The following is a 227757-nucleotide window of genomic DNA, read 5'->3' as shown; positions in this document are numbered from 1 at the left end:
GCGCGGCCGAAGTCGATGACCGAGACGACGCCGTCTGCGACGAGCCAGTTGCGCGGCTGCCAGTCGCCGTGGGTCGGCACGACCGTCGCGGACGGCACAGGCCACGAGGCGATCTCGTCACGCAGACGCTGCTCGACGGCCGCGTCGATGCGGTGCGGCTCGTCGAGCCAGGCCAGGGCCTTGTCGTTCTCGAGGCGCTCGTGGTCGGGGTCGACGTGGCTCTCCTGGCCGTGGAACGCCGCCAGCAGCTCACCCGCCTGGCGGTAGGTGTCCGGATCGTCGGCGCTGGGGTCGCCCAGGACGAGCCGGCCGGGGAGGTAGCGGGTCACGACGAGCTTCGCGTCGACGTCGCAGTGCACGATCAGTGGCGCACGCCCGCGGGCCGTCCAGGGCGACAGCCAGTTCCGGTGGGCGGTGATCTCGCGGGTGATGTGGCCGTCGCGTTCGCCACCGGCCTTGACGATGAGGCGGTCCGAGCCGCGCTGGACCTCGAGGACCGTGGTCGCGACCAGGCCCCAGCCGTGGTCGTGCACGACCTCGGCCCCCGTCAGCCAGGTGTCGAGGAGCTCGGCCTGGCGGGCCGACAGCGAGCCGATCGAGGCGAAGGTCATCGCACGATCCTAGGACAGGCGTGTCGCGGCGGCGCCCGTAGGCTCGGGACGTGATCCAGCGTTCCGACGTCGAGAAGGCCCGCGACCGCGTCCAGGGACACGTCCGCACCACCCCGGTGCTGGCTGTGGAGCGCGAGGCGCTCGGCGCACCGGTCTGGTTCAAGCTGGAGCTGCTCCAGCACACGGGGTCGTTCAAGGCGCGCGGCGCGTTCAACCGCATCCTCGGTGCGCAGGAGGACGGCCTGCTCGACCCTCGCGTGGGGATCGTCGTCGCGTCCGGCGGCAACGCCGGCATGGCCAACGCGTATGCCGCCGCGCGTCTCGGCGTGCCCGCAACCGTCTTCGTCCCCGAGACGGCGCCCGCGGTCAAGGTCGCCCGGCTGAAGGCGTACGGCGCCCGGGTGGTCCTGTCGGGACGGGAGTACGCCACGGCGTACGAGGCGGCGCAGGAGGAGGTGGCGCGCACGGGCGCGCTCCACTGCCACGCCTACGACCAACCCGAGATCGCTGCCGGCGCAGGCACGCTCGCGCTCGAGCTCGTCGAGCAGGTGCCGTCCGGCATCGACACCGTGGTCGTGGCCGTCGGAGGGGGCGGGCTGCTCGCCGGGGTCACGGCGGCGCTCGACGGGACGGCGACGGTGATCGGCGTCGAGCCCACGGGCGCCCCGACCCTGCGGTCGGCACTCGAGTCCGGACGACCGGTCGACGTGCCCGTGTCGGGCGTCGCGGCGGACTCGCTCGGGGCGCGTCGGCTCGGCGACATCGCCTTCGAGGTCACGTCTCGGCTACCCGTCCGGAGCGTCGTCGTCTCGGACGACGACATCGTCGCCGCGCGCGAGCTGCTCTGGGAACGCTGGCGGGTCGTCGTCGAGCACGGCGCAGCCACGGCGCTCGCCGGCCTCGCGGCAGGTGCGTACGTGCCCGAGCCGGAGGAGCGGGTCGCGGTCGTGCTGTGCGGGGCCAACACGGACCCCTCCGGTCTCTGACCCTTCCGAAGAGGGTTCCGCGTCAGGCGTCGTCGCGTGGGAGGGCCGACGCGCTGCGCCCCTCCCAGGGGGTGGAGAGCACGACGGTGGTGCGCGTGGAGACGTTGGCAGCAGAGCGGATTCGCGCGAGGAGGTCCTCGAGGTTGCCGGGCGTGCCCACCCGCACCTTGAGGATGTAGCTCTCGACGCCGGCGACCGAGTGACAGTCCTCGATCTCCTCGATGTGACGGAGCCGTTCGGGCACGTCGTCGGGCTCGCTGGGGTCGAAGGGCGTCACCGAGATGAGCGCCGTGAGCGGGAGGCCGAGCGCCTCGGGAGAGACCTGGGCGGTGTAGCCGGTGACGACGCCGCGCTCCTCGAGCCGCCGCACCCGCTGGTGGACCGCCGACGTCGAGAGGCCCGTGGCCTTGCCGAGGTCGGTGTAGCTCATGCGGCCGTCGGACAGCAGGAGCCCGACGAGGCGGCGGTCGAGATCTTCCATGGCCGAAGGGTAGACCAGCGGTTACGGACGGGGCGGTCCATTCCTCATGCCGGTACGGGACGCGCGTCCCGCCCGCCACGCTCCGGTCACCGCGCCCCGGTAGCCTCTCGCGTATGCCGTCCCACGCGCCCCGGTTGCTGCTGCTCGACTCCGCGTCCCTCTACTTCCGGGCCTTCTTCGGCGTGCCCGAGGTCATCGGCCCCAGCGGCGTCCCCACGAACGCCGTCCGTGGGCTGCTCGACATGATCGCCTCGCTCGTGGACCGGGCGCACCCGACCCACCTCGTCGCCTGCTGGGACAACGACTGGCGTCCCGCCTTCCGGGTCGAGGCCATCCCGTCCTACAAGGCGCACCGCGTGGCCGAGCCCGGCGACGACGAGCTCGCGGGCGAGCAGGTGCCCGAGGCGCTGGGCGTCCAGGTGCCGATCATCGAGGACGCGCTGAGGGCGCTCGGCATCGCACGCGTCGGGCTCGACGGCCACGAGGCCGACGACGTGATCGGTACCTACGCGACCGCGTGGTCCGGCCGTATGCCGGTCGACATCGTCACCGGCGACCGTGACCTCTTCCAGCTCGTCGACGACGCCAACCAGGTGCGTGTCGTCTACACGGCTCGTGGCGGGGTGCGCTCCCCCGACTTCGTGGACCAGTCCTTCATCGCCGAGAAGTACGGCGTGCCCTCGGGTGCCGCCTACGCCGACATGGCCGTGCTGCGCGGCGACACGAGCGACGGCCTGCCCGGGGTGGCCGGCATCGGCGAGAAGACGGCGGCCAAGCTCATCACCACCTACGGCACGCTCGAGGCGCTCCGCGCCGCCATCGACGACGGCGACCCGGCGCTCAAGGGCGCCCAGCGGGCACGGCTCGAGGCAGCCGCCGACTACCTCGACGCCGCGCCGCGCGTCGTCGCGGTGGTCAAGGACGCCACGCTCCCCGACGTCGACGTGTCGGTCCCGACGACGGTCGCCGACCCGGCGCTCATGTCGAAGCTGGCCGTCGAGCACGGACTCACGTCGTCGTTCGACCGAGTGATCTCCGCGCTGGGGATCGACTGAGACCCGACCCGACTGGAGGCACGACATGGCACACCGGCACCACGCGATCGACTACGTCGAGCTGGCCGCCCCTGACCTGGCCGCGGCCAAGGCGTTCTACGCGGCGGCCTTCGGCTGGGCGTTCAACGACTACGGGCCTGACTACTCGGGCATCCAGGCGGTCGACGGCCACGGCGAGGTCGGCGGACTCAACCCCGAGGGGCGGCCGGGAGCCGGCGGCGCACTCGTGCTGCTGTGGTCCGACGACCTCGACAGGACCGTCGCGGCGGTGACGGAGGCCGGTGGCACCATCACCCGCGAGCCCTACGCGTTCCCCGGCGGTCGGCGCTTCTACTTCACCGACCCAGCGGGCAACGAGCTCGGCGTGTGGCAGGCAGACGACTGAGCCCGAACGAGCCGGTCTGAGCACGACTGAGCACGTCCGACGACGGTCGACGGGCCCTCGCGGCCACCCTGACCCTCCGGAAGAGGGATACTGGGGGGTGCCCAACCGCAGAACGCCCTCATCGCCCGCCGTCCGACGCCACCTCGCCAGCAGCCCGTTCAGTCCGGCTCCCGCGCCCGAGATCGAGGAGTTCAACGTCGGCGACCGCGTCTCACACGTCCGACACGGCCTCGGCGTCGTCGTCGCGACCAGCCCTGCGACGGTGACGCTCAAGTTCGAGTCGGGGCTGGTCCGGGTCAACAGCCCGTTCGAGCGGCTCACCCTGCTCTGAGACCGCCCGAGCAGGGTCCAGCTCCACCACGACGAAGGCCGGCCCCCTGTCGGGGACCGGCCTTCGTCGTGTGGCTCTGGGAGCCGATTGAATCAGAGAACGCGGACGCGCATCGCCTGCGGGCCCTTGGGACCCTGCTCGACGTCGAACTCGACGGCCTGGTTCTCCTCAAGGCTGCGGTAGCCGTTGCTCTGGATCTCCGAGTAGTGGACGAAGACGTCAGGCCCCTCGGTGGGAGCGATGAAGCCGAAGCCCTTCTCCGAGTTGAACCACTTGACAGTACCCTGCGCCATGACTGGCTCCTTCAGGTTGGAAGCTGAGACCACCCGGCCGGGCGACCCCGTGTCGAAAAGGGGACGCAACCCTTCAAACCTGAAGAAACTGCGCTCGCTGGTCGTTCCTTGCGAGCGTGCGAACACGAGCACCAAAAACGTCGACGGTCCGCCAAGACTAGCGGACAAGGTGCCGCCACGACGATTCGCGGGCTCCTAGTCGAGCCGGTCGGCCGCGACGACGCCCCTCAGCACGCCGTCGCTCGCCTTGCGGGCCGTCGCCGCGAGGTCCGGGTCGGCGGCGTCGGTGAGCTGCCCGAGCAGGTCGATGACCTGCTTGCACCGTCGTACGAAGTCACCGGCCGCGAGGTCGGTGCCGCGCAGCACGTCCTCGAGCCGCTGCCCGCTCGCCCACCGGTGCATCGCCCACGCGATCCCACCGTCCGGCATACCGGTGCGCGGCAGCGCCAGCGCGCCCTCGGCGTCCTCGAGGTCCGACCAGACCGTGATCATCCGGTCGAAGGCCTCGCGCACGTCGTCGTTGGGCCAGCGTGGCGTGAGCCCGCCCTCCTCGCGCCGCGGCTCGTGCACGAGCGAGGAGACGATGGCGGCCAGCGACGGGGCGTCGAGACGCCGCCACGTGCCTTCGCGCAGGCACTCCGCAGCGAGGAGGTCCTTTTCCGTGTAGAGCTGGCGCAGCCGGTCGCCGTGCGTGGTCACGGACTCGCCGCCGTCGCCGAGGTAGCCCATCTCGACGAGCAGGTCGCAGATGCGGTCGAACGTCTTGGCGACGGAGTTGGTGCGCCCGTCGATCTTGCGCTGGAGCCCGTCGGTCTCGCGCCGCAGCCGCCACCAGCGCTCGGCCCAGCGGGCGTGGTTCTCGCGGTCGGGACAGCGGTGGCAGGGGTGCGCCTTCATGCGGCGGCGCAGCTCGTCGAGGCGGGCGTCGGACGGGTCGGGCTCGGCTGCCCGGCGCCGGGGCGGCGGGTCGTGCGGCATCGTGGCGCGCAGGGTGGCCGCGAGGTCGCGACGCGCCTTGGGGTTGCGGGCGTTGAACTGCTTCGGCACCCGCATCGACCCCAGCGGCTCGATCGCCGTGGGCACGTCGTGGAGGGTCAGGCGCCGCAGCTGGTGGTCCTCGGTGACGACGGCCGGGGAGGCCGACTCCCCCTTGCCGCCGCGGTTCGGCATGACGACGACGGCGAGCCCGCTGTGCCGGCCGGCAGGGATGCGCACGATGTCGCCGATGCGCAAGGACTCCAGGGAGATCGCGGCCTCGGCGCGCGCCGACGCGGACCGCGCCTTGGCACCCTCCTTCTCGATCGTGCGGATCTCGTCGCGGATCGCGGCGTACTCGGAGAAGTCACCGAGGTGGCAGCTCATCTGCTCGGCGTAGCCGGCGAGGGCCTCCTCGTTGCGCCGAACCGTGCGGACGAAACCGACGACGGCCCGGTCGGCCTGGAACTGCGCGAAGGACGTCTCGAGGATCTCGCGCGCGCTCTCGCGGCCGAACTGGCGCACCAGGTTGACGGCCATGTTGTAGGTGGGCCGGAAGCTGGAGCGCAGGGGGTAGGTGCGGGTCGAGGCCAGGCCCGCGACGCCTGCCGGGTCGAGACCGCGGTTCCAGATGACGACCGCATGGCCCTCGACGTCGATGCCTCGACGTCCCGCCCGACCGGTCAGCTGGGTGTACTCGGCAGGCGAGATGTCGACGTGGTTCTCGCCGTTGAACTTCACCAGCTTCTCGAGCACCACCGTGCGCGCCGGCATGTTGATGCCGAGCGCGAGCGTCTCGGTGGCGAAGACGGCGCGGATGCGCCCCGCCGTGAAGAGCTCCTCGACGATCTCGCGGAAGGTCGGCAGCATCCCGGCGTGGTGGGCCGCGAAGCCGCGCGAGATGCCGTCGACGAAGTCCCAGTAGCCGAGCACCGTGAGGTCCTCCTCGGCGAGGCCCTGGATGCGCTCCTCGACGACACGGCGGTTCGCCTCACCCTCGGCCTCCGGCACGAGTCGCATGCCGCTCGAGAGCAGCTGGCCGACGGCCGCATCGCAGCCGGCACGGCTGAAGATGAAGGTGATCGCCGGGAGCAGCCCCTCGCGCTCGAGGCGCTCGATGACCTCGGCGCGGGTCGCCCCACCGCCCGGACGGCCTCCCCGGGCGAAGCCCCGTCCGCCGTCGCCGCCACCGGGACCGCGGCCCCTGCCGGCGTCGCTCCCCCGTCGGCCCCGGCCCGACCAGTCGTCACCACCACGGTTGCCATTGCCGCCGCGGCCGCCCTTGCCCTTCGGGCGGCCCTTGTCGCGGCCGCCGCGGTTGCTCACCCAGTGCGAGTCCCAGGCGCCCCGGCCCTCGTTGCCGCGGATCGCGTGGACGAGGTCGGGGTTGACGCTCACCGAGTAGTGGGACGGGCTCGCCCGGAAGTGCTCGTCGTCCTCGTCCGCGTCGCGCTCCTCGACGAAGAGGTCGAACAGGGTCTGCCCGACCATCATGTGCTGCCACAGGGGCACGGGCCGGTGCTCGGAGACGATGACCTCGGTGTCACCGCGCACCTCGCCGAGCCACGCGCCGAACTCCTCGGCGTTGCTCACGGTGGCGGACAGCGACACGACGCTGACGTCGGGCGGCAGGTGGATGATGACCTCCTCCCACACGGCGCCACGGAACCGGTCGGCGAGGTAGTGGACCTCGTCCATGACGACCCAGCCGAGCCCACGCAGGGTGGTCGAACCGGCATACATCATGTTGCGCAGCACCTCGGTCGTCATGACGACGATCGGCGCCTCCCCGTTGATCGAGGCGTCACCCGTCAGCAGACCGACCTTGTCGGCACCGTGCCGGCGCACGAGGTCGGTGTACTTCTGGTTCGACAGGGCCTTGATCGGCGTCGTGTAGAACGCCTTGCGGCCCGTGGCCAGCGCCATGTGCACGGCGAACTCGCCGACGATGGTCTTGCCCGCCCCGGTCGGTGCGGCCACCAGCACCCCCCGGCCCTCCTCGACCGCCCGGCAGGCCTCGGTCTGGAAGTCGTCGAGCGGGAAGTCGAACTGCGCCGCGAACTCCGCCAGACGCGGCCAGGCGGGCATCATGCGGCCACCACCGACGGGGTGACGACCCGTAGGGCGCCGGGCACGACCTCGGCGTCGATCGGCAGCTCTGCGAAGGACTCGCCATCTGCTTGGGAGTGGATACCGCTCGCCTCCAAGCGAACTCGCCGGGCGCGATGGATCTCGACGGCCGGATGGGTGGTGTGCGTGCCGGAGTAGACCTTGGGGAAGACCCGCAGGAAGGCCGCGACCGACAACGCGTGGACGATCATGACGTCGAAGAGCCCGTCAGCCACGTCGGCGTCGGGGCAGACCCGCATGCCGCCGCCGAACGACGTCGTGTTGGCCACGGCCACCAGCATCGCGCGGGTCTCGATGCGGTGCCCGTCGAGCTCGATGGCGTACGGGATGGGACGGAACACGGGTAGCTCGCGCAGCACCGCCAGGTTGTAGCGCATCTGCCCCCGCGGCCACGTCATGCGCTGGGCCCGCGCGTTGACGACGGCGTCGAACCCTGCCCCGAGGACGCCGCCGAACCACTTCTCACCGGCCACGCCGTGGCTCACACGGCCGAGGTCGATCTCACGGGTGCTGCCCTCGGTGAGCAGCGACACCGCCGCCGCCGCGTCGCGCACCGGCAGGCCGAGGTTGCGGGCGAAGTCGTTCCCGGTGCCGGCCGCCACCACGGCGAGCCGCGTCGGGGAGCCGGCGCAGACGTTGACGCCGAGGTGCACCATGCCGTCGCCCCCGACCACCACGACGGTGTCGACACCGTCGGTGACAGCGGCCAGCGCCTGCGACCGAGCCTGCTGGTAGGTGTCCCCCGAGACGTCGACGACGTCGTGACCCGCCTCGTGCAGCAGCCGCCGGGTCTGGGCGCCCAGCTGCCGCCCGACGCCCTTGCCCGACGTGGGGTTGACGATCAGGGCGACGCGTTGGGGCACACCCGAAACCTACAGGGGTGACGGCCGGTCGTCGGGGACGTCCAGCCAGTCGGGCTTGTGCTCCTCCTTGCGCCGGTCGAAGAGGAACGCCAGCCCGACCGAGGCGAAGTAGAGCAGCACCATCGGGCTCGCGAGGAAGAGCATCGTGTAGGCGTCGGGGGTCGGCGTCATGATCGCGGCGAACACCAGGATGATCATGACGGCCGGGCGCCAGCCCCTGAGCATCGCGCGGGCCGAGAGGACGCCCACCAGGTTGAGCGCCACGAGGAAGACCGGCAGCAGGAACGCGCAGCCGAAGGCGACGATGAACTTGAGAACGAAGTTGAGGTACTGCGAGCCGTCCTGCAGGTTGTAGGCGCCCACCGGGGTGAAGCCCAGCAACACCGCGACCGCCTTGGGCACCATCACGAAGGCGAAGAAGCACCCGGTGAGGAAGAGCGGGACCGCCGCGACGACGAAGAGCCGCGAGACGAGCTTCTCCTTCTGGGTGAGCCCGGGGACGATGAAGCGCCAGATCTGGAAGAGCCAGATCGGGGACGCCAGGATGAGCCCCACGAAGATCGACGTCGTCAGCTGCAGCGCGAACGCATCGGTCATGTTCGCGAAGTTGATGTTGACGACGCCGTCGCGCTGCCTGTCGAGGTCAGTGAGGGGCTTCGTCAGTCTGGCGATGATCTGGTTGTAGTAGATCCAGCCGACGACGGCCCCGACGAGGATGGCGATCGCGCTGACCGTGAGCCGGTTGCGCAGCTCCCGGAGGTGGTCGGCCAGCGACATGCGCCCCTCGGGGTCACGCTGCTTGCGGAGTGAGGGCATTCAGATGAGTCCGTGCGCGAGCTCGGGCAAGGTGCGGGTCGTGGAGCGACGTCGTCAGAGCGTCGTGTCGCGACGGATGTCGCTCTCGGCACTGCCGGCTGTGCTGCCGGTGCTGCTGCCGGTGGTGGTGGAGGGTCCGGAGGCACGGAGCCGGTCGGCTTCGGCACGGGCCTCGGCGGCGCGCCGCTCCGCGTCCGCGAGGCGGGCCTCCGCGTCGCGTCGGTCGGCCGCACGGCGCTCGGCCTCGGGGTCGAAGGCCTGACCCTGGACGGTGCTCTGGGAGGCGTCGCTGGGAGCGGGCTTGCCGTCCTTCTTCAGCTCGTCGACCTCCGACTTGAAGACGCGCGCGGAACGGCCGAGGCTGCGAGCCATGTCGGGGAGCTTCTTCCAGCCGAACAGGGCGATGAGCACGACCGCGATGATGATGAGTTCGGGGGCACCCAGACTGGGCATGGTGATGTCTCCTCGTCGAAAGCCGGCCCCGTGCGGACCGTCACGTTGCAGCCTCAGGGCCGCAGATGTCCAGCATACGTGCGTGGGGTGAACTCCACCCGTGGGACGGCCGGACGGACGCCCCACGGTCCGGTCAGCGGACGGGGTCGTCGTAGGCGGCGAGCGCCGTGCGTGCCTCGTCGGCCACCGCGTCGGCCAGCTCACGCGGCTCGACGACGCGCACCTCTCCCTCGAGTCGCAGCACGAGGCGGCGCACGAGTGCCGGGTCGGCGACCTTGAGCGTGACCCGCAGCGAGCCGTCGCGGCGTCGCTGCACCCCCTCGTTGGGGTAGTAGTCGGCGATCCAGGCCGCCCAGCGGCTGGCGTCGAGCACGACCGTCAGGTCGTTCTCGCCGGGCACGAACACGTCGTCGAGGTCCCGGGGTGTCGCGCCGGGAGGCGGCGTGCCGTCGACGTCGAGCACGGTGACGTCCTCGATGCGGTCGAGCCGGAACAGCCGGACGTCCTTCGCCCGGTGGCAGTAGCCCTCGACGTACCACTGCGAGTCGAGGTTGAGGATGCGCATGATGTCGACGTCGCGCTCGGTGGACTCGTCACGCGTCGCCACGTAGTAGCGCAGGTGCACGCGGCGCCCGCGCGAGAACGCGTCCTTGAGCGGCGCCATGGCCGGGTGCTGGCTGCCGTCGTCGAGGTCGAGGTCGATGCGACCCCTCGGCTCGTCGACGGCGCCGCCCGCGGCGTCACGGATCTTGCGGAGCGTGCGCTCTGCGACGTCGGAGCCGACGAGGGTCGACCCGAGCGCCTGGAGGCCCGCGGTGAGCGTCACGGCCTCGTCGCGCGACAGGCGCATGGGGGCGGCGATGTCGTCGGCGTTGTCGAGGTAGATGTGCCCGCTGTCCCACTGGGCGTCGATGAGCTCCGCGTGCCCGTAGCCCGGCGTGCCGCACACGAAGAGCAGCTCGAGGTCCTCGACCACCTGATCGTCGGTGACGCCGAACTCGCGCGCGGCCTCGGCGATCGGCACGCCCCGGTGCTGGAGCAGCCAGGGCACCATGTCGAGGAGCCGGCCCAGCCGCTGGGTCGCGGTCTCGGGTGCGCGGCGCGGCGCCGGACGTCTCGTCTCGCTCATGCCGGCTCCCCCGTCAGCTCGCTCCCGGCCTGCGCGGCCGCCACCGCCTGCAGCGCCGCCCGCACGCCCGCCACGAGCTCGGGCGGCGAGACGGCGACGGCGTGGGTGCCGAGCGCGACGACGTCGCGCTCGGTCGTGCCCGGCTGGTACGGGACCTCGATCTCGGCCCACCGCTCGTCGATCTCGGCGGTACGCGTGGCGTTGCGCCGCAGGGTGTGTCCGCGTCCGTGGCGCACCCGCACCACCGCGGAGCCGACCGGCTCGGGCGGCTGGGCCTCGAGGGCCACCTCGGGCACGTGGTCGGACGGGACGGCATACGAGCCCGCACGGCCCTTGCGCTTGACCGGGCCCTCGAAGCGGCTGAGGCGGAAGGCGCGCTCGTCACCGCGGTCGACGTCGAACGCCGTGAGGTACCACCGGCCGTGCCAGTTCTTCAGGGCCCACGGCTGGACGTGGCGTGTCGACAGCTCGCCGTCGTTCTTGCGGTAGTCGAAGGTGATGGGCTGCAACGCCGAGACGGCGGCGTGCACGGCCTCGAAGGCCGCCTCCTTGGTGCGGATGCGCGGCTCGGCGCCGGCAGCCACCGACTCGTCGATCTCGACGCCGGAGAGGCGCAGCTTGCGCAGCCCGGCCGAGGCGGCCCCCGAGATGCTCGCCGTGGACCACGCACGGGCCGCGAGTGCCAGGGCGGCGACCTCGTCGGGCTCGAAGCTGATCGCTGGCAGGGTGGTCTCGCTCGAGTCGATGCGGTAGCCGACCTCGTCGTCGAAGAGCACGTCGATGACCGTCGTCGAGATCGGGATGCCCATCTCGCGCAGCTCGTCCTTGTCGCGCTCGAACATGCGGTCGAACGCCTCGTCGGAGGTGGCGGCGGCGTACGCGGGCAGCGACTCGCGGATCTTCTGCTTCGAGACCGGTCGTCGCGCCGACTTGAGCGCGAGGATGAGGTTGAGCAGCCGTTCGGTCTTCTCTGCCGAGGCAGACGCAGGACTCATCGAGACCTTCCTGGGAGGCGGCGGCGCGGGCGGGCAGTCCGACGCTACCCGAACATGCGATCGATAGGGTCGCCTCATGATCCAGTGGCGCCGGGGTGTCGTCGACGAGGTGCGTTCCCGCTGGGCGGGCGCCGTCGAGTACGCCGTCCGGCTCCCCTCCGGAGACGTCGTGCGGGCACTCGGCTACGTCGACGTCGTGGGCGCGCTGAGCGCCGGAACCGAGGTGCTGCTCAACACCACCGCCCTCGAACGTGGGCTCGGCACGGGTGGCCTCGCCATCGTGGTGGCGGCCCCCGATGCGCTGCCCGACCCCGTCGCCGACGTCAACGGGGTGCCCGGCCACATCGTCAAGGCCCGATACACCCCCAGCCAGACCATGGTGCTCGGCGTCGACGAGCAGGACAGCGCGCACCACGCCGTGCTCGCCGAGGCCGACGACCTCGCCGGTCTGCCGGTGGTCGTCGCCGACCTGCACTCGGCCGTGCCCGCGATCGTCGCGGGTGTCCGTGAGACCGACCCGGCGCTGCGCGTCGCCTACGTCATGACCGACGGGGGCGCGCTGCCGATCGACTTCTCCCGCACGGTGGCCGGGCTCCGCGATGCCGGGTGGCTGGCGGCCTCGATCACGGTGGGGCAGGCCTTCGGCGGCGACCTCGAGGCCGTCAACGTGCACACGGGCCTGCTCGCCGCGCACCACGTCGTCGGCGCCGACGTGGTGGTGGTCGCCCAAGGACCCGGCAACCTCGGCACCGGCACCCGCTGGGGCTTCTCCGGCACGTCGGCCGGCGAGGCGGTCAATGCCGCCGGGGCGCTCGGCGGGCGACCGGTCTGCTCCCTGCGGATCTCGGAGGCCGACCCGCGCGAACGGCACCGCGGCGTCTCGCACCACAGCCTCACGGCATACGGCCGCGTGTCGCTCGTGCCGGCCGACGTCGTCGCGCCCCGGCTCGAGGGGGACCTCGCCGGCATCGGGACGCGGGTGGTCGAGCAGGCGCGTGCGCTGTGCTCCGCCAGCGGCGGACGCCTGCGGTTGCACGAGGTGCCGTGCGACGGCCTCGAGGCCGCCCTTCGCGACTCCCCCGTGCCGCTGCGCACGATGGGCCGCGGATACGACGACGACCGCGCCGGTTTCCTCGGCGCGGCCGTCGCGGGGCGGTATGCCGCCCGGTTGCTGAAGGTCTAGGCCACTCTCACTTCACGTCGTCCAGGTCGACGACGAAGATGAGCGTCTCGCCGGGCTTGATGGCGCCGCCGGCGCCGCGCTCGCCGTAGGCGAGGTGGGACGGGATGGTCAGCTTGCGGCGGCCGCCCACCTTCATGCCCTCGATGCCCTTGTCCCAGCCCGGGATGACCATGCCGACGCCGAGGCGGAAGTCGAGCGGCGCGCCACGGTTCCACGAGGAGTCGAACTCCTCGCCCGTCGAGTGCGCGACACCGACGTAGTGGGCGCTGACGGTGTCGCCGGCCTTCGCCTCGCGGCCGTCACCCTCGATGAGGTCCTCGACGACGAGGTCGGCGGGAGCGTCGCCCTCCGGGAAGTCGATCTCGGGCTTGGTGCGGTTCGGGTCCAGTGCCATGCTTCGTGTCCCTTTCGGTGAGTGGGTCCTGTGTGCGGGGTAAGGGTCTGTCGGGGCCGGTCGGGCCGGTCGGTACGGCCGGTGCTCAGTACGCGTCGAGGATGTCGACGACGAACACCAGCGTGTCCTTGCCCGAGATCTTGGGCGGGCTGCCGGCGTCGCCGTAGCCGTCCTTCGGTGGGATGACGATGAGCACGCGGCTACCGACCTTCTTGCCCACGAGCGTCTTGTCCCAACCGGGGATGACGCCGCCGACACCGATCGGGAAGTCTGCGGAGGCGCCTCGCTGCCAGGACGAGTCGAAGACGCTGCCGTCCTTCCAGAGGACGCCGTAGTACTGCGCGCTGATCGTCTGGCCCTGCTGCACCGTCGCCCCGGTGCCCTGCACGAGGGTCGCCTGCTGCGTCGTGGTGGGCGCCGCGGACTTCGGGACCGTGACGGTCGGCTCCTTGGCGGAGCCGTTCTTGAACTCGACCGTCGGAAGGCCTGCGGGGGCAGCGGTCTGCGCGCCGTCGATCTTGGCGAGCGGCGTGTGCACGTCGGCGATGTCCGCGACGACGACGATGGTGTCGGTGCCCTTGACGCCGAGCTGCTCGTTGCCGGCCGAGCCGAAGCCCTTCTCCGGGGGGATGGTGAAGGCGATGCGTCCGCCCTTCGTGGCGCCGACGAGGCCCTCGGTGAAGCCGGCGATGAGGTCGGCGCGACCGAGGCGGTAGCCCTCGGCCCTGCGGCCGGACGCGTAGCCGTCGTCGAGGAGCTTGCCGCTGGTGCCGTTGTAGATGCGGGCGCGCAGGCTCACGGTGTCGGCCTTGGTGGCCGCCTTGCCGCTGCCCGGCGTCAGCACCTTGTGCTCGACCGCCTTCGAGCTGATCGGCGTCTTGCCGAGCGTCACCTTCGGGGCGGTCTTGAGGTCGACGGCACCGGTGGCGCTCACCCCGGCCAGCGCGACCGAGGCAGGAGCGGTGGTGGCCGAGCCGGTGGAGCCGCTGGGGGTCGACCCGCAGGCCGCGACGGTGGTCAGCCCGAGGGCAGCGAAGAGGGCAGCGGCCGTGCGAGCGGCCGTTCGGTTGTGACGCACAGGTGAGACTTTCGGTCGGGGGCGGGCGGGTGTGGAGGTCCCGCTGGGCAAATCCCCGTCACTGTAACGCCCGCCCTTGTGCGAGGTTCACAGCCCGCTGACAGGTTGGCCCCGTGCGACGCCGTGTGCGACTCAGTGTGCGACTCAGAGCGGGCGCTGGACCGTGGGCGAACGGTCGATGGTCTCCATGAGTCGCTCGACCCGCTCGTCGACGGCCCGGAAGGGGTCCTTGCAGAGGACCGTGCGCTGCGCCTGGTCGTTGAGCTTGAGGTGGACCCAGTCGACGGTGAAGTCGCGGCCGTGCGCCTGGGCGGCGCGGATGAAGTCACCCCGGAGCTTGGCCCGGGTGGTCTGGGGCGGACGAACCTTGGCCTCGAAGATCTCGACGTCGGACGCCACGCGCGCCGTGCGCCCGTGGCGCTGGAGCAGGTAGAACAGCCCGCGACGACGGTTGATGTCGTGGTAGGCGAGATCGAGCTGCTGCACCCGGGCGTCGGTGAGGGCCAGGCCGTGGCGCTCGCGGTAGCGCTCGATGAGGCGGTGCTTGATGACCCAGTCGATCTCGGTGTCGATGGCGTCGAGGTCACCGCTGCCGATCGCGTCGAGGGCCCGGCCCCAGAGGTCGATGACCTGCTTGGTGTCGGGACTGCTGACGCCCTCGCGGTCGACGAACTCGATGGCCTTGTCGAGGTACTCGCGCTGCATCTCGAGGGCTGAGATCTCGCGTCCGTTGTTGAGCCGCACCGTTGCGCGCCCCGTCGGGTCGTGGCTCATCGTGCGGATGGCCCGGATGGGGTTCTCCATCGACAGGTCGCGCATGACCACCCCGGACTCGATCATGCGCAGCACGAGGTCGGCGCTGCCGACCTTGAGGAGGTTCGTCGTCTCGGACATGTTCGAGTCGCCGACGATGACGTGCAGCCGGCGGTACTTCTCGGCGTCGGCGTGCGGCTCGTCGCGGGTGTTGATGATCGGCCGGCTGCGGGTGGTCGCCGACGAGACGCCCTCCCAGATGTGGTCGGCCCGCTGGCTCACCGCGAAGCTCGCACCGTGCGCCGTCGCGACGACCTTGCCCGCGCCGCAGGTGATCTGGCGGCTGATGAGGAACGGGATGAACATGTCGGAGACGCGCTGGAAGTCGCCGGTGCGGCCGTAGCAGTAGTTCTCGTGGCATCCGTAGGAGTTGCCGGCGGAGTCGGTGTTGTTCTTGAAGACGAAGATCTCGCCTTCGACGCCGTCGTCGCGCAGTCGCCCCTGGGCGTCCTCGACGAGGCCCTCGAGGATGCGCTCCCCCGCCTTGTCCTGGATGACGAGCTCGCGTACGGAGTCGCACTCGGCCGTGGCGTACTCGGGGTGCGAGCCGACGTCGAGGTAGAGCCGGGCGCCGTTGCCGAGGAAGACGTTGCTCGAACGTCCCCACGCGACGACGCGTCGGAAGAGGTAGCGGGCGACCTCGTCGGGAGTCAGGCGCCGCTGGCCCTGCGTGGTGCAGGTGACGCCGTACTCGTTCTCGATCCCGAAGATCCGCCGCTCCATGAACCAACTCTAGGCGGACCTCCTCGCTCGGGTCGGCACCGTCCGTCACCTCACGCGTGTCATCCCGCGACGAACGCACCGGACAGGCACGAGAATGTGGCTGCCACAATGGATGCTGCTGATCCCTCACGGCTGGCCCCCACACCCTCCCCCCTGCATTGGACGGAAATGATCGACAGACCGCACTTCAAGTCCTCCCGCCGCGGCTACGAGCCCGAGGAGGTCGACGCCTTCATCGAGTCGCAGAACCGCATCCTCCAGGCTGCGAAGAAGGACGCCGCCGAGCGCAGCGTCGAGCTGACCAAGCTCAACGCCGCCCTGACCGACCTCCGGGGACAGCTGGGGCAGCAGTCGCGCGTGATGGCCGACCTCAAGAAGAACAGCAGCCCGACGGCCGCGCAGACGTTCACCGACCTCGGTGAGCGCATCGGACAGATCCTCTCGCTCGCCGACGAGGAGGCCGCCGACATGCGCAAGCGGGCCAACGCCGAGGCCGACGAGATCCGCGAGCGCGCCAACCGCGCCGCCAACGACCTCAAGTCGACCACGAGCACGTACGCGGAGCAGGCCCGCGCCCGCGCAGACGAGGAGGCCGTGCGCATCATCGCCCAGGCCAACCGTGAGGCCCAGGCCATCGTCGCCGAGGCGCAGAGCGTCACCGCCGCCCAGCGCCAGGAGGCGGCCGCCGAGTTCGAGGCACACCGGCTCAAGGCCTCCACCGCCTCGGCGGAGCTCGAGGTCAAGCTCGCCGCGCGGCGCGAGGCCGCCGACCTCGAGTTCGAGGTCCGCCGCCAGCAGCAGGAGGCGGCACTGAGCGAGAGCGAGACGCGGCTGCGCCAGCTCACCGAGCGGGCCGAGCACGACGCTCAGGAGATGCGGACTCGCGCGGAGCGCCTGCTGGAGAACGCCCAGGCGCAGGCCGACCAGATCGTCTCCGAGGCACGCGACCACGCGTCGCGGCTGCGCGAGGAGTCCGACCGCGAGCTCTCGGCCGCCTCGGCCCAGCGCGACGCGATCACGGCCCAGCTGGGCAACGTCCGCCAGATGCTCGCCACGCTCGGCGGCGGGGCCCTCGTCGACACCCTCAACACTCCCGACAAGCCGGCCCAGCCCGCGCCGCCGGCCGACGCCACGCAGGTGCTCCCGGCCGCCGATGCGGCGGGCAAGCCCGCCGACGAGGCGGCGGGCGACTCGGACGGCGGGTCCGCCGACGAGTCCGGCGCCGACGACGCGGAGGCCCACCATCCCGAGCCGACGAACCAGGTGACGGACGAGGCTGCCGACGCAGCAGACACCGCAGGCTCCGACGCTGCCGACGGTGCGCAGCGTCAGGACGCCGACGCGGCCGGCGACGAGAAGGGCGAGGCCCCGTCGAGCGGTGCGTCCTACTACCAGCGCAAGCCGGGCGACCAGAAGGTCGGCGCGTCCAACCGCTGAGCCGCCGGCCGACGACACGACGGAGGCCGCCCACCTGACCCGGTGGGCGGCCTCGGTCGTGTCCGTACGCCTACGGCTCGGTCGGGCGGTCGGGCTCGCCGCCAGGGGGCGGGCTGTCGGCCGCGGTGGCAGGCGGGGAGCCGAGCACGTCGGCCGGGGCATCGGTGGTCTCTCGCGGCTCGATCAGCCTCGAGAGCAGGGGTCCGACGATGCGGCGGAACGACCGGCGCGGCCGGTCGCGGTCGAGGACGGCCACCTCGAGCTGCGCGGCGTCGAGGGCCCGGCGCTCGCCGTTCTCGCCCGCGGCGAGCACGTCGACGGCGACCCGGAGCACCTCCCCGAGGTTCATCCCGGGGCGCCAGGCGGTGCCCAACCGCTCCTCGGCGGCGTCGCTGGCACCGCCCATCGCCACGAAGCCCTGCTCGTCTGCGACCGACCCGTCGTAGGTGAGCCGGAAGATCTGGTCACCGTCGCTGTCGACGCCGACCTCGGCGACCACGATCTCGATCTCGAACGGCTTGGACTCCTGGGTGAAGACGGCGCCGAGCGTCTGGGCGTAGGTGTTGGCCAGCGCGCGCGCCGTCACGTCGGTGCGGTCGTAGGAGTAGCCACGGAGGTCGGCGTACCGGATGCCGGCGACGCGCAGGCTCTCGAACTCGTTGTAGCGGCCCACGGCGGCGAACGCGATGCGGTCGTAGATCTCCGACACCTTGTGCAGCGCCCGCGAGGGGTTCTCGGCGACGAACGCGATGCCGCGGTCGTAGCCGACGACGATGACCGAGCGCCCGCGCGCAATTCCCTTGCGCGCGAAGTCGGCCCGGTCCTTCATGACCTGCTCGGGCGGGACGTAGAACGGCATGCTCATCGGGCACCTCCCGGGTTGCCGCGGCGAGAGGCCACGACCTGTTCGACGTGGCCCTCGAGGAGGTCCTGGGGCACGAAGCGGGCGCCGGCATGGTCGACGACCGCGACGGTGGGCCAGATCTGGCGACCGAGGTCGGGCCCTCCGGTCGCGGAGTCGTCGTCGGCGGCGTCGTAGAGCGCCTCGACGGCGATCGACACCGCCTGCTCCTCGGCCAGCCCCGGGCGCCACAGCTTCTTCAGGGCCCCACGTGCGAAGACCGACCCGGAACCGGTCGAGTGGTGGCCGCCCTCGACGTAGCAGCCGCCGGTCACGTCGTAGGAGTAGATGCGCCCGGTCGCGGACTCGAGATCGAACCCGGCGTACGTCGGCACGACCGTCAGGCCCTGCATCGCGAGCCCCAGGTTGCCCCGGATCATGGACGCGAGGCGGTTGGCCTTGCCCTCGAGCGACATGATCGCGCCCTCGATCTTCTCGTAGTGCTCGAGCTCGACCTGGTAGAGCCGGACCAGCTCGATGGCGATCCCCGCAGTCCCGGCGATCCCGACGACGCTGTAGTCGTCGGCCGCGAAGACCTTCTCCATGTCGCGGTTGGCGATGATGTTGCCCATCGTGGCCCGGCGGTCGCCGGCCATGACGACGCCGCCGTCGAAGAGGAGCGCGACGATGGTCGTGCCGTGCGGGGCCTCGATGCTCGCCCCCGAGGGCAGGCGCCGACCGGCGGGCAGGAGCTCGGGCCGGTAGGCGGAGACGAACTCGGTGAAGGAGGACGACCCCGCGCTCAGGAAGGCGTCATCGAGCCGACGCGAGCGTCCCGGGAGAGCGTCGGTCACTGGCCGCCCTTCTGGACGAAGCCGCGCACGAACTCCTCGGCGTTGGACTCGAGCACCCCGTCGATCTCGTCGAGGACGCTGTCGATGTCGTCGGTGAGGCCCTCCTTGACGGCAGCGCCGGCGGGGGCGGCGGGAGGTGCCTCGGGCGCCTCGGGCGGCTCCTCGTCACGACGCTGCGGCTTGGCGTGCTCCTGACCCGGCATGGCTACCTCCCAGAGTGAAAGACCTCGTTGGCTCGACCCTAACCCGTGCGAGCGTGCGTTCCGAGCACCGCCTCGGCGGGCGGACGGCATACGGCCCGGGGACGCCTCGGGAGTCGCGCGAAGGGCAGGTGGGAGGCCGGCGCCTCACTCGGGGGTGGCGAGGCCGCGGAGCAGCTCTGCCACGTCGGCGCTGTCCTCGAGCAGGGCGCCCACCTGCGCCCGGGTGCCGCGCTCCGGCTCGAGGATGGGCACGCGCTGCAGGCTGGCGCGACCGGGCACGTCGAAGACGACGGAGTCCCAGCTCGCCGAGAAGACCTGCCCGGTGAAGCGGCGCACGCACTCGCCCCGGAACCAGGCCCGGGTGTCTTCGGGGGGCGTCGCCTGGGCGGCCTTGACCTCCTCGGGCGACACGAGGTCGCGGAGCATGCCGCGGTCGCGCAGGCGGTGCACGATCCCCTTCTCGGGGCGCACGTCGGCCCACTGGATGTCGATCGCGGCGAGGCGGTGGTCGTCCCAGGCGAGGCCGTCGCGGGCGCGGTAGCCCTCGAGCACCTTGAGCTTGGCCACCCAGTCGAGCAGCGCCGAGCACGACATGACGTCGCGGCCGAGACCGGTGAGGACCTCCTCCCAGAGGGCCATGACCTCGGCGGTGGCCTCGGGCTCCGGGTCGTCGCCGCGGCGCTCGAGCCAGCTGCGGGCGGCCTCGAGGTACATCCACTGGATGTCGAGAGCGGTGACGGTGCGCCCGTCCGTGAGCTCGACCGTGGCCTGGAGCGTGGGGTCGTGCGACACCGTCTGCAGCGCGGCGACGGGGCGGCGGATGGACCAGTCCTCGGTGAGGTGGCCGTCCTCGATCATGCCGAGCACGAGGGAGGTCGTGCCGGTCTTGAGGAGGGTCGCGACGTCGAGCTGGTTGGCGTCTCCGATGATGACGTGCAGTCGGCGGTAGCGGTCGGCGACGGCGTGGGGCTCGTCGCGGGTGTTGATGATCGGCCGCTTCAGGGTCGTCTCGAGCCCGACCTCGGTCTCGAAGAAGTCGGCGCGCTGGGAGACCTGGAAGCCCGCTCCCCTGCTGTCGACGCCGAGCCCGACCCGCCCGGCGCCGCAGACGACCTGGCGCGTGACGAAGAAGGGGACGAGGTGGCGCACGATGTCGGGGAACGGCGTGCGTCGCGGCATGAGGTAGTTCTCGTGCGTGCCGTAGGACTGGCCCTTGCCGTCGGCGTTGTTCTTGTAGAGGTTGACCGGGGGCTGGCCGGGACGGGCGGCGAGCAGGCGCACGGACTCGAGCGCGATGGCGTCGCCGGCCCGGTCCCACGTCACGGCGTCGCGCGGGAGCGTCACCTCGGGCGAGCTGTACTCGGGGTGCGCGTGGTCGACGTAGTAGCGGGCGCCGTTCGTGAGCACCACGTTGGCGAGCGTCGGGTCCTCGACGTCGGTCAGCTGGCTCGGGTCGGCGGTCTGCCGGTCGAGCTGCCAGCCGCGCGCGTCGCGCAACGGGTCCTCGAAGGCGTAGTCCCAGCTCGACTGGTTCGACCGGATGCCCTGGGCGGCGGCGTACACGCTGACGACCTGACCCGAGAGGAACATCGGGTTGGCCATCGGGTCGCCCGGCACGGAGATGCCGTACTCGGTCTCGAGCCCCATGATCCGACGCACCGTCATGGCCCGACCCTAACCGGAGCTGCGCGGGGTCTCCGCGACGGTCCGACCCGCGTACGCGTGCGGCCCCTTCAGAGGGCGCCGACCTTCTGGAGCCGGTTGAGCGAGAACCACCCGAACGGGATCGGCAGCCAGTAGGTCGCAAGGCGGTAGAGGATCACCGCGGGCACGGCCACGGCGCTGTCGACGCCGATCTGGATGAGGCCGAACGACATCGCCGCCTCGATGCCTCCGAGACCACCGGGGGTCGGCACGGCCGAGCCGACGATGGCACCGGCGAAGTAGACGACCGCAACCGACGCCACCGACGGCTCGGCACCGAAGGCCCTCGTGGCGCACACGAGTGCCGCCACGAACGACACGTCGAGCACGAGCGCGCCGCCGAGCAGCTGGGCGAGGCGCTGCGGGTGCTGGAACGTCTCGAGCACCTGCGGCAGCGCGGAACGCACCTGCGGCATGACCCGCTCGGTGAGCAGCGCCCGGATCTTCGGCACGGCGAGCAGCCCGAGCGCCGCGATGACGACGGCCAGGATCGCCGCGACGAGCACGGGCGACGGGCTGAAGGAGACGGAAGGCCCGGTGCCGGCCAGCACGCCCGAGACGACGAGCAGCACGAAGTACGAGCAGAACTGAGCCACCTGGGCCACGCCGACGCTCGCGCCGGCCAGCGTCGGCTGCAGGCCGGACGTCTGCAGGTAACGGGTGTTGAGCGCGATGTTGCCGACCGCCGCCGGGGCGACCAGACCGCTGAACGCGACCGCGAGCTGCGTCATGTACGTGCGGACGAACCGCAGGTGGATCGGCGAGGCCCCGGCGAGCGCGATGGAGGCGCCCGCGAACGTCGCCGCCGCGAACGCCACGAGACCGAGGATCCAGCGCCAGTCGGCCTCGCGGAAGACGGTGGCGAGGTCGAACTGGGTGAGCTGGGTGAGGATGAAGTACGCGGCCACGGCGCCGCCGATGACGGTGACCACCGCGCGGGCCGAGACGCGACGCAGCTGCACCGGCTCGACGTGCTCGATCGAGGGACGCAGCTCGACGAGGCGGCTGCGCAGCTCCTTGAGGACGCCACGTCGTTCGCGCAGCGCCTCCCGGGTCTCGGGCGTCAGGGCGACGGACTGGAGCAGCGGCACGGCGCGCAGGACAGCCTCCTCGCCGAGCGTCTCGGCCGCGGCCCGGACCGTGCGTTCGGGACCGACGGCGAGGGCGACCGTGGTCAGCAGCTGGGCCAGGTCGATGCGCAAGCTGATGTCGTCGGCGGCGACGTCCCCGCTGCCGAGGCTCCCGAGTGCCACGGTGTCGCCGTCGACGAGGACGTGCTGTGGGCTGAGGGAACGGTGGGCCACCCGCCGCCGGTGGAGGGTCTCCGAGAGCCGGAACACCGCTGCGAGCTGGGCATCGGTGAGGTCGGACCCCACCTCGGCCAGGGGACGTCCCTTCGGCTCGAGGTACGCGACGACCGCCGAGAACGGGCCCACCTCGGCGACGGACACCGGCCGTGGGGCCGGGATGCCGAGGTCCTCGAGGACGAGGCCCATGAGGGTGCGGTGCTCGACCTCCGAGCGCAGCGTGAGCGCGGGCGGCCGGGTGAAGCCGCTCCTCAGGCGGAGCACGCGCAGGAAGCGCCGCCCCGAAGCGAGGCCGAAGGTGTCGCGGTCGATGACGTGCACGTCGACGGTGCGCGCGCCGTCGGAGGCCTCGGTGGTGCCGAGGTAGCGACGGTCACCGGCGTCGTTGGCGTCGATGAGCTCGAGCCGGCGCAGCGGCACGCCCGTGGCGACGAGCACGTCGGCCACGTCGCGCCCCGGCGCGCGGGTCGACGTGACGCCGAAGACGAGCCGGAACGCGATGCCGACGAGCCAGCCGAGCAGCAGCGAGGCGGTGAGGGCCGCCAGCGTCATGGCTCCCGAGAGCAGCGTCGTGACCAGGGTCGCGACGACGACGGTGACGGCGATCGGCCAGATCCACTTGCGGCCGGAGATGTCCGCCACCGTCAGCAGCGAGACCGTCGAGACGATGACGATGTCGAGCGGGCCGGTGTGCCCGGTCGGGGTCGGGCGCGTGAGGACGTCGGTGACGAAGCCCCCGTTGCCCGACTGCACCAGCACCGCGAGCACGATGACGATGACACCGGCGACGACGGCCGCTCCGAGCGCCTGGATCAGCTGCAGCCCACGCCGGCGCAGGACGAGGTCCACGCCCACGCCGATCGGCACGAGGAGAACCCCGATGCCGCTGACGAGCGAGAGCAGCGTCAGCAGCACCCTCGGCAGCCCGCTGGTGACGTCGGTGAGGTCCTGCTCCACGGCGCCACGCGTGCCTGCCGCGAGGTCGGCCACGACGAGGCCGAGCACCAGCAGCAGCAGCGCCACGACGAGGCGCACGACGTCCGCAGGACGGCGCACCCGCTCGGGGATGGCCGGCTCCACGACGTCGACGTCGGCCGGTGGCACCGGAGTCGGCGCCTCCGGGTCGATCGCCTCGACCTCCCTGGCCGGCTCCGGAGTCGGTTCCTCCGGTGCGGTCTTGTCGACCGCCTCCTGCTGCGCCGTCGTGCGCATGTCTTCCCCCGTGCTCTCGTCTGCGTGCCCCGGACGACCTTCGTCGACGGCGCGACCGGAGTGTCGCGCGCGGTCGGTGTCGTCGGGCATGGGGTCAATCCTGCCTGAGCCACGCCCCGATTGGCCGCACCTGAGGCCCCGTTGCCGCCCGGGCACTCGTCCGCCTCACGGGTGAAGGTGCCAGACTGGCGCTCGTGACGGCGACCGGCTCCTGGGACATGCCCCTGCGCACCAAGCTGCTCGCCCGCGCCGTGCAACGGTGGCGCGGCGGCATCGCCACCCTCACCCCCGACGGAATCGCCCGCAGCAGAGCGCTTTTCACGCCGCCGCGCGCTCCGTACACCTGGGTGACCGGCCCCGTCCCGGCGTCGGTGCTCGTCGGAGACCTGTCGTTCCCGGCGCGCGACGGGCACCGGATCGCCGTGCGCACCTACCGCCGCCGGGACTCCCAGGGCGACACGCTGCCGGCGCTGCTGTGGTTCCACGGCGGCGGTTGGGTGCTCGGCAACACCCGCGGCTACGACCCCATCTGCGCCTGGCTCGCCGACGTCTGCCGGGTCGCCGTGCTCAACGTCGACTACCGCCTGGCACCCGAGCACCGCGCCCCGCAGGCGGCGCACGACTGCGTCGACGCGGCACGGTGGGTCGCGTCGAGGGGCGAGGCGGACGGCATACGGCCGACGGGGATCGGCCTGGCGGGCGACTCAGCGGGTGGCAACCTCGCCGCCGTGGCCGCGCACGTGCTGCGCGACGAGGCAGTCGACGTGGGCTACCAGGCCCTGCTCTACCCCGCGGTCGACGCCACGATGAGCAGCCCGTCCGTCGCCCAGCACGCCCAGGCCCCGATCCTGACCCGGCCCGACATGGACGCCTTCCTCGCGCACTACCTCGGTGACGGCGAGGACGCCCTCGACCGCCGGGACCCACTCGTGTCGCCGCTGCACGCCCCCGACCACGCGCGCCTGCCGGCCACGCTCGTGCAGACCGCGGACCTCGACCCGCTGCGCGACGAGGGCGGGCGCTACGCCGACGCGCTCCGCCGCGCGGGCAGTCCGGTGCGGCACACGAACTACCCGCGGGTGCCGCACGGTTTCATGAGCTTTCCGGGGGCCACGAGAGCCGGTGCCGCGGCCCGCGCTGAGCTCGCGGACTGGGTCTCCGCCCACGCACACCGTTGAACCTCCGATAGTCTGCCAACGCACGCGAGTCTCGTGAGGGATGGTCTCGAAGTGAACGATGTCGTCGTGTTCAGCGGCTCGGCGCACCCCGCCCTTGCCGACCGCATCTGCTCGCACCTCGGGGTCACGCGGTCCCCCGTCGACATCAAGCGGTTCAGCAACGACTGCCTCCAGGCACAGCTGCTCGCCAACTGCCGGCAGCGCGACGTCTACATCGTGCAGCCGCTCGTGCCGCCCACGCAGGAGCACCTCATGGAGCTGCTCCTCATGATCGACGCGGCACGCGGCGCCTCCGCGGCACAGATCACCGCCGTCATGCCGCACTACGCGTACGCCCGCTCCGACAAGAAGGACGCGTCGCGCATCTCGCTCGGCGGCCGTCTCGTCGCCGACATGATCTCGACCGCGGGCGCCCACCGGGTGCTGACGATGGCGTTGCACGCGCCGCAGGTGCACGGCTTCTTCTCGACGCCCGTCGACCACCTCACCGCGATCGGCGTGCTCGCCGACCACTTCCGCGACGCCGACCTCACGAACTCGATCGTCGTCAGCCCCGACCTCGGCAACGCCAAGGTGGCCACGCAGTTCGCCCGACTGCTCGGCCTGCCCGTCGCCGCCGGCTCCAAGCAGCGAGTCGCCGACGACCGCGTCGTCATCGACTCGATCGTCGGCGATGTCGCGGGCCGACGGGCGATCATCCTCGACGACGAGATCGCCACCGGCGGCTCGATGCTCGAGCTGATGGACCGCCTCAAGGACGCCGGCGCCACCGAGGCGGCCATCGTCTGCACGCACGGGCTCTTCGCCGGCAAGGCCGTCGAGCGGCTGCGCGGCCACCCGTTCGTCACCGAGGTCGTCACCACCGACACGGTGCCCGCCCCCGACGGCTGGCCCGAGCTCACGGTGCGTTCGGTGTCGGCGCTCTTCGCCGAGGCGATCAGCCGCATCCACCACGGCCGCTCGGTGAGCTCGCTCTTCGAGGGCGTCGACCCCACGCACGCGCCGCCCCAGGCCAAGTTGCCGTTCGAGACGCCTGCATGAGCCGCATCCCCTGGTGGCGGCACCCCGGCGTCGCCCTCCTTCTCGACGTCGTGCTCGTCGTCGTGTTCGCTGCCGTCGGACGCGCCAGCCACGACGAGACCAACCCCGTCGTCGGCGCCCTCGCCACGGCGTGGCCGTTCCTCGTCGGCACGGCGCTGGGCTGGATCGTGGTGCGGGTCATGCGCCGCACCTGGCCGGTCGACCTCGCCCCGGGCGTGACGGTCTGGTTCGCCACGGTGCTCGTGGGGATCGTGCTGCGTCGAGCCGTCGGCTCGGGCACGGCGGCCAGCTTCGTCGTGGTGGCCTCGGTCGTGCTGGCGGCCTTCCTGCTCGGCTGGCGAGCCCTGGGCGCGTATGCCGCCCGCCGCTCCCCCGTGCGCACCTGACCCACCCGCCGCGCCCCACCGTCGAACGGGCACCTTGCCGAGCCGGCACAGTGCCCACCCGACCCAGGAAGGTCGAGTGGGCACCGTGCCCTGGCGGTTGGCTGCTCTCCGGGGTCAGAGGTACTGGCCGGTGTTGGCCGTCGCGATGGAACGGCCCGGCTCGGTGCCGTCCTTGCCCTTGATGAGCGTGCGGATGTAGACGATGCGCTCGCCCTTCTTGCCGCTGATGCGCGCCCAGTCGTCGGGGTTGGTCGTGTTGGGCAGGTCCTCGTTCTCCTTGAACTCGTCGACGCAGCTGGCGAGCAGGTGCTCGACGCGGATGCCCTTCTGGCCGGTGGTGAGGAAGTCCTTGATCGCGAGCTTCTTGGCCCGGTCGACGATGTTCTGGATCATCGCGCCCGAGTTGAAGTCCTTGAAGTAGAGGATCTCCTTGTCGCCGCCCTGGTAGGTGACCTCGAGGAAGCGGTTCTCCTCCATCTCCGAGTACATCCGCTCGACGGCCGCCGTGATCATGGCCTCGACGGTCGCGTCGCGGCTGCCGCCGTTGACCGCGAGGTCGTGCTCGTGGAGCGGCAGCGTGTCGGTGAGGTACTTGCTGAAGATGTCTCGCGCGCTCTCGGCGTCGGGCCGCTCGATCTTGATCTTGGCGTCGAGACGTCCCGGCCGCAGGATCGCCGGGTCGATCATGTCCTCACGGTTGGAGGCACCGATGACGATGACGTTGTCGAGCCGCTCGACGCCATCGATCTCGGCGAGGAGCTGCGGCACGATCGTGGTCTCGACGTCGCTGCTCACACCCGAACCGCGGGTGCGGAAGAGCGAGTCCATCTCGTCGAAGAAGACGACGACGGGCGTTCCGTCAGAGGCCTTTTCGCGAGCACGCTGGAAGATCAGGCGGATGTGCCGCTCGGTCTCACCGACGTACTTGTTGAGCAGCTCGGGGCCCTTGATGTTGAGGAAGTAGCTCTTCTCCGTCTGCTTGCCCGTGCGGGCCGCGACCTGGCGCGCGAGCGAGGCGGCCACCGCCTTGGCGATGAGCGTCTTGCCGCACCCGGGAGGGCCGTAGAGCAGCACCCCCTTGGGCGGCTTGAGGGCGTGCTCCTTGTAGAGCTCGGGGTGCAGGAAGGGGAGCTCGACCGCGTCACGGATCTGCTCGATCTGGCCGGCGAGACCACCGATGTCGGCGTAGTCGACGTCGGGCACCTCCTCGAGGACCAGCTCCTCGACCTCGAGCTTCGGGATGAGCTCGTGCACGAAGTTGGAGCGCGGGTCGAGGGTCAGGGAGTCGCCGACCCGGATGCGCTCGTCGAGCAGCGGCGTGGCGATGCGGCACACGCGCTCCTCGTCGCCGTGCGTCACGACGACGACGCGGTCGGGCTCGATGCGCTCCTTGACCGTGACGACCTCGCCCACGCGCTCGTAGCCGTGGACCGAGACGACGTTGAGCGCCTCGTTGAGCATCACCTCGCGGCCGAGCCCGAGCTCCTTCTGGTCGACCGACGGGCTGATCGCCACGCGCATCTTCCGTCCACCCGTGAGGATGTCGACGGCGCCGTCGTCGGGAGCGTCGACCACGAGCCCGTAGGTGCTGGGCGGCTGGGCGAGCCGGTCGACCTCCTTCTTGAGGGTGACGATCTGCTCGCGCGCGTCCTTGAGCGTGCGCACGAGCCGCTCGTTCTGCGACGAGAGCGTCGAGAGGCTCGTCTGCACGTGAGCCAGCCGGGCCTCGAGCTCGCGGGTGCGCTGCGGCGAGTGCCGCGCCACCTCACGCAGGGACTCGACCTCGGCACGCAGGGCTGCGAGCTCGCGGTCCCCCACATCGGGGGCTCCGGCGCCGGCGGCACCTTCAGGGTCTGGGTTGCGGACGTCGTCAGACATCTCGGCCTCCTCATCCGTCACTCGCACATAGTGACGATTCGACCCTAACCCCGCGTCAGCCCAAGTCGTCGGACGTTTCAGCCACTGATCGCCGGAGGCGCCGGATCGTCTTGTCGCTCTTGACCCGTTCGCCCAGCGCTTCAGGGGTCCAGGCATCGGCCGGGATGTCCGTGGACGCGGTGGAACCGGCGACCTGATCGCCCGCTCCGCCCGGCGTCGTCGTGGTGCCGTCCGCGGCGCCGTTGTCACCGTAGGCGCCCTTGGCCGGGCGCCGCTTGCGCTCGGGTGCCTCGACGCCCGGCGCGAGGCGGCGCGTCGTGATGAGGAAGCCGGTGTGGCCGTGCATGCGGTGCTGGGGCCGCACGGCGAGGCCCTCCAGGTGCCAGCCGCGCACCAGCGACTCCCAAGCGGAGGGCTCGGTGAAGCCGCCGTGGGCACGGATGCCCTCGGCGACCCGGCTCAGCTGGGTGGTGGTGGCGACGTAGCAGATGAGCACGCCGCCGGGGATGAGCGCCTCCGACACGGCGTCGAGGCACTCCCAAGGGGCGAGCATGTCGAGCACAACGCGGTCGACCGTGCCGCCCTCGGCGACCTGCGGGAGCGAGGCGACGAGGTCACCCACCGTGACGGTCCAGGCGGGGTGGTCACCCCCGAAGAAGGCGCGGCCGTTGCCGCGGGCGATCTCGGCGAAGTCCTCGCGGCGCTCGAACGACAGCAGGCGTCCGTTCTCGCCGATGGCGCGCAGCAGGGACATCGACAGCGCCCCACTGCCGACCCCGGCCTCGACGACCGTCGCGCCCGGGAAGATGTCGGCCATCTGGACGATCTGGCCGGAGTCCTTGGGGTAGACGACCGCTGCCCCGCGCGGCATCGACATGACGTAGTCGCTGAGGAGGGGACGGAGCGCGAGGTACTCGACGCCGGCGGTGTTGGTCACCACCGAGCCGTCGGGCGAGCCGATGAGGTCGTCGTGCCGCAGGAACCCGCGGTGCGTGTGGAACTCACGGCCGGGCTCGAGGGTGATGGTGTGCAGCCGGCCCTTGGGATCGGTCAGCTGCACCCGTTCCCCCACCTCGAAGACGCCGCGGCGGTTGTGGGCTGCACCGGTGACGAGGGACTGTGCGGCGTCGGTCATGGGAGCACAGTCTAGGTGCCCACGGAGCGGCTCCCGGACACGCGTCGGAGCGCGCTCGCCTCCACCTCGTAGCGGCTCAGGCGGCCGCCGGGACCCCCGAAGAACCGGCGCCGCAGCGCGCCCTCCAGCTCGACCTGGTCGTCCGCCTGCAGGCGCAGGGCGGTGCGACGCGTGGCGGCCGTCCAGCACACCACGTCGATCGTGTCGACGGTGGCCCGGCGCGCCCCCTCCCCCGCGTCCTTGCGCCGACGTGGTGGGTCTGCTCGAGGCACGACCAGTCGTAGGGTCGCGATCCGGTCGCCGCTCGGCAGCTCGCGCTCCTCGGCGGCAGCCGCGACCCGTCCGGCGAGGACGACCTCGTTGCGTCCGACTGCTGCGGCGCTCGCCGCCGCGGCCGCCGCCCCTCCGACCGTCGCGGTGGCGGTCCTGCTCGTGCCCATGGTCACTCCCTCCGGCCCGACCCTCGGGCACTGGCCCCACGCTGGCCCACGGCACGCACGCGGCGCACCGCTCTCGGGCGTCCTGTGGACGACAGCACCCTGAGCAGAGGGGGTGTGGACGGAGCGGGAGACAGACCCTCAGCGACGACCGCGGCGTCCGAGCTCGGCACCGACCACCGCGTTGATGCGCTCTGCCGTGGCCAGGCCCCGCACGTCACGCGTGTCGTCATCGATGACGACGGCCTGCGAGAGGTCGCGTTCGCTCATCACCCGGATGAGGTCGGTCAGGGCCGCGTCGGCGGCCAGGGCCACCACCCATGCCGTGGGCTGGGCGATGGTGACCGAGGCGACGGCCGTGCGGCCGCGTGCCTCTGCCGGCACCCGCACGGCGGACTCGGCGTCCACCAGTCCCAGCGGCCACCCGGCGGGGTCGGCGGCAGCCACGTGCGCACCCTGCGCCACCGCCGTCTGGACCTCGGAGACGGGGGTGCTTCCGGCGACGAGCACCAAGGGCTCGAGCACCTCGGTCGCGAGACCGGACGTGACCTCGTGGATGCGCCCGGTCTGGACGGCAGCCGACGCGCCCTGCCACAGGAAGAACGCGATCGCCACCGGCCACACGATCCCGAAGATGTCCGACGAGCGCCCTTCGACGAGGGGCCGCAGGGCGAACCAGGCCACCGTGAGCACCGCGACGACGCGCCCGAGCCAGCCGGCGGCCACCAGGCCTCGTCCCTTGCTGCCCGTCGCGCGCCACACGAGCGCGCTGACGATCTGGCCGCCGTCGAGCGGCAGCCCGGGCAACAGGTTGAACAACCCCACGAGCAGGTTCGCGAAGGCGACGATGCCGAGCAGCGTGAGGGCGGTCTCGTTCGTGGTGAGCGCACGGATGCCCCAGACGAGGGCGGCGAGGAGCAGGTTCGACAGCGGCCCCACGACCGCGACGATGGCCGTCGTGCTCGGGGACGTGCGCGTGGCGTCGTAGACGGTGTGGCCGCCCCACACGTCGGCGACGATGCGGCTCACGGGGTGGCCGCGCCACTGCGCGGCGAGCGCGTGGGCGGCCTCGTGCACGAGCACCGACACGAGCAGCAGCACGGCGTAGCCCGCGGCGAGCAGGTAGCCGTAGGCCGGCCCGCGGTCGGCGCGAGCGAGGTTCGGACCGAACACCACGACGATGAGCACGGCGATGACCGGCCACGAGCGGCCGAGGTAGACCGGCGTGCCGGCGAGGCTGCCGATCCGCCACCCGTGGGAGGTGCTCCGGCGGGCGGGAGTGCTCATGACCTCAACCCTAGGGCCTGCCCCGCCGAGCCCGGCCCGTGCCGGTCCCGTGCGCCGCCTGTGGGTCGAGTCCGGGTCGAGTCCGGGTCGAGTCGGGGCCCTGTCGCCGCTGCGGCATACAGTCTGGCCATGGTCTCAGCGCTGTCCCCGAGTCGGGCCTCCGACTTCATGTCGTGCCCGATGCTCTACCGCTTCCGGGTCATCGACAAGCTCCCGTCGCCGCCCACCCAGGCGACAGCGCGGGGCACGCTCGTCCACGCCGTCCTCGAGCGGCTCTTCGACCTCCCGGCCGCCGAGCGCACCATCGACGCCGCCGTCGCCCTCGTGCCGCAGGAGTGGCAGCGGCTCGCCGACGAGGAGCCGGCGATGCTCGAGCTGCTGGCCGAGCAGCAGGGCCGCACCGACGAGTGGTTCGCCGGCGCCGCCTCCCTGCTGCAGACGTGGTTCGGCCTCGAGGACCCCACGCGGCTCGAGCCCGCCGAGCGCGAGCTCTACGTCGAGACCGAGATCGACGGCCTCGTGCTGCGCGGTTACGTCGACCGCCTCGACGTGGCGCCGGGGGGTGCGATGCGCGTCGTCGACTACAAGACGGGGCGCTCGCCCTCCGAGCACTTCGAGGCCAAGGCCCTGTTCCAGATGAAGTTCTACGCGCTCGTGCTGTGGCGTCAGCGTGGCGTCATCCCGAAGCGGCTCCAGCTCGTCTACCTCGGCAACAGCGAGATCGTCGCCTACGAGCCCGACGAGCAGGACCTCCTCGGCACCGAGCGCAAGGTCAAGGCGCTCTGGACCGCCATCGAGCGGGCAGCCACCACCGGCGACTGGCGCCCGAGCCCGAGCCGTCTCTGCGACTGGTGCGAGCACCGCGCCCTGTGCCCAGCCTGGGGCGGCACCCCACCGCCGCTGCCGGTCGACGCTGCCGAGCGCGCCGTCGATCCCGCCGTCACCGGCCTCGTCGAGATCGACGCCTGACCTCCGCCCCGTTCGCGCCACCCGGGGCCGTATGCCGTCCGGTGCCGACCCGCAGGTCCGCGCCGGACGGCATACGCCCCCCTCTCCCGCGGGTCAGACGGTGAACTCGTCGGCCACCGACAGGGCCTCGTCGAGGACGGCGAGCCCCTCCTCGGCCTCGGCCGGCGTCGTGGTGCACGGCGGCACGACGTGCGTGCGGTTGAAGTGGGTGAAGGGCCAGAGGCCCCGCTCCTTGCACGCGGCGGCGAAAGCGCCCATCGGTGCGGCTGCCTCACCGCCGGCGTTGTAGGGCACCAGCGGCTCGCGGGTCTCGCGGTCGCGCACGAGCTCGACGGCCCAGAAGACGCCGAGGCCACGCACCTCGCCGACGCTCGGGTGCTTCGCCGCGATCTCGCGCAGTCGGGGGCCGATGACGTCGCTGCCCAGCGTGCGCGCGTTCTCGATGATGCCCTCCTCGCGGAAGGCGTTGATCGAGGCAACGGCCGAGGCGCACGCGAGCGGGTGGCCCGAGTAGGTGAGGCCGCCCGGGAAGGCACGCTGGTCGAAGGTAGCGCGGATCTCGTCGGAGATGACGACACCTCCGAGCGGCACGTAGCCGGAGTTGACGCCCTTGGCGAAGGTGATGAGGTCGGGCCGCACGCCCCAGTGGTCGACCGCGAACCACTCGCCGCACCGACCGAAGCCGGCCATCACCTCGTCGGCGATGAGCATGATGCCGTGCTCGTCGCACAGGTCACGCACGCCCTGCAGGTAGCCGTCGGGCGGAACGAGGATGCCGTTGGTGCCGACGACCGTCTCGAGGATGATCGCGGCGATCGTGTGGGCACCCTCGACCATGATCGTGTCGCGCAGGTGCTGGAGGGCTCGGTCGCGCTCCTGCTCGTCGTCCTGGGCGTGGAAGGCCGAGCGGTAGGTGTAGGGACCCCAGAAGTGCACGACCCCGGGGTAGCCGGGCTCGGAGGGCCAGCGTCGTGGGTCGCCGGTGAGGGTGATCGAGCCGGCGGTCGCGCCGTGGTAGCTGCGGTAGGTGGCCAGCACCTTGTGGCGCCCGGTGTGCAGGCGCGCCATCCGCATCGCGTTCTCGTTGGCCTCGGCGCCGCCGTTGGTGAAGAACACGGCCGAGAGCCCGTCGGGGGCGACCTCGGTGATGAGCCGGGCCGCCTCGCTGCGCGCGTCGTTGGCGAAGGAGGGCTGGATGGTCGCGAGCCGGCCGGCCTGCTCCTGGATCGCGGCGACGACCTTGGGGTGGTTGTAGCCGATGTTGACGTTGACGAGCTGGCTGCTGAAGTCGAGGTAGCGCTTGCCCTGGTAGTCCCAGAAGTACGAGCCTTCGGCGCGCGCGATCGGCAGGGGGTCGATGAGCCCCTGCGCCGACCACGAGTGGAAGACGTGGGCGCGGTCGAGCGCGCGCACCTCGTCCTCGCCCATCTGGTCGAGCAGGTCCTTGACGACGGTCCGGCGGTCCAGGTCGGTCATGGTGGGGATGCTCCTGTCTGTCGGCGCGGTCAGCGGGTTCGCGGGAAGCCGAGGTCGACGGTGGACGTCGCCGGGTCGGGCCAGCGCTGCGTGACGACCTTGCCGCGCGTGTAGAAGCTGATCCCCTCGGGGCCGTACATGTGCGTGTCACCGAAGAGGGAGTCCTTCCAGCCGCCGAACGAGTAGTACGCGACGGGGACGGGGATCGGCACGTTGATGCCGACCATGCCGACCTCGACCTCGTTCTGGAAGCGGCGGGCCGCCCCGCCGTCGCGGGTGAAGATGGCGGTGCCGTTGGCGTACTGGTTGCGGTTGATGAGGGCCAGCCCCTCGTCGTACGTGTCGACGCGTACGACGGAGAGCACGGGTCCGAAGATCTCGTCGCGGTAGACGGTCATGTCGGGCGTCACGCCGTCGAGCAGTGTCATGCCGAGGAAGAAGCCGTCGGTCGGCACGTCCTGCTCGCGGCCGTCGACGACGACGGTGGCGCCGGCCGCGGCGCCCTCCGCGACGTAGCCGGCCACCTTGTCGCGGTGCTCGGCCGTGATGAGCGGGCCCATGTCGGTGCCCTCGGCGGAGCCGGGTCCGACCTTCAGCGCGGGCAGTCGGTCGGAGACGGCCCGCACCAGCTCGTCACCGATGCCGCCGACCGCGACGGCGACGGACAGCGCCATGCATCGCTCGCCGGCCGCGCCGTAGGCGGCCGACACGATCGCGTCGGCCGCCATGTCGATGTCGGCGTCGGGGAGCACGAGGGCGTGGTTCTTCGCCCCGCCGAGGGCCTGGACGCGCTTGCCGTTGGCGGTGCCGCGCTCGTAGATGTACTTCGCGATCGGGGTCGAGCCGACGAAGCTGATCGCGGCGACGTCGTCGTGGTCGAGCAGCGCGTCCACGGCCTCCTTGTCGCCGTGCACGACCGTGAAGACGCCGTCGGGCAGTCCGGCGCGCTTCCAGAGCTCGGCGAGGAACAGCGAGGCAGACGGATCCTTCTCGCTGGGCTTGAGCACGAACGTGTTGCCGCAGGCGATGGCGTTGGCGCACATCCAGAGCGGCACCATGACCGGGAAGTTGAAGGGCGTGATGCCCGCGACGACGCCGAGGGGCTGGCGGATGCTGTAGACGTCGACGCCGGAGGCGGCCTGCTCGGAGAAGCCGCCCTTGAGCAGCTGCGGGACGCCGGTGGCGAACTCGACGTTCTCGAGCCCGCGGGCGATCTCGCCGACGGCGTCGGAGAGCACCTTGCCGTGCTCGGCCGTGACGATCGCGGCCAGCTCGTCGGTGTGGGTGTGGAGCAGCTCGCGGAAGGCGAAGAGGATGGCCGCCCGCTTCGACAGCGAGCTCGCGCGCCACTCCCGGCTCGCGGCGGCAGCGGTCTTGACGGCGGCATCCACCTCGGCGGCCGAGGCCAGGGCGACCTCGCCGGTCTGCCGCCCCGTGGCGGGGTCGTGCACGCGTGCGGTGCGGCCGGAGGTGCCGGGCACGCGCGCCCCCTGGATCCAGTGGTCGATGGTCGTCACGGTGGGCGTCGTCATGCCCGCAACATTACGTTCCAGTCTTGCACCATACAAAGCGCTCATTGCTATGTTACGAACGTGCGAGCGATGATCTCGGCCATCGAGGAGCGCCTCGACGCGCCCACCGCCAAGGGGCTGGCCCAAGCGGTGTCGCGGGCCATCCGCGACGCGACGCTCCTGCCCGGCGACCAGCTGCCACCGATCCGACGGGTGGCGGAGGAGCTGATGATGTCGCCGACGACGGTCAGCGCCGCCTGGCAGCTGCTCGCCCGCTCCGGCACCATCCGCTCCGACGGACGGCGCGGCACCACCGTCGCCCCGACGACACGCGGCGGTGAGCGCTACAGCCGCGCCCTGCGCCACGAGTCACCCGTCAGCCTCGACCTGTCGACCGGCATCCCCGACGGCCTGCTGCTGCCGTCCCTGCACACGGTGCTGGCCCGCCTCGACGACCCCGCCACACCGAGCAGCTACCTCGACGACCCGGTGCTGGACGAGCTGCGGACCGAGCTGCGGCGCGACTGGCCGTATGCCGCGGAGGACCTGCTCGTCGTCGACGGCGCCATGGACGCGCTCGACCTCGTCACCCGCGCGACGCTCCGGCCGGGCGACCTGGTGCTGGTCGAGAACCCCGGGTTCCCTCCGCTCCTCGACCTGTTGGAGGACCGCGGCGTCGACGTCGTCGGGGTCCCGCTCGACGAGACGGGGATCGACCTCGACCGCGTCGAGGCGCTGCTCCCCCGCCGCCCGGTTGCCGTCGTGGTGCAGCCACGGGGTCAGAACCCCACGGGGATCTCCATGTCACCGACCCGGGCCCGTCGCCTCGCCACGCTGTTGAAGGGCCGCGACTGCATCGTCATCGAGGACGACTCCAGCGGGCCGATCTCGTCGTCGTCACCGATCAGCCTCGGCGCGTGGATCCCCGACCAGGTGCTCCACATCCGCAGCTTCAGCAAGTCGCACGGTCCCGACCTGCGCATCGCCGCAGTGAGCGGACCCGGCGCCCTGCTCGCCCCGGTGCGGCACGCGCGCGCCCTCGGCCAGGGCTGGACCAGCCGCCTGCTCCAACGAGTGCTCGCCGGACTGCTCAAGGACGAGGCGTGCACTCGCCAGATCGCCTCTGCCAGAGCGGAGTACGCGCGCCGCCGTGAGCTCGTCGTCACGCGGCTCGCCGAGCACGGCATCCCCGTCCCGGGGTCGGACGGGCTCAACATCTGGGTGCCCGTGCGCGACGAGGCGGCAGCCGTCCTGCGGCTCGCCAGCCACGGCATCGCCGTGACGCCGGGCTCGCCCTTCTCCGTGGAGCCGGTCAGCGGCCCGGCGGGCCACGTCCGGGTCACGACGGGACTGGTGCGGCACGACCACGTCGAGGTCGCCGACCTCGTCGCCGAGGCCGCGACGGTGGGCGCCTGGACCGCCCAGCACCGCTGAGGAAGCGAACCTCTTTGCTGCTCAGGCGCGCTCGGCGTTGCGGGCCTTGACACGTGCGTCCTCGGCGCGCACCTGCGCGAGGATGTCACGCTCGGCGACCAGCCAGTCGGGCATCTCGTCGAGGAGTGCCTTGATCTGCTCGGTCGTCAGGTGCTCACCGACGCCGGCGCGCACGAGCCCGCTGCCCGAGATCCCGAGGCGACGCGCGGTCTCCTGACGGGTGTGCGGCCCGTTGCGACGCAGCGAGGCGAGCCACTCGGGCGGCTCGGCCTGCAGCGCGTTGAGCTCGTCACGGCTGACGACGCCGTCCTGGAAGTCCGCAGGGGTCTCCGACAGCAGGACGCCGAGCTTCTTCGCGGCCGTCTGGGGCTTCATCGTCTGGGACTTGGGCGAAGGCATGGGCCAAGCCTAGGGCGTACCCGACGGGCGTCGTGACGCCGTCGGCTTCGGGCGGCGCCGGTCCTCTACGCTCGGGTGGTGCCTGCAGGAGAGGAACCCACGAACCGGCCGGGCGACGGCGCGCCCTTCCGGGTCGAGTTCGTCCCCGGCGTCACACCCGACAAGTGGCTGCGGATCTGGGGGCGGCGTCTGCCGGACTCCCCCATCGAGGCCGTCCCGGTCGACGATGCCGACGCCGTCGCGCACCTCCACTCGCGCACCGCGTCGATGGCGCTGCTGCGTCTTCCCGTCGACAAGGACGGCCTGCACGTCATCCCGCTCTACGAGGAGGTCCCGGTGGTCGTGGTGGCGAAGGAGCACGTCGTCGCGGCGTTCGACGAGGTGGACGTCGCCGACCTCGCGACCGAGGTGCTGATGCAGCAGCCGGACGCAGTGCCCGAGTGGGCGGCGGCTGCGACGCCGGAGACCCGCGAGCGGTCGGCCGCGATGCCGGCCATGTCGGCGAAGCAGGCCATCTCGGTCGTGGCCAGTGGTTCCGGCATCGTCATCGTGCCGCTGTCGGTGGCTCGCGTGCACCACCGTAAGGACGTCGTGCACCGGCCCGTCGTCGGCGTGGCCCCGTCACGAGTGGGACTCGCTTGGCGGGTCGACGACGACGACCCGCGCCTCGAGGAGTTCATCGGCATCGTGCGCGGCCGCACCGAGCGGAGCACCCGCGGTCCGGCGGCCTCGTCCCCAACCGGCAACGGAGATGGGACCGCTGGTGGAAAGGCCGCCAAGGACGGTCGGGACGGCTCCACGCGCAAGGGCGGCGGACACGACGGCGCCCGCCACCCGCGTACGCGTCAGCGCCCGGGCGGGTCGAAGGGCTCGGCCGGCGGCAACACTCATCGAGGGCGCGGCGGCGCAGGTGGGGGACGCGGCCGGCGTAAGGGCCGCTGAGGCAGGGACGCCGGAACTGCGGGGCTGCCGGGACTGCTCAGGGTCGCCTCGGGGTCGCCTCAGTGCCCCGCCCGCGCCCCCGCCACGATCCGGGTGAGGTCGGCAGCCGAGACGCCCGCGAGCGTGTCGATGTGCACCGCTCCCTCGACCTGTGGCACCGGCACGACGTGCGGGATCGCGATGGTCGGCACCCCGGCCGCGGTGGCCGAGCGCACTCCCGCAGGGGAGTCCTCGATCGCGATGCAGTCGGCGGGGTCAGCCCCGACGAGACGTGCCGCTGCCAGGTAGGGCTCGGGGTGCGGCTTGCCGTGGCTCACCTCGTCACCGGTGACGAGGGCCTGGAAGGCACCTTCGGGCAGCCGGCCGACCACCATGTCGGCGAGGGACCGCCACGACATGGTGACCAGCAGGCTCGGCACGCCCAGCTCGCCGAGCTCGAGCAGCAGCTCGCGCGCGCCGGGACGCCACGGGACTCGTCGCTCGACCTGCGCGATGACGCGTCCGAGCAGGGCGTCGATGATCTCCGGCACCGTGAGCGCGATGCCGGACTGGTCGATGATCAGCTGTGCCGAGACCTCGAGCGCGTTGCCCACGAGCTTGTGGGCGAACTCGTCGTTCCACACCCCGCCGTGCTCGGCGACGAGCTCGTGCTCGGCCTGGATCCAGTACGGCTCGGTGTCGACGAGCGTGCCGTCCATGTCCCACAGGACGGCGGCGGGATAGGTCGGCGCGGCGCTGTCGGCGGTCGCGGCCTGCGAGAGGGTCACCGGGTCAGTCCTCCGGGTCGTAGGCGAGGTTGGCGGACAACCAGCGCTCGGCCTCGGCGAGCGTCCAGCCCTTGCGGTCGGCGTAGTCCTGCACCTGGTCGCGGCCGAGGCGGCCGACGACGAAGTACTGGGACTGCGGGTGCGAGAAGTACCAGCCCGACACGGACGCGCCCGGCGCCATGGCCATGCTCTCGGTGAGGGTCATGCCCGTGTTGGCCTCGACGTCGAGCAGGCTCCACAGCGTCTGCTTCTCGGTGTGCTCGGGGCACGCGGGGTAGCCGGGAGCCGGGCGGATGCCGGCGTACTGCTCCTTGATGAGCGCGACGTTGTCGAGGTGCTCGTCGGGCGCGTAGCCCCAGAACTCCTTGCGCACGCGTTCGTGCATGCGCTCGGCGAACGCCTCGGCGAGCCGGTCGGCGAGCGACTCGAGCAGGATCGCGTCGTAGTCGTCGAGGGAGGCGCGGAACTCGGCGACCTTCTCCTGGCTGCCGAGGCCGGCCGTCACGGCGAAGCCGCCGATCCAGTCGCGCCTGCCCGTGGGGGCGACGTAGTCGGCGAGCGAGCGGTTCGGCACCCCCGCACGGTGGTCGCCCTGCTGGCGCAGGTGGTGCAGCACCGCCAGCGGCTTGGTGCGCTCGTCGTCGAGGTAGACCTCGATGTCGTCGCCCGTCGAGTTCGCCGGCCAGAAGCCGATGACGCCGTTGGCACGCAGCCAGCGCTCCTCGACGATGCGGTCGAGCATGGCCTGCGCGTCGTCGTAGAGCTTGCGGGCCGCCTGGCCGCTGGCCGGGTTGTTGAGGATGTCGGGAAAGCTGCCCTTGAGCTCCCAGGCGTTGAAGAAGGGCTGCCAGTCGATGTAGCGGCGCAGCTCGCCCAGCGGGTAGTCGTGGAAGACCTTGACGTGCTGGGACGCCCGGTGCGACCGCGTGATGGACGAGACGTCGTGGTCCTGCTGCAGCAGCAGGTGCGGGTGCGGCGGGTGGTAGCCGGACCAGTCGATCTCGCTGCGCCGCTCGCGGGCCTGCTCGAGCGTCACCAGGGGGCGGTCCTGCTTCGTCGCGTGCCTGGCGCGCAGCGCATCGTAGTCGTCCTTGACCTTGGCGAGCAGCTTGGGGCGCAGCTCGTCGCTGAGCAGGGCGGCCGCGGTCGGCACCGAGCGTGACGCGTCCTTGACCCACACGACGGGGCCGTCGTAGCGCTGGTCGACCTTGACGGCCGTGTGGGCGCGCGAGGTCGTCGCCCCGCCGATGAGGAGCGGGATCGTGAGGCCCTGGCGCTGCATCTCGGCGGCGAAGCCGACCATCTCGTCGAGCGACGGGGTGATCAGGCCGGAGAGGCCGATGATGTCGGCGTCGTGCTCCTTGGCTGCGTCGAGGATCTTCTGCGCGGGCACCATCACCCCGAGGTCGATGACCTCGTAGTTGTTGCACTGGAGCACGACGCCGACGATGTTCTTGCCGATGTCGTGGACGTCGCCCTTGACCGTGGCCATGACGATGGTGCCGTTGGTGTCCTTCTGCTTCGCCAGCTCGGGGTCGTCGGCCTTCTCCTCCTCGATGAACGGGATGAGGTAGGCGACGGCCTTCTTCATGACGCGGGCGCTCTTGACGACCTGCGGGAGGAACATCTTGCCCGAGCCGAAGAGGTCGCCGACGACGTTCATGCCGTCCATGAGCGGGCCCTCGATGACCTCGATGGGCCGACCGCCCCGCTCGGCGATCTCGGCGCGCAGCAGCTCGGTGTCGTCCTGGATGTGGGCGTCGATGCCCTTCACGAGCGAGTGCGTGATGCGTTCGCCCAGCGGCAGGGCGCGCCACTCCTCTTCGCTGACCTCGGCGGCCGCGCCGGTCTTGTTGTACTCCTCGGCGATCTCGAGGAGCCGCTCGGCGGCGTCGGGACGGCGGTTGAGGATGACGTCCTCGATGCGGTCACGCAGCTCGGGGTCGACCTCGTCGTAGACGGCCAGGGCGCCCGCGTTGACGATGCCCATGTCGAGGCCCGCGGCGATCGCGTGGTAGAGGAACACGGCGTGGATGGCCTCGCGCACGGGGTTGTTGCCGCGGAAGCTGAACGAGACGTTGGAGATGCCGCCCGACACCTTGGCGCCCGGGAGGTTCTCCTTGATCCAGCGGGTGGCCTCGATGAAGTCGAGGCCGTAGGAGGCGTGCTCCTCGATGCCCGTGGCGACGGCGAAGACGTTCGGGTCGAAGATGATGTCCTCGGCCGGGAAGCCGACCTGCTCGGTGAGCAGCCGGTACGCCCGGGAGCAGATCTGCTTGCGACGCTCGAGCGAGTCGGCCTGGCCGTCCTCGTCGAAGGCCATGACGACCGCGGCGGCGCCGTACTTGCGCACGAGTCGGGCGTGCTCGAGGAAGGACTCCTCCCCCTCCTTGAGCGAGATCGAGTTGACGATCGCCTTGCCCTGCACGCACTTGAGCCCGGCCTCGATGACCTCCCACTTCGAGGAGTCGACCATGACCGGCACGCGGCTGATGTCGGGCTCGCTCGCGACGAGCTTGAGGAAGCGGTCCATCGCCGCGACCCCGTCGATCATGCCTTCGTCCATGTTGACGTCGATGACCTGCGCGCCGCTCTCGACCTGCTGGGCCGCGACGGACAGCGCGGTGTCGTAGTCGCCGTCCTTGATCAGCGTGCGGAAGCGGGCCGACCCGGTGATGTTGGTGCGCTCGCCGACGTTGACGAAGAGGCTGTCCTCGGTGATGGTGAACGGCTCGAGCCCCGACAGGCGCATGGCGGGCGGGATGGGTCCGAACTCGCGACGGGGCTTGCCGTCGACGGCCTTGGCGATGGCCGCGATGTGCTCGGGCGTCGTGCCGCAGCAGCCGCCGACGAGATTGACGAGCCCGGCCTCGGCGAACTCGCCGATGATCGCCGCCGTCTCCTCGGGCGCCTCGTCGTACTCGCCGAAGGCGTTGGGCAGGCCGGCGTTCGGGTAGCAGGAGACGAACGAGTCCGCGATGCGCGCCATCTCGGCGATGTAGGGCCGCATCTCCTTGGCGCCCAGGGCGCAGTTGAGCCCGACCGCGAGCGGCGAGACGTGTCGGATGGAGTCCCAGAACGCCTCGGTCACCTGGCCCGAGAGGGTGCGCCCGGACGCGTCGGTGATCGTGCCGGAGACGACGACCGGCCAGCGCCGGCCCTGCTCCTCGAAGAGCGTCTCGACGGCGAAGATCGCCGCCTTGGCGTTGAGGGTGTCGAAGATCGTCTCGATGAAGATGAGGTCGCTGCCACCGTCGACGAGGCCGCGCGCGGCCTCGAGGTAGGCGGCGACGAGCTGGTCGTAGGACACGTTGCGGGCGCCCGGGTCGTTGACGTCGGGCGAGATCGAGGCCGTACGCGTGGTGGGCCCGAGGGCCCCCGCGACGAAACGCGGCTGGCCGGGCGTGCGCGCGGCCATCGCGTCGGCCTCGCGGCGGGCCAACGCGGCCGACTCGAAGTTGAGCTCGTAGGCGAGCTCCTCCATGCCGTAGTCCGACAGCGAGATCGCGTTGGCGTTGAACGTGTTCGTCTCGATGATGTCGGCGCCGGCCTCGAGGTACTCGCGGTGGATGCCGGCGATGATCTCCGGGGCCGTCAGCGTGAGCAGGTCGTTGTTGCCCTGCACGTCACTCGGCCAGTCGGCGAAGCGCTCGCCGCGGTAGCCGGCCTCGTCGGGACGGTCGCGCTGGATCGCCGTACCCATGGCGCCGTCGAGGATCATGATGCGCTGCCCGAGGATCTCGCTCAGGGTCGCGGTGGCATCAGGTCGCTGCTGCGACGAGGACACGATGGCTCCTCTCTGCGGCGCGGGGTGTGCGCCGTCGGACGGGACCGCCCCGAGTCTACGGACCTCGGGCCCGGGCCCGCGCCACCGCCCGCAGTGCGGGCAGCCCCGGCGGCGCGCCCGGCGGCTCCGGCGACTCCGGCTCCGTGAGGGCGGCAGGTCCTAGGCTGAAGGGGTGGACGCGAGCGCGACCACGGTGAAGGAGATGACGTGCTGGAGTTCGAGGACGTGCCGGAGCTGACCAACCCGGTGCTCATCGCGGCCTTCGAGGGCTGGAACGACGCCGGCGAGGCCGCCACGAGCGCCGTCCGGCACCTGGCCGAGGTGTGGGACGCCGAGGTCGTGGCCGCCTTCGACCCCGAGGACTACTACGACTTCCAGGTCAACCGTCCCCGTGTCTCCATCGAGGACGGCCGGCGTCTGCTGTCGTGGCCGACGACGCGCATCCTCGTCGCCACCGAGACCGGCCTCGACCGCGACGTCGTGCTCGTGCAGGGCATCGAGCCGTCGATGCGCTGGCGGGCCTTCTGCATCGAGTTGCTCGAGCTCGCCGAGCAGCTCGGCGTCACGACCATCGTCACCGTCGGTGCGCTGCTCGCCGACGTGCCTCACACGCGACCCATCCCGGTGACCGCGACGGCCGACGACGAGGCGGCCATCCACCGCTTCGACGTCGAGGCCTCCCGCTACGAGGGCCCGACGGGCATCGTGGGCGTGCTGAGCAACACCGCGAGCGAGGCCGGCATCCCGACCGTGTCGGCCTGGGCCGCGGTGCCGCACTACGCCGGTGCAGCCCCGTCGCCGAAGGCGACCCTGAGCCTGCTGCGCCGCATCGAGTCACTGCTCGGCATCACCGTGCCGCACGGCGACCTCGAGGAGAACGCCCGCGCCTGGGAGCGCGGCGTCGACGAGCTGGCCCAGTCCGACGAGGAGGTCGCCGAGTACGTCCAGAGCCTCGAGGAGGCGCAGGACACCGCGGAGCTCCCCGAGGCCAGCGGTGACGCGATCGCGCGCGAGTTCGAGCGCTACCTCCGCGGCCGCGACGACGACCAGACCGGCCGCTGACCCGAAACCTACGATCGAGAGAACGCTCCGTCTCCCTGTGAAGGTGGTGACGGAGCGTTCTCTCGATGTGCTAGAGGCGGACGCCGAGAAGGGCGTCGAGGGCGCGACCGAGCACCCCGGGTGCACCCGGGTCGTCGCCGCCGCGTGAGAGCGCCTGGCTGGCCCACCGGTCGACGGCGTCGAGCGCGCGCGGGCTGTCGAGGTCGTCGGCCAGGGCCGCGCGGATGTCGTCGACCGTCTGGTCGGCGACGGGACCGCCGTTGCCGGACAACGCCTTCCGCCACGTGTCGAGCCGCTGCTGCGCCTCGACGAGCTGGTCGTCCTGGTAGATCCAGTCGTGCGAGTGGTGGCGGGCCAGCAGGACGAGACGGATCGCCATCGGGTCGACGCCCTCACGACGCAGCGTCGAGACAAGGACGAGGTTGCCCTTGCTCTTGCTCATCTTCTCGCCGTCGAGCCCGACCATCCCCTGGTGCACGAAGGCTCCGGCGAAGGAGGTCGACCCGCTCAGGGCACGAGCGTGGGCGGCGCTCATCTCGTGGTGCGGGAAGATCAGGTCGGTGCCGCCGCCCTGCACGTCGACGGGCACGCCGAGGTGGTCCAGGGCGATGCAGGCGCACTCGATGTGCCAGCCGGGCCGGCCGGAGCCGAGCGAGCCGCCGTCCCACTCGGGCTCGCCCTCGCGGTGGGCGCGCCACAGCAGCGCGTCGAGCCGGTTGCGCTTGCCGGCGCGGTCGGGGTCTCCCCCGCGCTCCTCGAAGACCTCGAGCATGCCGGCCTCGTCGAGGTGGCTCACCGACCCGAACCGCGGGTCCTTGGCGACGTCGAAGTAGTAGTCCAGCGCTCCGTCACGGGACGCGTCGGGCGCGGCGACGGCGTACGCCCACCCGTCCGCGACGAGCTTCTCGATCGGGCCGACGAAGGTCGGGATGCTCTCGACCGCACCGAGGTACTCGTCGGGCGGGATCACGGCGAGCGCGGTCATGTCCTCGCGGAAGAGGGCGATCTCGCGGGTGGCGAGGTCGCGCCAGTCGACGCCGTCGCGCTCGGCCCGCTCGAGCAGCGGGTCATCGATGTCGGTGATGTTCTGGACGTAGCGGACCGTGTGGCCGCTGTCGCGGAGCACGCGGCCGAGCAGGTCGAAGGTGACGTAGGTGGCGGCGTGGCCGAGGTGCGTCGCGTCGTAGGGCGTGATGCCGCAGACGTAGAGGGTGACGTCGTCACCGGAGGCGGCGGGCACGAGCTCGCCGGATGCCGTGTCGCGGACCCGCACCTCGGGTGCACTGCCGGGGACCTGGGGGATGAACGGCATCGGCCAGCTTCTCACCCCGAGACTGTATCTCCCGGCAGCACGAGGGCCCGCCCGGGGTTCGTGGGTCGGGCAGGCACGCCTGCGCGCCTCGGCAGCCTCGTCCGGCCTGTCCGGCCCGTCCGGCTCAGAGCGGCGGCCAGGGCACCGAGGGCCAGTCGGGGCTGGGGAACGGGTGCACACCCCGCTCCAGGAGCCGCCCGACCCGGCGCGCCAGCGCCTCGAGGTCGCCCTCGGGCAGCAGGTCGTCGAGCCGCGCCCTCGTTGCGTCGTCGTCGAGGGCCCGCAGCAGCCGGCGCAGACGGCGGGTGTCGTCCTCGGTGAACGGCTCGCCGGCCCAGCCCCAGAGGACCGTGCGCAGCTTGGGAGTCGGCGAGAAGGTGACCCCGTGGTCGATCGCCCAGAGCCGACCGTCGGCGTCGCGCAGGCAGTGCGAGCCCTTGCGATCAGAGTTGTTGAGGGCCGCGTCCAGCACGGCGAGCGAGCGCACGTCATCGGCCGCGCTGTGCACCACGGTCACGGACGCGCCGCCGGGCGTCTCGCCGTCGAGGACGGCGCGCCAGCCGTCGGGCGTGCGCCCCTCGGGCACGAGGTCGACCACGCGGTCTTCGGCCACCGGGTCGAACGGGTTGCCGATCCACAGCTGGACCGAGCCCGGGCCGAGCGGGCCGTCACGCATGACCGTCGGTGGCACGACATCCCAGCCGCCGAGCTCCGAGACGACGCAGGCCGCCACCTCCCGGCCCGCGAGCGTTCCCTCGGGGAAGTCCCAGAGCGGACGCTCGCCGCGCACCGGCTTGTAGATGACGTGCCCACCCGGCAGCGTCGAGACCGTGGCCAGCACGGCGAGGTTGGAGGAGTCGGTGATGCGGCCGACGACCTCGATCTCGCCGGTCAGGTCGACCGGCGACGGCGTCAGCTCAGCGCTTGTAGCCATTGGCCCGCGGGCAGACGTGGCCCGTGGGGTCGAGCGGGTTGCCGCAGAACGGGCACGGCGGGCGCCCGGCAGCGACGAGGGCGTTGGTGCGGCGGGCGAAGGCGCGTGCCTCGGCCGGGCCGAGGCTGACCCGGATCGAGTTGCGGGCGAGCGGCGCGACCTCGTCGTCCGTGTCGTCGTCGACCTCGTCGGGGTCGTGGTCGTGGCACTCGATGACGACCTTCTGGCGGTCCTCGTCCCAGGCGAGGGAGAGCGTCTGCACGCGCCAGTCCTCGTCGAACGGGGTCTGCAACGGCTCGGTGTCCTCGGGGGCTCCGCCAGGCTCGCCGGGCTCCACCGCGGCCACCGGGGCCAGCTGGTCGAGCACGTCGTTGATGCGGTCGGCGAGGATCGACACCTGCTGCTTCTCGACCCCGACGGTGACGATGCGCGGGCCCGCGCTCGCTTGCAGGTAGAAGGCTCTCTGGCCGGCCGGGCCGACCGTCCCGGCCACGAACCGGTCAGCGGGATCGAAGTCCTGGACCGTCATGCACTCGACCCTATCCGACGCCACCGGGCGAGCCGGCGCCCCCGCCCACGACCGCGTCGCCCTCCTCGGCGACCGGCTTCTCGGGCGGGCGGAGGCCTGCGAGGTCTCCCCCGACGTCGTTGAGCCGCAGCACGAACGGCTTGCGGCTGGTGTACCGCACGACGCTCACCGAGGCCGGGTCGACGTTGATGCGCTGGAAGTCGTCGAGGTGTGCCCCGGTGGCGTGCGACAGGATCGACTTGATGACGTCGCCGTGCGAGACGGCGACCCAGACGGCGTCCTTGCCGTGCGTCTCGAGGATGCGGGCGTCGGTCTCGCGCACGGCGCGCAGCGCCCGGTCCTGCATCTCGACCATCGACTCCGCCGGGTATGCCGCCGAGTCGGGGAAGCGTGCCTCGCTGGGCCGGTCCTGCACCACCTTCCAGAGCTCCTCACGGGCGAGCTCGGAGATGGGGCGCCCGGTCCAGGCGCCGTAGCGGCACTCGCCGAAGCCGTCGTGCACGCTGCGGGCGACATGGCGGGGCAGCGCCGCGGCGAGCAGGTCGGCGGTCTGCACGCACCGGTCGAGGGGCGAGCTGACGACCTCGGCGACGGGCAGCACCGCCGACGCGAGGCGCTGGCCGACGGCCGCCGCCTGCGCCTCGCCGGTCTCGTCGAGGAAGACGCCCGGCATCCACCCGGCGAGCACGCCGGAGGTGTTGGCGCTCGAGCGGCCGTGGCGCACGAAGAGGACGGTTGGCACGAGCGCCAGCCTAGACGCGACAGCCGGGCCGACCGGCATACGGCCGCGTCGACGTCCACCTCACCGACGCTCCCAGCGAGCCGTGGTCACATAGGGCTGTGATCGTGGACAAAGCCATCTACCGCAACGGCCGGCGGCAGGGCTGCGGCGACCTCAGCGACGAGCTCGACGTGCTGCGCCTGACCCAGGACGGCTTCCTCTGGATCGGGCTCAAGGACCCCACGGACGACGAGTTCGCCCTCGTCAACGAGGAGCTGCACCTGCACCCGCTCGCGGTCGAGGACGCCGTCAACGGCCACCAGCGCGCCAAGATCGAGAAGTACGAGTCGTCGGTCTTCGTCGTGCTGAAGACGCTGCGCTACATCGAGGCGACGAGCGACATCGAGACCGGCGAGGTGATGCTCTTCATCGGCGACCGGTTCGTCGTGACCGTGCGGCACGGCGAGGGCAACCCGCTCGCCGGCGTGCGCCAGCGTCTCGAGACCGAGCCGGAACGCCTCGGCCACGGCTCACTGACGGTGCTGCACGCCGTGATGGACTCGGTCGTCGACAACTACCTCGTCGTCGACCGCGAGGTGCGCAAGGACCTCGAGCGCATCGAGGAGCAGGTCTTCGCCTCGAACGAGGGTGGCGACGCGAACACGATCTACCGGCTCAAGCGTGAGGTGCTCGAGTTCCGCCGCGCCAGCCAGCCGCTCGCCGACACGCTCACGCAGTTCATGGAGCGCGGGCGCGGCGGCATGCTGTCGGCCGAGATCCTGCCGTTCTTCCGCGACGTCGCCGACCACCTGCGGCTCGTCAACGACCACGTCGAGTCCTACGACCGGCTGCTCACCGACGTGCTCTCGGCCCACCTGGCCAGTGTGTCGGTCAAGCAGAACGAGGACATGCGGCGCATCTCCGCGTGGGTCGCCATCGCGGCCGTGCCGACGATGATCGCCGGCATCTACGGCATGAACTTCGAGCACATGCCCGAGCTGACGGCGAGCATCCACGTCGGCGACTCGGAGTTCCAGTACGGCTACTTCCTCGTGCTGGCCGTGATGGCCGCCGCGTGCGTCGGCCTCTACCGGGCGTTCAAGCGCTCGGGCTGGCTCTAGCGACGACGCCCCCACCCGTGTGCCCGGGTGGAGGCGTCGAAGAGGTGGTCGGTGTCGCGACGGCCGGTCAGGTGGCGGAGATGACCGTCGTGGCCAGACCCACGACGAGGAGCAGACCGAGCGCCACGCGGTACCAGACGAACGGCAGCAGGCTGTTGCTCGCGACGAACTTGAGCAGCCACGCGATCGAGGCGTACGCGACGATGAAGGCGACGACGAGCCCGACGAGGACAGGTCCGGTGCCGAGCGCCTTGAGGCCGTCCTTCTCCTCGACCGCCTGGAAGAGGCCGGCCGCCGTGAGCGCGGGGATCGCGAGGAAGAAGCTGAGTCGGGTCGCGGTGACGCGGTCGATGCCGCGTGCCAGGCCCGCGGAGATGGTGGCACCGGAGCGCGAGACGCCGGGGATCAGCGAGAAGCACTGCACGAGGCCGATGACGAGACCGTCGACGGGGCGCACCGAGTGCTCGCCGCGCACGACGCCGCGGGACTCGTAGCGGGTGTGGATGCGTTCGGCGACCACCATGACGACGCTCCACAGCACGAGCGCCGCAGCGACGACCCACAGGCTCCGCAGGGCCCCGGAGATGAGGTCGCGCGCCACGAAGCCGACGATGCCGACGGGGATCGAGCCGATGATGACCGCCCAGGCCAGTCCGTAGTCGGGGTCCTTGCGGGCCTCGGCGCTGCCAAGCCCCCGGAACCACGCGACCGCGAAACGGATGATGTCGCGGAAGAAGTAGAGCAGCGTGGCCGCGATGGCGCCGAGCTGGATGACGGCGGTGTAGGCCGTCACGGCCAGGTCGTCGACCCTGAGCCCGAGCAGCTGCTCCGTGATGGTCAGGTGTCCCGTGGAGGACACGGGGAGGTACTCGGTCAGGCCTTCGACGACGCCGAGGATGACGGCGTCGAGGTAGCTGAGGTCAGCCATGGGTCAGGGAGAACCTTCTGCGCAGAGGGACAGGTCGGGCCGCCCCCAACGGGTCCGGCGGCCGCGCGGCACAATGTCGCACCCTATCCAGTGCGTTCGCTGGGAAGACCAGCGACCTCTGCGACGGCGTGGAGCGTGGCGACCGCCTGGTCGCGCGTCATCCCCCCACCGACGGCGACGGCCAGGGTCGTCACGCCGGCCCGCTCGTAGCGGCCGATGCGCTGCGCGACGCGCGCCGGAGAGCCGAGCAGGGCCGTCTCGTCGATGAACTCGAGCGGCACCGCGGCCGCGGCCTCGCGGTGCCGGCCGGCGAGGTAGAGGTCCTGGATGCGCGCCGCGGCGTCCTCGAACCCCATCCGGCACGCCAGCTGGTTGTAGAAGTTCTGCTCGCGCGAGCCCATGCCGCCGATGTAGAGGGCGCAGTAGTCGCGCACGTGGTTCGCCGCCTCCTCGACGTCGTCGACGAGCACCACCGGGGTGGTGGCGACGACGTCGAAGCCGGCCATCGGGTCGGCGCCGGTCCCGCGCCCTCCCGTACGCCGACCCTTCGCGAGCGTCGCCAGCAGGTCGGTGGCGTGCTCGGGGCTGAAGAAGATCGCCAGCCAGCCGTCGGCGATCTCGCCGGTCAGCTCGAGGTTCTTGGGCCCCACCGCCGCGAGGTAGACGGGGACGTCGGGCCGCACGGGCCGCGCCGACAGCTTGAGCGCCTTGCCCGGCCCCCCGGGCAGCGGCAGGGGGTAGTGGGGTCCCGCGTGGGTGACGGTGTCGCGGCGCAGGGCCGCCCGCACGATCTCGACGTAGTCGCGCGTGCGCCCGAGCGGGCTGCGGAAGGGCACGCCGTGCCATCCCTCACTGACCTGCGGCCCGGAGACGCCGAGCCCCAGACGGAACCGGCCTCCGGACATCGTGTCGATGGTCGCCGCCGTCATGGCCGTCATCGCCGGCGTGCGAGCGGGGATCTGCATGACCGCCGAGCCGAGGCCGACGTGCTCGGTCAGGGCGCCGATCCACGCCAGCATCGACGGGCTGTCCGAGCCGTACGCCTCCGCCACCCACACGCTGTCGTAGCCGAGCCGGTCCGCCGCCTGGGCCACGGCCACCTGGTCGGCGCCCGTCGTGCCGCGCCCCCAGTAGCCAAGGTTCACACCGATCCTCATGCTGGGCAGGCTATCGGCGTGGCGCCGGCCGTGCCGGACGGCGGGATCGCGGTGTCGCCCACTACCGTTCCGTGCATGCGCAGGCGTCTCGGCTCGTCCGGTCTCTCGGTCACCCCCCTCGCCCTCGGGACCATGCTCTGGGGCAACGCGGTCGACCGGCACGAGGCCGGTGACCACCTGCGTGCGTTCGCCGAGGCCGGGGGCAACCTCGTCGACACGGCATACGGCTACGGGGGCGGCGACGCCGAGACGATCCTCGGAGCGCTGATCGACACCGCGGTGCCGCGCGACGACCTCGTCATCTGCACCAAGGCCGGCATCTCACGCGCGCGCGGCGAGCGTCACGTCGACGTGTCGCGGCGCGGGCTCATGTCCCAGCTCGAGACCTCGCTGCGACGGCTGGGCACCGACCACGTCGACCTCTGGCTCGTGCACACGTGGTCGGACGACGTGCCACTCTCGGAGACGCTGTCGGCCCTCGAGTGGGCGGCGTCCTCCGGGCGTGCCCGCTACGTCGGCGTGTCCAACTACTCCGGCTGGCAGTCCGCGCGAGCCTTCAGCCTGCTCGAATCCGCGCGAATCCCTCTGGTGGCCAACGAGATCGAGTACTCCCTGGTGTGCCGCACCGCCGAGCACGAGGTGAGCCAGGCGGCCACCGCTCTGGGCTTCGGGCTGCTCCCCTGGTCGCCGCTGGGCCGGGGCGTGCTGACGGGCAAGTACCGCAACGGCATCCCATCGGGGTCGCGGGCGGCGTCGGTCGACTTCCCGGGCTTCGCCGAGCGCTTCCTCGGCGAGCAGTCGGCACGGGTGGCCGAGGCCGTGGCGATGGCCGCGCGCGGACTGGGCGCGAAGCCCGGCGAGGTGGCGCTCGCGTGGGTGCGTGACCGGCCGGGTGTCGCGGCGCCGATCGTGGGGGCGCGCACCGCCGCGCAGCTGCGCTCGTCGCTCGCGAGCCTCGAGCTGGTGCTCCCGGACGAGATCGTCGAAGCTCTCGACGACGTGTCGGCCTAGGGCCGGCGCTCAGGCGCGGGCACCGGCCCCGTTGCTGACCTCGACGTCGTCGTCATCGTCGACGTCGTCCTCGTCGTCATCCTCGTCCTCGTAGTCGTCGTCTTCGAGGTCGTCGTCCAGCTCGTCGTCCAGGTCGTCGTCGTCATCGTCGTCGTCATCGTCGTCGAGGTCGTCGTCCTCGTCGTCGTCCTCGTCGTCGTCGTCATCGTCGTCGTAGTCGTCCGAGTCGAGCCCGGCGTAGACGCGGCCCTCGGTGCCGTCCTCGTCCTCGTGGCCGTCGAAGTCGTCGCCGTAGATCGCGAGCGGCGTCGCGACCTCGGTGGCCTCGTAGAGCGCCTCGTCGTAGTCGTCGAAGGCCTCGGCGAGGTCCTGGGCGGCAGCCATCACCATGGGGTGGTCGGGGTCCCGGCTCGCGTTGGCGGCCTCGTAGTGTCGTTCCAGGGCGGCGACCAGCTGCTCGAGGGCGGAGCGGGGATCCACTGTCATGCCTCGACGGTAGTCGACCCGGAGCACGGAGGGCAGTGATTCCGAGCGGTCAAAACCACCCTCGGACCTCGCCGGGACGCAGACGGTCCCGCAGCGAGACTCGCTCGCTGCGGGACCGTCACCGGGTGTTGGGGGGCGTTCACCCCCGCTGGTGCCCGAGGGTCAGAGCGGCGCCTTGACCGTGTCGGCGGCGGCCGGGGCCTTGATGTCGACGGGCTCGCCGTACTTGCCCATCGTCATGTTGGCCTTGACGCCCATCAGGTCGAAGGTGACCTTGCGCAGCTGGTCCTTCTCGTCGAGCCACGCGGTGTAGGTGATGGTGTCGGGCAGCTTGGTCTGCTGGCTGCTCGGCAGCTGGGCCTGCATGGCCTTGGTGTCGAGCACCAGGTCGTACTTGAAGGCCTTGTCGCCGTCGACGGTGTCCTCTCCGACGTACTTGACGTCGGTGACGGCCGCGCCGAACTGGTCGTACATCTTCGTCGGGTCGGCCTGGTTGAGCGACTCGGCGAGCTGCTTGCCCATCGTCGAGCTGCTGTCGATGACGGCCCACTTGCCGGCGGCGAGGCCGGGGAAGCCCTTCATGAAGATCTTCTTGTCGACGAGGATCATGTCGAGCTTCATCGACGGGCCCATGTCCATGGACATCTTCATCGCCGGGTTGGCGGCGTCGATCTTCGTGTCACCCGTGATGGCGATCTTCTGGCCGGCGGCGTCCATGTCCATCGTGACGTGGGCGGTCGTGGCGTTCTTGCCGGCGGCCTTCATGGCGGCGACGAACGAGGCCTTGTCCTTGTAGGGCTGCCCGGCGGCGGGGGCGTCGCTGGTCGGGGCGCTCGACGACTGGCTGGCCGTCTGGCCGGTGGCCGGCGCCGGGGAGTCGCTCTTGCCGCAGGCAGCGACACCGAGGACGGCGGGAAGGACGATGACTGCTGCCGCGGTGCGGCGGATGTTCCACTTCATGTGTGTTGACCTCCTGGGCCCCTTGACGCCGGGCCCGGCCCGGCGGTTCCCCCGCGCCGTGACCGGCGTCGAGGGACGTCGGCGACCTCGGATGACCCAGCGACGGTATCGCGGCACGCTGACCGCGACACACGGCATACGGTCTCGTTGGGATCACGGTTGGTGTCAGAATGGCCGCGATGACGGAGTACGAGTACCGGGTCCTGACGTTCGACCGCCACACGTCCAAGGCCCAGGCGCGGCAGGCGGTGCGCGAGCACGCCGAGTACGGCCGTTGGGAGCTGTCCCGCACCGTGATCTACGAGGGCGGCGTGCGCCGGATGTGGCTGCGCCGGCGCATCATGCGCGTCGAGCGCACGGCCTGACCCGGGCGGGCCGCCGCGAACCTCTCAGCAGGTGCGCAGGAAGTCACCGAGCACCCGCGCGCCGAAGCGCAGCGAGTCGACGGGCACGCGCTCGTCGATGCCGTGGAACATCGGCGCGAAGTCGAGGTCGGCGGGCAGCCGCAGCGGCGCGAAGCCGTAGCCGTTGATGCCGAGACGGCCGAGGGCCTTGTTGTCGGTGCCGCCCGAGAGGCAGTAGGGCAGCACCGCGGCCGAGGGGTCCTCGCGCAGCAGCGACTGCTTCATCGCCTCGACGAGGTCGCCGGAGAAGGGTGCCTCGAGGGCGACGTCGCGATGCACGACCTCGATCTCCACGTGCTCGCCCGCGAGCTGGCGGATCGTCGCCATGAGCGACTCCTCGTGACCCGGCAGGAACCGGCAGTCGACGGCGGCAGAGGCGGTCTGCGGGATGACGTTGTGCTTGTAGCCCGACTCGAGCATCGTGACGTTGGCCGTGTCGCGCAGCGTGCCGCGCACGAAGCCCTGCGCGCCGCCGAGAGTCCCCAGCAGCGGCTCGAGGTCGTCGGTGGCCGGGATGCCGGTCATGGCGCCGAGCGTGTCGAGCAGCTCGCGCACCGACGCGATGTACTCGCGCGGCCACTCGTGGGCGGCGATGCGTCCGACGGCCGCCGCGAGCCGCACGATGGCGTTCTCGTCGTTGGGCACCGAGCCGTGCCCGGCGCGGCCGTGGGCGTGCAGACGCAGCCAGGCGATGCCCTTCTCGGCGGTCTGCAGCAGGTACGCGCGCTGCTCGCCCTGCGGCGTCGGCACCGTGACGCTGTAGCCGCCGACCTCGCTGACGGCCTCGGTGACGCCGTCGAACCACTGCGGGTGGTGGTCGACGAGCCAGTGGCTGCCGAGCGTGCCGCCGGCCTCCTCGTCGGCGAAGAAGACGAACGTCGTGTCGCGGGCGGGCTTGGTGCCGGTGCGGGCGAAGTGGCGGATGTTCGCGAGGATCATCGCGTCCATGTCCTTCATGTCGACGGCGCCGCGACCCCAGATGCAGCCGTCGCGCTCCTCGGCGGCGAAGGGGTCGACCTGCCAGTCGGCGGCGTTGGCCGGCACGACGTCGAGGTGGCCGTGCACGGCGAGGCCGGGGCGCGAGCCGTCCTCGCCGTCGAGCCGCACGACGACCGTGGCCCGGCCCGGCTCGCTCTCGAGCAGCGTCCCCTCGAGGCCGACCTCGGCGAGCTCGCCCATGACGTACTCGGCAGCCTTGCGCTCCCCCGGGCCCGACCCGTCGCCGTAGTTCGACGAGTCGATGCGGATGAGCTCGGCGCAGATGCGGACGACCTCGTCCTCCGGTGCGAGCGTGGTCGGCGAGGGGCGGTCGGCGTCGTCGTGGCTCATGCGAGCCAGCGTATGCCGCCTCCTCGGGACCCGCGGGTGCGGCCCGTCCCGCAGCGGCGGGCGCCGGCCGGGGCCGTTTGGTCTTTTCGGGTGGCCCCGTGCTAACGTTTCGCCTCGCCGCAAGGGAATCCCACGAGCCCCTTGCACACCTTGTCGGGGTGGCGGAATGGCAGACGCGCTAGCTTGAGGTGCTAGTGCCCTTAACGGGCGTGGGGGTTCAAGTCCCCCCCTCGACACCAACGAAAGGCCCTCGGGTTCCTGCACGTCAGGAGCCCGGGGGCCTCTCTCGTTCGGACGCAGTGCCGGCGTCAGCGCGTCGTGACGCGAGTCGTCAGGAGGCGACGTCGGCCGGAGCGCTGTCGTCGTAGAGCACGGCGAGACGCCGCTCGGGGTCGAGCCGCGGCAGCACGGCGTCGGCGATGGCGCGCAGCTGGCCGACCTGCTCGGGCGTCAGGGCGTCGAGCACCGTCGCACGGACCCTGTCGACGTGGCCCGGAGCCGCCTGCACGACGGTCTCCCACCCCTTCTCGGTGAGCCTGGCGTTCGTCGCTCGCCCGTCCTCGGGGCACTGGAAGCGCTCGATGAGCCCGCGCTCGTCGAGGCGCCGCGACACGTGCGACAGACGCGTGAGCGTGGCGTTGGTGAGGCGCCCGAGCTGGGTCATGCGCAGGGTCCGGTCCGGGGCCTCGGAGAGCATCGCGAGGACGAAGTACTCGAAGTGCGAGAGGCCGGAGTCGCGGCGCAGCTGGGTGTCGAGCGCCCCGGGGAGCAGCTCCACCACCGCCATCAGCCTGAGCCATGCCGCGCGCTCGTCGTCGTCGAGCCATCTCGTGTCCATGAGACCATCCTACGCTTTAGTTGACGCTACAACCAAGTCATGCCATCGTGGTTGAACACGCAACTACCGTCGAGAGGTCCCCATGAGCACGTCGTTCGCCCCACCCGCCGTCGCGTACGCCGGGAGCGACGACCCCGACGCACCGCTGGTGGTCCTGCTGCACGGGCGTGGCTCCCACGAGCGCGAGATCATCTCGCTCGCGGCACACCTGCCTCGTGGCGCGACCTACGCGGCGGTGCGCGCCCCGATCGCCGAGGGCGGCGGCTACGCGTGGTTCGCCAACCGGGGCATCGGCCGGCCGGTCGCCGAGTCCCTTGCCGACACGATGTCCTGGTTCCGGACGTGGCTCGACGACGTGGCGCCGGCCGGACGCCCCGTCCTGCTCGCCGGCTTCAGCGGCGGCGCCGCCTTCGCCGGGGGCCTCGTGCTCGCCGACCCCGCTCGCTACGCCGGGGCGGCCATCCTCTACGGCACCCTGCCGTTCGACGCCGGAGTGCCGGTCACGCCGTGGCGGCTCGCCAACCTGCCGATGTTCGTCGCCCAGGGCGACGCCGACCACGTCATCCCGCGCGAGCTGCTCGACCGCACCTGGACCTACCTGCTCGGCGAGTCGGGGGCTCCCACGTGGGCGCACCGCGACCCCGGCGGCCACGGGATCACCCCGACGTCGCTGCGACAGCTGTCCGAGTGGGTGCAGGCCCGTCTCTCGCACGTGCTCCAGCGGGGGTCGGTGCCGGTCGGGGTCCCGGCGGACGTCGCCTGGCCCACCGTCGCGGGCGGCTCCCTCCCCCACCGCGCCGGCTCACGACCCGACGTCGCGTGGTCCATCCCCCAGCAGCAGCAGTCCGACAACGCTCCGGCCGAGCTGCAGGAGCAGCTCTACGCGCGCATCAGCGCCTTCGCCGACGTCACCTCGGGGCCGTCCCGCATCTCCGTGCCGGGCGCCCGGGGACTCCTGCTCGAGCAGGGGGCGGGTCCTGACCAGGCGTTCCTCGTCCCCGAGGTCCGCGAGTTCGCCCACCTGCACCCGGCGTACGACGGCTCGCTCCACCTCGCCCTGCCCGCGGCACAGGCGGCGGACCTCGTCGCGCACGGCTGGGGCACGCCCCACCCGTGGGCCGGTGGTCGCCTGACGCCGGGCTTCGTCATGGTCTTCGGCCCCCGCGACGCCGCCGAGCTCGAGGTCGTGGCCGGGATCGTGGCCGCCAGCCACGCGTACGCGTCCGGTGCACGAGACACCGAATCGGCGTCACTTCCTGAGCGGGCCGCGTCGGCGAACTAGTCTGGCGGGGTGAGCCAGCCGCACCGCAGCCAGAGCCCCTCCCACACGCTCGCCGACGACCTCTACGACGTCCTGGGCCTGGTGCGCCGCCGCTCGCGCCGGCTCGTCGGCGCGCCCTTGCCCGAGCTCAACCTCTCCGGCGCCCAGCTCGAGCTGGTCCGCGTGATCCGCCGCAACCCCGGGGTGGCCGTGGCCGATGCCGCCGCCGCCCTGGGGCTCGCCCCGAACACCGTCTCGACGCTGGTCGGCCAGCTCGTGGCGCTTGACGTGGTCGTGCGCGAGCGTGACGACCGCGACCGACGCGTCGCCCGGCTGCACCTGACGGCCCACGCGCGAGCGGCCGTCGAGCTGTGGCGCGACCAGCGCGCCCACGCGATGGCCTCGGCGCTCGAGTCGCTGGACGCCTCGGCCCGCACACGCATCGCCGACGCCCTCCCCCTCATCGCCGAGGTGGCCGCCCGGCTCCCCGACGCCCCGAGGTCCCATGCCCCGCTCGCGCTCGGCGCCCAGCAGGCCGTGCTCGACGGCAGCGCCTGACGAGGCGACCGCCGCGCGCGGCAGCGGCCCTCGGACGACCCGGGGCCGCCGGGCCCTAGTCTGTGCCGCGTGACCTTCCTGCGTGCCCTGTGGACCCTGCTCCGGGGCCGAGGGTTCCGACGCCTGTTCGTCGCACGCGTCACCTCCTCCTTCAGCGACGGCATCTTCCAGGTGGCGCTCGCGAGCCACGTGCTGTTCAACCCCGAGAAGGCCGCCGACGCCCAGGGCATCGCGGTGGCGTTCGCCCTCGTGCTCCTTCCCTACAGCGCGCTCGGGCCCTTCGTCGGTGTGCTCCTCGACCGCTGGCCACGTCGCCGCGTCCTCGTCGTCAGCCAGCTCGTGCGAGCCGCGGCCATCCTGGGAGTGACCGGCTTGGTCACGGGAGCGGAGACGGGGCCGGCCTTCTTCGTCCTGGTCCTCGTCGTCTTCTCCGTCAACCGCTTCATCCTCGCCGGCCTCGGCTCGGCCATGCCGCACGTCGTGCCCCGTTCGTCGCTCGTGAGCGCGAACTCCGTTGCCCCGACGTGCGGTTCACTCGCGTACCTCCTCGGTGGCGGTGTCGGCACGGGCCTGCGTGCCGCTGGAGGCAGCGACGTCCTCGACGTGCTGCTCGCCGCGGTGGGTGTGGTCGTGGCCGCGTGGGCGGCGACCCGTCTGCCGTTCATCGGGCCCGACGACACGAGCGGGGCGCCCTCGGTCGGGCACATCACCCGCTCGGTGGTGAGCGGCCTCGTCGAAGCCGTGCGCACGCTGCCGCGCAAGGCTCGCCTGCTGCTCGTGCTCGTCTTCCTGACGCGCCTGCCGTTCGGCTTCCTGCTGCTGCAGACGCTGCTGCTCTTCCGCGGCCCGTTCGAGCAGGGTCGCGGCGCCCTCGGCTTCGGCATCGCCGCCGGCGCCTCCGCCGTCGGTTTCGCCTCGGCCGCGTTCGTCACCCCGTGGCTGGCCCCGCGCCTCACCGCCGTGCCGTATGCCGCCCGCATGCTCGCGCTCGGCGCCCTCGTCTGCGCCGTGCTGGGTCCCTTCCTCAGCCCGTGGAGCATCGTCGTCGTCGCCTTCGTCGTCGCCTTCACGTCGCAGTGCGTCAAGATCACCGTCGACTCGCTCATGCAGGCGCACGTCGACGACCACCTGCTGGGCCGCGCCTTCTCGGCGTACGACGTCGTCTACAACGCGGGCATGGTGGCCGCCGCGGCGCTCGGCGCCCTGGTGCTGCCGTCCACCGGCCTGGCCTGGTGGCCGCTCATCGCATTCGCCTGCCTCTACGGCGTCGCCGCGATGCTCCTCGGCCGGCTCTGGGCCCGGGCCTCCGTGCTCGACCTCGAGCGGCCACTAGGCTGACCGGCGTGCTGCCCGAGCTGACCGCCACCCGCTACGTGACGCCGCTCAAGGAGGGCGGCTCGCTCCCCGGCATCGTCGAGGCCAGCGACGACGGCACCTACGTGCTCAAGTTCCGGGGTGCCGGGCAGGGCCTCAAGGTGCTCGTGGCCGAGGTGCTCGTCGCCGGCATCGCCCGGCTGCTCGAGGTGCCGGTGCCCGACCTCGCCGTCGTCCGGCTCGACCCGCGCATCGCCCGCTACGAGGCCGACGAGGAGGTCCAGGACCTGCTCACCGCCTCGGTCGGCACCAACCTCGGCGTCGACTTCCTGCCCGGCTCTCTCGGCTACGACGGCTCGCGCCCGCCCGACGCCGACCTCGCCGAGCGGGTCATCTGGCTCGACGCGCTGACGGCGAACGTCGACCGCACGTGGGCCAACCCCAACCTGCTGGTCTGGCACGGGCGCACCTGGGCCATCGACCACGGTGCGGCCCTCTACTTCCACCACTCGTGGCCCGGCAAGGAGCCGTCGCCCGAGCGCTTCGCGGCGCAGCCCTTCGACGCGAGCAAGCACGTGCTGCGCGACGTCGCCGGTGACGTCGCGCGCAGGCACGACGAGCTGGCGGCCCGGCTCGACCCCGCCGCCCTCGCGGCGGTCATCGCCGAGGTGCCCGACGAGTGGCTCGAGCCGACGCCCTACCTCGCCGACCCGGACGCGGTGCGGGCGGCATACGCCCGGATGCTGCGTGCGCGCCTGGACGGGCCCCTCGCGTGGGTGCCGTCGGGGGTCGCGGCGTGAACGCGTACCAGTACGTCCTGCTCCGCCTCGTCCCCCGCGTCGACCGCGAGGAGTTCATCAACGTCGGAGTCGTCCTCTACTCGCAGGACACCGGGTTCCTCGACGCCGCCTGGGAGATCGACGAGTCGCGGGCCGCGGCCCTGTGCCCGACGTGCGACCTCGACGGCGTCCGCTCGATGCTCGACCGGGTGCGTGCCGTCTGCCGCGGCGAGACCGGACGCGGCCTGCCGACGCTCGACAAGCAGGGCCAGCGCTTCGGCTGGATCATCGCCCCGCGATCGACCGTGGTGCAGCCGGGCCCCGTGCACGGCGGTCTGTGCGAGGACCCGGCGGTGGAGCTGCAGCGGCTGCTCGACCGGCTCGTGCGCGCCTGAGCCCGAACGGGACTCGGCTCAGCGAGCCCGCAGGGCCCACATCGCCACGGCGCTCGCGGCCGCGACGTTCAGCGAGTCGACGCCGCCGGCCATCGGGATGCGCACCGTGACGTCGGCACCCTGCACCGTGTGACGCGAGAGCCCGTCGCCCTCGGTGCCGAGCACCAGCGCGACCCGCTCGGGCGGATGGGCCTCGAGCTCGTCGAGTGAGACGGAGTCGTCGGTGAGGGCCATGGCCACCACCGTGAGGCCGGCCTTCTTGAGCAGGTCGAGGCCGCCCGGCCACGGGTCGATGCGCGTCCACGGCACCTGGAACACGGTGCCCATCGACACCCGGATCGAGCGGCGGTAGAGCGGGTCGGCGCATCGCGGGGTGATGAGCACGGCGTCGACGCCGAGGGCGGCGGCGCTCCGGAAGATCGCTCCGACGTTCGTGTGGTCGACGACGTCCTCCAGCACGACGACACGTCGCGCACCGGCGAGCAGAGACTCGACGTCGGGCAGGACGGGGCGCTGCATGGCGGCCAGGGCGCCACGGTGGAGGTGGAAGCCGGTCAGCTGCTCGATGACGTCGTGCTCGCCGAAGTAGACCGGGATGCCCTGCGCCTCCGCGTCGGCGACGATGTCCGCCAGGTCGTCGAGCCAGCGCCGCGCCATGAGGTAGGACCGCGGCCGGTGCCCCGCCCGCAGGGCCCTGCGGATCACCTTCTGGCTCTCGGCGATGTAGAGGCCCCGCTCGGGCTCGGTGCGCCGCCGCAGCACGACGTCGGTCAGGGCGACGTAGTCGGCGAGCCGGGGGTCGGCGGGGTCGGTGATCTCGATCGGCACGCCCGTCAGGCTAGTGCCGTCACGAGGGGGCGCCGTCACCGGCGGGTGCAGGCCCCGGTCGCGCCGTGGCCGTGGCGGATGGTCAGGGGAACCAGACGAGCTTGACCACGGCGACGAGGCCGATCGTGATGATCAGCGCACGCAGCGCGTTGGGCGGGATGCGTCGCCCCACCCGGGCGCCGATGATGCCGCCGACGAAGGCGCCGACGGCGATGAGCAGGACGACCAGCCAGTCGATGTGGTCACGGGCGAAGATGACGAACACCGTTGCGGCCACGAAGTTCACGATGAGCGACAGCACGTTCTTGTAGCCGTTGAGCCGCTGCAGCGGCTCGAGGCTGAGGGCGCTGAACAGGCCCATGAGCAGGACGCCCTGGGCCGCGCCGAAGTAGCCGCCGTAGACGCCGGCGACGAAGACGCCGACCCCGATGGCCGGGGCGTGCCAGGCCGGCGGACGGGTGTCCACCCCCTCGGGGTGCGCCCGGGCCTGGATGCGTGGACCGGCCAGCACGAGCACGAGGGCGACGAGGATGAGCACCGGCACGATCGCGCGGAACGCGGTCGCCGGCAGCACGAGCAGCAGCCCGGCCCCGACCACGGAGCCGACGAACGACAGGGGCATGAGGCGGCGCAGCGTCGGGGCCTGGCCACCGAGCTCGTGCCGGTAGCCCCAGGAGCCCGTGATGCCGCCTGCGACGAGCCCGATGTTGTTGGACACGTTGGCGACGAGCGGGTTGACCCCGAAGAACAGCAGGGTCGGGAAGGTGATGAGCGTCCCCGAGCCGACGATCGTGTTGATCAGTCCCGCCCCGGTGCCCGCGAGAGTGATGGCGACGGCGGACCAGAACGACACCCGGCCACCCTACAGAGGGTGACCGGGGGTCGCCGTGGTGGCACTCCGTGGAGCGCCGGGGTCAGCGCTGGGTGGGCGGCTCGGGGCTGGACCCCGGAAGGTCCTCGGGGGCCGCGATGTCGGCCGGCGGCGACGCAGGCGGCGCCGGCGGCAGGGCTCCGGGCGTCGGCGGGGCTGCTGCTGGCGGCGGCGGGACGTCGGCTCCGCCGGGGCGGACCGGAGGCTGCTGCCGACCGATGGGGGCGGCGTGCTCGGTCGACTCGGCGCTGGCGGCAGCCGCCTGGCCGCGGGCCTCGGCGAGGGCCTTGGCGGAGTCCTCGAGGATCGTCTCGGCGAAGGCGTCCTCCTCGGCGTCCGTCGTCGGCACCCACGGCTCGTCGTCGTCGCCCTGCCGCGGCTCGGTGCCACCGAGGGCGTTGCCGATGCCCTTGAGGGCGTCGGTCAGCTCGGAGGGGACGATCCACATCTTGTTGCTGTCGCCGCGCGCGAGCTGCGGCAGCACCTGGAGGTACTGGTAGGCGAGCAGCTTCTGGGTCGGCTTGCCGCGGTGGATGGCCGAGAAGACCTGCTGGATGGCGCGGGCCTGGCCCTGGGCCTCGAGGATGCGCGCCTGGGCGGAACCCTCGGCGCGCAGGATCTGGCTCTGCTTCTCACCCTCGGCGGTGAGGATGGCCGACTGCTTGACGCCCTCGGCGGTGAGGATGGCCGCGCGACGGTCGCGCTCGGCGCGCATCTGCTTCTCCATCGAGTCCTGCACCGAGTGGGGCGGGTCGATGGCCTTGAGCTCGACACGGTTGACGCGGATGCCCCACTTGCCGGTGGCCTCGTCGAGGACTCCGCGCAGCTGGCCGTTGATCTGGTCGCGGCTCGTCAGCGTCTGCTCGAGGTCGAGAGAGCCGATGACGTTGCGGAGGGTCGTGACCGTCAGCTGCTCGATGCCCTGGATGAAGTTGGCGATCTCGTAGACGGCCGCCTTGGCGTCGATGACGGAGTAGTAGATGACGGTGTCGATGCTCACGACGAGGTTGTCGGAGGTGATGACGGGCTGGGGCGGGAACGACACGACCTGCTCACGGAGGTCGATGTTCGCCCGGACCTTGTCGACGAACGGCACCAGGAAGTGGATGCCGGCCGTGAGGGTCTTGTTGTAGCTGCCGAGCCGCTCGACGATCTGTGCCGTCTGCTGCGGCACGATGCGCACCGTGCGCAGCACCACGACGATGGCCACGATCACGATGAGGATCGGGATGATGAGTACCGGGTCCACGGACTACTCCCTGCTCTGTGCGCCCCCGAGGACGCGTGGTCTGGGCGTCCGGACCGGGCGGCCCGGACGGTTCGTCGGTCTCACTCGCCGACGAGGCGAGCGCGGCTGACGACGGCGGTGGCGCCGTCGATCGAGTCGACGACCACCTCTTCACCCGGCTCGATGCTGTCGCCGAGGGTGCGGGCCGACCAGGTCTCGCCGGCGAGCTTGACCGTGCCGCCCGCAGGGCTGACGCGGTCGAGGGCGACCGCCGACCGGCCGATGTTGGCGGCCGCGCCCATGAGCTGCTGTGGGGTGTTGGCCTGAAAGCGTTTCACCAACCAGGGACGCACGATGGCGAGCAGGGCGACCGCGACCAGGGCCGCGACGACCGCCTGCACGACGGGCGGGGCACCGAACGCGGCAGCGACCGAGCCGCCCACCGCGCCGCCGGCCAGCATGAGGAAGGTGAAGTCGACGGTCGCGGCCTCGATGGCGACGAGGACGAGCGCCACCCCCAGCCAGACCAGCCACGCGTAGCCCTCGAACACCAGTAGCCCCATATCGTCGAGCCGGCACCGTGAAGACACCGACGTCTCGTGCGTCACACCTGTGACGCTCTCGATTCTGCCTCAGTTCCCTTCGAGGACCTACGAATCGCGGGCGGTCGCGGGTTGCGATCAGGACTCGGCGCGAGCCGACCAGCGCTCACCGTGCTGCTCGAGCACAAGCGGCAACCCGAAGGTGGCGCTGAGGTTCTCGGCCGTGAGGGTGAGCGGAATGGGTCCGGCGGCCACGACCTTGCCGTCGCGGATCATCAGCACGTCGGTGAACGACGGTGGGATCTCCTCGACGTGGTGGGTGACGAGCACCATCGCCGGCGCCTCGGTGTCGGCGGCGAGGTCACCGAGCCGGCGCACGAGGTCCTCGCGGCCACCGAGGTCGAGACCTGCGGCCGGCTCGTCGAGCAGCATGAGCTCGGGGTCGGTCATCAGCGCTCGCGCGATCTGCACGCGCTTGCGCTCCCCCTCGCTGAGGGTGCCGAACGCCCGGTCTGCGAGGTGGTCGGCGCCGAGCGCCTTGAGCAGCTCCATCGCGCGCACGTAGTCCATGTGGTCGTACGTCTCGCGCCAGCGGCCGATGATGCCGTAGGAGGCGGTGACGACGACGTTGCCGACGAGCTCCGACGGCGGGATGCGCTCGGCCATCGACGAGCTCGCGAGCCCGACGCGAGGCCGCAGCTCGAAGACGTCGACCGCGCCGAGGACCTCGCCGAGAATGCCGGCGACGCCGGACGTCGGGTGCATGCGGGCGGCGGCGATCTGCAGCAGCGTCGTCTTGCCGGCACCGTTGGCGCCCAGCACGACCCAGCGCTCGCCCTCCTCCACCTCCCAGGTGACGTCGTCGAGCAGCGTCGTCGCACCGCGGCGAACGGTGACTCCGGCGAAGGCGAGGACGTCACTCATGGACCAGACCCTATGACACGGTCACCGGGCACCGGTGCGGCGCACCCCTACGATGACGACGTGCCCGAGCTGCCTGCCTCCGTCCGCCTCGCCCTGTGGGTCACGGCGTCGTGGCACGGAGGTCCGACGACGTCGGAGGCGCTGACCCGGGCCTTCCCCGACCTCGACCACGTGGCCGGTGACCTGGCCCGGCTCGACGTCTGGCGCGACCTCGGCGAGCAGGCACTCTTCGTCGCGCTCCCCCGGCCGGGCGACCTCAGCCGTATGCCGCGTGGCTCGGCGGCCGCGACCGCCCACGCCGCCGACGCCGGCGAGTGCGTCTTCGTCGCCGGCATCGGTGGTGTGCTCGTGCCCACGCTGTCGGAGTTCGGACCCGAGGGCGACATCGGCGTCCGCGCGGACTGGACGGCCTACGAGGCCGACCCCGTGCCCCGGCACCGCATGGAGATGCTCGACCTGCGAGACGTCGAGCGCGAGCTGATGCATCGGCTGCGCGAGCACACCGCCCGCTTCGAGCAGGTCGGTGGCCACCCGTGGGGCGACGAGGCCCGCGCCGAGGCGCAGGCCGACCTCGACACCGCGCTCTGGGGCATCCCGCCCGCGACCCCCGGCCGCGCCCTGCGCATCATGGCCCTCGCCGCCAACCTGTCACGCCTGGCGCACCGGACGGCAGGCCTGACGTCGCTCGGCTCGAGCGGGCTGGACGCCGACACTGCGGCGGGCCGGGGGATGCTCCTGCGCAGCCTCGCGGCCGACGCCGACTCGGCGCTCGCCGACGCGACCAACGTCGCGGTCATGACGATCGCCGGCTGGCGTCCCGCCTAGGCGGACTGCTCCTCGTCCGGTGCCGACGAGCCGAGGACGGCCGTCACTGCGCGCGCGTAGGCGCGCTCGGCGTCGATGTCGACGTGGCGCTCGAGGTCGTCGTGTGCCCCGCGGATCGTGACGGCATACCCGCCCTCGAGGCGCTCCAGCGAGACGAACGCGTCGCCGAGCAGGTCACGCAGCTGGTCCTCGCGGGGCAGCCACACGACCTTGTCCTGCTCGACGCTGTCGAGCGCCCACTCGGTCGTGCCGTTGAAGCCGATGACGTCGCCCGTCTTGAAGTGGTGCACGTCGACGGTGATCTCGCTGATGACGAAGACGTCCTCCTCCATGCCGCTCACCGGGACGACGAAACGGTCGCCCGAGCTGGGCTGCCAGACGAGGCCGGCGTCGGTGAGCCGTCGGGCGAGTTCGATGGTCAGCATGCTCCATCGTCACATCCGGCCGGTCACGGGCCAAGAAACCCTAGATTTGTCCCGTGACCGACCAGAGCGAGAAGACCGAGCGCCCCCGCCTGACCCCCCTCGACGAGACGAGCTTCGACACCGTGCTCTGCGTCGTCGCGCATCCCGACGACCTCGAGTACGGCACGGCCGCCGCGGTCGACAAGTGGGTGCGGGCCGGCAAGACGGTGACCTACCTGCTCGTCACCCGCGGCGAGGCCGGCATCGACACCATGGCGCCGGCGGAAGCCGGGCCGCTGCGCGAGGGCGAGGAGCGCGAGGGGGCGGCCCGGGTCGGGGTCGACGTCGTGGAGTTCCTCGACGGCTTCACCGACGGCGTCGTCGAGTACGGGCTGCCGCTCCGGCGCGCGATCGCCCGCGAGATCCGCATCCGGCGCCCCGACCTCGTGGTCTCGACGACGTACGCCGACCACTTCCCCGGCGGGTTCGTCAACCAGGCCGACCACCGCGCGGTCGGGCTCGCCACCGTGGACGCGAAGGCCGACGCGGGCAACCGGTGGATCTTTCCCGACCTGCTCGACGAGGCGCACGAGCCGTGGCAGGTCAAGCAGCTCTTCGTCACCGCGGATCCCGAGCCGACCCACTTCGTCGACACGTCCGACCACTTCGAGGCCGCCGTCGCCTCGCTCGAGGCCCACGACGCCTACCTCGCCGCGCTCGGCCCGGACTACCCGAAGCCGCGGGACCTGCTGCAGATGATCCTCGGAGGTCCGGCCGAGGTGACCGGGGCGACCTACTCCCTGGCGGGACGCCTCATCGGGTGACGAGCGCCTCGACCAGCGGGCGCAGGGCGCGGGCCCGCCGGGCCTGCCAGGCGCGCATGGTCGGAGCGGACGGGACCGGGTCGCGCAGCGAGTTGTGCCGGAACATGCCGGTCATCGCGACGACGAATCGTGTTGCCTCGTACGGCAGTCCGGAGAGGATCCCCTTGGCGGCCCGCAGGGCCACCGCGTCTCCCCCGACATGCCCGCAGGACACGACGTCGGCGGCCAGGCAGGCCGTGTCGAGCCACGGCGCTCCGATCGCCGCATGCGCCCAGTCGACGAGCCAGACGCCCTCGTCGTGCTCCACGACGTTGTCGCACCGGACGTCGAGGTGGACCGCGTGCGGGCCCGCGGTCCAGGTGCGCCAGCCGCGGCTCATGGCGACGAGCGGGCCGAGGTGCTCCCGTTCCCAGGGGTCGAGCACCTCGCCGGCATCCGGACGCTCGGCGAGGAGCTCCCAGCCGTCGAGCGCGGGGAGGCGGTCGACCGCCGGCGGGAATCCGTGCACGTCGGTGTGCGTGGCGAGGACGGCCACCGCCCCGGTGGCCGCGGCGAGGTGCTGCGACCGCCACGGCGGCCCCACGGCCCTCCCCGACGCGGCCTCGGTCACGATGACGACCCAGTCGCCGTGCACGACGTGCGCCAGGAGACGGGCGTGCGGCACGTCGTCGGGGACTCGTGCGAGCACCTCGATCTCGCGCGTGTAGAGCCCGTGCGCCTTCGCACTCTGTTGGGCTGCAACGGCTTTCGCGAAGACCTGGCGTCCGTCACCCAACGCCAGGACCGCCGCCGGCCCGGGCGCCATGCCGCCGTGGACGGCCTCGACCCCGACGATCGGCGCGTCCAGGACTCGCTCGACCGCGCGGACCAGCGATCGTGGGGCATCGGCCCAGTCGGATCGTGCGGTGAAGCCTGCCGGCATCAGCCGCCGAGGACTGCCCGGTAGACCTCGAGGGTGCGGTCACCGATCGACGCCCACGAGAAGGAGTCGACCGCTCGTGCGCGGCCGGCCTGCCCGAAGGCGCGCGCCCGGTCGACGTCGGACACCGCGTCGGTGAGGGCCGCAGCCAGGTCGGAGACGAACCGGTCGGGGTCGACCGGGGTTCCGGTGCCGTCGGTCACCTGCTCGATGGGCACGAGCCAGCCGGTCTCGCCGTCCACGACGACCTCGGGGATGCCACCGGTCGCGGTGGCCACCACCGCGAGCTCGCACGCCATGGCCTCGAGGTTGACGATGCCGAGCGGCTCGTAGACCGAGGGGCACGCGAAGACGGTGCCGTGGCTCAGCAGGGCGACGACCTCGTTGCGCGGCAGCATGTCGGGGATCCACATGACACCCTCGCGCTGGGCCCGCAGCTCGTTCATCAGCCTCTCGACCTCCGCCAGGATCTCGGGGGTGTCGGGCGCGCCGGCGCAGAGCACGATCTGGACGTCCGGTGGCAGCTGGGCGCAGGCCCGGAGCAGGTAGGGCAGGCCCTTCTGGCGGGTGATGCGCCCGACGAAGACGACCGACCGCTTGTCGGGGTCGAGGCCGTGCTTGCGGACGATGTCGGCGGCCTCGGGTGAGCGGTCGGCCTGCCACAGCTGCGCGTCGATCCCGTTGTGCACCACGTGGACTCGCGACGGGTCGAGCGACGGGTAGCTGCGCAGGATGTCGTCACGCATGCCCGCGCTGACGGCAACGACACCGGCGGCCGACTCGTAGGCGGTGCGCTCGGCCCACGACGACACGCGGTAGCCGCCACCGAGCTGCTCGGCCTTCCAGGGCCGCATCGGCTCGAGCGAGTGCGCGGTCACGACGTGCGGCATACCTCCGAGGAGCGACGCGAGGTGCCCGGCCATGTTGGCGTACCACGTGTGGGAGTGCACGAGGTCGGCGCCAACGCAGTCGCCGGCCATGGCGACGTCGACGCCGAGCGTCTGCATGGCTGCGTTGCTGCTCGCCAGCTCGGTGAGGTCGGCGTATGCCGTCGTGCCGGCCTCGTCGCGCGGCGCGCCGAAGCAGCGCACCTGCACGTCGATGTCGCCGCGGGCCCGCAGCGCCCGGACGAGCTCGGCCACGTGGACGCCGGCGCCTCCGTAGATGGCGGGCGGGTACTCCTTGCTGAGGATGTCGAGGCGCACACCTCGACCCTAGTGCCGTCGCAATCCCAGAGAGCGAAAAGCTCTGGCGATCTTGCGTGCTGAACCTGTCGAGGCGCCGGAGCCTGCCCTAGGGTGGCGAGCATGGCCCGACGAAGCCCAGCCGCTGGTCCGAAGGTTCTTGCGATCGTGCTCGCCGGGGGTGAGGGCAAGCGGTTGATGCCGCTCACCGCCGACCGGGCCAAACCAGCGGTGCCGTTCGCCGGCATCTACCGCCTCATCGACCTCGCCCTGTCGAACGTCGTCAACTCCGGCTACCTCCAGGTCGTCGTGCTGACGCAGTACAAGTCGCACAGCCTCGACGCCCACGTCACCAAGACGTGGCGCATGTCGACGCTCCTCGGCAACTACGTCACGACGGTGCCGGCGCAGCAGCGCGTCGACAAGAACTGGTACCTCGGCAGCGCCGACGCGATCTACCAGAGCCTCAACCTCATGCACGACGAGCGGCCCGACATCGTCGTCGTCGTCGGCGCCGACCACGTCTACCGCATGGACTTCAGCGCCATGGTCGAGCAGCACATCGAGTCGGGCGCCGCGTGCACGGTCGCCGCGATCCGGCAGCCGATCTCGCTCGCCAACCAGTTCGGGGTCATCGAGGTCGACGACGCCGACCCGTCGAAGATCGCCGCGTTCCTCGAGAAGCCCAGCGACCCGAAGGGCCTGCCCGACAACCCCGCCGAGGTGCTGGCCTCGATGGGCAACTACGTCTTCACCGCCGACGCCCTCGAGGCCGCGGTGACGGCCGACCACGACGACGCGGACTCCAACCACGACATGGGCGGCGACATCGTGCCCTACTTCGTCTCGCGGGGCGAGGCCGGCGTCTACGACTTCAAGGACAACGAGGTGCCCGGGGCGACCGACCGCGACCGCGGCTACTGGCGTGACGTCGGCACCATCGAGTCCTACTACGACGCCCACATGGACCTCATCTCGATCCACCCGGTCTTCAACCTCTACAACTACGAGTGGCCGATCTACACGCAGCACAGCCCCTACCCGCCGGCGAAGTTCGTGCACGGCAGCGGTGACCGCATCGGTGAGGCGCTCAACTCGGCGGTCTCCCCCGGCGTCGTCGTCTCCGGCGCCCACATCTACGCGTCGGTGCTGTCGCCGCTCGTGCACGTCCACTCCTACGCGAGCATCCAGGGGTCGGTGCTGCTCGACGGCGTCCAGGTGCAGAGGCACGCACAGATCCGCCGCGCGATCATCGACAAGAACGTCGTCATCCCCGAGGGCTGCCAGATCGGCATCGACCACGAGTACGACCGGGCACGGGGCTTCCACGTCACCGACACCGGGATCGTCGTCGTCGGCAAGGGCCAGGTCGTCACCCGGTGACCCCGGCGACCGACGAGGCGCCGGCAGCGCCCGCGAGCTCCGTCGACGCCCGACCGGCGCGGGTCGGCATCCAGATCCCGCCGCAGCACGCGACGTGGGCGCAGATCCGCAGCACGGCCGCGACGCTCGAGGAGATGGGCGTCGACGTCCTCCTCAACTGGGACCACTTCTTCCCCCTCAGCGGCGACCCCGGCGGCCTGCACTTCGAGTGCTGGACGATGCTCGGCGCATGGGCCGAGTCGACTGAGCGCGTCGAGATCGGCGCCCTCGTGACGTGCAACAGCTACCGCAACCCGAGCCTGCTCGCCGACATGGCCCGCACGGTCGACCACATGAGCGAGGGACGGCTGATCCTCGGCATCGGCTCGGGCTGGAAGCAGCTCGACTACGACGAGTACGGCTACGAGTTCGGCACCGCCGGTGGTCGGCTCGACAACCTGGCCCGTGACCTGCCGATCATCCGCGACCGCTGGGCCAGGCTCAACCCGCCTCCCACGCGCGACATCCCCATCCTCATCGGCGGCGGCGGCGAGAAGAAGACGCTGCGCATCGTCGCCGAGCACGCATCGATCTGGCACGGCTTCGGCGGACCTGCCGAGATCGCCCACAAGCACCGCGTGCTCGACGAGTGGTGCGCGCGCCGCGGCCGCGACCCGCTCGAGATCGAGCGGTCGGCGGGGGTCGCCTTCGTGCCGGGACGCAACCCCGACCAGTCCGGCGACTACGCCGGCAACGCGCAGCAGCTCCACGACATCGGCACCCGCCTCTTCACGGCGAGCGTCGCGGCCGCGCACCCCGACCTGGCGCGCGTGCGAGACCTGCTCCAGTGGCGCGACGAGGTCAACGCCACACGCGCGAGGTCGACCGCAGCGCCTGCCTGAGGGTATGGACCCGCCATGCTGACCGCGACCTTCTGGGGCCTGGTGGGCGGGGCCGCCCTGCTCGTCGGGGCCCTGCTCGGCCTCTACGCGCACGCCTCCAACCGCGTCATCGGCATCGTCATGGCCTTCGGCTCGGGCGTGCTCATCAGCGCTGTGGCCTTCGAGCTGACCGAGGAGGCCTTCCGGTCAGGAGGCACACTGCCCGTCGTGCTCGGCCTCGTGGGCGGGTCGCTCGTCTTCTTCGTCGGCGACTGGCTCATCGACCGGCGCGGCGGCCACCGGCGCAAGAGCCCGACCGGCACGCCGCAGCAGGGCGCGGGCGCGATGGCGCTCGTCCTCGGTGCGCTGCTCGACGGCATACCCGAGTCGGCCGCCATCGGCGTCAGCATCCTCAGCGGCGGCGAGGTCGGCATCGCCATGGTGGCGGCAGTCTTCCTCTCCAACGTGCCCGAGTCGATGTCGGCGAGTGCCGGGCTCAAGCGCGCCGGGCGCTCGAGCGGCCAGGTGCTGCGGCTGTGGCTCACCGTGACCCTCGCCTCCGGACTGGCCGCGGGTGCCGGCTACGTGCTGCTGCAGGGCGCCTCGCCCGCGGTCGTGGCGGGCATCCAGACCTTCGCCGCCGGGGCGATCATCACGATGCTGGCCGACACGATGATCCCCGAGGCGACCGAGCACGCCGGCCGGCTCGTGGGCCTCGTCACGATGATCGGCTTCGCCCTCGCCTTCCTGCTCAGCGCGCTCGGCTGAGACGGCGCTCACCACGCCCGAGCCGCCGTATGCCGGATGGCGAGGTGGCGCCCGCCCGTGCCCTCACTACGCTGACGCGGGTGACCGAAGAGAGCCGCACGCACGGGACCTCCGCAACGGACATCCAGACGCTCAGCGTCACGGTGACCGGTGACGACCGGCCCGGTGTCACCGGCACCCTGCTCGGGGCGCTGTCGGGCGTGGACGCCGAGGTGCTCGACATCCAGCAGGTCGTCGTCCACGGTCACCTCACCCTGACGGTGCTGCTGCGTCCCGGCGCGCACGTCGACCAGCTGCGAGACGCCGCGGCCGTGGCCGCCCACCGGCTGGGGCTCACGCTCACCGTCGTCGAGGGCACCGGCGACAACGCGCGTCCCCGCCAGGGCCGCGCCGCCGTCGTGGTGCTCGGCGCGCCGTTGAGCGCGGACGCCGTGTCGCTCGTGACCACCCAGATCGCCGAGCACGGCGCCAACATCGACCGCATCCGGCGCCTCTCGCGCTACCCCGTCACGACGGTCGAGTTCGACGTCTCGGGAGCGGACGTGCCGTCGCTGCGCCGCGACATGGCGCTCGTCGCGGCGTCGGAGGCCATCGACATCGCCGTCGCCCCCGGCGGCCTCGCCCGGCGCGGGCGTCGCCTCGTCGTCCTCGACGTCGACTCGACGCTGATCCAGCAGGAGGTCATCGAGCTGCTCGCCGCCCACTGCGGACGCGAGGCCGAGGTCGCCGAGGTGACGGCGCGGGCCATGGCCGGTGAGCTCGACTTCGAGGAGTCGCTCCGCGCGCGCGTCGCAACGCTCGCGGGCCTGCCCGCGAGCGTGCTCGACGAGGTGCGCGCGGCGGTGGAGCTGACCCCCGGGGCCCGCACGCTCGTGCGCACGCTCAAGCGGCTCGGCTTCACGGTCGGTCTCGTCAGCGGCGGCTTCATCGAGATCGTCGGTGACCTCGCCGCCGAGCTCGGCATCGACCACGCCCGCGCCAACCGTCTCGAGATCGTCGAAAGACACCTCACCGGGGGCGTCGTCGGCGACGTCGTCGACCGGGCCGGCAAGGCGCGCGCCCTGCGCGAGTTCGCGGAGCAGGAGGGGCTGCCCCTCAGCCGCACCGTCGCAATCGGCGACGGTGCCAACGACCTGGACATGCTCGACGCCGCCGGCCTCGGGGTCGCCTTCAACGCCAAGCCGATCGTGCAGGAGCAGGCCCAGACCTCGGTCAACGTGCCCTACCTCGACTCGGTGCTCTACCTGCTCGGGATCTCCCGCGAGGAGATCGAGGAGGCCGACATCGACGACGGCACGCCGACCCAGGCTCCGCCGGTCCCGCACCACGGTCACTAGGCTGGCGCGATGCAGACCGTGGCCACCTCGTCAGCAGCACCGAACCCTGACGGCATACGGCGCACGCTGCTCGTCATCGGTGGCGCCGAGGACCGCATCGGCCGGTCGGTCGTGCTCAAGCGCTTCGTCAAGCTCGCCGGGGGCCGGCGGTCGCACATCGTCGTCATCCCCACGGCGTCGTCGTTCGCCGACGAGGTGTCCGAGGCGTACCGCGACGTCTTCACCCGTCTGCGCGGGGGCGACGTCTCCGTGGTCAACCCGGCGACCCGACGCGACTCGAACGACCCGGCGATGGTCGAGCTGCTCGACAGCGCCACCGGCGTCTTCCTCACCGGCGGCAGCCAGGTCAAGCTCTCCCAGAACATCGTCGGCACCCCCGTGGGCGACGCGATCGTGCGGGCGTACGAGCGCGGCGCAGTCGTCGCCGGCACGTCCGCCGGCGCCTCGATCATGAGCCGCTACATGATCTCGCTCGGCGAGGAGGGGCTCACCCCACGCCAGCGCGCCAGCCAGATCTCGGCGGGGCTCGGCCTCGTCGAGGACGTCATCATCGACCAGCACTTCGACCAGCGCGGCCGCTACGGCCGGCTCATGTCGATGGTCGCCGCCTCCCCCAACCTGCTCGGCATGGGCATCGACGAGAACACTGCCGCCGAGATCCGCGGGGGCACCGTGATGTCGGTCATCGGGGCCGGCTCGATCTTCGTCGTCAACGCCCGCAACGCCATCACCGACGCGCCCGACGCCCGGCGCGGTGCGCCGCTGCTCGTCTCCGGCGCGGTGGTGCACTCGCTGCCCACGGGCAGTACGTTCGACCTGGGCCACGTCGAGCTGACCGCGTTCGTCGAACGTCACCCCGACATCGAGGGTGCGGTCGTCCCGGCGAAGGTCCGGGCGGCGCGCTCCTCGACGAGCAGCGCCGCTCGCTAGTCCAGCAGTCCCGCCCGTCCCTGAGAGTACGGTCGTGCGCGAGGTGCCCCTGCGGCATACGCACGACCACGTAGGAGGAGATCCATGGCCGTCGAGGTCCCCACCCCCACAGGCCCGGCCCGCCCGGACCTGAAGATCCTCGAGACCCGGATCTACCGCGGCCCCAACGTCTGGTCCTACCAGCAGGCCATCCACCTCGTCGTCGACCTCGGCAGCCTGGAGGAGTACCCCACGGTCTCGCTCGACGGCTTCACCGACCGGCTCATCGAGCTGGTGCCCGGCCTCGAGCGGCACACGTGCTCGCTCGGCCGGCGCGGTGGCTTCATCGAGCGGCTGCGCGAGGGCACCTGGCTCGGCCACGTCGCCGAGCACGTCGCGCTGCAGCTGCAGACCCTCGCCGGCCACGACTCGCGGCGCGGCAAGACCCGCGCGGTCAAGGGCGAGCCCGGCCACTACAACGTCATCTACAGCTACACCGACGAGACCGTCGGTGTCGCCGCGGGCAAGCTCGCCGTGCGCCTCATCAACCACCTCGTCGACGGCGAGGACGGCTTCGACTTCGAGACCGAGTTCAACGGCTTCCTCAAGCAGGCCGAGCGGGTCGCCTTCGGCCCGTCCACGGCGGCGATCCTCGAGGAGGCCGCCTCCCGCGACATCCCCTTCATCCGCCTCAACTCCGCCTCGCTCGTGCAGCTCGGGCAGGGCGTCCACGCCCAGCGCATCCGCGCCACGATGACGTCGAAGACGGGCGCCCTCGCCGTCGACATCGCGAGCGACAAGGACATGACGACCAAGCTGCTCGGCTCGGCGGGGCTGCCGGTGCCCAAGCAGGAGGCCGTACGCACCCTGCGCGGAACGCTCGACGCCGCCCGCCGCATCGGGTTCCCCGTCGTGGTCAAGCCGCTCGACGGCAACCACGGGCGCGGCGTGTGCCTCAACCTCCAGAGCGACGAGGAGGTCGAGAAGGCGTACGACATCGCCAAGGCCGAGTCGCGGCGCGGCACGATCATCGTCGAGTCGTTCGTCACCGGGCGCGACTACCGCTGCCTCATCGTCGGCGGCCGCATGCAGGCCATCGCCGAGCGCGTGCCGGCGCACGTCGTCGGCGACGGCACGCACACGGTGGCCGAGCTCGTCGACATCACGAACGCCGACCCGCGCCGCGGCGTCGGGCACGAGAAGGTGCTGACGAAGATCAAGGTCGACGCCAACGCGCTCGAGATCCTCGCCGGCCAGGGCCACACGCTCGAGTCGGTGCCGACCGAGGGCGAGATGGTCAAGCTGGCGCTCACCGGCAACATGTCGACCGGCGGCATCTCCATCGACCGCACCTTCGACGCGCACCCCGACAACGTCGAGATCGCCGAGGAGGCGGCGCGCATCGTCGGCCTCGACGTCGCCGGCATCGACTTCATCTGCCCCGACATCACCTACCCGGTGCGTGAGACGGGCGGGGCCATCTGCGAGGTCAACGCCGCGCCGGGTTTCCGCATGCACACGCACCCGACCGTCGGCGAGCCGCAGTTCATCGCGAAGCCGGTCGTCGACCTGCTCTTCCCGCCGGGCGCCCAGTCGCGCGTGCCGATCGTCGCCGTCACCGGCACCAACGGCAAGACGACGACCTCGCGCATGATCGCCCACATCTTCAAGGGCCTCGGTCGCAAGGTCGGCATGACCTCGACCGACGGCGTCGTCATCGACGAGCGGCTCGTCATCAAGGCCGACGCGTCGGGCCCGCGGTCGGCCCGGATGGTGCTGCAGAACCCTCGCGTCGACTTCGCCGTCATGGAGGTCGCCCGCGGCGGCATCCTGCGCGAGGGCCTCGGCTACGACCGCAACGACATCGCGGTCGTCACGAACATCGCCCCGGATCACTTGGGGATGAAGGGAATCGACACCCTTCGCCAGCTGGCCGACGTCAAGGCCGTCATCGTCGAGGCCGTCCCGCGCGACGGCTTCGCGGTGCTGAACGCCGACGACCCGCACGTGCGCAACATGCGCCGCAAGTGCTCGGGCGGCATCGTCTGGTTCACGATGTCCGAGCCGGGCAGCGAGGTGCGCGAGTTCGTCGACGACTACTGCCGTCGCGGCGGCCGCGCCGTCGTGCTCGAGCCCAGCGACCGCGGCGAGATGATCGTCATCAAGCACGGCCGCCGGAGCATGCAGCTCGCGTGGACGCACCTGCTGCCGTCCACGTTCGGCGGTGCGGCGCGGTTCAACGTCGCCAACGCGCTGGCCGCGGCGGGCGCCGCGTTCGCAGCGGACGCTCCCCTGCACGACATCCGCCAGGGGCTGCGCACCTTCGCGACGACGTACTACCTCTCCCCCGGCCGCCTCAACCTCGTCCAGGTCGCCAACGCCGAGGTCTTCGTCGACTACTGCCACAACGCCGCCGGCATGAAGGAGCTCGGCGCGTTCGTCGACCGCTACGCCGCGCAGAAGCAGGGCCAGGCCGACCTCGGCCGGACGTCGCGCATCGGCATGATCGGTGCGGCCGGTGACCGGCGCGACGACGACATCCGCGAGCTCGGTGCCGTCGCCGCCCAGCACTTCGACGTGCTCGTGGTGCGCGAGGACGCCCGCCTCCGAGGTCGCAAGGCCGGCGTGAGCGCCGCGCTCGTCGCCGAGGGCGCGCGTCAGGCGATGGCCGAGGGGGCGCGCTGCCGCCAGGTCGAGATCGTGCTCGACGAGCTGGAGGCGACCCGCCACGTGCTCGCCCGCACCAATCCCGGCGATCTCGTCGTCATGTGCGTCGACCAGCACTCGATGGTCGTCGCCGAGCTCGAGGAGCGCACGAAGTCGGCCCAGGCCGGTGCCCGCATCGGCACACCCGCGGCGGCGACGAGCGACCCCGACCTCGACCCGACCACCCTCACCGAGACGGCCGAGGCGGAGGGCGACGAGGCCGAGGGTGAGGCACTCGGTGCGGTCCCGGGCGAGACCCAGCCCGAGATGGCCGACGACACCGCCATCTGATCCGAGTCCCCCGACGAGTGCTCACTTTCCCACGTCGGAAGGTGAGCACTCGAGGCACCGGCCCATCGAGTGCTCAGTTCCCGACGCACCAACCCCATCGAGTGCTCAGTTTCCGACGCACCAACCCCATCGAGGGCTCAGTTCCCTGCGTCAGAAAGTGAGCACTCGACTCAGGGAGAGGTGTCGCTGAAAACCTCGCTTCCGCGTACGCGTCCGCCGACTCAGGGTCGGCCGCTCGGTCAGTCGGCGGCGGGGGCGAGCTCGTCGGCGTAGGCGCGCAGGGCCCGTCGGTAGCTCTGGGTGTCGACGTCGGTCGTCGCCTCGAGCGTCGCGCGGATGAGGTCGGCCACGGCCTGACGTTCCTGGCCGAGGTCGGCCTGCACCAGTGCCCGGAGCATGAGCGCTGCCGTGTTGTGCGGTCGCGCCTCCAGCACGTCGGTGACGAGTGCCTGTGCCTCCGCCGCGCGGCCGACGACGCGCAGGCTCGAGGCGAGCTGCAGCTGTGCCCGGTGGCGGTGCGGCTCACGCAGCCCGCCGGCGAGGGCCTGCTCGTAGAGGCCGATCGCGCCCTGCTCGTCGCCGCCGGCGTCCTTGGCGCCGGCGAGCTCGAAGACGAGGCGCGGGTCTCCGGGATGCGTGTCGACGAGCTCCTGGGCCGCGGCGGTGCGGGCGGTGTCGTCGTCCAGCTCCCACAGGGCGGCGATCTCGGCCTCGAGCTCGTGCTCGCCGCGGGCCGCGACGACCTTGCGCCGGATCGTGCGGGCATCGTCGACCTTGCCGCCGTGGTCACGGATCCAGCGGTTGACCTCGGCGCGCTCGGCGTGGCACATGAGGGCGATGACGTCGCCGTCGAGCGCGTGCGGCACGAGGGCCTCGAGCGCCTCGAGCTCGGTGTCGAAGCCGGGCACGTCGAGCACGCCGACCTTGGCGAGGCCCTCGCGGAAGAGTCCGAGGAGCTCCTCCGGCTGGCGCCCGCGCAGGTAGTGGCGGGCGATCTTCAGGACGACCTCCTCGGCGCCGTGCCCGGCGATCTCACCCATGGCGGTGATGGCATCGTCGGCGCGGTCACCCGCGCACCCCAGCCCGAGGCGTACGGCCCCGCCCGGTGCCGCGAGACCGCGCGCGACGTCGAGGAGGGCCTCGAGCCCTGCCTCGTTGTGCGCCATGTCCATGATCACGGTCGCCTTGCCGCCCTGCGGCAGCGGGAGCGAGTACGTGTTGAGCCGGCCCCAGTTGTGCTCGGGGTCGGGCGCGAAGGTGCGCAGTCCCTCGACGACGGCCGACCGCGGCACGCCGAGCCCCAGCGCGGCTGCGGCACCGGCGAGGGCGTTGGCGATGTTGTTCTGCGACAGGCCGCTCAGCGTCATCGGCACGTCGACGATCTTGACCAGCCGGTCGGGGTCGCCGTTGGGCGACAGGACGACGATCTCGCCGTCGAGCACCGTGATGCCGCGCCCGCCGGAGTTGATCGACTCCCACAGCGCCGGTGACGCGGGGTCGAGGCTGAACGCCCACGGCTTGGCCTTGATGCCGAAGCGCATCGCCCAGACGCGGGGGTCGTCACCGTTGAGCACGACCCAGCCCTGCGGCTTCGTGACGGTGGTGACGATGGCCTTGACCTCCGCGAGCTGGTCGAGGGTGTCGATGCCCTGCAGGCCGAGGTGGTCGGCGCTGACGTTGGTGACGACGCTGACGTCGTTGGCGGTGACGCCCATGCCCTTGAGCAGCATGCCGCCTCGGGCCGTCTCGAGGATGCCGATGTCGAGGCCCGGGGTCTCGAGCACGCCGCGCGCGCCGGCAGGTCCGGAGAAGTCGCCCTCCTCCTTCGTCTCGCCCATGACGACGACGCCGTCGGTCGAGCTCCACGCCGTCGTGAGGCCGGCGGTCATGCACATGTGAGCCATGAGGCGGGTGGTCGTCGTCTTGCCGTTGGTGCCGGTGACGGACGCGACGGGCACCGTCGGCGTGATGACGCTCGGCCCCGGGCCGTCGGGCGCCGCCATGATGACCGCGGCGACCTCCTCTATGACGTCGTCGACACGGCGCGACGGGTCGAGCAAACCCGCCATGACGGCGCCGAACTGCTCTCCCGCGACGCGACCGCGCGTGCGGTGCACCCACGGGAAGGCGAGCACGACGTCCTCGACCGTCTGGCCGGCCCGCACGCGTACGCCGAGTCGTCCAGCGCCGATCTCGGTGCCGACGCGGCGCGTGACGTTGCGGATGAGGCGCATGACGAAGCGCTGGCGCAGCGCCGTGCCGCGCTTGCCCGGGCGGGCCGAGCGCATGCCGAGGCGGCGGGCGAGCGTCTCCGCCTCGGTGCGCTTGAGGTCGAGGTAGCCGGGCAGGTGCAGGATCACCTTGATCGCAGGCCGCGCGAAGTAGAGGTTGGGTCCGTCGAGGACTCGCACCTCGTCGACCCTGACCGGGGCCACCGCCACTGGCGCGTCGTCCGTCTGGTTCTGCGTGTCGTCGGTCGGCAGGGTGGTGGACTCGGTCCCGGCGTGAGGCATGGGCAGGACTCTAGCGAGAGCGGGCGAGGCCTCGCCCGGTCACCACTTGTGCCTCCCTGCCCGCCTTGCTGACCACCTCAGCGCCCGCCTTACTGCCCCATCGCGTGGACGCCGCCGTCGACGTGCACGATCTCGCCCGTCGTCGCCGGGAACCAGTCGGAGAGCAGCGCCGCGCACGCCTTCGCGGCGGGCACCGGGTCGTTGACGTCCCAGCCGAGCGGGGCGCGCTCGTCCCAGATCTGCTCGAACTGCTCGAAGCCGGGGATCGACTTGGCGGCGGTGGTGCGGATCGGGCCGGCCGCGACGAGGTTGCACCGCACCGACTTGGGGCCGAGGTCGCGCGCGAGGTAGCGGTTGGTCGACTCGAAGGCGGCCTTCGCGACGCCCATCCAGTCGTAGACCGGCCAGGCGAACTTCGCGTCGAAGGTGAGCCCGACGACGCTGCCGCCCTCGGGCATGAGCGGCAGCGTGGCGACGGCCAGCGCCTTGAGGCTGTACGCGGAGATCTGCACGGCCGTCGAGACGTCCTCCCACGTGCCCTCGAGGAAGTTGAAGGCGCCCTGCGGGGCGAAGCCGATCGAGTGGAGCACGCCGTCGAGGCCGTCGACGTGCTCGCGCAACCGGTCGGCCAGCGTGTCGAGGTGCTCCTGGTCGGCGACGTCGAGCTCGATGACGACCGGCGTCTCGGGCAGCCGCTTGGCGATGGTCTGCGTGATCTTCATCGTGCGGCCGAAGGAGGTGAGGATGACCGTCGCGCCCTCCTCCTGCGCCAGCTTGGCGACGTGGAACGCGATGGAGCTGTCCATGAGGACGCCGGTGATGAGCAGCTTCTTGCCTTCGAGGATTCCCATGCCTGCGACTTTCTCGTGTGGGTGGGGAAGGGTGGGGACGCTTGGAGCGCAACGACATTCACGGCATACGGCCGTATGCCGTCGGGTGCGGTCAGTGCCCCATGCCGAGCCCGCCGTCGACGGGGATGACGGCGCCCGTGATGTAGGCGGCGTCGTCGCTGGCGACGAAACGCACGACGGACGCGACCTCCTCGGGCGTCGCGAAGCGGCCGGCGGGGATGTTGGCGAGGTACTGCTTCTTCTGGTCGTCGGGCAGCACGGCCGTCATCTCGGTGTCGATGAAGCCGGGGGCGACGACGTTGGCGGTGATGCCGCGGCCGCCGAGCTCACGCGAGATGGAGCGCGCCAGTCCGACGAGGCCCGACTTGGAGGCGGCGTAGTTGGCCTGTCCCGGGGAGCCGTAGAGGCCGACGACGCTGCTGATGAGGACGATGCGGCCCTTGCGCTTGCGGATCATGCCGGTGGCGGCGCGGCGGGCGCAGCGGAAGGCGCCGGCGAGGTTCGTGTCGATGACGGAGTCGAACTCGTCGTCGGTCATGCGCATGAGGAGGGTGTCGCGGGTGATGCCGGCGTTGGCGACGAGCACCTCGACGGGGCCGCCGAAGATCTCCTCGGCGGCCTTGAACGCCGCGTCGACGGAGGTCGAGTCGGTCACTTCGCAGACGACGCCCTTAAGGCCCTCCGGTGGCTGGCCGGAACGGTGGGTGATGACGACGTTGTCGTCGGCGTCGGCGAACGCGCGGGCGATCGCGAGGCCGATGCCGCGGTTGCCGCCGGTGACGAGCACGTTGCGCGGCGTGGTGCTGGTGGGTCCGGGGGTGGCCGTGGGTGCCGTCTCCGCGGTCGTTGACACAGTGCGTTCCTCCATCCGTCCGGCGGTGCCGGAGTCTCGGTCCTGCCCCGAAACCTAACGGACTACCGAAGGGTAGACAGCACGGTCCATGCCCGCCCGGCGGGCTTATGGTGGATGGGTGCCAAGAGCCCACCACGAACCCGTCGTGCACACCGTCACGTCGGCGCCGTCCTCCACGACCGACGACCAGGACAAGCGCATCAAGCGCTACCTCACGATGATGGGGATCCGCGTCGCCCTCTTCGGGCTCGTCTTCGTGACCTCGGGTTGGCTGCGCTGGGCGGCGGTGCTCGGCGCCGTCATCATCCCCTACATCGCCGTGGTCATCGCGAACGCGGTCGCGCCGCGGCAGCCCGGCGACCTGCAGACGGTGACGCCGCAGGACGACATCCGCCGCATCCAGCAGTGAGCGGGCTCTTCGAGGCTGCCTCCGCGTCGGAGGCCGCCGATCACGTGTGCAGTGCGAAGGGGTGTCGGGCGACCGCTCGGCACGCGGTCGTGTGGAACAACCCCAAGCTGCACAAGCCGGAGCGGCGAAAGGTCTGGCTGGCGTGCGACGAGCACGAGAAGTCGCTGGCCGACTTCGTGGCGCTGCGCGGATTCCTCATCGAGGTGGTGCCCGTCGAGGCGCTCACCTCGGCTGACGGTTAGAGCTGCTCGAACCCGGCCGTACGCGTACGGCTCGGTTGGGTGAGGGGTGAGCCGGTCACCCGGTCAGCCGCCGATGGCGGACATGGGCCGCTCGGGCTGGACGAAGTCGGGGTCGCCGATGCCGTGGCCCTTGCGCTTGCGCCACATCTCACCGCGCATGAGGTCGAGCAGCTCGTCGTCGCTGGCGCCGTCGCGCATGGGACCGCGGAGGTCGGTCTCGGTGTTGGAGAAGAGGCAGTTGCGCACCTGGCCGTCGGCGGTGAGGCGCGTGCGGTCGCAGGCCGCGCAGAACGGGTTGGAGACGCTGGCGATGATGCCGACGGTCTCGGGGCCACCGTCGACGAGGAACCGCTCGGCGGGGGCGCTCCCCCGGTCGGCCGCCGGCAGCGGCGTCAGCTCCCAGCGCTCGGAGAGCCTGGCGTGGATCTCGCCCGCGCTGATCATGGTGGAACGGTCCCAGGCGTGCTGGGCGTCGAGCGGCATCTGCTCGATGAACCGCAGCTCGTAGCCACGCTCGAGGCACCAGGCGAGCACGTCGGCGACGGAGTCGTCGTTGATGCCGCGCATGGCGACCGCGTTGACCTTGACCGGGGTGAGGCCCGCGTCGGCTGCCGCCTTGAGGCCCGCCTCGACGTCGGCCAAGCGGTCGCGGCGGGTCAGCTGGGTGAAGGTCTCGGCGTCGATGGTGTCGAGGCTGACGTTGACGCGGTCGAGGCCCGCCATCTTCAGCCCGCGGGCGACCCGCTCGAGCCCGACGCCGTTGGTCGTCATCGCGATCTTCGGCCGTGGCTCGAGCGCGGCGATGCCGGCTACGAGCTCGACGAGGGAACGCCGCAGTAGCGGCTCTCCCCCGGTCAGGCGCACCTGGGTGACGCCGTCGCGGACGAAGAGGCCGATGAGCCGGAGCATCTCCTCGTCGGTGAGCATCTCGGCCTTCGGCATCCACGGCAGGCCCTCGGCGGGCATGCAGTAGGTGCAGCGCAAGTTGCAGCGGTCGGTCACGGACACGCGCAGGTCACGCGCCACCCGGCCGAACTGGTCGGCCAGGCCTGCCGGTCGAACGCTCGGGTCGGGAAGGGCGGTCATACCCTCCACTCTAAGCCGGGGAGGCGAGACAACCCCGCATGAAGGCTCTCGTCACCCGTCGCGGCCGCGAGGGCGTCGGAAGGGACGGTGCCTTCTCGAGCGCCAGACCTGGGAGCAAACTGCCACCGAGCACGCGCGTCGGTCCCGGGCGGGGACAGCCACACGGCCACTCGAGCGATATCCGAAATGCCCTCGAGCTCCTGCCCCACACCGCGAAGCGGCGGTGTCCTGCGGGCGCGAGGCCACCGGCCTACCTGGGAATGAACCGATTCTGGTGATGGCTTCTTCTTCGTGCGTCGCGTTGCCACGGCGGCTGCGCCTGGATCTTGCGGCCGTTTGTGCCCGAGCAGCTTGAGCAAGGAGGTCCCATCTTGCCTCCGGCCGAGTCGAGAGAGAACGCGATGCGTCAGTCGCCGAGCCGAAGATCGTTCGCGGTTGGAGCCTTGTCGGAATCCCAGATGCGCGCGTAGGCGTGCTCGACTATGGGCCAGATTGTCTGGACGCCGTCATCGACCGAACCTATGTCGCCGGCAACGTCGCCGAAGACGACGAACTCGTGTGGGATGACGCGGCCCGCAGCGTCACGGCGTCCTACGGGATCCGGAAAGCGCAGCGCGAGATGCCTGCTTTCTCGACGCCATGCGGTGGGGTGGTCGGCGAGTCCAGCGAATGCTCGCTCGTATGCGGGCAGCGGGTCATCAAATCCGGCGTCGAGCAGGAACCGAAAACCCCAGGAATGACCGCGCGTAGCCCAGATGAACTGCGTTGGACGCGGAGGCGCAGTGCTCACTTCTGGGTCCGGATCACCTTGTCGGCCACGCCCTGCTCCAAGTCCAGCTTGAACTGGGTCAGCGTGGCTCGCAGGTAGTTGTGCTGCATGCGCGCTTGCTCATTTATCTCCTTGAGCTTCGGCCCAGCGATCTTGATCGCGGCGGCTAATGCCGGCAACGCCTTGATCACGAACTCTGCCCGCTTGTCTGCCTTGGCGACCTTTCTCAGGAGCTTCTCGACGGTGGCGAACTTTGCGCCGGTCAACGCTGCGGCAATCACATCGGCACCGTCGGCAAGCGAGTCCACCACCTGCCGCGGTATCGTCATCCGCTCTTCCCACAGGACGCGGCGCTGCAACGGCAGTAGGGACGCAACGGGGAGAATCAGGTCGAGTCCGACGCGCTGCGTGACATCGATGTCGACCGGCTCCATGTCATCCGGTTTGAGCTCGAACTTGGCGGACGACAGCAGCATGAAGTCCTCACCGACCGAGAGCGCGTCCGGTGCGCTGATGAGTTCTGCGATGGTGGTTCTGAGGCGTTCGAGGTCGTCGGCGGCCTTGAGGATGACGAGATCGCGGAACGTGGCGACGTCCCAGTCTGGAAACAGGTCCGCCTTGGACAGAGCTAGAATCCATATTCGAGGGAACTCGATCAGCGGACCTTCCTTTGCGAGGAGGTCGTCCTTGAGGCGCAAGAGGTTCTGGCGGAAATTGCCGAGGAGTGCCTTGAGGTAGCGCTCCTCCTCCCCGGCGTAATCGAGCAACTTCTGACCGTCGACCAAGAGAAGCGCGACATCCGACCGAAGGAGCGAGATGAAGGTGTCCGCGCGTCGGTTGCTTTCCTCGATGCTGCTCGGGTCTTCCTCAAACCACTCACCGGGGTAGTCATGCCACGCGAGGCGCAGTTCGTCGAAAGGTTGCTTCTTCGTCTGGTCGTCGTCTCCGCCCTTGAGCTTGACGGCGAACTCGTAGGTCGTGTTGGCGAATCTGGTCGGCATCGGAGCAGTCGCGCTGTCACGCATGCCGAGGTAGTTCTGATACAGGCGGTGGCCCTGGCCGGTCTGTCGAGCGACCAGGTCCCACAGATCGTTCTCGTAGGAGCCCTCCTGCGTTGGCCCGAAGAACGAGGAGACCAACACGGTCTTGCCGGAGCCGGCTTCGCCGAAGACAGCGATGTGCTGCTCTCGAACTCTGGGGTACTTCGCCATGCCGCGAAACCTATCCCAGACCGCAGAGGGCATCAGCGGAGCAACGCCCTGCGTCACTTCGGCTCCCTTCTGTCGTCAACCGGTCGGTTCGAGCGTGCTGTAGGCGTCGGTCTTCCGGGGCGCGACTGCTGGGCGTAGCGTCGGTTGTGCGGGTCCGGGAAGTGGCTGATCCGAAGTGTCGATGTGCGGGGTCAGGTCGACCGCGCTGGATTCTTGAGACGCCCCGCAGTGCCCTCCCGGGCCCGTGTCGATGCCCGCGGCGTCGGCGAGCAGCTGCCGATAAACGGCGTCGGAGATTCGTCGCTTCGAACACCGGATCGCCTCCAGCGGCCGCTTTCCCTCGGCTCGTTTGCGCCGATAGTAGGCGCGCCCGGCCGTGTCGAGGCGCAGCTGGCTGATCGCGGCGATGTGGATCCTGTGGTTAACCCGCCGGTCCCCGGCCCGCGACAGCCGGTGCCGGCTCTGCTCCCCGGAGGAGGCGTCCAGTGGCGCGGTGCCGGTCCAGGACGCGAACCGGTTCCGGTCGGCGAAGCGCGCCACGTCACCGACATCGGCCAGAACCCTCGCAGCGACGACGGGCCCGACACCGGGCAGGTCCATCAGGTGCGAGCCCCGCGCCAGAACGAGCGCCTTCAGTTCGGCGGTGGCTTTCGTGATCTTGGCCTCGACCGGGACCAGCTCGGCCAGCTCTTCAGCGGCGATCCGGCGGCGGGTCTTCCCGGCGACGTCGCGTGGACGGACGGATGCCAGGAGCGACTTCGCCTGGCAGGTGGTGATGTCCTTCTTCGCCTGTCCCGGAAGCAGTTCCGCCAGCAACGCCTGCAGTCGGTTGACCGTCTGGACACGGCGACGGGTCAGTGCCTCGCGGCGGTCGGTGAGCATCCGCAGCGCCTCGAGCGCGCCGTCCCGCTGCAGCACCCGCAAGGACGTGGTGCGGACGGCGACGATCGCGATCGAGGGGGCGTCCCGGGCATCGGTCTTGCGGTTGTGGCCGGTGTCGAAGAGCCGGACCCGGACCGCGAGCTTGGCGGGGACGTCGACGACCTGCTCGCCGTCCTCGAGGAGCCGCTGAGCCAGCGGCCGCCCGGCGCCGTTGCTGCCCTCGACCGCCCACACGCGCCGCGGCCAGGCCTGCACGTATGTGCGCAGCGCAGCGTAGCCGGCGCGGTCGGTGGTGAACCGCCCGAACCCAACAGTCGCTCGTGACCGTCGACGACCTCGATCGTCGCCGACAGCTTGTGCGGGTCGACGCCGATGATGACCTGCCCGTGCTGCTCCAGCTGATCCATGTCCTGCTCCCGCCTGTGCTCGACTCCATAAGGACGGCGAGGTGGGCATTGCTACTACGAGCAGGGCAGTCCCTTCTTGAGCCACGCCTCGTCACGGTGACCGCCGAGCCGCAGACCGAAAGTGAGCCACACCCGCACACCGGTGCGCAGCCGCTAGAAGAGCCGCCCGACGATCACCTAAACCGAGTCTGGCCAGGCACCGGTCCTAGGGAAATCGTCTAGTAGCCGCCAGTCGACCGGCCGGCTGATGAAGGCGACCACAACTCCTTCATCTCGGCGGCCGACCTAGCCGTGTTTGACTACTGGCGTGGCCGACACGAAGCAGACGAAGTCCATCGGCGAGCATCATGTGTGCGCCATGCTGGCCCGGCTGGACTGGGCACCTGCGCTCACGCGCGACGGGCTCGCGCGCACCGACATCCTGGCTGTTCACACCGATGGCGACCGCCCGATGATTGAGGTCCAGGTGAAGAGCATCCGGGGAGCGGGTGACAGCGTCAGTTGGCCGCTCGGCCTGAAGTCCCAGTGCCCGGCTGTGCATGATCGCGAGTGGTTCGTCCTTGTCGCGATACCGGCCGATCCATTACAGCGGATCCGCAATTTTGTGGTTCCTCGTGATCACGTTGCTGCCGCCGCGTGGGTCGAGCACATGCACTGGCTCACGGAGCCGGGAATCGCCCCGGGGAAGCGAAACGTAGGCGTCGACCGGGCTCGGTCGCAACTATCCACGTTCAAGGACTATGAGGACCGCTGGGACCTGCTGCTCTCGTCCACCAACGAAGCACCCGTGCTCCTCCCGTCTGCCTTCCGCGACTGGGCCGAGGAGGCCCATATCGGGCTTCCGCCTGACCATCCGTGGCTTGGAGGTCTTCCGGTGTGGTAGCGGCAGCTGATCCATCCCAGGGCATCGGGAGCGACGTATCCGCGGTGCCGCACTCCGCCGCCAGACGGGCACACCCTAGCCAGAGGCGGCAGTGGCGAATCAGTCAGGCATCGAGAAACATCGCTCACGGACCTCCCAATAGCCCTTGCCTCGGCCGAAGCAGCTGTCGAGCCGTGCCCCGCCCAACCGATGAGGAAGAACCGATGAGTGGTCTGGTGATCCGGGTCTCCGATCGTCAGGGCGTTTACGCGATGTACACGGCGCTGCTGGGCGGGCCGCATACCGGCGAGTCCTCCTACGTCGGGCACGACATCGATGGCTTCGAGGTCGCTCTCCACCCGGCCGGTCATCCTGGGGGGCCGGTGACATTTGCCGATGCCGAAGACCTGGACGCGCTCCACGACAGCTTGCTTGCGGCGAGCACCACCGAGCGTGATGCGCGCGTCAGGTCGCGACAGAGGCGCGGATCGGCGTGCTCGCCGGCGGGGACGGCACACCCATCGATGTGCGTGGAAGGCGGCTCACCTGTGACCCTGGCGCGCCGTCGGCTCGCACCGGATTGCGCTTGGGAGAGGACCGCGCTCAATGTCGAGTAGTCACCGAGAACCGTCTGGCGCCTTGTCCAGCGACCGTCTGGCCCTGGCGGACTGGCTGGGCCAGCTGCAGGATGCGTCTTTCCACCAGGCCGGGCCGGCGGTGCGCAAGGCCTACCCGCCGCAGCGGCGGATGACCGGCGATCAGCTTGCCTCGTACTTGGAGCGCCGGACCTACGCGCTGGCGTCCTCAACTCGGCCCGACGGCCGGGCCCACGCAGCCCCGACTCTGTTCTCTCCGTACGCGGAGGCGTTCTGGCTCCCCACGGTCGAGAACGCCGCGCGGATCGCGAACGTCCGGGCCCACCCCTGGTTGGCGCTGTCCATCCTCGAGGGTGAACACGACATGCACGCCGCCGTGCTCATCGAAGGCCCTGCCGAAGTGCTGACAACCGTGCCGGAGGACCTCCGGCACATCACCGAGCTACGCAACCGCGGCGGCACCATTGCCTGGGCGGCCTACTGGCTGCGGATCACCCCGCAGCGGCTGTTCAGCTTCGCCGAACAGGCGTGGCAGGACGAGGGGTTTCGCTCGTGAGCGGCTCCGGCGCGACGCATAGAGCGGGCCGTCGCCTCCAAACGGTGGACCTGCGTCAAGCCGCCCCGCCCGAGCCATCGGCCAGCGAGCGGTCGCGCGTCCTGGCTCGCGACGAGCGGGTTGATCGTCGGTGAGCAGTCGCTTGGCTCGGAGCGGGCGCCTGGTCAGCGCGCGAGGATGGTCTCGCGGATGGTCCGCGCCACGAACTCCTCGTAGCGCGCCGGTGGTATGTCGTCGTGATCCACGAACCGCACGTAGGTCTCCAGGGACGTGATGATGCAGAACGCCTCGACGAGATCGTCCAGGGGCACGTCGCGCCGGAGCCAGCCGCGGGACTCGATGTGGCGCAGGACGTGTTCGACCTGAGCGCGGATCAGCGACAGCATGCGCGCGTGGTAGCGACTCAGCTCGTGGTCGGCATGCGCCGCGCTCACGAACGTGGTCCAGAGGCCCGCGGAGGGAGCGTTGATCGCGAGCATCGCTCTGCCGATCATGCTCGCGAGCTCCTCCGCGCTCTCGACCTGCAGCATCGGCCGACCGAGATCAGTGGCGAAGAAGTCGCTCTCCCCCTCGACCCCGAAGGAGGCCAGCTCGACCGCGGCTTGCAGCAGAGCGGACTTGGGCCCGTGCTCCTGCACGGTCTTAACCGACACGCCCGCCTCGGCCGCCAGCTGCGCGAACGTCGTGGCTCGGTAACCCTGTCTCTCGAAGAGGGTCAGACTCGCCTGGACCACCCGGAGCCGCGTGTCGGCCGCTTGGCGCCGGCGCAGGTCGGACCTGTACGGGCGGGCAGCCTTGTCGTGCTTTGGCATATTGACCACTATCTCATGGAGGTGAACACTATGAGATGGCGCTGAATCGTGGCGTCGCCGAATCGGCGAGGTGAGTCATGGCATCCATCATCATCGCGACCGTCCCGGTCCACGGGCACGTCACTCCCCTGCTGAGCGTCGCTCGCCGGCTCCGAGAGCGCGGCGACCGGGTCCGATTCCTGACCGGCACGCGTTTCGTGCAGCCCGTGAGCGACACCGGCGCCGAGCACGTGCCCCTGCCGGGCGAGGCAGACTTCGACGATCGGCAGGACCTGGCACAGACCTTCCCCGAGCGCGTCGCCCTCAAGGGGGCCAAGGCCCTCGCCTTCGACATCGAGAACGTCTTCGTGCGACCCGCCAGAGCGCAGCACGAGGCGGTCATGGCCCTGCACGCGAAGGAGCGCGCCGACGTCCTGCTGGCCGACCCCGCTTTCGTCGGCGCGGCGTTCGTCGGCGGCCACGCGCTCGGAGACCGGCCTCCGGTCCTCGTCTGCGGCGTCGTGCCGTTGACGATCACAAGCCGCGACACTGCTCCCTACGGGATGGGGCTGACCCCGCTCCGCGGTCCGGTCGGTCGGTTGCGCAACGCGCTGCTGGCCCAGCTCGCTGCCCGTACCGTCTTCGCGCCGGCGGAGCGTGCAGCCGACGGGATCCACCGCGCGCTGTTCGGGCGGCCCCTGCCCTTTCCGGTACTCGACTGGCCCAGGCACGCCGAGGCGATCGCCCAGTTCACCGTCCCCGACTTCGAGTACCCGAGGTCGGACGCTCCCTCGACCCTGCACTTCGTCGGCCCGATCTCCGCCAGCGGATCGCAGGCGCCGCTTCCGCCGTGGTGGCACGACCTCGACGGAACTCGCCCGGTGGTCCACGTCACCCAGGGCACCATCGCGAACCGCGACTACCGCCAGATCATCGCCCCCACTCTCGAGGCGCTCGCCGACGACGATGTGCTCGTCGTCGTGTCCACTGGCGGACGCCCCCTCGAAACGCTGCCGGCCCTGCCCGAGAACGCTCGAGCCGCGCCCTACCTGCCGTACGACTCACTGCTGCCCAAGTCCGACGTCTTCGTCACGAACGGCGGCTACGGCGGCGTTCAGTACGCCCTTCGCCACGGGGTCCCGGTCGTCACCAGCGGCGGCAAGGAGGACAAGCCGGAGGTAGCCGCTCGGGTCGCGTGGTCTGGCGCCGGACGCCGGCTCAACACCGAGACCCCAAAGCCCGCCGCGGTCCGGGACGCCGTACGCTCCGTGCTCGACCAACCGGTCTACCGGGCGAGGGCACAGGCCATCGCCACGAGCATGGAACGGGCCGGTGGCCTCGAACGCCTCGTCGAGATCGTCGACGAGGTCCGCCAGCGGGCACCACGGACCTCTGAGCCCGCATCGTAGGCCGGGACCAGCAGCGTATGCCGTCGGTCAGCGGTTCACGTGATCGCGACGGCAGTGCCGGTCACCTGGATCTCGGGTCGGTCGGCGCGGATGTCGACGAGGAGGCGTCCGGGTCGCCCGAGATCCTCCCCCTGGTGAATGGTGACCGTGGCGGGCAAGGGCACGAGGTGCAGGTCGCGTAGATAGGCGCCTAGCGCGGCCGCAGCGGCGCCGGTCGCGGGATCCTCTACGACACCCCCCGGCGGGAAGGGGTTGCGCGAGTGGAAGATCGTCTCGGCACCGCGCCAGATGAGCTGGATCGTCGTCCACTCGCGTTCGGCCATGAGGGTCGCCAGCCGGTCGAAGTCGTAGTCGAGCGCGGACAGTCGCTCGCGCGTGGCGGCGGCGATCACGGGATGCCAGGCGCCGGCGTACCCGACTCGCGGCGGCAGCGCCGGGTCGAGCTCGGCGAGGTCCCAACCAAGTGACGCGAGCAGCTCCCGCAGATTCGTCGGTGCGATGTCGGAGATGCGCGCCGGCACACTGGTGAGCGTGGCAAGGATGCGGCCGTCGCGATCGCGCCGGGTCGTGACCGGCACCGGGCCGTTCATTGTCGTGAGGACGACGTCGCCCGGGCCGTCGCGCTCCGCGAGGGCCACGGCCGTTGCGATGGTGGCGTGCCCGCAGAACGGGACCTCGGCCAGCGGTGAGAAGTAGCGGATCTTCGTGCCGAAAAGGAAGGCGGTCTCGCTGTAGCCCAGCTCGGCAGCGATCGCGAGCATCCGGTCGTCACTCAACGCGTCTGCTTCGAGCACGACACCTGCGGGGTTGCCGCCCTCGGGATCGTCCGAGAACGCCACGTACCGCTGCACGGCCTCGCTCATGTCGGCATCATCGCAGCCTCGACGCGCGATCTCCTGTCGGCAGGCGCTGGCAGACTCCGAGGCATGCCCAGGCCGCCTCGCATCGAGCCCTCCGTCGACGTCGTCGCGCGGATCGGTGCCACGGCGCTGGCACTGCCCGACGCGTACGAGGAGGACGCCTGGACCGGCGTACGGTGGCGGGTCCGAAACAAGACCTTCGCCCACGTGCTGGTCGCCCAGGAGGGCTACGCCTCGGCCTACCGTGACCTGACCGGGGTGACCGAGCCAACCACGGTGCTGACCTTCCGGTCATCCGGCGACGAGCTCTTTGCCCTGGGCAACGCCGGGCCGCCCTTCTTCAAGCCACCCTGGTCGCCCACCGTGATCGGCATGGTGCTCGACGACGACACCGTGTGGGACGAGGTCGCCGAGCTCGTGACCGAGAGCTACCGGTTCTGCGCACCCCAGAAGCTGAGGCACCGCCTTGGTCAATGACCGTGAAGTCGCCGCGGTGCCGCTACCGGCCGTGCTCTGGAAGCCGCGGCCAAGCCGCGCTGCCGGTCGCGCCGTCAAGGGCACAGGGCGTCGTCGGCGATGTTGTCGGCGAAGGAGTGAGCCTGGCCGTCGTCGACGAGGACGACTGCGCGCCGGTCGCTGTCCCTGAGGGTCCAGACCTTGCTGGCGTAGCCCGTGAACGCGCCGCTGTGGCCCAGGCCCTCGCCGCACGACAAGGACCAGATCCACAGCCCGAGCCCGTACTCGCCCTGACCGAAGGGCACGGTCCCGGTCGGACTCCCCATGGTGGCCACGAGGCCCGACGGCAGGAACCCGCCGGAGGAGAGGCGCTCGTAGAAGCGGTCCACGTCGCCCGCTGTCGACACGACGCTGCCGGCCGCCATCCCGACGCCGTCCAGACCCTCGTCCTGGATGAACACCCCTCCCGGGCGAGGAACCACCGTGGGAGTGCCACCGAGCGTGGTGGACCGCGTCCCGGCTGGCTCGAAGACGGCCTGCTAAACCGGACATAAGTGATTTATCGGGCATCAATGAGGGTATGAGAGCGCCGACGGCGTCGCCTCCTAGTCCCAACCCCAATCCCGGGGAAACCGAGGAGGTGACGCCGCCCCTGTATCCGGTGCAACCAGAACCGAGTGACATCCGCTCGTGATCGCCGTCAGCCCATCTGCGTCGTCTGGCCGGACCGCGACGACCTCGGCATGGGCAAGCAGCTCGGCTGGATCCCACCGACGCACGCCTACTTGGTGCGGATGGGTCTCGCCAAGCGTCGAGCACGCCCCCACGGCTGACAGCTCCCGTCGCTCAGAGGCCCTCGAACACGTCGGTCAGCGGCTGCTCGGTCAGCGGCTGCTCGCCCCACGGCGTCATCGGCCAGACCACAGTGGCCCACTCGCGACTGACGATGCGCGCGAGGCGGTGCTCGTCGACCGGCTGGTCTGCCATGACGTGCAGCTGGCTCCGGTGCTCGAGGATGCCGGCGACGACCCGGGGCGCCACCTCCCGACACTCGACGACGAGATGGATCTGGTCGTCCGGCACGCCGCGACCGTGGAAGACCCGGGACGGGTCGAAGACCGGCAGGCCGAGGTCGCGCCGCTGCTCTTGCCAGCGATTGAAGACGGACTGCGGCAGCACGTGGTGCAGCAGCCGCCGGAACCCCGGGCCGCCCGTCCGGGCCAGCCTCGCGAAGGCGGCGTCGGTGCAGGCGCCGACGGCGACGTGGTCTCCGGGTGCCCCGTGATCCCGTCCGGCCCGAAGCCGGCGACCACGTCCGGCCTCTCCTCGGCGAGGATCCCGCCGATCCGCTCGGTCAGCTCTTCGGCGGGCACGTCGGCGAGGCCGCCGTCCGGAAGGCCGAGCCACTCGTGCCGGTCGGGGACACGTCCCACCGCCCGCCACGCCGCCTCGCTCTCTGCCTGCCGAATGCTGCCCAGCGTGTCGCGGGTCGCGGGGAACCCCGGCCGGATGTCCCCCGCCTCCCCTCGCGTGGCATGGATGAGGACGAACCTGAAGTCGGGATCGGCCGCGTGCAGCGCGACGGTCCCCGCCCAGCTGAAGGCTTCGTCGTCCGGGTGGGCGACGACGACAGCGAACACGCGTCCCATGCATGCTCCCGGGTAGCGACCGCAAGAGGTGACGTCGCGATGGTGCCCGCAACCAGGGCGCTCTGTCGATGGCCAGGCAGCCAGCAACAGCGGCGACCGTCGGCGCTCACGACAGGACGACGCCCGACGCGGCCACCAGCCGGCCCGACGGCATACAGCGAGGCCCCAGCCGCACCCGCTGCTTGGGTGCGGCTGGGGCCACGTGCGGCAACGGTCCCCCAACCGGCCGTGGAGGGCACCGATCCCCCGGTCGATGCCCCTGCAGTCAGGACGCCCGCGCCGCCATGAAGATCCCGACGATGGCGTCCCCGTAGGCGACGAAGAAGTGGTCGACGCCCTTGCCGTCGGCCGACTTCGAGGTGACCTGCTCGAGGTCGCCGATCGACCGCGGGATCGTGAAGCGCTCGAAGACCGTGAAGCTGAGGGGAACCCCCTGCTCCCGCGTCATGGCGAGCGCGGTCTGCACCTGTGCCTCGGTGAGCGGGTCGCCGGCCAGGAACAGGTGGCCCGTGCGGTAGAGCTCCTCGATCTGCAACGTGTACCAGTTGCTCGAGTGGCTGGCCCCGGCGTTGCCCTGGGCCGAACGGTTGGCGATGAAGCACTCGTGGGCCGACGCGGCGCCGGCACCGGCGGCCACGAGGGCCGTGGACAGAGCGAGCGTTGCAGCAGTCCTGCGCAGCATGATGGTTCCCTCCCCATGGACGGCGCCGACGGATGACGGTGCCGACTTCGAGAGTGACGACTCGCGACGAAGGGGGCCACGCACGCAGTTCGGACAGTTCCGACTGTACGGGCAGTGTGCGGGACCTAGACTCCCGGCGTGGCGGCCCTCGACGACTCTCAGCGCAGCGCACCCTCGCGCGCGCAGTCCTTCGCCGCCGTGCTGCGACGGTTCCGCGAGGCGGCCGGCTGGACCCAGGAGGAGCTGGCCGATCGCGCGGGTCTCACCTCGCACGCGATCAGCGCCTTGGAGCGCGGGCTGCGGTCGCGTCCCTACCCGCACACCGTCAGGTCGCTGGCGTCCGCCCTGGGGCTGGACGAGGAGGATCGTCGAACCCTCCTGGCCGCCGTGCCGCGACGAGGCTCGACCCACACAGCCGTGGCCTCCGCCGAGCCAGCCGCGGCGGGGCGCTCAGGCCCTTCGAGCCCCCTCGCGGCCCGGGCCGCCCCTACCGCCGACCTCACTCCCCTCATCGGCAGGAGCGGCGACATCGAGGCCGTCCTGAACCTGCTGCGCTCCCCCGGTACGCGGCTGGTGACGCTCACCGGGCCGGGCGGGGTCGGCAAGACGCGCCTCTCGACAGCGGTCGCGCGAGCTGCGAGCGGCGACCACCGCGACGGGGTGGCCGTCGTGCACCTGGCGTCCGTCGACCACGAGGTACTCGTCCTGCCGGCCATCGGTCGCGCGCTCGGGCTGCACGGGGTCGAGGGCTCGGACGAGACGGTTCTGGTGGGGCTGCGGGACCGAGACCTGTTGCTCGTGCTGGACAACCTCGAGCAGCTGCGCGGCGCAGGGGCCGTCGTGGCTCGCCTTCTCGAGGAGTGCGCCCAGCTGCGCGTGCTCGCCACGAGCCGCGCCCCGCTGCGCTGTCGCGGGGAGACGGAGTATGCCGTCCAGCCCCTCGCGCTGCCCGCCGCGGACAGCTCCCTGGCGGACGTCGAGGCGGCCGCCGCGAGCCGGCTCCTGCTCGACCGCGCCCGGGCCGTCGCCCCGCGGTTCGCGTGCCGGAGCGAGGACGGCCCCGTCGTCGCCGCCCTGTCACGGCGCCTCTCCGGCCTTCCCCTCGCCATCGAGCTGGCGGCGGCCCGCGCCCGGCTGCTGACGCCGCGGCTCCTGCTCGAGCGCCTGGACGAGGCCTTGGACCTCGAGGGTCCCACCGACCTGCCCGAGCGGCAGCGCACGATGCAGGCGACCCTCGACTGGAGCTACCGCCTCCTCGAGCCGCCCGAGCAGCTGCTCTACCGCAGGCTGTCCGTCTTCACCGGCGGGGCCGCCCTCGACGACGTGCGGCAGGTGGCCGTCGACCAGCCGGACGTGCTGGACCTGCTCGAGCGCCTCGTGGAGCACTCGCTGGTACGCGTGCACACCCTTCCCGACGGATCCGTCCGACACACGCTGCTCGAGCCCGTGCACCAGCACGCTGCCTCCCTGCTCGGCCCCGAGGAGGAGCGGGAGGCCCGACAGCGTCACGCCCACGTCTACCGTCGGCGGGCGCACGAGGCGGCCCCCGCGTACGAGGGCGTGGACCAGGTCGAGTGGCTGGACCGCTCCGAGACCGACGCCGGCAACCTCGCCGCCGCCGTCGACCACCTCATCGCCTCCAGCAACGGTGAGCTCGCCGGGCAGATGTGCTGGGACCTGTGGCTCTTCTGGTGGCTGCGCGGCCACCTGCGCCAGGGCCGGCGTCTCGCGGAGTCGGCCCTGGCCCTCGAGATGACCGCCCCCACACGCATCCGGACGACGCTGACGGCCGCCTCCATGGCGTTCGCCCAGGGCGACGTCGCGACGAGCGCGCATCGTTGGGCCGAGGCACACCGGCAGGCCGTCGCGGCCGAGGACCGCCTCGGGACGGCCTACGGCGAGGCGGGCCAGGGACTCGCGGCGCTCGCGTCCGGTCAGCTCGCCGCTGCAGAGGGGCACTTCCGCCGCGTCGTCGCCGGCGTCGACCACGACGACCCTTCCGCAGACTGGATCCTCGGCCTCACGGAGGTCTGGCTCGGGACCGTGCACCTGCTCTGCGGGCGCCCCCGCGCGGCGGTCGACCGGTGCGAGCAGGGACTGGCTCGGGCACGCCGACGCGGCGACCGGCTGACCACGTACGTCGCCCTATACGGCCTCGTGCAGGCGGCCCTCGCTCGCGGACGGCACGGTGAGGCGCGCGAGCTGCTCGTGGAGGGCATCGAGCTCTCCGACGAGACCGGCGACCTCGCCAACCTCTCCTTCTTCCTCGAGAGCCTCGCCGTGGTGGAGAGCGCCGAGGGACAGCCCTCCCGCGCCGCGATGCTGCTGGGCGCCTCGACCGCGCTGCGCGAGCTGGTGGGATCGGCCGTCTACGGCTACTACCTGCCCGACCCCGCCCTGCGGGGCACCGCGGAGGCAGCGTCCCGCGAGTCGCTGGGGGCGCGCGCCTACGAGTCGCACGTCGAGCGCGGGCGCCGGCTGACGCCGCTGGAAGCAGTCATGGAAGCCATCGGCGGCGACTCGGAGGGCAGCGACGAGACGGGCAGCGACCACCGGGGCACCGCCTGAGGCCGACGGCCTCACAGACCCACAGCTCAGTCACTTCGGGCCAGCGCCTGCATCACGGCAAGCGTCGGCTCCGACTCCAACCGTCGAAACAGCGCGGGAGCCGCGGGCTCGCTGGACGTCCTCATCGCCTCCAGCGCCGCACGGTCTCGCCACAGCGAATGGATCGCCCAGTGGCCTCGCCCGTCTCCGAGCAGTCGGGTCTCGAGCAGTCCCTCGGGAAGCCCTGCGCCCAGCGCCACCGACTCAGGCGAGAGGCACCTCGACCCGCGTGCCCCCGCCCAGCAGGTACGCCGACTCGGGCCGAGCGATGTAGAGCCGCGGCAGTGCTGGCGCCTCCACCTGGGCGCGCCTCCAGGCACCACCCCCTGCTGCGAGCGAGGCCTCCGAGAACGCCTCGACCGCGTCGTCGAGCAGGGCTGGCGGGACCGGCTCGGCGCGGGCAGCGAACTGGAGCCCGTCACCGGTGCCGGCGCGTTGGGCGCTGTCGAAGATGCTGATGCCCACCTCCGGTCGCTGCAGGAGGTTCCGCGAGTGCTGCGCCTCGGGGCGCGACAGCCAGATGAAGTCCACCGAGAGGCGGTCGTCCGACCGGGACGGCCGCCACGCGGCGTACCAGACCGTCGACGACCACGGCCGTCCGCTCGTGTCGGCGGTCGCGAGCGTGAGGTACTGGTTCTCGTGCAGCAGCTGCAGCGCGCGTGCGGCGTTCTCGGTCACCTGAGCATCGTCACACGGGACTACCGGCCACGGGTGCGGCGAGCACCGCGGCCGTGAGCTCGTCGGGGTGGCTCAACGCCACCAGGTGGCCGCCGGGAACGACCACTGGCTCGACCCCCAGCCGCTGCCGGGCGAGTTGCTGCTGGAACTCGAGTGGGAAGAAGCGGTCATCCCGCGCAGACACCACCGTGAGGTGGGCCGGCAGGGAGGAGAACGTGCACGGGTCGCGGAACGGCCGCTGCGACTGCTCCCCCTTCGGGCTGGCGGTCGCGAGCACCTGTGGTGGCACGTCGTGGAACAGGTAGGTGCGAGGGTCGAGCTCGAGGGGGTGTCCCAGCCGGGACGCGCGCTGCTCGCGCGCCTCGACGGCGCCGGTGTTGCCCCACCAATCACCCGGTGTCTCCCCTGGCAGCGGGATCATGGGGTTGACCAGCACGAGCGCGCTCGCCTCGAGCCGACCTGCGACCAAGGGCGCGGTGAAGGCCCCGAGTGAGGCCGCCACGACGACGACGCCACGCGCCGTGCCCGCCGCATCGAGAACGGAATCCGCGTAGTCCGACAGGCCTTTCGTGTCGTCGTCGGCGGGCAGCTCGACGGCGATCACTCGATGTCCGGCCGCGGTCAGACGCTCGGCGACGAGGTGCCAGTACCACGCGCGGCCGCCGGCGCCCGGGATCAGGACATGGTCCATGTTGGCTCGACGGCCCTCCCGCGGACGAGCACCTCGACAGGTCGGCTCAGCGCCGTCACGTCCTCGGACAGGTCACCGTCGACGACGAGCACGTCGGCGGCGTGGCCCGGGGCGAGACGGCCGGTGCGGCGGCCCAGCCCACAGGCTTCGGCGGCGAGAGACGTCCCGGCGGCGAGGGCCTCGGCCGGGGAGTACCCGGCCTCGGCCATCTCGCCGACGACGCGCCACACGTTGCCGTGCTGCTTGGCGGGGGCCATCCCGGAGTCGACTCCCGTGACCACGCGTATACCGTGTGCCCTCAGCCGGCTCAGGGTGCCGATCCGCGAGGCGTAGAACTCGTCGAAGTCCTTGACGCCGAACCGTTTCATGAGCTCGGCCAGCGGTGGCGGCGGTGCGGGCATCAGCGCGTGGAAGCTGCGGTCGTTGCCCATCGTCAGGTCCACGTAGATGCCCAGACGCGCCACCTCGTCGAGGAAGTCGTCACCGATGTGCGACCCGGACGCCACGGACAGCCCGCTGAAGTGCTCGATCCCGTCCACCCCGGCCGCCGCCGCGCTCTCCATCGCCTCGAGGGAGTGGGCGTGCGCCAGGAGCGAGAGGCCGTTGCGGTGTGCTTCGTCGACGAGCACCGCGAGCTGGGCAGCGGTGAACTGCGCGCCGAGCTGGTCGGTGCCGGGTACGCCACGTCACCCAGGTCACGAACGGTCGTCACGCCGTGGGCGGCGTGGAAACGCAGCGAGGAGAGGATGACCTCGTCCAGCGCGTCGTCGCTCATCGAACCGGCCCGTTCCAGCCCTCCGATCGTCGCGTCAGCGACGAGGTGGGTATGGGCGTCGACGAGGCCGGGCAGGACGGTGCCCGAATACTCGGTGACCTCCACCTCGGCGGGCCGCTCCGCCGCGTACGCCTCGACCCCCACGATCTGGTCGCCGTCGACGACCACCGTGGCGCCCGGCAGGAACTGCTCACCGTCGAAGGCGCTCACCGCGCGGATCGCACGCATGCAGTCATGATCCCTGCCGCACGAGGGGCAGCTCAACCCTTGGCGAGATCCAGTCCGAATGCCGCGGCCATCGAGGGTGCGGCAGCTGCCTCACCGAGCGGCTGGGCACCAAGCACCTCGCTGTAGAGACGTGCGAGCGAGTAGTGCGTCAGCGGCGTCGTGACGACGGCAGCACGCAGGGACGGGTGCGCGACCGCAGTCAGGACGAGGTTGTCCTGACTACGGTCGTCCTCGTCGGCTGTCACCACGAGCGCGAGATGCCCTGCGCGCCAGTCCGGCCCGGACATCACTGCCTCGATCTCGGTCCGGAGCCACTCGTCCGCCACCGACAGGTCGCAGTCGTGGGCATCGTTGCAGAGGTCGGGGACGACCATGCCGGCGTTGGGCAGCTCGCCGGCGGCGGCGTCCTTGCCCAGCGCGCCGGCCGGCACGTCGTAGTGGGCGCAGGCCGACCGCTCGCTGAGGTAGTAGGCCCACGGGTTGTGCTTGACGGCATACCTCCCCGAGTTGTCCGTGGCGCAGGTGCCGGGCATCCCCTCGGCGTACAGCCTGGCCGTCTTGCCCAGCGCCAGCGCCTGGCCGAACACCGACGGCTGGTCGGTCGAGTGGCGCGAGGGCGGCCCGTCGTCGGCGACGCCGAACGTGCTGCCGCCCGTCATCGCCAGGTAGTTCGGCAGCGAGGGGTGCGTCACCGCGCGGAAGCTCGTCGCGACGGCGAACTGCTTCCCCAGCGCCGTCGTGAAAGGCATCGCCGCGCGCATCTGGTCCAGCGAGTGGTTCTCGACGACGAACACCAGCAGCTTCGTCACCGTCGCCGGCTGCACCGTCGCGAAGGTGACGGGCGCGGACGGCTCCCCCGCCGTGCAGGCGCTCAGCACCGTCATCGCGGTGACTACCAGCAGCCCGAGCACCTTGTTCGACACGCGTCCCTCCACGGTCCGAAGCGGCTTGCCGGGCAGCGTACCTCCGGGAGGTCGCGACCAGCTTCGAGGCTGACGAACCTGCCCGCGTCGATTGCGCGTCGTGCCGGCGGCGGAGTTCGATATTAGGTATGCGCGTTCGGCTCGTCCGCGGCCCTTGGTGGGCAGCTGCTGCGGCGTGCTTCACGGCCTTCGCCGTCGGCAGTGCCGCGGGATGCGAGGCCGGACGCGCGGCGAGCGACCCGGCCGCGGTGAGCGCGCCCGCGAGCGCCCGGGCCGACGGCACGGTGCGCGTGCTCCAGATGAACCTCTGCAACAGCGGGCGCGCCGACTGCTACTCCGGCGGACGCGCCATCAGCCGGGCCGCCGCGCTGATCCACGAGCACCGGCCGGACCTGGTCAGCCTCAACGAGATCTGCCACGACGACCTCGCCGTCCTCGAGAGGGCGATGTCGACCACCCTCGCAACGGGATCGGTCGCGTCGGCCTTCGGGCACGTGAACGACCGCGACACCGGGGCGCCGGTCCGTTGCCGCAACGGTGAGGACTTCGGCGACGGAGTCCTCGTCGTCGTTCCCCCGACGGTCGGCTCCCGCACCTACGGCGGGGCCAACCCGGTCCAGAGCCCTCGAGACCCGGAGGAGCGCATCTGGGCCTGCATCGACGTCCCCGCGCGGCGATTCGCTGCCTGCACGACGCACTCCACGAGCGCCGACGCGACGACCGCCTTGGCGCAGTGCGGCCGGCTGCTGAAGACCGTCTTCCCAGGACTGGGTCGTCCGGACGGTCTCGCGCCCCTCGTCCTCGGCGCAGACCTCAACCTGCCGGCTCGCGGCCCGGACAGCCCGGACGCCTGCCTGCCCGACGGCTACCAGCGCGCCGACGACGGGGGCCTCCAGCACGTGGTGGTCGGTCCCGGCCTCGAGGTGCGATCTCGCTCGGTCATCGACATGCAGGGCACCACCGACCACCCGGGCCTGCTGGTCGACGTCGCGCTCCCCCGCGGCTGAGCACCCGCCGAGTCAGCAGACTCCGTAACAAAGTGCGCCCAACCGCCAGCCGCCACAATGGCTCCATGGGGCACTCCAGGTATCGCGTGACCGCTCGGCCCGTGTGGTCGGTCACGGCTGCGGCGGCCGCCGCGGCGCTCGCGCTGGCAGCATGCGGCACGCCCCCCGCCGCCACCCCTTCAGCAGGCGGGACGGCCCCTTCCACGAGCGACTCGTACGGCTGGTTCGCGTATGCCGGCACCCGCACGGGCGACACGGTCGGCGTCGCCGGGGAGCACGGGATCCCGGGGCCGGTCGACGCGCTCGAGCGAGCAGACCTGCGTCTGCCCGACCACGCCGGCGTTCGGCGGGTCGCGACGCAGACGTTCACCGGCTCCGCCGAGAGCTATCTCTTCGTCTTCCGGGTTTCGGCTGCTGACGCGGTCGACTTCTGCGGTCAGGGCGGTCTCGGTGGCGCTGGTCCTGTGCCGGCCATCCCGCAAGCGGTCGCCGAGGCACTGGATCATCCAGCCGTGACCGCCGGCTCACGCTGGTGCGCCGGGCCCGCCCCGACCGACCCACGCTGGTCCCGGTATGCCGTCATCGTCCCGGGCGCGCAGGACGGCCCCACGACCGTGCACCTTCTGCTGCAGCGGGCTCCCTGAGCTCTGGTGGGCTCGCCGCGGCGGGGCGCGCCTCCACCTGCCAGGCCGCAGCCATGCGGTCAGCGAGCAGGAGCGCCACCCGCAGCTGCTCCGCCGTCGGGCGCACGACGTGCGTGGACGACACGACCCGGAAGTGGCCCACCAGCCGTCCGTGGGCGCTCACCGGCAGCGCGGTGAACGCGTCGGTGGGCAGCGAGGTGCTCCCGGCCGGCAGCATGCGCCCGCCGAGCCGGATCCGCCCGTCGAGGGTGACGACCGCGTCGTTCCACGCCGGGTGGCCGGCGACCCACGCGGCGCGGTCGGCTCCGAGGGCCTGCGTGATGGCCGCCCCGATGGTCCGCGCCGTCTGGTCGGCGGTCGACGAATCAGGCAGGTCGAGAAGCGCGGCCAACCCGCGGAGGTACCCCTCGCGTACCTGCGCAGTGGCCTTCTGCCGCCGAGCCCACGACGCGATCTCGGTCACGGCCACCCCGACCGTCAGGAGTGCGAGCGCGAGCTCGACGTCGTCGCTGCTGCTGATCGACAGCGAGTGGTAGGGCTCGACGAGGAAGAAGTCGAAGCCCAGTGCTGCGGACGCGGCCGAGACGATGCCGGCCAGCCGGTCGCCGAAGGCAGAGGCGGCCACGACCACCACGACGAGCACCAACGCGGCAGTGCTGCCCCGGACGGCGTCGCGCACGGTCGAGAGCAGCGCCGCGACCCCGAAGGGCAGCAGCAGCGCCCCCCATCTGACCAGGGCTCCCCGCGGGGCGATGACCTTGCTGTTCATGCTCCCAGCGCACACCCGAACTGCCGCGTCGCGGCACCCGACGTCGCCATCCTGACGCGATCTTGACGGCATCCTGACGGCTCGCCCCGGACGGCTCCCGGCACGGCGGATCTTGACGCGATCTTGACGCCTGACCTCACCTCTCGAGCCGGTGCCAACCGGCAACCGCTGGGAGGATGTCGGTTCGTGGCACACGAATCGGACCGCTCACGCAACGGCGTCGTCGGGCTCGCGCTCGGGGCTCTGGGCGTCGTCTTCGGCGACATCGGCACCTCACCGCTCTACGCCCTGCAGACCGTCTTCTCCATCGACCACAACACCGTCGCCGCCACCCCCGGCGACGTCTACGGCGTGATCTCGCTCGTGTTCTGGTCGATCACCGTGGTCGTCTCGGTCAAGTACGTCGCCTTCATCCTCCGTGCGGACAACGACGGCGAGGGCGGCGTCATGGCGCTCGCCGCGCTCGCACGAACCGCAGTGCGCCCCGGCGGCAAGCGCTTCGGACTGGTGATGCTGCTCGGTGTGCTGGGCGCGTCCCTCTTCTACGGGGACAGCGTCATCACGCCGGCCATCTCCGTCATGTCTGCGATCGAGGGCCTGTCGGTCTCGACGCCCTCGCTCGCCCACCTCGTCGTCCCGATCGGCGCGGTCATCATCACCGCCCTCTTCGCGGGACAGCGCCTCGGCACCCAGCTCGTCGGCCGGTTCTTCGGCCCCGTCATGGCCCTCTGGTTCCTCGTGCTGGCGGTCCTGGGTCTCGGCCAGGTCGTCCGCGACCCCGCGATCATCACCGGGCTCTCGCCCCACTACGGGCTGCTCTTCGTCGTCGACCGCCCGGTCATCGCCTTCGTCGCCATGGGTGCGGTCGTGCTGTCCATCACCGGGGCCGAGGCGCTCTACGCCGACATGGGCCACTTCGGCCGCCAGCCGATCCGCCGCGCGTGGTTCGTCGTCGTCTTCCCCGCCCTGACGCTGAACTACCTCGGGCAGGGCGCCCTCATCCTGCGGGACCCGGCCGCCGCCGCCAACCCCTTCTTCCGCCTCGCGCCCGACGCCCTCAGGCTCCCGCTCGTCGTGCTCGCGACCCTCGCCACCGTCATCGCGTCGCAGGCCGTCATCTCCGGCGCCTACTCGGTGTCACGCCAGGCCGAGCGGCTCGGCTACCTCCCGCGCCTCACCGTGCGCCACACCTCCAGCCACGAGCGCGGGCAGATCTACGTGCCCGCCATCAACTGGACCCTCTTCGTCGGCGTCATCCTGCTGCTCGTCACGTTCCAGTCCTCGGAGCGGCTCGCGACGGCATACGGCCTCGCGGTGACGGGGACGTTCCTCATCACGACGACGCTCTTCCTCATGTACGCCGAAGCCCACTGGCGCTGGAACCGCTGGCAGCTGCTCCTGCTGGGCATCCCCCTCGTGGGGCTCGAGCTGACCTACTTCGGCGCCAACGTCACCAAGCTCTTCCACGGCGGCTGGCTGCCCGTCCTCATCGCGACGATCGTCGCCACCGTCATGCTCACGTGGCAGCGCGGACGGACCCTCGTCACCGAGCGCCGCACCTCGATGGAAGGCCCCCTCGAGCCGTTCATCGACTGGCTCCACCACGACCCGGTGGCGAAGGTCCCGGGCACCGCCGTCTTCCTCCACCCCGGCAAGGACTCGACCCCGCTCGCGCTGCGCGAGAACGCGACGTTCAACCACGTCATCCACGAGAACGTCCTCATCGTCAGCACCGCCTCCCTCAACGTCCCCTTCGTCGACGACGAGGACCGGGTCGTCCTCGACCACCTCGGCGACCCCTACGACGCCATCACCCACCTGACGCTGAACTTCGGCTTCCAGGAGGACCAGGACGTGCCACGCGCCCTCGCCCTCGCTCGCGACCTCGAGATCATCGACGTCGACCCCGACAGCGCCTACTACTTCCTGTCCCGCATCACCGTGCAGCGCGGACCCGGCGAGGAGATGGGCACGTGGCGCAAGCGGCTCTTCGTCGGCCTCGCGCACAACGCCGCCTCCCCCACCGAGTACTTCCGGCTCCCCGAGGACCGCACCGTCGCCATGGGCGCCGCCGTCGTCCTGTAGCCGGCGTCCGACACAGGAGGTCAGCGCCTGGTCGCGTACCTCGTGAGGAGCACGCCGTCGGGGAACGACCTGGTCTCGACGAGGTCGAGGTTCACCCAGCTCTCCAGAGTCGTGAAGAACGGTGTGCCGCCGCCGACCAGCACGGGGTGGGTGACGAGCACGTACTCGTCGACCAGCCCGGCCCTGATGGCGGCTGCGGCGAGGGTGGCGCCGGTCACGTCCATGCGACCGCCGTCCTCGCCCTTCAGCCGGGCGATCTCGGTGACGGCGTCACCGGTGACGAGGCGCGCGTTCCACGCGACAGCCGGGTTGCCCGAGGAGAAGACGACCTTCGGCATGTCACGCCAGCGACGCGCGTACTCGACGTGCGCCGGCGGGGCGCCGGGCTGCTCGCCCGCCATCGGCCAGTGCGCGCTCATCGTCTCCCACAGCCTGCGCCCGTAGAGCGCGAGTCCGGTGGAGCCCACCCGGTCCGACCACCACTGGAACAGCTCGTCGCTCGGCACGCTCCAGCCGAGGTCGTCGCCCGGGGCGGCGACGTAGCCGTCCAGGCTCACGTTCATGGCGAAGGCCAGCTTCCGCATGCTGTCAGCCACCCGCCGGAGAGGGCTCGTCGCTGCCCGCGGGGCGCCACGGCTCGTGCTCGTGCGAGAGCCAGACCTCGTCGGGTGCGAGGGCGCGGACGAGTCGCTGGCCCTCGGTGCGGGGGTTGTCGAGCTCGTCGTGGAAGACGGCGGTGTCGCCCGCGATGACGACCGTGCGCGCGCCGGTCTCGACGACGACCACCTGCGAGCCCCGCGTGTGGCCGGGCGTGGGCACGAGCCTGACGCCCGGCATCAGCTCGTGCGTTCCGTCGACGGGCACGTAGTCGACGCCGGGCGCCTCGACCCACTCGCGGATCGTGTAGTCGTCGAGCGTTCGGGCGTCGTCCAGCTCGGCCCGTTGGACGTAGACGGGCTTGCCTGCGAACAGGTGGTTGCCGCCGCAGTGGTCGAAGTGCAGGTGGGTGTTGACGACGACGTCGACCTCGTCCGGGTCGAGGCCGTCCTGCTCGCTCCGGGGGATCAGGCGGGGGTCCATGTCGTCCACCGCGGGATGCAGCTGCGTCATGCCGGTGTCGACGAGCACGCGCCCGTCGGGATGGTCGACGACGTGCACGTAGACCGGCATGCGTTCGCCGTCAGCGAGCAGCTCCGCGACGAGCACGGGGGTCACCGTCGCCGACGGGCGCCCGCCTCGGGGCGCGTCGTCCTTCTCGATCCGTGGTTCGGCCATGTGGAGAGTCTGGGCCAGTCCGCGCGCCGGCGGCGGCTTTGGGCGTGAAGTCGCTCGGTCGGGTCGAACGACAGGGGAACGCTCAGGTGGTGGACTGCCAGGTGGGCGCGACGTCGCGGTGGTACGACCTGCCGGCCAGCCTGCTGAGCAGGAAGGTCACCGGGACCGGGATGGTCGACCGGAGGTAGGTGCGCTCTCGCTCACCCATGCCGTCCTGGACCCAGGCCATGAACCGCCCCGACTCCGTGATCGACGTCGGGCGGAGCTTCTTCTCCACGACCTTCCACTCGGGAGTCTCCATGTGCGGCAGCATGAGCGGCTCGAGCTCGTCCTCCTCGTGGTGCAGGTGCCGCTCCACGACGTCGTGTGCCGCGACGATGGCGTCCTTGGCCGCGTGGGCGTCACCGCTCGTCGCGGTCGCGGCATACGTGTCGATCGCGGTGCGGGCTCCGGCCAGCGCGTCGGCCATCGCGTGGTGCTCGGCCTCCATCACCTCCACCAGCTCCGTGGCGCCCTCCACCTTGGCGAGGAACGGGAAGACGTGCGTGTCCTCCCCCTCGTGGTGGTGCTTGAGCTGGTCGTGGAGGTTGGCGTATGCCGCCCGCAGCTGCCGGGCCCGCGCCCGGTCGCCGTCGCGCACGGAGGCGAGAGCGGACGCGAGACGGTCGAGGTCGCGCCGGACGGCGGCGTGGATGACACGGTTCATCGTCATGGGGCCTGTCATGGCCGAGACGATAGCCACGCGCACGCGCGGCGCGGGCCGGAATCGGCGTACTCCCCAACGCCTTGCGCGCGGCCCTGCGCGCGGGACCCCCGAGGCCGACCCGTGGGGGCCGCCTCCGTCAGCGGATCGGATCGGGGTCGGGCACCGGTGTGTCGGTCGGCAGGAGTGAGGGGGCCGGGACCGCCTCGTCGGGTTCGGGCGCCGAGGCCCTCGCCTCGTCGAGCACGTCCGCCGGCACGTGGCGCTCGAGGAAGCGCTTGGCCAGCCGTGTCGACGGGTGGATGCCGATGGTGGCGACCACGATGATGCCGGCGATGAGGAGCCAGCCGCCGGCGCCCCAGTTCATCGCGAGGAACGTGTAGAGCGCCGGAGCCCAGACCCGGCCCAGCGTGCCGCTCAGCTCGGCGGCGCCCTGGTACGCACCCCGCTGGCGGGGGTCCATGAGCTCGGCCTCGAACGACCAGCTCGCTGCCGACAGGTACAGCTCGGCCCCGGTGACCGTCACGTGTCCGAGCCACACCAGGGCGATGGTCACCCAGCCGACGGTGTCGTGCGTGGCCAGCGTGATGATGCACGACACGACGAAGAACACGGAGGACAGCCGGACCGCCCTGAGCGCCGTCGGCACGTCCTTGACGCCGCGCGAGGTGACCATCGGCAGGAAGATGCACATGACGGTGTTCGTGCCGAAGAGGAACGCCAGCAGCACCCGCGGCGCGTCGGTCTTCTCGACGAGCCACAGCGGGATGACGACGTTGAGCAGCACCTGGTTGGTCCAGAACACGCCGCCGAAGAAGGTCGTGAGCAGCCAGCCCGGGTTGCGCAGCGGGCCGGGCCCCGGGATCTTCGTCCTCCGGTCCTCGGGAGTGCGCTCGTCGTGAGCGGCCTTGGGCAGGCGGGTGATCGCGGCGGCGTTGACGAGGAACGCGATCGAGGTGAACCACGGGAGCGCGTGCAGCACGTCGTTCGAGTGGAACGCGAGGGCGATGCCGCCGAGCATCGAGCCGAGGGTGAAGCCGACGTTGAGCGCGGAGTACATGTACGCGCGTGACTTGACGCGCTCGTCCGCCGGCAGCACGTCGATCGTGTACGCGCCGTATGCCGCCCCGCCGAGAGCGCCGATGACCTCCATCCCGACGGCCATCGCCACGTAGCCCTGGAAGCCCTCGATGAGCGGCCACAGCGCGAACATCGCCGCCTGGCCGGCCGCGCTGACGGCCCACATCCGCTTCGGGCCGAAGCGGTCGACGAGCTTGCCCATCGGCAGTGCCGCGAGGAACGCGGCGATCCCCGCGAACGTGAGACCGAGGCCGACCTGGGCCGCGGACAGCCCGACGATCTGGGTGAAGAAGACGGCGGAGCCCGTCATGAAGGTGCCCTCACCGAGGGCGAAGAGCAGCGACTGCACCGACAGGCGCCCGGCGAGAGGCGACGGGGGGCGCGCGTGGCGGAGGACGGCGTCGAGAATCACCCGGAGATTCTCCACATCCTGACCGCCCTTGTCATGACAATTTCCCGTTTTGTCCCGGGGTCACGCGTGGTCGCTCCGGGCAGGCTAGGACCGTGTCCACGTGTAGAGGGCGTCCGCCAGCCGGTGCGCCAGGTCGGCAGTGACGATGAGCGCGGCAGTGATCAGAGCCAGCGCGATGATGAGAGGCACGTAGTAGGCGAACCGCCTCGACCGGTGACGGGCCACAACCCATTGAACCTCCCGTGGCCCGGACCTGTCCCGCTTCTGTGCGGGGACGTGCGACTCGCCTAGAGTTGCCGGGTCGGTTCCGTCGAGAGGATCAGGCCATGGACCCCGACAGCCCGCTGAGCGAGTCCACCCGAGCGGCGTTGCTCCACAGCCAGATCATCGACCTGACGACCACGGGTCGGCGCACCGGCCGGAAGCGTCGCATCGAGATCTTCCTGCACCACGACGACGGCCAGCTGTTCATCACCGGTATGCCGCGTGCCGACCGCACGCGGGACTGGATCCACAACATCGCGGCCGACCCGCACGTCGTGATCCACCTCAAGCAGACCGTTGCCGCCGACGTGCCCGCGGTCGCGCGGGTGCTCACCGACCCCGAGGAGCGACGCCCGTTCATCGAAGCGGCCGCCCGGCGCTGGCGTCGCACCGACGTGCCGGAGATGCTCCAGCACAGCCCGCTCATCGTCCTCACCGTCGACAGCGCCTCCGACGGCGACACCCTCGGCTGACGGTCGCCGCCAGGAGGACGACGCCGGACCCTTCAGGAGCCCGGCTCGTCGAGCACCCGGCCCGTGTCGGGGTCGTAGCCGGCCGAGATGTCGGAGAGCACCTGCTGGAAGGCCATCTCGGTCGCCGCTCGCACCCGGTCGAGCCGATGCGCGACCAGGACCCGACGGTGGGGAGCCGTGTCACCGAGCGACACGATGCGTACGTTGGGGTGCTTGTTCACCACCGCGGTGCGCGGTGCGAGCGCCACCCCCAGCCCCACGCTCACCATGGCCTGGGCCTCCTGGTAGTCGTTGGCCTGGAAGGCGATCTGCGGCTCGAACCCGGCGGCCAGGGCGCTGCGACCGAGCACCTCGACGACGGGGTGGTCGTTCGACCGGATGATCCAGGGCTCGTCGGCGAGCGCCTCCATCGACACCTGGCGCCGCCGGGCGAGCGGGTGGTCCGCGGCCACCACGAGCACCGTGGGGTCGGTGAAGAGCGTCGTGAGCGAGAGCTGGTCGGACTGGATGCGCCCCCACTCGTAGTCCCACAGCATCGAGAGGCCGACGCTCCCCTCCTCGAGCATCTCGATGAGCTCGGCCTCGCGAGCGCTGCGGATGTGGAGCTGGATCGACGGGTAGAGCTGACGGAAGCGCTTGACGGCCAGCGGCAGGAAGCTGCTGCCCACGGTGGGGAAGGTGCCGAGCTCGAGGCTGCCGCGGCGGAGCCCGGCGATGTCACGCAGGTCGCTCTCCGCCGCGGCCATCTGCCGGAAGACCTTGCGCGCGTGCACGGCGAGCACGTGGCCCGCCTCGGTGGGCACCATCCCGCGGGCGTGGCGCTGGAGCAGCGGCATGCCGACCTCGAGCTCGAGGCGGCGCAGCTGCTGCGACACGGCGGAGGGGGTGTACGTCATGGCCTCCGCCGCAGCGGTGACGGACCCCTGCTCCACGACCTTGAGCAGCACCTCGAGCCGTCGGATGTCCAGCACGACGATCATCTCCTTCAAGAGCTGCTACACGAGCCTTAAGTGTGTCGAACACGCCCTACACATGCCTACCGTCATTGGGCCGCAACGTCATCGGCGCAACGCGACGACGAGCAGCCGGCAGCCCAACCGGGTTTGGCGGACCATTCTGCCAGATGGCTTAACCCCTGCTACATCCCCTTTCAGAAATACGTGCTGGTGCTACATCTCCGACGTCTCCACTCTGGGAACGGTCAGACACCGACCTCACCTGGAGAGTGACCATGAGCGCCGTACCGGCCACCTGGATGCGCGGGGGCACCAGCAAGTGCTGGGTCTTCCGGCGCGCCGACCTCGACGTTCCCGGCCGCACCCTCGACGCCACGCTCCTCGGCCTCTTCGGCAGCCCGGACCCCCGACAGCTCGACGGCGTGGGTGGTGCGACCTCGACCACGAGCAAGGCCGTCATCCTCAGCCCGTCGCACCGTCCCGGCATCGACGTGGAGTACACCTTCGCCCAGGTCGGCATCGACGAGGCGAAGGTCGACTGGGGCAGCAACTGCGGCAACTGCTCGGCCGTCGTCGCCCCCTTCGCGCTGCGGCAGGGCTGGGTCACCCCGACCGGCACGACCACCCGCGTCAGGGTGCTCAACACGAACACCGGCCAGGTGATGGTGCAGGACGTCCCCACCCGTGACGGCGTGCTCGACGAGACACCGACCACGACGATCCCCGGTGTCGCCGGCCCCGGCCCGCGGGTCGACCTCGGGTTCGTCTCCCCGGCCGGCCGCAGCACCGGCGCGCTCTTCCCGACGGGGTCCCCCGCCGACACGCTCGTGGCCGCTGACGTACGCGTCACGGCCAGCCTCGTCGACGCCGGCGCCCCCGTCGTCGTCGTGCGAGCGACGGACCTCGGGATCACCGCCCGCGAGACACCGGCCCAGCTCGATGCCCGCCCCGACCTGCTCGCCACGCTGGACGCGGTCCGTCGAGCAGGCGCGGTCGCCATGGGACTCGCCGAGTCTCCCGAAGCGGCCGAACGTGCCGTCCCGAAGCTGGCCCTCGTGGCGGCTCCGGATGCCGGCGAGCGGGAGGCCGGCGCCGACCTCGTGGTCCGGATGCTGTCGATGGGGCGGGTCCACCCCGCCCTCCCGATCACCGGCAGCGTCGCCCTGACGCTCGCTGCCCGCGAGACCGGGACCGTGGTGTCCGGGCTGCTGCCCGACGCATCCGACCCGGTCGACGGCTTCTCGATGCTGACGCCGGCCGGTCTCGTCACCACCACGTACTCGCACGAGCAGGGCGAGCCGGTCGTCGCCGCCGTCCGCACCTACCGCCGCCTCGTCGAGGGGTCCATCGAGCTGCCCGCGGTGGCCTCGGCCACGCCCGAGCGACCGCGCGCCATCGCCTGACGAGAAGCCCGCGCGAGCGCAGTCAGCACACCGACAGAAACGCACCGACGGCCCGAAAGCAGGCCGCAGACCATTCCGGCACAGCGCCGTCCGAGAGAAGGTCGTAGCAATGAACCGTTCCACCCGCGCCAGACTCCCCTGGCTCGACAAGGCAGCCACGAGTGCCCCGCCACCCTCGTCGCCCCCAGCGCCCGACGAGGAGTCCCTGCCGTCCCCGAGCGACGAGGCCGCCGACGACCAGACCGACGACGACCAGTCCGGAGACGACGAGTCCGGCGACGACCTTCCCCTGCCGAGCCGCAGGACGGCCCTCGGCGTCATGGGAGGGTTCGCCCTCCTCGCCGCTGCCGGCACCCTGCTCGGCAGCGACCTCCTCCACCCGCCGGCCTCCACCGCCGACGGCGACTACGCCGGCGAGACCGTCGAGCTGCTCATCCCGCTCGCCGAGGGCGGCGGCACCGACACGTGGGCCCGGTTCATCGGCACCCAGCTCACCCACGCCATCCCCGGCTCCCCCGGGTTCGCCCCGACGAACGAGGCCGGCGGCGAGGGCATCACCGGCACCAACCACTTCGTCAGCTCGGCCCGCGCCGACGGCACCGAGCTGCTCGTCAGCACGGCCACCACGGTGGTCCCGTGGCTGCTCAGGAAGCAGGCCGTCCGTTACGACTTCACCGAGCTCGTGCCCGTGCTGGCCAACGGCACCGGTGCCGTCGTCTACGCCCGCACCGCCGCCGGCGTGACGGGCCTGAAGGACGTCGTCGACCGCCAGGCTCCACTGAAGTTCGGGGGCATCGCCGCGACAGGTCTCGACCTCACGACCCTGCTCGCCTTCGACCTGGTCGAGATGGACGTCAGCGCCATCTTCGGCTTCGAGGGCCGCGGGCCCGTCAACCTCGCCCTGCAGCGCGGCGAGATCGACATCGACTACCAGACGACCTCCGCCTACCCGTCCGCCGTGAAGACGCTGCTCGAGGAGAAGAGCGCCGTCGCCCTCTTCTCGCTCGGCCAGCTCGACGAGAACCGCAACGTCGTGCGCGACGCGAACTTCAAGGACCTGCCGACGGTCGTCGAGGCCTACGAGACCCTCCACGGCACGAAGCCGACGGGTCCCAAGCTCGAGGCGTACAAGACCGTCCTCGGCGTCACCTACACCTACCAGAAGGGGCTCTGGGTCCAGCCCGAGACGCCGCCCGAAGCGGTCGAGCTCCTCCGCACGTCGGCGGAGAAGCTCGGCGCCTCGCCCGCCTTCCAGAAGGCCGCGAAGAAGGTCCTCGGCGGCTACCCCCTCGACGCGGGAGCCGACCTGCGACAGCGCATCGAGGCGGCATACACCGTCAGCCCCGAGGTCCGCGAGCACGTCGTGCAGCTGCTGACCTCCACCTACAACGTCACGATCGATTGAGGCTGCCATGTTCGACTCAGCGCTGAGTGCTCTCGCGTCCCTCGCACAACCCTCCCTGCTCGTCATGCTCCTCGTCGGCGTCGCCGCCGGGCTCGTCATGGGCCTCATCCCCGGCCTCGGCGGCACGGGCGCGGTCGCCATCCTGCTCCCGGTCACCTTCGGCATGGAGCCCGCCCAGGCGTTCGCCCTGCTCATCGGCGCGCTGGCCGTCGTCCACACGTCCGACACGGTGTCCGCCGTCCTGCTCGGCGCACCGGGGTCGGCCTCCGCCAGCGTCACGATGCTCGACGGCTACGCCATGGCCAGGAGGGGGCAGGCCAAACGCGCCCTCTCCCTGGCCTTCCTCTCCTCGATGGCCGGCGGCATCATCGGCGCCCTCGGTCTCACCCTCGCCATCCCGCTCGCCCGGCCGCTCGTGCTCTCCTTCGCCAGCCCCGAGCTGTTCATGCTCACGGTCCTCGGCGTCTCACTGGCCGCCGTCCTCTCCCGCGGCAACGTCGTCAAGGGTGTGCTCTGCGGCCTGCTCGGCCTCCTGCTCGGCATGGTCGGCACCTCCCCCACGACCGCCGAGGAGCGCTTCACCGGCGGCAGCCTCTTCCTCGGCGACGGCCTCTCCCTCGTCGCCGTCGCGCTCGGCATCTTCGGCCTCGCCGAGATCGCCACCCGGGTGGGCCAGCGCCGCACCGGCCGCAACCTCGTCACCCTCGGTGGCGGGTGGGGCGCGGGCATCCGCGAGTGGCTGACGCACTGGACCCAGGTGGTCCGCGGGTCGCTCATCGGCATCTGGGCCGGCGTGCTCCCCGGCGTCGGGGCCACCGCCGGCACGTGGCTCGCCTACGGCCAGGCCGTCGCCACGTCCAAGGACAAGCGCAAGTTCGGCAAGGGCGACCCGCGCGGCATCGTCGGACCCGAGAGCGCCAACAACTCCGTCGAGGCCGGCGACCTCATCCCGACGCTGCTCTTCGGCATCCCCGGCGGCGTCCCCTCGGCGATGCTCCTCGGGATGCTGCTGACCTACGGCATCCAGCCCGGCCCGTCCATCGTCACCGAGCACCTCGACCTGATGTACCTCATCATCTGGTGCTTCGCCATCGCCAGCGTCGTCGGCGCCTTCCTCTGCTTCCTCGGCACGCCGACGCTCGCCAGGCTGACCAAGGTGCCCTTCGCCGTGCTCGGCCCGGGCCTGCTCGTCGTCATGCTGCTCGGCGCCTTCCAGGGCGAGGCGCAGATCGGCGACCTCTGGGTCATGATCCTGCTCGGCGTCGTCGGGTGGGTCCTCAAGGCCACCGACTCGCCCCGCGCCCCGTTCCTCATCGGCTTCGTCCTCGCCATCCCGATGGAGCGCTACTACTACCTGACCGCCTCGCTCAACGACGGGTTGGGGTGGATGGCGCGACCGTGGGTCATCGTCTTCCTCGCGGTGCTCGTCGGGCCCGCCCTGTGGGCGCTCGTCAAGCTGGTGCGGCGCCGGCGCGACCTGGCGTCCGACGACGGACACGCAGCGGCGGCACAGCTCATGCACTCCGACGACGAGGCCGAGACCGACGGGCTGCTGAAGAACTCCCCCTGGTCGCTGTCGGTGGCCGTCGTAGCCCTCCTCGTCTTCGCCGGCGCGCTCTGGGCGAGCAGCGGCTTCTCCCCCGAGGCCGCACTGCTTCCCCGCCTGGTGTCCGTCGCCGGGCTCCTCGTCGGGCTGGTGCTGCTCGTGCAGGAGCTGCGTCACCGCAAGCGGTGGATGCGGTCCGGGCTGCAGGAGTCGCGCACCGTCGCCACGGCGCTGCGCACCTTCGCGATCATGATCGCCTTCCTGTCGCTCGTCATGGTGGTCGGCTACCTCGCGGCCGTGCTCGTGTTCGTCCCCGCGTACCTGCTCTTCATCGCCCGGGCGCGCACCCGGACGACGATCGTCTACACACTCGTGCTGGGGCTCGCGCTGATCACCCTGCCCTCGCTGATCCCGGTCGACCTGCCGACGGGGCTGCTCGGATGAGCCGTCCCCGACGGCTGGTGCCCATTCCCCTGTTCCCGCGCCGACCCACCGACCCCATCAGGAGCGCCTCATGACCATCGTCGCCGTGCACTCCGCCTCCCCGGCCGGCCGAGCCGCACTGGCGCACGCCGGCCGGGAGGCCCTCCTGACCGCCGACGACCTCGTCGTCGTGGCGGCCGACCCGCGGCACCGGGCGCCCACGACCGACGAGGTCCTGGGCGAGCTGGGCGACACGGCGGACCGGCTCCGCGAGGCCGGGCTCACGGTCACGGTCGGCCACTCGCCGCTCACCGACCCGAGCGAGGCCGTCGTGCAGATCGCCCAGCAGCACGACGCCAGGCTCATCGTCCTCGGGCTGCGGCACCGCACCCCCGTCGGCAAGCTCCTCCTCGGCAGCACCGCCCAGCGCATCCTGCTCGAGGCCACCTGCCCGGTGCTCGCCGTCAAGTCGGCGGCCTCGTAGCAGCGCCTCGCTCTGCGCGGGACACTGGAAGGGTGTCCCGCGCAGCCGACCCGGTGATCCGGCCGCTGGCGCCACCCGATCGTCGGTGGGTGCGCGAACGCCTGGTCCGGGACTGGACCTCGACGAGCGTCGCCCGCCGTGGCGAGCTCATCGACGCGACCGGGCTGTCGGGCTACGTGGCGCTGCTCGGCGGACGACGCACGGGACTGGCGCTCGTCGACACCCGTGGCGACGAGCTCGAGATCGTCGTCCTCTCGACGAGCCGGCCGAGGCACGGCGTGGGCCGCGCGCTGGTGGAGCGCTGCGTGGCCGAAGCCATGGGTCGCGGCTGCCGCAGAGTCTGGCTCGTCACGACCAACAACAACATCACGGCGATCGCGTTCTACCAGCACGTCGGGATGGACCTCTGCGCCTTCGACAGGTATGCCGTCCGGGCGGCCCGCGAGCTGAAGCCCACCCTGCCGCTTCGCGACCGTGCCGGGCTGCCGATCGACCACGAGCTCGAGCTCGAGATCCTGCTCGGCAGCTGACTTCTGCGGACCGGCGGGCCCGGCAGTCGCGGCGGGCATAGAGTCCAGTCAGGGCCCTCGTGGACGAGGAGGCGGATCCGGTGGCAAGCCACTCACCCGACGAACAGAGCCAGTGGGCCGCGGACAAGCGCGACTTCGTCGCCGACTGGCGCGACGAGCTGGCTGCCGAACGGGACGCAGCAGCGGACGTGCGCGACCTGACCGCCGACGCGCGCGAGTCGGCCCTCGATGCGCGGGAACGCCTTCTGGACCGCCGGGCGGCCGAGCTCGCGATGACCACCGACACGACCGAGCGAGCGGAGCGGGCCGAGGCGAGCGCAGCCCGCGACGAGGCGAGGCAGACGCGCGAGGAGGCGCACGAGGCCCGGGAGCTCGCCGCCGGAGCCGGCGACGAGGCCGCCGGCCGACGGCTCGAGGCGAACCCGACGACCCGCCTTGCCGCGACGTTCGCCGCCATCGCCGAGAACCTCTACCGCGCAGACTCCTACGACGCCGTGCTCCGTCGCATCGCGGATGCGGCCGTCGACACGGTCGCCGGGTGCGCGATGGCCAGCGTCACCCTCGTCGAGAACGGCACCTGCCGCACAGCCGCGACGACTGCCCCGGAGGCCTCCGCCGTCGACCGGGCCCACTACGACGCCGGCGAGGGTCCCTGCCTGGACGCGGTCGATGCCCCGGTCGTCTACGCCCCGTCGTTCCCCGACGCCCGGTGGCCGGTCCTCGGCGCACGTCCGGTCGAGCTGGGTGCCTGCTCGGCGGCCTCCTTCCGTCTCGCGGCCGCAGGCGCGGCCGCCGGTGCGGACCCGGCCCGGACGGGCACGACCGGTTCGCTCAACACCTACGGCCACAGGGCTGCCGCGTTCAGTGCGGAGGCCCAGCAGGTCGGGCTCGTCCTCGCGGCCCACGCATCCATGGCGGCAGCCGTGGTCCGCGAGCGGGACCACCTGCAGGACCAGACGCAGCAGCTGGCCGGGCGCTACTGACCCGAGATGTCATCGGTCAGGCCAAGGGCATCCTCATGGAACGTCTCAAGCTCACGCCCGAGCAGGCCTTCGACGCCCTGCGGCACGCCTCGAACCAGCTCAACGCGAAGCTCCAGACGGTGGCCAGCACGCTGGCCGAAACCGGCGAGTTCGACACCGGCGAGTGCGACACCGGCCAGATCAGCAGGACCTGACGGCGCGACCGGTCGTCCGGCCTGCTCCCCACGCCGGGTACCGTCGATGCGTGCTTCGACTCTGGCTGACGCGGCGATGGCTGCTGGGGACCCTCGTGGCGGTCCTCTTCGGTGTCGCGTGCTTCTACCTCGGCCTCTGGCAGTGGCACCGCCACGTCGAGCAGCGCACCAAGGTCGAGGCCATCGCCCGCAACTACGGGGCCGCCCCGGTCGCCTTCTCGCCCGCGCTCGTCGGCTCGGGCCTCCCGCAGGAGCGGCAGTGGACCCGGGTCACGCTCACCGGCACGTATGCCGCCGGGTCCGACCTGCTCGTGCGCAACCGGACCCTCGACCAGACCGTGGGGTTCGAGGTGCTGACCCCGTTCCAGACCGAAGGCGTGACCGTCCTCGTCGACCGCGGCTGGGTGCCGAACGCCGAGAACGCCGAGACGAGCCCGGCGGTCGACCCGCCGCCGACGGGCAGCGTCGAGGTGACGGGCTGGCTGCGCACCGGCGAGGTCAGCCTCGGGCGCGACCTCCCGCGCCCGCAGCTGGCGAGCATCAACGTCGGCGACGCGCGAGCCCAGGTGCCGTCGCTGAGCAGTCTCGACGCGTACGTCGTGCTCGGTGCGCAGTCGCCCGCGGCACGAGCAGGCGACCACCCCGTACGCGTGCTGCCCCGTCCCGAGGAGGATCTCGGCCCGCACCAGGCGTACGCCTACCAGTGGTGGCTCTTCATGCCGGGCGGTCTCGTCTTCGTCGTCTTCGCGATCCGGCGGGAGGCCCAGGCCGCGACCGAGGGCACCGAGCGCGCCGACGCGCCGGCCAAGCCGAAGAAGGTCCGCATCTGGGACGAGGAGGACGCCTGACGATGGCCCTGCCCGCGCCGTCCCTCGCCGACCGGCTGCTCGCCCGTCCGACACCGGCAGAGCGCCGAGCCACCCTGCCCGGTGACGCGGTCGTGGCAGCCGACGTCGTGATGGACCGCGCCTTCACCCTGTCGGCCCCTCCCGCACGCGTGTGGCCGTGGCTCGTGCAGCTCGGCAAGAAGCGCGCGGGCTGGTACCTCCCGCGCGCCGTTGAGCGCCTCGTGCCGAAAACCCGCCGCGCCCTGCGGCGCATCGAGCCGGCCTACCAGGCACTGGCGGAGGGCGACGTCATCCCCGACTGGGGCGGGGCCGACGCCACGTTCACGGTGGCCGAGCTCGTGCCGGAGTCGCACGTGCTCTTCACCTCGACACGAGGGGGGACGCACCTCACGTGGTGCCTTCGCCTGACCGCGACCGGCGCGGAAGGCACCCGCGTGCACCTGCGGTTGCGGCTCGGCCCGGTGCGACGCCGACGGCTGGCGCACACCCTGGGCGGCCTCGTCGACCTCGCCACCATCGCCGGGCTCGCCGCCGGGCTCGAGGAGCGCGTCTCGCCCTGAGGCGGTCGGCGGGTCGACGCCTCAGCCGTCAGACGTGGTCGAGCGCGTCGGTGGGACGGCTGGGGGCCAGCACCCGCCCGTTGCGATCGGCGTGCTCGATCGCCCGGTCGTCGAACTGGGTGGCGTGCAGGTCGGCGTAGAGCCCACCGGCCGCGAGCAGCTCGGCGTGCTTTCCGGTCTCGACGACCCGCCCGTGGTCGAGCACGACGATGAGGTCGGCCTGGCGGATGGTCGAGAGGCGGTGGGCGATGACGATGGACGTGCGGCCCTCGAGGGCGGCGTCGAGCGCGCGCTGCACAGCCACCTCGGACTCGGAGTCGAGGTGGGCCGTGGCCTCGTCGAGCACGACGACGTCAGGCGCCTTGAGCAGGAGGCGGGCGATGGCGAGGCGCTGCTTCTCGCCGCCGCTGAGCCGGTGCCCGCGGTCGCCGACCACGGTGTCGAGCCCCTCGGGCAGCTCGGCGACGAGGTCGCTGATCTGGGCCGCGCGAAGAGCGGCGTGGATCTCGTCGTCGCTCGCGTCGGGACGGGCGTAGAGCAGGTTGGCCCGGATCGTGTCGTGGAAGAGGTGCGCCTCCTGCGTGACGACGCCGATGCGGTCGCGCAGCGACGACATCGTGACGTCGCGCAGGTCACGACCACCGACGAGGACGGAGCCCTCGCTGGGGTCGTAGAGGCGGGAGACGAGGGAGGTCAGGGTGGTCTTGCCGGCGCCGGACGGGCCGACGAGCGCGACGAGGTGCCCGGCCGGTGCGCTGAGCGAGACGTCGTGGAGCACGACGCCGCTGCCCCGCCGGTCGCCCGAGGCCACGGACTCGAGAGAGGCGAGCGACACCTCGTCGGCGGACGGGTAGCGGAACGAGACGTCGTCGAGCTCGACCGCGAGCGGGCCGTCGGGCAGGTCGACGGCGCCGGGACGCTCCTTGACGAGCGGCTCGAGGTCGAGGACCTCGAAGACCCGCTCGAAGGAGATGAGCGCGGTCATGATGTCGACGCGCACGTTGGACAGCGACGTGAGCGGGCCGTAGAGGCGTGCCAGCAGCGCGGCGAGGGCGAGCAGGGTGCCGACGGAGAGAGTGCCACTGACGGCCATGACGCCGCCGAAGCCGTAGACCATGGCGGTGGCAAGGGCAGCCACCGCCGTGAGTGCCGCCATGAAGACCGTGCGGTTGAGCGCGATCTGGACGCCGATGTCGCGCACCCGCCCGGCACGCTCGGCGTACTCGGCCTCCTCACGGACGGGGTTGCCGAAGAGCTTGACGAGCAGCGCCCCGGCGACGTTGAACCGCTCGGTCATGCGGGTGCCCATGTCGGCGTTGAGCGTCATCTGCCGGTGGGCCAGGCCCGCGAGACGCTTGCCCATGAGCTTGGCCGGGATGAGGAAGAGCGGCACGAGCAGCAGCGAGCTGAGCGTCAGCTGCCACGAGAGGGCCAGCATGGCGCCCACGACGAGCGCGACCGAGACGATGTTGGACACGACGTTCGACAGCACCGACGTGAAGGCCTGCTGCGCGCCGACGACGTCGTTGTTGAGACGTGACACGAGCGAGCCGGTCTGGGCCCGCGTGAAGAAGGCGATCGGCTGGCGCAGCACGTGGGCGAAGACCTGCGTCCTCAGGTCGTTGATGAGCCCTTCGCCGATGCGCGAGGAGAACCACCGCGACACGACCGTCAACAGGGCGTCCAGCAGGGCGATGCCCGCCACGAGGATCGACAGCCGCACGACGACGGAGGAGTCCTTCGGGATGACGCCGTCGTCGACGAGGCTCTTCAGCAGGAGCGGAACGGTGACGACCAGCACCGAGTCGAGCACCACGACCGCGAGGAAGGCGGCGATCGCCCTCTTGTACGGGGCGGCATACGTCAGGACGCGTCGACGCGTGCCCGGTCGCAGCGACTGCTCGGCCACCGACGAGTCGCGCGACATCGACCTCATCGCCATCCACGGCTGCATGCCCACGCAACCACCTCCTGTCCTCCTCCGATCCAACCGCGAGGTGGTGACAGCGATTCCCCGACCCCACCCGGGGCCGCTGAGCAGGCCCGGAAGCTGGCGCCGGAAGCAGGCTCCGGAGCAGGCCGGAAGAAGGCCCGCGCGTCAGGCGCCGAACCCGCCGAGCATCGCCTGCAGCAGCCCGGTCTGGGCCTCTCGCTCACGCCCCAGCTGGGTGGCACGGTCGGCGTCGACGGCCCCGCGCAGCAGCGGCTTGAGGGCACGCAGGGCGGGAGCCGGTGCAGCGAGGAGCGCCTCGACGAGCGACCCGGTGGTCTCGGCCAGGTCGGCAGCCGGGGCGAGCGAGCCGACGAGCCCGATGCTGAGGGCCTCGGGCGCGGACACCTTGCGGCCCGTCGCGCAGATCTCGAGGGCGCGGGCGTAGCCGACGAGGTGCACGAGCGGGCCCGTGCCGCCGAGGTCGGGCACCAGCCCGAGGCTCGTCTCGCGCATGGCGAACCACGCGTCGAGTGCCGCGACGCGCAGGTCGGCCGCGAGGGCCAGCTGGAAGCCGGCACCGATCGCGTAGCCGTGCACCTCGGCGACGACGACCGCGGGGCACTCGCCCCAGGCGGTGAAGCCCTCCTGGTAGGCCGCGATGCCCCGCTGGATCGCCCCCGTCCCACCCGCCGCGAGCTGGGCCACGCTCTCCTCGCCGGGCACGCCCTCCGGCGTGAACATCGCCGTGTCGATGCCGGCGGAGAAGGCGTCACCCGCCCCGCGGAGGACGACGACGCGTACGCCCTCGGGAAGGGAGCGGGCCTCGTCGGCGAGCGCCGCCCACAGGGACGGCATCTGGGCGTTGCGCTTCTCGGGGTGGTCGAGGGTGATGGTGCGGACGGGCCCGTCGGTCTCGACCCGGAGGTGGGGGTGCGTCATGGACGCAGGCTACCGACCGGTCACCTCAGGCAGCCGCGGGTGCCGACGTGACCGTGCCGACAGCCGTGCCGACAGCCGTGCCGACAGCCGTGCCGACAGACGTGCCGACAGACGTGGCCACGGGCGGGACGACCCGCATGACCCCCCACCCGTTCACCGACGCCGGCTGCACGACCTCCACCCGGAAGACGCGCGCACAGTCCAGGCACGACCACGCGGCGGTCGGGTCGGGGAAGGGCGTCACGTCGTCGCCCGCACAGAACGGGCAGCTGAGGTGGTGGTCGCTGGGCATGACAGACAGTGTCGCCACGCCGGCCCGCCGATACAATAACCATCCATCATGTGATCCAAAACGTCTGATTATCCAGCCGCTCCGAATCACGCGACCTGCTCACGCCAGCGAGATGAGGTCCTTGTAGTCGGGTCCCCAGAGGTCCTCGACACCGTCGGGCAGCAGGAGGATGCGCTCGGGCTCGAGGGCATCGACCGCACCCTCGTCGTGGGTGACGAGCACGACCGCGCCCTCGTACGTCTTGAGCGCCCCGAGGATCTCGGCCCGCGACGCCGGGTCGAGGTTGTTGGTCGGCTCGTCGAGCAGCAGCACGTTCGCCGCCGAGACGACGAGCATGGCGAGCGACAGGCGGGTCTTCTCGCCACCGGACAGCACGCCGGCGGGCTTGAGCACGTCGTCACCGGAGAAGAGGAACGAGCCGAGCACCTTGCGCACCTCGGTCTCGCCCAGCTCGGGCGCCGACGACTTCATGTTCTCGAGCACCGTGCGGTCGACGTCGAGGTTCTCGTGCTCCTGCGCGTAGTAGCCGAGCCGCAGGCCGTGGCCGGGCTCGACCTCGCCCGTGTCGGGCGCGTCGACCCCCGCCAGCATGCGCAGCAGGGTCGTCTTGCCGGCGCCGTTGAGGCCGAGCACGACGACCTTGCTGCCCCGGTCGATGGCGAGGTCGACGTCGGTGAAGACCTCGAGCGAGCCGTAGGAGCGCGAGAGACCCGAGGCGCGCAGCGGCGTCTTGCCGCAGGCGGCCGGCTTCGGGAAGCGCAGCTTGGCCACCTTGTCCTGCACGCGCTCGCCCTCGACGCCCGCGAGCAGGCGCTCGGCCCGCTTGGCCATGTTCTGCGCCGCGACGGCCTTGGTCGCCTTGGCGCGCATCTTGTCGGCCTGGGCGAGCAGGGCCCCCGCCTTCTTCTGGGCGTTCTGCAGCTCGCGGCGGCGGCGCTTCTCGTCGGTCTCGCGCTGCTGCAGGTAGGTCTTCCAGCTGACGTTGTAGACGTCCAGAGCGGAGCGGTTCGCGTCGAGGTGGTAGACCTTGTTGACCACCGCGTCGAGCATCTCGGCGTCGTGGCTGATGATGATGAGGCCGCCCTTGTAGGCGCGCAGGTACTCGCGCAGCCAGACGATCGAGTCGGCGTCGAGGTGGTTCGTCGGCTCGTCGAGCAGCAGGGTCTCGTTGCCGGAGAAGAGGATCCGCGAGAGCTCGACGCGACGGCGCTGACCACCGGACAGCGTGCGCAGCGGCTGGCTGAGGATGCGCTCCTCGAGGCCCAGCGCGCTCGCGATCGACGCGGCCTCGGACTCCGCGGCATACCCACCCTGGGCCTCGAACTCGACCTCGAGACGCGCGTACTTGCGCATCGCCTTGTCGCGCACCTTCTCGTCGTCGCTGCCCATGCGGGCCTCGGCCTCGGCGCGCTGGTGCACGATCGTGTCGAGCCCGCGCGCCGACAGGATGCGGTCGCGGGCGAGGATCTCGAGGTCGCCGGTGCGGGGGTCCTGCGGGAGGTAGCCGACGGCGCCCGTACGCGTGACGGTGCCGGCCGCGGGCATCCCCTCCCCCGCGAGCACCTTCGTCAGGGTGGTCTTGCCCGCACCGTTGCGCCCGACGAGACCGATGCGGTCGCCGGAGTCGATGCGGAAGCTGGCGTCCTCGAGCAGCAGGCGGGCACCTGCACGCAGCTCGATCCCGGTGGCGACGATCACGGCATTCCTCCTATCGGTGCCGCACTACGTCAGCGGCCGGACAACCCCACCAGTCTAGGAGCCGCCGAGGGGTGCTCTCGACGCGTCATCCGGCCGCGCGGTCCGGCTCGCTCCGCGGGTCGCGGGCCGGAACGCCCGGCGCACCCCGCGTGGCGGCCCCCAGCTCGCGGAACGTCGCCTCGCAGGCGGAGCACGCGCAGGTGCGTGCGGCGTGCATCGTGCCCGCGTTGCGCAGGGCGCCGGGCGGCCACAGACCCTCGCGTATGCCGTCGGGCGAGCCGGCCGTCGGGAGCAGCGTCGGCGCGGGGTCGGGATCGGCGGTGCCGGCGCGGCAGCAGCGGCACGGGGTGTAGCCGCCGTTGCCGCCCTCGTGCCAGGCCTGCTGGTGGTCACAGCCACGGCAGAGGTGGACGAGCACGCTCACGGCACGGCCACCGGCATGAGAACCGAGAAGCCGACCCCGCTGCCACGGATCGCGAGGGGTCGGTGCGGCCCGTCGAGCACGAGGGTCGCCCAGGGGCCCGAGACGGCGAGCGCCTCGTGGAGGAACTCGGGGTCGACGTGGACGTCGGCCACGGAGACCTCCGCCCCGGTGGCGCCCGGGACGCCGGCGAGATGGACCGTGCCCTCCCGGACCACCAGCCCGACCGTCTGTGCCTCGACCGGCAGGAGTGGCTGGAGCGCCGCGACGTCGACCGTGCCGGCGTGGCCGGACACCTCGCCGTCGCCGAAGGACAGGAGGCCCGGGTCGATGAAGCTCCGGTAGTCGGGGAAGGTCCCGGGGACGAGCGGGGTCGCGACGGTCTCGCCCCCTACGGTCGCCACGGCCCGCCCCGGAGCGATCTCGACGACGACCTGTGCGCCCTCGTCCGCCCGGCACGCGGCGGCGACCTCGTCGACCCAGTGGACCGGCACGACGGCCGAGTCGGCCTGTGCCACAGACATTCCCGAACCCGGCTGCGCCGTCGAAGCACTCGGGCCGAGACCGACCGCGAGAGAGACTGCGAGGCGGTAGCGGTCCGTGGCGACGAGGCGCACCCCGTCGGAGCCGAGCTCGAGGAGGACCCCGGTGAGCACGCTGAGGTCGAGCCCGTCCCGCGTGCCGGCCACCGGTGTGGCCGGGGCCACCGCGAACCGGACGGCGGTGACCGCAGCAGCGAGGTCGGCCGCCGCCACGACCACCCGAGCCGAGGGCTGCGCCTCGACGGCGTCCCCGCGGGACTCGTCGAGGAGTGCGAGCGTCCGCGCGATCTCACGTCGGGCATCACGAAGTCCGTCGACGAGCCGCTGCTCGTGGGCCCGCACGACGTCCGCCGCGGCGCCTGCCGCGCCCCGGGCGTCCTCGTCCAGCACGAGGGCCGCCTCCGCCAGGGGCATCCCGACCCGGCGCAGCGACGCGAGGAGCCGTGCCGCACGCACCTGCGGCACGGCATACCTGCGGTAGCCGTTGAGCCCGTCGACGGCGGCGGGCACGAGCACACCCTCTCGGTCGTAGAAGCGCAAGGCGCTCGCGGTCAGCCCGCTCTCGCGGGCCACCTCACCGATCGTGAGGAGGGTGTCGGGGTCGGGCGTCTGCGGCATGGGCGCCACCCTGACCCCTCGACCCGGTCGAAGGTCAAGCCTTGGACTCAACTGCGCGCGTGGCGTCGGGTCGTAACGCTCCTGACACCTCGATGCGTCACCATGTGCGGATGATCAGCCCGCTCCACCCGGACGAGCCCCCGAGCCCCGAGCACGTGCGGCTCGCCGACTCCCCCGGCCACGACGCGCCGTGGCGCCTCTGGGGTCCCTACCTCTCCGGCCGCCAGTGGGGCACGGTGCGCGAGGACTACTCCGCCGGCGGCAACGCCTGGTCGGAGTTCCCCTTCGACCAGGCGGTCTCGCGGGCCTACCGCTGGGGCGAGGACGGCCTCGGCGGCATCAGCGACCGGTTCGGCTTCCTCAACTTCTCCGTCGCCCTGTGGAACGGCAAGGACCCGATCCTCAAGGAGCGCCTCTTCGGGCTGACCAACGAGGAGGGCAACCACGGCGAGGACGCCAAGGAGTACTGGTGGGCCCTCGACGGCACGCCGACCCACTCGTGGATGCAGTGGCTCTACCGCTACCCGCAGGCCGAGTTCCCGTACGAGCAGCTGCGGCGCGAGAACCGCGAGCGCAGCCGACACGAGCGGGAGTACGAGCTCGGCGACACCGGCATCCTCGACGACAACGAGTTCTTCGACGTCCTCATGACGTACGCGAAGGCCGGCCCCGACGACATCTGCATCCGGATCACCGCGACCAACCACGGCCCCGAGACGGCACCGCTGCACGTGCTGCCGACGATCTGGCTGCGCAACACGTGGTCGTGGGGCGTCGACGACCGCGTCACCGAGCTGCACGAGATCCGCCGCAACGGCCGTCCGCCGCGCGGCTACCGTGCCGCGGAGGTGACGCACGGCTTCCTCGGCCGCTACGTGCTCGCCGCGTCGGGCTCGCCGACGACGCTCTTCTGCGACAACGAGACCAACGCCAAGCACCTCTTCGGCGACGCGGCCCCGGCGAACCACTCGCTCTACCCGAAGGACGCGATCAACCAGCGGGTCGTGCACGGCCGCACCAAGGCCACGAACCCGGGCGGCTACGGCAGCAAGTGCTCGTTCTGGTACCGCTTCGACGCCGTCGAGCCCGGCGAGACCGTCACCGTCGACCTGCGCCTCGCGACCGGCGACCCGGCGCTGTCGTGGTTCGGCGACGACTTCGAGCAGCAGCTCGCGACGCGGGCCTATGAGGCCGACGAGTTCTACGAGCACGTCATCGACCCGTCCCTCGGGGCCGAGGACCGCCACGTCGCCCGGCGCGCGTACGCCGGCCTGCTCTGGGGCAAGCAGCTCTACCGCTACGACGTACGCCAGTGGCTCGACGGCGACCCCGTCGGCCACCGCGCCCCCGAGTCGCGCAAGAAGGGACGCAACGAGCACTGGCGCCACCTCGCCCTCGCCGACGTCATCTCGATGCCCGACGAGTGGGAGTACCCGTGGTTCGCGGCCTGGGACCTCGCCTTCCACTGCCTGCCGCTCGCCCACGTCGACCCCGAGTTCGCCAAGGAGCAGCTGCTGCTCATGTGCCGCGAGTGGGCGATGGCGCCGAACGGCCAGCTGCCGGCGTACGAGTGGGAGTTCGGCGACGTCAACCCGCCGGTGCACGCGTGGGCGGCCTGGCACGTCTACCGCATCGACGGCTACCGCGACCGCGAGTTCCTCGTGCGCGTCTTCACCAAGCTGCTGCTCAACTTCGCCTGGTGGGTCAACCGCAAGGACGCGAACGGCAGCAACCTCTTCGAGGGCGGCTTCCTCGGCATGGACAACATCGGCCTGTTCAACCGGTCGGCTCCGCTGCCGCCCGGCTTCCGGCTCGAGCAGTCCGACGCGACGAGCTGGATGGCCTTCTACTGCCAGCAGATGCTGAAGATCGCGCTCGAGCTCGCGCGCACCGACAAGGCGTGGGACGACGTCGCGACGAAGTTCCTCGAGCACTTCCTCGCGATCGCCCAGGCGATGCGCCACTTCGGCTCGAGCGACAAGAGCCTGTGGCACGAGGAGGACGGCTTCTACTACGACGTGCTCGTGCAGCCCGACGGCAGCGCGCCGCACATGCGCGTGCGCTCGATGGTCGGCCTGCTGCCCATCCTCGGTGCGACCGAGATCCCGTCGTGGGTCGTCGAGGAGTGCCCCGACGTGACGAGCCGCTTCACGTGGCTGCAGGAGCGCCGTCCCGAGCTCGTCAGGCCGCTGCTGGCCCGCGCGGACGGCAAGATGCTGCTCACCCTCGTGCCGCCGAAGCGGCTGCGGCGCATCCTCCAGCGCATGTTCGACAGCGAGGAGTTCCTGTCCCCGTTCGGGATCCGCTCGCTGTCGGCCGCGCAACGGCAGGCGGTGACGGCGCGCGTCGGCAACGAGACCGTCTCGATCGAGTACGAGCCGGGCGAGTCGCGGACCGGCATGTTCGGCGGCAACTCGAACTGGCGCGGGCCGGTGTGGTTCCCCGTCAACGTGCTGCTCGCCGACAAGCTGCGCACCTACGGCCGCTACTTCGGCGAGAGCTTCACCATCGAGGTGCCGACCGGGTCGGGCAACTGGTGCACGCTCGACCAGGCGGCCGACGTCATCGACGGTGGCCTCACCGCCCTCTTCCGCCCCGTCGACGGGCGCCGGCCCTCCGACGGCAAGCGCATCGAGTCGAGCCCCGACCCGCTGTGGTCCGACCACCCGACGTTCTCCGAGTACTTCGACGGCGACACCGGCGAGGGCCTCGGCGCCACCCACCAGACGGGCTGGACCGCGCTCGTCGCGCACCTGCTCAACCCGCGGCTGCCTCCCGACCCGCGCACCATGGGCTGGGGATGAGCCACCCGGCACACGCAATCCCTTGCGTATGCCGTGTGGCCCCGTCCGGAGCAGGCGAGGCGTGTCGGGGGCAGGCTCGCCCTCGGGTAGCGTGAGCGACCGTGAGCGCGCCCATCACCGTCCGTGACATCACCGCAGCCGAACACCTCGCGTGGCTGCGCACCCAGCCGTCGGCGAGCTTCCTGCAGACGCCGGCCTGGGCCGACGTGAAGAAGGAGTGGCGCTCCGAGTCGGTCGGCTGGTTCGAGGGCGAGCAGATGGTCGGTGCGGCCCTCGTGCTGCACCGCTCGCTGCCGAAGATCGGTCGTTCGCTCGCCTACGTGCCCGAGGGTCCCTGCATCGACTGGTCGTCGCCCCGGCTCGTCGAGCTGCTGCGCGCCCTGCGCGACCACCTCAAGGCCAAGGGCGCGTTCGCGCTGCGGCTCGGGCCGCCGGTGCCGACGCACCGCTGGCGCGCCGCGACGATCAAGGCCGCGATCGGCGACCCGGCGGTGCGGCGCTACGACGAGGCGAAGCCCGACGTCGTCGAGCCGGTCGGCACGGCCGTCGTCGCCGAGCTGCGGCGCCTCGGCTTCCGCCACCTCTCCCCCGAGGACGGCTTCGCCGCCGGGCAGCCCGAGTACGTCTTCCAGGTGCCGCTCGCGGGCCGGTCCGAGGCTGACGTCCTCGCCGGCATGAACCAGCTGTGGCGGCGCAACATCAAGAAGACCGTCAAGAACGGCGTCACCGTGCGCGTCGGCGACGCGTCCGACCTGCCGGCCTTCCACCGCACCTACGTCGAGACGGCCGAGCGCGACCGGTTCACGCCGCGGGGGCTGCCGTACTTCGAGCAGATGTATGCCGCCCTGTCCGCCGAGGACCCCGACCGCATCCGCGTCTACCTCGCCGAGCACGACGGTGACGTGCTCGCCGCGACGGTCTTCATCCGGGTCGGCGAGCACGCCTGGTACTCCTACGGCGCCTCGACCGCGGCCAAGCGGGATCTGCAGGGCTCGACGGCCATCCAGTGGCGCATGATGCGGGACTCGATCGCCGCCGGCGCCACGGTCTACGACCTGCGCGGCATCACCAACACGGTCGACGAGACCAACCCGCACATCGGGCTCATCCGCTTCAAGGTGGGCACGGGCGGCGAGGCGGTGCGGCTCGCAGGCGAGTGGGACCTGCCGCTGAACCGCTTGCTGTACAAGGCATTCGACCTCTACATGAAGCGGCGGTGATCCCTCGTGTCCTTCGTGCTGCACGTCGACGGTGAGCGCTGGCGAGCCGGCCACGACCAGTTCGTCGCCGACCGTCCCGGCCTCGTGCCCGTGATCAAGGGCAACGGCTACGGCTTCGGACGGGACCTTTTGTGCGCCGAGGCCTCCCGGCTCGGCGTCGCGATGGTGGCGGTCGGCACCTACGCCGAGCTGCCCGAGGCGCTCGCGGCCTACGGCGGCGACGTGCTCGTCATGGAGCCCTACCGCGCCGCCATCCACGGCGACGTGCCCGACCTCGACAACCGGCGCGCCGTGCACACGGTGACGACCCACGCCGACCTCGACCACCTGCGCGGGGCGACGCCCGACGCGCGGGTCGTCGTCGAGGGACTGACGTCCATGAACCGTTTCGGCACGCCTGCGACCGAGGTCGCCGAGCTCGCCGGCGCCGCCGACGCCATCGGCGTCACGCTGCATCTCCCGCTCGGCACGGGCCACGTCGACGAGATCACGCGCTTCATCGCGGCCGTGCCCGGCGTGCGGTCGTGGTTCGTCTCCCACGTCTCCACCACCGAGCTCGCGACCCTGGCCGCCCGCTACCCCGAGCACGAGTTCCGGCCTCGCATCGGCACCGACCTCTGGTACTCCGACAAGGGGTCCTACGAGGTGCGGGCGCACGTGCTCGACGTCCGCCCCGTCGAGAAGGGCACCCGCGTCGGCTACCGCCAGCGTCCGTTGCCGGCCGGGCACGTCGTCGTCGTCAGCGGCGGCACGTCGCACGGCGTGGCGATGGAGAGCCCCTCGTCGGCAGCGACGCCGCGCTCGCGGGCCATCGCCGTCGCCGAGGGCGTGCTCGAGGCGGCCCACCGGGTGCGCTCGCCGTTCACCGTCTCGGGCCTCATGCCCCGCTTCGCCGAGCCGCCACACATGCAGTGCAGCCTGCTCTCGCTGCCCGAGGGCGTCGCACCGCCCCACGTCGGTGACGAGGTGACGGTGCGGATGCGGCTCACGACCACGACGCCCGACGCGGTCGTCGTCTCCTGAGAGGCCGCCGGCCGTGACCGCCGAGCAGCCACCCAGCGCCGACGACAGGGGTCAGCGGGCCCTCGTCCTCGCGGGTGCCGGAGCCGCCGGCAACGCCTGGGAGCTCGGGCTCGTCGCGGGACTGGCCGACGGGGGCGTCGACGTCACCCGCGCCGAGATCGTCATCGGCACGTCGGCGGGCTCGACCGTGGCCGCCCAGATCACGAGCGGCACCCCACTCACCGAGCTCTACACCGCTGCCGCGGCAGATCTCCCGCCGTCGCACCACGCAGAGCGGCGCGCCGGTGCGCCGGGGCCGCGTCGCGGTGCGGCCGTCTCGGGACCGGACTACCTCGAGTGGTCCGACGCGATCATCGCGTCGGCCTCCGACCCGTCCGACCTGCGCCGCCGCCTCGGTGCCGCGGCCCTCGAGCTGGCCGCCGCTGCCGGCCCCTCCCCGTCGCGCTGGCGCGACATCGTCGCCTCGCGCCTGCCGAGCCACGAGTGGCCCTCCCAGGACATCCGCATCGTCGCCGTCGACGCCCGGACGGGCGAGCCCGTCGTGTTCGACCGGCACAGCGGCGTCGAGCTCGTCGACGCGGTCGCGGCCAGCACGTCGGCGATGACGCCCTACGCCATCGGCCAGCACCGCTATCTCAACGGCGGCTACCGCCGCAGCGAGAACGCCGACCTGGCAATGGGATTCAGCCGTGTGCTCGTGCTGTCACCGTTCAGCGGACGCTCCCGTATGCCGTCCGGCTGGGGCATGGACCTCGCGACCCAGGTCGCCGAGCTACGCGCCGGCGGCAGCGTCGTGGAGACCGTGTTCCCCGACGACCGGTCCGGTGACGTCTTCGGCGCGAACGCCCTCGACCCGTCGACGCGACCGCAGGCTGCGCGGGGTGGCCACGCCCAGGGGCTCGAGCTCGCCCAGCGACTCGCGGACTTCTGGGCCTGACGCAGCCAGCGCGACGGCATACGGCCGCAGTGTCGACCGGTGGTGTCGACCGACGATGTCGACCGGTGGTGTCGACCGGCGATGTCGACCAGGCCGCGCCGAGGCGACGTCAGGACAGCGGCAGCAGGGCCCGACAGGGCTCGACCCCGTGCAGCTCGATGTCGTCCCGTCGGTGCTGCTCCCAGACGTCTCGCGTGAGGCGCCAGCGGTTGAGCAGGGCAGGCCGCCCCTGTCTCGTCGCCCACTCCGAGCCGTTCGGCGCGTAGCCGAGACCGCGCGAGACGGCGTTGGAGCCCTCGTTGTCGACGAAGGCGTCGCTGGACGCCTCCTTCGCCCCCAGCCCGTCGAACGCGAGGTGGAGCACCGCCTCGCGCATCTCCCGGCCCAGGCCCCGGCCGCGCAGGTCGGACGACAGCCACGAGAAGGTCGTGACGGTGCCGAACGTCGCGAAGTCGACCCCGCTGAGGGTCTGCTCCCCCACCGGCCGGCCGTCGACCATGACGACCAGGTAGAGCCGCCAGGCCTCCGGCTCGACCCGTCCGCGTCCCCGCCAGATGGCTCGGAGCCATTTCGCCACACGCACGTCGGGGTCCTTCTCGTAGAACGACATCGGGTCGTCGTACGGCGGCGGCTCGGCGTGGGTCCGGCCCGAGCGCACGACCTCTGCGAGCTCGTCGAGCAGCTCGTCGGTGGCGCCACGCAGCTCGAGGGTCGGGGTGCTCACGCGCACGCCGAGGGGCGGGTAGCTCTTCATCGTCGGTCACGCTGCTCTCGTGGTCGCGGGACGAGGGACCGGCGACCTCCTCGGGGGTCGCCGACACGATCCAACCCCACGAGGCACCGACGGTGCAGGTGGTTTTGTGGCGAGCGAGGTCGCGCCCTGACCTCCCGCGTCAGGGGGTCATGGCGGCATACCCGGCGGCACTGTGGATCGCGAGCCCGGCGTAGGAGGAGTAGCCCGCCGCGCCGGCGTTCACCTGGGCCAGCTGGGCCTCCATGTCGGTGCGGGTCCAGCCGTAGAAGGTCTGCTTCCTGTCGACCGCGGTGTCGCCGAGGTAGGTCGTCTCCTGGCCGAGGCGCACCGGCTTGCCGAGCGCGACCCCCGCGGTGAGCGCGGCGGTCGCGATGTCGAGCGTGCCGTCGGGGCCGGTGGCGGTGTTGCGGTACGACATGACCGTGACCCCGGCCGTGCGCTTCATGATCTCGCGGTCGAGGCTCGACGAGGCGCCGCCGCTCGCGGTGGCAGGAACGGTGTTGAACCAGAAGGGGATGTCGGCCTCGATGGGGCTGGTGCCGGCGTTGGCCTTGAGCTTGTCGAGCAGCGTGAGGTACTTCGACACCACGGCCGGCTGGTCCGTGGTCCAGGCCGGGGTCGAGTACGGCTCGACGTCGACGTGGATGCCCGTGAAGAGCCCCGAGTTCCTGGCCGGCTTGAGCCAGTAGGTGACCACCCAGCTGGGGTTGTCGACCCAGCCCGGGTCTCCGCCCAAGGCGTCGACCCGGATACCCGCCGCCTTCGCGCGGTCGGCGAGGGTCTTGATGGCGGGCAGCTGGCTCGACGTCGTGAGGTTCGGCGAGACCGCCACGAAGAGCTGGTCGATGCCGGCGCTCACGGCCAGGTCGACCGTCGCCGCGGGCGAGCTCGTGTCCCACACCCACATGGCGCGCGTGTCGGCCGGCGTGGCGGTCACCGTGGCGCTCCCACTCGAGGTCGTCCGTGTCTTCGACGCCGCGGCGGCATCCGGCGCGATCGCCAGGGCCGCTGCCGCCACGCCGACGGCGACGAGCAGCGAGCCGGCGACGCGACCGATGGCGCGGCGAGGACGGCGGGTGCGGGGCGAGGGGACCATGTGATGACTCCGGACACTAGGACGACGACCCTCCGAATTGTCCGGTTCTTGCTAGTTGTCCGCAGGCTTTTCGCAAGAGTTGCGCAAGCACTGCAGGCAGCCGTGGCCCGTGAGGGCGCACGGCCCGGCAGCCGCACCACACCGCGGTAGCGTCGTCCCGGACGGGAATCGTCCGGAACGAGGACACGACATGCGGCACGACACGAGCCCGACCGCCCGGGCCCTGCTCGCCCTGGAGGCGATCCAGGACTCCCCCGGCATCACGGCGCAGCGCCTCGGGGAGCTGCTCGGCGTGACCGAGCGGGCAGCCCGTCGCTACGTCGCCATCCTCCGCGAGGCCGAGCTCCCGATCGAGTCGGCCACGGGACCGAGCGGCGGCTACCGGGTCGGCCGCGGGCTGCGCCTGCCGCCGCTCATGTTCTCGGCCGCCGAGGCCCTGGGGCTGGTCCAGGCCGTGCTCGAAGGCCATCGGGACGCCGCCGACCCGACCGAGCTCGTCGGAGCCGCCCTGTCGAAGATCCTGCGCGTGCTCCCCCGCCCCGTCGCCGAACCGCTGCGGGCCGTGCGGCGTGACCCCGGTCCGCCCCCGGAGGAGACCCGCCGGGTCGACGCGGCGGTCACGGGCCAGCTCGTCGAGGCCTGCACGAAGGCCCGACGCGTCCACCTCACCTACCGGCTCGGCCCCGAGACCGAACGGCCCATGGAGGTCGACCCGTGGGCCGTGGTGCTGCGCCACAGCCGGTGGTACCTCCTCGGCTACTCGCACACGCGCCAGGCTGTCCGGGCCCTGCGCGTCGACCGCATCACGTCGGTCTTCACGACCTCGCAGGCCTTCACCCCACCGCCCGACCTCGACGCCCTCCGCGCGCTCGAGGAGCACCTCTCGCAGGGGTGGCGCCACCCCGTCGAGGTGCTCTTCCGCGAGACGTTCGACGACACCGCCCGCTGGGTGCCGCGCAGTCTGGGCCACCTCGAGGCCGCCGAGGGCGGGGTGCTGCTGCGAGCCACGACCGACAGCCCCGACTGGTACGCCCGCCAGCTCGCCGTCACGCCGCTCGACTTCGAGGTGCAGGGTTCACCAGCCCTCGTCGACGCCACGGTGGCCCTGGCCGAACGGCTCTCGCGGTCGGCACGACCTCCGCGGCCGGCACGGCGCACCGCGAGCGGGCGCAGCGGGTACGACCCCCGTGCAGCACAGCATGAATCAGAGACACCGCGCACTAGGGTGATCTCGACCGGACCGGGGAGCACCCGGTCCCGATCCCGAGGAGCGGTGACATGAGCTTCAACGACAACGCCCAGCTCGACACCTCGCAGGTCGAGAGCGGCGGGAGCGGCGGCTTCGGGGGCGGCGGTGGCGGGGGCGGCGGCTTCCCCGGTGGCATCCAGGTCGGAGGCGGCATCGGCGGACTCATCCTGCTCGTCCTCATGCTGATCTTCGGCGGCGGCAAGATCCTCGGCGGCGGTGACTCCGGCGGCTCGGCCGGCGGCCTCCCCTCCCAGCAGCTCGACAGCAGCCAGGTCGCGGCGGCCGGCCAGGTGAACCAGGGCGAGTTCTCGCAGTGCAAGACCGGCGCCGACGCCAACAAGAACGACGTGTGCCTCATCGTCGCCACGGTCAACAGCGTCCAGGACTACTGGCAGAAGACGCTGCCCAAGTACCAGATGAACTACGAGCCGGTGAAGACGGTGATCTACCAGGGCCAGACGCGGTCGGGCTGCGGTGTCGCGAACTCCCAGGTCGGTCCCTTCTACTGCCCGCTCGACTCCAAGGTCTATGTCGACGCGAGCTTCTTCCAGGAGCTGGAGAGCAAGTTCGGCGCCGACGGCGGCCAGCTCGCCAAGGAGTACGTCATCGCGCACGAGTACGGCCACCACATCCAGAACCTGCTCGGCCTGCTCAACCGGGCCCAGCAGGACCCCCAGGGCCCCAACTCCGGCGCCGTGCGGGTCGAGCTGATGGCCGACTGCCTCGCCGGCACCTGGGTCAAGCACGCCACCGAGACGACCGATGCCAGCGGCACGCCGCTGCTCAAGGCCATCACCGAGCAGGACATCCAGTCGGCGCTCTCCGCGGCGTCGGCCGTCGGCGACGACCGCATCCAGGAGAAGATGCAGGGCCGCGTCACTCCCGAGAACTGGACGCACGGCTCGGCCGAGGCGCGCATGAACTGGTTCACGCAGGGCTGGCAGACCGGCGACATCAACCAGTGCAACACCTTCGGCGTCGACACCGTCAGCTGACCCTCTCAGGGGGTCTCGGTGAGCTCGATCCGCACGGCACGGCCGCGTCGGAGGGCGGTCTCGAGGACGTCGCGCCTCGGGTCTGGCAGGTCGTAGAGCTCGCGCACCGGCAGACCCGCGAGGGCCCGGAGGGCGTGCGCACCGACGACCTCGCGCACGAGCGCCCGGTCTCCCCCGACGACGAGCCCACGAGGTATGCCGTCCGCGCCCGCGGGCGGCGACTCGTCGTCCCCGAGCAGCACCCTCCGCGCGTGCGCGACGACGGCGTCGACGAGCTCGTCGGCCTGCTTGCCGCGACGCCGGGCGAAACGCTGCTGCGACCAGCCGCCGGCGGCCGTGCGCGACTGCACGTGCCGGCTGCCGACCTTCGAGGTGACGAGGACGCCGTCGTGGGCCAGGGCGACGGCATACCCGCCGCGTCTCACCAGCACGACGCCCAAGGGGTCGTGGACGAACGGCGTGGCCACGACGGTCGACCCGTCAGCGGCGCGTGCAGACACGACGACGCCGCCGGGAGTGGTCTCCTCGGCGGCGTCGTAGGGCCCGTGGCGCTCGGCGAAGCCGGCCATCCACCGGTCGAACCGGTCGGGGTCGACCTCGATGACGCGCGTCACGAGCCGCAGGTGTCGGCGATCAGAGGTTGAAGCCGAGTGCGCGCAGCTGCTCGCGGCCGTCCTCGGTGATCTTGTCGGGGCCCCACGGCGGCATCCACACCCAGTTGATGCGGTGCGTGGCGACGAGCCCCTCGAGTGCCTGGGCCGTCTGGTCCTCGATGACGTCGGTGAGCGGGCAGGCCGCAGACGTGAGCGTCATGTCGATGACGGCGTGGGACTGTGCGTCGACGGTGATGCCGTAGACGAGGCCGAGGTCGACGACGTTGATGCCGAGCTCGGGGTCGACGACGTCGCGCATGGCCTCCTCGACATCGGCCACGTTGGGCGGGGTGGACGCGGGGACTGTCTGGGTCATGACGAAACTCCTTGGGGGGAGGTAGAACTCGTGTTGGTGGACGTCGAGATGTCGACGCCGGCGCGGGCCAGGGCGTCGGTGAACGCGGTCCAGCCGAGCAGCGCGCACTTGACGCGAGCCGGGTACTTCGAGACGCCCGCGAAGGCGACGCCGTCGCCGATGAGGTCCTCGTCGCCGGCGACCTTGCCCTTGGACGTGAGCATGGCCTTCATCGCCTCGAACGTCTCGAGCGCCTCGGAGACACGGTGACCGATGACCTCCTCGGCGAGCACGGACGAGCTCGCGACCGAGATCGAGCAGCCCTGCGCCTGGTAGGAGACGTCGGTCACGACCGCGTCGGGACCGGTGCCCGTGACGTCGACGCGGAGGGTGACCTCGTCGCCGCAGGTCGGGTTGATGTGGTGCACCTCGGCGTCGAACGGCTCACGCAGGCCGGTGTGGTGGGGACGCTTCGAGTGCTCGAGGATCAGCTCCTGGTAGAGATCCATCAGCTGGCCTCCTTCCTGCTCTCGTGCTCGCCGCGCAGGGCGCGCGCGCCCTGCCCGACATCGAGGTCAGCGTCGGGCTCGGTGTCGGACACGTCGATGCCGAAGATCGCAGGAACCCGGTCGAGGGCCGCGAGCAGCACCTCGACGTCGGCGACCGTGTTGTGGACCGCGAACGAGGCGCGGGTCGTGGCGGTGGCCCCGAGCGCGCGGTGCAGGGGCCACGCGCAGTGGTGGCCCACGCGGACGGCCACGCCGGCGTCGTCGAGCACCTGGCCGACGTCGTGGGCGTGCACGCCGTCGACGACGAACGCGACGGCGCCACCGCGGGGCTCGCCGACCGGGGGGCCGACGACACGGACCCAGGGGCGCTCGGCCAGACCGCGCTGGAGCAGGTCGACGAGGGTCGCCTCGTGGGCGTGGATGCGGTCGATGCCGAGACCCTCGACCCACCGGACGGCGGCCGCGAGGCCCACCGCCTGGGCGGCGTTGGGGACGCCGGCCTCGAACTTCTGGGGCGCCGGGGCGTAGGTCGAGCGCTCCATGGTGACGAGCTCGATCATCGAGCCGCCCGTGAGGAACGGGGGCATGACGTCGAGCAGCTCGGCCCGACCCCAGAGCACGCCGACGCCCATCGGGCCGTACATCTTGTGGCCGCTGAAGGCGATGAAGTCGGCGCCGAGCGTCGCCACGTCGACCGCGAGGTGCGGCACCGACTGGCACGCGTCGACGACGACGAGCGCCCCGACGGCGTGCGCACGCCGCGCGAGCTCGGTGACGGGGTTGACGGTGCCGAGCACGTTGGACACGTGCGTGAACGCGAAGACCTTGGTGCGCTCGCTGAGCAGGTCGTCGAGGCCCGACACGTCGAGCGCGCCGTCGCCACCCACCGGCACCCAGCGCAGGGTCGCACCCGTGCGCCGGCAGAGCTCCTGCCACGGCACGAGGTTGGCGTGGTGCTCCATCTCCGTGACGAGCACCTCGTCACCCGGCCCCAGGACGAAGCGGTCGTCCTTGGGCTCGTCGGTGGGCGCGGCGTTCGAGAAGGCGTACGCGACGAGGTTGAGCGCCTCGGTCGCGTTCTTCGTGAAGACGACCTCGTCGGCCGGCGCTCCGATGAACGACGCGATGGTCGCCCGGGCCGCCTCGAAGTCGTCGGTGGCCTCCTCGGCGAGCTGGTGCGCGCCACGGTGGACCGCCGCGTTGTGCTGCTCGTAGAAGGCGCGCTCGGCGTCGAGGACCGGCGCCGGCTTGTGCGACGTCGCCCCCGAGTCGAGGTAGACGAGCGGCCTGCCGTCGCGCACGGTCCGCGCGAGGATGGGGAAGTCGCCGCGGATCGCGGCGAGCTCCCCGTCCGTGAACGGCAGGACCTGCGTCATGCGGCTCAGGCCTCCACGGCCGCCGCGGGCGCGGCAGCGAGGTAGCGGTCGTAGCCCTCGTCCTCGAGGCGGTCGGCCAGCTCGGGGCCACCCTCCTCGACGATCTTGCCGTCGACGAAGACGTGCACGAAGTCGGGCTTGATGTAGCGCAGGATGCGCGTGTAGTGCGTGATGAGCAGCACGCCGAGGTCGCTGGCGTCCTTGGCACGGTTGACGCCCTCGGACACGATCTTGAGCGCGTCGACGTCGAGACCCGAGTCGGTCTCGTCGAGGACGGCCACCTTGGGCTTGAGCAGCTCCATCTGGAGGATCTCGTGGCGCTTCTTCTCGCCACCGGAGAAGCCCTCGTTGACGTTGCGCTCGGCGAACGCGGGGTCCATGCGCAGGTTGCCCATGGCCTCCTTGACGTCCTTGACCCAGGTGCGCAGCTTCGGGGCCTCGCCGTCGACGGCCGTCTTGGCGGTGCGCAGGAAGTTGCTCACCGTCACACCGGGGACCTCGACGGGGTACTGCATCGCGAGGAAGAGCCCGGCGCGGGCGCGCTCGTCGACGCTCATCGCGAGGACGTCCTCGCCGTCGAGCGTCACGGTGCCGCCGGTGACGGTGTACTTCGGGTGGCCGGCGATGCTGTAGGCCAGCGTCGACTTGCCGGAGCCGTTGGGGCCCATGATCGCGTGGGTCTCTCCCGACTTCACGGTGAGGTCGACCCCGCGCAGGATCTCCTTGGGGCCGTCCTCGGTCTCGACCGAGACCGTCAGTCCCTTGATCTCGAGCGTGCTCATCTGGGTCAGTTCTCCTTGTTCGTGAGGCTGGGGGTCTGCTGGGTGGGAGCCGCGTAGGCCGTCGTGGCCAGCTCCTCCTCGATGGCGGCGGTGACCTCGTCGCGCAGGTCGGCGAGCGGGATCTCCCGGATGATGTCGGCGAAGAAGCCGCGCACGACGAGGCGCTTCGCCTCGTCCTCGCTGATGCCGCGCGACTGCAGGTAGAAGAGCTGCAGGTCGTCGAAACGCCCTGTGGCGGAGGCGTGCCCGGCCCCCTCGATCTCACCGGTCTCGATCTCGAGGTTGGGCACCGAGTCGGCCCGGGCCCCGTCGGTGAGGATCAGGTTGCGGTTGAGCTCGTAGGTGTCGGTGCCCTCGGCCTCGGCGCGGATCAGCACGTCGCCGACCCAGACCGTGCGGGCCGTCTCACCCTGGAGGGCGCCCTTGTAGGTGACGCGGCTCTTGCAGTGGGCGGCGTTGTGGTCGATGTACGAGCGGTGCTCGAGGTGCTGGCCCGCGTCGGCGAAGTAGACGCCGAGGAGCGTCGCGTCGCCGCCGGGGCCGGCGTAGCGCACGTTCGCGTTGACGCGCACGATCTCGCCGCCGAGCGTCACCGACAGGTGCTTGTAGCGGGCGTCGCGACCCACGAGCGCGTCGTGCTGCGCGAGGTGGTGGGCGTCGTCGGCCCAGCGCTGCACGGACACGACGGTGAGGTCGGAGCCGTCGCCGGTCACGACCGACAGCAGCTGCGAGTAGTGCCCGGTGCCGGTGTGCTCGACGACGACGGTCGCCTTGGAGAAGCGGCCGGCGCGCACGACGAGGTGGCCGTGGGCGGGCTCGCCGCCCCGGCCGACGAGCGAGATGCGGACCGGCTCGTCGAGCTCGGCCTCGGCCGGGATGTCGAGCAGCAGCGCGCCGTCGGCAGCCGCACCGGCGACCACGGCAGCACGGTCCTGCGGGGGCAGGATGCCGAGCCCCTGGGCGTCGGCCGCGCTGATGGCCGAGGTCGTGACGCCCTCGGGGAGGCGGGTCGTGACGTCGACCGAACCGGTGACGCCCTCGGCGAGCAGCCCGCCGAGCTTCTTCACCGGCGTGAAGCGCCAGTCCTCCTCGCGGCCCGTGGGCAGCGGGAAGTCGGCGACGTCGAACGACGCGGTGCGCTCGGCGCGCGACTGGTCGGGCACGAAGGCGGCGGCCGAGTCGGTGTGCGCGGAGGCGCCGGAGATGGTGGCGGTCGGGGCGGCGTCGGGCACCGTGGTCTCGCTCTGCTGGGTGTCGGGGGTTGCGGTGGTCTCGGTGCTGTCAGTGGTCGTGTCAGCCAGCAGGCTCATCAGCCGACGGCTCCTTCCATCTGCAGCTCGATGAGGCGGTTGAGCTCGAGGGCGTACTCCATCGGCAGCTCGCGCGCGATCGGCTCGATGAAGCCGCGCACGATCATCGCCATGGCCTCGTCCTCGGCCATGCCGCGCGACATCAGGTAGAAGAGCTGGTCCTCGGACACCTTCGAGACCGTGGCCTCGTGGCCCATGGAGACGTCGTCCTCGCGGATGTCGACGTAGGGGTAGGTGTCGGAGCGGCTGATCGTGTCGACGAGCAGCGCGTCGCAGCGCACCGTCGAGGCCGAGTGGGAGGCGCCCTCGAGCACCTGCACGAGGCCGCGGTAGCTCGCACGACCGCCACCACGGGCGACCGACTTGCTGATGATCGAGCTCTTCGTGTTGGGAGCGGCGTGGACCATCTTCGAGCCGGTGTCCTGGTGCTGGCCCTCGCCGGCGAAGGCGATCGACAGCGTCTCGCCCTTGGCGTGCTCGCCCATGAGGAAGACGGCGGGGTACTTCATCGTCACCTTGGAGCCGATGTTGCCGTCGATCCACTCCATCGTCGCGCCCTCCTCGCAGGTGGCGCGCTTGGTGACGAGGTTGTAGACGTTGTTGGACCAGTTCTGGATGGTCGTGTAGCGCACCCGGGCGTTCTTCTTGACGATGATCTCGACGACCGCGGAGTGCAGCGAGTCCGACTTGTAGATCGGCGCCGTGCAGCCCTCGACGTAGTGCACGTAGGAGTCCTCGTCGGCGATGATCAGCGTCCGCTCGAACTGGCCCATGTTCTCGGTGTTGATGCGGAAGTACGCCTGGAGCGGGATGTCGACGTGGACACCCTTGGGCACGTAGATGAACGAGCCACCGGACCACACGGCCGTGTTGAGCGCGGCGAACTTGTTGTCGCCGGCCGGGATCACCGTCGCGAAGTGCTCGCGGAAGATGTCCTCGTGCTCCTTGAGGGCGGTGTCGGTGTCGAGGAAGATGACGCCCTTCTCCTCGAGGTCCTCACGGATCTGGTGGTAGACGACCTCGGACTCGTACTGGGCGGCGACGCCGGCGACGAGGCGCTGCTTCTCGGCCTCGGGGATGCCGAGACGGTCGTAGGTGTTCTTGATGTCCTCGGGCAGGTCGTCCCACGACGCCGCCTGCTTCTCGGTGGACTTCACGAAGTACTTGATGTTCTGGAAGTCGATGCCGGTGAGGTCGGAGCCCCACGACGGCATGGGCTTCTTGCCGAAGAGCGACAGGCCCTTGAGGCGCAGCTTCGTCATCCACTCGGGCTCGCTCTTGCGCGCGGAGATGTCCTTGACGACGTCCTCGTTGAGGCCGCGACGAGCCGAGGAGCCCGCCACGTCGCTGTCGGCCCAGCCGTACTCATAGGTGCCGATGCCCTTGAGGCCGGGGTTCAGCTCTTCGATGTGGGTGGTCATGAGGAACCTTCCTTGACGTGCGTGAGCGTGTCGGTTCGTGGGGGCGTGCTGGGGGCAACACCGGAGGGGTCGGCGCTCTTCCGCGCGATCCCACCGGTCGGGACGAAGGTGGTGCAGACGTGGTGGCCGCCCGCGAGGGTGGCGAGGCGCTGGACGTGCACGCCGAGCAGGCGCGAGAAGGCGTCGGTCTCGGCCTCGCAGAAGGCAGGGAACTCGGTGGCGACGTGCTGCACCGGGCAGTGTCCCTGGCAGAGCTGCACGCCGGCCAGGCCCCCGGCCCCGACGGGGCGTGCCGTGGCCGCGAAGCCGTCCTCGCTCAGCGCCTCGACGAGCACCGCCGTGCGCTCGCTCGGGTCGTCGCCGGCGTCGGCCAGCCGGGCGGCATACCGCTCCTCGAGCGCGGCCACGCGCGTGCGGGCGAAGTCGGTGACGGCCGAGGCCCCCGCGTTGGCCTCGAGGTAGCGCAGCACCTCGACGGCGAGGGAGTCGTAGTCGGCCTCGAGGGCGCCGTGGCCGATCTCGGAGACGACGTACGCGCGCGCCGGGCGTCCGCGCCCGCGCCGCCCACTCGTGGGCTCGTGGGGCACGACGGCACCCTGCTCGACGAGCGCGTCGAGGTGACGGCGTACGGCGGCGGGTGTCAGGTCGAGGTGACGGCCGAGCTCGGCGGCCGTGATCGGCCCGTCGGCCGAGACCATGTGCAGGACGCGGGAGCGCGTGCGGGACTCGAGCGGCGTGACGTGCTGGCCGTCGTCGCCGTCCTTCGTCTCACGGGGTGCGTGCTCACCGATAAACACCACACCATTGTGACGTAATTGGTCGCCGCACTCCAGTTAGGTGCGCCTAACCGGCCGGGCGCTCGTCGTCGTCCTCGTCGTCGTCGTCGTGGTCGACGTCGATCTCGTCGTCGCAGGCGTCGTCATCGTCATCGTCGTCGTCGGCCTCGTCGGCTTCCGGCGGCATGATCACCGACGGCAGGCGGGTGCGCGGCGGGGCCACGGCCCCGGGGCCGAACCACCGCCGGCGCAGTGGCGCCGTGAGCCAGCCGAGGGGGCAGGTGAGCACGTAGCCGTACGCGATCACCATCCCCGTGATGCCGGGCACGAAGACGAGGCCGATGACGATGACCACCGCGAGCGGCACGGAGATGCGCAGGTGCCGCGGGGACAGCAGGTCGCGGAACGAGCGGAAGCGGAAGGACGAGGCCATCAGCGCGGCAGGGACGACGCCGGCCGCGATGGGCAGCAGCGGCGCCCAGTCGTAGAGCGGCTCGCCGATGGCCATCACCGTGGCGATGACGACACCGGCCGCGCCGGGACTTGCGAGACCGACGAAGTAGCGCTTGTCGGCGAGCGGGTCGATGGTGACGTTGAACCGCGCCAGGCGGTAGGCCGCGCACGCCAGCCAGAACATGGCACCCGCCCACGCCCACACCGGGTGGGCCGGCAGCGCCCACGTGTAGACGAGCACCGCCGGCGCGATGCCGAACGAGATGAGGTCGGCCAGCGAGTCGAACTGGAGCCCGAACGGCGTGATGGCGCCGACGGCGCGGGCCACGGCGCCGTCGCAGATGTCGAGCACGATGGAGACGCCGACGAGCACCGCCGCCGCCCGGAAGTGCCCCTGGAACGACAAGAGCACGGCAGAGAACCCGCAGAGCATGTTGCCGAGCGTGAAGAGGCTGGGCAGCGTCGCCCGCGCACGCACGCGCGGGTTGAGCCGGTCGAGCGGGATGACCCGGGCGCCGGTGGCGGAGACGAGGCGGATGCGTCGGGTCACCCGGTCGCGGCGACGGGGGCGCTCCGCGCTGTCGGAGAGGGCCGCGCCGTCGGAGAGGGCCGCGCCGTCGGAGAGTGCCGCGTCGCCCGCGGGATCGCCGTTCACGACGGGTCCGCGGCCGGGAAGCGCCCGAGCACCGTCTCCCCGCCGATGGCGCGCTTGCCCTTGGAGACCTCGAGCTGCACCTCCGGCGGCACGAACACGTCCATGCGCGAGCCGAACTTCATCAGCCCCATGCGCTCCCCCGTCGCGATCTCGTCGCCCGGCTCGATGCGGGTGACGATGCGGCGGGCGAGCTGTCCGACGAGCTGTCGGTAGATGATGCGGCGCGGTCGGCCGGCGACGACGCGCTCGACGATGATCTCGCTGCGTTCGTTCTTCGTCGCGCTCTCGGCGCGGTAGGCGGCGAGGAACCGGCCGGGCGTGTGGGTGACGTCGATCACGCGGCCGCCGTAGGGCGATCGGTTCATGTGCACGTCGAGCAGCGACAGGAAGATGCTCACCTGCTGCCACTGGCCGGGCGGGGCGATGCCGGGCTGCGGCTCGCCGACGTGCATGACGATGCCGTCGGCCGGGGCGAGGATGACGTCGGGGTCGGCGACCGGTGCGCGGTCGGGGGTGCGGTCGGGGTCGCGGAAGAACAGGGTCACCCCCGCGGTCAGCAGGCCGAGGGCGGCCGTCGTGCGCGGGCGTCTGGCCAGCGCGGCGATCACGGTCGGCACGGCCGCCATCAGGGTGAAGGGCTTGGCGGCTGGGTCGATCTTCACGGGTGGGGTCTCCGTCAGGGTCGAGGCGGGTACGGGGGGCGTCGGCACCGAGCCTAGACTCATGGGCCATGACCGACGCGGTGACACTGTCCGGCCTGCACCGCGCGTTCGGTCGGGTCACGGCGCTCGACGGCCTGACCTGGACGGCGCCCACCGGCCGCATCACGGCCGTGCTCGGTCCGAACGGAGCGGGCAAGACGACCGCCATCGAGTGCGCGGTCGGACTGGGCCGCCCCGACCGCGGCACGGTCCGCGTGCTCGGCACCGACCCGTGGCTCGGCGACGCCGACCACCGCGCCCGCGTCGGCGTGATGCTGCAGTCCGGGGGCCTGCCCAACGGCACCAAACCACTGCGCCTGCTCCACCACCTCTCGCGCCTCTACGCCGACCCCGTCGACGTCGAGGCCGTGGCCCAGCGCCTCGGGGTCACCGACTTCGCGTCCACCACCGTGCGCCGGCTCTCCGGCGGCCAGAAGCAGCGGCTGGCGCTCGCCGCGTCGCTCCTCGGCCGCCCGGAGGTGCTCTTCCTGGACGAGCCCGCGGCCGGCCTCGACCCTCACGGTCGACTCGACGTGTGGGACCTCGTCGCCGAGCAGCGCGACGCCGGCACGACCGTCGTCGTCACGACGCACTCGTTCGAGGAGGCCGCGCGCCTCGCCGACCACCTCGTCATCATGAACGCCGGCCGCACCGTCGCCGAGGGCACGCCCGACTCCGTGACGGGCGGGCGGCCGCTCGAGGACGTCTACTTCAGCCTCACCCGCAAGGGAGCCGCGTGACCACCGACGCCACCACGACCCCCTCTCGCGCGGCAGCGCCCCGTCGACGGGTGCTCGCCCAGGCCGGCTTCGAGCTCGGCAGCCTGCTGCGCAACGGGGAGCAGCTGCTCGTCTCGCTCGTGCTCCCCTCGCTCGCCCTCGTCGGGTTGAGCGTCACCGCCTCGCCGTCGCTCGGCGCGGGTCGACGGGTCGACGTCGCCACCGCCGGCGTCATCGCCCTGTGCGTCATCTCGGCCGCCTTCACGGCGCAGGCGATCTCGACGGGCTTCGACCGTCGCTACGCGGTGCTGCGCTACCTCGGCGTCACCCCGCTCGGTCGCGGCGGACTCGTCGCCGGCAAGGTGCTCGCCACTCTCGCGGTCGAGGTCGTCCAGCTCGCCGTGATCGCCGTCCTCGGCCTCGTGCTGGGATGGCGACCGGCAGCCGCCGGCATCGCGTATGCCGTCCTCTTCGTCGTCGCCGGCACGTGGGCCTTCGTCGCGCTCGCCCTCCTGCTCGCGGGCACCCTGCGCGCCGAGGCCGTGCTCGCGATCGCCAACCTCGTCTGGGTGCTGCTGCTCGGCGTGGGCGGGGTCATCGTGCCCCGCACCGAGCTGCCGGCCACCGTCGGCGACGTCGTGGCGTTCCTGCCCTCAGCGGGACTCGGTGACGGTCTGCGCTCGGCGCTCGTCGACGGCGACCTGAACCTTCTCGCCCTCCTCGTCGTCCTCGGGTGGGGAGTGGTGTCGACAGCGCTCGCGGCGCGTCTGTTCCGCTTCGACGACTGAACCAGACAGACTGACCGCAGCGTGGGCGGGTCGACCGTCCGACGACCCGACGAGCCTGGAGGCGGCGTGTTCGACATCATCCTCGGTCTCCCCGTGCACGCCCTCGTGATCCATGCCGTCGTGGTGCTCGTGCCGCTCGCCGCTCTGAGCGCCGTCGCCTACGTCGTGCGGCCCGCCTGGCGGCGGATGCTGCGCTGGCCCACCGCGGCGGGTGCCGTGATCGCGGGGGTCTCCGCCTTCGTGGCCGCCGAGAGCGGCGAGGCACTGCAGCGCCGGGTCTCCCAGGCCCGCGCAAGCACGACGAACTTCGACCTGCTGAACACCCACACCGAGTGGGGCAGCCGAGCCCGTCTCTTCTGCCTCCTCTTCATGGCGTTGACGCTCGTGGCGCTCTGGTTCGCCCGGCCGCCGCAGGAGGAGGCTCCTCGGGGCCACGCCTTCGACATGCTCATCGGCACGCTCGTGGTCCTGTCGGCGATCGCCGCGGTCGTCACGGTCGTCATCGCGGGCCACGCGGGCTCCACGGTCGTCTGGAACGGGCTGGCCTGACCGCACCCGGGGGCCCGACCGGCACCCCAGCCGCGGATTCGGCGCTCCCGACCCGGCGGCATACCCTTGCGGGGTGTCCTCCACCCCCACCCTGACGGGCGCCGAACCCACCCCCGGAGAGAGCCGCCTCGCGCGCGCCGCGGGCCGCCTCCCGGCCGCACCCGCCCGCTGGGTCCGGCCCCTCCTGCTGGCCAACCTCGTCGGCGAGGTCGGCATCGTCGTCACCGGCGGCATCGTGCGCCTCACCGGCAGCGGCCTGGGCTGCAGCACCTGGCCCGAGTGCCAGCCGGGCTCCTTCACGCCGGTACGCACCCCCGAGAGCGCCTACCACGACCTCGTCGAGTTCGGGAACCGCACGCTCACGGGTGTGGTCGGCATCCTCGCGCTCGTGTCGCTCTACGTCGTGCTCACGACGTGGCCGCAGCGCCGACGCCTGCACGCCGTGGCGATCGGCGTGCTCGCCGGCATCCCGGCGCAGGCCGTTCTCGGCGGCATCACCGTCCTCACCGGGCTCAACCCGTGGACGGTCATGGGGCACTTCCTGCTCTCGATGGTGCTCGTGGCCCTGTCGACCGCGCTCGTGCGCGGCGCCCGCGACGACGTGTCCGGTCCGGGCGAGCTCGTCGTCCACCCGCTCGCCCGCAGGCTCGCCCTGGGCACCAGCGCCGTCGGGGCCGTCGTGCTCCTCCTGGGCACGATCGTGACCGGTTCGGGACCGCACTCCGGAGACGCCGACCGGCCCGCACGCACCGGCTTCGACCCGCGCTTCGTGTCGTGGATGCACGCCGACGCGGTGATGCTCTTCTGCGGGCTCGTCATCGCCACCCTCGTCGCGGTGCGCATCACGGCGACGACCGACGAGGCGAAGCGCGCGTGGGACATGGTGCTCGTCGTCACCGTCGCCCAGGGCGTCATCGGCTACGTCCAGTACTTCACCAAGCTGCCCGAGCTCCTCGTGCTGGTGCACATGCTGGGCGCGAGCCTGCTCGTCGTCACGTTGACGTTCGGGGTCCTCGCCACTCGGCGCCACCCGGTCTGACGGGCTGTCGCCCACGCACCCGTCCGGCGGTCGTGCTGCCTAGGCTGGGTCCGTGACCGACCAGCCCACCCTGCGCGACGGCGACCTCGTGCTGAGGCCGTGGGCACCCGACGACAGCGACACCACCCGCGCCCTGCACGACGCCGAGATCGCACGCTGGTTCGACAACCCCGATGTCGTGCCGCCCGAGCAGCAGCACCTCGACTGGATAGCGCAGACCGGCGTCGAGTGGACCGAACGCCGCAAGGCGACCTTCCTCGTCGAGTGGCGTGGACGCGCAGCCGGCACGGTCGACGTGCGGGTCGCCGACCCGGGCGTCGGCGTCCTCTCGTGGGCCGTGTACGCGCCCTACCGTGGCCAGGGCCTCGCCTGGCGCGCCGTGCGCGTCCTCGTCGAGTGGGCCTTCGACGCCCTCGACCTCGAGCGGGTCGAGGCCCACGTCAACCCGGAGAACCGCGCCTCCTTGCGCACCGCGCTGCGGGCCGGGCTGCGTCGCGAGGGTCTGCTGCGCGGCAACGCGACCCTGGGCGGCATACGCCAGGACACCGTCGTGCTCGGACGGCGCCGAGACGACGCGCACCCCGACACGCGCGACGGCTTCACGGCGATGCTCGACTCGACCCTGCCGACGAAGCGGGCGATCGCCCAGGGGGTGCTGCGCTCGCCCGGCGGCGAGCTGCTGCTCTGCGAGCTCGTCTACAAGCGCGAGTGGGACCTGCCGGGCGGCGTCGTCGACCGGCACGAGTCGCCCGCGGCCTGCGTCGTGCGCGAGGTCCGCGAGGAGCTCGACCTCGAGGTGCGCGCCGGGGCGCTGCTGGCGGTCAACTGGCTCCCCGCCCTCCACGGCTGGACCGACGCCACGGTGTTCGTGTTCGACCTCGGCACCGTCGACTCCTCGGTCGTCGAGCGGGCGCACCTGCAGGCCCGCGAGATCCGGGCCCTGCACTGGACCTCGCCGGGCGACTGGTCCGGGCGGGTGGCGCCCTACAACGAGCGCCTGCTCACGGTGCTCCACGGCCACACCGGCGGCACCCTCTACCTCGAGGGCGGCACCCCCGTCACGACCTGACCCGCCCCGCCCGCCCCCACCGAAACACCGCGTTCGGCGCGGGAATCGGTCTGGCTAAGGCTCTGAGCTCAGGAGAAGAACGGGAGCGGGAGGTGCCAGATGGGGTCGAGGGCGACGCCGACGAAGAGGATCGTCAGGTACGTGATGGAGAAGTGGAACAGCCGCATCGGCTTGAGCACGTCCTCCGCCGCCCCCGCGCGGGCCCGCGACAGCAGGCGGTGCGCCTCACCCAGGAACAGCGCGCCCGAGACGACGGCCGCGACGGCGTACACCCAGCCGACCTGCTGGACGGGGATGAGCGCCAGCGACGTCAGCACCATCGCCCAGGAGTACGCCACGACCTGCTTGGCCACGACGACGAAGCGCTCGACGACCGGCAGCATCGGCACGTGCGCCGCCGTGTAGTCGTCCTTGTAGCGCATGGACAGCGGCCAGTAGTGCGGCGGCGTCCAGAAGAAGATGACCATGAAGAGGATGAAGGCCGACCAGCTCAGCGAGTCGGTCACCGCCGACCAGCCGATGAGCACCGGCATGCAGCCGGCCGCGCCGCCCCAGACGATGTTCTGGGCCGTGCGCCGCTTGAGCAGCAGCGTGTAGCCGAAGACGTAGAAGAGAAGCGCACCGAGCGCGAGCCACGCACTGAGCCAGTTGACGAGCAGGCCGAGCCACAGCGTCGAGACGACCGTGAGGGCGACGCCGAACACGAGCGCGCCGCGCGGGGTGACCGTGCCCGTCACCAGGGGGCGCCGGCTCGTGCGGTGCATCACCGCGTCGATGTCGCGGTCGATGTAGCAGTTGAGCGTGTTGGCCGCGCCGGCCGACAGCGTGCCGCCCACGACCGTGGCGACGACGAGCCACAGATCGGGCACGCCCTGCTCGGCGAGGAACATCACCGGGATGGTGGTGATGAGGAGCAGCTCGATGATCCGCGGCTTCATCAGCGAGACGTACTGTCCGACGAGGAACTTCAGCCCACTGCCGTCCGGACCGTGCAGCGCCGACAGGTCGGCGCGGGGGTCCACCGTTGTCACTGAGATCCTCACCGCTGGTACGTCGCTCCGACCCGTCGGGTACGTGAGCATTGCGTCGCAAGTCTAGACCGTCGCCGGAGCCGGTCGACACGCCCCGGTCCCCCACCGCGCCCAAGGGCGGTACCGCCCCTCGGGCGAGGTGTCGTCGCTCACAACGCACGGACTAGGCTCGGGACCGTACGCGATCCACGTTTTCCCGAAGGAGACCCGTTCCGTGCCCACCGCTGCATCCAGCACCGCCACCAAGGCGAAGAAGCCCACCCGATCCAGCAGCACGCGGACGACGAAGGCGAAGGGCGTGCTGGCACAGCGTGACCCGGGGCTCCCGCTGCCCGCCGCGAAGAAGGCCGGGTGGAGCGACCTCGACGTCCGCGCCGTCGACACGACCCGCCTGCTGGCCGCGGACGCGGTGCAGAAGGTCGGCAACGGCCACCCCGGCACGGCCATGTCGCTGGCCCCGCTCGCGTACCTGCTCTACCAGAACGTCATGACGCACGACCCGTCCGACCCGACATGGCTCGGCCGCGACCGCTTCGTGCTCTCGTGCGGCCACTCGAGCCTCACGCAGTACATCCAGCTCTACCTCTCGGGCTACGGCCTCTCGCTCGACGACCTCAAGTCGCTGCGCACGTGGGGCTCGCTCACCCCGGGCCACCCCGAGGTCCACCACACCCCCGGTGTCGAGATCACGACCGGTCCGCTGGGCTCGGGTCTCGCGTCGGCCGTGGGCATGGCCATGGCGCAGCGCCGCCAGCGCGGGCTCTTCGACCCCGACGCCAAGGCCGGCACCAGCCCGTTCGACCACAACGTCTACGTCATCGCCTCCGACGGCGACATGCAGGAGGGCGTCTCGCACGAGGCGTGCGCCCTCGCCGGCCACCAGGAGCTCGGCAACCTCACGGTCGTCTACGACGCCAACCAGATCTCCATCGAGGACGACACCGACATCGCGTTCAGCGAGGACGTCGCCGCCCGCTTCGAGGCGTATGGCTGGCACGTCGTCGAGGTCGACTGGCGCAAGGACGCCGACGGCGCCACCTACGTCGAGGACGTCGACGCCCTTCTCGCCGCGATCAAGAGCGGCGAGAAGGTGACCGACAAGCCGACCCTCGTCGTGCTCCACACGATCATCGCGTGGCCCGCCCCCACGAAGCAGAACACCGGCAAGTCGCACGGCTCGGCCCTCGGTGACGCCGAGATCGGCGCGACCAAGGAGCTGCTCGGCTTCGACCCCAAGAAGAGCTTCGTCGTCGAGCCGGCCGTGCTCAAGCACGCCCGCCACGTCGTCAAGCGTGGCAAGGCCGCCCACCGCGAGTGGGACAAGGCGTACAAGGCGTGGCGCAAGGCCAACCCCGACCGCGCCGAGCTGCTCGACCGCGTCGTCTCCGGCAAGGCGCCCGCCGGCCTCGCCAAGGCCCTGCCGACCTTCCCCGCCGACGCCAAGGGCATCGCGACCCGCGCCGCGTCGGGCAAGGTGCTGAGCGCCCTCGCCGACGTCATGCCCGAGCTGTGGGGCGGCTCGGCCGACCTCGCCGAGTCGAACAACACGACGATGGAGGGTCAGCCGTCGTTCATCCCCAGCGGCAAGCAGACCCGCGAGTGGAAGGGCGGCCCCTACGGCCGCACCCTGCACTTCGGCATCCGTGAGAACGGAATGGGCATGATCCTCAACGGGATCGCGCTCGAGGGCCTGACCCGCCCCTACGGCGGCACCTTCCTCGTCTTCTCCGACTACATGCGTCCGGCGGTGCGCCTCGCCGCGATCCAGCAGGCGCCCGTCACCTACGTGTGGACCCACGACTCCATCGGCCTCGGCGAGGACGGCCCGACCCACCAGCCGATCGAGCACCTCGCCGCCCTGCGCGCCATCCCTGGGCTCGACGTCGTCCGGCCCGCCGACGCCAACGAGACAGCAGCCGCCTGGGCGCAGATCCTCACCCGCACCGACTGTCCGGCCGCCCTCTGCCTGACGCGCCAGCCGGTGCCCACCTGGGACCGCTCGACCTACGGCAAGGTGAGCGGCGTCGCCAAGGGCGCCTACGTGCTCGTCGAGGAGTCCCGCGCCGGTGACCCCGACGTCGTCATCGTCGCCACCGGCTCCGAGGTGCAGCTCGCCGTGCAGGCCGCCGAGAAGCTCGAGAAGTCGAAGATCTCGGCGCGGGTCGTCTCGATGCCGTGCCGCGAGTGGTTCGAGAAGCAGTCGCGCTCCTACCAGGACAAGGTGCTGCCGCCGTCGGTGCGCGCCCGCGTCAGCGTCGAGGCCGGTGTCTCCATGGGCTGGCACGACATCGTCGGCGACGCCGGCCGCGTCGTGAGCATCGAGCACTTCGGCGCCTCCGCCGACTTCCAGACGCTCTACCGCGAGTTCGGCCTCACGGCCGAGGCCGTCGTCAAGGCGGCCAAGGACTCCGTCAAGGCCGCGAAGGCCGCTGCCACCAGCGCTCCCGGCGTCACCGAGACCAACCCGGCCCGCGCCGCCCAGAGCGCCGCCACCGATGTCATGGGTGCCGAGCTCGGCACCCCGGCAGCGAAGAAGGCTGCCGCATCCGCCACCAGCAAGGGGAAGTGAACATGACCAACCCGAACACCAAGGCCCTCTCCGACGCCGGAGTCTCGATCTGGCTCGACGACCTCTCGCGCGACCTCCTCGAGACCGGCAAGATCTCCGACCTCATCGAGGAGCGCAACGTCGTCGGACTCACCTCGAACCCGTCGATCTTCCAGGCGGCCATGTCGAAGGGCGACCGCTACAACGACGACCTCGCCCGGCTCACCAAGGACGGCAACGACGTCGAGCACGTCGTCTTCGAGCTGACCACCGCCGACGTGCGCGAGGCCTGCGACCTGTTCCTGCCGATCTACGAGTCGAGCAAGGGTGTCGACGGCCGTGCCTCCATCGAGGTCGACCCGCGCCTGGCCCATGACACCGACAAGACCGTCGAGCAGGCCAAGCAGATGTATGCCGCCGTCGACCGCCCGAACGTCCTCATCAAGATCCCCGCCACGAAGGCGGGCCTGCCGGCCATCACGGCCACGATCGCCGAGGGCATCAGCGTCAACGTCACCCTGATCTTCTCGCTCGAGCGCTACCGCGCCGTCATGAACGCCTATCTCGAGGGGCTCGAGAAGGCGCAGGCGAACGGCCACGACCTGTCCAAGATCCACTCGGTCGCCTCGTTCTTCGTCTCCCGCGTCGACACCGAGATCGACAAGCGTCTCGACGCCATCGGCACCGACGAGGCCAAGGCCCTCAAGGGCAAGGCCGGCGTCGCCAACGCGCGTCTGGCCTACCAGGCCTACGAGGAGGTCTTCTCGACCCCGCGCTGGAAGTCGCTGGCCGACGACGGCGCCAACCCGCAGCGCCCGCTGTGGGCGTCGACGGGCGTCAAGGACCCCGCCTACCCCGACACCCTTTACGTCACCGAGCTCGTCGCGCCGGGCGTCGTCAACACGATGCCGGAGAAGACGCTCGAGGCCACCGCCGACCACGGCGAGGTCACGGGCGACACGGTCACCGGCGGCTACGCCGAGGCGAGCAAGCTGCTCGACGACCTCGAGAACGTCGGCGTCTCCTACAACGAGGTCGTCGAGCTGCTCGAGGTCGAGGGCGTCGACAAGTTCGAGAAGGCCTGGGGCGAGCTCCTCGACGGCGTCACGGCAGAGATGGAGAAGGTGACCGCATGAGCTCGCTGTCCGTCAGCGCGTCAGGGGCAGCGGCGGACGCCATCGGGCGGCACGTGCCGACCCTCGTGGAGGACTCCGTCGCGAGCAAGCTCTTCGCGCAGGACGCCACGCTGTGGGGCCCCGAGGCCGAGCCGGAGTCGCGGATCCGCCTGTCGTGGGTGGGTCTTCCGCGCTCGTCCCGTCCGCTCGTCGGCGAGGTCGCGGCGATGCGCGACTCGTTCGCCGAGCACGGTCTCGACCACGTCGTGCTCTGTGGCATGGGCGGGTCGTCGCTGGCCCCGGAGGTCATCTGCGCGACCGCGGGCAAGCCGATCGTCATCCTCGACTCCTCCGACCCCGACTACGTACGCCGGGCGCTGGGTGACGCCCTCGAGCGCACCGTCGTCGTGGTGTCGAGCAAGTCGGGGTCGACGGTCGAGACCGACTCGCAGCGACGCGCGTACGAGCAGGCGTTCACCGACGCGGGCATCGACCCCGCGTCGCGCATCGTCGTCGTCACCGACCCGGGCAGCCCGCTCGACAAGGAGTCCCGTGACAAGGGCTACCGCGTCGTCAACGCCGACCCGAACGTCGGCGGGCGCTACTCCGCGCTCACGGCCTTCGGTCTGGTGCCGAGCGGTCTCGCCGGCGTTGACATCGAGGCCCTGCTCGACGAGGCCGAGTCGGTGGCCGACCTCCTCGCCGCCGACGACGACGCCAACCCGGGGCTGCGCCTCGGTGCCGCGATGGGTGGCACCGACCCGCTCCGCGACAAGCTCGTCCTCGTCGACGACGGCTCCGGCATCGTCGGGTTCGCCGACTGGGCCGAGCAGCTCATCGCCGAGTCCACGGGCAAGAACGGCACCGGCGTGCTGCCTGTGGTCGTCGGCGGCGACGAGGACCCGGAGGTGACGTGGCCCGCGGACGACATCACCGTCGCGCGTCTCGTCGGCTCCGACACCGACGACGACGCCCCGTCAGCCGACGCCGCCTCAGAGGTACGCGTAGGCGGCGCCCTCGGGGCCCAGCTGCTCCTCTGGGAGGTCGCGACGGCCGTGGCCGGACGCCTGCTCGGCATCAACCCGTTCGACCAGCCCGACGTCGAGAGCGCCAAGAAGGCCGCGCGAGAGCTGCTCGACCAGGGCACGGGTTCCGCGGCCGCGCCGGCTGCCACCGACGGCGCGATCGAGATCCGCGCGCTCGGCGGCGACGGCTCGTGGCTCGGCGACGCCCGGACGGTCCCGGCGGCCCTCGACGCGCTCTTCGCGCAGCTCGACGGCTCCCGGGGCTACGTGGCGGTCATGGCCTACCTCGACCGCCTCGCCGACGCCGACCTGGCCGAGTGCCGCGTGCCGCTGGCGCGTCGCACCGAGCGTCCGGTCACGTTCGGCTGGGGGCCTCGCTTCCTCCACTCGACCGGCCAGTTCCACAAGGGTGGTCCGGGTGTCGGGGTCTACCTGCAGGTGACGACCGCGCCCAAGGAGGACCTCGCGATCCCCGGACGCGACTTCACCTTCGGCGACTTCATCGCCTCGCAGGCCGGCGGCGACGCAGCGGTTCTCGCCGACCACGGTCGCCCGGTCCTGCAACTCCACCTCACCGACCACGACACCGGGCTGGCACAGCTGCGCGAGGTGCTCCTCGCAGGAGGGCGTGCATGAGTCCGGCGCGCATCTCGCACGGCAACAACCCGCTGCGCACGGCCGAGGACAAGCGCATCCCCCGCATCGCGGGACCGTGCGGTCTCGTGCTGTTCGGGGTCACCGGCGACCTCGCCCGCAAGAAGCTCATGCCGGCGATCTACGACCTCGCCAACCGTGGGCTGCTCCCGCCGGGCTTCTCGCTGGTCGGCTTCGCCCGCCGCGACTGGGCCACCCAGGACTTCGGCCAGGTCGTCCACGACGCCGTGAAGCAGCACGCGCGAACGCCCTTCAGCGAGGACGTCTGGCGCAACCTCTCGGAGGGCTTCCGCTTCGTGCCCGGCACGTTCGACGACCCGGCGGCGTTCGACCTGCTCGCCAAGACCGTCGCCGAGCTCGACGCCGACCGCGGCACCGGCGGCAACCACGCCTTCTACCTCTCGATCCCGCCCGGCTTCTTCGCGACGGTCTGCGAGCAGCTCGAACGGTGCGGGCTGACGAAGGCCGAGGGCGACAGCTGGCGACGCGTCATCATCGAGAAGCCGTTCGGCCACGACCTCAAGAGCGCGCAGGAGCTCAACGAGATCGTCGAGGGCGTCTTCCCGCCGGACTCGGTCTTCCGCATCGACCACTACCTCGGCAAGGAGACGGTGCAGAACCTGCTGGCGCTGCGCTTCGCGAACCAGCTCTTCGAGCCGGTGTGGAACGCGAACTACGTCGACCACGTGCAGATCACGATGGCCGAGGACATCGGCATCGCCGGCCGGGCCGGCTACTACGACGGCATCGGTGCCGCTCGCGACGTCATCCAGAACCACCTGCTCCAGCTGCTGGCCCTGACGGCTATGGAGGAGCCGGTCTCGTTCGACGCCAAGGACCTTCGCGCCGAGAAGGAGAAGGTGCTCTCGGCGGTGCGCCTCCCTGCGGACCTCGAGAACGGCGCCGCCCGCGGACAGTACGCGCGTGGCTGGCAGGGTGCGGAGGAGGTCGTCGGCTACCTCGAGGAGGACGGCGTCGACCCGAAGTCGGTGACGGAGACCTTCGCCGCCGTCACCCTCGAGGTCGACACCCGCCGGTGGGCGGGTGTCCCCTTCTACCTGCGCACCGGCAAACGCCTCGGCAAGCGAGTCACCGAGATCGCCGTGATCTTCAAGAAGGCCCCTCACCTGCCGTTCGAGCACACCGCGACGGAGGAGCTCGGCCAGAACGCGATCGTCATCCGCGTCCAGCCGGACGAGGGCATCACCCTGCGTTTCGGCTCCAAGGTGCCGGGCGCCCAGATGGAGGTCCGTGACGTGACGATGGACTTCGGCTACGGCTCGTCGTTCACCGAGGCGTCGCCCGAGGCCTACGAACGCCTCATCCTCGACGTGCTGCTGGGCGACCCACCGCTCTTCCCCCGGCACGAGGAGGTCGAGTCGTCCTGGCGCATCCTCGACCCCCTCATGAGGCACTGGGCCAAGTCCGGCAAGCCGGAGGCCTACCCGGCCGGCACGTGGGGTCCCCCCTCGGCCGACCGCATGCTCGAACGCGACGGACGTACGTGGAGGATGCCGTGATCCGCGACCTGACCGACACCACCACCACCGGCATCAGCAAGACCCTGGTGCGTCTGCGCAACGAGGTGGGCGCGCTGGCCCTGGGGCGCGTCCTGACGCTCGTCGTCGTCGTCGAGGACACCGACGCGCAGAACGCCATCGAGGTCGCCAACCAGGCGAGCCGCCAGCACCCCTGCCGCATCATCGTCGTCATCGCCGGCGACCGCCGCGGCAAGAACCGCCTCGATGCCCAGATCCGGCTCGGCGGCGACGCCGGCGCGAGCGAGATCGTCGTGCTGCGGCTCTACGGCGCCCTCGCCAACCACGGCCCCAGCGTCGTGGTCCCTCTGCTGCTGCCCGACTCCCCCATCGTCGCCTGGTGGCCGGGCGAGGCCCCGGCCGACGTCGCCAAGGATCCCATCGGTGCGATGGCCCAGCGGCGCATCACCGACGTCGCCGAGCACCGCAACCCCCGGCTCATGCTCAAGAAGCGTGCGGCGACGTACGCGCCCGGCGACACCGACCTCGCGTGGACCCGCATCACGCGTTGGCGTGGCCTGCTGGCCGCGGCCCTCGACCAGCCACCGTACGAGCCGATCACCGGTGCGGTCGTCAGCGGAGCCCCCGACTCCCCGTCGTCCGACCTGCTCGCCGCCTGGCTCTCGCGGCGCCTCAGGGTGCCGGTTCACCGCGTCTCCACGCCGCGTGGCTCGGGGATCGCGGCCGTGCGCCTCGAGCGCAAGAGCGGGCCCATCGACCTGGTCCGCCCCGGCGACTCCGTGGCGACCCTGTCGCAGACCGGCCAGCCCGACCGGCGGATCAGCCTGCCACGACGCGAGCTCCCGGAGTGCCTGGCGGACGAGCTGCGCCGCCTCGACCCGGACGACGCGTACGAGGACGCGCTGTTGCACGGCCTCGGCGCTCTGCAGCCGGTGCGCCTCACCGCTGCCGCAGCAGCCAAGGCCGGCAAGGCCCCCGACCCTGCCGAGTCCCGGCGCCTCGCAGCGCGCCTGAGCCGCGACGAGTCTGCGCAGGAGGCCAGCGCGATGATCACGGCTTCGGCGCCGCCCGAGCACGCCGAGACCGCCGAGGTCCGCGCAGCCACCGTGCGCAAGCTGGCCGGCAAGCGGACGCCGCGTGAGAAGCAGGCCGCGAAGGACCGCAAGAAGGCGGCCCAGGCGAGCTCTGCCGCGGGTGGCACCGCCACGACCGCCGGCACTCGAAAGGCGGCTCCGAAGAAGGCCGTTGCGAAGAAGGCCGCCGCGAAGAAGTCCGCTGCGAAGAAGGCAGGTTCCGGGAGGACGACGAGGGCGTCGTCGACGCGCGCGTCCGCGGCGAGCAGGACGGCCGCCGGGTCGTCGACCACGCGCAAGGCGGCTGCCACGAAACGCGCAAGCGCGCGCGAGGCCGGATCGTGACGGCCGAGCCGCGCGTCGTCGTGCACCCCGACAAGGCGTCGCTCGCCGACGCTGCGGCGGCGCGCCTCGTGACCGCGATCATCGACGCCCAGACCCGCCGGCCCGAGGCGCAGCTCGCGCTCACCGGCGGGTCGATGGGCTCGGCCATCATCGCGTCTCTGACCACGGTGCCCGGCCGCTCCGCCGTCGACTGGTCCCGCGTACGCGTGTGGTGGGGCGACGAGCGCTACCTGCCCGCGGGCGATGCCGACCGCAACGACACCCAGAACGATGAGGCCGGTCTCTCGGCGCTGGGGCTCGACCCGGCGAAGGTGCACCGGGTGGCCGGTCCCGAGGCGTCCGCAGACGCCGAGGCCAGTGCGACGGCATACGCCCAGACCATCCGCGAGCACGGCCAGAAGGCCTGGGACGTGGCGCTCTTCGGCGTCGGTCCCGACGGGCACATCGCCTCGCTCTTCCCGCACCACCCGGCGCAGAGGATCACCGACGCGATCGCCGTCGCGGTGCACGACTCCCCCAAGCCGCCACCCGACCGCGTGAGCCTGACGTTCGAGTGCTTCGAGCGCAGCCACGAGGTCTGGTTCCTCGTGTCGGGCGCCGACAAGGCCGAGGCGGTGGCTGCCGCCCTCGCGCCCGGCGCCGACCGTTGGGACCTGCCGGCCGCGGGCGTGCGCGGCACCGACGCCACGCTCTGGCTCGTCGACGCCGACGCCGCGTCCGGCCTCGGCTGATCCGGCCTCACCCGAAAGCACAGTGCCCACTCGACGGTGTTTCTCGTCGAGCGGGCACTGTGCTGCGTGGCGCCCGGGAGGGCGCGACGCTCAGGTCACTGGATGAGGCCTCGCTCGCGCAGCGTGCTCAGGGCCTCGTCGAGGATGGCGGCGCCGTCGGCGTCGCTGCGGCGCTCCTTCACGTAGGCGAGATGCGTCTTGTAGGGCTCGACCTTCGGCGGGGCCGGAGGGTTCTCCTTGTCCTGGCCGGCCGGGAAGCCGCACCGCGGGCAGTCCCACGTCTCGGGCAGCACCATGCCGGGCTCCTCGGCGAAGCTCGGACGCGTCTCGTGCCCGTTGGAGCACCAGTAGGAGATGTGGACGCGAGGAGCGGCGTCGCCGCGCTCGGCCTCGCCCATCGGGCCGGCGCCGACCCGGCTTCCACGAATGGCGTTTCCGCTGGCCATCTCTGTCGTCCTCTCAGCTCGCGAAGCGGGCCAGCAGGCCCAGCCCGATGATGGATGCCGCCCAGACAGCAGCCACGGCCACGGTGAAGCGGTCGAGGTTGCGCTCTGCGACGGACGAGCCGCCGAGGGACGTGGACATGCCCCCGCCGAACATGTCGGACAGGCCGCCACCCTTGCCCTTGTGCAGCAGGATGAACAGGGTCAGGACCAGGCTGGACAGCACCAGCAGGACCTGAAGCACGATGCGAACCGCATCCACGGGGTCACTCCAAATCGTCGGGATCTCGGGGGTTTGTCAGCCGGTGGGCCGCTCCCCCGGTCTTTCGGGGCTCGGGCAAGGATACCTGCCCGAGCCCCCATCGGCCGAACGGGCCCGGTCGTCGACGCGGCGTCGTCAGGCGGTGGTCAGGTGGTCGTCAGGTGGTCGCGGTAGCGACAGATCGACGCGAACTCGGCCGGGTCGATGGACGCGCCTCCGACGAGCGCGCCGTCGACGTCCTCCTGGGCCATGATCGCCGCGACGTTGCCGGCCTTGACGCTGCCGCCGTAGAGCACGCGTACGCCGTCGGCGACGTCGCCGCTGTAGAGCTCGGCGAGCAGCGTGCGGATGGCCGCGCACACCTCCTGGGCGTCGTCGGGGGTCGCGACCTCGCCGGTGCCGATGGCCCAGATGGGCTCGTAGGCGATGACGATGCTGGCGGCCTGCTCCTTGGTGACGCCGTCGAGGTCGGCGCGCAGCTGGGCGACGACGTGCTCGACCTGGCGGCCCTCCCTGCGCACGTCGAGGGCCTCGCCGCAGCACAGGATCGGGGTGAGCCCATGGAGGTACGCGGCCTTGACCTTGGCGTTGACGACCTCGTCGGTCTCGCCGTGGCCCTCGCGCCGCTCGCTGTGCCCGATGGCGACGTACGTGCAGCCGAGCTTGGCGAGGAAGGCGCCGGAGATGTCGCCCGTGTAGGCGCCGGAGGTGTGCGGCGAGAGGTCCTGCGCGCCGTAGCGCAGGTCGAGCTTGTCGCCCTCGACGAGGGTCTGCACCGAACGGAGGTCGGTGAACGGCGGGAGCACGGCGACCTCCACGGCCGAGTGGTCGTGCTTCGCGTCGCGCAGCGTCCAGTCGAGCTTCTGCACGAGGTGCGTCGCCTGGAGGTGGTCGAGGTTCATCTTCCAGTTGCCCGCCATGAGCGGGACGCGGCCCACGGGGGCGGTCTTGTCGTTCTTCGCCATCAGGCGTCGTCCTCCTCGAGAACGGTGAGTCCGGGCAGCTCCTTGCCCTCGAGGTACTCGAGGCTGGCGCCGCCACCGGTGGAGATGTGGCCGAAGTCGGAGTCCTCGAAGCCGAGCTGGCGCACGGCGGCGGCGGAGTCACCGCCACCGACGACGGTCAGCGCGCCCTTGCCGGTGATGTCGACGAGGGCCTGCGCGAGGGCCTTGGTGCCGTCGGCGAAGGGTGCCATCTCGAAGGCGCCCATCGGACCGTTCCAGAACACGGTGCGGCAGTCGGAGAGCTTCTCGGCGAAGAGGCGGCTCGACTCGGGGCCGATGTCGAGCCCCATCCGGTCGGCCGGGATCGCGTCGGCCGCGACGACGTCGTGGGCGGCGTCGGCGCTGAACGCGTCGGCGGCGACGACGTCGACGGGCAGGACGATCTCGACGCCCTCCTTCTCGGCGCGGTCGAGGTAGCCCTTGACCGTGTCGACCTGGTCGGCCTCGAGCAGGCTCTTGCCGACCTCGAGGCCCTGCGCCGCGAGGAAGGTGAAGACCATGCCGCCACCGATGAGGAGGCGGTCGGCGGTGCCGAGCAGGTTGCCGATGACACCGAGCTTGTCGGACACCTTCGCGCCACCGAGCACGACGGCATACGGGCGCTCGGGGTCCTTCGTGAGGCGGCGCAGCACGTCGACCTCGGTGGAGACGAGGTCGCCCGTGGCGTGCGGCAGCAGGCGTGCGACGTCGTAGACGGAGGCCTGCTTGCGGTGCACGACGCCGAAGCCGTCGGAGACGAAGACGTCTGCGAGAGAAGCGAGCTCGCCCGCGAACCCAGCGCGCTCGTCGTCCGTCTTGGCGGTCTCGCCGGCGTTGAAGCGGAGGTTCTCGAGGAGCAGCACCTGGCCGTCCTCGAGGGCTGCGGCCTTGGCCTTGGCGTCGTCACCGACGGTGTCGTCGGCGAAGACGACGTCGCTGCCGAGCACCTCGCCGAGGCGCTTCGCGACGGGCGCGAGGGAGTACCTGGCCTCGGGGGCGCCCTTGGGGCGGCCGAGGTGGGCGCACACGATGACCCGGGCGCCGGCGTCGGCCAGGCCCTTGATCGTGGGCGCGGAGGCGCGGATGCGGCCGTCGTCGGTGATGGTCGAGCCGTCGAGCGGGACGTTGAGGTCGGACCGGACGAGGACGCGCTTGCCGCGCAGGTCGCCGAGGTCGCTGGTGGTCTTCACGCGGGATGCCTCTTCTGGTGGTGGGGATCAGCCGGGCAACGGTGCGGCCACCCCCCCACGGGACCACGCAGGGTCCGGGGGCGGTGGCCGAGTGGGCTCAGAGCGACTGGCCGACGAGCGCGACGAGGTCGACGAGGCGGTTGGAGTAGCCCCACTCGTTGTCGTACCAGCCGACGACCTTGACCTGGTTGCCGATGACCTTGGTCAGGCCGGCGTCGAAGATGCACGAGGCGGGGTCGGTCTCGATGTCCTTCGAGACGATCTGGTCCTCGGTGTAGACGAGCACGCCCTTGAGCGGGCCCTCGGCAGCGGCCTTGACCGCGGCGTTGACCTCCTCGACGGTGGTCTCGCGGCCGGCCTCGAACGTGAGGTCGGTGGCCGAACCGGTGGGCACCGGGACGCGGAGGGCGTAGCCGTCGAGCTTGCCCTTGAGCTCGGGCAGCACGAGGCCGATGGCCTTGGCGGCACCGGTCGAGGTCGGGACGATGTTGAGCGCGGCGGCGCGGGCGCGCCGGAGGTCCTTGTGCGGCGCGTCTTGCAGGTTCTGGTCCTGCGTGTACGCGTGGATCGTCGTCATGAGGCCCTTGACGATGCCGAACTCGTCGTTGAGCACCTTGGCCATCGGGCCGAGGCAGTTCGTCGTGCACGAGGCGTTGGAGATGATCGTGTGCTTCGAGGCGTCGTACGCGTCGTCGTTGACCCCCATGACGATCGTGATGTCCTCGTTCTTGGCCGGGGCCGAGATGATGACCTTCTTGGCACCGCCGTCGACGTGCGCCTTGGCGGCCGTCGCGTCGGTGAAGAACCCGGTGGACTCGACGACGATGTCGGCGCCGACCCCGGCCCAGTCGATCTTGGACGGGTCGCGCTCCTCGAACACGCGGATCGACTTGCCGTCGACCGTGAGCGAGGTGTCGTCGTAGGTGACCTCGCCCGGGAAGCGACCCAGGATCGAGTCGTACTTGAGCAGGTGGGCGAGGGTCTTGTTGTCCATGAGGTCGTTGGTTGCCACGACCTCGATGTCGGCTCCGGACGCCACGATGGCGCGGAAGAAGTTGCGGCCGATGCGGCCAAAGCCGTTGATACCAACGCGAACGGTCACTGCTGTGCACCTCTTCGGTAAGACTGTGTCGGACGATGTGCCAGACCTTGGGCCGCCACGCTGCGACCTCGATCACACCCACCCTAGTGCGTCGGCTCAGGGGCCGAACCGGCAGTCTCAGGGCTTGGTGAGCACCCGCTCAGCGCGTCCCGCACCACCCGACGTACGCGTACGGCCGGGCAAGGGGGTCGACGGAGGGTCAGCTGTCGAGCATGTCGGGGGTGAGGTTGGCGTCGGTGCCGGGCACCCCGAGCTCCTCGGCCCGCTTGTCGGCCATCGCGAGCAGGCGGCGGATGCGCCCGGCCACGGCGTCCTTCGTCATCGGCGGCTTGGCCAGCTGGCCCAGCTCCTCGAGGCTCGCCTGCTTGTGCTCGAGACGGAGCACGCCGGCCTCACGGAGGTGGTCGGGGATGTCCTCACCGAGCAGCTCCATGGCGCGCTCGACGCGGGCTCCGGCCGCGACGGCGGCGCGGGCCGAGCGGCGCAGGTTGGCGTCGTCGAAGTTCGCGAGACGGTTGGCGGTGGCCCGCACCTCGCGGCGCATCCGGCGCTCCTCCCACGCCAGCACGGCGTCGTGGGCACCGAGCCGGGTGAGCATCGCGCCGATGGCGTCGCCGTCACGGATGACGACGCGGTCGACACCGCGCACCTCGCGCGCCTTCGCCTGGATGCCGAGGCGCCGGGCCGCGCCGACGAGGGCGAGGGCGGCCTCGGGTCCGGGGCAGGTGACCTCGAGCGCCGATGAGCGGCCCGGCTCGGTGAGGGAGCCGTGGGCGAGGAAGGCGCCGCGCCACGCGGCCTCGGAGTCGCACGTGGCGGCGCTGACGACCTTGGGCGGCAGACCGCGGACGGGGCGCCCGCGGGTGTCGATGAGCCCGGTCTGGCGGGCGAGCGTCGCCCCCTCCTCGACGACGCGCACGACGTAGCGCGAGCCGCGGCGCAGGCCGCCGGCGGCGAGCACGAGGACGTCGCTCTTGTGGCCGTAGACCTCGGTGATGTTGCGGCGCAGGCGCCGGGCGGCGTTGGCGGTGTCGAGCTCGGCCTCGACGACGATCTGCCCACCGATGATGTGCAGTCCCCCGGCGAACCTGAGCATCGTGGACACCTCGGCCTTGCGACAGCAGGGCTTGGTCACCTCGAGGCGTGAGAGCTCGTCCTTCACCTTCGCTGTCATGGCCATGGGCGACATCCTGCCATCCTGATCGAGAACCCTCGCGGCGGGACCGCTCCGCGACACACCGAGCACGTGAGGCCCTGCACGTCGGCGTGTCGCGTGGGGGGCAGGCAGGGCTCAGGCGATGACGTCGCGCAGGGCAGCCGCGAGCCTCAACGGGTCGTGCACGCCCGGCTCGCCCCGCGCCGCGACCGGGGCGACGACGAGCTCGGCTCCGAGATCGGCCGCGGCAGCGCGCAGGGAGGCGCCGTCGGGGACGACGCTCGGGTCGGCGAGCACGACGTCGAGCCGCAGGTCGGGCGCGTTGGCCGCGAACGACGCCAGGTGGTCCTCGGCACGAAAGTCGCGGGTCTCGCCCTTGTGCACCTCGAGGTTGAGGTTGAGCAGGCGCTTTGCAGGGGTTGTCACGAGGGCGTCGACGAGGTCGGGCACGAGCAGGTGCGGCATGACCGACGTGAACCACGAGCCGGGCCCGAGCATCACCCAGTCGGCGGCGGCGACGGCCCCCAAGGCCTCGTGGCACGGCTCGGGGCAGGTCGGCACGATGCCGATGGACGAGACGATGCCGGGTGACGACGCGACCCGGTGCTGGCCGCGCACCTCGACGGTTTCGCCGGGACGCTCGGGGTCGTGGCCGCGGATCTCCGCCACGATCTCGAGGGGCTCGGCCGCCATCGGCAGCACGCGCCCGCGGGCACCGAGGAGGCGGCCCACGAGGTCGAGGCCCTTGACCGTGTCGCCGAGCAGCTCCCAGATGGAGACGATCATGAGGTTGCCGAGGGCGTGCCCCTGGAGCTCACCCGAGCCGGCAAAACGGTGCTGGAGGACGTCGCGCCACGTGTGCCCCCAGTCGCTCTCGTCGCAGAGGGCCGAGAGGGCCATGCGGAGGTCGCCCGGAGGCAGCACGTCGAACTCCTCGCGCAGCCGGCCGCTCGAACCTCCGTCGTCGGCGACCGTGACGACGGCCGTGACGTGGTCGGTGAGCAGGCGCAGCGCCGAGAGCGTTGCTGCGAGGCCGTGCCCGCCACCGAGCGCGACGATGTCGCGGTGGTGCGGGAACGCCAGGGGTCCGCGGGGTGGGGTCATCGGCCGGGCCCCGTCACTCCCGCCCCAGGTCGCGGTGCACGACGAACGTGTCGACGCGGTCGCGCCCGCCGAGGCGCGCGCTCAGGGCCTCGGCGATGGCGACGGAACGGTGCTTGCCACCGGTGCAGCCGACGGCGACGGTGACGTAGCGACGCCCCTCTCGGACGTAGCCCGCGATCATCGTGTCGAGGAGCTCGCCGGCCCGGTCGAGGAACTCGTCGGCACCGGCCTGCTTCATGACGAACTCGCTGACGGGGCCGTCTCGCCCGGTGAGGGCCCGCAGCTCGGGCACCCAGTAGGGGTTGGGCAGGAAGCGCATGTCGAAGACGACGTCGGCGTCGAGTGGCAGGCCGTACTTGAACCCGAAGGACATCACGGCGATGCGCAGCTGCACGCGGCCCTCGCCGGCGAAGAGCGAGCTGAGCTTGGCGCTCAGCTGGTGCACGTTGAGGCCCGAGCTGTCGATGACGACGTCGGCGGACGACCGCAGGTCGAGCAGCCGCTCGCGCTCACGCTGGATGCCGTCGAGCAGCCGGCCGTCGCCCTGCAGCGGGTGTGGACGGCGCACGCTCTCGAACCGGCGCACGAGGGCCTCGTCGGTCGCGTCGAGGAACACGAGGCTGGGCCGCTCGCCGCGCTCGCGGGCCTCGGCGATGGCGCCCTCGAGCAGCTCGAACCAGCCGCGCGAGCGGACGTCGACGACGACGGCCACCTGCTGGAGCCGGGACCCGGGGTCCTTCGCGCGCGCCTCCTCGCGCAGCTCGGTCAGGTGCGAGAGGAGCTGGGGCGGGAGGTTGTCGACGACGAGCCAGCCGAGGTCCTCGAGGACGTTGGCGGTGGTGCTGCGTCCGGCGCCGCTCATGCCGGTGACGATGACGATGGGCGCATCGGCCAGCGACGTCTGCGGGGTGGGGCCGGTGTCGGCGGTCATTCGAGCACTTCTCCCGTCGTGAGGTTCACGGCTGGCTCCTGGGGTGCTCCCCCAGCCAAGTGGTTGACGACGGCCGAAGCAAGCGACCTGCCGAAGCCCGGAACAGCCATGATGTCCGAAACGTCCGCCGAGCGAAGTCGTTTGACCGAACCGAAGTGGCGCAGCAGCGCCTTCTGCCGGCTGCTGCCCAGACCCGGTATGCCGTCGAGCTGGGAGGTCGTCATCGCCTTGGAGCGTCGCTGGCGGTGGAAGGTGATGGCGAAGCGGTGCGCCTCGTCACGCAGGCGCTGGAGCAGGTAGAGGCCCTCGCTGGTGCGCGGCAGGATGACCGGGTGGTCGTCGCGCGGGAGCCACACCTCCTCGAGCCGCTTCGCGAGGCCGACGAGCGCGACCTCCTCGATGCCGAGCTCGTCGAGGACGGCCTGCGCGGCGTTGACCTGCGGCAGCCCGCCGTCCACGACGACGAGGCTCGGCGGGTAGGCGAAGCGCCGGGGCCGGCCGGTCTCGGGGTCGATGGGCCCTGAGGTGGACGGCCCGTCGTCGTCGCCGTCGCGGTCGGTGCCCTCGGTTGCGTCGCTGTCAGCGACGGCGCCGTCGGCGACGGCGCCGTTGCGGCCAGCAGCCCGGCCGGAGCCGTCCGAGGGATCGCTGACGACGCCGGTGGACAGGTCGAGGTCACCGGCGCCCTCGGCGTCCTCGAGGTAGCGGCGGAACCGACGGGTCAGGACCTCGCGCATCGCGGCGGTGTCGTCGACCGTCGCGGGCGCGTCGGGTGCGGCTCCGTCGCCCTCGGCCGTCGAGGTGGCGCCCCGGACGATGAAGCGGCGGTACTCGCTCTTGCGGGCGAGGCCGTCCTCGAAGACCACCATCGAGGCCACGACGTTGGTGCCCTGGACGTGGCTGACGTCGTAGCACTCGATGCGCAGCGGCGCGTCGTCGAGGCCGAGGTAGTCCTGCAGCTCCTGGAGCGCCTTGCTGCGCAGGGTGAGGTCGCCGGCGCGGGCGACCTTGTGACGGGCCAGCGACTGCTCGGCGTTGCGGCGCACCGTCTCCATGAGCGTGCGCTTGTCGCCGCGCTGCGGCACCCGCACGCCGACGCTGGAGCCGCGCACCGTCGACAGCCACTCGGTGACGGCCTCGAGGTCGGCCGGCAGCGTGGGGACGAGCACCTCGCGGGGCACGGCGTCGCGGTCGGCGTCGCCGTAGACCTGCTGGAGCAGGTGCTCGACGAGGGTCGGGAGGTCCTCGCTCTCCTTCTCGACGACCCAGCCACGCTGGCCCCGGATGCGGCCGCCGCGCACGTGGAAGACCTGGACGGCCGCCTCGAGGTCGTCGTCGGCGAGGGCGAAGACATCGGCGTCGGTGGCGTCACCGAGGACGACGGCCTGCTTCTCGAGGGCCTTGGTCAGGGCGCCGAGGTCGTCGCGCAGCCGGGCCGCCTGCTCGAAGTCGAGCTCGGCCGCGGCCTCCTTCATGCGGGTCTCGAGGCGCTTGGCGAAGCGCGAGCTGTTGCCCGCCATGAAGTCGCAGAAGTCCTCGGCGATGGCGCGGTGCTCGTCGGGGGTGACGCGCCCGACGCAGGGCGCCGAGCACTTGTCGATGTAGCCCAGCAGGCAGGGCCTGCCGCTGGCGGCCGCACGCTTGAAGACGCCCGAGGAGCAGGTGCGCACCGGGAAGACCCGCAGCAGCAGGTCGAGCGTCTCGCGGATCGCCCAGGCGTGGCCGTAGGGGCCGAAGTAGCGCGTGCCCTTGCGCTTGGCGCCGCGCATCACCTGGGCCCGCGGGAACTCCTCGCCCATCGTGACGGCGAGGAACGGATAGGACTTGTCGTCGCGGTACTTGACGTTGAAGCGCGGGTCGAACTCCTTGATCCAGGAGTACTCGAGCTGGAGCGCCTCGACCTCGGTGCGCACGACGGTCCACTCGACCGAGGCCGCAGTGGTGACCATCGTGGCCGTGCGCGGGTGCAGCGCGGTGATGTCCTGGAAGTAGGACGAGAGGCGGGGGCGCAGCGACTTGGCCTTGCCGACATAGATGACCCGGCCGTGGGCGTCGCGGAAGCGGTAGACGCCCGGGTCGGTCGGGATCTCCCCCGGCTTCGGTCGGTAGGTCGTCGGGTCCGCCACGCGTCCACCCTATGTCGGCCCACCGACGACGCCGTATGCCGCCCTCCGACCCCGACGAGGGCGGCAGGACGGCATACGGGAAGGTCGGTCAGGGCTCGGGTGGAGCGCGGTCGGGGCTCGCTCAGGCGACGGTGAAGGTGTCTCCGCTGACGGTGACCTGCTTGGCGGTGAGGGCGCGCTTCGCCTGGCTGTCGGGCGTCGGCTCGCCCGTGGTCAGGTCGAAGTGGCTCTGGTGGCAGGGGCAGACGAGCTGCTTGTCGGCGACGGAGCTCACGGCGCAGCCCTGGTGCGGGCAGGTCGTGTCGAAGGCCTTTAACGTGCCGGCCACCGGTTGGGTGACGACGGTCTTGGTGTCGGGGAAGAACTTCGCGCCACCGACGGGCACCTCGGACGACGGGGTGCCCCCGCCGGACGGCGCCGAAGCCGCGGCCGAGCTCGACCCGCCCGCGGAGGCGGCGCTGCTCGACGAGGCGCCGGTCGCGCTGGGGACGGGCGGGCTGCTGCAGGCGGCGAGGGCACCGGCGCCGACGACGACTCCGGCGGCCTTGAGGACGCCGCGGCGGTCGGCGAGTGCGGCGACGTGCTGGTGACCCTCTTCGGCAGCGACAGGGGTGATGACAGGGGTGTCGACAGGGGTGTCGACGGAGGGGGCGTGCTCGGGGGCGAAGGTGCTGGACTGCTCGGCGGTGCGTGAGTGGCTGCGCTGTGTCATGCGTTCCTCTTCCTGGTGGTGGAGGTCCGTGTCTTGCTCACGGTGGTGCTGGGCGTGCTCTTCTTCGCGGCCGCGGTGGTGGCACCTCCTCTGGCGCGACCCGTGGTGCGGGGGGCCTTCAGTCTGGGAGAGCTCGCTGTGCCCGAGCCGTCAGCTCGCTGTGAGCCCTCCCCGGCCTTCTTCCTGGTGCCGGACCCGGCGCGGCCCTTGGCGGTGGTGCGCGTCGTCGTGCGCGCGGTGCGGTCGAGGATCGGTCGGAGGAAGCGGCCGGTGTGGCTGGCCGCCACGTCGGCAACGTCCTCGGGAGTGCCCTCGGCGATGACCGTGCCGCCCCCCGACCCGCCCTCGGGGCCCATGTCGATGATCCAGTCGGCGTTCTTGATCACGTCGAGGTTGTGCTCGATGACGATGACGGTGTTGCCCTTGTCGACGAGCCCCTGGAGCACGTCGAGGAGCTTCTTGATGTCCTCGAAGTGCAGGCCGGTCGTCGGCTCGTCGAGGACGTAGATCGTGCGTCCCGTGGAACGCTTCTGCAGCTCGCTCGCGAGCTTGACGCGCTGCGCCTCGCCGCCCGAGAGGGTCGGTGCCGGCTGGCCGAGGCGCACGTAGCCCAGGCCGACGTCGTTGAGCGTCTTGAGGTGGCGCGAGATCGCGGGGACCGCCTCGAAGAACGTGGCGGCCTCCTCGATGGGCATGTCGAGCACGTCGGCGATGGTCTTGCCCTTGAAGTGCACCTCCAGCGTCTCGCGGTTGTAGCGGGCCCCGTGGCACACCTCGCACGGCACGTAGACGTCGGGCAGGAAGTTCATCTCGATCTTGATGGTGCCGTCGCCGGAGCACGCGTCGCAGCGCCCGCCCTTGACGTTGAAGGAGAAACGCCCGGGCTGGTAGCCACGGATCTTCGCCTCGGTCGTCTCGGCGAACAGCTTGCGCATGTTGTCGAAGACGCCGGTGTAGGTGGCCGGGTTCGATCGGGGCGTGCGCCCGATCGGGCTCTGGTCGACGTGCACGACCTTGTCGAGGTGGTCGAGGCCGGTGACCGTCTTGTGCCGGCCGGGCACGTGCCGGGCGCCGTTGAGCTTGTTGGCGAGCACGTTGTAGAGGATGTCGTTGACGAGGGTCGACTTGCCCGAGCCGGAGACGCCGGTGACGGCGACGAGGTTGCCGAGCGGGAAGTTCACCGAGACGTTCTGCAGGTTGTTCTCGCGGGCGCCGGTGACCGTGAGCTGGCGACCGTCGTGGCCGCGGCGCACGTCGGGGGTCGGGATCTCGCGGCGCCCGGAGAGGTACATGCCGGTGAGCGAGTCGGGGTGCTCGAGCAGGCCCTTGACCGGCCCGGAGTGCACGACGTGGCCACCGTGCTCGCCGGCGCCGGGGCCGATGTCGACGACCCAGTCGGCGGTGGCGATGGTGTCCTCGTCGTGCTCGACCACGATGAGCGTGTTGCCGAGGTCGCGCAGGCGGGTCAGGGTCTCGATGAGCCGGTGGTTGTCGCGCTGGTGCAGGCCGATCGACGGCTCGTCGAGCACGTAGAGCACCCCCACGAGGCCGGAGCCGATCTGGGTCGCCAGGCGGATGCGCTGCGCCTCGCCGCCGGAGAGGGTGCCGGCGGGGCGGTCGAGCGAGAGGTAGTCGAGGCCGACGTCGAGGAGGAAGCCGAGCCGGGCGTCGATCTCCTTGATGACGCGCTCGGCGATCTGCTTCTCGCGGGGAGTGAAGTCGACGGTGTCGAGGAACCCGGCGGCCTCGTTGATCGCGAGGCCACAGACCTCGGAGATGTTCTTGCCGCCGACGAGGACGGCGAGGGACTCGGGCTTGAGGCGGGCGCCCTTGCAGACCGGGCACGGGACCTCGCGCATGAAGCCCTCGTAGCGGTCGCGGCTCCAGTCGGAGTCGGTCTCGGCGTGGCGGCGCTTGATGAACGGGACGACGCCCTCGAAGCCGGTGGTGTAGGAGCGGTCGCGGCCGTAGCGGTTCTTGTAGCGGACGTGGACCTTGTAGTTCTGCCCGTGGAGCAGGGCCTCCTTCGCCCGGGCCGGCAGCGCCCGCCACGGGACGTCCATCGAGAACTTCATGTCCTCGGCCAGCGCGCCCATGACGCGCTGGAAGTACTCGGCGGAGCCGGACCCCTGGGCCCACGGGGCGATGGCCCCGTCGGCGAGGGTCAGGTCGTCGTCGGGGACGACGAGCTCGGGGTCGACCTCGAGCTCGGTGCCGATGCCGGTGCACTCGGGGCAGGCGCCGAAGGGCGAGTTGAACGAGAACGACCGGGGCTGCACCTCGTCCATGCCCAGGGGGTGGTTGTTGGGGCAGGCCATCTTCTCGGAGTAGCGCCGCTCGCGCTGCTTGTCCTTGGCCTCGCGGTCGACGAAGTCGATGATGACGATGCCCCCGGCGAGCCCGAGAGCGGTCTCGACCGAGTCGGTGAGGCGACGCTTGGAGCCGGCGTCGTCACCCTTGGCGACGAGTCGGTCGACGACGACCTCGATCGTGTGCTTCTTCTGCTTCTCGAGCTTGGGCGCCTCGGTGAGCGAGACGACCTCGCCGTCGACCCGGGCACGCGAGAAGCCCTTGGTCTGCAGCTCGGCGAAGAGGTCGACGAACTCGCCCTTGCGGCCCTGGACCACCGGGGCGAGCACCTGGAAGCGGGTGCGGTCGTCGAGCGTGAGCAGCTGGTCGACGATCTGCTGCGGCGACTGGCGGGTGACCGGCTCGCCGCAGACGGGGCAGTGCGGTCGCCCGGCGCGCGCGAAGAGCAGGCGGAGGTAGTCGTAGACCTCGGTGATGGTGCCGACGGTCGACCGGGGGTTGCGGTTGGTCGACTTCTGGTCGATCGACACGGCCGGTGACAGCCCCTCGATGAAGTCGACGTCGGGCTTGTCCATCTGCCCGAGGAACTGCCGGGCGTACGCCGACAGCGACTCGACGTAGCGCCGCTGGCCCTCCGCGAAGATCGTGTCGAACGCGAGGCTCGACTTGCCCGACCCGGAGAGCCCGGTGAAGACGATGAGGCTGTCGCGGGGGAGGTCGACGGACACGTCGCGGAGGTTGTGCTCTCGCGCGCCGCGGACGACGAGGGAATGGGCGTTGCCGGTGGGCGTAGCAGTCACGCGCAACATGCTAAGTCGGGCCACCGACAGTCCTCGTATCGGCGGCGTCGCGGCGGCTCGCCCGCGACCCGCACCGGGACGCGCCAACGCGGCGGGTGCCCCGCACGCGCGACCCGGCCTGGCGGCATACTCGCACCCATGAGTGAGCACGCGCCGACGCCCATCGAGGACTACGCGGTGCTCGGCGACCTCGGCACCGCGGCGCTCGTGAGCCGGCGCGGCTCCATCGACTGGCTGTGCCTGCCGCGCTTCGACTCCCGGGCCTGCTTCTCGGCGCTGCTCGGCACGCCGGAGCACGGCAGGTGGCTCATCGCGCCGGTCGACGAGGACGCCGTGACGACCCGCCGCTACGCCGGCAACTCCTTCGTGCTCGAGACGTTCCACGAGACCTCCACCGGACGGGTCAAGGTGACCGACGTCATGCCGCTCGGCGACGGGCGCTCCGACGTGCTGCGCCGCATCGAGGGCCTCGAGGGCACGGTGCGGATGGTCCACGAGTGGACCGTGCGCTTCAACTACGGGCGCACCCGCCCTTGGGTCGCGCGGCACACCGACGACCGCGAGGGCCGCACCGACGAGATCATCACCGCCATCGCAGGGCCGGACATGCTCGTGCTGCGCGGGGCCCGCCTCCCCCACGCGCAGGACGGCCACCACGTCGACGAGTTCGACGTCTCGGCGGGCGAGTCGATGACCTTCTCGACGACGTGGTTCCGCAGCCACGAGCAGATCCCGCCGCCGCTCAGCGTGCGCGCCCGCATCGCCGAGACGATCGCGCTGAGCGAGCGCTACGCCGCCCAGAGCCACTACTCCGGGCCGTATGCCGCTGCCGTGACCCGTTCGCTGCTGGTGCTGCGCGGCCTGACGCACCAGACGACGGGGGGCATCGTGGCCGCCGCGACGACCTCGCTGCCGGAGGAGCTCGGCGGCGAGCGCAACTGGGACTACCGGTTCTGCTGGCTGCGCGACGCCGCCTTGACGCTCGAGGCGCTGCTCGGCTGCGGCTACGTCGAGGAGACCGAGCTGTGGCGGGCGTGGCTGCTGCGGGCCGTGGCGGGCGACCCCGAGGACATGCAGATCATGTACCGCGTCGACGGGGGCCGCGACCTGCCCGAGCGGGTGCTGCACCACCTCCCCGGGTATGCCGGGTCGACGCCCGTACGCGTGGGCAACGCCGCCGTGGACCAGCGCCAGACCGACGTGCTCGGCGAGGTGATGATCTCCCTCGACCACGCACGGATGCGTGGTCTCGAGGACAACGACGACTCCTGGCACCTGCAGCGTGCCCTCGTCAACCACCTCGCCCGGCACTGGCAGGAGGCCGACAACGGGCTCTGGGAGATCCGCGGGCCGCTGCGCCACTTCACCCACTCCCGGGCCATGGTCTGGGCGGCCTTCGACCGGGCCGTGCGAGCCGTCGAGCGGTACGGCGCCGAGGGTCCGGTCGACGAGTGGAGGACGCTGCGCGACCAGGTGCGCGACGAGGTCATGACGAAGGGCTTCGACACCGAGCGTGGCACCTTCGTGCAGCACTACGACACCACCGAGGTCGACGCCTCGCTGCTCACCCTGTCGGCGATCGGTTTCGTCGACGGCGACGACCCGCGCATGCTCGGGACCATCGCGGCGGTCGAGCAGGACCTGATGCGAGACGGCCTCGTCATGCGCTACCGCACCGAGACCGACGTCGACGGGCTCCCGGGTGGCGAGCACCCCTTCCTCGCGTGCTCGTTCTGGCTCGTGACGGCATACGCGAGGGCGGGTATGACCGCGAAGGCGAACGAGCTGATGGAGCGGCTCGTCGGCCTGACCAACGACGTCGGCCTGCTGTCCGAGGAGTACGACCCGGTGAACGAGCGGATGGTGGGCAACTTCCCCCAGGCGTTCTCGCACCTCGCCCTCGTCGGGGCGGCCCTGGCGCTCGCGAAGGCCCCCGGCGAGGCGTCCGACAGCGCGACCGAGAAGCAACCCGGGAGGGCAACGGCATGAAGCACGCCGACGTGACCGCAGACCTCGTGGCGGCCGAGACCGAACGGGTCGTGGCGACGGCCGCCTCGTTCCGCAACGACGCGGTGCTCGCCCCGTCGCTGTGCGAGGGGTGGTCCCGCGGCCACGTGCTCGCCCACATCGCCCGCAACGCCGACGCGCTGGCCCGCGTCTGCGACGTCGCGCTGACCGGAGCCCCCGGCACCATGTACGACACGGTCGAGTCGCGCGACGCCGACATCGCCGCCGGCGCTCGTCGCTCGGCGCACGAGCACGCCACCGACATCCGCGACTCGGCCGCGCGGCTCGCCGAACGCCTCGCCGCGCTGCGTCCCGAGCACGCCGAGGTCCGTGTCGAGCGCACCCCGGGCGGCTTCCCGATCCCCGTCGGGATGGTCCCCTTCATGCGGTTGCGTGAGCTCGTCTTCCACCACGTCGACCTCGACGCCGGCTTCACGTTCGCCGCGGCACCCGACGAGGTCGTCGCCCTCTTCCTGCGCGACGCTGCGAACCGGCTGGCCAAGGAGGACGCGCCCCCGTCGCTGCGCATCGCGACGGCCGAGGGCGACGCGTACACCGTCGGTGACGGCGCGACGACGGTCACCGGGGCACGCGCCGCGGTGCTCACCTGGCTCGCCCGCGGCCACACCGACGGGGTCCGGTTCGACGGCCCCGTCCCGACCCTTCCCTTCGGAGGCTGACATGCCCGACCACGCACCCGACCACGCACCCGACACGTACTCCGGCCACGTCGAGCAGGGCGGCCCGGCCGCCGTGCGCGAGCTGCCACACCTGACCATCCGCAAGCAGTCCGTCGGCACGATGGACAACAACGCGTACCTGCTGACCTGCCGCTCGACCGGAGCCCAGCTGCTCATCGACGCCGCGGCCGAGGCCCCGCGACTCCTCGAGCTGGTGGGCGCCGGCGGTGACGGGCTCGAGACGGTCGTCACCACCCACCAGCACCACGACCACGTCGGCGCGCTCGCCGAGGTCGTCGAGGCCACCGGCGCGCGCACCGTCGCCGGCGCCGACGACGCCGAGGGGCTGCCCGTCCCCGTCGACGTACGCGTCGGGCAGGGTGACACGGTGACCGTCGGTGACGTGACGCTCGACGTCGTGCACCTGCGTGGGCACACCCCGGGCTCGATCGCGCTCGCCTACGCCGACCCCGACGGCCACACGCACCTCTTCACCGGCGACAGCCTCTTCCCGGGCGGCATCGGCAACACGAAGAACCCGGGCCAGAGCTTCGAGTCGCTCATCGAGGACGTCACGACGCGAGTCTTCGACGTCTACGACGACGACACGTGGTTCTACCCCGGCCACGGCGACGACTCCACGCTCGGCGCCGAGCGGCCGCACCTCGACGAGTGGCGCGCCCGCGGCTGGTGAGTGCGCGGCCGTCCCACGGCGTGTGCCGCGTGCCGGTGCCGCGGCACCGCTCAGGGAGCGCCGGGCACCGCGCTGACGGGTAGGCGCACCCGGAACCGGGTGTCGCCCGGACGCGACTCGACCTCGATGCTCCCGCCGTGGCGGTCGACGACGATCCGGTGGGCCACGTCGAGGCCGAGCCCGGTGCCCCTGCCGACCTCCTTGGTCGTGAAGAAGGGCTCGAAGGCACGCTGCCGGGCCTCGGCGCTCATGCCCGAGCCGGTGTCACGGACCTCGACGAGCACTCCGTCGCCGTCACGCCGCGTGCGCACCGTGAGGGTGCCGTTGCCGTCCATGGCGTCGACGGCGTTGTCCACGAGGTTGGTCCACACCTGGTTGAGCTCGCCGGGCATGCCGTCGACGAGCGGCACGTCACTCCCCCAGTCGCGCACCACGGTGACATTGGGACGCAGCCGGGGACCCATGACGAGCAGGGTGCTCTCGATGCCCTCGCGCACGTCGACGCGCTGGTGGGACGCCCGGTCCATCTGCGAGTAGGTCTTGATGCCGGCTACGAGCTCGGAGACACGACGCGTCGACTCCCTCACCTCGGCCAGGAGCGACGTGACGTCGATGGTGCGCGCCACCCACTCGAGCGACGGGCCCAGCGCATCGCCGGGCACCGTCTCGGCCGCTCGTCGGAGCCACGCGACGTCGGCGCCGGCGGAGACCAAGGGCGCGGCGAGGTCCCACGGCTGCTCCACCCCTGCACGCTCGAGCCACTGCCCCAGCTCCTCCTCCCGGTCAGCGGTCTCGAGCGGGTCGGCGAGCGCGGCCGGTGGTCCCAGTCCCCGCCGGAGCGAGTCCAGGGACTCGAACCCTTCAGCGGTCAGACCGCGGACCGCCATGTGCCGCAGGGCCTCCAGCAGACCGTCGCAGGCACGTTCGAGCTCCGCCGCGGACCGGGCGGACGCGGCCGCCGGGTTGTTGATCTCGTGGGCGAGCCCTGCCGCGAGCGTGCCGAGCGTGACGAGACCGCTGCGCTGCCGGGCCGTCGCCTCGATCGACCGGGCCGTGCCGTAGAGCCCTGCCACCAGGTGCGCCGCGAACGGGAACCACGTGTCGGCGAGGTCGCGGAGGTCCTCGGCCGGAACCCGCAACATCCGACCCGCGGTGACGCCTCGCGCGGTGGCGAGGTAGACCCCGTTGTCGTCCCAGGCACGGAAGCCACCGGCCCACCGGCCCGGCACGTCCATGCGCCCCACGGTGACGTCCTCGCGGCCGATGTGGCGCGACAGGTCCAGCGCGCCGTCGACGAGCACCCACCAGTGGTCGGCACGGTCACCCTCGAGGAACACGACCTCGCCGGGGCGGACCCGGAGCTCGGTCCCGACCTCGAGCAGCTGCGTGAGCTGGTCGTCGCGCAGCCCGTCGAAGAGGGGGATGGTCCGGAGGTCGGCGAGCGCGAGCATCGTTGGCAGGTCCCGTCAGATCGTGGCGAGATAGCGGTGCACGAAGTAGACGGACATCGAACCCTCGCCCACCGCCGATGCCACCCGCTTCATCGAGTCGGCGCGCACGTCGCCCGCAGCGAAGACGCCGGGAAGGCTCGTCTCGAGGGCGAACGGCGGCCGGCTCAGGGTCCAGCCCCCGGCGTACGGTCCCGACACGAGGTCGTGGCCGGTCACGACGAAGCCGTGCCCGTCCCGCGCGACCTCCGCACCCAACCAGTCCGTGCGGGGGGCCGCGCCGATGAAGACGAAGAGCCACGAGGCCTCGACGTCGGTCGTCGTGCCCGCGGCCCGGTCGGCGAGCGTCAGCCGTTCCAGGTGGCCGTCGCCGGACGCTGCGACGACCTCGGTGCCGCACAGCACGCGGATCCGGTCGTCGGCGCGGATCCGCTCGACGAGGTACTGCGACATGCTCGCCTCGAGCGAGGAGCCCCGGACGACGAGCGTCACCCGCTTCGCGAACCGCGCGAGGTTGAGCACGGCCTGGCCGGCCGAGTTGGCGGCGCCGACGACGTAGACCTCCTCGCCGCTGCAGGCCGCGGCCTGCCCGGCGCTCGCCCCGTAGTGGACGCCGCGTCCCACGAGGGCGTCGAGGCCGTCCGCGGCGAGACGACGGTAGGAGACGCCGGTCGCGAGGACGACGCTGCGCGCCTCGATGTCGGTGAAGCCGTTCTCGCTGCCGCCGACCCGAGGCGCCGGAGCGCCACCCCCGATGTGGGCCTCGATGCCCTGCAGCCGCACCGCCCGCACCGGGCCTCGGGGCTCGAGGGCGACGACGTCGCGGGCGAGCACCATCTCGGCGCCGAACCGGCGGGCCTGGGCGATGGCGCGCTGGGCCAGGTCCGCACCGGAGAGCCCGCGGGGGAAGCCGAGGTAGTTCTCGATCGCGGCGCTCTGACCCGCCTGCCCGCCGGGCGCCTCGTGCTCGACGACGACGGTGCTGAGGCCCTCGGAGGCGGCGTAGACGGCCGCCGCGAGACCGGCGGGTCCGCCGCCGACGATGCAGAGGTCGTAGAGGTCGCGCTCCGCGCGGGTCCGCAGTCCCAGGGCGCTCGCGATCGCGACGGTCGACGGGGCTCTGAGCGTCTCGCCGTCCGGCACGAGCACCAGCGGCAGGTCCTCCGGCCGGGCCCCGGCGAGGTCACGCAGCCGCGCGCCCTCGGCGTCGCGCTCGACGTCGAGCCACCGGTAGGGCACGTGGTTGTTGGCGAGGAAGGTCTTGACCGCGTGGGTGCCCTCCGACCAGCGGTCGCCCACCACGCGTACGTCGTCGGTGTGGTCCGGGTGGGCGTGGTGCCAGTCGGCGAGGAGGTCGTCGACGACGGGGTAGAGGTTCTCGTCGGGCGGGTCCCACGGCTTGAGCAGGTAGTGGTCGAGGCCGATGTCGTTGATCGCGGCGATGGCGACGTCCGTGTCGGCGTACGCCGTGAGCAGGACCAGCTTCGCCTCGGGCACGTCGACCCGCACCCGGCCGAGCACCTCGATGCCGGTCAGCCCGGGCATCCGCTGGTCGGCCAGGACGAGAGCGAGCGGCTGCCCCTTGAGAAGCAGGCGGGCCACGAGGTCGTGCGCCTCGGCGCCCGAGCTCGCGCGCAGGATGCGGTGGTCGGCGCCGTAGCGCGCCCGCAGGTCCCGGGCGATCGCAGCGGAGACGGGAGCGTCGTCATCCACCGTGAGGATCGCCGGTCTCGCCACGCGCCCAGCGTACGAGCGGCGCGACCCGAGCGGGCGGGAGTGCGCAGACTCGTGCGGGAGGGCCTACTGGGCGCCCTCGAGGTCCGAGGTGGCGTCCGGATCGAGCTCGGCGATCAGCGACTCCAGCTCGGTGCGGAGGAAGTCGAGGTCCGGTGGCACGTTCGTCAGGATGATGTGACGGCGCGGGTTGTTGGCGACGCACAGGCCGACGCCGAGCCGCGACCGACCGTGCCGCTCGCGCCAGGCGCGCTCGAGCTGCGGTCCGCCGGCCCAGTCGACGGGCGCGTGGAGCCAGCCCTGCACGTCCACGAGGTCGCCGTCGGGACCGTGGCGTCGGTTCTTCGGGGGATCGAATCCTTCGATGGTGATTCGCTCTTCCATGTTCTGACGGTACGGCGCTCGGGGCGCGGCGACCAGTACCTCCGGCTCGTGCGCACCGAATCGTCGCCGGTCCGGACCGGGGGCGTCCCGGTGGCACGCGGGTGCGAGGATGGCGGGCGTGAACGTCGCCGCGAGCCGTACCGTCCCCGTCAGCGCCACCCACCTGGTCCACGTCCCCGTCACGACGGTGTGGTCGACGCCCGAGAGCCCGCGACCCGTCGACGCAGCGATGGTCGCCGACGAGCCCGACGCGGCTGCGTGGCTGGCGGCGCTCGACGCCGACGCGGCGGCGGACGGAGCCGTCGACGACGGCACCCGCGCCGGCCGTCTCGGCCTGCACGGGCTCGTCGAGACGCAGCTCGTCGAGGGCGAGCCCGTCACCGTCACGGAGCTCGACGCCGGTGGCCGGTGGGCCCACGTCGTCGCCCCGTGGCAGCTCTCCCCCAAGGACGAGCGCGGCTACCCCGGGTGGGTGCCGCTGGCGCACCTCGCCCCGCTCACGCCGGGCTCGCAGGTGGTCGGCCCCGAGGCGGTCGAGACGGCTGCCGTGGCCGACGGCGGTTCCGGCGACGCGGCGCACCCCGCCCTGACGGAGGCGCGCTCGCACATCGGTCTGCCCTACCTGTGGTCGGGCCTGACCCCCCTCGGCTTCGACTGCTCCGGCCTCGTGCTGCACACGTGGCGCCGGCTCGGCGTCGTCGTCGCCCGCGACGCGTACGCCCAGGCCGACTTCGCGACCCCCGTCGCCCTCGACGACGTGCAGCCGGGCGACCTCTACTTCTTCGCCCGGCCCGGGGCGCGCATCCACCACGTCGGCATCGTGGTGCGGCCGGGACGGATGGTCCACGCGTCCGAGACGGGCGGCGTGCTCGTCGAGGAGGACCTGCCCGCCGCGCGGCTCGACACCCTCGTGGCGGCCGGGCGGCTGCCGATGCCGTGAGCCTCGACCGGCGCACCGCACCGCTGCTCGTCCTCGGTGGCGTCCTGTCCGTGCAGTTCGGCGGCGCCTTCGCCGCGACGCTGGTGCCGCGCATCGGGGCCACCGGTTCCGTGCTGCTGCGCCTGCTCTTCGCCATGGTGATCCTGTATGCCGTCGCGCGCCCGTCATGGCGACGGCGCACCCGTGCCGACTGGGGCACCGTCGTGCTCTTCGGGCTCGCGCTCGCCGCGATGAACACCTCGTTCTACGCCTCTCTCGCGCACCTGCCGATCGGGGTCGCCGTCACCATCGAGTTCCTCGGGCCGCTGGGGCTCGCGGCGGCGCTGAGCCGCCGGCTGCGCGACGTCGTGGCGGTGACCGCGGCCGCCCTGGGCGTCGTCCTCGTCTCAGGGGTGCTGCACACCTCGCTCGACCGTCTCGACCTCGTCGGTGTCGGCTTCGCGGCCCTGGCCGGCGTCATGTGGGCCGCCTACATCGTGCTGAGCCAGCGCACCGGTCGGGCCTTCGGCGGCCTCGACGGTCTCGCCCTGGCCCTCATCGTCTCGACGGTCGCGGTCGCCCCCCTCGGCCTCACCTCGGTGGACCGCTGGACCCTTCGGGACATCGCGCTCGGGCTCGGCATCGCCGTCCTGTCCTCGGTGCTGCCCTACTCGCTCGAGCTCGTCGCCCTGCGGCACCTGGCGCAGCACGTCTTCGGCATCCTGCTCAGCCTCGAGCCCGTGGTCGCGGCGCTCGCCGGTTTCGTCGTGCTGCACCAGACGCTCGAGATGGGACAGGTCGCCGGCATGGCCCTCGTCGTGCTGGCGAGCGCCATCGTGCTGGGCGCGCGGTCCCGACCCGAGACGCCCGACGCCGCTCTCGGGCCCGGCTGATGACCGACGACCACGGGGGCCTGCTCTCACCGACCCTGCGCGCAACGACGATCGGCGTGCTCGCCCTCGTCTCGCTGCACGCGTTCGAGGCACTCGCCCTCACCACCGTGATGCCGACCATCGCCCGCGAGCTGAACGGGGCCTCCCTCTACGCGATGGCGTTCACGGCGACGCTCGCGGCCGGGATCGTCAGCATCGTCTGGTCGGGCAACCTGGCCGACCGGCGGGGGCCGAGACCGCCGCTGCTCATCGGGCTCGCGCTCTTCGCGGCCGGACTGGTGGGGGCCGGGCTCGCACCCACCATGGGCGTCCTCGTCGCCGCCCGGGTCGTGCAGGGCCTCGGCGCCGGCATGACCAGCACCGCGCTCTACGTCCTCGTCACCCGTGTCTACCCGCAGCGGCTGCACACCGCGATCCTCGCCGGGTTTTCGGCGGCGTGGGTCGTGCCGTCGATCGCCGGGCCCTTCGTCGCGGGACTCATCGCCCAGACCATCGGGTGGCGGTGGGTCTTCCGCGCGGCCCTCGTCGTCCTGGTCGTCGCGGCGGTCCTGCTCGGACGGATCGTCAGCGGCCTGCGCCAGGAGGCGGTCGACGTGCCGTGGCGCCGCCGCGCGATCGCGGCCTCGGTGGTGCTGGCCCTGGCGGTGCTCGCCCTCAATGCCGTCGCCGAGCGCCTCGACGCCGTGGGCATCGCCGTCGCCACCGTCGCGGTGGTGGCCGTCACCGTCAGCCTGCTGCCGCTCACCCCCCGCGGCACCCTGCGGGCGGGGCGCGGCCTGCCGACCGACGTGACCCTCCGCGCCCTCGCCTTCGCCGCCTTCTCCGGTGCCGAGGTCTACCTGCCGCGCCTGCTCACCGAGCGCGACGGCCTCAGCCCGAGCCTCGCCGGCATCGCGCTGACCGTCACCGGCGTCACGTGGTTCCTCGGGTCGTGGGTGCAGGGACGCTGGGACCGGCACTTCGAGATCGGCCGCACCTCGGCCTTCTCGCTGGCCGCCATGACCGTCACCCTCGCCGCCATCGCCCTCGCCGTCGCTCTCGGGGCACCGACCTGGGTGCTCATCGCCCTCTTCCCAGCGGTCGGTCTCGGCATCGGTACCGTCTACCCGCGCGTCACCGCGCAGGCACTCTCGCGCGCCTCGCCGACGGAGCAGGGCTTCGTCAGCTCCGCCCTGCAGATCGGCGACTCGGCCGGAGCCGCCACGGCGATCGCCCTGTCGGCTGTCGTGTTCTCCGCGGCCGGCTCGGGCGTGCCGTCGGCCTACGTCGCGGTCTTCGCCGCCATGGCCGTGCCTGCCCTGGTCGGCTGGCTCGTCTCGCACCGCGTCCGCTGACCCGGCGCGCCTGTCGAGAAGGGCACGCCCACCGCCCTCCCCGGCCCGCTCGGAGCGCCGCGACGGAGTGCCGGCTGGCTACGCTCGGAGGCATGAGCCGCATCTTCTCGGTCAGCGTCGCCTCGGTGTACCCCCACTACGCGAACAAGGTGGAGCGCAAGGGTCGCACCAAGGCCGAGCTCGACCAGGTGATCGAGTGGCTCACCGGCTTCGACGAGGCCGCTCTGGACCAGCACCTGCAGTCCGGGACGACGTTCGAGCACTTCTTCGCCGAGGCACACCTCAACGCCAAGGTCGACCAGATCAAGGGCGTCGTGTGCGGCGTGCGCGTCGAGGAGATCGAGGACCCGCTGATGCAGAAGATCCGCTACCTCGACAAGCTCGTCGACGAGCTCGCCAAGGGCAAGGCCATGGACAAAATCCTCAGGACCTGACGCCTCACCTCGACGCGGACCCGACCGAGCTGTCGTTCGCGGCCTCGAGGCGGGCGTCGCGACGCGACTTCCAGAGGCTGGCCACGGTGGTGACGCCGAGGATGAGCACGATCGCACCGAGCGACACCAGGATCGGGATGTCGGGCACGCCGTCGATGGGCCGGCCGCCGTTGATGAACGGCAGGTTGTTCTCGTGCAGGGCGTGCATGATCAGCTTCACGCCGATGAAGGCGAGGAGGACGGCGAGCCCGATGCTGAGGTAGACCAGCTTCTTGAGCAGACCGCCGATGAGGAAGTAGAGCTGGCGCAGGCCCATCAGGGCGAAGATGTTCGCCGTGAGCACGAGGAACGGCTCCTTGGTGAGGCCGTAGATCGCGGGGATCGAGTCGAGCGCGAAGAGCAGGTCGGTCGTGCCGAGCGCGAGGATGACGATGAGCATCGGCGTGATGAGGCGCTTGCCGTTCTCGACGACGGTCAGGTGCGTGCTGTGCCACTCCTTGGTGGCCGGGAAGCGCTTCTCGATCCAGAGCAGGAAGCGGTTCTCGTGGTACTCGTCGTCGTCGCTCTCGCCCTCGGTCGCGAGCTTGACCGCGGTGTACACGAGGAACGCGCCGAAGATGTAGAACACCCAGGCGTACGCGTTGATGACGACCGCGCCCAGCGCGATGAAGACGCCGCGCAGGATGATCGCGATGATGATGCCGATCATCAGGGCCGACTGCTGCAGCTTCTGCGGCACCTTGAAGCTGGCCATGATCAGCAGGAACACGAAGAGGTTGTCGACCGAGAGCGAGTACTCGGTGAGCCAGCCGGCGTAGAACTCTCCCGCGAACTGTCCTCCCCACTCGAACCAGACGAAGAGCCCGAAGAGCACGGCGGCACCGACGTAGAACGCCAGGTGGCGGCCGGCCTCGGCCATCGAGGGGACGTGCGGTCGCCGTGCGATGACGAGCACGTCGATCAGCAGGAAGACGGTCATCAGACCGATCGTGAGGAACCAGCCCCAAGCGGGAACGTTCATGGGCACAACCTTCCGGTCACCAGGTCAGTAACCGGAGGTCTCTCCCGCCCGGCTTGGACAGCGAGCTGTCGGTGCCGGACCGACGGGACCGGGAGCGGGTGGTGGGACCTGCTCCGTGATGACGAGCCCGTCGTGTCGGGGATACTCCCCTCCGTGTGAACGCCTGATCCTCTCACCGCAGCGGTCGGGCCTCAAATCGGGTTCCGCCCCCTGGGCACCACGCGGGGGCGCGCCGGTCACGCGCTCGTCAGCGGGGCCGTCTGCTCCGCGGCAGCCCTGCGACGACGATGTCGTAGGAGGTCTCGATCGCCTCGAGCAGCTCGTCCTCGCCGATGGCTCCGCCCAGGCGCAGGGAGTTCCACCCGTGGCGGCCGATGTAGGCGAGCACCGAGGCGTCGTCGGGGTAGCGGTGGAGCCACTCGTTTGCCTCCTGCCGGCTGGTGGCGGACTTGACCCCCACCGACTGCTCGCCGAGGAAGACGAAGATCTTGTCGCCCACCTTGGCGACCGTGTCGCCGTCCCACGGGGAGTCCTCCCACGCCCCGGGCAGCGCCAGGGCGGCCGCGCGCAGCCGGGCGGCCAGCGTCTCGCCCGGCGGCCCGGCCGCGTCGTTGCCCTGGCCCGTGGGCTCGGACACCATCAGCGGGTGGCCGCGCTCATCTGCCGCAGCTCCTTCTTGAGCTCGCCGATCTCGTCACGCAGCCGGGCCGCGAGCTCGAAGTGCAGGTCGGCGGCCGTCTGGTGCATCTGCGTGGTGAGCTCCTGGATGAGGCCCGCGAGGTCGGCCGCCGCCATGTCGGCCGGACGGTTCGAGCTGCCGCCGGCGGAGACCCCGACGTCTGCGGCCATGGCACCACGGCCGGCGCCGCTCTTGCCGCGCGACTGCATGCGTCCCGAGCCGAGCAGCTCCTGCGTGTCGGCGTCCTCGCGCTCGAGCAGGTCGGTGATGTCGGCGATCTTCTTGCGCAGCGGGGTCGGGTCGATGCCGTGCTCGGTGTTGTAGGCGATCTGCTTCTCGCGCCGCCGGTTGGTCTCGTCGAGCGCCTGCTCCATGGACGGCGTCATCTTGTCGGCGTACATGTGCACCTGGCCGGACACGTTGCGCGCCGCGCGCCCGATCGTCTGGATGAGCGACCTCGCCGAGCGCAGGAAGCCCTCCTTGTCGGCGTCGAGGATCGACACGAGGGACACCTCGGGCAGGTCGAGGCCCTCGCGCAGCAGGTTGATGCCGACGAGGACGTCGAAGACGCCGGTGCGCAGCTCGCGGAGCAGCTCGACGCGGCGCAGCGTGTCGATGTCGCTGTGGAGGTAGCGGACGCGGATGCCCTTGTCGAGGAGGTAGTCGGTGAGGTCCTCGGCCATCTTCTTGGTCAAGGTGGTCACGAGGACGCGCTCGTCGCGCGCGGTGCGCTCCTGGATCTCGTGCATGAGGTCGTCGATCTGGCCCTTGGTCGGCTTGAGCACGACCTCGGGGTCGACGAGCCCGGTGGGGCGGATGATCTGCTCGACGGGCGTGCCGGACTTGGCCAGCTCGTACTCCCCCGGCGTCGCCGAGAGGTAGATCGTCTGGCCGATGCGCTCGAGGAACTCCTCCCACTTGAGGGGCCGGTTGTCCATGGCGCTCGGCAGCCGGAAGCCGTGCTCGACGAGCATGCGCTTGCGCGACATGTCGCCTTCGTACATCGCGCCGATCTGCGGCACGGTCTGGTGCGACTCGTCGAGGACGAGCAGGAAGTCCTCGGGGAAGTAGTCGAGCAGGCAGTTCGGCGCGGAGCCGGCGGTGCGGCCGTCGATGTGGCGGCTGTAGTTCTCGATGCCGTTGCAGAAACCGACCTGGCGCATCATCTCGACGTCGTAGGTGGTGCGCATGCGCAGTCGCTGGGCCTCGAGCAGCTTGCCCTGCTTCTCGAAGAGCGCGAGCTGGTCCTCGAGCTCGAGCTCGATGCCGCGGATCGCGCGCTCCATGCGCTCGGGGCCGGCGACGTAGTGGGAGGCCGGGAAGACGTACATCTCCTGCTCCTCGTTGACGACCTCGCCGGTGACCGGGTGCAGCGTGTAGATGCGCTCGATCTCGTCGCCGAAGAACTCGATGCGGATCGCGAGCTCCTCGTAGACCGGGATGATCTCGACGGTGTCGCCGCGCACCCGGAACGTGCCGCGCGTGAAGGCGAGGTCGTTGCGGGTGTACTGCATCTCGACGAACCGCCGCAGCAGGTCGTCGCGCACGATCTCCTGCCCGACCTTGAGGCGGGCCATGCGGTCGACGTACTCCTGCGGCGTGCCGAGGCCGTAGATGCACGACACCGACGCCACGACGATGACGTCGCGGCGGGTCAGCAGCGAGTTGGTGGCCGAGTGGCGCAACCGCTCGACCTCGTCGTTGACCGAGCTGTCCTTCTCGATGTAGGTGTCGGTCTGCGGGATGTACGCCTCGGGCTGGTAGTAGTCGTAGTAGCTGACGAAGTACTCGACGGCGTTGTTGGGCAGCAGCTCGCGGAACTCGTTGGCCAGCTGCGCGGCGAGCGTCTTGTTGGGCGCCATGACGAGCGTGGGCCGCTGCACCTGCTCGATGAGCCAGGCGGTCGTCGCGGACTTGCCGGTGCCGGTGGCCCCGAGCAGCACGGTGTCGGTCTCGCCCGCCTTGACCCGGCGCGCCAGCTCGGCGATGGCGGTCGGCTGGTCGCCGCTCGGGGTGTACTCGGAGATCACCTCGAAGGGGGCAACCGTGCGCTGGAGGTCGGTCGTGGGACGCATGGCTCAACCGTACGTCCGACGACCGACAGCGCCCACTCGCCTACTGCTCCCAGACGTACGCCGGCCGCAGCTCGACGGTGTCACCCGGCCCGGCGAAGTTCACGGCGAGCTCCTCGGCACGCTCCTGCGACGCCACGTCGAGCAGGAAGAAGCCGGCCAGGTGCTCCTTGGCCTCGGCGTACGGCCCGTCCGTCACGAGGGTCCCGCTCTCGCTCCACCGCAGGATCCGTGAGGACGCGGGGTCGCCGAGGGCCTCACCGCCCTTGAGCTCGCCGCTCTTCGACAGCTCCTCCAGCATCGCGTCGAAGGCGGCGCCGCCGCGCTCACGCTCCTCCAGCGGCCGGGCGAGCGCCTCCGCCACGAAGTTGCCGGTCGGGTGGCCCCACGGCTGGGGGTTGGAGTGGATGAGGATGACGTACTTCATGGTTCGGTGCCTTTCGGGTCGCGAGCGGCCAGTCTGCCGCCTCACCCGTGACGTCGGAGCCGCCCACGCCGTCTCGACACGAACGGCACAAGAGTTTCCGGATCCGCCGTCAGGGCACGCGGTGGGTCCACTCCGGGGTCGCGAACTTCTCCTCGACGAGCCGGCTCGCGGCCTCGAGCTCGGCCTCGGTGTAGTCGGACAGGTTCGAGCGGTGCCGCTGCGCGAACGACGCGGCGAACGACTCGAGGATCGCGTCGCGCGTCATCCCGGTCTGCGAGCGCATCGGGTCGACGCGCTTGTTCGCCGACTTCGTGCCCTTGTCGCTCATCTTCTCGCGGCCGATGCGCAGCACCTCGAGCATCTTGTCGGCGTCGATGTCGTAGGCCATCGTCACGTGGTGCAGCACGGCCCCCGCGACGAACCGTTTTTGGGCCGCGCCGCCGATCTTGCCCTTGTCGCTCGCGATGTCGTTGAGCGGGACGAAGTGCGCGTCGACCCCGACGTCGGCGAGCGCGCCGATCACCCACTCGTCCAGGAAGGAGTAGGAGCGCTCGAAGCTGAGGCCCTCGACGAGGGAGGTCGGCACGACGAGTGAGTACGTGATGGTGTTCCCGGGCTCCATGAACATGGCGCCACCGCCGGAGATGCGCCGCACGACGTCGATGCCGTGACGGTCGGCGCCCTCGGGGTCGACCTCGTTGCGGAACGACTGGAACGAGCCGATGACGACGAGCGGGCTGTCCCAGTCCCAGAAGCGCAGCGTCGGCGGTCGCTCGCCCGAGGCGACCTCGCGGGCGATGACCTCGTCGAGGGCGACGTGCATCGCCGGGTCGAGCACCCGCGGCGGGATGACGTCGAAGACGTGGTCGTCCCACCCGGTCGCCTTTCCGAGGGCCCGACGGACCGCGATGCCGATGGCCTCAGCGGTGAAGCCGATCAGCGTGACGTCGTCGGCGAGCGCGCCCGAGACCGCCCCGGCCAGCTGGTCCACGCCGGCGTCGACCGGCATCCCGCTGAGCGCCGCGTTGATGTCGTCGAGCGCCTCGTCGGGCTCGAGGAAGAAGTCCCCCGAGACGCTCACGTCAGCGAGTCGCCCGTCGACCTCCTCGACGTCGACCGCCACGAGCTTGCCACCGGGGACCTTGTACTCACCACGCATGTCACCCACAACACCACACCCCGCCCGGGTATGCCGGATCGCCCGGCGGCCGTCGGAAAGTGCCTCCTCGACGGGGTGAGGTCACCGGCACCGTCGGGTGGGCACCCTGCCGGGTCAGCGGGGCTGCCAGCCGGTGCGCTCGGCCCACGCGTTCGCGCGGTGCCAGGCCTGCTCGAACCACGGCTCCTTGGCGACGACGTAGTCGGACGTCGTCGCGTGCTGCTGGAGCAGCCGGCGCTTCTCGGCGGCGTACGCGTCGCGCTCGGCGGGCTCGTGGCGTAGCCAGTCGCGGAAGAGCAGGGCGAACCGCCAACCGGCAGAACCGTGCTCGCGCACGTGCACGTGCACGTGGTTGCCGGGGTCGCACCCGCCGAGGAAGCGTTTGCCCCACGCCTCGGGCACACTGCCGGAGGGGTGCGGAGTGTCCGTGTGGTTGCCGTGTCTGAAGACGTAGCCGGCACCGGTGAACGCGAGACGGACGTCCTCACGGTCGACGTCGGCGAGGTGGTGGACCCCGACCTGCACGTCGATGACGTCCTTGGCGAGCAGGCCCGGCACCGCGGTCGATCCGACGTGCGACACCTCGGTGACGACCCCGGTGACGGCGAGCGCGGCAGCGAGCCGGGCGACGACGCGCTCGGCGCGGGCCTCCCAGTCGGCGCGCGGCTCGACGACGGTGTCCGCAGACCGTTCCGGACGCCGTGAACGCGTGCCGCTGGAGAGGTTGGCGGCATACGGGACGAGCCGCTGCTCCCAGAGTGCGTCGACGGCACACCTCAGCTGCTCGGGGGTGCCGTCGTTGGTCAGCACGACGTCGGCGACCGCGCGGCGCTGGGCGTCGGTCGCCTGCGCGGTGATGCGGCGTCGGGCATCGCCCTCGTCGAGGCCGCGCTGCTCGACGAGCCGCCTCACCCGGGTCTCCTCGTCGGTCTCGACGACGACGGAGAGGTGCTCGTGCACCCAGAGACCGCGCTCGACGAGCAACGGCATGTCGTAGACGGAGACCGCGTCCGCAGGCGCGGCCGCGCGCAGCTCTGCCACCCGCGCGGCGATGGCCGGGCCGGTGATCGCGTCGAGCGCCGCCAGCTCGTCGGGGTCGGCGAAGACGATCGCGGCCAGCCCGGCGCGGTCGAGGGTGCCGTCGGGCCGGATCACGGCGGCGCCGAAGCGCTCCCGGATCGCCGCGAGCGTCGGCTGCCCCGGCTCCACGACCTCGCGCGCGACGGCGTCGGCGTCGACGAGGTGGGCGCCGAGCTCCGCGAGCCTCCGCGACACCGTCGACTTGCCCGACCCGATCCCTCCGGTGACCCCGACGCGCAGCACGCCCCCACCCTACGGGTCCGCCCATCGTGGTGACCGAACGCCGCGTTCGGTCGCGAAAGCCGTGTTCCAACAGAGCGTTCGGCAACGAACGCGGCGTTCGGTGGGGGGAGGCCGGGGACGCGGGTCAGGCGAGGCGCGCCGGGAAGCCGCCGCGGGCGACGGGTCCCCAGCGGGTCGGCGTGACGCGGAGCAGCGACTTGCCCTGGTCGTGCATGGCCTGGCGGTACTCGTCCCAGTCCGGGTGCTCGCCGGAGATCGCGCGGTAGTAGTCGACGAGGGGCTCGACCGAGTCGGGCAGGTCGATGACCTCGCAGTCGCCGTCGACCTGCACCCACTCGCCGCCGAAGTCGTCGGAGAGCACGAGCACGCTCACCTGGGGCCGCCGGCGGGCGTTGGCGGTCTTCGCCCGCTCCGGGTAGGTCGAGATGACGATGCGGCCCTCGTCGTCGACCCCGCCGGTGACCGGCGACATCTGCGGGCGGCCGTCGGAACGCTGCGTGACGAGCACCATGCTGTGCCGGGGCCGCACGAAGTCGAGCAGCGCGTCGCGGTCGACGTCGGTTTTGGTGGCGATCTGTCGCGGCATGTCAGTCCTCCTGTAGCTCGGGTAGTCCGGTGCTGGCGCGGTCGAAGGTCGCGACGAGCGCCTCGGCGAGCCAGGCGGCATACATCCGGTGGCTCCACCCGCTGCGTCGCACGAAGCGGTCGTAGATCTCGGGGCCCGTGATCGCCCAGACGATGTCGATGAAGCGTTCGCGGTCGAGCGCGGGCGGCAGCCCGTGGGCGCGCTCGAGGGCGCCCAGGGCGTTCGTGTTGCCGGCCCGACGCTCGTCGTCGATCGTCGCCACGAAGACCTGCAGACCGCTGTCGCCACCGGCTCCCTGCGCCAGGATCACGCCGAGGAGCGGGCCGACGCGCTCGTAGATGGTGGCGCAGAGCGCGGCGTACGCCCGCACGAACGACTCGCGGTCGGGGGCCTCGGACATGGCGCGGAACTCGGCTCGATCCTGCATCGCGACGGGTGCGTCGTCGCCGGCGAGCATGACGTCGTAGACGGCCTTGACGACGGCGGCCTTGCCGCCCACGGCGTTGTAGACCGTCTGTGCGCTGACGCCGGCCGACGAGGCGAGCTGGCTGACCGACATCGCGTGGTAGCCCTCGCGGAGCAGGATCTCGCCCGCGGTGTCGATGATGCGGCGTCGCGTGGCGCGGGCCGCCTGCGCCCGCGCGCTGTTGTCGTACACCCGGTCTGTTGACATCGGTGCCCTTCGAAAGCATCATGGGTTTCGCTGGAACGGCGTTCCAGCGAATGGGTGGGGTTCCAGGGGTCCCCACCCATACCGCTGCACTCGCGGCCGTGCCCACAGCGGCGCCTGTCGACCGCACGAGTGTGCCACGCCGATCCGGACCGTCGCCCCGCAGGGGCTCCGGAGGGGGAGCGAGGGGCCGGACGACGTCCGTCCCCTCGCTGCGCGCGACGTCCCGCCGGCCGGCGGGACGTCGGTGCGCGGGTTGCTGCGCCAGGAGTCAGATCGGTGCGGCGAGCCGGGATGTCGAGGCGACCACCGCAAGGGCCCGATCGGGGTAATCGGTGACGAAACCGTCGACACCCAAATGGACGAGTTCCGCCATCCGGTCCGCGTCGTTGACCGTCCACGGCAGCACCGCGAGCCCGGACGCCCGAGCCCGCTCGACAAACGCTGCGTCGACGAGCACGTGGTCGGGCGAGATCACCTGCGCCCCCGCAGCGGCCGCCCCGTCACACATGTGCTCGTGAGGGGCGTCGACGATGATGCTCCCCGTCCACGGACTGTCGTGCACCCACGTCACTCCGCTTTCCACGAGGGCCGAACGCATGACGTTCGGAGCCAGCCGCGCCGACATCTCAAGAACGGCCCAGTCGAACGAGTGAACGAAGCACTGGCTTTGGAGACCGGCGTCGTGGACGCTCGCGAGCACCGCTTCAAGCAGATGTCTCCGTCGTGACGACTCCCCAGCGTCCAGCGGGTTCACCTTCAGCTCGATCGTCCACCACACGTCGGGAGCCAGTGCACAGCCGTGCTCGAGGACCTCGTCCAAGGTGGAGATCCGGGACCCTGGGGATGCCCGCTGGTGGGGAAAGCCGGCAAGGGTCTGACTACCTACGTCAACGGTGCGCAACTCGGCCAGGGTGAGCTCTGCGACGCGTCGGCCGACCAGCTCTCGTTCCGTCGCCAAGCACTTGAGTGGGAGCAACACAGCATCGTGCCAAACGACGACCTCGCCGTCAGCCGTGAGCCGGACGTCGAGCTCCACGCCGGTGACGCCCACGTCATAAGCGGCGGCGAAGCTCGCGAGCGTGTTCTCGACGACGAGCCCCTTGGCGCCGCGGTGGCCCTCGACGTCGAAGCGGCCCGACGCCCACGGCCCGGGACGAGCAGTCACCCTCAGGCCTCGATGCGCTCGCCCGAGGAGGCGTCGAAGACGTGCACCTCGCCGTGGTTCGGCTCGACGTGCACGACGTCGCCGACCGTGAGGTGCGTGCGCTTGTCGAGGCGCACGGTCACCCGTCCGGCGTCGTCGCCGGCACCCGCCGGGCGCCCGTAGACGAACGACTCGGAGCCGAGCGACTCGACCAGCTCGACGTTGAGCGCCAGGGCCGATGAGCCCCCCTTGCCCTCGGGAGACCCGACGACGTGCCACGACTCGGGGCGCAGTCCGACGACGACCTTCTCCCCCGCGCGCCCGGCCACGGCGCGGTCGAGCGGCACGGGGACGCCGTGCACCTCGGCGCGCCCGTCACGGACGGACGACTCGACCAGCGTGATGGCGGGCGACCCGATGAACGACGCGACGAACGTGTTGACCGGGCGGTCGTAGAGGGCCTCGGGGGTGTCGACCTGCTGGAGCTTCCCGTCGCGCAGCACGGCGACGCGGTGACCCATCGTCATCGCCTCGACCTGGTCGTGGGTGACGTAGACGGTCGTGATGCCGAGCCGGCGCTGCAGCCCGGCGATCTGCGACCGCGTCGAGACCCGCAGCTTCGCGTCGAGGTTCGACAGCGGCTCGTCCATGCAGAAGACCTTCGGGTTGCGCACGATCGCGCGACCCATCGCCACGCGCTGGCGCTGGCCGCCCGACATCTGGCCCGGCTTGCGGTCGAGCAGCTGCTCGAGCTCGAGGATCTTGGCGGCCTCGGCGACGCGCTGCTTCGTCTCGGACTTGCTCACCTTCGCGTTGTCGAGGGCGAAGGCCATGTTCTGAGCTGCCGTCATGTTGGGGTAGAGCGCGTAGCTCTGGAACACCATGGCGATGTCGCGGTCGCGCGGCCGGACGCCCTTCTGGTCGTGACCGTCGACGAGGATGCGCCCGCCGTCGACCGGCTCGAGGCCGGCGAGCATGCGCAGCGTCGTCGACTTGCCGCAGCCCGAGGGGCCGACGAGGACGAGGAACTCACCGTCGGCGATGTCGAGCGTGATGCCGTCGACCGCGGGTGCGTCGTCCTTGGAGAACTTACGAGTCGCCTCGTCGAAGTACACGGTTGCCATGGAAGGCCTCTCGGGTCGTTCTGGTCGGGTGCGGCACCCGCCGGGCCCCTTCGGGGAAGGGACCCGGCGGCATACCCAGGCGGGGTGTCAGGCGCCGAGCTTGCTCTTGATCTGCGAGTCGAAGACCTGCTGGCTCTCCGCGTCGAGCGCCTTGAAGACGGTCGCGACGTCCTGGCCCTGGACGACCTGGTCGAGGGCCTTGCCGATGCGGGCGCCGCCACCGGGCAGCAGCACGCGGACGTTGTCCTGCGATCGGGTCTTGGGCAGCTGCTCGATCGCGGTCTTCGCGTTGGGGTTCTTCTCGAGGAACGCCTTCTCCTCGGGCAGGTCCACGGCCGACTTGCGGACGGGCATGTAGCCGGTGGCCTGCGTGAAGGTGACGGTGTTCTGGGCGTTGGTGAGGAACTCGATGAACTTCAGCGCGTTCTTCTTGCGCTCGTCGGTGATGTTCGCCGGGATGCCGACACCCGCGCCACCGGTCGGGCAGTTGCCGTCACCGGGCAGGAACGCCGTGCCCACGTCGAACTTGGCGTCCTTCGCGACGCCGCCGAGCGAGCCGGTCGACATCATGCTGCACCCGACGATGCCGGCCGTGAAGTCGGGGGCCGGGTCCTTCGACAGCTTGAGGAAGCCGTTCTTCGCGAGATCCTGGAGGTACTTCCCGGCCTTGACGGTGTTGGGGTCGGAGAAGGTCGGCGTCCACTCCTTCGAGTAGGCGCCGCCGTAGCCCCACACCATGTTCTGGAAGACCCAGTCGAGGTAGTTGGAGCCGTCGGGCAGCTCCATGACGACCTTGTCGGAGCCTGCCGCGGCCTTGAGCTTCGGTGCCCACGTGAGGAACTCGTCCCAGTCCTTGGGGCCGCGGTCCTCGAGGCCGGCCGCCTTCCAGAGGTCCTTGTTGTAGTAGAAGAGCGGCGTGGAGCGCGAGAACGGCAGGGCGAAGTGCTTGTCGTCGAGGTTGTAGTCGTTGTAGAGCGCGTCGACGTAGTCGCTCGTGTCGATCTTCGCGGCCGACAGCAGGTCGTCGAGCGGGGCGAGCTGCTTGTTGAGGGCGAAGTTGAACCACGTGACGTCCGAGACGACGACGACGTCGGGCAGCTGGCCACCGGCGAGCGAGGCGTTGAACTTCTGCGCGACCTCCTCGTAGTTCTTGCCGGCGTCGACGAGCTTGACCTTGAGGTTCGGGTTGGCCGCCTCGAAGGCCTTGATGATCTGCTGCTCGACCGGCTTGCTGTTGCCGGGGTGGTTGCTCCAGAACTCGATGGTGTTGCTCGAGGCGCCGCCGCCGTTGCCACCGGACGACGGTGCGGTGCCGGTGCCGGCGCAGGCCGCGAGCCCGGCGACGCCGGCCGCCCCGGCGAGACCGAGGAAGCCTCGGCGAGAGAACTCGTTCATGGGTGGTGCCTTTCCCTGTGGATGGTGCATCGGGTGGGTGGGAGGACGGCGCACCGGTGACCGGCCGCCGGGGACTGTCGGGGTCAGCTCTTGACGGCTCCGGCGGTGAGACCCTTGATCATCTGGCGCTGGAGGAAGAGGAAGAGCACGAGGATCGGCAGCATCGCGAGGATCGTGCCGGCCATCACCGGGCCCCAGTTCGTGACGCCGTCGTTGTTCTGCAGGAAGGTGAGGCCGACGGGCAGGGTCGCGGTGGTCTCGTCGTCGGACATCAGGTAGGGCCAGAGGTACTCGTTCCACTCGTTGACCACGGTGATGAGCGAGAACGCCACGAGCGTCGGCCACGACATCGGCATGACGACGCGCCAGAGCAGCCTCATCGGCCCGGCGCCGTCGAGACGCGCAGCCTCGATGATCTCGCCGGGCAGGCTGAGGAACTGGTTGCGCATGAGGAACGTGCCGAAGGCGACGCCGGCCAACGGGATGATGATGCCCTGGAAGGTGTTGCGCCAGCCGAGCTGCGCGACGAGGGCGTAGTTGCTGATCACCGTGATCTGGTTGGGCACCATGAGCGCCGCGATGACGACGAGGAAGACGACCGACCGGCCCGGAAAGCGCAGCAGCGACAAGGCGTACGCGCTGAGCACCCCGAGCACGATCTTCGCCACGGCCGTCGCCGACGTGATGATGACGGAGTTGCGCACGTAGTCGAAGAACGGGATGCGCGTCGTCAGCTCGTGGTAGTTGTCGCTCGTCGCGGGGTTCGGCCACCACTGGGCCGGGCGCACGTAGATGTCGCCGCGGTCCTTGAACGACGTGATGAGGATCCAGAAGAGCGGCACCGCGACGAGCAGGACGACGAGCACCATGCCGACGTAGCCGAGCGCGGTCCAGACCGGCCCGCGGTGGTGCGAGGAGGGCTCGACGTTGTGTGCGGCACGGCGCCGCTGGCGGCGGGTGCGCTCCGGCGGGAGCGACTCGTCGTCGAGCGTGCCGATGACGGTGGACGTGCTCATGACTTGGGCCCCCGGTCCATGAAGCGCACCTGGACGACCGTCACAGCGAGCAGGATGACGAACATGATGGTCGCGACGGTGGCGCCGTAGCCGGCGCGCTGGTTGACGAAGGTCTCCTGGTACACCTGGTAGACGAGCGTGGCGGTGCCGTTGCCCTGCGGCCCGCCGCGGGTCATGACGTTGATGATGTCGAAGACCTGGACCGAGCTGAGCAGCACGGTGATCGACAGGAAGAACGTCGTGGGCCGCAGCTGTGGCATGAGGACCCGGCGGAAGCGCGTCCACGCGCTCGCCCCGTCGATCTCCGCGGCCTCGTCGAGGTCGGCGCGGCGTCCCTGCAGGGCGGCGAGGTAGATGACGAAGGTGTAGCCGAGGTTCTTCCAGATGTAGGTGACCGTCACCATGAAAAGCGCCCAGCCCGGCTGCTGGTAGAAGTCGGGCGAGGAGGCGCCGACCCGGGCGAGCAGGTCTCTCACGAGCCCGAACTGGGGGTCGAAGACGAACTGGAACGCGATGCCGACGGCCGCCCCGGAGATCACGAAGGGCGCGAAGACGACCGAGCGGACGAGGTTGCGCCCCTTGAGCTTCTGGTCGAGCAGCAGGGCGAGCCCGAGGCCGAGCGCCATCGAGATGCCGACGGTCGCGACGGTGAAGACCAGCGTGTTGCGCACCACCACGCGCGTGTCGTCCCGCCCGAACCACTCGACGTAGTTGGCGAGGCCGACCGGGTTGGCGACGGGCGAGCTGATGTTCCAGTCGGTGAAGGACAGCCGGATGTTGTCGAGCAGCGGCCGGTAGGTGAAGACGACGAGGAGCACGAGGTTGGGCAGGAGGAGCAGCGCCGCGAGGGTCCACTCCCAGGCCTTCCCGCTCGATCGTCGGGGTGCCGGACCCACCTGCTCCGGGGGTCCGGCGGACACCGGGGTGTCACGTCGCGAATCGGTCACCGATGACTGCACCCGCACAACCTAACCGGGCTGGCATACCGATTGCGGCTTTGATGCGTCAGGCTTTCGACACGGAGCTGAACTCCCGTCTCGACGGGTGCACGGCACGCACCGCCGGTGCCACGTCGCCGAAGAAGCGTTCGACGCTCCGGCGTGTCACCGACTCGGCCAGGCCCGGCACGTCGAGCGAGATGCCGGAGAGCTCGTGGCCGAACGCCTCGTGGTAGCGGCCGATCTTGTCGACGACCTGCTCGGGCGAGCCGATCAGGGCCGAGCTGTCACGCGCGTACTCCTCCACCGTGGTGAACGGCAGGTTGTTGTGCCTCGCACCCGGCGAGTCCCGGAAGGCCTCGAACGCCGGGCGGTAGAGCCGGAGCGCCTCCTGGGTCGTGTCGGCGACGAGCAGCCCGAGGAAGCCGGCGCCGACGACGGCGTCCTCGGGTCGGTGCCCGTATGTCGCCCACCGCTCGCGGTAGTGGCGGACCAGGGCGGCGTACTTCTCCATCGGGTGGAAGCCGTTGGCGGAGAAGAGCGGGTCGCCCCAGCGCGCGGCCAGCTCGGTCGACTCCGTCGAGCTGGCCGAGCCGTGCCACACGGGGATCGGCCGCTGCAGGGGTCGCGGTTGGGTGGTCGCGTCGACGAGCGGCGGGCGGAACCGACCGGACCACGTGACCTTCTCCTCGCGCCAGAGCCGTCGGAGCAGCTCGTACTTCTCGGCGTTCCGCTCCCACTGGCCGTCGAGGTCATAGCCGTACAGGGCGTTCTGGTCGGGGTCGTTGCCCTTCCCGATGATGACGTCGAGACGCCCGCCGCTCAGGTGGTCGAGGGTCGCGTAGTCCTCGGCCACGCGCACCGGGTCGAGCAGTGAGAGCACGGTGACGGTCGTCAGCAGCCGGATGCGGCGCGTGAGGGCGGCGACGTGCGCCAGGACGACCGGCGGCGAGGAGGACACGAAACGCTGCGCGTGCCGCTCCCCGACGCCGAAGCCGTCGAACCCCAGCTCCTCGGCCCAGACCGCCTGTCGCGCAACGTGCTCGAAGGCCTCGGTCTGAGAGCGCGCGATGCCCGTCACCGGGTCGCGACTCGTGTCGAGGAGCGTGTACGTGCAGAACCTCATGCCGGCTGCTTCGCCGGGGTCTCGGGCTGTCTCTCAGGGCGCTTCTCCCCGGCTGTGACGGCCACGGCGATGCGGTTGCCGCTGACCGGTGCGGGACACGTCCCGTGGTCGCTGAAGGCGAACGGCAGGTTGACGGCCCGGTTGAAGTCGACGACGAGGTTGCCCTCCGGGTCCGGCGCCTCGGTCACGACCGTGCGCCACGGCGCGGACGTGACGTCGTTGGTCGCGTCGTGGAAGAGCAGGGCGAGCCCGTCGCCGGCGGGGACGGCGCTGAGCCGGTGGCGTACGCCCGCAACGTCGACGTCGACGGTGCCGACGACCCGGGCGTGCTGCTCGAGGTCGTCGCGGGCAGTGCCCACCTGGACCGCCGCCGGGCCGTCCGTCGGGGTGAACGTGGCCGGCCGCACCCAGTCGGCGTCGTGCTCCCAGGTGGGAACCCCGGTGAAGGCGAGCCGTGCAGGGGCCTGCGGGTCGCGCGTGCGCACGGCCAGCCGCCCTCCCCTGCGCAGCAGCTCGACCACGCGCTCGCCGTGCCTCACCCAGTGCAACGAGCCACTCTCGGCGACGTCCGCCCCCGCTGTGCCGACCACGGGACCGACGTCGGTCGCGAGTTCGTCGCCCTCGTCGGCCCTGACGTGCGCCCCCTCGTCGTCGGCCCACCACAGCCCGGGCAGGCCCGGCACGCCTGCGGGCTCGGCCGACAGCCAGGCGAACCCGGTGAGCGAGAGCCAGCCGTGCTCCTCCGCGAGCTCCGCCTCACGCGTCGCCCGCCACCGGGTCCAGGCCCGACGGGCGCTCATGCCACGGCCTCCTCGCGGCTCGCGCCACCCTCGGCGGCCTCTCGCCGGGCCTCTCTCCGGGCCTCTCTCCGGGCCACCTCGGCGCGCACGAGCGGGATGACGTGCCGGCCGAAGTCGACGGCGTCGTCGTAGAGGTCGTAGCCGCGTGCCGAGAAGATGCGCACGCCGAGGTCGTAGTAGTCGAGGAGGGCGGCCGCGATGGTCTCGGGCGTGCCGACGAGCGCGGTCGAGTTGCCACCTCCCCCGGTGGCCGCCGAGGTGGCGGTCCACAGCGCACGGTCGTGCCGCTCGCCGCTCTCCGCCGCGGCGAGAAGCCGTTGCGACCCGGAGTTCTCGGGCTGGGTTCCGTTGCGGCGCAGCCGCCCTCGTGTCGTGTGGCCACCCTCCTGCTGCTCACGGATCGCTCCCAGAGTGCGCTCGGCGCGCTCCCACGCGAGTGCGTCGGTCGCGCCGATGATGGGCCGGAAGGCCACCTGGATCGTCGGGAGCGGCTTGCCCGCCGCGGTGGCGGCGGCACGGATCGTGGCGATCTGCTCGGCGGTGCCTGCCAGGGGCTCACCCCACAGCGCGAAGACGTCCGCCTCGCGCGCCCCGACCTCGTATGCCGCCGGGCTCGACCCGCCGAACGAGATCCTCGGGCGCGGGGTCTGGAGCGGCTTGACGTCGGCGAGGAAGTTCTCGAAGCGGTAGTGGTCGCCGTCGAAGTCGAACGGCGCGTCGCTCGTCCATGCCTGCTTGAGGATCTGGATGAACTCCCGGGTGCGGGCGTAGCGGGCGTCCTTGTCGAGGTGGTCGCCCTCGGCCGCCTGGTCGGCGGTGCTGCCACCGGTGATGACGTGCACCTCGAACCTGCCGCCGCTGATGTGGTCGAGGGTGGCGAAGGTCTTGGCCGTGAGGGTCGGGTAGGCGGTGTTGGGCCGGTGGGCGACGACGAGGTTCAACCGCTCGGTGTTCGCGGCGACGTGAGCGGCCACCTGCGCCGGGTCGGGTGAGCCCGAGTGGTAGGCGAAGAGCACGCGGTCCCAGCCGTTGTCCTCGTGCGCACGGGCGAGCTTGGTGGCGTAGGCGAGGTCGAGTGCGCCGCCGCTTCGGGGGGTGGTCTCGGTGCCGTCGTGGTTGGCGGCGATGCCCAGGAACTCAACTGGCATGGCGGTGGTCCTTTTCTGTCGTCGGTCTGTTGGTGGATGAAGTGATAGTTCGGGTGTCTCGTGCGGCGGTGTGGTGGCCGGCTCCGTGCGAGATCGGGAGGGGGGCGGATCGAGAGGTGGTGGCCCGATCGGGACGCAGGGCGCTGGTCACGACCTGCACGGTCAGCAGGTCGCGGGCCACGGCGTCGTTCTGCCGGAACCCGGCTCCGTTGAACCCCGGCCTGGAGAAACCCCCGGCACCGGCCGACCCCGAGACCGCCGGGCCGAGGAGGAACCGCAGGGGATGCACCGACCCGTCGGCGCGCACCGCCCTCGCGCGCGGGTCGGCGACGAGCTGCCCTGCGCCGAGGGTGCTGCCATCGGCGGCCGTGACGGGGCGGGACCTCAGCTGGCCGGTCGAGAGCAGACCAGCCACGAGGGGGTCGGTGACGAGTGAGCTGTCGGGCCGGGGCAGCCGGGCGTCGACGGCCGCCCGGGCCCGCACCTCGCGGCGGCCCGAGCGGCCCACGAAGGCACCGTCATCGACGGCGAGCTCGAGGTCCGGGCCGAGGAAGCGGACGATGCCCGCGCGGTGGAGCGCGAGCAGCTCGGCGAGCCGGCGCGGTGGCGGTCCGCTCGCCAGGAACGAGAAGAGGCCGTGGAACCGGCCCTCGACGTGGCGTACGCGGTCCTCGTCGAGGAGGCGTCCGGCCACGACGAGCTCGGCCAGGGCGGCATACACCCCGAGGAGCGTGTCGAAGACGGCGCGATCGCCCGAGCGCTCCGGGTCGGCGCGTCGGCACAGGTCTGCGGTGACGTGGTCGACCACGAGCCGCTGGAGGTCGGCGTCCGAGGTGTCGTCGTCGACGCCGGCCGACAGCGGACGGTCGATCGCATCGATGTCGAAGAGGTCCTCGGGGTCGGCGAGGTGCGCGCGGGCCGCCCCCGTCAGGCCGTCCGCGCTGAGGTCTGCGCCGACGAGGGCGCGCTCGAGCGACTCGAAGGTGCCGCGGGTCCGCTCCGGATGTGCCTCGAACAACCTGCGGTAGTGGGCGACGGCGAGCTCGAGGACGACGAGCGGCCACACCTGCGTGCGGTAGTCGAGAGTGACCGAGCCGGCGCCGACCGCAGCGAGCCGCTCACGCGTCAGGTGTCGCAGCGGCGCCGGTCCGTCGGTCGTGGAGCGGATCTCGTAGCCGAGCTTCGCGTGGTACGGCACACCGCGCCGGGACCCCACGTGGAGCACCGGCTCCCGTCCGCTCGGGTGATAGGTGAGGTGGCCGCCCTCGTCGGTGAACCGGCCCCCGCGACCTTCGGAGAGGAGCACGAAGAGGTCGACGAAGGCGAGTCCCATGCCGCGCACGACGACGGGCTCGCCCGGGCGCAGGTCACCGAGATCGAGGTCTGCCGTGTGTCCGGGAGGCACGTAGGTCAGCCCGTGCGCGGTCGCCTCGTCGAGCAGGCGCTGCTCGTCGGGGCCGGGTGCCTGCTCGAGGTACCCCTGGGCGAGGACCACGACGTCGGCCAGGAGCGCCGGGCCGGACGCCAGCGTCACCCGCTGGGACTCGCCCACGTCCTCGACGGACACCGCGCGGTCGGCGTGCACGTGGACCGTGACGTGTCGCGGGAGTGCGTCCACGGCACGTCGCCAGGCCCACTCGAGGTACTCGGCCTGGACGACACGGGGCGCGAACGACCTGGGGCCGAGGGGCGCAGCCGCTGAGCCGCCCTCCTCCCCCGCTGCCCACTGGGCGAGCGACGGGCCGGGGCGAACCGGCCCTTCGCAGGTCACCGACGCGTCGGTGAACACGGTGACGTCCTGGGCCTCCGAGTTCATCCACAGCAGGCTCGACTGCGCCGTCCGCCAGATGCGGCCGCCACCCGGAGGGTGCGGGTCGATGACGTGCAGCTCGACCCCCTCCCCCGGTGGGACGAGCGTGGCCGCGTTGGCGCCGAGCCGTTCGACGAGGCCGAGCGACCGCGGGCCGCCGCCGACGACGACGATCGTCCGCAGGCTCACGCCGCGCCCCAGTCGCGGTAGGCCGCAGCTCGCTCCGTGGGCACCGTCGTCTCCGCCGTGCGGGCCTCCGCCGCGAACGCCACGTGGCGCGTCCCGGCCGGGAGCTCCTTGTCGAAGGCGTGAGGGCCGATCGACTCGGGGTCGGCATGCAGGTCGAACGCAGGCAGGTAGCCGGCAGCGAGGTAGAGCGCCCGCGCCTCCGGCTGTCGGGGCCCCGTGGTGAGATGGATCCGCTTGTACCCCAGTCCTGCCGCCGCGCGCTCGAGCTCGAGCAGCACTCTTCGGGCCAGGCCCTGCCGCCGGAACTGCGCGTGCGTCCAGACCCGCTTCACCTCGGCCGTCTCGTCGTCGTGGCGCCGGATCGCCCCACCGGCGATGGTCTGGCCGGCCCGAAGGATGACGAGGAAGGCCCCGTCCGGCGCCTCGAAGTCGGTGACGGGAACCTCCGTCAGCTGCGTGTTCGGTGTCGACAGCCCGTACCGGGTGCCGTACTCGACGACGAGGTCCTCGAGGAGCGGCGCGGCCGCGTCGTCACCGGGCGAGACGCGCAGCACGACGTCGTCGTCGGTCTCGGTGACCAGCTCGCTGCGGTGCCGCGCGAGGTGGGTGAGGAAGGACTCGGTGACGAGATGGAGGTTGCGCGCGGCGGACTCGGCCAGGAGCACGCCCGCGTCCTCGGCGAAGACGGTGACTTCGGAGGCGAGCACGAACCAGCCCTGGGTCACGTGCTCGGCGCCCAACGACACGAGGACGGGTCGCAGCGCGTAGTCGACGGCGAGGACGTGCGCGGGGCTGCCCCCGGTCGCGACGGGCAGCACGGTCTTGCCGCGCAGGGCGTACTGCGGGAGCAGGTCGAGCAGGGCCTTGAGCAGGCCCGTGTAGGCGGCCTTGTAGACCGGCGTGGTGACGACCACACCGTCCGCGGCGGAGATCGAGGCGACGACGGCCGCGATCCGTGGGTCGGCGGCGTCGGCGCGGAGCAGGGCCTCGGCCGGGAGGTCACGCACGGTGACCCGTTCGACGTCATGGCCTCGTGCCCGCAGCCGGCGTTCGACGTGACCCAGGACCGCGTCGGTGCGCGACGACGCCGACGGGCTTGACGACAGGGTGACGATGGTGGCCATGTCAGCGCCTCACTTGGTCTCGGTGGGCTTGGGCAGTCCGGAGGGGTTGACCTCGGACGCCGGGACCGCCTCTGCGGTGAGCCCCCAGCGTTCGAGCACCTTCGCGTAGCTGCCGTCGGCGATGGCGGCGTTGATCGCGTCGGAGACGGGCTTCGCCAGGCCCCTGCCCTTCTTCGTGAGCACCCCGACCTTCCCCGGGATGGGATAGCTCGACGACACCGTGCCGACGATCTGCGTCCTGCCCGCCGTGACGACGTGGTACGTCGCCGTCGGGTTGGGGCCGAGGTAGAGGTCGATGCGGCCGGAGTCGAGGGCCAGGTAGTACTCGGTCGTGCCCTGGTAGTAGACGAGCTCGGCCGGGGCGCGGCCCGCCTTGGCGTTCGCCTCGTTCCAGCGCAGCAGGATGGCCTCCTGGAGGGTGCCCGAGCCGACGGCGACCCTCTTGCCGGAGATGCCGGCCGGCCCCGTGACTCGAAGGTTCGAGCCCTTCTTGGCCTCGAAGGCGTGCAGGCCCAGCCGGTAGGTGGCGAAGTCGTACTTCTCCTTGCGCTCCTCCGAGACGCCGACGTTCGAGATCGCCACCTGGTACTTGCCGGAGTCGACGCCGATGAAGAGGTTCTCCCAGCTCGTCGTCCGCACCTCGGGCTTCAGGCCGAGGACGTCGGCGACGAGGTGGGCGACGTCGACCTCGACGCCGATCGGCGTGCGGTTGTCGTCCGCCGTGAACGCGAGAGGAGGTATGCCGCCCCCTGCGCCGCCGCTGCCGATGACGAGGGTGCCGCCGGCCTTGACGGACGCCGGGAGCTCGGCTGCGATCTCGGGGTGGAGCGTGCCGGTGGGGCGCTTCTGGACGGCCGACGTGTCGAACGAGACGGGCAGGACCTTCGAGCCGCCGAGGTCCTTCGGGTCGACCTCGGCGGTGCCCGTCGGGCCCGGGTCGGCGCAGGCGCCGAGCGTCGTCGCGGTGGTGAGGAAGGCGGTCGCTGCCAGCAGGGCGCGGCGCCGTGAGGTCATGTGGATCTGACTGGTGCTCATGGGGTTTCGTCTCCTGAGGTGTGGTTTCGAGTGCGCGGGCCGGCAGGTCAGCTGGTCTTGGGCAGGCCGGGCGGGTTGACCTCGGACTTCTCGAGCCCCTCGGTGCCGAGGTTCCAGCGCTGGAGCACCTTGGCGTAGCTGCCGTCGGCGATGGCCGAGTTGATGGCAGCGGCGTAGGGCGCTGCGAGGCCCGAGCCCTTCTTCGTGAGGACGGCGATGAGGCCCTGCAGCTTGTCGCCGGCGCCGGAGAAGTGCCCGATGGCCTCCGTCTGCCCGCTGGTCGCCACGTGGTAGGCGACGCTCGGGTTGGGGCCGAAGTACGCGTCGATGCGGTGCGAGGAGAGTGCGAGGTAGTAGTCGGTCTGGGACTGGAAGTACTTGACGGTCGCGGGCTGGAGGCCTGCCTTCACGTTGGCCTCGTTCCAGTCGAGAAGGATCTTCTCCTGGTTCGTGCCGGAGCCGACGGCGATGGTCTTGCCGGCGATGTCCCTGCCGCTGTTGACCTTCCACGTGCCGCCATTGGGCGCCTCGAAGGCCAGGTCGTCCTTGCGGTAGGTGGCGAAGTCGTACTTCTCCTTGCGCTCCTCGGTGACGGTGACGTTGGTCAGGGCGACGTCGTACCGGCCGGAGTCGATGCCGAGGAAGACGTTCTCCCAGCTCGTCGCCGGCGTCTCGACCCTGAGCCCGAGCTTGTCGGCGAAGAGGTGGGCGAGGTCGACCTCGACACCGATGACGGTCTTGTCGTCGTCGGCCGTGAAGACGAGCGGAGGCGTGCCGCCGCCGGCACCGGCGTTCGCGGCCGTGATCGTGCCACGGTCACGGATCGCCTTGGGCAGCAGTGCCGCTGCCTTCTCGTCCTTGGTGGCCGTGACGCGGTTCTGCTGTGGCGAGGTGTTGATGCCGGCGGCGGCTGCGGACGCCGTCCCGGCCGCAGGCACGGACGACGAGCTCGCCTCGGCGGAACCGGAGCAGGCGGCGAGTGCGACGGCGCCGGCGAGCGCGAGGACGGTGACGGCATACGTGGTCGGACGGCGGAGGGTGTGCGGACGTGCGGGCATGAGGTCTCCTCTCGGCACCCTGGGACGGGTGCGAGTCAGCGGGTGGCCGTGGCGGCCGGAGGTGTGGTTGGTCGGGCGGGCGTCAGAGGACGCGGTCGATGAAGGCGCGGGTTCGCTCGTGGCGCGGGTGGTCGATGACCTGACCCGGGGGTCCCTGCTCGACGACACGTCCCTCGTCGAGGAAGACGACGGTGTCGGCGACCTCGCGGGCGAAACCGATCTCGTGCGTCACCACGACGAGGGTGGCCCCCTCGCGGGCGAGCTCCTTGATGACGGCGAGCACCTCGCCGACGAGCTCGGGGTCCAGGGCCGACGTCGGCTCGTCGAAGAGGATGACGTCGGGCCGCAATGCCAGTGCACGCGCGATGGCCACGCGCTGCTGCTGGCCTCCTGAGAGCTGCCTCGGGTAGGCAGCGGCCTTGTCTCCCAGTCCGACCCGTTCGAGTAGGGCCCGAGCTTCAGGCTCCACCTCGTGGCGGCGTCGACGCTGCGACGAGACCGGCGCTTCCACGACGTTGTCGAGCACGGTGAGGTGGGGGAACAGGTTGAAGCTCTGGAAGACGAAGCCGATGCGGCTGCGCTGCCGCAGCACCTCGCGCTCGGGCAGCTCGTGCAGCCGCTCCCCCACCTGCCGGTAGCCGATGAGGGTGCCGTTGACACGCACCTGCCCCCGGTCCACCTTCTCGAGATGGTTGATGGTGCGAACGAGGGTCGACTTGCCGGAGCCGGACGGCCCGAGGATGACGGTCACGGTGCCCTCGGCGAGCTCGAGGTCGACGCCGTCGAGCACCCGGTGCGGGCCGAACGACTTCGAGACGCCGCGCAAGTCGACGACGGCAGTCATCGCGCCACCCCCGCGGTGGTCGTGCCGGCAGCGCGAGAGGTCGATGTCCCGAAGGCCGCCAAGCGGGTTCGCAGACGCTGCAACGGCGTCGGCGGTAGCGTGCGTGAGCTTCCTCTGGCGAAGTGACGCTCCACGTAGTACTGGCCGACCGACAGCAGCGTCGTGAGGATGATGTACCAGACCGTCGCGACGAGCAGGAGCGGCACGACCCTCGAGTTGCGGCCGTAGATCACCTGCACCTGGTAGAAGAGCTCGGGGATCGCGAGCACCGAGACGATCGAGGTCCCCTTGAAGAGGCTGATGACCTCGTTGGCGGCATTGGGCAGGATCGACCGCATCGCCTGGGGCAGCACGATCCGGAGGAACTGCCGCCGTCGCGGGATGCCGAGGGCCGACGCCGCTTCCCGCTGCCCCTCGTCGACCGAGAGGATGCCGCCACGGATGATCTCCGCCGCGTACGCCGCCTGGTGCAGCGCGAGCCCGAGCACGGCCGCGCCGAGCGCCCCGAAGAGGTCGTTCGTCGCGACACTGCCGAACGACGGTCCGAACGGCAGCCCGAACGAGATGCTCTGGTACAGGTAGGCGATGTTGAACCAGAAGAGCAGCTGGACGATCAGCGGGATCGACCGGAAGGCCCAGATGTAGGCCCACGCCACGGAGCGCAGAAAAGCGTTGGGCGACAGGCGCATCGCTGCGAGCACGACGCCGAGCACGAAGCCCGCGACGGTGCCGAGCACGGTGAGCTGGATCGTCGTGCCGAGCGCCTTGATGACCGTCTCGGTCGCGAAGTAGCGGGCAAAGGTGGGCCAGTCCCAGCCGGGGTTGGTGGCGAGGCCGTTGACGAACATCGCGACGAGCACGGCGACGGCGGCCACCCCCACCCAGGTCCAGGGGTTGCGGCGGGGCACGACGGTCAGGGCCGGCGCGTGGTCGGGACGGGTGGTTGGCGGCGGCGCCGCAGCGGGCTGCTGGTCCGTGGCGACGGGGCGCACGGCCGAGGTGGTGGTCACGAGGGCTCCTGAAGGGTGCGTCGAAGGAACCGCCGACCACTCGGGTGGGCCGGCGATGCACGGGCGGGACGAGTTGCGGCGCAACGGCCGCGGCGGGGTGGCCGCGCGGCCCGGCGCCGGGAAAGGCCGGCCGAGGTGGGTCGGCGGCCGCGTCGGTCGGTCGTCAGCGACGACAGAGCGCGCTGGACACGCGGAGCAGGTCGACGTGGCGACGCAGCACCAGCCAGGTGCTCGTGGTGCGCGCCATGACGGCTCCTCGGGTCCGGGACCCGATCACCTCGAGTCCGCGCTTGCCGTCACCTGCTGGCGACGGCCTGGTCCTCACCCGGAGCACCCCGCCGCGGAGGAGGGTTGCTGTCCAGCGAGCCGGGGCTTTGCACTGGAGCTCTTGACCTGTCGATGACACTACGAACCAGCCCCAAGACCGTCAATCGGCGCAAATGACCGCTCGGGGCAGCCCTCACCGATGAGGCCATTCGCGCAGTTTCTCCGAATCATGTTGCGGCACAGTCACATTCGCGAAGTCGAGGGAGACCGATCAGTCATCAATTCCTATTGAATGAGTCGGAAATGCGGCGGCCAGCTTCTTGCATGCTGAGACGCCGGTCTCTCCGCACGGCTACGCGGAACGCTGGCAGACCATGAGCGCGTTGCCGTCCGGGTCCTCGAACTGGACGAAGAACACGCTGCCGATGTCCTCCACGTCCGAGGTGATCCTGACCTCGAGCCGCCGCAGGTGCGCGACGGTGGCGACCATGTCGTCGGTCCAGAAGAAGAAGCGCGGTGGCCCGTCCGCGGTGAAGTCGGGTCGGTTGGCATCGAGGCACAGCCTCGGACCGTCGTCGACGGGGATGTCGAGGATCGTGCCCTCGTGCGAGGCCGCAGGGGCTTCGAAGCCCAGGACGTCGGCATACCAGCGGGCCGAGCGCTCCATGTCGCTGACCGGGACGAACACCTGACCGACGTGCCTGCGGATGGGCGACTGCATGGCGCGGAGACTACCAATCGGCCGGGCTGTCCCCTTCTGCGGTGCGTCCCGGGGGACGGGCCGTGCCGGACGCACGAGAGCCCCGGACCGTGGTGGTCCGGGGCTCTCGTGTCAGGCGGCGACTGGCGTCAGTTGCCCGTCAGCTTCTCGCGAAGCGCGGCGAGCGCCTCGTCGGAAGCCAGGGTGCCCTCGGCCGGAGCCGGAGCGTTGCGCTGGCCACGGTCGGCGCGGTCGGCGTCACCCGAGTCGGCGACATCACCGGTCGCGGACGAGTAGGACGTCGCTGAGCCGGCGTTGGCCGCAGCCTCGGCGTCGGCCTTCGTCGCGGCGTCGACCTGGGCCTTGTGGGCCTCCCAGCGAGCGTGGGCCTCGGCGTACTGACGCTCCCACTTCTCGCGCTGGGCCTCGAAGCCCTCGAGCCACTCGTTCGTCTCCGGGTCGAAGCCCTCGGGGTACTTGTAGTTGCCCTGCTCGTCGTACTCCGCAGCCATGCCGTAGAGGGTCGGGTCGAACTCCGACACCGGCACGGACTGGTCGTTGGCCTGCTTGAGCGAGAGCGAGATGCGACGACGCTCGAGGTCGATGTCGATGACCTTGACGAAGATCTCGTCGCCGACGTTGACGACCTGCTCGGGCAGCTCCACGTGGCGCTCGGCCAGCTCGGAGATGTGCACGAGGCCCTCGATGCCGTCCTCGACGCGCACGAACGCACCGAACGGAACGAGCTTGGTGACCTTGCCCGGGACGACCTGGCCGATGGCGTGGGTCCGCGCGAAGTGCTGCCACGGGTCCTCTTGCGTCGCCTTCAGCGACAGGGAGACACGCTCGCGGTCCATGTCGACGTCGAGCACCTCGACGGTGACCTCGGTGCCGACCTCGACGACCTCGGACGGGTGGTCGATGTGCTTCCACGACAGCTCGGACACGTGGACGAGACCGTCGACGCCGCCGAGGTCCACGAACGCACCGAAGTTGACGATCGAGGACACGACGCCCGAACGGACCTGGCCCTTCTGGAGCTCCTTGAGGAACGTCGTGCGCACCTCGGACTGCGTCTGCTCGAGCCACGCACGGCGCGACAGGACCACGTTGTTGCGGTTCTTGTCGAGCTCGATGATCTTGGCCTCGATCTCCTTGCCGACGTACGGCTGGAGGTCGCGGACACGACGCATCTCGACGAGCGAGGCGGGAAGGAAGCCGCGCAGGCCGATGTCGAGGATGAGGCCACCCTTGACGACCTCGATGACGGTGCCGGTGACGACGCCGTCCTCCTCCTTGACCTTCTCGATCGTGCCCCAGGCGCGCTCGTACTGCGCACGCTTCTTGGACAGGATCAGACGGCCTTCCTTGTCCTCCTTCTGGAGGACGAGGGCCTCGACCTCGTCACCGACCTGGACGATCTCGCCCGGGTCGACGTCGTGCTTGATGGACAGCTCGCGCGAGGGGATGACGCCCTCGGTCTTGTAGCCGATGTCGAGCAGGACCTCGTCCCGGTCGACCTTGACGATGCGACCCTCGACGATGTCGCCGTCGTTGAAGTCCTTGATGGTGGCGTCGATCGCCGCAAGGATGTCTTCCTGAGAGCCGATGTCGTTGATGGCAATCTCAGGCGCGGTCTTCTCGACCGTGTTGGCAGTCATGTAGTAGGAACTCCGATTGTGGACAGTTAGATTGGGGACCTCGCGGCGACGAGCCTGACGGCCCGGCGTCCCGATGTCTTGTGGACGGGTGCAACATTGAGCATGCGCACACGGATGTGCCCGGCAATCCTATCCGCGCTGTCAGCACCCGGTCAAAAGAGACGATGTATGCCGTGAGCACGCCCACCGAGGCCACCCGCCGCCCCGTCGCGGCTGCCGAGACTGCGACGGCGAACCGCACGTGGTGGGACGGCGAGGCGACGTCGTACTACGTCGAGCACGGCGCCTTCCTCGGCGACACCGACTTCGTCTGGGGTCCCGAGCGGCTGCGCGAGGAGGACGCCGCACTGCTCGGCGACCCGGCGGGCCAGGACGTCCTCGAGATCGGCGCCGGCTCCGGGCAGTGCTCGCGCTGGCTCGCCGCGCACGGCGCCAGGGTCGTGGCGACCGACCTCTCCGCCGGCATGGTGGCGACCGGCGTGGCGGTCAACGACGCGGTCGACGAGCCGGCCCGGGTGCCGTTCGCGCAGTGCGACGGGCGCGCCCTCCCCTTCGCCGACGCGTCCTTCGACACGGTCTTCACGGCATACGGCGTCGTGCCGTTCGTCGCGGACTCCGACGTCGTGATGGCGGAGGCGGCACGCGTGCTGCGCCCCGGCGGGCGGTTCGTCTTCTCGACGACGCACCCCGTGCGGTGGGCCTTCCCCGACGACCCGGGCCCGGGCGGCCTCACGGCCCGACACTCCTACTTCGACCGGGAGCCGTACGTCGAGCAGGACGCAGAGGGCCACGCCACGTACGTCGAGCACCACCGGACCCTCGGCGACCGCGTGCGCGAGATCACCGCAGCCGGGCTGGTGCTCGTCGACCTCGTCGAGCCGGAGTGGCCCGAGGGGCACGACGAGCCGTGGGGTGGCTGGTCGCCGCTGCGCGGTCGCATCATCCCCGGCACGGCCGTCTTCGTCTGCCGCAAGCCGGCCTGACCACGCCAGGAGCCCAGCGCCTGACAGCGAGGGAACGTCGAGTGCCCAGCTCCCCGAGGTGGGGAGCTGGGCACTCGTGGACGCGGGGTCGGTCAGAGGAAGCGGCGCCGCAGCAGCACCGACCCACCGGCGAGGCCGAAGACGCCCGCAGCAGCGGCTGCGCGCCCGAGGTTCGCGGAACCGGCACCGTCGACGCCGGCGATCTCGAACGAGTACGCCGTCGCACCGACCGCGCCCTGGGGAGCGCCGTAGGCCATGCCCTCCACCTTGGCGCGGCGGGCACCCATCTCGATGAGGGCGTACTTCTCGCCGTAGTCGGCCGCCGTCGCCTTTCCGGCGGCGACGAGCTTCTTCGTGCCCTCGTCGGAGAGACGCTGCGCGCCGTCCTTGAGCGCGGGCGCGCCGGCCGCCGCGTCGGTCAGACCGGCAGCGAGCTTGCTGGTGCCGTCCGCCGCGTCGGCGAGGCCGTCGGAGAGTCGGCCGGCACCGTCGGACACCTGGCCCGCCCCGTCGTCGACCTTGCCCGCTCCGTCGGCGAGCTCGCCGAGACCGTCGTCCAGCTTGCCCGCTCCCGTCGCAACCTTCCCTGCACCCGTCGCGAGCTGCACCGACTTGGAGGAGAGCTCACCGTTGCCCTTCGCCAGCTGCGACGTGCCGTCGTGCACCTTGTCGGCACCGACGGTCAGCTGGTCGATCACGTCGAGCAGCTCTAGCCCGCCCAGGCCAAGCAGGTCGACGCCGTCCTGGAGGGCGTTGACGCCACCGCGCAGGGTCAGGTCGTCCGCGGTGTCCTTGGCGCCACCGATGCCGCCCTGGACCTTCGTGACGACGCCGTCGACGAGGGTGCTGACGCCGGTGTCGACGAGGCCGACCCCCTCGAGCAGGCCCGGGACCTTCGGGTCGCACGCGTTCAGCGTCGTGTTGCTGAGGCCGCACTCGATCTTCGCGAGGCCGAAGGCCGCATCGCCGAGCTTGCTCTTCAGCAGGTCCAGGCCATCGGACACCTGGCCGAGACCCGTGGACACCTGGCCGAGGCCACCCGACACCTCGCCGAGGCCACCCGACACCAGGCCGAGACCCTTCGACACCTGGTCGAGCCCATCGGCGCCGGCGCCGGTCCTCGTGCGGAGCTCACCGAGACCGCCCTGGACCTGCGTCAGGATGCCCTTGCAGACCGGGCCGCAGTCGAGGCCGTTCTTGGCCATCGCCACACCACCGTCGAGCTGGTCGATGCCGCCACCGGTCTTGAGCGCGTCCAGCAGGCCCGCGCGGACCTGGTCGACACCGCCCTTGGACTGGTCGACACCGCCCTTGGACTGGTCGACACCGCCCTTGGACTGGTCGACACCCCCCTTGGACTGGCCGACACCGCCCCTGAGCTGGTCGAGACTCCCGCCCGCCTTGGTGGCCTCCGCAAGGCCGGCACGGACCTGGTCGACGCCGTCGATGAGGGTGCCCGCCTGCCCCTTGCCACCGAGCCCGGCACGCAGCTTCGCGATGCCCGCGTGGAGCGGCTTGGCCTGGTCGGGCAGACCGCCGACACCGTCGTACATCGCGGTCAGACCTGCGTCGACCTTGTCGAGCCCGTCGGCGACGAGCGCGAGGTTGTCCACGAGGGCGGGTGCGCCCTCGCCGAGCAGGTGCAGACCACCGGCGACCTGCCCAGCTCCGTCGTCGACCTTGACCGCACCGGCGCTGAGCTTCTCGGCGCCGGCGCTGAGGCGGCTGTTGCCGTCGGCGACCTGGGCGGCACCGTCGGCCAGCTGGGACGAGCCGTCCTTGGCAGCCCCCGCCCCGGCACGCAGCTTCGAGGTGCCGTCCTTCAGCTTCCCGGCGCCGGTGGCGAGGTCGCGCGAACCGGGGAGCGCCTGCGCGCCCAGCCCCGCGTCGAGCTGCTTGGCGCCGTCGCGCAGCTGGATGAGGCCCGCGAGGAGGGTGCCGGCACCGTCGCGGAGCTTGAGCAGGTTCGCGTCGATCTCCGTGGCGCCCGCCGTCAAGGTGGCACCCGTCGTGGCACCGCCCTTGTAGCTCTCGGCGCCGCCCTTGAAGGAAGGGCTGTCGAGCGGGCTCACCGGGAGGGCGGAGACGGACGCCTTCGGCAGCGTGCCGTCGACGATGTCGGCGGCATACCCGAAGGTGGCGGTCGGGGTGCCGATGGGGCCGAAGAGCGTCATCGTGAACGTCAGCTTCGTGCCGCCGCGCCCGTCGCCGGCGACGTTGGCCTCCTTCGACGAGACGTTGGTGAACGTCCCGGGAAGCGTGGTCGAGAGGGAGCCGACCATAGGGATGACGACGCTCTGCGTGGCCGTCGCGCTCTTGCCTGTGCCGTCGTCGAAGCTGACGAGCTGCGACGTGCCGGTGACGTTCTTGACCGTGTAGCGGACCTCGAGCCGCCCGCTGCGACCGAGCAGGTCGCCCGGCTCGACCGTCTGCCCGTCGAGGGTGTAGACGGCCTGGACCTCCAGGGGCAGCTTCTTCGTGTAGTCGCTGACGGTGCGCAGACGCTGCTCGCCGTCGACGTCGAACCGGCCGACCATGACGCCGTCCTTGACCTCGAACCCACCGAAGCCGTCGAGGTTGCGCAGGCCCTGCGCCTCGACGGGGTTCTGGAGGTCGACGCTGCCGCGGCCCTGCATAGCGACCTGCTCGTAGACCCGGGCGACGTCGACCTTGCCGGTCGCGTCGAGGTAGGCCTGGACGGTCTCGGTGTTCGACACCTGCACCTGGCCGCTGTCGGCGGCGGCCGCCGGCGCGGCGGCCAGCATGAGGATGGTGGGCATGGCCGCGAGGCCGGCCACCACGGAGGCGATGCTGCGCTTGCTCACTTGGCTGCTCCAGTCACGAGGTCGTCGAGGTCGGTGGTGCTGTCCGCCTTGTCGGCGCGCGCGGTCGTCGCCCTGCGAGGCCTTGTCGTGACGGGTTCCGCAGACGGGCTCGTCTGCGCGGCAAGGAGGTTCGTGGCAAGGAAGCCGAGTCCCACGGCGAGCAGCACCGTGGTGGCGGCGGCCGGCGACTCGGTCAGGAACTGCGAGGGCGCATTGGTGTACACCGACTCGTAGGCGCCGACGATCGAGGCCGCGCCGACGAGGCCGCTCCAGAGCGGCAGCCGTCCACGGCTCACGGCGGCGACGACCGCGATGAGGGCGACGACCACGAAGGCGGCAACGGCGCGACCACCCGAGGAGTCGGGCAGCAGGGCCGCGCGGAGGGCGAAGCCGAGCCAGGCCAGGACGAAGCCGGCGAGGAAGCCGACGACCTTGCCCCAGGCGGGACGGTGCGGGACGAGTCCGAGGACACCGCCGAGGGCCGCACCGAGAAGAGCAACGTGCTCGAGGTCCAGGCTGAGCAGGTTGCTCAGCCCGATGATGACTGCCGCGAAGACGGCGAGACACAGACCTGTGACCAGGCTTCTGACCATGTCCACCTCACAGTAAAGCACCCACCTCCGTTGGTGGGTGCAAGTTACCGAGCAGTATGCAGACACTCGGCCCCCAGCGCGAGCCGGCGGAGGCCTGCGAGGGTCGCCGTTGCCGAAACGTGACCTATTGGACGAAGGGATCGGGTATGCAGAGGTGTTGGCCGCCGTCGGTCAGTGGGCGGCGTCGTGCCAGGAGTGGCCCACTCCGACGTTGATGTCGAGCGGGACGTCCATCGGCGCAGCGTTGCCCATCTCGTGACGCACGAGCTTCTCGAGGTCGTCGCGCTCGCCCTCGGCCACCTCGAGCACGAGCTCGTCGTGGACCTGGAGCAGGACCCGCGACCTCGCGCCCGACGTCGTCAAGGCCCGGTCGACGCCGATCATGGCGACCTTCATGATGTCGGCGGCAGAGCCCTGGATCGGCGCGTTGAGGGCCATCCGCTCGGCCATCTCGCGGCGCTGCCGGTTGTCGGACGTGAGGTCGGGCAGGTAGCGACGGCGGCCGAACATCGTGGCGGTGTAGCCGGTGCCGCGTGCCTCGGCCACGACGTCGCGAAGGTAGTCGCTGACGCCGCCGAAGCGCTCGAAGTAGCCGTCCATGAGGCCTCGGGCCTCCTCGGTGCTGATGGTCAGCTGCTTCGACAGCCCGAACGCCGACAGGCCGTAGGCGAGGCCGTAGGACATCGCCTTGACCTTCGAGCGCATGGCCGCGGTGACGTCGTCGGGCTCGACGCCGAAGACCTTGGACCCGACGTACTTGTGGAGGTCCTCGCCGGTGCGGAAGGCCTCGATGAGTCCCTCGTCGCCGGACAGGTGGGCCATGACCCGCATCTCGATCTGGGAGTAGTCGGCCGACATGAGAGCCTCGTAGCCGTCGCCGACGACGAAGAGCTCGCGGATGCGGCGCCCCTCCTCGGTGCGGATCGGGACGTTCTGGAGGTTCGGCTCGGTGGAGCTGAGGCGACCCGTGGCCGCGATCGTCTGGAGGTAGGTGGTGTGGATGCGGCCGTCGTCGGCCACCGACTTCTGCAGGCCCTCGACGGTGACGCGCAGCCGCGCCGAGTCGCGGTGGCGCAGCAGGGCCTCGAGGAACGGGTGCTCGGTCTTGGCGAAGAGGTCGTTGAGGGCGTCGGCGTCGGTCGTGTAGCCGGTCTTCGTCTTCTTCGTCTTGGGCATGCCGAGGGTGCCGAAGAGCACCTCCTGCAGCTGCTTGGGCGAGCCGAGGTTGATCTTCTCGCCGCCGACGGCGTCCCAGGCGTCCTGCTGGGCTGCCGCGACCTTGGCCGCGAAGTCCTTCTCGAGCTCGTCGAGCCCCGTGACGTCCACGGCGATGCCGGTGCGTTCCATGCGGGCGAGCACGTCGACGAGCGGCAGCTCGACCTCGGCGAGCAGCTCGGCGCCACCCGTGGCCGCCACCTGCTCGTCGAGCACCACCGCGAGGTCGCGCACGGCCGTGGCCCGCACCATCTCCTGCTGGGCGGCCTTCTCGTCGGCGTCGCCGCCGAAGTCGAGCATCCCCTGGCCGTCGGCGGTGCTCGTGCCGCTCAGCTCGCGCTTGAGGTGGCGCAGCACGAGGTCGTCGAGGTGGTAGGTGCGCTGGTCGGGCTTGACGAGGTATGCCGCCAGCTGGGTGTCGCTGGTCAGCCCGGCGAGCGTGAGACCACGTGCGGTCAGTGCCTCGATCGGCCCCTTCGCGTCGTGCATCGCCTTGGGGCGCGCAGGGTCCTCGAGCCAGGAGGCGATGGAGGTCTCACCCTCGGGCGTCAGCGTCGTCAGGTCGACCCAGGCCGCCGCACCGTCGGGCGAGGCGATGGCCAGGCCGGTCGCGTCGCCGGTGCCCCGCGCCCACGTGCCGGTGACCGAGAGCGCCGCGCGCTCCCCCGCCGGCAGGTGCTCGGCCACCCAGTCGGGCACCTGCGCCGGCTCCAGCACCGACCCGTCGACCTCGAAGCCGGACTCGGCCTCGGGCTCGCTCGCCTCGACCTCCGCGAAGAGCCGGTCACGCAGCACCCGGAACTCGAGGCGGTCGAAGACCTCGTGCACCTCCTCGCGGGCCCACTGGTGGCGCTCGAGGTCGGCGAGGCCGACCCCGACCGGGGCGTCCTTGACGAGCTGGTTGAGGCGGCGGTTGCGCAGCACCTGGTCGAGGTGCTCGCGGAGCGAGTCGCCCGCCTTGCCCTTGATCTGGTCGACACCCGCGACGATCCCCTCGAGGCTGCCGAACTGGGTGATCCACTTCGCGGCCGTCTTGGGGCCGACGCCGGGCACGCCGGGGAGGTTGTCGGAGGTCTCGCCGACCATCGCCGCGAGGTCGCTGTAGCGGGTCGGCGGCACGCCGTACTTCTCCTCGACCTGGGCCGGCCCCATGCGCCACACCTCGGACACACCGCGCACCGGGTAGAGGATCGTCACGTTGTCGGAGACGAGCTGGAACGTGTCGCGGTCGCCGGAGCAGATGAGCACCTCGGCCCCCTGGGCGTCGGCGTCGGTGGCGATCGTCGCGATGATGTCGTCGGCCTCGAAGCCCTCCAGCTCGACGTGCGTGATGCGCAGCGCGTCGAGGACCTCCTTGACCAGGGGCAGCTGGCCGGAGAACTCGTCGGGCGTGCGCGCCCGACCCGCCTTGTACTCGGCGTACTGCTCGGTGCGGAACGTCTGGCGCGACTTGTCGAAGGCGACCACGACGTGCGTCGGCTGCTCGTCGCGCAGCATGTTGATGAGCATCGAGGTGAAGCCGTAGACGGCGTTGGTGTGCTGGCCGGTGACCGTCGAGAAGTTCTCGGCGGGGAGCGCGAAGAACGCGCGATAGGCCAGGGAGTGTCCGTCGAGGAGGAGAAGTCGGCTCACACCGCAACCCTAGTGGCGGCCACCGACGCCGTGAGCCGGGGCACGGCTGCGACGCGACGGGCGGCAGGGCGGCATACGATCCCGTCCATGACCGAACCGACGACCGACCAGACGACCGGCACGCACGTCGACGCCATGCGCTCCATGGCCGAGGGCACGCTCCTCGAGCGCATGCAGATCGAGATCGTCGAGGCGACGCCGGAGCGGCTCGTCGCGACGATGCCGGTCCTGGGAAACACCCAGCCCTACGGCCTGCTCCACGGGGGTGCCAGCGTCGTGCTCGCCGAGTCGCTGGGGTCGATCGGCGCGCAGCTGCACGCCGGTCCGGGCCGGGTCGCCGTCGGTCTCGACATCAACGCCACCCACCACCGCGCCGCTCGCACCGGCCTCGTCACCGGCACGGCCACGCTGCTCAGCGCCGGCCGCACCCTCGTCAGCTACGAGGTCGTCGTCACCGACGAGGACGACCGCCGCATCTGCACGTCGCGGATCACCTGCCTGCTGCGCGACGCGGCCCCCGGCGCCTGAGCCGGGCGGCCGGGCTCAGCGGTCGGGCTCAGCGCGACGGGGTCAGCGCGACGGGGTCAGCCGGCGATCTTCGGGTCGTGCCGCGTGGCACGGGTGCGGGAGCGCAGGTCACGCCGCCGCTGCAGCAGGTCGAGCGTGACCCGCTGCGGGCCGGGCCTCGTCTCCCCCGCCAGCTTGCGCTGCAGTGTGGCCGCCGAAGCCACCCGCCGCACCGTCTCGGGCGCGAAGCCCAGCCGGGCGAAGAAACGGTTCGCGTCGCGGTCGCCCGCGGGCACGGCACTCGCGAGGTGCTCGCAGCCCTGCCGGTCGGCATACCTGCTGGCGGCGGTGAGCAGCGCCCGCCCGACGCCCTGGCGCCGGAACTCGGGGTGCACGTAGAGCATGTCGATCGACACGCAGGGCGAGTCGACGAGAAGGCTGCGCGTCGAGTCGGCCAGCACGACGTAGCCGCGAGGGCGGCCGTCGACCGATGCGATGAAGGCGCAGATGTCGTTGCGCTGCAAGGCAGTTCGCAAGGTGCCGTCGAGTGCCAGCCGCTGCGCGGCCTCGGGGGTGGTGCCACCCTCGATGCGGTGCGTGATCCACAGCTCGATGAACTGCGAGTGCAGGCTCTCGTCCACCCGCTGCACCGACACGGTCGATCGACCCATCATCCCTCCTGTTCCTGCCCCGAGGTCACCCGGCAGACACTACGTCCAACGACGTCGCTGCGGAAGGGTTATGCACGGTCGCGACACGAAAGGGCGGGGCGTCACGACTGGTTCGTGACGCCCCGCCTTCGGATTTCGAAGGTGTCCGGCCGACCTAGACGTCGCCGCCGAGGTATGCCGCCTTGACCGCGGGATCGGCCGCCAGCTCCTTGCCCGTGCCCTCGCGGACGATCTCGCCCGTCTCGAGGATGTAGGCGCGGTGCGAGCGCTTGAGCGCCTGCGCGGCGTTCTGCTCGACGAGCAACACCGTCGTGCCCTGGCTGTTGATCTCTGTGACGATGTCGAAGATCTGCTGGATCAGCTTGGGTGCGAGACCCATCGACGGCTCGTCGAGGAGCAGCAGCTTCGGCTTGGCCATGAGGGCCCGCCCCATCGCCAGCATCTGCTGCTCTCCTCCGGACATCGAGCCGGCGGCCTGGTTGCTGCGCTCCTTGAGCCGCGGGAAGAGCTCGAAGACCCGGGCGAGGTCGTCCTTGACGGCCTTCGTCTTGCGGTCGGGTCGGGCGTAGGTGCCCATCTCGAGGTTCTCCATCACGGTCATGCCGACGAAGCAGCCGCGACCCTCGGGTGACTGCGAGATGCCGAGCACGGGACGCTCGTGAGACGGCGTGTGCGTGATGTCCTTGCCGTTGAACATGATCGAGCCGGCCCGCACCGGGCGCAGGCCCGACACGGTCTTCATCGTCGTCGTCTTGCCCGCACCGTTGGCGCCGATGAGGGTGACGATCTCACCCTCGTCGACGGTGAAGCTGATGTCGCGGATGGCCTCGATGCGCCCGTAGTTGACGCACAGGCCGTTGACCTCAAGAAGCATCTTCTTCATCAACTCCAAGGTAGGCGGCGATGACCGCCGGGTTGTCGCGGATCTCCGCGGGCGAGCCCTCGGCGATCTTGCGGCCGAACTCCAGCACGACGATCCGGTCGGTGACGCCCATGACGAGCTTCATGTCGTGCTCGATGAGCAGGACCGTGTAGCCCTGGTCGCGGATGGTCCGGATCAGCTCCATGAGCTTGGCCTTCTCCGCCGGGTTGAAGCCGGCCGCCGGCTCGTCGAGGCAGAGCAGCTGCGGGCTGGTGGCCAGCGCGCGCGCGATCTCGAGGCGACGCTGGTCGCCGTACGGGAGGTTGCGCGCGAGCTCGTCGGCCTTGCCGTCGAGTCCCATGAACGTGAGCAGCTCCATGGCGCGGGCGTAGCCCTGCGCCTCCTCGCGCCGGTGCTTCGGCAGGCGGAACATGGCCGCGCCGATCCCGGTGCTGTGGTGCGCATCGACCCCCACGAGGACGTTCTCGAGGGCCGTCATGTTGGCGAAGAGACGGATGTTCTGGAACGTGCGCGCGATGCCCAGCTTGGTGATCTGGAACTTCTTGCGCTTGCCCAGCGGCTTGCCGAGGTAGCGAATGCCACCCGAGGTCGGCTGGTAGACGCCGGTCATGACGTTGAAGCACGTCGTCTTGCCGGCACCGTTGGGCCCGATGAGGCCGAGGATCTCGCCCTTGTTGATGTGGAAGCTGACCTCGTTGAGGGCCACGACGCCGCCGAAGCGCAGGGTCACGTCGTCGACCTCGAGGAGGCGCTCACCCTCGGCGACCTCGGGCACGCCGATGTCGTCGGGGGTGATGTCGACATCGGGGTTGATCTCGGTGACCTCGTCGGCGGGGTCGGCCAGCGGCGCCGTGGCGTCGGTGGTCGGCGTGACCGCCGGTCGGGTCGTGGCGTCGTCGCCAGCGGCTGCCGCCGTCGGCTCCGCTGTCGCCTCCGGCGTGGTCTGGGCCGTGGACTCCGCACTGGTGTCGGGCCGGTTGGGCTCGGTCGACTCAGGCACTGGCTTCTCCTTCCTCGAGGACGGCCTGTCGGGCGTCGGCGCGCTTGGCGCGGACGGTGCGCCGTGGTGGCAGCAGGCCCTGTGGACGGAAGATCGCGAGCAGCATCAGCGCCAAGCCGAACACCAGCACGCGGAAGTCCGCGAACTCGCGGAAGCGCTCGGGGAAGTACGCCACGACGATCGCTCCGACGATGACGCCCCAGCGGTTGCCGGCACCACCCACGACGACGGCCGCGATGAAGAGGATCGACAGCAGCAGCTCGAAGCTCTGCGGGTTGATGAAGCCGGCCTTCGTCGCGAAGAGCGCACCCGAGAGGCCACCGATGGCGGCGCCGAGCGCGAAGGCGAGCAGCTTGAACCGGAAGGTGGGCACGCCCATCAGCTCTGCGGCGTCCTCGTCCTCGCGGGTGGCCTCCCAGGCACGACCGACCCGGCTGCTCTTGACGAGGATGTCGAAGAGGAGCACGAGCGCGATGACGCCGAGCGCCAGCCAGTAGTAGGGGACGAAGTCGGTGATGCCGAACTTGAGGAAGGTCGACGTCGTGTCGAGGTCGACGACCGGAGCACCGCTGCTCCAGTCGATGCTCGGCACCTCGAACAGCTCGACGCCGGGCGGCTTCGGGATGTCGGAGATGCCTCGGGAGGCCCCGAGCCACTCGCTGTTGACGAGCGTCAGGCGCACGATCTCGCCGAAGCCGAGCGTCACGATGGCGAGGTAGTCTCCGCGGACGCGCAGCGTCGGTGCGCCGAGCACGACGCCCGAGACCATCGCCACGACGATCGCGATCGGGACGACGACGACCCACGACAGCTTGGCGTGCTCGGCGCTCAGGACACCGACGGTGTAGGCACCGATGGCGTAGAACCCGACATAGCCGAGGTCGAGCAGGCCCGCGTAGCCCACGACGATGTTGAGGCCGAGAGCCACCAGGACGTACGTGGCGACGGTGAAGAGGACGCCGCCGAAGTCCGAGCCCTCGGTCGTGATGAACGGGATGTTGAGCAGCGGCAGCATGAAGAGGAACACGGCGAAGACGACCCAGAGGAGGATCTTCACCGCACGGGGCAGGTTGTTGACCCGCTCCTTGAAACCCAGCCTGCGCTGCTTGGTGGAGGCTGCGGTGCCTGTGGAGGTGCTCATGCGCGCGCCTTTCCGAGGGACTCACCGAGCAGGCCGGTGGGTCGCACGAGCAGGATCAGGACGAGGAGGACGAACGCCACGACGTCCTTCCACTGCGAGCCGACGACGGCGGAGCCGTAGTTCTCGGCCAGTCCGAGGATGAAGCCGCCGAGCAGGGCGCCACGGAGGTTGCCGATACCGCCGAGCACGGCGGCGGTGAACGCCTTGACGCCGAGGATGAAGCCCGCGTCGTAGCGCGTGATGCCGATCTTCAGCATGTAGAAGACCGCGGCTGCGCCGGCCATGACACCACCGACGAGAAACGTCACCTGGATGACGCGGTCCCGGTTGACGCCCATGAGGGCCGCGGCCTCGGGGTCCATGGCCACGGCCCGGATGCCGCGGCCGAGGCGCGACCGCTTCACGAACTGGTCGAGGACGACCATGATCGCGATGGCGCCGATGATGACGATGAGGTCGACGTTCGTCACGTTGTAGCCGCCGACCGAGAAGATCGGCTGGGGCGAGATGATCGACGGGAGGCCGGCGTTGTTGCGTGAGTTGCGGACGTACTCACGCAGCGTGTCGTCGAGGCCCACCCAGCCGGCGACCCGGCTGCGCAGGCCCATGAGCTCGGCAAGCACGAACGAGGCACCGATGGCGGAGATCAGGGCGATGAGCGGTGGTGCATTGCGTTTGCGCAACGGTCGATAGGCCACGCGCTCGAGGATCACCGCGATGAGGCCGGACATCGCCATGGCGGCGACGAACATCATGACCACCCAGAAGATCACCTGTCCGACACTGCCGCCGGGCTTGCCGCCGAGGAGCATGACGACCCAGAGGGCCCCGAACGTGCCGTACATGAACACTTCGGAGTGGGCGAAGTTGATGAGGCGAAGCACGCCGTAGACGAGGGTGTAGCCGAGGGCCACGAGGGCGTAGACCGCCCCGATCGTGAGGCCCGTGATGGTGTACGAGAAGAAGTTGTCGATCAGGTTCTGCATCCAAGACCTCCTGGGCCGGGCGCGGTGGGCAGGATCAGGGATCGCGTGTCAACCGACCGAGGGCGGTCGGAGCCTACTGCTCCGACCGCCCCCTTTCGATGACGAACGCGTTACTTGATCTCGCCACTACCGACGATCTTGCCGCCCTCGACCTTGTAGGCAAAGACCTTGATGTCAGCCGACTCGCCCTTGTCGTCGAACTTGAGCTGCTTCGTGACGCCCTTCTTGTCGTAGGACTTCACGAAGTCGACCATGGCCTTGCGGTCCTTGCCGGCCGCGATGCCGTCGAGCAGGATCGTGGCGGCGTCGTAGCCCTCACCCGAGTAGGTGTTCGGGTCCTCGTTGTACTTCGCCTTGTACGCCTTCTGGAAGTCGGGAGCGACGTCGGCGGGGACGCAGGGGCAGGTGATGATCGTGCCCTCGGCGGCGTCCTTGGCGTTGTCGATGAAGGACTGGTCCTTGACACCGTCGGCCACGACGAACGTGCCCTTCCAGCCACCGTCGCGCAGCTGCTTGATGAGCGGCGCAGCCTCGGGCGAGTAGCCACCGAAGAACAGCGCGTCGGCACCCGAGCTCGTCACCTTGGTGACGGATGCGCTGAAGTCGGTCTGCTTCTGCTGGATGGTGTCGTTGCCGACGACCTGCGAGCCGAGGTCCTTGCGGACGGTGTCGGCCAGGCCCTTGCCGTACTCGGACGCGTCGTCGATGACGAAGGTCTTCGTCGACTTGACGGTGTCCTTGATGTACTTGGCGGCCGCGGGGCCCTGCGTGTCGTCGTTGCCGAGGGCGCGGAAGAACGTCTTCCAGCCGTTGGAGGAGAGCTTCGTCGCCGTCGCGGACGGCGTGATGGTCACCAGGCCGGCCTCGTTGAAGGCGGGGTCGGCGGCCTTGGACTCACCCGAGAACGCCGGGCCGACGATGCCGACGACCTTCTTGTCGTCGATGGCCTTCTTGGCGAGGGCCGGGGCCTGCGTCGGGTCACCCTGCGAGTCGTAGTTCTCGAGCGTGACCTTGCAGTCGGCGTGCTTCTTGTTGTAGTCGTCGAGGGCGAGGTTCACGCCGTTCTGGATGTAGATGCCAAGGTTGGCGTTCGGACCGGTGAGAGCACCGAACATGCCGATCTTGAAGTTCTGGCAGGCCGCCGCGCCGCCGCTGCCGCCGGCGGCGGGGGTGTCGCCGCCCTTGGTGCCACAGGCACCGAGGGCAAGAGCTGCGACCGCGAGCGGCACAGCGAACTTGAGGGTAGAACGCACGGGTGTCCTCCTGATGTCACACATCCCTCGGTCGAGGGCTGAGACGGAGACTAGTTCCAAGGTCGCGCCCCGGTCACCAACAACTCGCGATCGGTGACCGTGTCGTGACCTAGGCTCCGGTGTGGGCAGGACGATTTGCGGAGATGGCCCCGTCAGGAGGCCGGGAAGCCGTTGATGACGGCCTCGGCGACCTCTTTCATCCCGAGCCGGCGGTCCATCGCGGTCTTCTGGATCCAGCGGAAGGCGTCGGCCTCGGTGAGCTTGAGCTGGCTCATCAGCACGCCCTTGGCGCGGTCGACGAGCTTGCGGGTCTCGAGGCGCTCCCCGAGGTCGGCGATCTCGGCCTCGAGGGCCTTCAGCTCGTGCCAGCGCGAGGTTGCGATGTCGATGGCCGGACGCAGGTCGTCAGCCGTGAACGGCTTGACGATGTAGGCCATGACGCCGGCGTCGCGGGCCCGCTCGACGAGCTCGGTCTGCGAGAAGGCGGTGAGCATGATGACCGGGCAGAGCTTTGCCTCGTGCAGCTGCTCGGCAGCGGAGAGGCCGTCGAGCACCGGCATCTTGACGTCCATGATGACGAGGTCGGGCTTGACCTCCTTGGCCAGCTCGACGGCCTGCTCGCCGTTGCTCGCCTGGCCGACGACCTCGTAGCCCTGCTCGCCCAGCATCTCGACGAGGTCCAGACGGATGAGCGCCTCGTCCTCGGCGACGAGGATGCGGGTGGCGCCGCTCGTCGCGGATGCCGGTGCGGCCGACGCGGCCGCGGTGGTGTCGGAAGCCGCCTCGGGCGCGGCGGGGGTGGGGGCGGGCTTCGGCGTCGTGCTCTCGTCTGTGCTCACGGGCAAAGCCTAGCCGGGGCCAGGTTTCCAGCGCGTTTCGGGACCGTCAACCACCTCAGCGTGACGCCGCCCCGGTGCGTGGGGTCGGCGGGGTGGTGCCGAGGGCGGGACTCGAACCCGCACGACCATTCGGCCAGAGCATTTTGAGTGCCCCGTGTCTGCCATTCCACCACCCCGGCGGGAGTGCCGCGCCAGCATACCCAGTCGAGTGCCCACTTCCTCCACGTCAGGAACTGAGCACTCGACTGAAGCGGGGTCCCGGGAACGGTCAGCTGATGACCTCTTCCGGCCGGTAGGCCGGGGCGGCACGGTTGACGGCGTCACCCACGCGGTGGACGCGCAGCGCGTTGGTCGACCCCGGGATGCCGGGAGGCGAGCCGGCGACGATGAGGACGCGGTCGCCCTCGGCGACGCGGCCCTCGGGGATGAGCTTGAGGTCGACCTGCATCGCGAACTGGTCGGTGTGGTGCATGCGCGGCACGAGGTAGGTCTCGACGCCCCACGTCAGCGACAGCTGCGAGCGCACGCGCGGCTCGGACGTGAAGGCGAGCATCGGGAGCCGGGGGCGCAGCCGCGCCATGCGGGTGGCCGAGCCGCCGGTCTCCGTGAAGGTGATGAGGAACTTCGCCCCCACGACGTCGCCGATCTCGACGGCGGCCTTGCTCACCGCTCCCCCGACGGTCTTCGGGTTCGTCGTCATCCGCACGATCTTGTCGAAGCCGTGCTCCTCGGTGGACTCGATGATGCGCGCCATGGTGCGCACCGCGTCGATCGGCCACGCTCCGACCGACGTCTCGCCCGAGAGCATCAGCGCGTCGGCGCCGTCGAGGACGGCGTTGGCGGCGTCGGAGGCCTCAGCGCGGGTGGGGCGCGGGTTCTCGATCATCGACTCGAGCACCTGGGTGGCCACGATGACCGGCTTGGCCTCGCGCCGGGCGAGCTCGATGGCGCGCTTCTGGACCAGCGGGACGTCCTCGAGCGGCATCTCTACGCCGAGGTCGCCGCGGGCGACCATGATGCCGTCGAACGCCGCGACGATGCCCTCGAGGTTCTCGACGGCCTGCGGCTTCTCGATCTTGGCGATGACGGGGATGCGGGTGCCGAACTCGTCCATGATCGCGTGGACGTCGGCGATGTCGTCGGCCGAGCGGACGAACGACAGCGCGATCATGTCGACACCGAGGCGCATGGCGAACCGGAGGTCCTCGCGGTCCTTGTCGGACAGCGCGGGCACGCTGACGGCGACGCCGGGCAGGTTGATGCCCTTGTTGTTGCTCACCTCTCCGCCGACGACCGTCTCGGTGAGCACGTCGGAGTCGTCGACCGCCACGGCGCGGAGCATGACCTTGCCGTCGTCGATGAGCAGGACGTCGCCGGGGCTCACGTCGCCCGGGAGGCCGGCATACGTGGTGCCGACGATGGTGTCGTCACCCTCGATCTCGCGGGTCGTGATGGTGAAGCGCTGGCCCTGGCTCAGCGTGACCGGGCCGTCGGCGAACCGGCCGGTGCGGATCTTGGGTCCCTGGAGGTCGACGAGGATGCCGACGGCGCGACCAGAGGCGTCGCTGGCCGCCCGCACGTCGCGGTAGACCTGCTCGTGGACCGAGTGGTCACCGTGCGAGAGGTTGAGCCGGGCGACGTCCATGCCCGCGTCGACGAGGGCACGCAGCTGGCTGGGAGAAGAGGTCTTGGGTCCGATGGTGCAGACGATCTTGGCGCGACGCATGGTTCAACCTTATGGGTGCTGTGACGTGGGTCACCACGGGGGTTCGACCTGTGGGACGAGCCTTCGCGGATTCCCTTGTCGTCCTTGGGGATCGTGGGACAACAGTGCCCGTATGCCGTGTCGTCGGGGTGACGGCACGGCATACGGGCGGGTGCTGCTGACCGCTCAGACGGTGAGCGGGCGGTCGGTCGGCGCGACCGGCCTGGGCAGGGCACTGGACCCGGTGAGCCAGGCGTCGACGCCGGCGGCGGCGGCCCGGCCCTCGGCGATGGCCCAGACGATGAGCGACTGGCCGCGACCCGCGTCGCCGGCGACGAAGACGCCGGGGACCGAGCTCATGAAGTTCTTGTCGCGGCGGACGTTGCTGCGCTCGTCGAGGTCGACGCCGAGCTGCTCGACGACGCCCGGCCCCTGCGGGCCGAGGAAGCCCATGGCGAAGAGCACGAGCTGCGCGGGGATCTCGCGCTCGGTCCCCGGCTTCGGCGTCAGCCTGCCGTCGACGAGCTCGACCTCGGTGAGGCGCAGCGAGGCGACGTTGCCGTCGGCGTCGCCGACGAACTCGGTCGTGCTGACGGCGTAGACGCGCTCGCCGCCCTCCTCGTGCGCGCTCGCGACGCGGTAGACCATCGGGTAGGTCGGCCACGGCTGGCCGCTCGGGCGGTCCTCGCCCGGCTGCGGCATGATCTCGAGGCTCGTCACGGACGCGGCGCCCTGGCGGTGCGCGGTGCCGATGCAGTCGGCCCCGGTGTCACCGCCGCCGATGACGACGACGTGCTTGCCGGTGGCGAGGATCTGGTTCTCGACCTCCTCGCCGAGGGCGGCCCGGTTGCCCTGCGGGAGGTAGTCCATCGCCTGGTGGATGCCCCCGAGGCCGCGACCCGGGACGTCGAGGTCGCGGGGCACGGTGGCGCCGAGCGCCAGCACGACGGCGTCGTAGCGGTCGCGCAGCTGCCGGCCGGTGATGTCGACGCCGATGTCCATGCCGTTGCGGAAGCGCGTGCCCTCGGCCTCCATCTGGGCCAGACGACGGTCGAGGACGGACTTCTCCATCTTGAACTCGGGGATGCCGTAGCGGAGCAGGCCGCCAGGCTTGTCGGCACGCTCGAAGACGGCGACCGTGTGGCCGGCCCGGGTCAGCTGCTGGGCCGCGGCGAGACCGGCGGGGCCGGAGCCGACGACCGCGACCGTCTTGCCCGAGAGGCGCTCGGGCGGGAGCGGCTGCACGAGACCCTCGTCGAAGGCCCGCTCGATCGTCGTGACCTCGACCTGCTTGATGGTCACGGCCGGCTGGTTGATGCCGAGCACGCACGCCGTCTCGCACGGCGCCGGGCAGAGCCGACCCGTGAACTCGGGGAAGTTGTTCGTCGCGTGGAGGCGCTCGATCGCGTCGGACCAGTCGCCGCGCCACGCGAAGTTGTTCCATTCGGGGATGAGGTTGCCGAGGGGGCAGCCCGAGTGGCAGAAGGGGATGCCGCAGTCCATGCAGCGGCCCGCCTGGCGCTGGAGCTGCCCGAGCTCCTGCTCCTCGTAGACCTCCTTCCAGTCCCGGATGCGGACCGGGACGGGGCGGCGGGTCGGGAGCTCGCGCTCGCGGGTGGTGAGAAAGCCTTGGGGGTCAGCCACGGGAAGCCTCCATGATCCGGTTCCACACCTCGGGTCCGTCGAGGTCGAGGCCCTGGGCCTCGGCCTCGGCGCGGACGTCGAGGACTCGTTGGTAGTCGCGCGGCAGCACGAGCGTCAGCCGCTCGCGGGCGGCCGCCCAGTCGTCGAGGAGGCCCTGTGCGACGGGCGACTCGGTCCACCGCACGTGGGCCTCGAGCAGCTCGCGGAGCGGGGCGTCGTCCTCGTCGCGCAGGGGCAGCAGGTCGACCATCTCGGGATTGACGAGGGCGGGGTCGAGGTCGAGGACGTACGCAACACCGCCGGACATGCCCGCCGCGAAGTTGCGCCCCGTGGGGCCCAGGACGACGGCAGCGCCGCCCGTCATGTACTCGCAGCCGTGGTCGCCGACCCCCTCGACGACCGCGTGGGCCCCCGAGTTGCGCACGCAAAAGCGCTCGCCGACGATGCCGCGCAGGAACAGCTGGCCGGTCGTCGCGCCGTAGGCGATGACGTTGCCGCCGATGACGTTCTGCTCGGCCACGAGCGCGGCGTCGCGGTGCGGCCGGACGACGACGCGGCCGCCGGACAGGCCCTTGCCGACGTAGTCGTTGGCGTCGCCGAAGAGCTGCATCGTGACGCCCGCCGGCAGGAAGGCACCGAAGGACTGGCCACCGGACCCCGTCATCGTCAGCTCGATCGTGTTGTCGGCGAGTCCGTGCGGGTGCGCCTTGGTCACGTGGTGGCCCAGCATCGTGCCGACGGTGCGGTTGACGTTGCGGACCGCGATCTCGGTGCGCACCTGCTCGCCGCTCTCGATGGCGGGCAGGGCCCGGCTCAGCAGCTCGTTGTCGAGCGCCTTGTCGAGGGCGTGGTCCTGGGTGGCGGACTGGTGGAGCGTGCCACCGCTGGGGTTGTCGGCCACGGCGAGGATCGGGCTGAGGTCGAGGCCCGACGCCTTCCAGTGCGCGATGGCCTTGTCGAGGTCGAGGCTGCCGACCTGGCCGACGGCCTCCTCGATGGAGCGGAACCCGAGGGCGGCGAGGTTCTCGCGCACCTCCTCGGCGATGTACTCGAAGAACGTCTCGACGAACTCGGGCTTGCCGGAGAAGCGCTCGCGCAGCTCGGGGTTCTGCGTCGCGATGCCGACCGGACAGGTGTCGAGGTGGCAGACGCGCATCATGATGCAGCCGGAGACGACGAGCGGCGCCGTGGCGAAGCCGAACTCCTCGGCACCGAGCAGCGCGGCGACGACGACGTCGCGACCGGTCTTCAGCTGGCCGTCGACCTGCACGACGATGCGGTCGCGCAGCCCGTTGAGCACGAGCGTCTGCTGGGCCTCGGCGAGGCCGAGCTCCCACGGCGCGCCGGCGTGCTTGAGCGACGTGAGCGGGCTCGCGCCGGTGCCGCCGTCGTGGCCCGAGATGAGCACGACGTCGGCGTGCGCCTTGGACACGCCCGCCGCCACCGTGCCGACGCCGATCTCGGAGACGAGCTTGACGTGGATGCGCGCCGCCGGGTTGGCGTTCTTGAGGTCGTGGATCAGCTGCGCCAGGTCCTCGATCGAGTAGATGTCGTGGTGCGGCGGCGGCGAGATGAGCCCGACGCCGGGCGTCGAGTGCCGGGTCTTGGCGACCCACGGGTAGACCTTGTGGCCGGGCAGCTGGCCACCCTCGCCGGGCTTGGCGCCCTGCGCCATCTTGATCTGGATGTCGTCGGAGTGGGTGAGGTAGAGGCTCGTCACGCCGAACCGGCCGGAGGCGACCTGCTTGACCGCAGAGCGGCGCTCGGGGTCGAGCAGGCGGTCGATGTCCTCGCCGCCCTCACCGGTGTTGGAGCGGCCGCCGAGGTGGTTCATGGCGATCGCGAGGGTCTCGTGCGCCTCCTTGGAGATGGAGCCGTAGCTCATCGCCCCGGTGTTGAAGCGCTTGACGATCTCGCTGACCGGCTCGACCTCCTCGATCGGCACGGGCAGCCGGCCGGTGACGCCGGTGGGCTTGAAGCCCATCAAGCCGCGCAACGTCATCAGCCGTGAGGTCTGGTCGTCGATGCGCTCGGTGTACTGCTTGAAGATGTCGTAGCGACGCTGGCGCGTCGAGTGCTGGAGGCGGAACACCGTCTCGGGGTCGAAGAGGTGCGGCTCACCCTCGCGGCGCCACTGGTACTCGCCGCCGACCTCGAGGACCCGGTGCGGCTGCTGGACGCCGTCGGTCGGGTAGGCGCGCGCGTGGCGCTCGGCGGTCTCGCGGGCGATGACGTCGAGGCCGACGCCGCCGAGCTGGCTGACCGTGCCGGTGAAGTAGCGGTCGACGAGGGCCTGCGAGAGGCCGATGGCCTCGAAGACCTGGGCGCCCCGGTAGGAGGCGACCGTCGAGATGCCCATCTTCGACATGACCTTGAGCACGCCCTTGCCGAGCGCCTTGATGAGGTTCTTCACCGCCTTCTCGGAGGTCACGCCCTCGATCTCGCCAGCACGGACGAGGTCCTCGACCGTCTCCATCGCGAGGTAGGGGTTGACCGCGGCCGCGCCGTAGCCGATGAGCAGCGCGACGTGGTGCACCTCGCGCACGTCACCGGCCTCGACGAGCAGGCCCACCTGCGTACGCGTCTTCTCCCGGATGAGGTGGTGGTGCACCGCGGCGGTGAGCAGCAGCGACGGGATCGGCGCGAGGTCGCGCCCGGAGTCACGGTCGGAGAGCACGACGAAGCGCGCGCCGCGTCGGATCGCCTGCGACACCTCGGCGAAGATCTCGTCGAGACGCTCGCGCATGGCGGCCGCGCCGCCGGTGACGTCGTAGAGGCCCCGCACCACGTGCGTCGCGTAGCCGGGCAGGTCACCGTCGGCGTTGATGTGCACGATCTTGGCGAGCTCGTCGTTGTCGATGACCGGGAAGTCGAGGACGAGCTGGCGCGCGTGCGACGGTGAGGCCGACAGCGCGTTGCCCTCGGGGCCCATGTAGGTGCCGAGCGAGGTGACGAGCTCCTCGCGGATCGCGTCGAGCGGCGGATTGGTCACCTGCGCGAAGAGCTGGGTGAAGTAGTCGAAGAGCAGCCGCGGACGCGAGGACAGCACGGCGATGGGCGTGTCGGTGCCCATCGAGCCGAGCGCCTCTCCCCCGGACTTCGCCATCGGCGTGAGCAGGATGCGCAGCTCCTCGGCGGTGTAGCCGAAGGTCTGCTGGCGGCGGGCGACCGAGGCGGCCGTGTGCACGATGTGCTCGCGCTCCGGGAGGTCCTCGAGGTGGATGAGGCCGGCGTGCAGCCACTCGGCATACGGCTTGGCCGCGGCGAGCTGGCTCTTGATCTCCTCGTCGCTGACGATGCGGCCGTGCTCGGTGTCGACGAGGAACATCTTGCCGGGCTGCAGGCGCCCACGCTGGACGATGGTCTCGGGCGCGAGCTCGAGCACGCCAGACTCGGAGGCCAGGACCACGAGGCCGTCCTTGGTCACGGTGTAGCGGCCCGGACGCAGGCCGTTGCG

210 protein-coding genes, 2 tRNA genes, 5 pseudogenes and 1 riboswitch (2 of these 218 running past the window's edge) are annotated in these 227757 nt (G+C 71.3%); of the genes and pseudogenes, 77 read left to right on the top strand and 140 right to left on the bottom strand.

Features of this window, described 5'->3' with window-relative positions; translation table 11 throughout:
- Positions 1–611, bottom strand: the 5' portion of a protein-coding gene (locus tag ACXR8F_RS09635) for a phosphotransferase (protein WP_458799978.1). Its footprint begins 241 nt before the window's first position; only the first 611 of its 852 coding nucleotides appear in the window; it begins with the start codon at positions 609–611; the stop codon falls past the left edge of the window.
- A gap of 50 nt (positions 612–661) precedes the next feature.
- Between ACXR8F_RS09635 and ACXR8F_RS09630 the strand changes: the two genes are divergently transcribed.
- Positions 662–1597, top strand: coding sequence for a threonine/serine dehydratase (locus ACXR8F_RS09630; RefSeq protein WP_458799976.1), 936 nt, complete (start codon positions 662–664; stop codon positions 1595–1597).
- Between the two features lie 22 nt (positions 1598–1619).
- Here the strand turns inward: ACXR8F_RS09630 and ACXR8F_RS09625 are convergent, their stop codons facing one another.
- Positions 1620–2078 (bottom strand): Lrp/AsnC family transcriptional regulator, encoded by a 459-nt coding sequence (locus ACXR8F_RS09625; RefSeq protein ID WP_045188066.1) that lies wholly within the window; start codon positions 2076–2078, stop codon positions 1620–1622.
- Between the two features lie 113 nt (positions 2079–2191).
- Here ACXR8F_RS09625 and ACXR8F_RS09620 point away from each other — a divergent pair, with 113 nt between their 5' ends.
- The 3 genes from ACXR8F_RS09620 to ACXR8F_RS09610 all read left to right on the top strand — a co-directional run bounded on the left by ACXR8F_RS09620 (position 2192) and on the right by ACXR8F_RS09610 (position 3849).
- Entirely contained in the window at positions 2192–3133 is a 942-nt protein-coding gene (locus tag ACXR8F_RS09620) for a 5'-3' exonuclease (RefSeq protein ID WP_045188068.1), read from the top strand.
- Between the two features lie 25 nt (positions 3134–3158).
- Positions 3159–3518, top strand: a complete 360-nt coding sequence (locus ACXR8F_RS09615; RefSeq protein ID WP_458799974.1) for a VOC family protein — start codon at positions 3159–3161, stop codon at positions 3516–3518.
- Between the two features lie 97 nt (positions 3519–3615).
- A complete protein-coding gene (locus tag ACXR8F_RS09610) occupies positions 3616–3849 on the top strand; it encodes a hypothetical protein (RefSeq protein ID WP_045188072.1) in 234 nt (77 codons plus the stop codon).
- Between the two features lie 92 nt (positions 3850–3941).
- On the opposite strand, the gene ACXR8F_RS09605 is transcribed toward ACXR8F_RS09610, so the two are convergent.
- The 7 genes from ACXR8F_RS09605 to ACXR8F_RS09575 all read right to left on the bottom strand — a co-directional run bounded on the left by ACXR8F_RS09605 (position 3942) and on the right by ACXR8F_RS09575 (position 11503).
- Positions 3942–4142 carry a cold-shock protein gene (locus tag ACXR8F_RS09605; protein WP_045188074.1) on the bottom strand — a complete coding sequence of 67 codons (201 nt, stop codon included), beginning with the start codon at positions 4140–4142 and terminating at the stop codon, positions 3942–3944.
- Positions 4143–4337: 195 nt separating this feature from the next.
- A complete protein-coding gene (locus ACXR8F_RS09600) occupies positions 4338–7208 on the bottom strand; it encodes a DEAD/DEAH box helicase (RefSeq protein WP_458799972.1) in 2871 nt (956 codons plus the stop codon).
- A complete protein-coding gene (locus ACXR8F_RS09595; RefSeq protein ID WP_045188078.1) occupies positions 7205–8110 on the bottom strand; it encodes a diacylglycerol kinase in 906 nt (301 codons plus the stop codon). Before ACXR8F_RS09595 ends, ACXR8F_RS09600 begins: the two co-directional genes overlap by 4 nt.
- 9 nt (positions 8111–8119) lie before the next feature.
- A complete protein-coding gene (tatC, locus tag ACXR8F_RS09590; protein WP_458799970.1) occupies positions 8120–8926 on the bottom strand; it encodes a twin-arginine translocase subunit TatC in 807 nt (268 codons plus the stop codon).
- A 54-nt stretch (positions 8927–8980) separates the two neighbouring features.
- Positions 8981–9379, bottom strand: coding sequence for a Sec-independent protein translocase subunit TatA (gene tatA / locus ACXR8F_RS09585; protein ID WP_045188080.1), 399 nt, complete (start codon positions 9377–9379; stop codon positions 8981–8983).
- A 133-nt stretch (positions 9380–9512) separates the two neighbouring features.
- Positions 9513–10508 (bottom strand): helix-turn-helix transcriptional regulator, encoded by a 996-nt coding sequence (locus ACXR8F_RS09580; RefSeq protein WP_045188082.1) that lies wholly within the window; start codon positions 10506–10508, stop codon positions 9513–9515.
- Complete coding sequence (locus ACXR8F_RS09575) at positions 10505–11503, bottom strand: helix-turn-helix transcriptional regulator (RefSeq protein WP_458799967.1); 999 nt, start codon at positions 11501–11503, stop codon at positions 10505–10507. Before ACXR8F_RS09575 ends, ACXR8F_RS09580 begins: the two co-directional genes overlap by 4 nt.
- 76 nt (positions 11504–11579) lie before the next feature.
- Here ACXR8F_RS09575 and ACXR8F_RS09570 point away from each other — a divergent pair, with 76 nt between their 5' ends.
- The gene (locus ACXR8F_RS09570; protein WP_458799965.1) at positions 11580–12686 is read left to right on the top strand and encodes a DUF3866 family protein; all 1107 of its coding nucleotides are present in this window, start codon (positions 11580–11582) and stop codon (positions 12684–12686) included.
- Positions 12687–12693: 7 nt separating this feature from the next.
- Here the strand turns inward: ACXR8F_RS09570 and ACXR8F_RS09565 are convergent, their stop codons facing one another.
- The 3 genes from ACXR8F_RS09565 to pafA all read right to left on the bottom strand — a co-directional run bounded on the left by ACXR8F_RS09565 (position 12694) and on the right by pafA (position 15694).
- Entirely contained in the window at positions 12694–13080 is a 387-nt protein-coding gene (locus ACXR8F_RS09565; protein ID WP_045188088.1) for an FKBP-type peptidyl-prolyl cis-trans isomerase, read from the bottom strand.
- A gap of 85 nt (positions 13081–13165) precedes the next feature.
- Positions 13166–14158: an FKBP-type peptidyl-prolyl cis-trans isomerase gene (locus tag ACXR8F_RS09560; protein ID WP_458799963.1), complete on the bottom strand. Its 993-nt coding sequence runs from the start codon at positions 14156–14158 to the stop codon at positions 13166–13168.
- A gap of 144 nt (positions 14159–14302) precedes the next feature.
- Positions 14303–15694, bottom strand: coding sequence for a Pup--protein ligase (gene pafA / locus ACXR8F_RS09555; RefSeq protein ID WP_458799962.1), 1392 nt, complete (start codon positions 15692–15694; stop codon positions 14303–14305).
- A 168-nt stretch (positions 15695–15862) separates the two neighbouring features.
- Here pafA and ACXR8F_RS09550 point away from each other — a divergent pair, with 168 nt between their 5' ends.
- Positions 15863–17131, top strand: coding sequence for a hypothetical protein (locus ACXR8F_RS09550; RefSeq protein WP_458799960.1), 1269 nt, complete (start codon positions 15863–15865; stop codon positions 17129–17131).
- Positions 17132–17201: 70 nt separating this feature from the next.
- Here ACXR8F_RS09550 and prcA read toward each other — a convergent pair whose 3' ends face one another.
- From prcA to ACXR8F_RS09525, 5 genes are all read right to left on the bottom strand, one after another.
- Positions 17202–17996: a proteasome subunit alpha gene (prcA, locus tag ACXR8F_RS09545; RefSeq protein WP_458799958.1), complete on the bottom strand. Its 795-nt coding sequence runs from the start codon at positions 17994–17996 to the stop codon at positions 17202–17204.
- Positions 17993–18826 (bottom strand): proteasome subunit beta, encoded by an 834-nt coding sequence (prcB, locus tag ACXR8F_RS09540; protein ID WP_045188096.1) that lies wholly within the window; start codon positions 18824–18826, stop codon positions 17993–17995. The genes prcA and prcB overlap by 4 nt, the downstream gene beginning before the upstream one ends.
- A complete protein-coding gene (locus tag ACXR8F_RS09535) occupies positions 18823–19029 on the bottom strand; it encodes a ubiquitin-like protein Pup (protein ID WP_045188098.1) in 207 nt (68 codons plus the stop codon). The genes prcB and ACXR8F_RS09535 overlap by 4 nt, the downstream gene beginning before the upstream one ends.
- Positions 19030–19173: 144 nt before the next feature.
- Positions 19174–20694: a depupylase/deamidase Dop gene (dop, locus tag ACXR8F_RS09530; protein WP_458799956.1), complete on the bottom strand. Its 1521-nt coding sequence runs from the start codon at positions 20692–20694 to the stop codon at positions 19174–19176.
- Positions 20695–20762: 68 nt separating this feature from the next.
- Positions 20763–23342 carry a lysylphosphatidylglycerol synthase domain-containing protein gene (locus ACXR8F_RS09525; protein WP_458799954.1) on the bottom strand — a complete coding sequence of 860 codons (2580 nt, stop codon included), beginning with the start codon at positions 23340–23342 and terminating at the stop codon, positions 20763–20765.
- A 104-nt stretch (positions 23343–23446) separates the two neighbouring features.
- Here ACXR8F_RS09525 and ACXR8F_RS09520 point away from each other — a divergent pair, with 104 nt between their 5' ends.
- Genes ACXR8F_RS09520 through ACXR8F_RS09510 form a run of 3 tightly spaced genes read left to right on the top strand, consistent with a single transcriptional unit; the run spans position 23447 to position 25857 of the window.
- The gene (locus ACXR8F_RS09520) at positions 23447–24430 is read left to right on the top strand and encodes an alpha/beta hydrolase (RefSeq protein ID WP_458799953.1); all 984 of its coding nucleotides are present in this window, start codon (positions 23447–23449) and stop codon (positions 24428–24430) included.
- Between the two features lie 51 nt (positions 24431–24481).
- Positions 24482–25471: a ribose-phosphate diphosphokinase gene (locus tag ACXR8F_RS09515; protein ID WP_045188104.1), complete on the top strand. Its 990-nt coding sequence runs from the start codon at positions 24482–24484 to the stop codon at positions 25469–25471.
- Positions 25468–25857, top strand: a complete 390-nt coding sequence (locus ACXR8F_RS09510; RefSeq protein ID WP_458799951.1) for a DUF3054 domain-containing protein — start codon at positions 25468–25470, stop codon at positions 25855–25857. The genes ACXR8F_RS09515 and ACXR8F_RS09510 overlap by 4 nt, the downstream gene beginning before the upstream one ends.
- A gap of 114 nt (positions 25858–25971) precedes the next feature.
- On the opposite strand, the gene arc is transcribed toward ACXR8F_RS09510, so the two are convergent.
- From arc to ACXR8F_RS09490, 4 genes are all read right to left on the bottom strand, one after another.
- Complete coding sequence (gene arc / locus ACXR8F_RS09505; RefSeq protein ID WP_045188108.1) at positions 25972–27735, bottom strand: proteasome ATPase; 1764 nt, start codon at positions 27733–27735, stop codon at positions 25972–25974.
- Between the two features lie 55 nt (positions 27736–27790).
- Positions 27791–28870 (bottom strand): tRNA (adenine-N1)-methyltransferase, encoded by a 1080-nt coding sequence (locus tag ACXR8F_RS09500; protein WP_045188110.1) that lies wholly within the window; start codon positions 28868–28870, stop codon positions 27791–27793.
- 11 nt (positions 28871–28881) lie between these two features.
- Positions 28882–29310, bottom strand: a complete 429-nt coding sequence (locus ACXR8F_RS09495) for a single-stranded DNA-binding protein (protein ID WP_458799949.1) — start codon at positions 29308–29310, stop codon at positions 28882–28884.
- Between the two features lie 138 nt (positions 29311–29448).
- On the bottom strand, positions 29449–30594 hold the full coding sequence (locus ACXR8F_RS09490; RefSeq protein WP_458799947.1) for a site-2 protease family protein: 1146 nt from the start codon (positions 30592–30594) through the stop codon (positions 29449–29451).
- A 129-nt stretch (positions 30595–30723) separates the two neighbouring features.
- Between ACXR8F_RS09490 and ACXR8F_RS09485 the strand changes: the two genes are divergently transcribed.
- Positions 30724–31563 (top strand): RecB family exonuclease, encoded by an 840-nt coding sequence (locus ACXR8F_RS09485; protein ID WP_045188115.1) that lies wholly within the window; start codon positions 30724–30726, stop codon positions 31561–31563.
- A 93-nt stretch (positions 31564–31656) separates the two neighbouring features.
- Here ACXR8F_RS09485 and ACXR8F_RS09480 read toward each other — a convergent pair whose 3' ends face one another.
- Together ACXR8F_RS09480 and ACXR8F_RS09475 are read right to left on the bottom strand one after the other, a co-directional pair.
- Positions 31657–33039 (bottom strand): aminotransferase class III-fold pyridoxal phosphate-dependent enzyme, encoded by a 1383-nt coding sequence (locus ACXR8F_RS09480; protein WP_458799946.1) that lies wholly within the window; start codon positions 33037–33039, stop codon positions 31657–31659.
- Between the two features lie 29 nt (positions 33040–33068).
- Positions 33069–34571, bottom strand: coding sequence for a CoA-acylating methylmalonate-semialdehyde dehydrogenase (locus ACXR8F_RS09475; RefSeq protein WP_458799944.1), 1503 nt, complete (start codon positions 34569–34571; stop codon positions 33069–33071).
- Positions 34572–34640: 69 nt separating this feature from the next.
- On the opposite strand from ACXR8F_RS09475, the gene ACXR8F_RS09470 reads away from it, so the two are divergent.
- Positions 34641–35984: an aminotransferase-like domain-containing protein gene (locus ACXR8F_RS09470; RefSeq protein ID WP_458800040.1), complete on the top strand. Its 1344-nt coding sequence runs from the start codon at positions 34641–34643 to the stop codon at positions 35982–35984.
- Positions 35985–36005: 21 nt separating this feature from the next.
- Here the strand turns inward: ACXR8F_RS09470 and ACXR8F_RS09465 are convergent, their stop codons facing one another.
- Positions 36006–36383 carry a DUF5997 family protein gene (locus ACXR8F_RS09465; RefSeq protein ID WP_045188121.1) on the bottom strand — a complete coding sequence of 126 codons (378 nt, stop codon included), beginning with the start codon at positions 36381–36383 and terminating at the stop codon, positions 36006–36008.
- A gap of 78 nt (positions 36384–36461) precedes the next feature.
- On the opposite strand from ACXR8F_RS09465, the gene ACXR8F_RS09460 reads away from it, so the two are divergent.
- A complete protein-coding gene (locus ACXR8F_RS09460; protein ID WP_458799942.1) occupies positions 36462–37325 on the top strand; it encodes a LysR substrate-binding domain-containing protein in 864 nt (287 codons plus the stop codon).
- Positions 37326–37384: 59 nt separating this feature from the next.
- Here ACXR8F_RS09460 and ACXR8F_RS09455 read toward each other — a convergent pair whose 3' ends face one another.
- Both ACXR8F_RS09455 and metH read right to left on the bottom strand, forming a co-directional pair.
- Positions 37385–38092 (bottom strand): HAD family hydrolase, encoded by a 708-nt coding sequence (locus tag ACXR8F_RS09455; RefSeq protein WP_458799940.1) that lies wholly within the window; start codon positions 38090–38092, stop codon positions 37385–37387.
- Positions 38093–38096: 4 nt separating this feature from the next.
- Positions 38097–41879 (bottom strand): methionine synthase, encoded by a 3783-nt coding sequence (metH, locus tag ACXR8F_RS09450; RefSeq protein ID WP_045188124.1) that lies wholly within the window; start codon positions 41877–41879, stop codon positions 38097–38099.
- Between the two features lie 207 nt (positions 41880–42086).
- On the opposite strand from metH, the gene ACXR8F_RS09445 reads away from it, so the two are divergent.
- Positions 42087–42941 carry a PAC2 family protein gene (locus ACXR8F_RS09445; RefSeq protein ID WP_045188126.1) on the top strand — a complete coding sequence of 285 codons (855 nt, stop codon included), beginning with the start codon at positions 42087–42089 and terminating at the stop codon, positions 42939–42941.
- Between the two features lie 70 nt (positions 42942–43011).
- Here ACXR8F_RS09445 and mshC read toward each other — a convergent pair whose 3' ends face one another.
- The 4 genes from mshC to ACXR8F_RS09425 form a co-directional block, all read right to left on the bottom strand.
- Positions 43012–44268, bottom strand: coding sequence for a cysteine--1-D-myo-inosityl 2-amino-2-deoxy-alpha-D-glucopyranoside ligase (gene mshC / locus ACXR8F_RS09440; protein WP_045188128.1), 1257 nt, complete (start codon positions 44266–44268; stop codon positions 43012–43014).
- 109 nt (positions 44269–44377) lie between these two features.
- On the bottom strand, positions 44378–45187 hold the full coding sequence (locus ACXR8F_RS09435) for an SCO1664 family protein (RefSeq protein ID WP_458799937.1): 810 nt from the start codon (positions 45185–45187) through the stop codon (positions 44378–44380).
- Positions 45171–45716: a DUF3090 domain-containing protein gene (locus ACXR8F_RS09430; RefSeq protein ID WP_045188132.1), complete on the bottom strand. Its 546-nt coding sequence runs from the start codon at positions 45714–45716 to the stop codon at positions 45171–45173. Before ACXR8F_RS09430 ends, ACXR8F_RS09435 begins: the two co-directional genes overlap by 17 nt.
- A 10-nt stretch (positions 45717–45726) precedes the next feature.
- Positions 45727–46458: an MSMEG_4193 family putative phosphomutase gene (locus ACXR8F_RS09425; RefSeq protein ID WP_045188278.1), complete on the bottom strand. Its 732-nt coding sequence runs from the start codon at positions 46456–46458 to the stop codon at positions 45727–45729.
- Between the two features lie 98 nt (positions 46459–46556).
- Between ACXR8F_RS09425 and corA the strand changes: the two genes are divergently transcribed.
- Positions 46557–47558, top strand: coding sequence for a magnesium/cobalt transporter CorA (gene corA / locus ACXR8F_RS09420; protein WP_045188134.1), 1002 nt, complete (start codon positions 46557–46559; stop codon positions 47556–47558).
- A 67-nt stretch (positions 47559–47625) separates the two neighbouring features.
- Here corA and ACXR8F_RS09415 read toward each other — a convergent pair whose 3' ends face one another.
- Both ACXR8F_RS09415 and ACXR8F_RS09410 read right to left on the bottom strand, forming a co-directional pair.
- On the bottom strand, positions 47626–48486 hold the full coding sequence (locus ACXR8F_RS09415) for an undecaprenyl-diphosphate phosphatase (RefSeq protein ID WP_045188137.1): 861 nt from the start codon (positions 48484–48486) through the stop codon (positions 47626–47628).
- Positions 48487–48569: 83 nt separating this feature from the next.
- Positions 48570–49643, bottom strand: coding sequence for an LLM class F420-dependent oxidoreductase (locus ACXR8F_RS09410; RefSeq protein WP_045188139.1), 1074 nt, complete (start codon positions 49641–49643; stop codon positions 48570–48572).
- Positions 49644–49718: 75 nt separating this feature from the next.
- Here ACXR8F_RS09410 and ACXR8F_RS09405 point away from each other — a divergent pair, with 75 nt between their 5' ends.
- Positions 49719–50654 (top strand): aldo/keto reductase, encoded by a 936-nt coding sequence (locus ACXR8F_RS09405; protein WP_045188281.1) that lies wholly within the window; start codon positions 49719–49721, stop codon positions 50652–50654.
- Positions 50655–50663: 9 nt separating this feature from the next.
- Here ACXR8F_RS09405 and ACXR8F_RS09400 read toward each other — a convergent pair whose 3' ends face one another.
- Positions 50664–51140, bottom strand: a complete 477-nt coding sequence (locus tag ACXR8F_RS09400; RefSeq protein ID WP_458799933.1) for a hypothetical protein — start codon at positions 51138–51140, stop codon at positions 50664–50666.
- A 162-nt stretch (positions 51141–51302) separates the two neighbouring features.
- Positions 51303–52100 (bottom strand): LppX_LprAFG lipoprotein, encoded by a 798-nt coding sequence (locus ACXR8F_RS09395; RefSeq protein ID WP_045188141.1) that lies wholly within the window; start codon positions 52098–52100, stop codon positions 51303–51305.
- A gap of 179 nt (positions 52101–52279) precedes the next feature.
- On the opposite strand from ACXR8F_RS09395, the gene ACXR8F_RS09390 reads away from it, so the two are divergent.
- The gene (locus tag ACXR8F_RS09390; RefSeq protein WP_034770947.1) at positions 52280–52465 is read left to right on the top strand and encodes a DUF5703 family protein; all 186 of its coding nucleotides are present in this window, start codon (positions 52280–52282) and stop codon (positions 52463–52465) included.
- 24 nt (positions 52466–52489) lie between these two features.
- On the opposite strand, the gene ACXR8F_RS09385 is transcribed toward ACXR8F_RS09390, so the two are convergent.
- The gene (locus ACXR8F_RS09385; RefSeq protein ID WP_458799930.1) at positions 52490–53833 is read right to left on the bottom strand and encodes a M20/M25/M40 family metallo-hydrolase; all 1344 of its coding nucleotides are present in this window, start codon (positions 53831–53833) and stop codon (positions 52490–52492) included.
- 152 nt (positions 53834–53985) lie between these two features.
- Here ACXR8F_RS09385 and ACXR8F_RS09380 point away from each other — a divergent pair.
- Positions 53986–54072 (top strand) — tRNA-Leu (locus ACXR8F_RS09380).
- A gap of 92 nt (positions 54073–54164) precedes the next feature.
- On the opposite strand, the gene ACXR8F_RS09375 is transcribed toward ACXR8F_RS09380, so the two are convergent.
- Positions 54165–54671: a MarR family winged helix-turn-helix transcriptional regulator gene (locus ACXR8F_RS09375; protein WP_458799928.1), complete on the bottom strand. Its 507-nt coding sequence runs from the start codon at positions 54669–54671 to the stop codon at positions 54165–54167.
- 82 nt (positions 54672–54753) lie between these two features.
- Between ACXR8F_RS09375 and ACXR8F_RS09370 the strand changes: the two genes are divergently transcribed.
- The 5 genes from ACXR8F_RS09370 (at position 54754) to ACXR8F_RS09350 (ending at position 58978) form a co-directional block, all read left to right on the top strand.
- Positions 54754–55953 (top strand): luciferase domain-containing protein, encoded by a 1200-nt coding sequence (locus ACXR8F_RS09370; protein WP_458799926.1) that lies wholly within the window; start codon positions 54754–54756, stop codon positions 55951–55953.
- 9 nt (positions 55954–55962) lie between these two features.
- Entirely contained in the window at positions 55963–56490 is a 528-nt protein-coding gene (locus tag ACXR8F_RS09365; protein WP_458799924.1) for a MarR family transcriptional regulator, read from the top strand.
- Positions 56491–56559: 69 nt separating this feature from the next.
- On the top strand, positions 56560–57828 hold the full coding sequence (locus ACXR8F_RS09360; RefSeq protein ID WP_045188152.1) for an MFS transporter: 1269 nt from the start codon (positions 56560–56562) through the stop codon (positions 57826–57828).
- 5 nt (positions 57829–57833) lie between these two features.
- Positions 57834–58604: a HipA family kinase gene (locus tag ACXR8F_RS09355; RefSeq protein WP_458799922.1), complete on the top strand. Its 771-nt coding sequence runs from the start codon at positions 57834–57836 to the stop codon at positions 58602–58604.
- Positions 58601–58978, top strand: a complete 378-nt coding sequence (locus ACXR8F_RS09350) for a DUF3037 domain-containing protein (protein WP_458799921.1) — start codon at positions 58601–58603, stop codon at positions 58976–58978. Before ACXR8F_RS09355 ends, ACXR8F_RS09350 begins: the two co-directional genes overlap by 4 nt.
- Positions 58979–58996: 18 nt before the next feature.
- Here the strand turns inward: ACXR8F_RS09350 and ACXR8F_RS09345 are convergent, their stop codons facing one another.
- The 5 genes from ACXR8F_RS09345 to ACXR8F_RS09325 form a co-directional block, all read right to left on the bottom strand.
- A complete protein-coding gene (locus ACXR8F_RS09345; protein WP_045188158.1) occupies positions 58997–59806 on the bottom strand; it encodes a TrmH family RNA methyltransferase in 810 nt (269 codons plus the stop codon).
- Positions 59807–59888: 82 nt separating this feature from the next.
- Positions 59889–60659 (bottom strand): sulfite exporter TauE/SafE family protein, encoded by a 771-nt coding sequence (locus tag ACXR8F_RS09340; RefSeq protein ID WP_045188160.1) that lies wholly within the window; start codon positions 60657–60659, stop codon positions 59889–59891.
- Positions 60660–60720: 61 nt separating this feature from the next.
- On the bottom strand, positions 60721–61926 hold the full coding sequence (locus tag ACXR8F_RS09335) for an SPFH domain-containing protein (protein ID WP_045188162.1): 1206 nt from the start codon (positions 61924–61926) through the stop codon (positions 60721–60723).
- An 80-nt stretch (positions 61927–62006) separates the two neighbouring features.
- Positions 62007–62468 carry an NfeD family protein gene (locus ACXR8F_RS09330; protein WP_045188164.1) on the bottom strand — a complete coding sequence of 154 codons (462 nt, stop codon included), beginning with the start codon at positions 62466–62468 and terminating at the stop codon, positions 62007–62009.
- Positions 62469–62585: 117 nt separating this feature from the next.
- Positions 62586–63371: an ABC transporter ATP-binding protein gene (locus ACXR8F_RS09325; RefSeq protein WP_045188167.1), complete on the bottom strand. Its 786-nt coding sequence runs from the start codon at positions 63369–63371 to the stop codon at positions 62586–62588.
- A gap of 60 nt (positions 63372–63431) precedes the next feature.
- Here ACXR8F_RS09325 and ACXR8F_RS09320 point away from each other — a divergent pair, with 60 nt between their 5' ends.
- Entirely contained in the window at positions 63432–64196 is a 765-nt protein-coding gene (locus tag ACXR8F_RS09320; RefSeq protein ID WP_458799918.1) for a hypothetical protein, read from the top strand.
- Here the strand turns inward: ACXR8F_RS09320 and ACXR8F_RS09315 are convergent.
- Positions 64193–64621, bottom strand: a complete 429-nt coding sequence (locus ACXR8F_RS09315) for a pilus assembly protein CpaE (RefSeq protein WP_458799916.1) — start codon at positions 64619–64621, stop codon at positions 64193–64195. The two genes, ACXR8F_RS09320 and ACXR8F_RS09315, sit on opposite strands and share 4 nt — an antisense overlap.
- A 53-nt stretch (positions 64622–64674) precedes the next feature.
- Here ACXR8F_RS09315 and ACXR8F_RS09310 point away from each other — a divergent pair, with 53 nt between their 5' ends.
- Entirely contained in the window at positions 64675–65424 is a 750-nt protein-coding gene (locus ACXR8F_RS09310) for a PIG-L deacetylase family protein (protein ID WP_458799915.1), read from the top strand.
- Here the strand turns inward: ACXR8F_RS09310 and ACXR8F_RS09305 are convergent.
- Both ACXR8F_RS09305 and glgA read right to left on the bottom strand, forming a co-directional pair.
- On the bottom strand, positions 65414–66346 hold the full coding sequence (locus ACXR8F_RS09305; RefSeq protein WP_458799913.1) for a phosphotransferase family protein: 933 nt from the start codon (positions 66344–66346) through the stop codon (positions 65414–65416). The two genes, ACXR8F_RS09310 and ACXR8F_RS09305, sit on opposite strands and share 11 nt — an antisense overlap.
- Complete coding sequence (gene glgA, locus ACXR8F_RS09300; protein WP_458799911.1) at positions 66346–67548, bottom strand: glycogen synthase; 1203 nt, start codon at positions 67546–67548, stop codon at positions 66346–66348. Before glgA ends, ACXR8F_RS09305 begins: the two co-directional genes overlap by 1 nt.
- 102 nt (positions 67549–67650) lie before the next feature.
- Here glgA and glgC point away from each other — a divergent pair, with 102 nt between their 5' ends.
- From glgC to cphA, 6 genes are all read left to right on the top strand, one after another.
- Positions 67651–68910 carry a glucose-1-phosphate adenylyltransferase gene (gene glgC, locus ACXR8F_RS09295; protein WP_045188177.1) on the top strand — a complete coding sequence of 420 codons (1260 nt, stop codon included), beginning with the start codon at positions 67651–67653 and terminating at the stop codon, positions 68908–68910.
- Positions 68907–69791 (top strand): LLM class F420-dependent oxidoreductase, encoded by an 885-nt coding sequence (locus tag ACXR8F_RS09290; RefSeq protein WP_458799908.1) that lies wholly within the window; start codon positions 68907–68909, stop codon positions 69789–69791. The genes glgC and ACXR8F_RS09290 overlap by 4 nt, the downstream gene beginning before the upstream one ends.
- 15 nt (positions 69792–69806) lie before the next feature.
- A complete protein-coding gene (locus ACXR8F_RS09285; RefSeq protein WP_045188181.1) occupies positions 69807–70538 on the top strand; it encodes a ZIP family metal transporter in 732 nt (243 codons plus the stop codon).
- 80 nt (positions 70539–70618) lie between these two features.
- Positions 70619–71875 carry a phosphoserine phosphatase SerB gene (gene serB / locus ACXR8F_RS09280; protein ID WP_458799907.1) on the top strand — a complete coding sequence of 419 codons (1257 nt, stop codon included), beginning with the start codon at positions 70619–70621 and terminating at the stop codon, positions 71873–71875.
- A 9-nt stretch (positions 71876–71884) separates the two neighbouring features.
- On the top strand, positions 71885–72805 hold the full coding sequence (locus tag ACXR8F_RS09275) for a cyanophycinase (RefSeq protein WP_045188185.1): 921 nt from the start codon (positions 71885–71887) through the stop codon (positions 72803–72805).
- 84 nt (positions 72806–72889) lie between these two features.
- Positions 72890–75781 (top strand): cyanophycin synthetase, encoded by a 2892-nt coding sequence (gene cphA / locus ACXR8F_RS09270; RefSeq protein WP_458799905.1) that lies wholly within the window; start codon positions 72890–72892, stop codon positions 75779–75781.
- A gap of 239 nt (positions 75782–76020) precedes the next feature.
- On the opposite strand, the gene ACXR8F_RS09265 is transcribed toward cphA, so the two are convergent.
- The 3 genes from ACXR8F_RS09265 to fabG all read right to left on the bottom strand — a co-directional run bounded on the left by ACXR8F_RS09265 (position 76021) and on the right by fabG (position 80013).
- On the bottom strand, positions 76021–78294 hold the full coding sequence (locus ACXR8F_RS09265; protein ID WP_458799903.1) for a tetratricopeptide repeat protein: 2274 nt from the start codon (positions 78292–78294) through the stop codon (positions 76021–76023).
- An 89-nt stretch (positions 78295–78383) separates the two neighbouring features.
- On the bottom strand, positions 78384–79145 hold the full coding sequence (fabI, locus tag ACXR8F_RS09260; RefSeq protein ID WP_458799901.1) for an enoyl-ACP reductase FabI: 762 nt from the start codon (positions 79143–79145) through the stop codon (positions 78384–78386).
- 91 nt (positions 79146–79236) lie between these two features.
- Positions 79237–80013 (bottom strand): 3-oxoacyl-ACP reductase FabG, encoded by a 777-nt coding sequence (fabG, locus tag ACXR8F_RS09255; protein WP_458799899.1) that lies wholly within the window; start codon positions 80011–80013, stop codon positions 79237–79239.
- Positions 80014–80116: 103 nt separating this feature from the next.
- Here fabG and ACXR8F_RS09250 point away from each other — a divergent pair, with 103 nt between their 5' ends.
- Together ACXR8F_RS09250 and ACXR8F_RS09245 are read left to right on the top strand one after the other, a co-directional pair.
- Positions 80117–80407 (top strand): DUF3099 domain-containing protein, encoded by a 291-nt coding sequence (locus tag ACXR8F_RS09250; RefSeq protein ID WP_458799897.1) that lies wholly within the window; start codon positions 80117–80119, stop codon positions 80405–80407.
- On the top strand, positions 80404–80649 hold the full coding sequence (locus ACXR8F_RS09245; protein ID WP_458799895.1) for a hypothetical protein: 246 nt from the start codon (positions 80404–80406) through the stop codon (positions 80647–80649). The genes ACXR8F_RS09250 and ACXR8F_RS09245 overlap by 4 nt, the downstream gene beginning before the upstream one ends.
- 63 nt (positions 80650–80712) lie before the next feature.
- Here the strand turns inward: ACXR8F_RS09245 and moaA are convergent, their stop codons facing one another.
- The 4 genes and pseudogenes from moaA to ACXR8F_RS09225 form a co-directional block, all read right to left on the bottom strand.
- A complete protein-coding gene (gene moaA, locus ACXR8F_RS09240) occupies positions 80713–81735 on the bottom strand; it encodes a GTP 3',8-cyclase MoaA (RefSeq protein ID WP_458799893.1) in 1023 nt (340 codons plus the stop codon).
- A 406-nt stretch (positions 81736–82141) separates the two neighbouring features.
- Complete coding sequence (locus tag ACXR8F_RS09235; protein WP_458799892.1) at positions 82142–82525, bottom strand: hypothetical protein; 384 nt, start codon at positions 82523–82525, stop codon at positions 82142–82144.
- Entirely contained in the window at positions 82522–83715 is a 1194-nt protein-coding gene (locus tag ACXR8F_RS09230; protein WP_458799890.1) for a TRAFAC clade GTPase domain-containing protein, read from the bottom strand. Before ACXR8F_RS09230 ends, ACXR8F_RS09235 begins: the two co-directional genes overlap by 4 nt.
- 75 nt (positions 83716–83790) lie before the next feature.
- A pseudogene (locus ACXR8F_RS09225) lies at positions 83791–85004 on the bottom strand (IS110 family RNA-guided transposase).
- A gap of 307 nt (positions 85005–85311) precedes the next feature.
- Between ACXR8F_RS09225 and ACXR8F_RS09220 the strand changes: the two are divergent.
- From ACXR8F_RS09220 to ACXR8F_RS09210, 3 genes are all read left to right on the top strand, one after another.
- Complete coding sequence (locus ACXR8F_RS09220) at positions 85312–85887, top strand: hypothetical protein (RefSeq protein WP_458799889.1); 576 nt, start codon at positions 85312–85314, stop codon at positions 85885–85887.
- A 203-nt stretch (positions 85888–86090) separates the two neighbouring features.
- The gene (locus ACXR8F_RS09215; RefSeq protein WP_458799887.1) at positions 86091–86483 is read left to right on the top strand and encodes a hypothetical protein; all 393 of its coding nucleotides are present in this window, start codon (positions 86091–86093) and stop codon (positions 86481–86483) included.
- A 22-nt stretch (positions 86484–86505) separates the two neighbouring features.
- Positions 86506–87018, top strand: coding sequence for a pyridoxamine 5'-phosphate oxidase family protein (locus tag ACXR8F_RS09210; protein ID WP_458799884.1), 513 nt, complete (start codon positions 86506–86508; stop codon positions 87016–87018).
- A 164-nt stretch (positions 87019–87182) separates the two neighbouring features.
- On the opposite strand, the gene ACXR8F_RS09205 is transcribed toward ACXR8F_RS09210, so the two are convergent.
- A complete protein-coding gene (locus ACXR8F_RS09205) occupies positions 87183–87830 on the bottom strand; it encodes a TetR/AcrR family transcriptional regulator (RefSeq protein ID WP_458799882.1) in 648 nt (215 codons plus the stop codon).
- A 77-nt stretch (positions 87831–87907) separates the two neighbouring features.
- Here ACXR8F_RS09205 and ACXR8F_RS09200 point away from each other — a divergent pair, with 77 nt between their 5' ends.
- Positions 87908–89218: a glycosyltransferase gene (locus ACXR8F_RS09200; RefSeq protein WP_458799880.1), complete on the top strand. Its 1311-nt coding sequence runs from the start codon at positions 87908–87910 to the stop codon at positions 89216–89218.
- 35 nt (positions 89219–89253) lie between these two features.
- On the opposite strand, the gene ACXR8F_RS09195 is transcribed toward ACXR8F_RS09200, so the two are convergent.
- Positions 89254–90081, bottom strand: coding sequence for a PhzF family phenazine biosynthesis protein (locus ACXR8F_RS09195; RefSeq protein WP_458799878.1), 828 nt, complete (start codon positions 90079–90081; stop codon positions 89254–89256).
- 63 nt (positions 90082–90144) lie between these two features.
- Here ACXR8F_RS09195 and ACXR8F_RS09190 point away from each other — a divergent pair, with 63 nt between their 5' ends.
- A complete protein-coding gene (locus ACXR8F_RS09190; protein WP_458799876.1) occupies positions 90145–90555 on the top strand; it encodes an MmcQ/YjbR family DNA-binding protein in 411 nt (136 codons plus the stop codon).
- 74 nt (positions 90556–90629) lie between these two features.
- Here the strand turns inward: ACXR8F_RS09190 and ACXR8F_RS09185 are convergent.
- The 4 genes and pseudogenes from ACXR8F_RS09185 to ACXR8F_RS09170 form a co-directional block, all read right to left on the bottom strand.
- Positions 90630–91058 (bottom strand): annotated as a pseudogene (locus tag ACXR8F_RS09185) (serine hydrolase); the annotation flags it as partial.
- 322 nt (positions 91059–91380) lie between these two features.
- Positions 91381–91713 carry a hypothetical protein gene (locus ACXR8F_RS09180; protein ID WP_458800042.1) on the bottom strand — a complete coding sequence of 111 codons (333 nt, stop codon included), beginning with the start codon at positions 91711–91713 and terminating at the stop codon, positions 91381–91383.
- A 152-nt stretch (positions 91714–91865) separates the two neighbouring features.
- A pseudogene (locus ACXR8F_RS09175) lies at positions 91866–92183 on the bottom strand (PIG-L deacetylase family protein); the annotation flags it as partial.
- 265 nt (positions 92184–92448) lie between these two features.
- Positions 92449–92865 carry a hypothetical protein gene (locus ACXR8F_RS09170; protein WP_458799874.1) on the bottom strand — a complete coding sequence of 139 codons (417 nt, stop codon included), beginning with the start codon at positions 92863–92865 and terminating at the stop codon, positions 92449–92451.
- A 138-nt stretch (positions 92866–93003) separates the two neighbouring features.
- On the opposite strand from ACXR8F_RS09170, the gene ACXR8F_RS09165 reads away from it, so the two are divergent.
- Complete coding sequence (locus tag ACXR8F_RS09165) at positions 93004–95433, top strand: ATP-binding protein (RefSeq protein WP_458799872.1); 2430 nt, start codon at positions 93004–93006, stop codon at positions 95431–95433.
- 243 nt (positions 95434–95676) lie between these two features.
- Here ACXR8F_RS09165 and ACXR8F_RS09160 read toward each other — a convergent pair whose 3' ends face one another.
- The 5 genes and pseudogenes from ACXR8F_RS09160 to ACXR8F_RS09140 form a co-directional block, all read right to left on the bottom strand.
- Positions 95677–96150: a pyridoxamine 5'-phosphate oxidase family protein gene (locus tag ACXR8F_RS09160; RefSeq protein WP_458799870.1), complete on the bottom strand. Its 474-nt coding sequence runs from the start codon at positions 96148–96150 to the stop codon at positions 95677–95679.
- Positions 96151–96160: 10 nt separating this feature from the next.
- Entirely contained in the window at positions 96161–96841 is a 681-nt protein-coding gene (locus ACXR8F_RS09155; protein ID WP_458799869.1) for an alpha/beta fold hydrolase, read from the bottom strand.
- Positions 96826–97482, bottom strand: a pseudogene (locus tag ACXR8F_RS09150) (amidohydrolase family protein); the annotation flags it as partial. The pseudogene ACXR8F_RS09150 and the gene ACXR8F_RS09155, both read right to left, overlap by 16 nt.
- Positions 97483–97535: 53 nt before the next feature.
- Positions 97536–97844, bottom strand: a pseudogene (locus ACXR8F_RS09145) (amidohydrolase family protein); the annotation flags it as partial.
- A gap of 32 nt (positions 97845–97876) precedes the next feature.
- A complete protein-coding gene (locus ACXR8F_RS09140; RefSeq protein ID WP_458799867.1) occupies positions 97877–98767 on the bottom strand; it encodes an alkaline phosphatase family protein in 891 nt (296 codons plus the stop codon).
- A gap of 128 nt (positions 98768–98895) precedes the next feature.
- Here ACXR8F_RS09140 and ACXR8F_RS09135 point away from each other — a divergent pair, with 128 nt between their 5' ends.
- Positions 98896–99774 carry an endonuclease/exonuclease/phosphatase family protein gene (locus ACXR8F_RS09135; protein WP_458799866.1) on the top strand — a complete coding sequence of 293 codons (879 nt, stop codon included), beginning with the start codon at positions 98896–98898 and terminating at the stop codon, positions 99772–99774.
- Positions 99775–99839: 65 nt separating this feature from the next.
- The gene (locus tag ACXR8F_RS09130) at positions 99840–100418 is read left to right on the top strand and encodes a hypothetical protein (protein ID WP_458799864.1); all 579 of its coding nucleotides are present in this window, start codon (positions 99840–99842) and stop codon (positions 100416–100418) included.
- On the opposite strand, the gene ACXR8F_RS09125 is transcribed toward ACXR8F_RS09130, so the two are convergent.
- Positions 100354–101187: a DUF4118 domain-containing protein gene (locus ACXR8F_RS09125; RefSeq protein ID WP_458799862.1), complete on the bottom strand. Its 834-nt coding sequence runs from the start codon at positions 101185–101187 to the stop codon at positions 100354–100356. The two genes, ACXR8F_RS09130 and ACXR8F_RS09125, sit on opposite strands and share 65 nt — an antisense overlap.
- A gap of 186 nt (positions 101188–101373) precedes the next feature.
- Between ACXR8F_RS09125 and ACXR8F_RS09120 the strand changes: the two genes are divergently transcribed.
- Positions 101374–103272, top strand: a complete 1899-nt coding sequence (locus ACXR8F_RS09120) for a potassium transporter Kup (RefSeq protein WP_045192402.1) — start codon at positions 101374–101376, stop codon at positions 103270–103272.
- Between the two features lie 20 nt (positions 103273–103292).
- Here the strand turns inward: ACXR8F_RS09120 and ACXR8F_RS09115 are convergent, their stop codons facing one another.
- The 4 genes from ACXR8F_RS09115 to ACXR8F_RS09100 all read right to left on the bottom strand — a co-directional run bounded on the left by ACXR8F_RS09115 (position 103293) and on the right by ACXR8F_RS09100 (position 106742).
- Positions 103293–103856: a dihydrofolate reductase family protein gene (locus tag ACXR8F_RS09115; RefSeq protein ID WP_458799860.1), complete on the bottom strand. Its 564-nt coding sequence runs from the start codon at positions 103854–103856 to the stop codon at positions 103293–103295.
- A 4-nt stretch (positions 103857–103860) separates the two neighbouring features.
- The gene (locus ACXR8F_RS09110) at positions 103861–104547 is read right to left on the bottom strand and encodes an N-acyl homoserine lactonase family protein (RefSeq protein WP_045192401.1); all 687 of its coding nucleotides are present in this window, start codon (positions 104545–104547) and stop codon (positions 103861–103863) included.
- Positions 104548–104629: 82 nt separating this feature from the next.
- A complete protein-coding gene (locus ACXR8F_RS09105) occupies positions 104630–105271 on the bottom strand; it encodes a hemerythrin domain-containing protein (RefSeq protein ID WP_458799858.1) in 642 nt (213 codons plus the stop codon).
- A gap of 118 nt (positions 105272–105389) precedes the next feature.
- Complete coding sequence (locus tag ACXR8F_RS09100; protein WP_458799856.1) at positions 105390–106742, bottom strand: MFS transporter; 1353 nt, start codon at positions 106740–106742, stop codon at positions 105390–105392.
- 326 nt (positions 106743–107068) lie between these two features.
- Between ACXR8F_RS09100 and ACXR8F_RS09095 the strand changes: the two genes are divergently transcribed.
- Positions 107069–107479: a nitroreductase/quinone reductase family protein gene (locus ACXR8F_RS09095; protein WP_052677432.1), complete on the top strand. Its 411-nt coding sequence runs from the start codon at positions 107069–107071 to the stop codon at positions 107477–107479.
- 32 nt (positions 107480–107511) lie between these two features.
- Here ACXR8F_RS09095 and ACXR8F_RS09090 read toward each other — a convergent pair whose 3' ends face one another.
- Positions 107512–108450: a LysR family transcriptional regulator gene (locus ACXR8F_RS09090; RefSeq protein ID WP_045192475.1), complete on the bottom strand. Its 939-nt coding sequence runs from the start codon at positions 108448–108450 to the stop codon at positions 107512–107514.
- A 260-nt stretch (positions 108451–108710) separates the two neighbouring features.
- Here ACXR8F_RS09090 and ACXR8F_RS09085 point away from each other — a divergent pair, with 260 nt between their 5' ends.
- From ACXR8F_RS09085 to ACXR8F_RS09045, 9 genes are all read left to right on the top strand, one after another.
- The gene (locus ACXR8F_RS09085; protein ID WP_458799853.1) at positions 108711–109838 is read left to right on the top strand and encodes a PrpF domain-containing protein; all 1128 of its coding nucleotides are present in this window, start codon (positions 108711–108713) and stop codon (positions 109836–109838) included.
- 109 nt (positions 109839–109947) lie between these two features.
- Positions 109948–111243: a Bug family tripartite tricarboxylate transporter substrate binding protein gene (locus ACXR8F_RS09080; protein ID WP_458799851.1), complete on the top strand. Its 1296-nt coding sequence runs from the start codon at positions 109948–109950 to the stop codon at positions 111241–111243.
- A gap of 7 nt (positions 111244–111250) precedes the next feature.
- Positions 111251–113233, top strand: a complete 1983-nt coding sequence (locus ACXR8F_RS09075) for a tripartite tricarboxylate transporter permease (protein WP_045192396.1) — start codon at positions 111251–111253, stop codon at positions 113231–113233.
- 70 nt (positions 113234–113303) lie between these two features.
- Entirely contained in the window at positions 113304–113696 is a 393-nt protein-coding gene (locus ACXR8F_RS09070; protein WP_458799849.1) for a universal stress protein, read from the top strand.
- Between the two features lie 32 nt (positions 113697–113728).
- Complete coding sequence (locus tag ACXR8F_RS09065) at positions 113729–114226, top strand: GNAT family N-acetyltransferase (RefSeq protein ID WP_458799847.1); 498 nt, start codon at positions 113729–113731, stop codon at positions 114224–114226.
- Positions 114227–114306: 80 nt separating this feature from the next.
- Positions 114307–115209, top strand: a complete 903-nt coding sequence (locus ACXR8F_RS09060; protein ID WP_458799845.1) for a hypothetical protein — start codon at positions 114307–114309, stop codon at positions 115207–115209.
- A 35-nt stretch (positions 115210–115244) separates the two neighbouring features.
- Positions 115245–115403, top strand: coding sequence for an ANTAR domain-containing protein (locus tag ACXR8F_RS09055; protein ID WP_458799843.1), 159 nt, complete (start codon positions 115245–115247; stop codon positions 115401–115403).
- A gap of 50 nt (positions 115404–115453) precedes the next feature.
- Positions 115454–116251, top strand: a complete 798-nt coding sequence (locus ACXR8F_RS09050) for an SURF1 family cytochrome oxidase biogenesis protein (protein ID WP_458799841.1) — start codon at positions 115454–115456, stop codon at positions 116249–116251.
- 2 nt (positions 116252–116253) lie between these two features.
- Positions 116254–116811 (top strand): hypothetical protein, encoded by a 558-nt coding sequence (locus tag ACXR8F_RS09045; RefSeq protein WP_458799839.1) that lies wholly within the window; start codon positions 116254–116256, stop codon positions 116809–116811.
- Between the two features lie 28 nt (positions 116812–116839).
- Here ACXR8F_RS09045 and ACXR8F_RS09040 read toward each other — a convergent pair whose 3' ends face one another.
- From ACXR8F_RS09040 to ACXR8F_RS09015, 6 genes are all read right to left on the bottom strand, one after another.
- Positions 116840–118765, bottom strand: a complete 1926-nt coding sequence (locus tag ACXR8F_RS09040) for an ABC transporter ATP-binding protein (RefSeq protein WP_458800038.1) — start codon at positions 118763–118765, stop codon at positions 116840–116842.
- 144 nt (positions 118766–118909) lie between these two features.
- Positions 118910–119683: an enoyl-CoA hydratase/isomerase family protein gene (locus ACXR8F_RS09035; RefSeq protein ID WP_458799837.1), complete on the bottom strand. Its 774-nt coding sequence runs from the start codon at positions 119681–119683 to the stop codon at positions 118910–118912.
- Between the two features lie 25 nt (positions 119684–119708).
- Positions 119709–119975: a hypothetical protein gene (locus ACXR8F_RS09030; RefSeq protein ID WP_458799836.1), complete on the bottom strand. Its 267-nt coding sequence runs from the start codon at positions 119973–119975 to the stop codon at positions 119709–119711.
- A 99-nt stretch (positions 119976–120074) separates the two neighbouring features.
- Positions 120075–121673: an ABC-F family ATP-binding cassette domain-containing protein gene (locus ACXR8F_RS09025; RefSeq protein ID WP_045192389.1), complete on the bottom strand. Its 1599-nt coding sequence runs from the start codon at positions 121671–121673 to the stop codon at positions 120075–120077.
- A gap of 85 nt (positions 121674–121758) precedes the next feature.
- The gene (locus ACXR8F_RS09020; protein WP_458799834.1) at positions 121759–122097 is read right to left on the bottom strand and encodes a hypothetical protein; all 339 of its coding nucleotides are present in this window, start codon (positions 122095–122097) and stop codon (positions 121759–121761) included.
- Positions 122094–123254, bottom strand: coding sequence for a DNA polymerase III subunit beta family protein (locus ACXR8F_RS09015; RefSeq protein ID WP_458799832.1), 1161 nt, complete (start codon positions 123252–123254; stop codon positions 122094–122096). Before ACXR8F_RS09015 ends, ACXR8F_RS09020 begins: the two co-directional genes overlap by 4 nt.
- Positions 123255–123364: 110 nt before the next feature.
- Between ACXR8F_RS09015 and ACXR8F_RS09010 the strand changes: the two genes are divergently transcribed.
- The 4 genes from ACXR8F_RS09010 (at position 123365) to ACXR8F_RS08995 (ending at position 129238) form a co-directional block, all read left to right on the top strand.
- Positions 123365–126058 (top strand): MGH1-like glycoside hydrolase domain-containing protein, encoded by a 2694-nt coding sequence (locus tag ACXR8F_RS09010; protein WP_458799830.1) that lies wholly within the window; start codon positions 123365–123367, stop codon positions 126056–126058.
- 101 nt (positions 126059–126159) lie between these two features.
- The gene (locus ACXR8F_RS09005; RefSeq protein ID WP_458799828.1) at positions 126160–127278 is read left to right on the top strand and encodes a lipid II:glycine glycyltransferase FemX; all 1119 of its coding nucleotides are present in this window, start codon (positions 126160–126162) and stop codon (positions 127276–127278) included.
- 6 nt (positions 127279–127284) lie between these two features.
- Positions 127285–128301: an alanine racemase gene (locus ACXR8F_RS09000; RefSeq protein WP_458799826.1), complete on the top strand. Its 1017-nt coding sequence runs from the start codon at positions 127285–127287 to the stop codon at positions 128299–128301.
- A gap of 13 nt (positions 128302–128314) precedes the next feature.
- Positions 128315–129238, top strand: a complete 924-nt coding sequence (locus ACXR8F_RS08995) for a patatin-like phospholipase family protein (protein WP_458799825.1) — start codon at positions 128315–128317, stop codon at positions 129236–129238.
- Positions 129239–129347: 109 nt separating this feature from the next.
- Here the strand turns inward: ACXR8F_RS08995 and ACXR8F_RS08990 are convergent, their stop codons facing one another.
- Entirely contained in the window at positions 129348–129992 is a 645-nt protein-coding gene (locus ACXR8F_RS08990) for a GNAT family N-acetyltransferase (RefSeq protein ID WP_045192380.1), read from the bottom strand.
- A gap of 139 nt (positions 129993–130131) precedes the next feature.
- Positions 130132–131088 carry a hypothetical protein gene (locus ACXR8F_RS08985; RefSeq protein WP_458799822.1) on the bottom strand — a complete coding sequence of 319 codons (957 nt, stop codon included), beginning with the start codon at positions 131086–131088 and terminating at the stop codon, positions 130132–130134.
- A gap of 190 nt (positions 131089–131278) precedes the next feature.
- On the opposite strand from ACXR8F_RS08985, the gene ACXR8F_RS08980 reads away from it, so the two are divergent.
- Together ACXR8F_RS08980 and ypfJ are read left to right on the top strand one after the other, a co-directional pair.
- A complete protein-coding gene (locus tag ACXR8F_RS08980; protein WP_458799820.1) occupies positions 131279–132370 on the top strand; it encodes a helix-turn-helix transcriptional regulator in 1092 nt (363 codons plus the stop codon).
- Positions 132367–133332: a KPN_02809 family neutral zinc metallopeptidase gene (ypfJ, locus tag ACXR8F_RS08975; RefSeq protein WP_458799818.1), complete on the top strand. Its 966-nt coding sequence runs from the start codon at positions 132367–132369 to the stop codon at positions 133330–133332. The genes ACXR8F_RS08980 and ypfJ overlap by 4 nt, the downstream gene beginning before the upstream one ends.
- A gap of 5 nt (positions 133333–133337) precedes the next feature.
- Here the strand turns inward: ypfJ and ACXR8F_RS08970 are convergent, their stop codons facing one another.
- The 10 genes from ACXR8F_RS08970 to ACXR8F_RS08925 are packed head-to-tail and all read right to left on the bottom strand — an operon-like array spanning position 133338 to position 142224.
- Positions 133338–133946 (bottom strand): acVLRF1 family peptidyl-tRNA hydrolase, encoded by a 609-nt coding sequence (locus tag ACXR8F_RS08970; RefSeq protein ID WP_458799816.1) that lies wholly within the window; start codon positions 133944–133946, stop codon positions 133338–133340.
- A 19-nt stretch (positions 133947–133965) separates the two neighbouring features.
- Positions 133966–134301 (bottom strand): metal-sulfur cluster assembly factor, encoded by a 336-nt coding sequence (locus tag ACXR8F_RS08965; protein ID WP_045192377.1) that lies wholly within the window; start codon positions 134299–134301, stop codon positions 133966–133968.
- Positions 134298–134789, bottom strand: coding sequence for a Fe-S cluster assembly sulfur transfer protein SufU (gene sufU, locus ACXR8F_RS08960; protein WP_458799814.1), 492 nt, complete (start codon positions 134787–134789; stop codon positions 134298–134300). Before sufU ends, ACXR8F_RS08965 begins: the two co-directional genes overlap by 4 nt.
- Positions 134789–136165 carry an aminotransferase class V-fold PLP-dependent enzyme gene (locus ACXR8F_RS08955; RefSeq protein ID WP_458799812.1) on the bottom strand — a complete coding sequence of 459 codons (1377 nt, stop codon included), beginning with the start codon at positions 136163–136165 and terminating at the stop codon, positions 134789–134791. The genes sufU and ACXR8F_RS08955 overlap by 1 nt, the downstream gene beginning before the upstream one ends.
- Positions 136166–136170: 5 nt before the next feature.
- Positions 136171–136947, bottom strand: coding sequence for a Fe-S cluster assembly ATPase SufC (gene sufC, locus ACXR8F_RS08950; protein WP_458799810.1), 777 nt, complete (start codon positions 136945–136947; stop codon positions 136171–136173).
- Between the two features lie 5 nt (positions 136948–136952).
- A complete protein-coding gene (sufD, locus tag ACXR8F_RS08945) occupies positions 136953–138248 on the bottom strand; it encodes a Fe-S cluster assembly protein SufD (protein WP_458800036.1) in 1296 nt (431 codons plus the stop codon).
- A gap of 8 nt (positions 138249–138256) precedes the next feature.
- Positions 138257–139678 carry a Fe-S cluster assembly protein SufB gene (gene sufB, locus ACXR8F_RS08940; RefSeq protein ID WP_045192373.1) on the bottom strand — a complete coding sequence of 474 codons (1422 nt, stop codon included), beginning with the start codon at positions 139676–139678 and terminating at the stop codon, positions 138257–138259.
- On the bottom strand, positions 139675–140475 hold the full coding sequence (locus ACXR8F_RS08935) for a helix-turn-helix transcriptional regulator (RefSeq protein WP_458799808.1): 801 nt from the start codon (positions 140473–140475) through the stop codon (positions 139675–139677). Before ACXR8F_RS08935 ends, sufB begins: the two co-directional genes overlap by 4 nt.
- A 46-nt stretch (positions 140476–140521) precedes the next feature.
- The gene (locus ACXR8F_RS08930; RefSeq protein ID WP_458799806.1) at positions 140522–141562 is read right to left on the bottom strand and encodes a CDP-alcohol phosphatidyltransferase family protein; all 1041 of its coding nucleotides are present in this window, start codon (positions 141560–141562) and stop codon (positions 140522–140524) included.
- A complete protein-coding gene (locus ACXR8F_RS08925) occupies positions 141559–142224 on the bottom strand; it encodes a phosphatidylserine decarboxylase (protein WP_045192371.1) in 666 nt (221 codons plus the stop codon). The genes ACXR8F_RS08930 and ACXR8F_RS08925 overlap by 4 nt, the downstream gene beginning before the upstream one ends.
- Positions 142225–142292: 68 nt before the next feature.
- Between ACXR8F_RS08925 and ACXR8F_RS08920 the strand changes: the two genes are divergently transcribed.
- The 5 genes from ACXR8F_RS08920 (at position 142293) to ACXR8F_RS08900 (ending at position 146427) form a co-directional block, all read left to right on the top strand.
- A complete protein-coding gene (locus ACXR8F_RS08920; protein ID WP_458799804.1) occupies positions 142293–143003 on the top strand; it encodes an ABC transporter ATP-binding protein in 711 nt (236 codons plus the stop codon).
- Positions 143000–143770 carry an ABC transporter permease gene (locus tag ACXR8F_RS08915; protein ID WP_045192369.1) on the top strand — a complete coding sequence of 257 codons (771 nt, stop codon included), beginning with the start codon at positions 143000–143002 and terminating at the stop codon, positions 143768–143770. Before ACXR8F_RS08920 ends, ACXR8F_RS08915 begins: the two co-directional genes overlap by 4 nt.
- Before the next feature lie 66 nt (positions 143771–143836).
- Positions 143837–144319, top strand: coding sequence for a DUF2231 domain-containing protein (locus tag ACXR8F_RS08910; protein WP_045192466.1), 483 nt, complete (start codon positions 143837–143839; stop codon positions 144317–144319).
- 73 nt (positions 144320–144392) lie between these two features.
- Positions 144393–145358: a COX15/CtaA family protein gene (locus tag ACXR8F_RS08905; RefSeq protein WP_458799803.1), complete on the top strand. Its 966-nt coding sequence runs from the start codon at positions 144393–144395 to the stop codon at positions 145356–145358.
- Between the two features lie 52 nt (positions 145359–145410).
- Complete coding sequence (locus ACXR8F_RS08900) at positions 145411–146427, top strand: NUDIX hydrolase (RefSeq protein WP_045192368.1); 1017 nt, start codon at positions 145411–145413, stop codon at positions 146425–146427.
- Positions 146428–146495: 68 nt separating this feature from the next.
- Here ACXR8F_RS08900 and ACXR8F_RS08895 read toward each other — a convergent pair whose 3' ends face one another.
- The gene (locus ACXR8F_RS08895) at positions 146496–147470 is read right to left on the bottom strand and encodes a heme o synthase (protein ID WP_458799802.1); all 975 of its coding nucleotides are present in this window, start codon (positions 147468–147470) and stop codon (positions 146496–146498) included.
- Positions 147471–147672: 202 nt separating this feature from the next.
- Here ACXR8F_RS08895 and tkt point away from each other — a divergent pair, with 202 nt between their 5' ends.
- From tkt to pgl, 6 genes are read left to right on the top strand one after another with little or no spacing between them, the layout of a single operon-like run.
- Entirely contained in the window at positions 147673–150027 is a 2355-nt protein-coding gene (gene tkt, locus ACXR8F_RS08890; RefSeq protein ID WP_458799801.1) for a transketolase, read from the top strand.
- A 2-nt stretch (positions 150028–150029) separates the two neighbouring features.
- Positions 150030–151142 (top strand): transaldolase, encoded by a 1113-nt coding sequence (gene tal / locus ACXR8F_RS08885; RefSeq protein WP_045192365.1) that lies wholly within the window; start codon positions 150030–150032, stop codon positions 151140–151142.
- Complete coding sequence (locus ACXR8F_RS08880) at positions 151139–152782, top strand: glucose-6-phosphate isomerase (RefSeq protein WP_045192364.1); 1644 nt, start codon at positions 151139–151141, stop codon at positions 152780–152782. Before tal ends, ACXR8F_RS08880 begins: the two co-directional genes overlap by 4 nt.
- The gene (gene zwf, locus ACXR8F_RS08875; RefSeq protein ID WP_045192363.1) at positions 152779–154320 is read left to right on the top strand and encodes a glucose-6-phosphate dehydrogenase; all 1542 of its coding nucleotides are present in this window, start codon (positions 152779–152781) and stop codon (positions 154318–154320) included. Before ACXR8F_RS08880 ends, zwf begins: the two co-directional genes overlap by 4 nt.
- Positions 154317–155717: a glucose-6-phosphate dehydrogenase assembly protein OpcA gene (gene opcA, locus ACXR8F_RS08870; RefSeq protein WP_458799800.1), complete on the top strand. Its 1401-nt coding sequence runs from the start codon at positions 154317–154319 to the stop codon at positions 155715–155717. Before zwf ends, opcA begins: the two co-directional genes overlap by 4 nt.
- Positions 155714–156448 (top strand): 6-phosphogluconolactonase, encoded by a 735-nt coding sequence (gene pgl / locus ACXR8F_RS08865; RefSeq protein ID WP_045192361.1) that lies wholly within the window; start codon positions 155714–155716, stop codon positions 156446–156448. Before opcA ends, pgl begins: the two co-directional genes overlap by 4 nt.
- Positions 156449–156543: 95 nt before the next feature.
- On the opposite strand, the gene ACXR8F_RS08860 is transcribed toward pgl, so the two are convergent.
- From ACXR8F_RS08860 to uvrA, 11 genes are all read right to left on the bottom strand, one after another.
- Positions 156544–156894 carry an RNA polymerase-binding protein RbpA gene (locus tag ACXR8F_RS08860; protein ID WP_082081065.1) on the bottom strand — a complete coding sequence of 117 codons (351 nt, stop codon included), beginning with the start codon at positions 156892–156894 and terminating at the stop codon, positions 156544–156546.
- Positions 156895–156907: 13 nt separating this feature from the next.
- Complete coding sequence (gene secG, locus ACXR8F_RS08855) at positions 156908–157153, bottom strand: preprotein translocase subunit SecG (protein WP_045192358.1); 246 nt, start codon at positions 157151–157153, stop codon at positions 156908–156910.
- A 146-nt stretch (positions 157154–157299) separates the two neighbouring features.
- On the bottom strand, positions 157300–158118 hold the full coding sequence (tpiA, locus tag ACXR8F_RS08850; RefSeq protein WP_458799799.1) for a triose-phosphate isomerase: 819 nt from the start codon (positions 158116–158118) through the stop codon (positions 157300–157302).
- Entirely contained in the window at positions 158118–159326 is a 1209-nt protein-coding gene (locus tag ACXR8F_RS08845; RefSeq protein WP_458799798.1) for a phosphoglycerate kinase, read from the bottom strand. Before ACXR8F_RS08845 ends, tpiA begins: the two co-directional genes overlap by 1 nt.
- A gap of 97 nt (positions 159327–159423) precedes the next feature.
- Positions 159424–160428, bottom strand: a complete 1005-nt coding sequence (gap, locus tag ACXR8F_RS08840; protein WP_045192355.1) for a type I glyceraldehyde-3-phosphate dehydrogenase — start codon at positions 160426–160428, stop codon at positions 159424–159426.
- A gap of 199 nt (positions 160429–160627) precedes the next feature.
- Positions 160628–161608 (bottom strand): DNA-binding protein WhiA, encoded by a 981-nt coding sequence (whiA, locus tag ACXR8F_RS08835; protein WP_045192354.1) that lies wholly within the window; start codon positions 161606–161608, stop codon positions 160628–160630.
- 111 nt (positions 161609–161719) lie between these two features.
- On the bottom strand, positions 161720–162688 hold the full coding sequence (locus ACXR8F_RS08830; RefSeq protein WP_045192353.1) for a gluconeogenesis factor YvcK family protein: 969 nt from the start codon (positions 162686–162688) through the stop codon (positions 161720–161722).
- Positions 162689–162701: 13 nt separating this feature from the next.
- A complete protein-coding gene (gene rapZ / locus ACXR8F_RS08825) occupies positions 162702–163619 on the bottom strand; it encodes an RNase adapter RapZ (RefSeq protein WP_045192351.1) in 918 nt (305 codons plus the stop codon).
- Entirely contained in the window at positions 163616–165745 is a 2130-nt protein-coding gene (gene uvrC / locus ACXR8F_RS08820) for an excinuclease ABC subunit UvrC (protein ID WP_458799797.1), read from the bottom strand. Before uvrC ends, rapZ begins: the two co-directional genes overlap by 4 nt.
- A gap of 121 nt (positions 165746–165866) precedes the next feature.
- Positions 165867–166457: a Rieske (2Fe-2S) protein gene (locus ACXR8F_RS08815; protein ID WP_458799795.1), complete on the bottom strand. Its 591-nt coding sequence runs from the start codon at positions 166455–166457 to the stop codon at positions 165867–165869.
- Positions 166454–169576, bottom strand: coding sequence for an excinuclease ABC subunit UvrA (gene uvrA, locus ACXR8F_RS08810; RefSeq protein WP_458800034.1), 3123 nt, complete (start codon positions 169574–169576; stop codon positions 166454–166456). Before uvrA ends, ACXR8F_RS08815 begins: the two co-directional genes overlap by 4 nt.
- A gap of 129 nt (positions 169577–169705) precedes the next feature.
- Here uvrA and ACXR8F_RS08805 point away from each other — a divergent pair, with 129 nt between their 5' ends.
- The 3 genes from ACXR8F_RS08805 to ACXR8F_RS08795 are packed head-to-tail and all read left to right on the top strand — an operon-like array spanning position 169706 to position 172948.
- Positions 169706–171556, top strand: a complete 1851-nt coding sequence (locus ACXR8F_RS08805; protein WP_458799794.1) for a glycoside hydrolase family 15 protein — start codon at positions 169706–169708, stop codon at positions 171554–171556.
- The gene (locus ACXR8F_RS08800) at positions 171553–172254 is read left to right on the top strand and encodes a maleylpyruvate isomerase family mycothiol-dependent enzyme (RefSeq protein WP_458799793.1); all 702 of its coding nucleotides are present in this window, start codon (positions 171553–171555) and stop codon (positions 172252–172254) included. Before ACXR8F_RS08805 ends, ACXR8F_RS08800 begins: the two co-directional genes overlap by 4 nt.
- Position 172255: 1 nt before the next feature.
- Positions 172256–172948: an MBL fold metallo-hydrolase gene (locus ACXR8F_RS08795; RefSeq protein WP_458799792.1), complete on the top strand. Its 693-nt coding sequence runs from the start codon at positions 172256–172258 to the stop codon at positions 172946–172948.
- Between the two features lie 50 nt (positions 172949–172998).
- On the opposite strand, the gene ACXR8F_RS08790 is transcribed toward ACXR8F_RS08795, so the two are convergent.
- From ACXR8F_RS08790 to ACXR8F_RS08780, 3 genes are all read right to left on the bottom strand, one after another.
- Positions 172999–174399 carry a sensor histidine kinase gene (locus ACXR8F_RS08790; RefSeq protein ID WP_045192343.1) on the bottom strand — a complete coding sequence of 467 codons (1401 nt, stop codon included), beginning with the start codon at positions 174397–174399 and terminating at the stop codon, positions 172999–173001.
- A gap of 15 nt (positions 174400–174414) precedes the next feature.
- Complete coding sequence (locus ACXR8F_RS08785) at positions 174415–176133, bottom strand: FAD-dependent oxidoreductase (RefSeq protein WP_458799791.1); 1719 nt, start codon at positions 176131–176133, stop codon at positions 174415–174417.
- A 63-nt stretch (positions 176134–176196) separates the two neighbouring features.
- Positions 176197–176514 (bottom strand): hypothetical protein, encoded by a 318-nt coding sequence (locus ACXR8F_RS08780; protein ID WP_045192463.1) that lies wholly within the window; start codon positions 176512–176514, stop codon positions 176197–176199.
- A gap of 118 nt (positions 176515–176632) precedes the next feature.
- Between ACXR8F_RS08780 and ACXR8F_RS08775 the strand changes: the two genes are divergently transcribed.
- The 4 genes from ACXR8F_RS08775 to ACXR8F_RS08760 all read left to right on the top strand — a co-directional run bounded on the left by ACXR8F_RS08775 (position 176633) and on the right by ACXR8F_RS08760 (position 180094).
- Positions 176633–177454 carry a C40 family peptidase gene (locus ACXR8F_RS08775; protein WP_458799790.1) on the top strand — a complete coding sequence of 274 codons (822 nt, stop codon included), beginning with the start codon at positions 176633–176635 and terminating at the stop codon, positions 177452–177454.
- Entirely contained in the window at positions 177451–178326 is an 876-nt protein-coding gene (locus ACXR8F_RS08770; protein WP_458799789.1) for an EamA family transporter, read from the top strand. Before ACXR8F_RS08775 ends, ACXR8F_RS08770 begins: the two co-directional genes overlap by 4 nt.
- A complete protein-coding gene (locus tag ACXR8F_RS08765) occupies positions 178326–179660 on the top strand; it encodes an MFS transporter (RefSeq protein WP_458799788.1) in 1335 nt (444 codons plus the stop codon). Before ACXR8F_RS08770 ends, ACXR8F_RS08765 begins: the two co-directional genes overlap by 1 nt.
- A 92-nt stretch (positions 179661–179752) precedes the next feature.
- Positions 179753–180094, top strand: a complete 342-nt coding sequence (locus tag ACXR8F_RS08760) for a DUF2200 domain-containing protein (RefSeq protein ID WP_458799787.1) — start codon at positions 179753–179755, stop codon at positions 180092–180094.
- Between the two features lie 4 nt (positions 180095–180098).
- Here the strand turns inward: ACXR8F_RS08760 and ACXR8F_RS08755 are convergent, their stop codons facing one another.
- The 25 genes from ACXR8F_RS08755 to rpsA all read right to left on the bottom strand — a co-directional run bounded on the left by ACXR8F_RS08755 (position 180099) and on the right by rpsA (position 206423).
- A complete protein-coding gene (locus tag ACXR8F_RS08755) occupies positions 180099–181115 on the bottom strand; it encodes a TerC family protein (RefSeq protein ID WP_458799786.1) in 1017 nt (338 codons plus the stop codon).
- 247 nt (positions 181116–181362) lie between these two features.
- Positions 181363–181752, bottom strand: a complete 390-nt coding sequence (locus ACXR8F_RS08750) for an MmcQ/YjbR family DNA-binding protein (RefSeq protein ID WP_458799785.1) — start codon at positions 181750–181752, stop codon at positions 181363–181365.
- A gap of 2 nt (positions 181753–181754) precedes the next feature.
- Entirely contained in the window at positions 181755–183869 is a 2115-nt protein-coding gene (gene uvrB / locus ACXR8F_RS08745; protein WP_458799784.1) for an excinuclease ABC subunit UvrB, read from the bottom strand.
- Positions 183870–183909: 40 nt separating this feature from the next.
- Positions 183910–184293 (bottom strand): YciI family protein, encoded by a 384-nt coding sequence (locus tag ACXR8F_RS08740; RefSeq protein ID WP_458799782.1) that lies wholly within the window; start codon positions 184291–184293, stop codon positions 183910–183912.
- Between the two features lie 109 nt (positions 184294–184402).
- A complete protein-coding gene (locus ACXR8F_RS08735) occupies positions 184403–185452 on the bottom strand; it encodes a lipoate--protein ligase family protein (protein ID WP_458799780.1) in 1050 nt (349 codons plus the stop codon).
- 114 nt (positions 185453–185566) lie between these two features.
- Positions 185567–186775 (bottom strand): dephospho-CoA kinase, encoded by a 1209-nt coding sequence (gene coaE, locus ACXR8F_RS08730; RefSeq protein ID WP_458799778.1) that lies wholly within the window; start codon positions 186773–186775, stop codon positions 185567–185569.
- 124 nt (positions 186776–186899) lie between these two features.
- Positions 186900–187361: a PPOX class F420-dependent oxidoreductase gene (locus ACXR8F_RS08725; RefSeq protein WP_458799776.1), complete on the bottom strand. Its 462-nt coding sequence runs from the start codon at positions 187359–187361 to the stop codon at positions 186900–186902.
- Position 187362: 1 nt separating this feature from the next.
- Positions 187363–188034 carry a TetR/AcrR family transcriptional regulator gene (locus ACXR8F_RS08720; protein WP_458799775.1) on the bottom strand — a complete coding sequence of 224 codons (672 nt, stop codon included), beginning with the start codon at positions 188032–188034 and terminating at the stop codon, positions 187363–187365.
- A gap of 268 nt (positions 188035–188302) precedes the next feature.
- Entirely contained in the window at positions 188303–189199 is an 897-nt protein-coding gene (locus ACXR8F_RS08715) for a glycerophosphodiester phosphodiesterase family protein (protein ID WP_458799773.1), read from the bottom strand.
- Positions 189200–189201: 2 nt separating this feature from the next.
- Entirely contained in the window at positions 189202–190302 is a 1101-nt protein-coding gene (locus ACXR8F_RS08710) for an ABC transporter ATP-binding protein (protein WP_458799772.1), read from the bottom strand.
- 87 nt (positions 190303–190389) lie between these two features.
- Entirely contained in the window at positions 190390–191697 is a 1308-nt protein-coding gene (locus ACXR8F_RS08705; RefSeq protein ID WP_045192330.1) for an ABC transporter substrate-binding protein, read from the bottom strand.
- 83 nt (positions 191698–191780) lie between these two features.
- On the bottom strand, positions 191781–192713 hold the full coding sequence (locus tag ACXR8F_RS08700) for a carbohydrate ABC transporter permease (RefSeq protein ID WP_458799771.1): 933 nt from the start codon (positions 192711–192713) through the stop codon (positions 191781–191783).
- The gene (locus ACXR8F_RS08695; protein WP_458799770.1) at positions 192710–193633 is read right to left on the bottom strand and encodes a carbohydrate ABC transporter permease; all 924 of its coding nucleotides are present in this window, start codon (positions 193631–193633) and stop codon (positions 192710–192712) included. The genes ACXR8F_RS08700 and ACXR8F_RS08695 overlap by 4 nt, the downstream gene beginning before the upstream one ends.
- Before the next feature lie 85 nt (positions 193634–193718).
- Positions 193719–194777: an LLM class flavin-dependent oxidoreductase gene (locus ACXR8F_RS08690; RefSeq protein ID WP_458799769.1), complete on the bottom strand. Its 1059-nt coding sequence runs from the start codon at positions 194775–194777 to the stop codon at positions 193719–193721.
- Positions 194774–195577, bottom strand: a complete 804-nt coding sequence (locus ACXR8F_RS08685; RefSeq protein WP_458799768.1) for a DUF1684 domain-containing protein — start codon at positions 195575–195577, stop codon at positions 194774–194776. Before ACXR8F_RS08685 ends, ACXR8F_RS08690 begins: the two co-directional genes overlap by 4 nt.
- Positions 195574–196725 (bottom strand): LLM class flavin-dependent oxidoreductase, encoded by a 1152-nt coding sequence (locus ACXR8F_RS08680; RefSeq protein ID WP_458799767.1) that lies wholly within the window; start codon positions 196723–196725, stop codon positions 195574–195576. The genes ACXR8F_RS08685 and ACXR8F_RS08680 overlap by 4 nt, the downstream gene beginning before the upstream one ends.
- Positions 196715–198724, bottom strand: a complete 2010-nt coding sequence (locus ACXR8F_RS08675; protein WP_458799766.1) for an FAD/NAD(P)-binding protein — start codon at positions 198722–198724, stop codon at positions 196715–196717. Before ACXR8F_RS08675 ends, ACXR8F_RS08680 begins: the two co-directional genes overlap by 11 nt.
- Complete coding sequence (gene ssuE / locus ACXR8F_RS08670; protein ID WP_458799765.1) at positions 198721–199848, bottom strand: NADPH-dependent FMN reductase; 1128 nt, start codon at positions 199846–199848, stop codon at positions 198721–198723. Before ssuE ends, ACXR8F_RS08675 begins: the two co-directional genes overlap by 4 nt.
- A gap of 9 nt (positions 199849–199857) precedes the next feature.
- Positions 199858–200883 (bottom strand): ABC transporter substrate-binding protein, encoded by a 1026-nt coding sequence (locus ACXR8F_RS08665; RefSeq protein ID WP_458799764.1) that lies wholly within the window; start codon positions 200881–200883, stop codon positions 199858–199860.
- A gap of 47 nt (positions 200884–200930) precedes the next feature.
- Positions 200931–201941: an ABC transporter substrate-binding protein gene (locus ACXR8F_RS08660; protein WP_458799762.1), complete on the bottom strand. Its 1011-nt coding sequence runs from the start codon at positions 201939–201941 to the stop codon at positions 200931–200933.
- Between the two features lie 82 nt (positions 201942–202023).
- Positions 202024–202785 carry an amino acid ABC transporter ATP-binding protein gene (locus ACXR8F_RS08655; protein ID WP_458799761.1) on the bottom strand — a complete coding sequence of 254 codons (762 nt, stop codon included), beginning with the start codon at positions 202783–202785 and terminating at the stop codon, positions 202024–202026.
- Entirely contained in the window at positions 202782–203795 is a 1014-nt protein-coding gene (locus tag ACXR8F_RS08650) for an amino acid ABC transporter permease (protein WP_458799759.1), read from the bottom strand. Before ACXR8F_RS08650 ends, ACXR8F_RS08655 begins: the two co-directional genes overlap by 4 nt.
- A gap of 163 nt (positions 203796–203958) precedes the next feature.
- The gene (locus ACXR8F_RS08645; RefSeq protein ID WP_458799757.1) at positions 203959–204120 is read right to left on the bottom strand and encodes a putative leader peptide; all 162 of its coding nucleotides are present in this window, start codon (positions 204118–204120) and stop codon (positions 203959–203961) included.
- Positions 204077–204189, bottom strand: a riboswitch (SAM riboswitch). (Overlaps the previous gene by 44 nt.)
- Before the next feature lie 225 nt (positions 204190–204414).
- Entirely contained in the window at positions 204415–204783 is a 369-nt protein-coding gene (locus ACXR8F_RS08640) for a VOC family protein (protein ID WP_045192320.1), read from the bottom strand.
- Positions 204784–204911: 128 nt separating this feature from the next.
- Positions 204912–206423: a 30S ribosomal protein S1 gene (rpsA, locus tag ACXR8F_RS08635; RefSeq protein ID WP_458799755.1), complete on the bottom strand. Its 1512-nt coding sequence runs from the start codon at positions 206421–206423 to the stop codon at positions 204912–204914.
- Positions 206424–206596: 173 nt separating this feature from the next.
- Here rpsA and ACXR8F_RS08630 point away from each other — a divergent pair, with 173 nt between their 5' ends.
- Positions 206597–207406: a class I SAM-dependent methyltransferase gene (locus ACXR8F_RS08630; RefSeq protein ID WP_082081060.1), complete on the top strand. Its 810-nt coding sequence runs from the start codon at positions 206597–206599 to the stop codon at positions 207404–207406.
- A gap of 92 nt (positions 207407–207498) precedes the next feature.
- Here ACXR8F_RS08630 and ACXR8F_RS08625 read toward each other — a convergent pair whose 3' ends face one another.
- The 3 genes from ACXR8F_RS08625 to polA form a co-directional block, all read right to left on the bottom strand.
- The gene (locus ACXR8F_RS08625) at positions 207499–210231 is read right to left on the bottom strand and encodes a hypothetical protein (RefSeq protein ID WP_458799753.1); all 2733 of its coding nucleotides are present in this window, start codon (positions 210229–210231) and stop codon (positions 207499–207501) included.
- Positions 210228–210824 carry a hypothetical protein gene (locus ACXR8F_RS08620; protein WP_458799751.1) on the bottom strand — a complete coding sequence of 199 codons (597 nt, stop codon included), beginning with the start codon at positions 210822–210824 and terminating at the stop codon, positions 210228–210230. Before ACXR8F_RS08620 ends, ACXR8F_RS08625 begins: the two co-directional genes overlap by 4 nt.
- Positions 210825–210995: 171 nt before the next feature.
- Positions 210996–213671, bottom strand: a complete 2676-nt coding sequence (gene polA, locus ACXR8F_RS08615) for a DNA polymerase I (protein ID WP_458799750.1) — start codon at positions 213669–213671, stop codon at positions 210996–210998.
- A gap of 135 nt (positions 213672–213806) precedes the next feature.
- On the opposite strand from polA, the gene ACXR8F_RS08610 reads away from it, so the two are divergent.
- Complete coding sequence (locus ACXR8F_RS08610; RefSeq protein WP_458800032.1) at positions 213807–214199, top strand: PaaI family thioesterase; 393 nt, start codon at positions 213807–213809, stop codon at positions 214197–214199.
- A gap of 56 nt (positions 214200–214255) precedes the next feature.
- Here ACXR8F_RS08610 and ACXR8F_RS08605 read toward each other — a convergent pair whose 3' ends face one another.
- From ACXR8F_RS08605 to gltB, 11 genes are all read right to left on the bottom strand, one after another.
- Positions 214256–214849: a GNAT family N-acetyltransferase gene (locus ACXR8F_RS08605; protein WP_458799748.1), complete on the bottom strand. Its 594-nt coding sequence runs from the start codon at positions 214847–214849 to the stop codon at positions 214256–214258.
- A 154-nt stretch (positions 214850–215003) separates the two neighbouring features.
- Positions 215004–215723: an ABC transporter ATP-binding protein gene (locus ACXR8F_RS08600; protein WP_045192314.1), complete on the bottom strand. Its 720-nt coding sequence runs from the start codon at positions 215721–215723 to the stop codon at positions 215004–215006.
- Positions 215713–216546, bottom strand: coding sequence for an ABC transporter ATP-binding protein (locus ACXR8F_RS08595; RefSeq protein WP_458800029.1), 834 nt, complete (start codon positions 216544–216546; stop codon positions 215713–215715). The genes ACXR8F_RS08600 and ACXR8F_RS08595 overlap by 11 nt, the downstream gene beginning before the upstream one ends.
- 178 nt (positions 216547–216724) lie before the next feature.
- Positions 216725–217873: a branched-chain amino acid ABC transporter permease gene (locus tag ACXR8F_RS08590; protein WP_045192312.1), complete on the bottom strand. Its 1149-nt coding sequence runs from the start codon at positions 217871–217873 to the stop codon at positions 216725–216727.
- Positions 217870–218859 (bottom strand): branched-chain amino acid ABC transporter permease, encoded by a 990-nt coding sequence (locus ACXR8F_RS08585; protein ID WP_045192311.1) that lies wholly within the window; start codon positions 218857–218859, stop codon positions 217870–217872. Before ACXR8F_RS08585 ends, ACXR8F_RS08590 begins: the two co-directional genes overlap by 4 nt.
- A gap of 110 nt (positions 218860–218969) precedes the next feature.
- Complete coding sequence (locus ACXR8F_RS08580; protein ID WP_458799744.1) at positions 218970–220112, bottom strand: branched-chain amino acid ABC transporter substrate-binding protein; 1143 nt, start codon at positions 220110–220112, stop codon at positions 218970–218972.
- A 152-nt stretch (positions 220113–220264) separates the two neighbouring features.
- Positions 220265–220951: an ANTAR domain-containing response regulator gene (locus ACXR8F_RS08575; protein ID WP_082081059.1), complete on the bottom strand. Its 687-nt coding sequence runs from the start codon at positions 220949–220951 to the stop codon at positions 220265–220267.
- Positions 220952–221044: 93 nt separating this feature from the next.
- Positions 221045–221130: transfer RNA gene (locus ACXR8F_RS08570), tRNA-Leu, on the bottom strand.
- Between the two features lie 89 nt (positions 221131–221219).
- Positions 221220–222677, bottom strand: coding sequence for a pyruvate kinase (pyk, locus tag ACXR8F_RS08565; protein ID WP_458799741.1), 1458 nt, complete (start codon positions 222675–222677; stop codon positions 221220–221222).
- Positions 222678–222842: 165 nt separating this feature from the next.
- On the bottom strand, positions 222843–224300 hold the full coding sequence (locus tag ACXR8F_RS08560) for a glutamate synthase subunit beta (RefSeq protein WP_458799739.1): 1458 nt from the start codon (positions 224298–224300) through the stop codon (positions 222843–222845).
- Positions 224293–227757, bottom strand: the 3' portion of a protein-coding gene (gene gltB / locus ACXR8F_RS08555) for a glutamate synthase large subunit (protein ID WP_045192307.1). The gene runs 1101 nt beyond the window's last position; 3465 of the gene's 4566 nt are visible here — the last part of the coding sequence; its start codon lies beyond the right edge, outside the window; it ends in the stop codon at positions 224293–224295. The genes ACXR8F_RS08560 and gltB overlap by 8 nt, the downstream gene beginning before the upstream one ends.

It is taken from the genome of Terrabacter sp. AAH1, assembly GCF_054456855.1.
Note: the sequence above shows the minus strand (reverse complement) of the source record. Positions and strands in the feature narration are given on the sequence as shown.

Coding starts and splice junctions, on each gene's coding strand:
- ACXR8F_RS08725 (WP_458799776.1), bottom strand. CDS start 187,361: ATGCCGCGACAGATCGCCACCAAAACCGACGTCGACCGCGACGCGCTG.
- ACXR8F_RS09105 (WP_458799858.1), bottom strand. CDS start 105,271: ATGACAGGCCCCATGACGATGAACCGTGTCATCCACGCCGCCGTCCGG.
- arc (WP_045188108.1), bottom strand. CDS start 27,735: ATGTCTGACGACGTCCGCAACCCAGACCCTGAAGGTGCCGCCGGCGCC.
- ACXR8F_RS09075 (WP_045192396.1), top strand. CDS start 111,251: ATGTTCGACTCAGCGCTGAGTGCTCTCGCGTCCCTCGCACAACCCTCC.
- ACXR8F_RS09125 (WP_458799862.1), bottom strand. CDS start 101,187: ATGAACAGCAAGGTCATCGCCCCGCGGGGAGCCCTGGTCAGATGGGGG.
- pyk (WP_458799741.1), bottom strand. CDS start 222,677: ATGCGTCGCGCCAAGATCGTCTGCACCATCGGACCCAAGACCTCTTCT.
- ACXR8F_RS09330 (WP_045188164.1), bottom strand. CDS start 62,468: ATGGGGCTACTGGTGTTCGAGGGCTACGCGTGGCTGGTCTGGCTGGGG.
- ACXR8F_RS09625 (WP_045188066.1), bottom strand. CDS start 2,078: ATGGAAGATCTCGACCGCCGCCTCGTCGGGCTCCTGCTGTCCGACGGC.
- ACXR8F_RS08690 (WP_458799769.1), bottom strand. CDS start 194,777: ATGAGGTTCTGCACGTACACGCTCCTCGACACGAGTCGCGACCCGGTG.
- ACXR8F_RS09370 (WP_458799926.1), top strand. CDS start 54,754: ATGAGCACGTCGTTCGCCCCACCCGCCGTCGCGTACGCCGGGAGCGAC.
- ACXR8F_RS08600 (WP_045192314.1), bottom strand. CDS start 215,723: ATGCTTCTTGAGGTCAACGGCCTGTGCGTCAACTACGGGCGCATCGAG.
- tal (WP_045192365.1), top strand. CDS start 150,030: ATGACCAACCCGAACACCAAGGCCCTCTCCGACGCCGGAGTCTCGATC.
- fabG (WP_458799899.1), bottom strand. CDS start 80,013: ATGGAGGAACGCACTGTGTCAACGACCGCGGAGACGGCACCCACGGCC.
- ACXR8F_RS09405 (WP_045188281.1), top strand. CDS start 49,719: ATGCGCAGGCGTCTCGGCTCGTCCGGTCTCTCGGTCACCCCCCTCGCC.
- ACXR8F_RS09390 (WP_034770947.1), top strand. CDS start 52,280: ATGACGGAGTACGAGTACCGGGTCCTGACGTTCGACCGCCACACGTCC.
- ACXR8F_RS08805 (WP_458799794.1), top strand. CDS start 169,706: ATGAGTGAGCACGCGCCGACGCCCATCGAGGACTACGCGGTGCTCGGC.
- ACXR8F_RS08700 (WP_458799771.1), bottom strand. CDS start 192,713: ATGAGCACGTCCACCGTCATCGGCACGCTCGACGACGAGTCGCTCCCG.
- ACXR8F_RS09620 (WP_045188068.1), top strand. CDS start 2,192: ATGCCGTCCCACGCGCCCCGGTTGCTGCTGCTCGACTCCGCGTCCCTC.
- uvrB (WP_458799784.1), bottom strand. CDS start 183,869: ATGCGTCCCACGACCGACCTCCAGCGCACGGTTGCCCCCTTCGAGGTG.
- ACXR8F_RS09550 (WP_458799960.1), top strand. CDS start 15,863: ATGATCGACAGACCGCACTTCAAGTCCTCCCGCCGCGGCTACGAGCCC.
- ACXR8F_RS08780 (WP_045192463.1), bottom strand. CDS start 176,514: ATGGAAGAGCGAATCACCATCGAAGGATTCGATCCCCCGAAGAACCGA.
- ACXR8F_RS09015 (WP_458799832.1), bottom strand. CDS start 123,254: ATGCCGCAGACGCCCGACCCCGACACCCTCCTCACGATCGGTGAGGTG.
- ACXR8F_RS09490 (WP_458799947.1), bottom strand. CDS start 30,594: ATGAGCACTCCCGCCCGCCGGAGCACCTCCCACGGGTGGCGGATCGGC.
- glgC (WP_045188177.1), top strand. CDS start 67,651: ATGGCCCGACGAAGCCCAGCCGCTGGTCCGAAGGTTCTTGCGATCGTG.
- ACXR8F_RS09410 (WP_045188139.1), bottom strand. CDS start 49,643: ATGAGGATCGGTGTGAACCTTGGCTACTGGGGGCGCGGCACGACGGGC.
- ACXR8F_RS09195 (WP_458799878.1), bottom strand. CDS start 90,081: ATGAGCGAGGCCGTGCAGCGGTACGTGGCGTTCTCGGACGATCCCGAG.
- ACXR8F_RS08755 (WP_458799786.1), bottom strand. CDS start 181,115: ATGAACGTTCCCGCTTGGGGCTGGTTCCTCACGATCGGTCTGATGACC.
- ACXR8F_RS08880 (WP_045192364.1), top strand. CDS start 151,139: ATGAGCTCGCTGTCCGTCAGCGCGTCAGGGGCAGCGGCGGACGCCATC.
- ACXR8F_RS08790 (WP_045192343.1), bottom strand. CDS start 174,399: ATGCTCGCGCTCGCCGACCTCCGGACCATCCCCCTCTTCGACGGGCTG.
- ACXR8F_RS09265 (WP_458799903.1), bottom strand. CDS start 78,294: ATGCCTCACGCCGGGACCGAGTCCACCACCCTGCCGACCGACGACACG.
- ACXR8F_RS08665 (WP_458799764.1), bottom strand. CDS start 200,883: ATGAGCACCAGTCAGATCCACATGACCTCACGGCGCCGCGCCCTGCTG.
- ACXR8F_RS09095 (WP_052677432.1), top strand. CDS start 107,069: ATGGACCCCGACAGCCCGCTGAGCGAGTCCACCCGAGCGGCGTTGCTC.
- moaA (WP_458799893.1), bottom strand. CDS start 81,735: ATGACCGCCCTTCCCGACCCGAGCGTTCGACCGGCAGGCCTGGCCGAC.
- ACXR8F_RS09305 (WP_458799913.1), bottom strand. CDS start 66,346: ATGCCGGCAGGCTTCACCGCACGATCCGACTGGGCCGATGCCCCACGA.
- ypfJ (WP_458799818.1), top strand. CDS start 132,367: ATGAGCTTCAACGACAACGCCCAGCTCGACACCTCGCAGGTCGAGAGC.
- ACXR8F_RS09415 (WP_045188137.1), bottom strand. CDS start 48,486: ATGGCTGACCTCAGCTACCTCGACGCCGTCATCCTCGGCGTCGTCGAA.
- ACXR8F_RS08795 (WP_458799792.1), top strand. CDS start 172,256: ATGCCCGACCACGCACCCGACCACGCACCCGACACGTACTCCGGCCAC.
- ACXR8F_RS09230 (WP_458799890.1), bottom strand. CDS start 83,715: ATGGCGAAGTACCCCAGAGTTCGAGAGCAGCACATCGCTGTCTTCGGC.
- ACXR8F_RS09400 (WP_458799933.1), bottom strand. CDS start 51,140: ATGACAGTGGATCCCCGCTCCGCCCTCGAGCAGCTGGTCGCCGCCCTG.
- ACXR8F_RS09570 (WP_458799965.1), top strand. CDS start 11,580: ATGATCCAGTGGCGCCGGGGTGTCGTCGACGAGGTGCGTTCCCGCTGG.
- ACXR8F_RS09315 (WP_458799916.1), bottom strand. CDS start 64,621: ATGCTGACCATCGAACTCGCCCGACGGCTCACCGACGCCGGCCTCGTC.
- prcA (WP_458799958.1), bottom strand. CDS start 17,996: ATGAGCATGCCGTTCTACGTCCCGCCCGAGCAGGTCATGAAGGACCGG.
- ACXR8F_RS08920 (WP_458799804.1), top strand. CDS start 142,293: ATGACCGACGCGGTGACACTGTCCGGCCTGCACCGCGCGTTCGGTCGG.
- ACXR8F_RS09580 (WP_045188082.1), bottom strand. CDS start 10,508: ATGAGCGAGACGAGACGTCCGGCGCCGCGCCGCGCACCCGAGACCGCG.
- ACXR8F_RS08965 (WP_045192377.1), bottom strand. CDS start 134,301: ATGACCCAGACAGTCCCCGCGTCCACCCCGCCCAACGTGGCCGATGTC.
- pafA (WP_458799962.1), bottom strand. CDS start 15,694: ATGGAGCGGCGGATCTTCGGGATCGAGAACGAGTACGGCGTCACCTGC.
- ACXR8F_RS09010 (WP_458799830.1), top strand. CDS start 123,365: ATGATCAGCCCGCTCCACCCGGACGAGCCCCCGAGCCCCGAGCACGTG.
- ACXR8F_RS08660 (WP_458799762.1), bottom strand. CDS start 201,941: ATGCCCGCACGTCCGCACACCCTCCGCCGTCCGACCACGTATGCCGTC.
- ACXR8F_RS08640 (WP_045192320.1), bottom strand. CDS start 204,783: ATGCAGTCGCCCATCCGCAGGCACGTCGGTCAGGTGTTCGTCCCGGTC.
- ssuE (WP_458799765.1), bottom strand. CDS start 199,848: ATGGCCACCATCGTCACCCTGTCGTCAAGCCCGTCGGCGTCGTCGCGC.
- ACXR8F_RS09035 (WP_458799837.1), bottom strand. CDS start 119,683: ATGACGCACCCCCACCTCCGGGTCGAGACCGACGGGCCCGTCCGCACC.
- tatC (WP_458799970.1), bottom strand. CDS start 8,926: ATGCCCTCACTCCGCAAGCAGCGTGACCCCGAGGGGCGCATGTCGCTG.
- ACXR8F_RS09480 (WP_458799946.1), bottom strand. CDS start 33,039: ATGACCGACCTGGACCGCCGGACCGTCGTCAAGGACCTGCTCGACCAG.
- ACXR8F_RS09430 (WP_045188132.1), bottom strand. CDS start 45,716: ATGACGGTCCAGGACTTCGATCCCGCTGACCGGTTCGTGGCCGGGACG.
- ACXR8F_RS09565 (WP_045188088.1), bottom strand. CDS start 13,080: ATGGCACTGGACCCGAACCGCACCAAGCCCGAGATCGACTTCCCGGAG.
- ACXR8F_RS09130 (WP_458799864.1), top strand. CDS start 99,840: ATGGGGCACTCCAGGTATCGCGTGACCGCTCGGCCCGTGTGGTCGGTC.
- ACXR8F_RS08760 (WP_458799787.1), top strand. CDS start 179,753: ATGAGCCGCATCTTCTCGGTCAGCGTCGCCTCGGTGTACCCCCACTAC.
- ACXR8F_RS09085 (WP_458799853.1), top strand. CDS start 108,711: ATGAGCGCCGTACCGGCCACCTGGATGCGCGGGGGCACCAGCAAGTGC.
- ACXR8F_RS08735 (WP_458799780.1), bottom strand. CDS start 185,452: ATGCGTGGTGAGTACAAGGTCCCCGGTGGCAAGCTCGTGGCGGTCGAC.
- ACXR8F_RS09525 (WP_458799954.1), bottom strand. CDS start 23,342: ATGCCCGACGACACCGACCGCGCGCGACACTCCGGTCGCGCCGTCGAC.
- ACXR8F_RS09285 (WP_045188181.1), top strand. CDS start 69,807: ATGCTGACCGCGACCTTCTGGGGCCTGGTGGGCGGGGCCGCCCTGCTC.
- ACXR8F_RS08720 (WP_458799775.1), bottom strand. CDS start 188,034: ATGTCAACAGACCGGGTGTACGACAACAGCGCGCGGGCGCAGGCGGCC.
- ACXR8F_RS08740 (WP_458799782.1), bottom strand. CDS start 184,293: ATGAAGTACGTCATCCTCATCCACTCCAACCCCCAGCCGTGGGGCCAC.
- ACXR8F_RS09575 (WP_458799967.1), bottom strand. CDS start 11,503: ATGAGTCCTGCGTCTGCCTCGGCAGAGAAGACCGAACGGCTGCTCAAC.
- ACXR8F_RS09510 (WP_458799951.1), top strand. CDS start 25,468: ATGAGCCGCATCCCCTGGTGGCGGCACCCCGGCGTCGCCCTCCTTCTC.
- ACXR8F_RS09600 (WP_458799972.1), bottom strand. CDS start 7,208: ATGATGCCCGCCTGGCCGCGTCTGGCGGAGTTCGCGGCGCAGTTCGAC.
- ACXR8F_RS08590 (WP_045192312.1), bottom strand. CDS start 217,873: ATGAGCACCTCCACAGGCACCGCAGCCTCCACCAAGCAGCGCAGGCTG.
- ACXR8F_RS08955 (WP_458799812.1), bottom strand. CDS start 136,165: ATGACGCAGGTCCTGCCGTTCACGGACGGGGAGCTCGCCGCGATCCGC.
- ACXR8F_RS09470 (WP_458800040.1), top strand. CDS start 34,641: ATGATCTCGGCCATCGAGGAGCGCCTCGACGCGCCCACCGCCAAGGGG.
- ACXR8F_RS08685 (WP_458799768.1), bottom strand. CDS start 195,577: ATGAGCGCCCGTCGGGCCTGGACCCGGTGGCGGGCGACGCGTGAGGCG.
- ACXR8F_RS08990 (WP_045192380.1), bottom strand. CDS start 129,992: ATGAAGAGCTACCCGCCCCTCGGCGTGCGCGTGAGCACCCCGACCCTC.
- ACXR8F_RS09615 (WP_458799974.1), top strand. CDS start 3,159: ATGGCACACCGGCACCACGCGATCGACTACGTCGAGCTGGCCGCCCCT.
- ACXR8F_RS09385 (WP_458799930.1), bottom strand. CDS start 53,833: ATGAGCCACGACGACGCCGACCGCCCCTCGCCGACCACGCTCGCACCG.
- ACXR8F_RS09215 (WP_458799887.1), top strand. CDS start 86,091: ATGAGTGGTCTGGTGATCCGGGTCTCCGATCGTCAGGGCGTTTACGCG.
- sufB (WP_045192373.1), bottom strand. CDS start 139,678: ATGACCACCCACATCGAAGAGCTGAACCCCGGCCTCAAGGGCATCGGC.
- ACXR8F_RS09170 (WP_458799874.1), bottom strand. CDS start 92,865: ATGCTGCGCAGGACTGCTGCAACGCTCGCTCTGTCCACGGCCCTCGTG.
- ACXR8F_RS09200 (WP_458799880.1), top strand. CDS start 87,908: ATGGCATCCATCATCATCGCGACCGTCCCGGTCCACGGGCACGTCACT.
- ACXR8F_RS09605 (WP_045188074.1), bottom strand. CDS start 4,142: ATGGCGCAGGGTACTGTCAAGTGGTTCAACTCGGAGAAGGGCTTCGGC.
- ACXR8F_RS09275 (WP_045188185.1), top strand. CDS start 71,885: ATGCAGACCGTGGCCACCTCGTCAGCAGCACCGAACCCTGACGGCATA.
- ACXR8F_RS08710 (WP_458799772.1), bottom strand. CDS start 190,302: ATGGCAACCGTGTACTTCGACGAGGCGACTCGTAAGTTCTCCAAGGAC.
- ACXR8F_RS09205 (WP_458799882.1), bottom strand. CDS start 87,830: ATGCCAAAGCACGACAAGGCTGCCCGCCCGTACAGGTCCGACCTGCGC.
- ACXR8F_RS09135 (WP_458799866.1), top strand. CDS start 98,896: ATGCGCGTTCGGCTCGTCCGCGGCCCTTGGTGGGCAGCTGCTGCGGCG.
- ACXR8F_RS09485 (WP_045188115.1), top strand. CDS start 30,724: ATGGTCTCAGCGCTGTCCCCGAGTCGGGCCTCCGACTTCATGTCGTGC.
- ACXR8F_RS08680 (WP_458799767.1), bottom strand. CDS start 196,725: ATGCCAGTTGAGTTCCTGGGCATCGCCGCCAACCACGACGGCACCGAG.
- sufC (WP_458799810.1), bottom strand. CDS start 136,947: ATGAGCACGCTCGAGATCAAGGGACTGACGGTCTCGGTCGAGACCGAG.
- ACXR8F_RS09045 (WP_458799839.1), top strand. CDS start 116,254: ATGGCCCTGCCCGCGCCGTCCCTCGCCGACCGGCTGCTCGCCCGTCCG.
- ACXR8F_RS08765 (WP_458799788.1), top strand. CDS start 178,326: ATGACCGACGACCACGGGGGCCTGCTCTCACCGACCCTGCGCGCAACG.
- ACXR8F_RS09115 (WP_458799860.1), bottom strand. CDS start 103,856: ATGCGGAAGCTGGCCTTCGCCATGAACGTGAGCCTGGACGGCTACGTC.
- ACXR8F_RS09500 (WP_045188110.1), bottom strand. CDS start 28,870: ATGACCGACGCCGCACAGTCCCTCGTCACCGGTGCAGCCCACAACCGC.
- ACXR8F_RS09535 (WP_045188098.1), bottom strand. CDS start 19,029: ATGCCGGGTCAGGAGCACGCCAAGCCGCAGCGTCGTGACGAGGAGCCG.
- ACXR8F_RS09325 (WP_045188167.1), bottom strand. CDS start 63,371: ATGAGTGACGTCCTCGCCTTCGCCGGAGTCACCGTTCGCCGCGGTGCG.
- ACXR8F_RS09155 (WP_458799869.1), bottom strand. CDS start 96,841: ATGGACCATGTCCTGATCCCGGGCGCCGGCGGCCGCGCGTGGTACTGG.
- ACXR8F_RS08705 (WP_045192330.1), bottom strand. CDS start 191,697: ATGAACGAGTTCTCTCGCCGAGGCTTCCTCGGTCTCGCCGGGGCGGCC.
- ACXR8F_RS09030 (WP_458799836.1), bottom strand. CDS start 119,975: ATGCCCAGCGACCACCACCTCAGCTGCCCGTTCTGTGCGGGCGACGAC.
- cphA (WP_458799905.1), top strand. CDS start 72,890: ATGGCCGTCGAGGTCCCCACCCCCACAGGCCCGGCCCGCCCGGACCTG.
- ACXR8F_RS09040 (WP_458800038.1), bottom strand. CDS start 118,765: ATGCAGCCGTGGATGGCGATGAGGTCGATGTCGCGCGACTCGTCGGTG.
- uvrA (WP_458800034.1), bottom strand. CDS start 169,576: ATGTTGCGCGTGACTGCTACGCCCACCGGCAACGCCCATTCCCTCGTC.
- ACXR8F_RS09495 (WP_458799949.1), bottom strand. CDS start 29,310: ATGGGCACGAGCAGGACCGCCACCGCGACGGTCGGAGGGGCGGCGGCC.
- rpsA (WP_458799755.1), bottom strand. CDS start 206,423: ATGACTGCCAACACGGTCGAGAAGACCGCGCCTGAGATTGCCATCAAC.
- ACXR8F_RS09375 (WP_458799928.1), bottom strand. CDS start 54,671: ATGGACACGAGATGGCTCGACGACGACGAGCGCGCGGCATGGCTCAGG.
- zwf (WP_045192363.1), top strand. CDS start 152,779: ATGAGTCCGGCGCGCATCTCGCACGGCAACAACCCGCTGCGCACGGCC.
- whiA (WP_045192354.1), bottom strand. CDS start 161,608: ATGGCCATGACAGCGAAGGTGAAGGACGAGCTCTCACGCCTCGAGGTG.
- ACXR8F_RS09055 (WP_458799843.1), top strand. CDS start 115,245: ATGGAACGTCTCAAGCTCACGCCCGAGCAGGCCTTCGACGCCCTGCGG.
- ACXR8F_RS08655 (WP_458799761.1), bottom strand. CDS start 202,785: ATGACTGCCGTCGTCGACTTGCGCGGCGTCTCGAAGTCGTTCGGCCCG.
- ACXR8F_RS08585 (WP_045192311.1), bottom strand. CDS start 218,859: ATGCAGAACCTGATCGACAACTTCTTCTCGTACACCATCACGGGCCTC.
- ACXR8F_RS09395 (WP_045188141.1), bottom strand. CDS start 52,100: ATGAAGTGGAACATCCGCCGCACCGCGGCAGCAGTCATCGTCCTTCCC.
- ACXR8F_RS08610 (WP_458800032.1), top strand. CDS start 213,807: ATGCGCTCCATGGCCGAGGGCACGCTCCTCGAGCGCATGCAGATCGAG.
- ACXR8F_RS08800 (WP_458799793.1), top strand. CDS start 171,553: ATGAAGCACGCCGACGTGACCGCAGACCTCGTGGCGGCCGAGACCGAA.
- sufU (WP_458799814.1), bottom strand. CDS start 134,789: ATGGATCTCTACCAGGAGCTGATCCTCGAGCACTCGAAGCGTCCCCAC.
- ACXR8F_RS09110 (WP_045192401.1), bottom strand. CDS start 104,547: ATGGCCGAACCACGGATCGAGAAGGACGACGCGCCCCGAGGCGGGCGC.
- ACXR8F_RS09190 (WP_458799876.1), top strand. CDS start 90,145: ATGCCCAGGCCGCCTCGCATCGAGCCCTCCGTCGACGTCGTCGCGCGG.
- ACXR8F_RS08860 (WP_082081065.1), bottom strand. CDS start 156,894: ATGGCCAGCGGAAACGCCATTCGTGGAAGCCGGGTCGGCGCCGGCCCG.
- ACXR8F_RS08605 (WP_458799748.1), bottom strand. CDS start 214,849: ATGGGTCGATCGACCGTGTCGGTGCAGCGGGTGGACGAGAGCCTGCAC.
- ACXR8F_RS09435 (WP_458799937.1), bottom strand. CDS start 45,187: ATGGCTACAAGCGCTGAGCTGACGCCGTCGCCGGTCGACCTGACCGGC.
- ACXR8F_RS08980 (WP_458799820.1), top strand. CDS start 131,279: ATGCGGCACGACACGAGCCCGACCGCCCGGGCCCTGCTCGCCCTGGAG.
- ACXR8F_RS09080 (WP_458799851.1), top strand. CDS start 109,948: ATGAACCGTTCCACCCGCGCCAGACTCCCCTGGCTCGACAAGGCAGCC.
- ACXR8F_RS08985 (WP_458799822.1), bottom strand. CDS start 131,088: ATGGTCCCCTCGCCCCGCACCCGCCGTCCTCGCCGCGCCATCGGTCGC.
- ACXR8F_RS09465 (WP_045188121.1), bottom strand. CDS start 36,383: ATGCCTTCGCCCAAGTCCCAGACGATGAAGCCCCAGACGGCCGCGAAG.
- ACXR8F_RS08830 (WP_045192353.1), bottom strand. CDS start 162,688: ATGACCCCACCCCGCGGACCCCTGGCGTTCCCGCACCACCGCGACATC.
- rapZ (WP_045192351.1), bottom strand. CDS start 163,619: ATGACCGCCGACACCGGCCCCACCCCGCAGACGTCGCTGGCCGATGCG.
- dop (WP_458799956.1), bottom strand. CDS start 20,694: ATGACGGTGCGTCGGATCATGGGGCTCGAGACCGAGTACGGCATCTCC.
- ACXR8F_RS08620 (WP_458799751.1), bottom strand. CDS start 210,824: ATGGTCAGAAGCCTGGTCACAGGTCTGTGTCTCGCCGTCTTCGCGGCA.
- tpiA (WP_458799799.1), bottom strand. CDS start 158,118: ATGGCGAAGAACGACAAGACCGCCCCCGTGGGCCGCGTCCCGCTCATG.
- ACXR8F_RS09070 (WP_458799849.1), top strand. CDS start 113,304: ATGACCATCGTCGCCGTGCACTCCGCCTCCCCGGCCGGCCGAGCCGCA.
- ACXR8F_RS08815 (WP_458799795.1), bottom strand. CDS start 166,457: ATGACACAGCGCAGCCACTCACGCACCGCCGAGCAGTCCAGCACCTTC.
- fabI (WP_458799901.1), bottom strand. CDS start 79,145: ATGGGAATCCTCGAAGGCAAGAAGCTGCTCATCACCGGCGTCCTCATG.
- ACXR8F_RS09475 (WP_458799944.1), bottom strand. CDS start 34,571: ATGACGACGCCCACCGTGACGACCATCGACCACTGGATCCAGGGGGCG.
- tatA (WP_045188080.1), bottom strand. CDS start 9,379: ATGCCCAGTCTGGGTGCCCCCGAACTCATCATCATCGCGGTCGTGCTC.